This is a genomic window from Pasteurella sp. WM03, assembly GCF_004570945.1.
GTDB lineage: Bacteria > Pseudomonadota > Gammaproteobacteria > Enterobacterales > Pasteurellaceae > Rodentibacter.
In genome coordinates this window covers 1-185,016 of sequence record NZ_SPPO01000005.1, presented here as the reverse complement: position 1 = coordinate 185,016, position 185,016 = coordinate 1, and the positions used below count along the sequence as shown (strand labels likewise).

Annotated in this window: 160 protein-coding genes, 4 tRNA genes, 1 rRNA gene, 1 other RNA gene, 6 pseudogenes and 1 riboswitch; of the genes and pseudogenes, 99 read left to right on the top strand and 73 right to left on the bottom strand. The window is 39.5% G+C overall.

Going from position 1 to position 185,016, the window contains the following annotated elements; all coding sequences use genetic code 11:
- Positions 1-180 precede the first annotated feature (180 nt).
- Positions 181-296 (top strand): 5S ribosomal RNA (gene rrf / locus E4T92_RS07055).
- Between the two features lie 488 nt (positions 297-784).
- Here the strand turns inward: rrf and E4T92_RS07050 are convergent.
- The 5 genes from E4T92_RS07050 to E4T92_RS07030 all read right to left on the bottom strand — a co-directional run bounded on the left by E4T92_RS07050 (position 785) and on the right by E4T92_RS07030 (position 6,255).
- Entirely contained in the window at positions 785-1,078 is a 294-nt protein-coding gene (locus tag E4T92_RS07050; RefSeq protein WP_135094024.1) for a hypothetical protein, read from the bottom strand.
- Between the two features lie 405 nt (positions 1,079-1,483).
- Positions 1,484-2,494 carry a galactose/methyl galactoside ABC transporter permease MglC gene (mglC, locus tag E4T92_RS07045; protein WP_077542713.1) on the bottom strand — a complete coding sequence of 337 codons (1,011 nt, stop codon included), beginning with the start codon at positions 2,492-2,494 and terminating at the stop codon, positions 1,484-1,486.
- An 18-nt stretch (positions 2,495-2,512) separates the two neighbouring features.
- Complete coding sequence (gene mglA / locus E4T92_RS07040) at positions 2,513-4,033, bottom strand: galactose/methyl galactoside ABC transporter ATP-binding protein MglA (protein ID WP_135094022.1); 1,521 nt, start codon at positions 4,031-4,033, stop codon at positions 2,513-2,515.
- 61 nt (positions 4,034-4,094) lie between these two features.
- The gene (gene mglB, locus E4T92_RS07035; RefSeq protein ID WP_135094020.1) at positions 4,095-5,090 is read right to left on the bottom strand and encodes a galactose/glucose ABC transporter substrate-binding protein MglB; all 996 of its coding nucleotides are present in this window, start codon (positions 5,088-5,090) and stop codon (positions 4,095-4,097) included.
- A 163-nt stretch (positions 5,091-5,253) separates the two neighbouring features.
- Positions 5,254-6,255, bottom strand: a complete 1,002-nt coding sequence (locus E4T92_RS07030) for a substrate-binding domain-containing protein (RefSeq protein ID WP_077542710.1) — start codon at positions 6,253-6,255, stop codon at positions 5,254-5,256.
- 221 nt (positions 6,256-6,476) lie between these two features.
- On the opposite strand from E4T92_RS07030, the gene galT reads away from it, so the two are divergent.
- The 12 genes from galT to murA all read left to right on the top strand — a co-directional run bounded on the left by galT (position 6,477) and on the right by murA (position 17,146).
- Positions 6,477-7,523, top strand: a complete 1,047-nt coding sequence (gene galT, locus E4T92_RS07025) for a galactose-1-phosphate uridylyltransferase (RefSeq protein WP_135094019.1) — start codon at positions 6,477-6,479, stop codon at positions 7,521-7,523.
- A 34-nt stretch (positions 7,524-7,557) separates the two neighbouring features.
- A complete protein-coding gene (gene galK, locus E4T92_RS07020; protein WP_135094018.1) occupies positions 7,558-8,715 on the top strand; it encodes a galactokinase in 1,158 nt (385 codons plus the stop codon).
- Between the two features lie 9 nt (positions 8,716-8,724).
- Complete coding sequence (gene galM, locus E4T92_RS07015; protein WP_135094016.1) at positions 8,725-9,747, top strand: galactose-1-epimerase; 1,023 nt, start codon at positions 8,725-8,727, stop codon at positions 9,745-9,747.
- Positions 9,748-9,871: 124 nt separating this feature from the next.
- Positions 9,872-10,768 carry a CNNM family magnesium/cobalt transport protein CorC gene (gene corC / locus E4T92_RS07010; RefSeq protein WP_077542717.1) on the top strand — a complete coding sequence of 299 codons (897 nt, stop codon included), beginning with the start codon at positions 9,872-9,874 and terminating at the stop codon, positions 10,766-10,768.
- A 64-nt stretch (positions 10,769-10,832) separates the two neighbouring features.
- A complete protein-coding gene (gene lnt, locus E4T92_RS07005) occupies positions 10,833-12,371 on the top strand; it encodes an apolipoprotein N-acyltransferase (RefSeq protein WP_135094014.1) in 1,539 nt (512 codons plus the stop codon).
- 98 nt (positions 12,372-12,469) lie between these two features.
- Positions 12,470-13,264, top strand: a complete 795-nt coding sequence (mlaF, locus tag E4T92_RS07000; RefSeq protein WP_077542719.1) for a phospholipid ABC transporter ATP-binding protein MlaF — start codon at positions 12,470-12,472, stop codon at positions 13,262-13,264.
- On the top strand, positions 13,261-14,046 hold the full coding sequence (mlaE, locus tag E4T92_RS06995; protein ID WP_077542720.1) for a lipid asymmetry maintenance ABC transporter permease subunit MlaE: 786 nt from the start codon (positions 13,261-13,263) through the stop codon (positions 14,044-14,046). The genes mlaF and mlaE overlap by 4 nt, the downstream gene beginning before the upstream one ends.
- 12 nt (positions 14,047-14,058) lie before the next feature.
- Positions 14,059-14,565: an outer membrane lipid asymmetry maintenance protein MlaD gene (gene mlaD, locus E4T92_RS06990; protein ID WP_077542721.1), complete on the top strand. Its 507-nt coding sequence runs from the start codon at positions 14,059-14,061 to the stop codon at positions 14,563-14,565.
- Between the two features lie 27 nt (positions 14,566-14,592).
- A complete protein-coding gene (mlaC, locus tag E4T92_RS06985) occupies positions 14,593-15,237 on the top strand; it encodes a phospholipid-binding protein MlaC (RefSeq protein ID WP_194199160.1) in 645 nt (214 codons plus the stop codon).
- A gap of 3 nt (positions 15,238-15,240) precedes the next feature.
- Entirely contained in the window at positions 15,241-15,576 is a 336-nt protein-coding gene (locus E4T92_RS06980) for a lipid asymmetry maintenance protein MlaB (RefSeq protein WP_135094013.1), read from the top strand.
- 13 nt (positions 15,577-15,589) lie between these two features.
- The gene (locus E4T92_RS06975; RefSeq protein ID WP_077542724.1) at positions 15,590-15,847 is read left to right on the top strand and encodes a BolA family protein; all 258 of its coding nucleotides are present in this window, start codon (positions 15,590-15,592) and stop codon (positions 15,845-15,847) included.
- Positions 15,848-15,865: 18 nt separating this feature from the next.
- Positions 15,866-17,146 (top strand): UDP-N-acetylglucosamine 1-carboxyvinyltransferase, encoded by a 1,281-nt coding sequence (gene murA, locus E4T92_RS06970; RefSeq protein WP_135094012.1) that lies wholly within the window; start codon positions 15,866-15,868, stop codon positions 17,144-17,146.
- A 73-nt stretch (positions 17,147-17,219) separates the two neighbouring features.
- On the opposite strand, the pseudogene E4T92_RS06965 reads toward murA, so the two are convergent.
- The 4 genes and pseudogenes from E4T92_RS06965 to grpE form a co-directional block, all read right to left on the bottom strand.
- Positions 17,220-18,078: pseudogene (locus E4T92_RS06965) on the bottom strand (ferritin-like domain-containing protein).
- Between the two features lie 17 nt (positions 18,079-18,095).
- Entirely contained in the window at positions 18,096-18,956 is an 861-nt protein-coding gene (gene tesB / locus E4T92_RS06960) for an acyl-CoA thioesterase II (RefSeq protein WP_135094010.1), read from the bottom strand.
- Between the two features lie 175 nt (positions 18,957-19,131).
- Entirely contained in the window at positions 19,132-21,255 is a 2,124-nt protein-coding gene (gene nrdD / locus E4T92_RS06955) for an anaerobic ribonucleoside-triphosphate reductase (RefSeq protein WP_135094008.1), read from the bottom strand.
- 277 nt (positions 21,256-21,532) lie between these two features.
- Positions 21,533-22,117 (bottom strand): nucleotide exchange factor GrpE, encoded by a 585-nt coding sequence (gene grpE, locus E4T92_RS06950; RefSeq protein WP_077542729.1) that lies wholly within the window; start codon positions 22,115-22,117, stop codon positions 21,533-21,535.
- Between the two features lie 116 nt (positions 22,118-22,233).
- On the opposite strand from grpE, the gene E4T92_RS06945 reads away from it, so the two are divergent.
- From E4T92_RS06945 to miaB, 8 genes are all read left to right on the top strand, one after another.
- Positions 22,234-23,124: an NAD(+) kinase gene (locus E4T92_RS06945; protein ID WP_135094007.1), complete on the top strand. Its 891-nt coding sequence runs from the start codon at positions 22,234-22,236 to the stop codon at positions 23,122-23,124.
- Positions 23,125-23,202: 78 nt separating this feature from the next.
- A complete protein-coding gene (recN, locus tag E4T92_RS06940; RefSeq protein ID WP_135094005.1) occupies positions 23,203-24,879 on the top strand; it encodes a DNA repair protein RecN in 1,677 nt (558 codons plus the stop codon).
- 100 nt (positions 24,880-24,979) lie between these two features.
- Positions 24,980-25,429 carry a DUF441 domain-containing protein gene (locus E4T92_RS06935; protein WP_135094003.1) on the top strand — a complete coding sequence of 150 codons (450 nt, stop codon included), beginning with the start codon at positions 24,980-24,982 and terminating at the stop codon, positions 25,427-25,429.
- 3 nt (positions 25,430-25,432) lie between these two features.
- Positions 25,433-25,807 (top strand): DUF423 domain-containing protein, encoded by a 375-nt coding sequence (locus E4T92_RS06930; RefSeq protein WP_135094001.1) that lies wholly within the window; start codon positions 25,433-25,435, stop codon positions 25,805-25,807.
- A complete protein-coding gene (hrpA, locus tag E4T92_RS06925) occupies positions 25,804-29,715 on the top strand; it encodes an ATP-dependent RNA helicase HrpA (RefSeq protein WP_135094000.1) in 3,912 nt (1,303 codons plus the stop codon). Before E4T92_RS06930 ends, hrpA begins: the two co-directional genes overlap by 4 nt.
- A 223-nt stretch (positions 29,716-29,938) precedes the next feature.
- Entirely contained in the window at positions 29,939-30,565 is a 627-nt protein-coding gene (gene nudF, locus E4T92_RS06920) for an ADP-ribose diphosphatase (protein WP_135093998.1), read from the top strand.
- Between the two features lie 15 nt (positions 30,566-30,580).
- Complete coding sequence (gene cpdA, locus E4T92_RS06915) at positions 30,581-31,405, top strand: 3',5'-cyclic-AMP phosphodiesterase (protein WP_135093997.1); 825 nt, start codon at positions 30,581-30,583, stop codon at positions 31,403-31,405.
- 264 nt (positions 31,406-31,669) lie between these two features.
- The gene (miaB, locus tag E4T92_RS06910) at positions 31,670-33,094 is read left to right on the top strand and encodes a tRNA (N6-isopentenyl adenosine(37)-C2)-methylthiotransferase MiaB (protein ID WP_135093995.1); all 1,425 of its coding nucleotides are present in this window, start codon (positions 31,670-31,672) and stop codon (positions 33,092-33,094) included.
- A 38-nt stretch (positions 33,095-33,132) separates the two neighbouring features.
- Here the strand turns inward: miaB and E4T92_RS06905 are convergent, their stop codons facing one another.
- Positions 33,133-33,945: a DNA ligase gene (locus E4T92_RS06905; protein WP_135093994.1), complete on the bottom strand. Its 813-nt coding sequence runs from the start codon at positions 33,943-33,945 to the stop codon at positions 33,133-33,135.
- Between the two features lie 206 nt (positions 33,946-34,151).
- Between E4T92_RS06905 and lpcA the strand changes: the two genes are divergently transcribed.
- The 5 genes from lpcA to artM all read left to right on the top strand — a co-directional run bounded on the left by lpcA (position 34,152) and on the right by artM (position 37,682).
- Positions 34,152-34,736: a D-sedoheptulose 7-phosphate isomerase gene (gene lpcA, locus E4T92_RS06900; protein ID WP_135093992.1), complete on the top strand. Its 585-nt coding sequence runs from the start codon at positions 34,152-34,154 to the stop codon at positions 34,734-34,736.
- A gap of 127 nt (positions 34,737-34,863) precedes the next feature.
- Positions 34,864-35,595: an arginine ABC transporter ATP-binding protein ArtP gene (gene artP / locus E4T92_RS06895; RefSeq protein WP_135093990.1), complete on the top strand. Its 732-nt coding sequence runs from the start codon at positions 34,864-34,866 to the stop codon at positions 35,593-35,595.
- A gap of 15 nt (positions 35,596-35,610) precedes the next feature.
- The gene (locus E4T92_RS06890) at positions 35,611-36,330 is read left to right on the top strand and encodes a lysine/arginine/ornithine ABC transporter substrate-binding protein (protein ID WP_135093989.1); all 720 of its coding nucleotides are present in this window, start codon (positions 35,611-35,613) and stop codon (positions 36,328-36,330) included.
- Positions 36,331-36,333: 3 nt separating this feature from the next.
- Entirely contained in the window at positions 36,334-36,999 is a 666-nt protein-coding gene (gene artQ / locus E4T92_RS06885; RefSeq protein ID WP_135093987.1) for an arginine ABC transporter permease ArtQ, read from the top strand.
- Complete coding sequence (gene artM, locus E4T92_RS06880; RefSeq protein ID WP_135093985.1) at positions 36,999-37,682, top strand: arginine ABC transporter permease ArtM; 684 nt, start codon at positions 36,999-37,001, stop codon at positions 37,680-37,682. The genes artQ and artM overlap by 1 nt, the downstream gene beginning before the upstream one ends.
- A 52-nt stretch (positions 37,683-37,734) precedes the next feature.
- On the opposite strand, the gene E4T92_RS06875 is transcribed toward artM, so the two are convergent.
- A complete protein-coding gene (locus tag E4T92_RS06875; protein WP_135093984.1) occupies positions 37,735-37,968 on the bottom strand; it encodes a zinc ribbon domain-containing protein in 234 nt (77 codons plus the stop codon).
- Positions 37,969-38,164: 196 nt separating this feature from the next.
- On the opposite strand from E4T92_RS06875, the gene E4T92_RS06870 reads away from it, so the two are divergent.
- The 19 genes from E4T92_RS06870 (at position 38,165) to E4T92_RS06780 (ending at position 61,099) form a co-directional block, all read left to right on the top strand.
- A complete protein-coding gene (locus E4T92_RS06870; RefSeq protein WP_077542744.1) occupies positions 38,165-39,757 on the top strand; it encodes a carbon starvation protein A in 1,593 nt (530 codons plus the stop codon).
- 189 nt (positions 39,758-39,946) lie between these two features.
- Positions 39,947-40,405, top strand: a complete 459-nt coding sequence (gene mraZ, locus E4T92_RS06865) for a division/cell wall cluster transcriptional repressor MraZ (RefSeq protein WP_077542745.1) — start codon at positions 39,947-39,949, stop codon at positions 40,403-40,405.
- A gap of 96 nt (positions 40,406-40,501) precedes the next feature.
- The gene (gene rsmH, locus E4T92_RS06860) at positions 40,502-41,470 is read left to right on the top strand and encodes a 16S rRNA (cytosine(1402)-N(4))-methyltransferase RsmH (RefSeq protein WP_135093983.1); all 969 of its coding nucleotides are present in this window, start codon (positions 40,502-40,504) and stop codon (positions 41,468-41,470) included.
- An 8-nt stretch (positions 41,471-41,478) separates the two neighbouring features.
- A complete protein-coding gene (ftsL, locus tag E4T92_RS06855) occupies positions 41,479-41,799 on the top strand; it encodes a cell division protein FtsL (protein WP_135093981.1) in 321 nt (106 codons plus the stop codon).
- 29 nt (positions 41,800-41,828) lie between these two features.
- Complete coding sequence (ftsI, locus tag E4T92_RS06850; RefSeq protein WP_077542748.1) at positions 41,829-43,667, top strand: peptidoglycan glycosyltransferase FtsI; 1,839 nt, start codon at positions 41,829-41,831, stop codon at positions 43,665-43,667.
- Between the two features lie 9 nt (positions 43,668-43,676).
- Positions 43,677-45,143, top strand: coding sequence for a UDP-N-acetylmuramoyl-L-alanyl-D-glutamate--2,6-diaminopimelate ligase (gene murE, locus E4T92_RS06845; protein ID WP_135093979.1), 1,467 nt, complete (start codon positions 43,677-43,679; stop codon positions 45,141-45,143).
- A 17-nt stretch (positions 45,144-45,160) separates the two neighbouring features.
- Positions 45,161-46,534, top strand: a complete 1,374-nt coding sequence (murF, locus tag E4T92_RS06840; RefSeq protein ID WP_135093977.1) for a UDP-N-acetylmuramoyl-tripeptide--D-alanyl-D-alanine ligase — start codon at positions 45,161-45,163, stop codon at positions 46,532-46,534.
- Complete coding sequence (mraY, locus tag E4T92_RS06835) at positions 46,528-47,610, top strand: phospho-N-acetylmuramoyl-pentapeptide-transferase (protein WP_135093975.1); 1,083 nt, start codon at positions 46,528-46,530, stop codon at positions 47,608-47,610. The genes murF and mraY overlap by 7 nt, the downstream gene beginning before the upstream one ends.
- Before the next feature lie 95 nt (positions 47,611-47,705).
- Complete coding sequence (gene murD, locus E4T92_RS06830) at positions 47,706-49,016, top strand: UDP-N-acetylmuramoyl-L-alanine--D-glutamate ligase (RefSeq protein WP_135093973.1); 1,311 nt, start codon at positions 47,706-47,708, stop codon at positions 49,014-49,016.
- Positions 49,017-49,027: 11 nt separating this feature from the next.
- Complete coding sequence (ftsW, locus tag E4T92_RS06825; protein ID WP_135093971.1) at positions 49,028-50,212, top strand: putative lipid II flippase FtsW; 1,185 nt, start codon at positions 49,028-49,030, stop codon at positions 50,210-50,212.
- A gap of 8 nt (positions 50,213-50,220) precedes the next feature.
- Positions 50,221-51,279: an undecaprenyldiphospho-muramoylpentapeptide beta-N-acetylglucosaminyltransferase gene (murG, locus tag E4T92_RS06820; protein ID WP_135093969.1), complete on the top strand. Its 1,059-nt coding sequence runs from the start codon at positions 50,221-50,223 to the stop codon at positions 51,277-51,279.
- 77 nt (positions 51,280-51,356) lie between these two features.
- Positions 51,357-52,784, top strand: coding sequence for a UDP-N-acetylmuramate--L-alanine ligase (gene murC / locus E4T92_RS06815; RefSeq protein ID WP_135093967.1), 1,428 nt, complete (start codon positions 51,357-51,359; stop codon positions 52,782-52,784).
- A gap of 78 nt (positions 52,785-52,862) precedes the next feature.
- The gene (locus tag E4T92_RS06810) at positions 52,863-53,783 is read left to right on the top strand and encodes a D-alanine--D-alanine ligase (RefSeq protein WP_135093966.1); all 921 of its coding nucleotides are present in this window, start codon (positions 52,863-52,865) and stop codon (positions 53,781-53,783) included.
- A complete protein-coding gene (locus E4T92_RS06805) occupies positions 53,783-54,547 on the top strand; it encodes a cell division protein FtsQ/DivIB (RefSeq protein ID WP_135093964.1) in 765 nt (254 codons plus the stop codon). The genes E4T92_RS06810 and E4T92_RS06805 overlap by 1 nt, the downstream gene beginning before the upstream one ends.
- A gap of 23 nt (positions 54,548-54,570) precedes the next feature.
- Positions 54,571-55,845, top strand: coding sequence for a cell division protein FtsA (ftsA, locus tag E4T92_RS06800; RefSeq protein ID WP_135093963.1), 1,275 nt, complete (start codon positions 54,571-54,573; stop codon positions 55,843-55,845).
- An 83-nt stretch (positions 55,846-55,928) separates the two neighbouring features.
- Entirely contained in the window at positions 55,929-57,233 is a 1,305-nt protein-coding gene (ftsZ, locus tag E4T92_RS06795; RefSeq protein WP_135093961.1) for a cell division protein FtsZ, read from the top strand.
- Positions 57,234-57,270: 37 nt separating this feature from the next.
- Positions 57,271-58,188 (top strand): UDP-3-O-acyl-N-acetylglucosamine deacetylase, encoded by a 918-nt coding sequence (gene lpxC / locus E4T92_RS06790; RefSeq protein ID WP_135093959.1) that lies wholly within the window; start codon positions 57,271-57,273, stop codon positions 58,186-58,188.
- Positions 58,189-58,283: 95 nt separating this feature from the next.
- Positions 58,284-59,933 (top strand): bifunctional UDP-sugar hydrolase/5'-nucleotidase UshA, encoded by a 1,650-nt coding sequence (gene ushA, locus E4T92_RS06785; RefSeq protein ID WP_135093957.1) that lies wholly within the window; start codon positions 58,284-58,286, stop codon positions 59,931-59,933.
- A gap of 8 nt (positions 59,934-59,941) precedes the next feature.
- Entirely contained in the window at positions 59,942-61,099 is a 1,158-nt protein-coding gene (locus E4T92_RS06780; protein ID WP_135093955.1) for a chorismate mutase, read from the top strand.
- Positions 61,100-61,409: 310 nt separating this feature from the next.
- On the opposite strand, the gene gyrA is transcribed toward E4T92_RS06780, so the two are convergent.
- From gyrA to moeA, 6 genes are all read right to left on the bottom strand, one after another.
- Entirely contained in the window at positions 61,410-64,055 is a 2,646-nt protein-coding gene (gene gyrA, locus E4T92_RS06775) for a DNA topoisomerase (ATP-hydrolyzing) subunit A (RefSeq protein WP_135093954.1), read from the bottom strand.
- Between the two features lie 137 nt (positions 64,056-64,192).
- Entirely contained in the window at positions 64,193-65,584 is a 1,392-nt protein-coding gene (locus E4T92_RS06770; RefSeq protein ID WP_135093952.1) for a DegQ family serine endoprotease, read from the bottom strand.
- A 177-nt stretch (positions 65,585-65,761) separates the two neighbouring features.
- Complete coding sequence (gene gshAB, locus E4T92_RS06765; RefSeq protein ID WP_135093950.1) at positions 65,762-68,044, bottom strand: bifunctional glutamate--cysteine ligase GshA/glutathione synthetase GshB; 2,283 nt, start codon at positions 68,042-68,044, stop codon at positions 65,762-65,764.
- 446 nt (positions 68,045-68,490) lie between these two features.
- Positions 68,491-69,030 (bottom strand): hypoxanthine phosphoribosyltransferase, encoded by a 540-nt coding sequence (gene hpt, locus E4T92_RS06760; RefSeq protein ID WP_135093949.1) that lies wholly within the window; start codon positions 69,028-69,030, stop codon positions 68,491-68,493.
- A 112-nt stretch (positions 69,031-69,142) separates the two neighbouring features.
- Positions 69,143-69,883 (bottom strand): molybdopterin-synthase adenylyltransferase MoeB, encoded by a 741-nt coding sequence (gene moeB, locus E4T92_RS06755; RefSeq protein WP_135093947.1) that lies wholly within the window; start codon positions 69,881-69,883, stop codon positions 69,143-69,145.
- Positions 69,884-69,886: 3 nt separating this feature from the next.
- A complete protein-coding gene (gene moeA, locus E4T92_RS06750; protein ID WP_135093946.1) occupies positions 69,887-71,101 on the bottom strand; it encodes a molybdopterin molybdotransferase MoeA in 1,215 nt (404 codons plus the stop codon).
- Between the two features lie 138 nt (positions 71,102-71,239).
- Between moeA and folE the strand changes: the two genes are divergently transcribed.
- The 4 genes from folE (at position 71,240) to E4T92_RS06730 (ending at position 75,764) form a co-directional block, all read left to right on the top strand.
- Complete coding sequence (gene folE, locus E4T92_RS06745) at positions 71,240-71,896, top strand: GTP cyclohydrolase I FolE (RefSeq protein ID WP_135093945.1); 657 nt, start codon at positions 71,240-71,242, stop codon at positions 71,894-71,896.
- Positions 71,897-72,340: 444 nt separating this feature from the next.
- On the top strand, positions 72,341-73,783 hold the full coding sequence (locus E4T92_RS06740) for a hypothetical protein (protein ID WP_135093944.1): 1,443 nt from the start codon (positions 72,341-72,343) through the stop codon (positions 73,781-73,783).
- Positions 73,784-73,843: 60 nt separating this feature from the next.
- Positions 73,844-74,350: a hypothetical protein gene (locus E4T92_RS06735; RefSeq protein WP_135093943.1), complete on the top strand. Its 507-nt coding sequence runs from the start codon at positions 73,844-73,846 to the stop codon at positions 74,348-74,350.
- The gene (locus E4T92_RS06730) at positions 74,337-75,764 is read left to right on the top strand and encodes a surface lipoprotein assembly modifier (RefSeq protein WP_135093942.1); all 1,428 of its coding nucleotides are present in this window, start codon (positions 74,337-74,339) and stop codon (positions 75,762-75,764) included. Before E4T92_RS06735 ends, E4T92_RS06730 begins: the two co-directional genes overlap by 14 nt.
- A gap of 61 nt (positions 75,765-75,825) precedes the next feature.
- Here the strand turns inward: E4T92_RS06730 and E4T92_RS06725 are convergent, their stop codons facing one another.
- Complete coding sequence (locus tag E4T92_RS06725; protein ID WP_135093941.1) at positions 75,826-76,380, bottom strand: NAD(P)H nitroreductase; 555 nt, start codon at positions 76,378-76,380, stop codon at positions 75,826-75,828.
- 111 nt (positions 76,381-76,491) lie between these two features.
- Between E4T92_RS06725 and sppA the strand changes: the two genes are divergently transcribed.
- The gene (gene sppA, locus E4T92_RS06720) at positions 76,492-78,351 is read left to right on the top strand and encodes a signal peptide peptidase SppA (protein ID WP_135094033.1); all 1,860 of its coding nucleotides are present in this window, start codon (positions 76,492-76,494) and stop codon (positions 78,349-78,351) included.
- Between the two features lie 283 nt (positions 78,352-78,634).
- Here sppA and E4T92_RS06715 read toward each other — a convergent pair whose 3' ends face one another.
- From E4T92_RS06715 to E4T92_RS06690, 6 genes are read right to left on the bottom strand one after another with little or no spacing between them, the layout of a single operon-like run.
- Entirely contained in the window at positions 78,635-79,567 is a 933-nt protein-coding gene (locus E4T92_RS06715; protein ID WP_135093940.1) for a bile acid:sodium symporter family protein, read from the bottom strand.
- 60 nt (positions 79,568-79,627) lie between these two features.
- Positions 79,628-80,437, bottom strand: a complete 810-nt coding sequence (locus E4T92_RS06710; RefSeq protein WP_135093939.1) for an ATP-binding cassette domain-containing protein — start codon at positions 80,435-80,437, stop codon at positions 79,628-79,630.
- Positions 80,438-80,440: 3 nt separating this feature from the next.
- Positions 80,441-81,493, bottom strand: coding sequence for an oligopeptide/dipeptide ABC transporter ATP-binding protein (locus E4T92_RS06705; RefSeq protein ID WP_077542775.1), 1,053 nt, complete (start codon positions 81,491-81,493; stop codon positions 80,441-80,443).
- 2 nt (positions 81,494-81,495) lie between these two features.
- On the bottom strand, positions 81,496-82,383 hold the full coding sequence (locus tag E4T92_RS06700; protein ID WP_135093938.1) for an ABC transporter permease subunit: 888 nt from the start codon (positions 82,381-82,383) through the stop codon (positions 81,496-81,498).
- Complete coding sequence (locus E4T92_RS06695; protein WP_135093937.1) at positions 82,373-83,338, bottom strand: ABC transporter permease subunit; 966 nt, start codon at positions 83,336-83,338, stop codon at positions 82,373-82,375. The genes E4T92_RS06700 and E4T92_RS06695 overlap by 11 nt, the downstream gene beginning before the upstream one ends.
- A complete protein-coding gene (locus E4T92_RS06690; RefSeq protein WP_135093936.1) occupies positions 83,338-85,035 on the bottom strand; it encodes an ABC transporter substrate-binding protein in 1,698 nt (565 codons plus the stop codon). The genes E4T92_RS06695 and E4T92_RS06690 overlap by 1 nt, the downstream gene beginning before the upstream one ends.
- 160 nt (positions 85,036-85,195) lie before the next feature.
- Between E4T92_RS06690 and E4T92_RS06685 the strand changes: the two genes are divergently transcribed.
- Entirely contained in the window at positions 85,196-86,638 is a 1,443-nt protein-coding gene (locus tag E4T92_RS06685) for a YcjX family protein (RefSeq protein ID WP_135093935.1), read from the top strand.
- Between the two features lies 1 nt (position 86,639).
- Here E4T92_RS06685 and E4T92_RS06680 read toward each other — a convergent pair whose 3' ends face one another.
- Complete coding sequence (locus E4T92_RS06680) at positions 86,640-87,521, bottom strand: DUF535 family protein (protein ID WP_135094031.1); 882 nt, start codon at positions 87,519-87,521, stop codon at positions 86,640-86,642.
- A gap of 81 nt (positions 87,522-87,602) precedes the next feature.
- Here E4T92_RS06680 and E4T92_RS06675 point away from each other — a divergent pair, with 81 nt between their 5' ends.
- Complete coding sequence (locus E4T92_RS06675) at positions 87,603-88,661, top strand: TIGR01620 family protein (RefSeq protein ID WP_135093934.1); 1,059 nt, start codon at positions 87,603-87,605, stop codon at positions 88,659-88,661.
- A 43-nt stretch (positions 88,662-88,704) separates the two neighbouring features.
- Here E4T92_RS06675 and E4T92_RS06670 read toward each other — a convergent pair whose 3' ends face one another.
- From E4T92_RS06670 to cls, 5 genes and pseudogenes are all read right to left on the bottom strand, one after another.
- The gene (locus tag E4T92_RS06670) at positions 88,705-90,795 is read right to left on the bottom strand and encodes a TonB-dependent siderophore receptor (protein ID WP_135093933.1); all 2,091 of its coding nucleotides are present in this window, start codon (positions 90,793-90,795) and stop codon (positions 88,705-88,707) included.
- A 32-nt stretch (positions 90,796-90,827) separates the two neighbouring features.
- The gene (gene fhuB, locus E4T92_RS06665) at positions 90,828-92,801 is read right to left on the bottom strand and encodes a Fe(3+)-hydroxamate ABC transporter permease FhuB (protein WP_135093932.1); all 1,974 of its coding nucleotides are present in this window, start codon (positions 92,799-92,801) and stop codon (positions 90,828-90,830) included.
- Positions 92,795-93,685 (bottom strand): annotated as a pseudogene (locus E4T92_RS06660) (iron-siderophore ABC transporter substrate-binding protein). The gene fhuB and the pseudogene E4T92_RS06660 overlap by 7 nt, the downstream one beginning before the upstream one ends.
- Position 93,686: 1 nt before the next feature.
- Positions 93,687-94,451: an ATP-binding cassette domain-containing protein gene (locus tag E4T92_RS06655; RefSeq protein ID WP_135093931.1), complete on the bottom strand. Its 765-nt coding sequence runs from the start codon at positions 94,449-94,451 to the stop codon at positions 93,687-93,689.
- A 78-nt stretch (positions 94,452-94,529) separates the two neighbouring features.
- The gene (gene cls / locus E4T92_RS06650) at positions 94,530-95,990 is read right to left on the bottom strand and encodes a cardiolipin synthase (RefSeq protein ID WP_135093930.1); all 1,461 of its coding nucleotides are present in this window, start codon (positions 95,988-95,990) and stop codon (positions 94,530-94,532) included.
- A gap of 18 nt (positions 95,991-96,008) precedes the next feature.
- Here cls and E4T92_RS06645 point away from each other — a divergent pair, with 18 nt between their 5' ends.
- The 4 genes from E4T92_RS06645 to E4T92_RS06630 all read left to right on the top strand — a co-directional run bounded on the left by E4T92_RS06645 (position 96,009) and on the right by E4T92_RS06630 (position 100,322).
- Positions 96,009-96,653, top strand: a complete 645-nt coding sequence (locus E4T92_RS06645) for a TIGR01621 family pseudouridine synthase (RefSeq protein ID WP_135094029.1) — start codon at positions 96,009-96,011, stop codon at positions 96,651-96,653.
- A gap of 126 nt (positions 96,654-96,779) precedes the next feature.
- Entirely contained in the window at positions 96,780-98,420 is a 1,641-nt protein-coding gene (locus E4T92_RS06640; protein ID WP_135093929.1) for a phosphoethanolamine--lipid A transferase, read from the top strand.
- A 315-nt stretch (positions 98,421-98,735) separates the two neighbouring features.
- Entirely contained in the window at positions 98,736-99,539 is an 804-nt protein-coding gene (gene xthA, locus E4T92_RS06635; RefSeq protein WP_077542788.1) for an exodeoxyribonuclease III, read from the top strand.
- A gap of 9 nt (positions 99,540-99,548) precedes the next feature.
- A complete protein-coding gene (locus E4T92_RS06630) occupies positions 99,549-100,322 on the top strand; it encodes a TIGR01619 family protein (RefSeq protein WP_135093928.1) in 774 nt (257 codons plus the stop codon).
- A 130-nt stretch (positions 100,323-100,452) separates the two neighbouring features.
- Here the strand turns inward: E4T92_RS06630 and E4T92_RS06625 are convergent.
- The 6 genes and pseudogenes from E4T92_RS06625 to cysS form a co-directional block, all read right to left on the bottom strand.
- A pseudogene (locus tag E4T92_RS06625) lies at positions 100,453-101,114 on the bottom strand (NAD(P)H-dependent oxidoreductase).
- Between the two features lie 451 nt (positions 101,115-101,565).
- Positions 101,566-101,958: a 30S ribosomal protein S9 gene (gene rpsI, locus E4T92_RS06620; protein WP_077542791.1), complete on the bottom strand. Its 393-nt coding sequence runs from the start codon at positions 101,956-101,958 to the stop codon at positions 101,566-101,568.
- Between the two features lie 16 nt (positions 101,959-101,974).
- Complete coding sequence (rplM, locus tag E4T92_RS06615) at positions 101,975-102,403, bottom strand: 50S ribosomal protein L13 (protein WP_077416350.1); 429 nt, start codon at positions 102,401-102,403, stop codon at positions 101,975-101,977.
- Between the two features lie 263 nt (positions 102,404-102,666).
- A complete protein-coding gene (locus E4T92_RS06610) occupies positions 102,667-103,119 on the bottom strand; it encodes a ClpXP protease specificity-enhancing factor (RefSeq protein WP_135093927.1) in 453 nt (150 codons plus the stop codon).
- Positions 103,119-103,757 (bottom strand): stringent starvation protein SspA, encoded by a 639-nt coding sequence (sspA, locus tag E4T92_RS06605; protein ID WP_077542793.1) that lies wholly within the window; start codon positions 103,755-103,757, stop codon positions 103,119-103,121. The genes E4T92_RS06610 and sspA overlap by 1 nt, the downstream gene beginning before the upstream one ends.
- A gap of 220 nt (positions 103,758-103,977) precedes the next feature.
- Positions 103,978-105,357 carry a cysteine--tRNA ligase gene (gene cysS / locus E4T92_RS06600; RefSeq protein ID WP_135093926.1) on the bottom strand — a complete coding sequence of 460 codons (1,380 nt, stop codon included), beginning with the start codon at positions 105,355-105,357 and terminating at the stop codon, positions 103,978-103,980.
- Positions 105,358-105,462: 105 nt separating this feature from the next.
- Here cysS and E4T92_RS06595 point away from each other — a divergent pair, with 105 nt between their 5' ends.
- The 4 genes from E4T92_RS06595 to E4T92_RS06580 are packed head-to-tail and all read left to right on the top strand — an operon-like array spanning position 105,463 to position 108,230.
- Positions 105,463-105,972: a peptidylprolyl isomerase gene (locus tag E4T92_RS06595; RefSeq protein ID WP_135093925.1), complete on the top strand. Its 510-nt coding sequence runs from the start codon at positions 105,463-105,465 to the stop codon at positions 105,970-105,972.
- A 57-nt stretch (positions 105,973-106,029) separates the two neighbouring features.
- A complete protein-coding gene (locus E4T92_RS06590) occupies positions 106,030-106,821 on the top strand; it encodes a TatD family hydrolase (RefSeq protein ID WP_135093924.1) in 792 nt (263 codons plus the stop codon).
- A gap of 4 nt (positions 106,822-106,825) precedes the next feature.
- Positions 106,826-107,176, top strand: coding sequence for a hemocin immunity protein (locus E4T92_RS06585; RefSeq protein ID WP_077542796.1), 351 nt, complete (start codon positions 106,826-106,828; stop codon positions 107,174-107,176).
- A 55-nt stretch (positions 107,177-107,231) separates the two neighbouring features.
- The gene (locus tag E4T92_RS06580; RefSeq protein WP_135093923.1) at positions 107,232-108,230 is read left to right on the top strand and encodes a glycosyltransferase; all 999 of its coding nucleotides are present in this window, start codon (positions 107,232-107,234) and stop codon (positions 108,228-108,230) included.
- On the opposite strand, the gene nrdG is transcribed toward E4T92_RS06580, so the two are convergent.
- On the bottom strand, positions 108,225-108,695 hold the full coding sequence (gene nrdG / locus E4T92_RS06575) for an anaerobic ribonucleoside-triphosphate reductase-activating protein (protein ID WP_135093922.1): 471 nt from the start codon (positions 108,693-108,695) through the stop codon (positions 108,225-108,227). The two genes, E4T92_RS06580 and nrdG, sit on opposite strands and share 6 nt — an antisense overlap.
- 128 nt (positions 108,696-108,823) lie before the next feature.
- Here nrdG and ffs point away from each other — a divergent pair.
- Positions 108,824-108,922, top strand: an RNA gene (gene ffs / locus E4T92_RS06570) — signal recognition particle sRNA small type.
- Positions 108,923-108,943: 21 nt separating this feature from the next.
- Here the strand turns inward: ffs and cydC are convergent.
- The 5 genes from cydC to E4T92_RS06545 form a co-directional block, all read right to left on the bottom strand.
- Positions 108,944-110,671: a cysteine/glutathione ABC transporter ATP-binding protein/permease CydC gene (gene cydC / locus E4T92_RS06565; protein ID WP_135093921.1), complete on the bottom strand. Its 1,728-nt coding sequence runs from the start codon at positions 110,669-110,671 to the stop codon at positions 108,944-108,946.
- The gene (gene cydD / locus E4T92_RS06560) at positions 110,671-112,431 is read right to left on the bottom strand and encodes a cysteine/glutathione ABC transporter permease/ATP-binding protein CydD (protein ID WP_135093920.1); all 1,761 of its coding nucleotides are present in this window, start codon (positions 112,429-112,431) and stop codon (positions 110,671-110,673) included. Before cydD ends, cydC begins: the two co-directional genes overlap by 1 nt.
- Positions 112,432-112,538: 107 nt before the next feature.
- A complete protein-coding gene (trxB, locus tag E4T92_RS06555; protein ID WP_135093919.1) occupies positions 112,539-113,492 on the bottom strand; it encodes a thioredoxin-disulfide reductase in 954 nt (317 codons plus the stop codon).
- A gap of 114 nt (positions 113,493-113,606) precedes the next feature.
- Positions 113,607-114,464 (bottom strand): co-chaperone YbbN, encoded by an 858-nt coding sequence (locus E4T92_RS06550; RefSeq protein WP_135093918.1) that lies wholly within the window; start codon positions 114,462-114,464, stop codon positions 113,607-113,609.
- A gap of 90 nt (positions 114,465-114,554) precedes the next feature.
- The gene (locus E4T92_RS06545) at positions 114,555-115,904 is read right to left on the bottom strand and encodes a GntP family permease (protein ID WP_135093917.1); all 1,350 of its coding nucleotides are present in this window, start codon (positions 115,902-115,904) and stop codon (positions 114,555-114,557) included.
- 227 nt (positions 115,905-116,131) lie between these two features.
- Between E4T92_RS06545 and E4T92_RS06540 the strand changes: the two genes are divergently transcribed.
- On the top strand, positions 116,132-116,650 hold the full coding sequence (locus tag E4T92_RS06540) for a gluconokinase (protein ID WP_135093916.1): 519 nt from the start codon (positions 116,132-116,134) through the stop codon (positions 116,648-116,650).
- A gap of 29 nt (positions 116,651-116,679) precedes the next feature.
- Here the strand turns inward: E4T92_RS06540 and gntR are convergent, their stop codons facing one another.
- The gene (gene gntR / locus E4T92_RS06535; RefSeq protein WP_135093915.1) at positions 116,680-117,675 is read right to left on the bottom strand and encodes a gluconate operon transcriptional repressor GntR; all 996 of its coding nucleotides are present in this window, start codon (positions 117,673-117,675) and stop codon (positions 116,680-116,682) included.
- A gap of 118 nt (positions 117,676-117,793) precedes the next feature.
- On the opposite strand from gntR, the gene selD reads away from it, so the two are divergent.
- Positions 117,794-118,837, top strand: a complete 1,044-nt coding sequence (gene selD, locus E4T92_RS06530) for a selenide, water dikinase SelD (protein ID WP_135093914.1) — start codon at positions 117,794-117,796, stop codon at positions 118,835-118,837.
- 209 nt (positions 118,838-119,046) lie between these two features.
- On the opposite strand, the gene hemH is transcribed toward selD, so the two are convergent.
- From hemH to E4T92_RS06515, 3 genes are read right to left on the bottom strand one after another with little or no spacing between them, the layout of a single operon-like run.
- Entirely contained in the window at positions 119,047-120,018 is a 972-nt protein-coding gene (gene hemH, locus E4T92_RS06525; protein ID WP_135093913.1) for a ferrochelatase, read from the bottom strand.
- On the bottom strand, positions 120,015-120,431 hold the full coding sequence (locus tag E4T92_RS06520; RefSeq protein WP_135093912.1) for a hotdog fold thioesterase: 417 nt from the start codon (positions 120,429-120,431) through the stop codon (positions 120,015-120,017). The genes hemH and E4T92_RS06520 overlap by 4 nt, the downstream gene beginning before the upstream one ends.
- Positions 120,432-120,462: 31 nt before the next feature.
- Positions 120,463-123,534 carry an FAD-binding and (Fe-S)-binding domain-containing protein gene (locus tag E4T92_RS06515; RefSeq protein ID WP_135093911.1) on the bottom strand — a complete coding sequence of 1,024 codons (3,072 nt, stop codon included), beginning with the start codon at positions 123,532-123,534 and terminating at the stop codon, positions 120,463-120,465.
- A 412-nt stretch (positions 123,535-123,946) separates the two neighbouring features.
- On the opposite strand from E4T92_RS06515, the gene ompA reads away from it, so the two are divergent.
- The 9 genes from ompA to bioB all read left to right on the top strand — a co-directional run bounded on the left by ompA (position 123,947) and on the right by bioB (position 131,892).
- Positions 123,947-125,032: a porin OmpA gene (ompA, locus tag E4T92_RS06510; protein ID WP_135093910.1), complete on the top strand. Its 1,086-nt coding sequence runs from the start codon at positions 123,947-123,949 to the stop codon at positions 125,030-125,032.
- A 106-nt stretch (positions 125,033-125,138) separates the two neighbouring features.
- Entirely contained in the window at positions 125,139-125,723 is a 585-nt protein-coding gene (locus tag E4T92_RS06505) for a LemA family protein (protein ID WP_135093909.1), read from the top strand.
- 10 nt (positions 125,724-125,733) lie between these two features.
- Entirely contained in the window at positions 125,734-126,183 is a 450-nt protein-coding gene (locus tag E4T92_RS06500; RefSeq protein ID WP_135093908.1) for a TPM domain-containing protein, read from the top strand.
- Positions 126,176-126,976 (top strand): YgcG family protein, encoded by an 801-nt coding sequence (locus tag E4T92_RS06495; protein WP_135093907.1) that lies wholly within the window; start codon positions 126,176-126,178, stop codon positions 126,974-126,976. The genes E4T92_RS06500 and E4T92_RS06495 overlap by 8 nt, the downstream gene beginning before the upstream one ends.
- Before the next feature lie 85 nt (positions 126,977-127,061).
- On the top strand, positions 127,062-127,391 hold the full coding sequence (gene grxD / locus E4T92_RS06490; protein WP_135093906.1) for a Grx4 family monothiol glutaredoxin: 330 nt from the start codon (positions 127,062-127,064) through the stop codon (positions 127,389-127,391).
- A 115-nt stretch (positions 127,392-127,506) separates the two neighbouring features.
- Positions 127,507-127,600, top strand: a riboswitch (TPP riboswitch).
- 38 nt (positions 127,601-127,638) lie between these two features.
- On the top strand, positions 127,639-128,637 hold the full coding sequence (gene thiB / locus E4T92_RS06485; RefSeq protein ID WP_135093905.1) for a thiamine ABC transporter substrate binding subunit: 999 nt from the start codon (positions 127,639-127,641) through the stop codon (positions 128,635-128,637).
- A 6-nt stretch (positions 128,638-128,643) separates the two neighbouring features.
- Positions 128,644-130,251 carry a thiamine/thiamine pyrophosphate ABC transporter permease ThiP gene (gene thiP, locus E4T92_RS06480; RefSeq protein ID WP_135093904.1) on the top strand — a complete coding sequence of 536 codons (1,608 nt, stop codon included), beginning with the start codon at positions 128,644-128,646 and terminating at the stop codon, positions 130,249-130,251.
- Positions 130,244-130,873, top strand: a complete 630-nt coding sequence (gene thiQ / locus E4T92_RS06475; protein WP_135093903.1) for a thiamine ABC transporter ATP-binding protein — start codon at positions 130,244-130,246, stop codon at positions 130,871-130,873. Before thiP ends, thiQ begins: the two co-directional genes overlap by 8 nt.
- A gap of 8 nt (positions 130,874-130,881) precedes the next feature.
- A complete protein-coding gene (gene bioB / locus E4T92_RS06470) occupies positions 130,882-131,892 on the top strand; it encodes a biotin synthase BioB (protein ID WP_135093902.1) in 1,011 nt (336 codons plus the stop codon).
- Positions 131,893-132,121: 229 nt separating this feature from the next.
- Here bioB and putP read toward each other — a convergent pair whose 3' ends face one another.
- The 5 genes from putP to E4T92_RS06445 all read right to left on the bottom strand — a co-directional run bounded on the left by putP (position 132,122) and on the right by E4T92_RS06445 (position 140,048).
- Positions 132,122-133,612: a sodium/proline symporter PutP gene (putP, locus tag E4T92_RS06465; protein ID WP_135093901.1), complete on the bottom strand. Its 1,491-nt coding sequence runs from the start codon at positions 133,610-133,612 to the stop codon at positions 132,122-132,124.
- 241 nt (positions 133,613-133,853) lie between these two features.
- A complete protein-coding gene (putA, locus tag E4T92_RS06460; protein WP_135093900.1) occupies positions 133,854-137,306 on the bottom strand; it encodes a bifunctional proline dehydrogenase/L-glutamate gamma-semialdehyde dehydrogenase PutA in 3,453 nt (1,150 codons plus the stop codon).
- A gap of 177 nt (positions 137,307-137,483) precedes the next feature.
- Positions 137,484-137,807, bottom strand: coding sequence for a thioredoxin TrxA (gene trxA, locus E4T92_RS06455; RefSeq protein ID WP_077542622.1), 324 nt, complete (start codon positions 137,805-137,807; stop codon positions 137,484-137,486).
- A 118-nt stretch (positions 137,808-137,925) separates the two neighbouring features.
- Positions 137,926-138,921, bottom strand: coding sequence for a 2-hydroxyacid dehydrogenase (locus E4T92_RS06450; RefSeq protein WP_077542623.1), 996 nt, complete (start codon positions 138,919-138,921; stop codon positions 137,926-137,928).
- 14 nt (positions 138,922-138,935) lie between these two features.
- Positions 138,936-140,048 carry a methionine biosynthesis PLP-dependent protein gene (locus E4T92_RS06445; RefSeq protein WP_135093899.1) on the bottom strand — a complete coding sequence of 371 codons (1,113 nt, stop codon included), beginning with the start codon at positions 140,046-140,048 and terminating at the stop codon, positions 138,936-138,938.
- A 245-nt stretch (positions 140,049-140,293) separates the two neighbouring features.
- On the opposite strand from E4T92_RS06445, the gene E4T92_RS06440 reads away from it, so the two are divergent.
- The 4 genes from E4T92_RS06440 (at position 140,294) to E4T92_RS06425 (ending at position 140,684) form a co-directional block, all read left to right on the top strand.
- Positions 140,294-140,369: transfer RNA gene (locus tag E4T92_RS06440), tRNA-Gly, on the top strand.
- 6 nt (positions 140,370-140,375) lie between these two features.
- Positions 140,376-140,449, top strand: a tRNA-Cys gene (locus E4T92_RS06435).
- Between the two features lie 23 nt (positions 140,450-140,472).
- Positions 140,473-140,559: transfer RNA gene (locus tag E4T92_RS06430), tRNA-Leu, on the top strand.
- A 49-nt stretch (positions 140,560-140,608) separates the two neighbouring features.
- Positions 140,609-140,684: transfer RNA gene (locus E4T92_RS06425), tRNA-Lys, on the top strand.
- 699 nt (positions 140,685-141,383) lie between these two features.
- Here E4T92_RS06425 and E4T92_RS06420 read toward each other — a convergent pair.
- From E4T92_RS06420 to E4T92_RS06410, 3 genes and pseudogenes are all read right to left on the bottom strand, one after another.
- Positions 141,384-141,644: a DinI-like family protein gene (locus E4T92_RS06420; RefSeq protein ID WP_135093898.1), complete on the bottom strand. Its 261-nt coding sequence runs from the start codon at positions 141,642-141,644 to the stop codon at positions 141,384-141,386.
- A gap of 83 nt (positions 141,645-141,727) precedes the next feature.
- A pseudogene (locus tag E4T92_RS06415) lies at positions 141,728-141,913 on the bottom strand (hypothetical protein); the annotation flags it as partial.
- A 220-nt stretch (positions 141,914-142,133) separates the two neighbouring features.
- A complete protein-coding gene (locus E4T92_RS06410) occupies positions 142,134-142,682 on the bottom strand; it encodes a DNA-binding protein (RefSeq protein WP_135093897.1) in 549 nt (182 codons plus the stop codon).
- Between the two features lie 212 nt (positions 142,683-142,894).
- Here E4T92_RS06410 and E4T92_RS11260 point away from each other — a divergent pair.
- Positions 142,895-143,026 (top strand): annotated as a pseudogene (locus E4T92_RS11260) (transcriptional regulator); the annotation flags it as partial.
- On the opposite strand, the gene E4T92_RS06400 reads toward E4T92_RS11260, so the two are convergent.
- Positions 142,979-143,233, bottom strand: a complete 255-nt coding sequence (locus E4T92_RS06400) for a helix-turn-helix domain-containing protein (RefSeq protein WP_135093896.1) — start codon at positions 143,231-143,233, stop codon at positions 142,979-142,981. The pseudogene E4T92_RS11260 and the gene E4T92_RS06400 sit on opposite strands and share 48 nt — an antisense overlap.
- Positions 143,234-143,473: 240 nt before the next feature.
- Between E4T92_RS06400 and E4T92_RS06395 the strand changes: the two genes are divergently transcribed.
- The 6 genes from E4T92_RS06395 to E4T92_RS11250 all read left to right on the top strand — a co-directional run bounded on the left by E4T92_RS06395 (position 143,474) and on the right by E4T92_RS11250 (position 146,405).
- On the top strand, positions 143,474-143,716 hold the full coding sequence (locus tag E4T92_RS06395; RefSeq protein WP_194199158.1) for a DNA-binding protein: 243 nt from the start codon (positions 143,474-143,476) through the stop codon (positions 143,714-143,716).
- Positions 143,713-144,000 (top strand): hypothetical protein, encoded by a 288-nt coding sequence (locus E4T92_RS06390; protein WP_135093895.1) that lies wholly within the window; start codon positions 143,713-143,715, stop codon positions 143,998-144,000. The genes E4T92_RS06395 and E4T92_RS06390 overlap by 4 nt, the downstream gene beginning before the upstream one ends.
- A gap of 235 nt (positions 144,001-144,235) precedes the next feature.
- Complete coding sequence (locus tag E4T92_RS06385; protein ID WP_228063569.1) at positions 144,236-144,700, top strand: zincin-like metallopeptidase domain-containing protein; 465 nt, start codon at positions 144,236-144,238, stop codon at positions 144,698-144,700.
- A 506-nt stretch (positions 144,701-145,206) separates the two neighbouring features.
- Positions 145,207-145,518, top strand: a complete 312-nt coding sequence (locus tag E4T92_RS06380; protein ID WP_135093894.1) for a hypothetical protein — start codon at positions 145,207-145,209, stop codon at positions 145,516-145,518.
- A gap of 241 nt (positions 145,519-145,759) precedes the next feature.
- The gene (locus E4T92_RS11255) at positions 145,760-145,939 is read left to right on the top strand and encodes a hypothetical protein (RefSeq protein WP_228063568.1); all 180 of its coding nucleotides are present in this window, start codon (positions 145,760-145,762) and stop codon (positions 145,937-145,939) included.
- Positions 145,940-145,991: 52 nt separating this feature from the next.
- Positions 145,992-146,405 (top strand): N-6 DNA methylase, encoded by a 414-nt coding sequence (locus E4T92_RS11250; protein WP_245232436.1) that lies wholly within the window; start codon positions 145,992-145,994, stop codon positions 146,403-146,405.
- Between the two features lie 57 nt (positions 146,406-146,462).
- Here the strand turns inward: E4T92_RS11250 and E4T92_RS06370 are convergent, their stop codons facing one another.
- Positions 146,463-146,813: a recombinase family protein gene (locus E4T92_RS06370; protein ID WP_280740599.1), complete on the bottom strand. Its 351-nt coding sequence runs from the start codon at positions 146,811-146,813 to the stop codon at positions 146,463-146,465.
- A gap of 226 nt (positions 146,814-147,039) precedes the next feature.
- Between E4T92_RS06370 and E4T92_RS06365 the strand changes: the two genes are divergently transcribed.
- Positions 147,040-147,345, top strand: a complete 306-nt coding sequence (locus E4T92_RS06365) for a hypothetical protein (RefSeq protein ID WP_135093893.1) — start codon at positions 147,040-147,042, stop codon at positions 147,343-147,345.
- Between the two features lie 157 nt (positions 147,346-147,502).
- Entirely contained in the window at positions 147,503-147,676 is a 174-nt protein-coding gene (locus E4T92_RS11075) for a hypothetical protein (RefSeq protein ID WP_167754024.1), read from the top strand.
- Here E4T92_RS11075 and E4T92_RS06360 read toward each other — a convergent pair.
- The 17 genes and pseudogenes from E4T92_RS06360 to E4T92_RS06280 form a co-directional block, all read right to left on the bottom strand.
- On the bottom strand, positions 147,652-148,560 hold the full coding sequence (locus E4T92_RS06360) for a hypothetical protein (protein ID WP_135093892.1): 909 nt from the start codon (positions 148,558-148,560) through the stop codon (positions 147,652-147,654). The two genes, E4T92_RS11075 and E4T92_RS06360, sit on opposite strands and share 25 nt — an antisense overlap.
- A gap of 155 nt (positions 148,561-148,715) precedes the next feature.
- Entirely contained in the window at positions 148,716-149,321 is a 606-nt protein-coding gene (locus E4T92_RS06355) for a hypothetical protein (protein WP_209307347.1), read from the bottom strand.
- Complete coding sequence (locus tag E4T92_RS11325; RefSeq protein ID WP_135093891.1) at positions 149,321-149,917, bottom strand: RHS repeat-associated core domain-containing protein; 597 nt, start codon at positions 149,915-149,917, stop codon at positions 149,321-149,323. Before E4T92_RS11325 ends, E4T92_RS06355 begins: the two co-directional genes overlap by 1 nt.
- A 322-nt stretch (positions 149,918-150,239) precedes the next feature.
- Positions 150,240-151,127, bottom strand: a complete 888-nt coding sequence (locus E4T92_RS11240; RefSeq protein WP_135093890.1) for a hypothetical protein — start codon at positions 151,125-151,127, stop codon at positions 150,240-150,242.
- Between the two features lie 310 nt (positions 151,128-151,437).
- A complete protein-coding gene (locus E4T92_RS06335; RefSeq protein WP_135093889.1) occupies positions 151,438-152,142 on the bottom strand; it encodes a hypothetical protein in 705 nt (234 codons plus the stop codon).
- Entirely contained in the window at positions 152,130-154,718 is a 2,589-nt protein-coding gene (locus E4T92_RS11320) for an RHS repeat-associated core domain-containing protein (protein ID WP_135093888.1), read from the bottom strand. Before E4T92_RS11320 ends, E4T92_RS06335 begins: the two co-directional genes overlap by 13 nt.
- Positions 154,719-154,875: 157 nt before the next feature.
- Positions 154,876-155,430 carry a DUF4303 domain-containing protein gene (locus E4T92_RS06325; protein WP_167754023.1) on the bottom strand — a complete coding sequence of 185 codons (555 nt, stop codon included), beginning with the start codon at positions 155,428-155,430 and terminating at the stop codon, positions 154,876-154,878.
- A gap of 13 nt (positions 155,431-155,443) precedes the next feature.
- Positions 155,444-156,511, bottom strand: coding sequence for an RHS repeat-associated core domain-containing protein (locus E4T92_RS06320; RefSeq protein WP_280740598.1), 1,068 nt, complete (start codon positions 156,509-156,511; stop codon positions 155,444-155,446).
- 48 nt (positions 156,512-156,559) lie between these two features.
- Positions 156,560-158,263 (bottom strand): RHS repeat protein, encoded by a 1,704-nt coding sequence (locus E4T92_RS06315; protein WP_135093885.1) that lies wholly within the window; start codon positions 158,261-158,263, stop codon positions 156,560-156,562.
- Positions 158,264-158,612: 349 nt separating this feature from the next.
- Positions 158,613-158,942 carry a DNA polymerase III gene (locus tag E4T92_RS06310; protein ID WP_135093884.1) on the bottom strand — a complete coding sequence of 110 codons (330 nt, stop codon included), beginning with the start codon at positions 158,940-158,942 and terminating at the stop codon, positions 158,613-158,615.
- The gene (locus E4T92_RS06305; RefSeq protein ID WP_245232435.1) at positions 158,943-159,329 is read right to left on the bottom strand and encodes a hypothetical protein; all 387 of its coding nucleotides are present in this window, start codon (positions 159,327-159,329) and stop codon (positions 158,943-158,945) included.
- Positions 159,330-159,500 (bottom strand): annotated as a pseudogene (locus tag E4T92_RS11360) (RHS repeat-associated core domain-containing protein); the annotation flags it as partial.
- 102 nt (positions 159,501-159,602) lie between these two features.
- On the bottom strand, positions 159,603-159,935 hold the full coding sequence (locus tag E4T92_RS06300; protein ID WP_135093883.1) for a hypothetical protein: 333 nt from the start codon (positions 159,933-159,935) through the stop codon (positions 159,603-159,605).
- A 185-nt stretch (positions 159,936-160,120) separates the two neighbouring features.
- Positions 160,121-160,459, bottom strand: a complete 339-nt coding sequence (locus tag E4T92_RS06295; protein WP_135093882.1) for a hypothetical protein — start codon at positions 160,457-160,459, stop codon at positions 160,121-160,123.
- A gap of 14 nt (positions 160,460-160,473) precedes the next feature.
- Positions 160,474-165,039 (bottom strand): RHS repeat-associated core domain-containing protein, encoded by a 4,566-nt coding sequence (locus tag E4T92_RS06290; protein WP_135093881.1) that lies wholly within the window; start codon positions 165,037-165,039, stop codon positions 160,474-160,476.
- Positions 165,040-165,047: 8 nt separating this feature from the next.
- The gene (locus E4T92_RS06285) at positions 165,048-165,467 is read right to left on the bottom strand and encodes a DUF1795 domain-containing protein (protein WP_135093880.1); all 420 of its coding nucleotides are present in this window, start codon (positions 165,465-165,467) and stop codon (positions 165,048-165,050) included.
- A gap of 81 nt (positions 165,468-165,548) precedes the next feature.
- Positions 165,549-166,067: an Hcp family type VI secretion system effector gene (locus tag E4T92_RS06280; protein ID WP_039087434.1), complete on the bottom strand. Its 519-nt coding sequence runs from the start codon at positions 166,065-166,067 to the stop codon at positions 165,549-165,551.
- A 233-nt stretch (positions 166,068-166,300) separates the two neighbouring features.
- Between E4T92_RS06280 and tssB the strand changes: the two genes are divergently transcribed.
- From tssB to tssI, 14 genes are all read left to right on the top strand, one after another.
- Complete coding sequence (gene tssB / locus E4T92_RS06275; RefSeq protein WP_135093879.1) at positions 166,301-166,801, top strand: type VI secretion system contractile sheath small subunit; 501 nt, start codon at positions 166,301-166,303, stop codon at positions 166,799-166,801.
- A 21-nt stretch (positions 166,802-166,822) separates the two neighbouring features.
- A complete protein-coding gene (gene tssC / locus E4T92_RS06270; RefSeq protein WP_135093878.1) occupies positions 166,823-168,307 on the top strand; it encodes a type VI secretion system contractile sheath large subunit in 1,485 nt (494 codons plus the stop codon).
- Between the two features lie 4 nt (positions 168,308-168,311).
- A complete protein-coding gene (gene tssE / locus E4T92_RS06265) occupies positions 168,312-168,758 on the top strand; it encodes a type VI secretion system baseplate subunit TssE (protein ID WP_135093877.1) in 447 nt (148 codons plus the stop codon).
- Positions 168,759-168,770: 12 nt separating this feature from the next.
- Positions 168,771-170,564 carry a type VI secretion system baseplate subunit TssF gene (tssF, locus tag E4T92_RS06260; protein ID WP_135093876.1) on the top strand — a complete coding sequence of 598 codons (1,794 nt, stop codon included), beginning with the start codon at positions 168,771-168,773 and terminating at the stop codon, positions 170,562-170,564.
- Positions 170,528-171,571, top strand: a complete 1,044-nt coding sequence (gene tssG, locus E4T92_RS06255) for a type VI secretion system baseplate subunit TssG (protein WP_135093875.1) — start codon at positions 170,528-170,530, stop codon at positions 171,569-171,571. The genes tssF and tssG overlap by 37 nt, the downstream gene beginning before the upstream one ends.
- Positions 171,572-171,730: 159 nt before the next feature.
- The gene (gene tagH / locus E4T92_RS06250; protein WP_135093874.1) at positions 171,731-172,969 is read left to right on the top strand and encodes a type VI secretion system-associated FHA domain protein TagH; all 1,239 of its coding nucleotides are present in this window, start codon (positions 171,731-171,733) and stop codon (positions 172,967-172,969) included.
- Positions 172,970-172,977: 8 nt separating this feature from the next.
- Positions 172,978-173,523: a type VI secretion system lipoprotein TssJ gene (gene tssJ, locus E4T92_RS06245; RefSeq protein ID WP_135093873.1), complete on the top strand. Its 546-nt coding sequence runs from the start codon at positions 172,978-172,980 to the stop codon at positions 173,521-173,523.
- Positions 173,524-173,526: 3 nt separating this feature from the next.
- The gene (gene tssK / locus E4T92_RS06240) at positions 173,527-174,870 is read left to right on the top strand and encodes a type VI secretion system baseplate subunit TssK (protein WP_135093872.1); all 1,344 of its coding nucleotides are present in this window, start codon (positions 173,527-173,529) and stop codon (positions 174,868-174,870) included.
- Between the two features lie 2 nt (positions 174,871-174,872).
- Positions 174,873-175,601: a type IVB secretion system protein IcmH/DotU gene (icmH, locus tag E4T92_RS06235; RefSeq protein ID WP_209307346.1), complete on the top strand. Its 729-nt coding sequence runs from the start codon at positions 174,873-174,875 to the stop codon at positions 175,599-175,601.
- A gap of 10 nt (positions 175,602-175,611) precedes the next feature.
- Positions 175,612-178,230: a type VI secretion system ATPase TssH gene (gene tssH, locus E4T92_RS06230; RefSeq protein WP_135093870.1), complete on the top strand. Its 2,619-nt coding sequence runs from the start codon at positions 175,612-175,614 to the stop codon at positions 178,228-178,230.
- Complete coding sequence (gene vasI / locus E4T92_RS06225) at positions 178,215-178,865, top strand: type VI secretion system-associated protein VasI (RefSeq protein WP_135093869.1); 651 nt, start codon at positions 178,215-178,217, stop codon at positions 178,863-178,865. The genes tssH and vasI overlap by 16 nt, the downstream gene beginning before the upstream one ends.
- 30 nt (positions 178,866-178,895) lie before the next feature.
- Complete coding sequence (tssA, locus tag E4T92_RS06220) at positions 178,896-180,251, top strand: type VI secretion system protein TssA (protein ID WP_135093868.1); 1,356 nt, start codon at positions 178,896-178,898, stop codon at positions 180,249-180,251.
- 321 nt (positions 180,252-180,572) lie between these two features.
- Positions 180,573-184,085, top strand: a complete 3,513-nt coding sequence (gene tssM / locus E4T92_RS06215; RefSeq protein WP_135093867.1) for a type VI secretion system membrane subunit TssM — start codon at positions 180,573-180,575, stop codon at positions 184,083-184,085.
- Positions 184,086-184,117: 32 nt separating this feature from the next.
- Positions 184,118-185,016 (top strand): type VI secretion system tip protein TssI/VgrG (gene tssI / locus E4T92_RS06210; RefSeq protein WP_167754021.1); only part of this gene is annotated, 899 nt, incomplete at its 3' end.

Below are 185,016 nucleotides of genomic sequence, written 5' to 3'. Positions count from 1 at the left end.
GATATTGAGCTAACCCATACTAATTGCCCGAGAGGCTTAACTATACAACGCTCAAGTGTTTTTGAGTGGCTAGTGTGAAATACAACGAATAAAATCATACAGTAATCAGCTTGTGACCGAGAGAACAAACGAAAATAAAGAAAAGTAAGAAATAGGCAATTTGAGTTATTAAAGAATTATCCTGGCGGCGAGAGTGCGGTGGTCCCACCTGAATCCATACCGAACTCAGAAGTGAAACGCTGTAATGCCGATGGTAGTGTGGGGTATCCCCATGTGAGAGTAGGGCACCGCCAGGTATTTATTTTCCATAAATCCCCGAGTTGATGAGCTTGGGGATTTTTTTTACAGGATACGCTCCAAAATGTCCTGCTTGTTGGGATAATCAGAAGAGAAGGCTAACCTAGATTTTAACTCAGTCTTATAAACAGCGATTTTAATCAATCTTAAAAACCTCATTGAAATCGACCGCACTTTAATCTCCAATATTAGATAGAAAAAAACATCTTGTATTAATCTTTCCCAAATTATGGCTTAATTTAAAGAGCCGATGCAGCGTTGTGATTGGTATAGTCTGAACTATATTCAGACTTCACCTGTTTGAAATAGAGGAAAGTCAAATTATTGAGGTTAAAATACCATCTGAATTCAGATGGCATTTATTTGCTTTAAAGGTGGTTTACCTTAGACTTTATGACTATTCCAGAGTTGTCGTAGCTTAGGGATGCTGTCTAAATTAAAGGCATTTCGTAGAGATAAATGCCCGTGAGTCATTAGCTATTTGCCATCAAACTTGTGGAAAATAAGCGATTCCACGATAAAAATATGCTTTCTTCGTCTGTTTATAAGTGTTAAAGCCAAAGCTCAGTAAAACTTCATTTTCGCTAAGTGGTCGTGCGATTTCATTATGGTATTCTTGACGGGTAATACCCGTTGCTTTACCACTGTTGATATTATTGAAATGCTCGCGAACGGCTTCACGCCCAATCAAAAAATGTTTGGCTAGTGGATCAACGTAGATTACATCTTCAGCCAATGCGTCTATATATAAGCAGTTGGGTCGCCACAACTCCATCGCCATTGTATTTGTTGTTCAAAGTCTATAAGTCTCTGAATTTCTTGAGAATTCATAAGTATCTTACCTCTTTTTTTAGATATAAAAATAAGCAATGCACTTATAAAAAAGTGTCTTTGGGTTTTCAAATTAAAATTTGTTTTTAACACTTAGTACAGTAGATAAAATAACCTCTATCATTTCAACAAAATTTCACTTTGCCCGTTTGATCATCTTCCTCAACTAAACTGATAATCATCTTGGTCAATTTAGATAGGGAAAAGACGATAAAAATTGATCTGAGCACACTTTTTTATCTTTTTAGACTGTTCTTATAAAGACTACATCTAGGCTCTGACGGCTGAACGTAGTAAAACAAAAAGGACTATGTGAAACATAGTCCTGTAATTGAAAGTGAGTTTACATTATCTACTATTTTTTCTTCGCGTATTTTAGAGAGTCAATTGCGACAGCCAAGATGATAATACTTCCCTTGATAATATATTGCCAATAAGGATTGACACCGATATAGGTTAATCCGTAATTGATAACAGTGAAAATTATCACACCCGTCACCACTCCAAGTACAGTGCCTACACCGCCAGCGAATGATACGCCACCTACTACACAGGCAGCAATTGCATCCAATTCATACATAAAGCCTAGATTATTCGTTGCAGAACCGATACGGCCAGCTTCTAACATCCCACCGAAGGCGTAGAACATACCTGCAATGATATAGATAACGACAAGGTTACGAGCAACGTTTACTCCGGAGACTCTTGCGGCTTCAGGGTTACCACCGATTGCAAAGATATTTTTACCGAAGCGGGTTTTATTCCACATCACCCATACTAAAAATGAAGCAATCGCTGCATAAATAGTGATATACGATAACTTGAAGCTTCCTAATCGAAAAAAACCTTGGGCAAAGGCGGAGAAATTTTCATTAAAACCGGCAATCGGTGAACCGCCTACCGCATCGTAATAAAGAGAATTGAAACCATACACGATGATCATTGTCCCCATTGTTGCAATAAATGGCGTAACATTTAAGTAAGCAATAACTAAACCATTGACTAAGCCAATTACAGCGCCTACAGCACAAACGGTAAGGATCACTACGGGAATCGGTATTTCGCCTAAATCAGGAAAAACCCGATTCATATTTTCCATAGATTGTAGTAGGGTTGCAGAAATAACAGCGGCTAAACCAACCTGACGACCAGCAGATAAGTCTGTACCTTGAGTAACTAATAAGCCTGCTACACCCAGTGCGATGATGAGACGAACAGAGGATTGAGTCAGAATATTACTGAAATTCATTAAATTTAAGAATGTTGGATCTTGTGCAATGATAATACCGAGTAAAATCAACAGTACAAAATAGATCGCATTTTGTTTTAAGAAATCAAAGGATTTATTTTTTTCTAAGGCACTCATAATTCGTTCCTTTTGTCGTTATAAATATTTTGCTGCCAATTGCAAAATTTCTTCTTGAGACGTTTTTGCGGTTTCCACAATACCTGCAACTTTACCATTGCTCATAACGAGAATACGATCGGTTGCGCCGAGTAATTCTGGCATTTCAGAAGATATCATGATGATACCTTTGTCCTTTTTGGCAAGTTCTTGAATCAGTTGATAAATTTCAAATTTAGCACCGATATCAATACCACGAGTTGGTTCATCAAGCATCAAAATTTCCGGTTGAGTCAGTAGCCAACGTCCAATAATAACTTTTTGCTGGTTACCCCCGGAAAGTGAACCTATAGTTGTTTTATGTGAAGGCGTTTTCACATTCATTGAATCAATAACCCATTGAGTATCACTACGCATTTTTTTATTACTCAGTAACTTCCAAGGGGTAAGGTAAGATTTCATATTTGAAATCAAAGAATTAAATTCAATACTTAAATTTGAATAGATACCAGTAGAGCGACGCTCTTCGGTGACAAGTGCGAAACCGTTATTAATTGCTTCAAGTGCGGTTCGATTTTTCACAATTTTATCGTGAAGTTTGATGGTTCCGCTTCTGAGTTCACGCACCCCAAAAATTGCCTCTACAATATCTGTACGTTTTGCACCAACTAAGCCCGCAATACCTAAAATTTCACCTTTACGTAGTTCAAAAGAAACATCTTGAATAGAGGGTTGATTTAATGCAGTTAAATTTTCAACTTTTAGTACGACCTCTTTTGGCACATTTGTCCTTTCTGGAAAACGCTGTGTGAGCTCACGTCCTACCATCATAGAAACAATTTGTTCCATAGTTGAATTTTTTACAGAGACAGTGTTAATCCATTTCCCATCACGTAAAATAGTAATTTCATCACAAATTTTGAAAATTTCATCCATTTTGTGAGAAATGTAAATGATTCCACACCCGCGATCTTTTAGTTTTTGAATAATTTTAAATAGATGTTCCACCTCTTTTTCAGAAAGGGAAGACGTTGGTTCATCCATAATTACGATTTTGGCATCGTAAGAAAAGGCTTTTGCGATTTCAATCATCTGCATTTGGGAGACAGAAAGTTTGGCAACTTTTTCTCTAGGATCAACATCAATGTCTAATTCATCAAAGATCGCTTTGGTGTCATTGTACATTTTCGTGTGATCTACGAATGGGCCTTTTAGTGGATAACGTCCAAGCCATAAATTGTCCATTACACTGGTTTGGCGGACAAGATTAAGCTCTTGATGCACCATTGAAATGCCATTTTCGAGAGCCTCTTTTGAGGTTTTGAAATTAATAGGTTTCCCTAGGAAAAGAATTTCCCCCTCATCTTTGGCATAAATACCAAATAAGCATTTTAATAATGTGGACTTTCCTGCACCATTTTCCCCCATTAACGCATGAACAGAATGTGAACGCACGGTTAGATTTGCATTGTCTAAGGCTTTTACACCTGGAAAGGACTTGCAGACATTCGTCATAGTGAGCAGAACTTGATTGTCTTGACTTAAATTTTGAGTCGTCATATCAACCTCATTTAAAAACGGGGAAGACAGCACACTTCCCCTAAGGTTATATCATTAGTAATTATTTCAAGAATTCATCTAGATTATCTTTATCTATTCCCACATAAGGAATACGTACAACATGATCTTTTAATTCCCACTTGGTACCTTCAGTTGCCGGTTTACCTTGTGCAAGATTGTTTGTTAACTGGACAATTGCTTTTCCTTGGTTTACACCATCATTTAATACTGTGCCGGCAAGTTCCCCTTTTTTAATCAGTTGTAGGGCTTCAGGCAGAGCATCTACACCAAAAATTGGTAATTTTTTACCATGTGCTTTTGTCGCCTCCAATGCGCCTAATGCCATACCATCATTATTAGAAATAATCACCTCAATGCTATTGGCTTTTGGACCGGATAACCAAGCATCAACTTTATCTTTTGCCATTGCGGCATCCCACATACCCGTATCAATGAATAGCTGCTCGGTTTGGATTCCAACTTTATTCAGTTGCTCAACAACATATTTTGTCCGGGCTTCTGCATCAGGGTGACCTGGCTCACCTTTTAACAATACAAATTGAATTTTTCCATCCTTATTTAGATCAAGTTCAGGCATCGCCTTCCATTGTTTTGCGATTAAGTCTCCTTGGATAATGCCTGATTCTTTTGGATCAGTTCCTACATAGTATGCTTGTTCATAGCTACCGATTGCCTTCGCACCGGGATCCTTATTAAAGAATACGACAGGAACATTTTCTGGTTTCGCTTTACCTATAATTGTAGGCGCAGCGGCTGGGTCAACTAAGTTAATTGCAAGCGCTTTCACACCTTTAGAAAGTAATACATCAACTTGATCATTTTGGATGGATTGGGCATTTTGTGAGTCATTCATTAATAGTTCAATGCCTTTTAGTGTTTGTGCTTCTTTGCTAATTTCTTTACGCATTAATGACATAAAGTTGTCATCATATTTATAAATCGTGACACCAATACGGTTATCTGCGGAATAGCCAACTGTTGCGGCACTTAAACCGATTGCTAAAGTGATTGCACTTAATACTGCTGTTTTTTTCATAAAACACTCCTAATTTGGAAGGTTGATGTGAACAAAATATAGGTTGTTTACTTCTACAACTCGTAAAAATCATACTTAACAAATTATCCTTAGTCTGTGATCAAACTCACATAAATGAAAACGATTACAAAATAATATTGAAATTTGTGATGCTCATCACATTTTAACTTATTGTTTCCACAGAAAAGCGACGTACTAATGTCGGATTAAATTGAATTGCCGGGGGAGGATCGATTTTTTGATCAACTAAACTTAGTGCAAGATTTGCAGCATAGGTTGCCATTAAATCAATAGGATAGCGAATAGTTGTAAGTTTGGGAATTAAATAACGAGCAATCGGCATATCATCAAATCCAATAATAGAAAATTGATTTGGTACCTTGATATTATTTTCATTTAGTACTGAAATTGCCCCTGCAGCCATGGAGTCATTGTAGGCAATAACGGCGGTTAAGTCCTTGTTATAACTGAGTAAATCAATCATTGCTTGCTCTCCACCCTCAAAATCAGGTGAATTATGTGTGATGGCATGTTCGACAATAGGATAATGATGTGTTTTTAATGCTTCAAGATAGCCATTTCGACGTTCAACTTCATCAAAAATGGCGTGATTTGAGCCAATATAAGCAATTTTTTTATGGCCATGGCGAATCAACATTTCTGTTGCAAGATAAGTGCCTTTTTGATTATCTAAACTGATACAACGATTCTCATATCCCTTAATAACACGGTTAATAATGACCATACCTTTCACATTATTGAGATAGTCGGTAAGCTCTTCATCGGAAAGTGCTTTTGAGTGAACGACCAAACAACTACAGCGTTTTCTTAACAGAGTATTAATAGCTTCACGTTCTTTTTCTGCGTGATGGTAACCGATACCAATTAAAATCGTTTTGTGGTGTTTTTCGGCAACTTTATCGACGGCTTTCACTAAGATAGCAAAAAAAGCATCTGTGACATCTGTGACGACAACACCGATGGTATCGGTATTTTGTACGGCAAGAGCTTGTGCATTAGCATTCGGTTGGTAGTTTAATTGAGAGATCGCATCCTGTACGGCAAGGCGCGCTTTTTGGCTGACTGAAGGGTGATGATTTAACACGCGGGATACTGTTGCGACAGACACCTTTGCCAGTTCTGCAACATCATGAATAGTACTCATAATCAACCCTCTCGATGATTTATCTTACGATAAAAGCATCATAATAATTTCTTGTAAATTTGAAAACGGTTACTTTTTGATTTTGCAATGGAGATCACAAAATACCGCACTTGAATTTTGATTTTGTGATATAGATCACGGTTTGTTTTAAATAATTTAGGTATCTTAGGAAAGTAATAAATGTAATCGCTTACAAATATAAATGATAAAGGAGTCAAAGTATGAGTGAGGCTTTGTTTGAACCGACGGATCATCCGCATCGTCGTTATAATCCTCTTATTGATCAATGGATTTTGATTTCGCCACATCGGGCAAAACGACCGTGGCAAGGCCAGCAAGAAAAGGTTAATGAAGAGCAGAAACCTCGTTATGATTCAAGCTGTTATCTTTGTCCACGTAATAAACGGATCTCAGGCGAATTTAATCCGGATTACCATCAACCCTATGTGTTCAAAAATGATTTTTCAGCTCTCTTAGAGGATACGCCGGCACCGGAAAAATCTCATGATCCTCTTTTTCAGAGTTCTCAAGCCCGTGGCGAAAGCCGAGTTATTTGTTTTTCACCGGATCACAGTAAAACTTTACCATTATTGACCGCACTTGAAATTGAAGAAGTCATTAAAGTGTGGCAAGCACAGCTTCAAGAGCTAGGGAAAAAATATCAATGGGTTCAGATTTTTGAAAATAAAGGTGAAACAATGGGCTGTTCTAACCCACACCCCCACGGACAAATTTGGGCAAACAGTTTTTTACCCAATGAAGTGACCCGTGAAGATCGTACTCAGCGTGATTATTGGCAAAAACACGGCATTGTGATGTTAGTGGACTATGTGAAGCGTGAGTTGGCATTAAGAGAACGCATTGTTATAGAGACTGAATATTGGGTAGCACTTGTGCCTTATTGGGCAGCTTGGCCTTTTGAGACGTTGTTACTTCCTAAAACTCATGTGAAACGCTTAACTGAATTAAATGAGGCGCAATCGAAAGATTTAGCAATCATCTTGAAAAAATTGACAACGAAGTACGATAATTTATTTGAAACATCCTTCCCTTATTCAATGGGATTTCACGCCGCCCCGTTTAATGGCGAAGAAAATGAACATTGGCAGCTTCATGCACATTTTTATCCGCCATTGCTACGATCTGCCACGGTGCGTAAATTTATGGTGGGGTATGAAATGCTTGCTGAAAGTCAGCGAGATTTGACAGCAGAGCAGGCTGCAGAGCGATTACGGGTGTTAAGTGAGATTCATTATAAAGAACGTTAGACAGCAAATAGATAAAGATGAAAGGATATAAAACATGACTGATCCAATCCAACAATCACAGCATATTTTTACTCAAAAATTCCATACTCAACCTTCACTCACGGTTTATGCACCGGGACGAGTGAATATCATCGGTGAGCATACCGATTATAATGACGGTTTTGTGATGCCCTGTGCAATTAATTTCGGTACAGCCATTACCGGAACAACAAGGGATGACCACATTTGGCTGGTTTATGCGTCAGATTTAAACGAAAGCGATGAATTTTCTCTTAATGAAGTGATTGAAAAAAGTGGGCATAAGTGGGCGAATTACGTGCGTGGTGTCGTGAAATTTATTCAAGAACATTGCCCGGATTTCAGACAAGGTGCAAATTTGGTGATTTCAGGCAATGTGCCACTTTCATCAGGTTTAAGCTCATCGGCTGCACTGGAAGTGGCAGTCGGGAAATTTTGCCAACAACTTGCGGATTTACCTCTCTCAAACACAGAGATTGCATTGATTGGGCAAAAGGCTGAAAACCAATTTGTTGGCGCAAATTGTGGCAATATGGATCAACTTATTTCCGCATTAGGGCAGCAAGATCATCTATTAATGATTGATTGTCGCAGTCTTGAAACGAAGCCCACTCCGATGCCACAAGATATTGCGGTGATTATTGTTAACTCTAATGTACTGCATGATTTGGTGACGGGGGAATATAACACTCGCCGTCAACAATGTGAACGTGCGGCTGAATTTTTCGGTGTAAAAGCCTTACGTGATGTGTCTGTGGAAAGGTTCAAAGAAAGAGAAGTAGAATTGACCGCACTTGATCCTCTTGTAGCCAAACGAGCACGTCATGTTGTAACGGAAAACCAACGTGTGTTGGATGCGGTGGCTGCCTTAGCGCATAATGATTTAATCCGATTAGGTGAATTAATGGGGCAATCTCATGATTCAATGCGTGATGATTTTGAAATTACCGTGCCACAAATTGATTATTTAGTTGAATTAGCTCAGCTTGTGATTGGTAAAAATGGCGGGGCAAGGATGACGGGAGGTGGTTTTGGTGGCTGTATTGTTGCCCTTGCTCCACAAGATAAAGTCGATGCGGTACGCCAAATAATTGCCGATAATTATGAAAAAACCACCGGATTAAAAGAAACATTTTATGTGTGCACGGCATCTCAAGGTGTACATGTGATTTAAGAGGAAACCATGTTAGAAAATACAACATTCACTGCACCCGATGGAAAGCCATATCAGCTCATTTCTTTACAAAATGAAAACGGAATGTGTATTAAATTGATGGACTGGGGGGCGACTTGGCTTTCTTGCCAAGTCCCTGTGAAAGGGGTATTGCGGGAAGTCTTATTGGGTTGCAAGATTGAAGATTACCCGATTCAACAAGCCTATTTGGGGGCAAGCGTGGGACGCTATGCGAATCGTATTGCAAATGCTCAATTTGAATTAAATGGAGAAATAGTCCGACTTGCTGAAAATCAGGGAAAACATCAACTTCATGGGGGGGAAGGCTTTGATAAACGCCGTTGGGAAATTCAAAAGTGCGGTGAAAATTCAGTTTGTTTTTCACTTCATTCACCAGATAGAGATCAAGGTTTCCCCGGGAATGTTGCGGTTACGGTGACCTATACGTTGACAGCAGATAATGTTGTGAAAATTGAATATGAAGGTATCAGCGACAAAGATACGGCATTGAATCTCACGAATCATGCCTATTTTAATTTAGAAAATGCAGAACAAGGCTCGGACGTTCGTGAACACACTTTACGGCTGAATGCGGATTTTTATTTACCGGTAGATAGAGAAGGGATTCCAAATTCTCCCCTTAAACACGTGGTAGGAACAAGCTTTGATTTTCGTACGATAAAATTGATCAAGCAAGACTTCTTACAAGGCGATCAACAGGTGACTAAAGGTTATGATCATTCTTTTATTGTGAATAAAGCATGGCAGAAACCTTGCGTTTTGCTGACTTCCCCAAATGGCGATTTAACTCTTGAAGTACGAACTTCTCAGGCAGCATTGCAAGTTTATACCGGAAATTATCTTGCCGGTACGCCAACTCGAGGTCACGGAAAATACGCTGATTTTTCAGGTATCGCATTAGAGACCCAGTGTTTACCGGATACCCCGAATCACCCCGAGTGGCAAAATTATGGGGGCATTCAGAAAGCCAATGAGCGATATTATCAATGGACGGAGTTTAAGTTTCTGTAAAATAAAGTGCGGTAAAAATAGCGAATTTTTTTACCGCACTTTATTTTTCATGTGCTTTATTTTGCGAAATCAGTCGAAATGTGGTACTTTTCCGCGCTAGTTTGGACTTTCAAAACAAAACAATATGAGTGACGGACAACATTTAATTCAATCGGAAAATTCTAAAAAATCTTTTTTCCAATCTTTATTTGGACGCTTTTTTCAAGGCGAATTAAAAAATCGCGAAGATCTTGTGGAGGTCATCCGTGATTCCGAGCAAAACGATTTAATCGATCAAAATACGCGTGAAATGATTGAAGGCGTAATGGAAATTGCAGAACTTCGTGTGCGTGACATTATGATCCCCCGTTCTCAAATTATCTTTATTAAAGATGAACAAGATTTGAATGCTTGCTTGAATACCATTATTGATTCTGCTCATTCCCGTTTTCCTGTGATTGCCGATGCGGATGATCGGGACAATATCGCAGGGATTTTACATGCTAAAGATTTACTCAAATTCTTGCGTGAAGATGCGGAACAATTTGATATAGAGAAGCTTCTTCGACCAGCGGTGATCGTGCCGGAAAGTAAACGTGTCGATCGCATGCTAAAGGATTTCCGTTCAGAACGTTTCCATATGGCGATTGTGGTGGATGAATTTGGTGCGGTGTCCGGTTTAGTGACGATTGAAGATATTTTAGAGCAAATTGTGGGCGATATTGAAGATGAATTTGACGAAGAAGAAATTGCAGATATTCGTCAACTTTCCCGCCATGCCTATGCAGTGCGTGCATTGACTGATATTGATGATTTTAATGAACAATTTAATACACATTTTGATGATGAAGAAGTGGATACCATTGGGGGGCTTGTCATGCAAGCCTTTGGCTATTTACCAAAACGTGGTGAGGAAATTGTTTTAGGTAATTTACAATTCAAAGTGACTTCTGCAGATAGCCGCCGTTTAATTCAGTTACGTGTCACTGTGCCGGATGAGCACTTGTCGGATATGACAACGACAGAAGAACAAACAGAGTAGTGCCTTTTGGTAAAATTGTTTTCCCCCTTGGTATTGAGGGGGATTTTTGTGATATTGAAATAAAATGAAAAATTTATTGACTTATTTCATTGCCGTTTTTTCCGGTGTTATCGGTGTTTTCGCCTTTTCCCCTTTTGATTATTGGGGAATGGCGTATGTATCCTTATTTGGGTTACTTTATGTCGCCAAAACACCGAAAAAATCTACCGCACTTTTAGGTACTTTCTTATGGGCGATGGGCTTTTTCTGTTTTGGTGTCAGTTGGTTGAATGTCAGTATTCATCAGTTTGGCGGCGCATCGCTTGGGGTGAGTTATTTCCTTGTAGGATTGCTTTCAGCCTATCTTGCTCTTTACCCGATGCTTTTCACCTATCTTGTTCAACGTTTTAAGGTTAAAAGTGCCGTTATTTTTGCGGTAATTTGGACATTCACAGAATTTTTACGGGGATGGGTCTTCACCGGCTTTCCTTGGTTACAATTTGGTTACACTCAAATAGATAGTCCATTTGCAGGTATTGCACCAATATTCGGTGTGGATGGGCTAACTTTCTTTACCTTATGGGCAAGTGCGGTCATTTTTAATGGTACTTTTGCGGTATTGAAAGAAAAAAATATCAAATTGTTAGTAGTCAATGTTCTACAGCTTGCTGTTGTTGGTGGTTTAGCTACTTATACGAAAAATATCACTTTTGTAAAATCTGTTGAGGATAAAGCACTGACGATCACTCTTGCTCAAGGTAATATTGAGCAAAATCTCAAGTGGGATCCGGCGTATTTCTATTCAACCTTAGAAATCTATCAAAAATTAATCGCAGAAAATTTAGGCAAAAGCGATCTTATTGTGTTACCTGAATCAGCGCTGCCGACTTTGGAAAATCATATTGTCCCATTTTTTGAAAGTCTTGATCGGCTGGCACAAGAAAAGAAGACGGAGATTATGATTGGCACGGTATATCAAGATATTGAATCGGGTAAATTGCTTAACTCTATTGTTAGCGCAGGTAATCCGGATTTTCCTTACCGATTGTCCACAAATAATCGGTATAGTAAGCATCATTTAGTTCCCTTTGGTGAATATGTTCCTCTGGAAACGTGGTTGCGCCCGCTAAATTCCGTGTTTAACTTACCTATGTCTGCTTTTCAACGTGGTGAGGCAATACAGCCTTCTTTTATGGCAAAGCAACGCGCATTTTCACCGGCAATTTGTTATGAAATTATTTTTGGTGAGCAAGTGCGTCAAAACGTCAAAAAGGACACGGATTATTTACTGACGATTTCTAATGATGCTTGGTTTGGTGATTCTATTGGCCCTTGGCAACATCTACAAATGGCGAGAATGAGAGCGTTGGAATTAGGTAAACCTTTAATTCGTGCAACTAATACAGGGATTTCAGTGTTTATTGGGGCAATGGGTGAGGTTTTGGCACAAGCGCCACAATTTGTCGAAACCACTTTAACCTATACAATTGCACCGACTGAAGGCAAAACACCTTATTCAGTGTTGGGGAATATGCCGCTTTATGGTTTGTCGTTGTTGTTTTTAATGTTACGTGGTCTGATGATGTTTATTCGTCGCCGTATGAACCTTTCAGAAAAACAATAGTCAAAACGACCGCACTTTATTTGATGGGCTTGCTCATCACCGATTGAATAGTATTGGTGGGGTGATAATTCCATTCCGCCTAAAAGAATGAGATTTTAATGAGTCAAAATCTAATTGAAGTAAAAAACCTCACCTTTAAGCGAGGCGAACGGGTGATTTACGATAACCTGAATTTAAAAGTCCAAAAGGGAAAAATTACGGCAATTATGGGGCCGTCAGGAATCGGAAAAACAACCTTGCTAAAATTAATTGGTGGGCAGTTGCAGCCTGAGAAAGGCGAAATTTGGTTTGATGGTAAAAATATTTGTCGTCTTTCTAATCGTGAATTGTATGAACTACGTAAACGCATGGGAATGTTGTTTCAATCCGGTGCACTTTTTACCGATATTTCTACCTTTGATAATGTTGCGTTCCCTATTCGTGAACACACACGTTTGCCGGAAACGTTAATTCGTCAAATTGTATTGATGAAATTAGAAGCGGTTGGATTGCGCGGTGCTGCACAATTAATGCCTTCTGAACTTTCCGGTGGTATGGCACGCCGTGCAGCATTGGCGAGAGCCATTGCGTTGGATCCCGACTTGATTATGTTTGATGAACCTTTTACAGGACAAGATCCGATTAGTATGGGGGTTATTGTCAGTTTAATTAAACGGTTAAATGAAGCGCTTAATTTGACATCAATTGTGGTTTCACATGATGTACAAGAAGTATTAAGTATTGCAGATTACGCCTATATTATTGCCGATAAGCAGGTCATTGCAGAAGGGACTTCAGCACAATTACTCGAAAGCCAAGATCCGCAAGTATTGCAGTTTTTAAAAGGTGAAGCTGACGGACCGGTGAAATTTCATTATCCGGCTAGCAATTATGTGGAGGCGTTATTCCAATGATGATTGAAACGATTTCTTCTCTTGGACGTAAGGTTATCCGTTTTTTTCGTGCTTTAGGGCGTGCCGGTTTAATGCTGTTTGGAGCGTTGGTGGGGAAACCTCAAATTCGCCAACATTTTCCACTTTTGATTAAACAGCTACACGTTTTGGGCGTACAATCTTTGCTGATTATCCTTCTTTCCGGTTTGTTTATCGGAATGGTATTAGGGTTACAAGGTTACGTGGTGCTCGTGGATTTTTCCGCTGAAACCAGTCTTGGACAGTTGGTGGCATTATCGCTTTTACGGGAATTAGGCCCCGTTGTGACCGCACTTTTATTTGCCGGGCGCGCAGGTTCGGCTTTAACGGCAGAAATTGGTTTAATGAAAGCGACCGAGCAGCTTTCAAGTCTTGAAATGATGGCCGTGGATCCTTTGCGTCGGGTCATTGCTCCGCGTTTTTGGGCGGGCGTGATGGCGATGCCGATTCTTTCCGTTATTTTTATTGCTATTGGTATTTGGGGCGGGTCACTTGTGGGCGTAGATTGGAAAGGCGTAGATGCAGGGAGTTTTTGGTCTGTGATGCAAAATTCTGTCAGCTGGAGCTATGACATTCTCAATGGATTTATTAAAAGTCTGTTTTTTGCCATTGCGGTGGTATGGATTGCATTATTTAACGGCTATGATTGTGTACCCACTTCGGAAGGTATTAGTCAAGCCACAACTCGAACCGTTGTACACGCTTCGTTAGTGGTACTCGGATTAGATTTCATCTTAACTGCCATTATGTTTGGGGCAGGTTAAAAGGGTATTTTTATGCGACAAACTGTTAAATATGAATTTTGGGTCGGATTATTCTTATTGCTTGGCATTGGTGCACTCGTATTTTTAGGTTTACGTGTAGCAAATGTGCAAGGTTTCGGTGAGAATAAATCTTATATGGTTACTGCAACTTTTGACAATATTGGCGGACTAAAAGTCCGTGCGCCGTTAAAAGTAGGAGGGGTTGTGATTGGTCGAGTAAGTAGTATTGAACTGGATGAGAAAACCTACTTACCAAAAGTGAATATTGCTATTAATGAAGACTATAATGAAATTCCGGAAAATAGTTCATTATCCATCAAAACATCAGGGCTTTTGGGAGAGCAATATATCGCATTAACGATGGGATTTGATGATGGTGAGACCGCCATGTTGAAAAACGGTAGCCAGATTCAAGATACAAAATCAGCTATGGTATTGGAAGATCTGATAGGTCAGTTTCTCTATGGCGACAAAAAATCTGAAGGAAATGCGGAAAACGCAGAACCGGCAGCAAAATAATAACAATGTTTAATTAGGAGATTTATGATGAAAATCACTCAGTTGAGAAAATGGTTTGCAATTTTAGCCTTTGCAATGACCGCACTTTTTGTTACTCGTACAGTAATGGCTGAAACCAGTCCTTATGTCTTAATGCAGCAAGCCTCAGACAAATTGTTTGCAGATATTAAAAACAATCAAACGAAAATTAAACAGAACCCAAACTATCTCCGTACCATTGTACGTAATGATTTATTACCTTATGTACAAGTGAACTATGCCGGTTCCTTAGTGTTAGGATCGCATTTTAAATCAACCACGCCGGAACAACGTGAAAAATTTTTCAAAGCCTTTGGTGATTTTATTGAGCAAGCCTATGCTCAAGTTTTGACGGCATACAGCAATCAGAATATTCAAATTGAACCTGCAAAAGAGGTGGGGGATAAAAACTTAGTGAGTATTCGTGTAAATATTATTCAAAGTGGTGGTGCAGCGCCGATTAAATTAGATTTTAAATGGCGTAAAAATAGCAAAACAGGGGAATGGCAGGCTTATGATATGGTCGCTGAAGGCGTAAGTATGGTAGTGACGAAACAAAATGAATGGAGCGGTATTTTACGCCAACAAGGTATTGATGCATTAACGGCTCAAATTCAAAAATCAGCGGCTCAACCTGTTACATTAAGCAAATAATCCATGACAACATTAAATTGGGATTTCGTTCAAAAGAATGATAAGATAGCGCTCCGATTTTTTGGGGAGCTATCTCGTAACACGTTGCTAGTCTTGTGGCGGCAACGTGCTTCTTTTTTATCAGAGGCTAAGTTAAATCGCTCAATTATTGAATGGGATTTAACGGAGATAACAAGAATTGATTCCGCAGGCTTTGCTTTGCTTTGTGATTTCTTATATACCAGTCAACAATTGCCAAACAAAACAGTATGCTTAGTTAATCCTCCTCAACAATTATTAACCCTTGCAGATTTAGCCAATTTATCTGATTGGCTCACTGCTTTTGTTGAATATCATTAAAATGGAAACCTGAATGGAACTGAAAGAAATCGAACGAATTTTAAAAGAATCGTTAAATGTTGATGAAGTGTACGCACAAGGTGAAAATGCGCATTTCGGCGTGATTGTGGTGAGTGATGAAATTGCTGCATTATCCAAATTAAAACAGCAACAAGCTGTTTATGCCCCTCTTATGTCCTACTTTAGTACCGGTGAAATTCATGCCTTAACCATTAAAACTTACACCACTGAAAAGTGGAAAATGGATCGTCTTTTACATCAATTCAGTTAAATTATTAGGATTTCTTACATGGAAAAATTTCGTGTTTATGGCGGACAGTCCCGTTTAAGTGGTACCGTCACTATTTCAGGTGCTAAAAATGCTGCACTTCCAATCCTTTTTGCCTCAATTTTAGCGACAGAGCCGGTAAAACTCACTAATGTACCGGAACTCAAGGATATTGAAACTACGCTTAAAATTTTACGTAAATTAGGCGTGGTTGCCGAGCGTGATGAAAGCGGGGCTGTGTTATTGGACGCATCAAAAATTGACCATTTTATTGCACCTTATGATTTAGTAAAAACAATGAGGGCTTCAATTTGGGCGCTTGCCCCTCTCGTTGCTCGTTTTCACCAAGGGCAGGTTTCCTTACCGGGAGGTTGCTCAATTGGCGCTCGTCCCGTGGATTTACATATTAGCGGTCTTGAAAAAATGGGTGCGGATATTGTGCTTGAAGAAGGCTACGTAAAAGCACAGGTTATGGATCGTTTAATCGGTACGCGTCTTGTCATGGAAAAAGTCAGCGTAGGGGCAACTTTATCTATCATGATGGCGGCAACGCTCGCGAAAGGGAAAACTGTGATTGAAAATGCGGCCCGTGAACCTGAGATTGTGGATACGGCGGACTTCCTCAATAAAATGGGTGCAAAAATCAGTGGCGCCGGTTCGGATCATATTACGATTGAAGGTGTGGATCGCTTAACCGGTTGTGAGCATAGTATCGTACCGGATCGCATTGAAACCGGGACGTTCTTAGTGGCGGGGGCAATTTCAGGCGGACGTGTCGTTTGTAAAAATACAAAAGCAGATACCTTAGATGCAGTGATTGATAAATTACGTGAGGCTGGCGCTCAAGTTGATGTCACGGAAGATACAATTACATTAGATATGTTCGGTAACCGCCCAAAAGCGGTGAATATTCGTACGGCTCCTCACCCAGGTTTTCCAACGGATATGCAAGCGCAGTTCACCTTATTAAATATGGTGGCACAGGGAACGAGCATTATCACCGAGACAATTTTTGAAAATCGTTTTATGCATATCCCGGAATTAATTCGTATGGGTGGTAAGGCTGAAATTGAAGGGAATACAGCGGTATGTCACGGTGTGGAACAGCTTTCCGGCGCAGAAGTGATGGCAACAGATTTGCGAGCGTCAATTAGTTTGGTTCTAGCGGGTTGTATTGCAACAGGTGAAACCATCGTTGATCGTATTTACCATATTGATCGTGGCTACGAACATATTGAAGAAAAATTACGTTGCTTAGGTGCAAGAATTGAACGCTTTTCAGAAAAAAATGAAGAAGAGTAACGTTTTCTTCTAGATAAATGTTAGAAAAGAGCGGTCAAATTTGGCCGCTTTTTTACCTTTGTTTTATACGATCTCATTTCTGGATATAAGATTTCAATGTTTGCTCCACCTCATAAATCCAATCTAATTCATATTGGGTAAAGCCTGCTTGAATACGTGCATCAGTATTAATTACACCTTTAAAAATCACAATGCGATATTTATGCAACAATTCAGTGAAACATTTCATTGCATCTAATCCGCGTTTCTCAGAAAGTGCCTGATACCAATGATTGCCAATATAAACATGACCAATCTCATCTTGCAAAATGATATCCAAAATATCAACGGCAGCGAAGTCTTTACGTTGGGCAATTTTTTTCTTGTAATACAGGGGTTGCATCTAAACCACGGGCTTCTAATACTCTTGGAACGAGCGCCATTCTCTCCCAAATATCGTGAGCGGTAGCCTGTGCCATTTCCCATAAACCGGCATGGGCTTCAAAGTCTCCGTATTGATAACCCAATGTTTTCAAATGTTCATTGATCAAACTAAAATGCGTGCTTTCTTCACGTGCGACGCGCAACCAATCTTTCACAAAAGCCAGTCCTTCACCCAATTCTTCTTGGGCATTTCGCCCGAATCGCCATGCGGCATCTAAGCCCAAATTAATCGCATTAAATTCAATATGTGCAATGGCGTGCAAGGTGGCAGCATAGCCTTCTTTTGTGGCAAAAGAACGTTTGGGAACATCTTTGGGTGCGACTAAAATAGGTTTTGCCGGGAATCCAGCAATATTTTGTTTAACGCTGATTTGTGGAAAATCATCGATTTCCGTGAGTGAGATCATCGGTAAAATCTCATCATAGAGTTGATTAACAAGTGTACATTTAATGCCGGGATTGGTTTCTTGCAAGGCTTCAGTGACCTTATGCCAAAATTCTCTTTTCATTACTGCCTCAAATTCGGTTATTTTTGATAACGGATTAAGCCTTCTTGTTGTGTAGTTGCAATTAATTTTCCCTCTTGTGAAAAAATTTGCCCTCGTGAGAGTCCACGTCCAGCAAAAGCGTTATTACTTTCGATTGCATGGAGATGCCAATTATTCAAGTCAAATGGGCGATGAAACCAAATACTATGATCAATTGTCGCTACTTTCATTCCCTGTTGTAGAAAACCTTTCTCATGAGGGTGAAGTGCGGTCAAAAGACAGTGAAAATCAGAAAAATAGGCAAGCAAACACTGCTGTATGGCAAGATCAAGAGGTGCCTTACCCTGTGTTCTAAACCATGAATATTGTTCCGCCGGTAATTTCACACCATTGAACGGATTATTGAGATATTTTGTCCGTATCTCAAAAGGACGTTCAGCCATAAATTTCTCTTTTAATGATTCAGGCAGGGAGGATGCCATTTTTTGTATCATTGCGTTTTCGTCAATGAACTTTTCAGGTAACTCGACATCTGGCATTTTATTTTGATGATCAAAACCTTCTTCATATACTTGGAAGGATGTGGTGATATGACAAATAGGCTTGTTATGCTGAACTGCTTTTACCTTAAGAGTTGAAAAGTTTCTCCCTTCACGTAGCGTTTCCACATCGTAAATAATTGGATATTGACTATCACCCGGTGCAAGAAAATAGGCATGGCATGAATGTAAAAGTCGATCTTTCGGCGCAACCTGTATCGCTGCAGACAGCGCCTGTGCCACCACTTGCCCGCCAAATACTTGACGAAGCCCTAAATCTTGGCTTTCTCCACGAAAAATCAAATCATCAATTTGTTTAAGTCTAAGCAGATGAATTAAATGATTAAGCGCTCCTGACATTTTGCTTTCCCTGTTGAATAAAAGTGCGGTTATTTTAACGAAGATTTTAGGGAATACAAAAAGTTAACAGATGGAGTTTCAATCCCTTTGGAGCAGGGCAGGGACTTTCGACTTAATAAAAAAGCGATTGTAAATTTTATATGATTCCAATCGCCTTGTGCGATTAAGTGTCAGGTTATAGGTGTTTCACTCGACGTTTCACCTCTTCCTGTTTTCCTGCATTAAAAGGGCGTGCATCAGGGCTGCCTAGATAGCCGCATACACGGCGGGTAACCGATACTTTACTGCTGTCGTGATTACCGCATTTCGGACAAACAAAACCTTTGCTCGTACAGTCAAATTCGCCAGTAAAACCGCATTCGTAGCATTCGTCAATAGGCGTGTTAGTGCCATAATAAGGCACGCGATCGTAGCTATAATCCCACACATCTTCCAGTGCTTTTAAGTTGTGTTGGATATTCGGATATTCGCCATAGCAAATAAATCCACCACTGGCTAAAGGTGGGTAAGGCATTTCAAAATCCAATTTATCGTAAGGATTGACTTTCTTTTCTACATCTAAATGATAGCTGTTGGTGTAGTACCCTTTATCCGTGACACCTTCAATCATGCCAAATTGTTTGGTATCCAAACGGCAGAAACGGTCGCATAAATTTTCACTCGGTGTGGAATAGAGGCTGAAAGCATAGCCCGTTTCTTGTTGCCATTGTTTCACAGCACGATGCAAATGACGAACAATCTCAATTCCTTTTTCACGTAATTGTGCATCATCAAAAATATGGCCTTTGTGATAAAGAGCATTGACGGTTTCGTGAATACCAATGTAACCGAGTGAAATGGAGGCTCGTCCATTTTTGAAAATTTGGGCAACATGATCATCGGCATTTAAACGTACTCCACAAGCACCTTCCATATAAAGAATTGGCGCGACACGGACTTTCGTATTTTCAAGTCGGGCTATTCTTGTCATTAAGGCCTTTTTGGCGATAGCAAGGCGCTCATCTAAAGTGCGGTAGAATTCTGTCTCATTTTTTGATTCTAAAGCGATACGTGGTAGATTCAGGCTTACCACGCCCAAATTGTTACGCCCATCGTGAATTTCCTTACCCTGTTCTTCATAAGCGCCTAAGAAACTCCGACAGCCCATAGGGGCTTTAAAAGAGCCTGTTACTTTCACGACCTGATCATAATTGAGAATATCCGGATACATTCGTTTAGAGGCACATTCTAGCGCCAGTTGTTTAATATCATAATTTGGTTCGCCTTTTGCTTGGTTAAGCCCTTTTTTAATGGTGAACACGAGTTTTGGAAAAACCGGTGTTTTATGGTTTTTACCCAAACCGCGAATACGGTTTTTTAAAATCGATTGTTGAATTAAACGGGCTTGCCAACTTGTGCCTAGACCGAATCCAAAGGTCACAAAAGGCGTTTGCCCATTTGAGGTATGTAAGGTGTTCACTTCATACTCTAGAGATTGAAAGGCATCAAAGCATTCTTTTTCAATCAACGCTTTTGCATAGCCTTCTGCATCCGGTACTTGCCATTCTTGGGCATTTTTTAAATGCTTTTCATAACTTAACTGTACATAGGGGGCCAGTATTTCATCAATACGATTAATGGTGGTGCCACCGTAAATATGGCTGGCAACTTGTGCAATGATTTGTGCCGTCACAGCGGTTGCCGTACCAATGGATTTGGGTGGTTCAATTTCGGCATTGCCCATTTTGAACCCTTGGGAGAGCATGCCTTTTAAATCCACTAACATACAGTTGAACATTGGGAAAAACGGTGCATAGTCCAAATCATGATAATGAATTTCTCCTTTTTCGTGTGCTTCGACTACATCACGTGGCAGGATATGATGTTTGGCGTAATGTTTTGCCACAATACCGGCGAGTAAATCTCGTTGGGTAGGAATGACTTTTGCATCCTTGTTGGCATTCTCATTTAATAATTCTACATTGCTTTGCTCAATTAATCCCTCAATCTCCTTGGTGAGTTTGCTGCGTTTTTCACGGGCTAAATCGCGATCATGGCGATATTCAATATAAGCACGTGCTATTTGAGGATAGCGACTTGCCATTAATTTATCTTCAACGATTTTTTGAATTTGATTGATGTCGATTTCTTGTTGATGATGGGTAAAAATTTCATTTCCCACGTCATGTCCAATTTGATGACAATAAAATTCATCATGAATATTGACCGCACTTGCGGCTTTTTTGATGGCGTGAATAATGCGTTGAATTTCAAAGTCTGCACGTGAGCCATCGCGTTTGATAACGCTAAAACTATTCATTGTATGCTCCAAGATATAGTATGTTTAAAATGCGAGGCATACTATATATAGGTAAAATAATATAATCAACACACAATATGTAGTGTTTTTTTATTTTGTTTTATGGATGGAAATAGGGTAGTGCCTTGATTTCAAAGGGGAGACGTGAATTTTTTGTATGAGAATTAATCTCAAATAAATGTTATTTTTGTGATCTTGATCAAGATTTTATATAAGAACAGCGGAGCAATAAAAAACGGTCGAAAAATCGACCGCACTTTTATTTCAGTTACAAAGATTATGCTGCGACCATCACCATGGCGGGACGAATAACACGCCCGTTTAAAGTATAGCCTTTCTGTAAAACTGTCGTAATTTGGTTAGATTCAAATCCTTCAGCCGGTTGCATTGAAATAGCTTGGTGTAAATCAGGGTTGAATACCTCACCGACTACACCTACCGCTTCAACACCAAAGCGACCGACAGTTGAAATGAGTTCTTTTAAGGTGAGTTCTACGCCATCAAATAACGCCTTTATACTTTCATCCTCGGTGTTAGCCGGCGTAGCAAGTGCTCGTTCTAAATTGTCAATCGTATTTAAAATATCTTTTGAGAATTTTTCTAAGGCAAATTTATGGGCTTTTTCTATGTCTTGCTCTGTACGGCGACGAATATTGTCAATTTCTGCACGGGTACGGAGTAAAAGATCTTGCTCTTTTTTAGCGGTTTCTTCAACTTGTGCTTTAAGTTGTTCCTCAAGCTCCTGAACACGGGCAATGGCTTCTTCTAAAGGATCATCGGATTGTGCTTGCTCAACATTCTCTTGTTGCGTTTCTTCAACAATTTCTTCATTCGCATTAAATTTTTGTTCTTGTTCAGACATTTTGTTCTCCATTAATTCAAAAATCGGCGGTATTTTAGCAAAATTAAGGTGCTATGTAATATAATGGCGAAAATTTTGAATTCAAGTGCGGTTGATATTCCGCTTAAATTAATAAGATGAACGAACTACATAATTCTTTTAAAATTATTGGCTTAGCAGGAAAACCGCGTAATGACGTGAATCTGCAAATGCATAAAAATGTTTACCAATGGCTGGCAGAGCGGGGTTATCAAGTATTAGTAGAAAGAGAGGTCGCTGAAAAACTTGAGTTACCTGAACAAGCACTGGCGACATTAGAGGAAATTGGGCAATTAGCACAGCTTGTGATCGTCATTGGGGGGGACGGCAATATGCTCGGCCGTGCGAGAATTCTTGCGAAATATAATATTCCTCTTATCGGGATTAACCGAGGAAATCTTGGTTTTTTGACGGATATTGACCCTAAAAATGCCTATGCTCAATTAGAAGCCTGCTTGGAACGAGGCGAATTTTTTGTAGAAGAACGCTTTCTTTTAGAAGCGCAAATTGAGCGGGATGGTGAAATTATTGCAAAAGGAAATGCTATCAATGAAGCCGTGATTCATCCGGCAAAAATTGCCCATATGATTGATTTCCACGTGTATATTAATAATAAATTCGCTTTTTCTCAGCGTTCTGATGGATTAATTGTTGCAACCCCAACAGGTTCGACAGCCTATTCTCTCTCTGCGGGTGGGCCTATTTTGACACCCAATTTAAATGCGATTGCACTGGTGCCGATGTTTCCTCACACACTTTCATCACGCCCGCTCGTCATTGATGGTGATAGTAAAATTTCTATCCGCTTTGCGGAACATAACACGTCTCAGTTAGAAGTGGGGTGCGATAGCCAAATTGCCTTGGATTTTTCGCCTGATGATGTAGTTCATATTGAAAAAAGTAAACATCGATTACGTTTGCTTCATCTAAAAAATTACAATTATTACAATGTATTAAGTACCAAATTGGGCTGGTTGAAAAATTTCTAAATAAAATCTTAAAAAACACTTTACTGTATATTAAATCAGTATTAATATGATAAATATACAGTGAATGAGGATTTTATTATGCTTACCCAACTTACCATTAATAATTTTGCGATTGTTCGTCAGTTAGATATTGAATTAGCCAAAGGTATGTCTGTGATTACCGGTGAAACCGGGGCGGGTAAATCCATTGCCATTGATGCTTTAGGTTTATGCTTAGGGCAACGTGTTGAAAGTGCAATGGTAAGAGAGGGGCAAGAGCGTGCGGAAATTTGTGCGAGTTTTCACCTTGAATCGCATAATCCTGCTTATCATTGGTTACAAGAACAAGAATTACAAGATTCTGAAAATCCCTCAGAATGTATCTTACGCCGAGTGATCAATGCTGACGGTCGCTCTAAAGCATTTATCAATAGCACACCTGTTTCTGCGGCTCAACTTAAAGAAATTGGGCAGTATCTTATTCATATTAATGGCCAACATGCCTCCCAACTTCTACTTAAAAATGACTACCAACTTCAATTAGTCGATAGCTTTGCACAACATGCCGATTTGCTCAACCAAATGCGTGATGACTATCGGGCATGGAAAAATTTACAAACTCAAGTTAAGACATTTCAGCAAAAAATAGCAGAAAATGAATCAAGAAAGCAACTGTTACAATACCAAGTTGAAGAATTAGATGAATTTAATCTTCGTCCAAATGAATACCTCGAATTAGAAGAAGAACAACGTCGTTTATCGAATAGTGAACAGCTTACTCAGCTTTCTCAATCTGCTTTACAAATTTTAAGTGAAAATGAAACGGTGAATATTGATACGATGCTATATCGTACTACTCAATATATTGATGAGCTTGTTGAGCTTGATCCCCGTTATGCGGATGTGCAAAATTTATTAAATGAAGCGTTGATTCAAGTGCAGGAGGCCACAAATGAAGTGCAGCATTTGTCATCAAATATTGAACAAGATCCGATGTTATTGCAAGAAATCGAACAGCGTATGGGGCAAGCATTACAGCTGGCAAGAAAGCATAATGTAAAACCTGAAGAATTGGTCGAGTGGCATAAAAAATTAAAAGAAGAATTGACCGCACTTTTAGATTTCTCTGAAAGTGAAGAATGGTTGATTGCACAAGAAAAGGCAGCTTTTACACAAATGCAAGCAACAGTGGGGGCATTAACCGCAAGCCGGCAAAAATCAGCCAATACATTAGCAAAACAAGTGACCGCTTCCATTAAACAGCTTGCAATGGAAAATGCGGAATTTTATGTAGAAGTCAAAACCGATGATGAAAAAATCACTTCTAACGGTGCGGATCAAATTATTTTTACTTTACGCAGTAACTTAGGACAACAGCCTCAACCGTTGGCAAAAGTTGCCTCGGGTGGTGAGCTTTCCCGAATTTCATTGGCTATTCAAGTATTAACTTCAGATCAATCTGCGATTTCTACGCTAATCTTTGATGAAGTGGATGTAGGAATTAGCGGTTCAACGGCGAGTGTTGTGGGGAAATTATTACGTCAGTTGGGAGATAAATGCCAAGTGCTTTGTGTCACGCATTTACCACAAGTTGCTTGTTGTGGGCATCACCAATTTAATGTTGAAAAATTTACAGTCGATGAAAAAACAGAAACTAAAATGACCGCTCTTTCACAGGAAGAACGCATTCCAGCGTTGGCTCGTTTACTAGGGGGAAGCCAAGTAACAGAGCTTGCATTGGCAAATGCGAAAGAAATGTTGGATTTAGTGGTGTAGTAAAATCGTAGAGAATAAAAGGTACAGTAAATTTAAGAAGTTGTTATAATCCACGACCTTATATTTCTAAAACGCACTTTATCAGTCATTTAGGAGAGGTATGTCATTACAATTCAATATGATCGCCTTATTATTGGTGATCCTCATTATTCTCGGTATTGTAAGCCATAACAGTGCCATCACTGTTTCCGCCACCGTGTTGTTGATTATGCAACAAACTTTTTTATCTGAATATATCCCGTTCTTGGAAAAATACGGTTTAAAAATTGGTATTATCATTCTTACTGCCGGTGTATTAAGTCCGCTGGTTTCAGGAAAAATCAAACTCCCGAATTTGGCGGATTTTCTAAGCTGGAAAATGGCGCTTTCTATTATTGTTGGCGTATTTGTGGCATGGTTGGCTGGAAAAGGCGTTTCGCTGATGGGAGAACAACCTGTATTAGTTACCGGGTTATTAATTGGCACAGTGGCAGGCGTAGCCTTTCTTGGAGGTATTCCCGTTGGACCGCTTATTGCAGCAGGTATGCTGGCACTATTATTAGGAAAATAATAAATGAAAAACAAATGGTTATTTATTGCCGCATTAAGTGGCTTTTTCGGCGTAGCGTTAGGCGCATTTGCTGCTCACGGATTAACTCATATTTTGGATCACAAAGCGCTTGAATGGATTGATACCGGTCTGAAATATCAGCTGTTTCATACTTTAGCAATTTTAGCTGTCGGGCTGTCGGTGTGGCAAAATGACAAATTTGCAAACTTAGCGGCAATGGCGTGGTCAGTGGGAATGGTATTTTTCTGTGGAAGTTTATATGCCCTTGCCTTTGGTGTAAGCAAGATAGTTGTTTGGATGACACCAATTGGCGGGACTTTATTTTTAGTTGGCTGGTTTAGCCTAGCCTACAGCAGTTTCAAAAGTAAATCAGAATGAAGAAAAGAACGATAAAATCCGAATTTAATTCTTTACAACAATCTCTTTTTTCTCAACTTGATAACTTGATGCTTGTGGAAAAGCGTCGGTTATTTTCGCGTATTCAGGGTATTGGTAAAATTAAAAACCAAGATACACAGCAAGCAGTGGCATTAGAAATTGAACAACAAATTCAACAGGCAAAATTGCGTGTAGAACGGCGTGAAAGTGCGGTTAAAAATCCTATTGTTTTTCCTGAAGATCTCCCTGTTAGCCAACGTAGAAAAGAAATTGAAAAATTGCTGTCGGAGCATCAAGTGATTGTGGTGGCTGGGGAGACGGGATCGGGCAAAACGACACAATTGCCTAAAATGTGCTTAGAGTTAGGATTAGGTCGATTAGGGATGATCGGGCATACCCAGCCCCGCAGAATTGCCGCCCGTTCCGTTGCAACACGCATAGCGGAAGAATTACAGACGGAGTTGGGCGGTTTGGTGGGATATAAAGTCCGTTTTAATGACCAAATCAGTGAGAATACCCAAATTAAACTCATGACCGATGGGATTTTGTTGGCAGAAATTCAAACAGATCGTTTCCTCAATCAATATTCCTGTCTGATTATTGATGAAGCCCACGAACGCAGTTTAAATAATGATTTTATCCTTGGCTATCTCAAACAGCTTTTGCCACGTCGTCCGGATTTAAAAGTCATTATTACTTCTGCAACCATTGATGTAGAACGCTTTTCCAAACACTTCAACCATGCACCGATCATTGAGGTATCCGGTAGAACCTATCCTGTAGAAGTGCGTTATCGCCCAATTGTTGATGAGGAAGATCAAGATCAGCTACAAAGTATTTTAAATGCAGTAGATGAGCTTCAGGCAGAAGGCCGAGGCGATATTTTAATTTTTATGAATGGCGAGCGGGAAATTCGTGATACGGCAGAAGCGTTACAAAAACAAAATTTAAAACATACGGAAATTTTACCGCTCTTTGCTCGTCTTTCTGCTCAGGAACAAAACAGAATTTTCCATCCTAGTGGATTGAATCGTATCGTTCTTGCAACAAATGTGGCAGAAACCTCTCTTACTGTACCGGGGATTAAATATGTGATTGACCCCGGCACAGCTCGGATTTCCCGTTATAGCTATCGAACAAAAGTTCAACGTTTACCGATTGAGCCGATTTCACAGGCTTCCGCTAATCAGCGTAAGGGGCGTTGCGGTCGTATGAGTGAAGGCATCTGTATTCGTCTTTATTCGGAAGAAGATTTTAATTCTCGCCCGGAATTTACCGATCCGGAAATTCTACGCACGAATCTGGCTTCCGTGATTTTACAAATGACAGCATTAGGTTTGGACGATATTGAAGCATTTCCCTTTGTTGATGCACCGGATAGACGGCATATCCAAGATGGGGTGAAATTGTTGGAAGAATTGGGTGCATTTGAAACCGTTAAAACAAAATTTGGCGAAAAACGACGATTGACTCAAAGCGGTCGCCAACTTGCCCAACTTCCGGTTGATCCCCGATTGGCAAAAATGTTGTTAAGTGCGGTCAATTTTGCCAGTGTTTATGAAGTGATGGTGATTGTTTCTGCGTTATCCATTCAAGATCCGCGTGAACGCCCAACAGAAAAACAGCAAGCGGCAGATGAAAAGCATCGTCGTTTTGCGGATAAAAAATCTGATTTCTTAGCTTTTTTGAATCTTTGGCATTATATTCAAGAACAGCAAAAAAACTTGAGTAAAAATCAATTCCGCCGCCAGTGTCAAAAAGACTTTTTAAATTACTTACGCATCCGGGAATGGCAGGATATTTATCATCAAATTCGTCTTTCTGTGCGAGAAATGGGGCTACCAATTAATTCTGAAAAAGCAGAATATCAGCAAATTCATACCTCACTTTTAAGTGGTTTATTGTCCCACATCGGACTGAAAGAAGTCGAAAAACAACAGTATCTTGGCGCGCGTAATGCCCATTTTGCAATTTTCCCTAACTCCGTACTTTTCAAAAAACAGCCGAAATGGGTGATGGCAGCGGAATTGGTGGAAACCTCAAAACTTTGGGGACGTATGGTGGCAGAGATTGAACCGGAATGGATTGAACCGCTTGCTGCGCATTTAGTGAAAAAATCTTATGCCGAGCCTCGGTGGTCAAAATCTCAAGGGGCTGTGATTGCGGATGAAAAAGTGAGTTTATACGGTGTGCCGATTGTTGTGGCAAGACCGGTAAATTATGGTGCTATTGATCCTGTTGTAAGCCGAGAGATTTTTATTCAATCTGCTTTAGTGGAAGGAAATTGGCATACTAAACATCATTTCTTCAAACAAAATCAACGGTTGATCAATGAAATAGAAGAACTGGAACACAAAAGTCGTCGTCGGGACATCTTGGTTGATGAGCGAACCCTTTTTGAATTTTACGATCAACGTATCGGTACAGAAGTGGTATCGCAAAAACATTTTGATACTTGGTGGAAAAAAGCCGCAAAACAGGATGCAGAGTTACTGAATTTTGAACGTGCGTTTCTGATTAATGAAGGGGCGGAGAAAGTAAGTCAACTGGATTTCCCAAATTTCTGGCATCAGGGGGATCTGAAGTTCAAGCTCACTTATCAATTTGAGCCGGGGATAGAGGCGGATGGGGTAACGGTACATATCCCGTTGCCATTGCTGAATCAAGTAGAAATGACGGGATTTGACTGGCAAATTCCCGGGTTACGTGAGGAATTAGTGATTGCGTTGATTAAGTCATTGCCAAAATCATATCGACGTAATTTTGTTCCAGCTCCAAATTATGCTCAAGCTTTTTTAGGCCGTGCGGTTCCTTTAGAAAAACCGTTATTGGATACGCTTATCTATGAATTGCGGCGGATGACGGGCGTCACCGTAGATGCAGAGCATTGGAATTGGGTACAAATTCCAAGCCATTTAAAAATGACTTTCCGTGTTGTTGATGAAAAAGGAAAGAAAATTGCCGAATCTATGGATTTGGATGCGCTCAAATTTGATCTCAAAGAGCGTGTACAAGAAAGCATTTCTGCTGTAGCGGATGATGCTATTGAACAGACGGGTGTACATATTTGGAACTTTGATGATTTACCGCACTTTTATGAGCAAAAAAAACAAGGTTTCAGTGTGAAGGCGTTTCCTGCCCTAGTGGATGAAAAAGAATCGGTGGGGATCAAGCTTTTTGAAACGGAGTTTGAGCAAAAGGTGGCAATGCAGCAAGGGTTACGCCGATTATTGCTACTTAATGTCCCTTCACCGATTAAATATCTACACGAAAAATTACCCAATAAATCCAAACTTGGTCTTTATTTCACGCCTTTTGGACGGGTATTAGATTTAATTGATGATTGCATTGCTTGTGCAGTGGATAGACTTATCATGGATTTTGGCGGTTTTGTTTGGACTGAAGAGGGCTTTGAAAGACTACGGGATTTCGTGCGTGAAAATCTGAATGATGTGACCGTTGATATCGCACAAAAAGTAGAGCAAATTCTCACTTTTAATCATGCATTAAACCAACGTTTAAAAGGCAAAATGGATTTTACTATGGCGTTCGCTCTTTCGGACATTAAATCACAATTGAGCGGGTTGGTGTATCAAGGCTTTGTGCAAAAAAGCGGCTATCATCGTTTGCCGGATTTATTGCGTTATTTACAAGCTATTGACAAACGCATTGACAAACTGACTCAAGATGTGAATCGTGATCGTGCGGCAATGCTGCGTGTGGAACAAGTGCAACAAGCCTATCAGCAACTATTGGCAAAATTACCAAAATTGAAACCGATTTCTGATGAAGTGGCGGACATTCGCTATATGATCGAAGAATTGCGGGTGAGCTTATTTGCTCAACAGTTAGGAACAAAATATCAAGTATCGGATAAGCGGATTTTGAATTTGATTGCGGAGTATTAACTAGGAGAAAAAATAAGGTTTTTACAGGGTATAGCTATGATATAGATTTTTAATTACCTTGTTTTTACATATGCTGCTTTCGTTAAAAACCAGTGATCATAAATCAATCACTGGTTTTTATTTTTTGTGAGCAATGTCAAAGTTTCAACAAAAACTATAAACCTTTTATTTGTTTTATCGTCTTTTGAGCGTATGATTTTTACCTTAGTATTTGGAGAGAAAGATGTCTAAAATTCAACAATTTAATCAGCGTGATATTGAGATTCTTAATGAGGATGTCGTGTATGAGGGATTTTTCACGCTCAAGAAAATTCAATTTAAACATAAACTTTTTGCCGGTGGTGAAAGTGGCGTTGTTACACGTGAATTGCTTATCAAGGGGGCTGCCGCCGCAGTGATTGCTTATGATCCGAAGGAGGATTCGGTAGTGTTGGTCGAACAGGTTCGTATTGGGGCGGCTTATCATCCCGAACCAAATCGTTCTCCTTGGTTATTGGAGCTAATTGCCGGTATGGTGGAAAAAGGTGAACGACCTAAGGATGTGGCACTCCGCGAAAGTGAAGAAGAAGCGGGCGTGACTGTGAAGAACCTTACTCATTGCTTAAGTGTGTGGGACAGTCCCGGTGGCGTTGTAGAACGGATTCATTTATTTGCAGGGGAAGTGGATAGTACACAAGCAAAAGGGATTCACGGTTTGGCTTGCGAAAATGAAGATATTCAAGTGCATGTTGTGAAACGTGAACAGGCGTATCAATGGATGTGCGAAGGGAAAATTGATAATGGCATTGCAGTGATGGGATTGCAATGGCTTCAGTTAAATTATGTGCAGTTGCAACAACGTTGGCAATGAAATTGGGAGTCATCTATGAGAAATACGTTTGTTTATCGTTCGGGTAAACCGATTGTGAAATTGCTACAAATTACTGATTCGCACTTATTTAAAGATGAAAACAATGAATTATTAGGTGTGAATACACAGACTAGTTTTGCACAGGTTTTGAAGGAAATTCAGCAAGAAGATACTGAATTTGATGTCATATTAGCCACTGGTGATTTAGTGCAAGATAGTAGTGATGAGGGGTATCAGCGTTTTGTGAAAATGGTGAAACCTTTTGGATTACCCGTCTTTTGGATACCTGGTAATCATGATTTTCAACCTAAAATGGTCGAAAATCTCAATCAGCCACCAATGGAGAAAGCAAAACATATTTTGTTGGGGGAGTATTGGCAGGTTTTATTGCTAGATAGTCAAGTTTATGGGGTAGCTCATGGTGAATTGAGCCAGTATCAGTTAGATTTGTTAAAAACAACATTGGAAAAATATCCTGATCGCCACACTTTAATTGTATTCCATCATCATGTATTACCGACTAATTCCGCTTGGCTTGATCAGCATAATTTACGGAATTCTCATGAACTATTTGATGTGCTTGCGCCGTTTAAAAATGTGAGAGGGATTTTATATGGACATATTCATCAACAAGTGGATAGTTGCTGGCAGGGCTATAAAGTGATGGCAACCCCTTCAACTTGTATTCAGTTTAAAGCCGATAGCCAACATTTTGCCTTAGACGACGCTCAACCGGGGTGGCGGGAAATTGAATTACATTCGGATGGCCTTATTGTGACGAATGTGAAACGAATCCGGCAGGCAGTATTTTTGCCTAATATGCAGGAAGAGGGCTACTAAATTTAAAAAAGTGCGGTTAAAAATGACCGCACTTTTTTACTTTTCCGATATTATGTCGCCAATATGCAAAAAGGCAAATTTTAGCAAAATCTAGGGACAAAATGCGCGTGTCCCTACAAGAGAACAAAAAAACAACGTTGTGTCGTTGCTACATAATATTGTCGTTTTCAATCGTAGCAAAAGTAAATTTTGACTGGTAAGAGTGGGAACAAATTTGTACAATAGCCGACTGTTTTTATTGGATTGACTCACAATTTTAGAAAGATGACGCAAAAATTACATATTAAAACTTGGGGCTGCCAAATGAATGAATATGATTCATCAAAAATGGCTGATTTGTTATTAAGCACCCATGGACTTGAATTAACAGATATTCCTGAAGAAGCGGATGTCCTGCTATTAAATACCTGCTCTATCCGTGAAAAAGCACAAGAGAAAGTATTCCATCAGCTAGGGCGTTGGAAAGAGTTAAAGAAAGAAAACCCTAATTTAGTGATTGGTGTCGGGGGGTGTGTTGCCTCGCAAGAAGGTGAACATATTCGTCATCGAGCGCCTTATGTGGACATTATTTTCGGGCCGCAAACATTACACCGTTTACCCGAAATGATTAATCAAATCCGTGGCGGTAAAAGCTCGGTGGTAGATGTCAGTTTCCCTGAAATTGAAAAATTTGATCGTTTACCTGAACCTCGTGCGGAAGGACCGACAGCATTTGTTTCTATTATGGAAGGGTGTAACAAATATTGTACTTTCTGTGTGGTGCCTTACACCCGTGGTGAAGAAGTTAGCCGTCCGGTAGATGATGTATTATTTGAGATTGCCCAACTGGCGGAACAAGGTGTACGTGAAGTTAATTTACTCGGTCAAAATGTGAATGCCTACCGTGGACCAACTCATGATGGGCAGATTTGTAGCTTTGCTGAATTACTTCGCTTAGTCGCCTCAATTGATGGGATTGACCGCTTACGTTTTACCACAAGTCATCCAATTGAATTTACCGACGATATTATTGATGTCTATCGTGATACACCAGAACTTGTGAGTTTCCTACATTTGCCTGTTCAGTCCGGTTCCGATCGTGTTCTGACGATGATGAAACGTGGTCATACCGCCTTAGAATATAAATCCATTATTCGTAAATTACGTGCAGTTCGCCCTGAGATTCAAATTAGCTCTGACTTTATTGTAGGATTTCCAGGGGAAACGGCAGATGATTTTGAGCAAACCATGAATCTTATCGCGCAAGTGAATTTTGATATGAGTTTCAGCTTTATTTATTCCGCACGGCCGGGAACGCCGGCTGCAGATATGCCTGATGATGTGACGGAAGAGGAGAAGAAACAACGCTTATATGTCTTGCAAGAACGCATTAATCAGCAGGCTGCACAATTTAGCCGTCGTATGTTGGGGACTGAGCAACGGGTGTTAGTTGAAGGGCCATCGAAAAAAGATGTGATGGAGCTTACCGGTAGAACGGAAACGAATCGTATTGTGAATTTCCAAGGTTCGCCTGATATGATTGGAAAATTTGTTGATGTGAAAATCACCGATGTCTATACCAATTCTTTACGTGGCGAAGTCGTTCGGACTGAAGAAGAAATGGGATTACGTATTGCACAATCACCACAAGAAGTGATGAACCGAACACGAAAAGAAGATGAACTCGGTGTGGGGCGTTATCACGGATAGTTTTAAATAGGCTGGTTTTATACCAGCCTTTATTTTGATTATTGGTTTTCTCTTACACGCCAGTAAGTAGCAAATCGAGGTTTACCGGAATTTGTTAATCCTCGGTATTTATAGGTGATAACCGAGCCTATTGGTGGGGGATTTTCACGTTCATTAAGATTAAATCCGGAACCGATTTTGAATTCTCCTCGATGATTTTTGCAGGTTAATGATCCCATCACATTTTCAAATTGCCCTTTACCTTTGTGGTGAGCAATGACGGTACATTCTTCATCGTGAGCCGTTTTCAATTTGAGTATTTGTGAACTACGTTTTCGTTCATAGGGCGTATTAGGATTTCGGACTACCACACCTTCCCCTTGTTGGGATTCGACTTCTTTTAAAAATTCATACAAATGGGCTTTGTCCCGTACAGGGATTTGTTCAATGATTTGAATATAGGGCGTAGGTTGTGTTGAAAGATAGGTTTTTAGAATATTGAGCCGTTCAAATAAATTTCCTTTTGCGTTTGGTACATCAAATACGTACAGCTTAAGTTTTTCCCAATACTCGCCTTTAAAGGATTTAGTGATGGAGGATATGTCTTCAAAATGGTTGCGTTCGCTAAACAACTCGCCATCAATGGCGAAAGGCGGAAATCCTTTAATAAAGTAGGCTGGTGGCGACAAGGGTTGCCCTTGACGTGTTAATAGCTGTGTCCCATCCCAATAACCACGGACTCCGTCAAGCTTTTCGGACATCACCCAGCCTTCAATATTTTGACCTTCATAGTTTTTCAAAAGCATCACATCAATATTGGCGTAAGTTTTTATACTAAAAAATATTATGAAAATCGCACGGACTAAGTTCATAAGATCCCTTCTTAATTTATCGATCAAAAACTGAATAAAGGTTAAAAAAGTGCGGTTGTTTTTTAAAGTATTTTGAACGTGTTTTGCGATCTTGATCGAGAAAATAAGACTTGATGAGTAAAAACAAAGGTTTTCTGACCCTAGATAAAAGATGATATCTACTATAGAATATTGCGAAATTTTCTCATTTCTTAAAAGGAGCAATAATGTACTTGGATCAAATCAAAGCAGAACTTGTGGAAGCGCAAGATGTATTAAATAAATTTATCTCTGATGAGAATAATATTAAATTAATTCAGCAGGCGGCGCTGTTAATTTCTGATAGTTTCAAACAAGGCGGTAAAGTTTTGTCTTGTGGTAATGGCGGTTCACATTGTGATGCGATGCATTTTGCGGAAGAACTTACTGGGCGTTACCGCGAAAATCGCCCGGGCTATCCGGCAATTGCAATTTCCGATGTGAGCCATTTAAGTTGTGTCAGTAATGATTTTGGCTATGATTATGTATTCTCACGTTATGTCGAGGCGGTGGGGCAAAAAGGCGATGTGTTATTTGGTTTATCTACATCAGGCAATTCTAAAAATGTATTGAATGCCATTGAGGCCGCGAAAGCTAAAGGAATGAAAGTGATTGCGATGACGGGGAAAGACGGAGGAAAAATGGCCGGGATTGCTGATGTGGAAATTCGTGTACCGCATTTCCGTTATGCGGATCGTATTCAAGAAATTCATATTAAAGTGATCCATATATTGATGATGCTAATTGAGTTTGAAATGGCAAAAGTTGCCTAAAGTGCGGTTGCTTTTGATACTATTTTGTAAAATCCCAAAATATTTTGGGATTTTTTATTTTAAACTATTGCATAAATATGCACAAAAACGTAATATTTGTTCATCTTGTCAAGTATAGAGAATTGAAATGGCTATTCGTGTTAAAAATTTAAACTTTTTCTATGGGGCTTCCCAAGCATTATTTGATATTAATTTGGAGGCGGAAGAAGGGGATACTGTGGTATTACTGGGTCCAAGTGGAGCAGGCAAAAGTACGTTAATCCGAACCTTGAATTTATTAGAAGTGCCGACCTCAGGGCAATTAAGTATTGCCAATAATGAATTTGATTTATCAAAAGCAACAGCTAATCCGAAAGCCATTCGTCAGTTACGCCAAGATGTAGGAATGGTATTTCAACAGTATAACCTTTGGCCACATTTAACCGTGATTGAAAATTTAATCGAAGCGCCGATGAAAGTGTTGGACATTAATGAAACCACAGCAAAATCAGAAGCAATGGAGTTACTAAAACGTTTACGTTTGGAGGAATATGCTGATCGTTTTCCTCTACATTTATCGGGGGGGCAACAACAACGGGTGGCGATTGCTCGGGCATTGATGATGAAACCGCAGGTGTTACTATTTGATGAACCAACCGCAGCGTTGGATCCGGAAATTACTGCACAAGTAGTTGATATTATTAAGGAGTTACAACAAACCGGTATTACACAAGTGGTGGTGACTCACGAAGTGAATGTCGCACAAAAAGTGGCAACTAAAGTGGTATATATGGAACAGGGCAAAATTGTGGAAATGGGCTCTGCAGATTGCTTTGAACATCCACAAACCGAGCAATTTAAACAATATCTTTCCCATTAAAAATAAGGAGAAACTATGAAAAAATTACTTTTAACAGCAGTATTATTCGGATCCACTGCAATGGTCAATGCACAGGATATTACTTTCGCTATGGAGCCAAGTTATCCTCCGTTTGAATTTATGAATGAAAAAGGTGAGATCATTGGCTTTGATGTGGATGTTGCAAATGCAATCTGTAACGAAATTAAAGCTACCTGTAAATTTAAAGGTGAAGCTTTTGATGCATTAATTCCAAGTTTAAAAGCAAAACGTTTTGATGCAGCGATTTCTGCGATGGATATTACCGAAGTGCGGTCAAAACAAGTGTTATTTTCGGATGCTTACTATGACAGCACGGCAAGCTATGTGGCGTTAAAAGGTAAAGCTACGTTAGAAACAGCAAAAAATATTGGTGTGCAAAATGGTACCACCTTCCAACAATATACAGTCGCTGAAACAAAACAATATACTCCAAAAGCCTATGCGAGTTTACAAGATGCGATTTTAGATTTAAAAAATGGGCGTATCGACATTATTTTTGGTGATACTGCAGTATTGGCTGATATGATTAATAAAGAGCCTGACATTCAGTTTGTCGGTGAGAAAGTGACTGACAAAAAATATTTTGGTAACGGCTTAGGCATTGCTATGAATAAATCAAATAAAACACTTGCCGAAAGTTTAAATAAAGGTTTAGCGGCAATTAAAGCAAATGGTGAATACCAAAAAATCTATGATAAATGGATGACGAAGTAATCTATGTTTGCCGATTTTCTTTCTCTAATGTTTACGGCAGCCCTAATGACACTAGGGCTTGCAGTTTGTTCCTTGGTGGTTGGTCTGTTATTGAGCGTGATATTCGCTTTATTGGAAGCCAATCGATTAGTCGGGAAACCGATGGCGGTTTTTGTCGCATTATTGCGGGGATTACCGGAAATTCTCGTTGTTTTACTTGTGTATTTCGGTTCAACGGAAATTATCGAAATGTTGACTGGCGAATACATTGAGTTTGGGGCATTTGGCTGTGGGGTATTTGCGTTATCCCTTATTTTTGCGGCCTATGCTTCACAAACGTTGCGTGGTGCGATTCAGGCTATTCCTAAAGGTCAGTGGGAATCGGGAGCCGCATTGGGATTAAACAAAAGTTATACCTTCATTCATATTGTTATGCCGCAAGTTTGGCGTCATGCCCTGCCGGGGTTAAGCAATCAATGGTTGGTATTATTGAAAGATACTGCATTAATTTCCCTTATCGGTGTCGATGATTTAATGCGTCAAGCACAGTTAATTAATACTAATACCCATCAACCCTTTACTTGGTATGGTATTGCGGCGTTAATTTATTTGGCGGTGACATTAATCAGTCAGTTTGGTATTCATCGTCTAGAGAGACGTTTTACCCGCTTTGAGAGAGGAGTAAAATAATGTTTCAGGAATATTTATCAGTCATTGCACAGGGAATTCCAACAAGTTTATTGCTGACTGTGGTTTCACTATTCATTGCTTTTTTTCTAGCCTTATTCCTCACATTTTTACTTTCTATGGAAAAGAGATGGATAAAAAGTGCGGTCAATTTATACCTAACTTTGTTTACCGGCACGCCATTGCTTGTACAATTCTTCCTGATTTATGCGGGCCCGGGTCAATTTGAATGGATAGTGAAGAGCCCTTTTTGGCAGCTATTATCGAACGCTTGGTTTTGTGCCGCTTTAGCGTTGGCATTAAACAGTGCGGCTTATTCAACGCAATTGTTTCATGGTGCGGTCAAAGCTATTCCAAAAGGGCAATGGGAAGGTTGTGCTGCATTAGGGTTAAGCCGAGTGCAAACATTGAAAATTTTGATTCCTTACGCATTAAAACGGGCATTGCCTTCTTATAGTAATGAAATTATTTTGGTATTTAAGGGAACGGCGTTGGCATCAACGATTACGATTATGGATATTATGGGATATGCCCGTCAGCTTTACGGCACGGAATATGATGCTCTCACAATTTATGGTATTGCTGGTGGTATTTACCTGGTGATTACCGGGGTCGCAACGTTATTATTGCGTAAACTTGAAAACAAAGTTCTCTCTTTTGAACGTTTGGATATAAAAAAAGCGTAAAGGGCGGTCAGTATTTTAAGAGAATCAGTGGGTTGCGGTTGCAACCCATTTTTTATGGTTGAGTAATGAAACTTGCAATGAGAATGAATAAGGCAAATATGCAAAACCAAATTAAGTGTAATTTTGTGCTTTTTCGGTTAATTTCTGCATTTTGCAGACGTCTTTCTTCTAATTTTTGTTTATAGATTTCCAAATCTTCTTGCTTAAAAGAGAAGCCACAATTTGGGCAAGTTTCTGCGTATTCACTAATTTTTTTTCGACATTCAGGACAGCGGGTAAGAGCCATTTTTTAATCCTTATTAGGTATTATGTGTAAGATATTGTTTTATCTTTAAAATTGAAGTAACAGTTAATGTGATATTTATCACAATTTTGTGGAAATTTCGTAAATTAAATTTTTTGTTTAGTGGAATTTAGCATAGAATACCCCGGCTTGTTTAGAGCGTTTTAAACAACCGTATCATTTTTCTTGAGGTGCTTCTATGTTGTGGTTTTTCTTCTGTGTAGCCATTTTGATTCTTGGCTATCTTATTTATGGAAAAATTATCGAAAAAATTTTTGTCATTAATCCTAAGCGTCAAACGCCGGCTTATCAAATCAATGATGGCGTGGATTATATGCCAATGTCTAAAACCAAAATTTGGTTAATTCAGTTATTAAATATTGCAGGAACAGGCCCTATTTTCGGACCGATTCTTGGGGCATTATACGGGCCGGTTGCCATGCTTTGGATCGTGATCGGCTGTATTTTTGCCGGTGCAGTACATGACTATTTTTGTGGAATGTTAAGTATTCGCCATGGTGGCGCAACAATGCCTTACTTGGCCGGTAAATTTTTAGGTCGTCCTGTAAAAGTATTTATCAATATTCTCGCATTAGTGCTGTTATTATTGGTTGGTGTTGTATTCGTTGCAAGCCCAGCACAATTAATGGGGACGATTACCATGGATGTGCTCGGTGCTTCTCAAGGCGCATTACAATTGGGCGATGCCGAGGCTGTTCATCAGGCGGTAGAAGCCGGAGGTGTAAAAGTATGGGGAATGGATAAAGCGACAGTTGTTGCTGTCTGGACTGTGATTATTTTCGCTTACTACATTCTTGCCACTTTATTGCCAATTGATAAGATTATTGGTCGAATTTATCCACTTTTTGGAGCCTTATTGCTCTTTATGTCTGTGGGAATGGTATATGGTTTGGTATCGGCTCATTTCAGTGCGGTCGATCCAATTGAATTTTTCCGTACTGTTAATGCTGACGGACAGGGGCTAACATGGGAAAAATTTGCACAAAATTTCCAAGTGAAAGGTGATGTGCCGATTTGGCCGTTACTGTTCTTAACCATTTCCTGTGGCGCATTATCCGGTTTCCATGCAACACAAACACCGTTAATGGCTCGTTGTGCAGAAAATGAGAGTGAAGGTCGTTTCATTTTCTATGGGGCAATGATTACAGAGGGAATTATTGCATTAGTATGGTGTATGGTTGGGCTGGCATTCTATGAAAATCCACAAGCATTACAAGATGCGATTTCAGCAGGTTCCCCGTCTAAAGTTGTATATGACAGCTCGTTGCATTTCCTAGGATTTATTGGCGGTATCTTCGCTGTACTAGGTGTGGTTGTGCTTCCAATTACATCCGGTGATACAGCATTCCGCGCAGCACGTTTGCAATTAGCAGAAATCTTCAATATTGATCAACGTTCTCTTTCCAAGCGTTTAGTGATTGCGGTTCCATTGTTTGTATTAGGGTATTTTGTATCAACGATCGATTTTAGTCTCTTATGGCGTTACTTCACTTGGGCAAACCAAATGACTGCAATGGTAATGTTATGGACTGCGGCAGCGTATTTATATCGCTATCATAAATTCCACTGGGTTGCTTCTATTCCGGCTTGGTTTATTACTACGGTATGTGCCACTTACCTGTACTACAATAAAATTGGTTTCAATCTAGATTATCAATTATCCGTGTATCTTGGGTTGGCAACAACGGTTGTGTGTATCGTACTATTCTTCACCTTGTTAAAACCATTAGGTGAAAGTGATGAAGAAGCCTATGTAAACACAACAAAGTGATAAATTTTCAAGGTTAATAAAACCGTTCAAGTGAAAACTTGGACGGTTTTTTTCTTGCTAAAAATTTACCGCACTTTACATTGGAATAGCTTGCAACTTTGCCTTACAACCGATAAACTTACAAACAAGTGGTGAAAAGTGGTTTTTTGTGGTGATTTTTCCAAAGTTTTAATTTTAAAGGCTTAAAAAATGTTTCGTGGTGCGGCAGCGGTAAATTTAGATTCTAAGGGACGGGTTGCAATCCCGACTCGCTATCGTGCTGAAATCATTGAAAAAAATCAAGGTCAAATGGTTTGTACTGTCGATATCCGTCAGCCTTGTTTGCTACTTTACCCTTTAGATGAATGGGAAAAGATTGAGCAAAAACTCCTCTCATTATCCAATTTTGATCCCAATCAACGACGTTTACAGCGTGTGATGCTTGGTTATGCCACAGAATGTGAAATGGATGCGCAGGGGCGTATTCTACTTAGTGGGCCATTGCGCCAGCATGCAAAATTAGAGAAAGGTTTAATGTTGGTTGGGCAATTAAATAAATTTGAGATTTGGAGTGATTCTGAATGGAACGCTCAAATTGAAGAAGATATTGCTGTGGCAGGAACCGCTGAATTTGCAATGGACTCGAATTTAAATATGCTGTCACTCTAAATCAAATTAGAAAAAGAACAGCAGCACTAGCAGGATAATCGGTGCTTTGCACCGAATTATCTTTTCCCCCAATTTATTTTTTATTAACTAACGTTTATGACTACGCAACATTCCTTTTCTTCATCGGAACATACTACGGTTCTACTTCACGAGGCTGTAGAAGGTTTGGCTTTGAAAGAAAATGGTATTTATATTGATGGTACGTTTGGACGTGGTGGGCATTCTCGTTTAATCCTCTCAAAACTTTCTCAACAGGGGCGACTCATTGGGGTTGACCGTGATCCCCGAGCGATTGCTGAAGCGTTAAAAATCCAAGATGCCCGTTTTCATATTGAACATAACAGTTTCTCTCATATTCCCGATATCTGTGAAAAATTAGATTTGGTAGGCAAAGTCGATGGTATTTTGCTCGATCTTGGCGTGTCTTCCCCACAGCTTGATGAGGCTGAACGTGGCTTTAGTTTTATGAAAGACGGTCCATTGGATATGCGTATGGATCCAACCCAAGGTTTATCCGCTGCTGAGTGGTTAAAACAAGTTTCAGAGGACGATTTGGCTTGGGTATTAAAAACCTTTGGTGAAGAGCGTTTTGCTAAACGCATTGCGGCCGCTATCGTAGAATACAATAAAAGTGCGGTCAAAAATGGTGGAGAATGTTTATCTCGTACTTCTCAATTAGCCGAATTAATTTCACAAGTTGTGCCTTTTAAAGATAAATATAAGCATCCGGCTACCCGTAGTTTTCAAGCAATCCGAATCTTTATTAATTCTGAACTGGATGAGTTAGAAAGTGTGTTAAATTCTGCCTTGGATATGCTTGCACCCGAAGGGCGTTTATCAATCATTAGCTTCCATTCTTTAGAAGATCGAATGGTTAAACATTTCATGAAAAAACAAAGTAAAGGGGAGCCGATTCCTAAAGGTTTGCCTTTACGGGAAGATCAAATTCAACGAAATCAAAAATTAAAGATAATTGGTAAAGCAATTCAGCCATCAGAAGTAGAAATTCAAACTAATCCTCGTTCAAGAAGTGCGGTATTACGCATTGCGGAAAAACTAAGTTAGAGGAAAAAATGTTAGAGAACAGCGAGCGTTACCCTTTACAAAATATTTTAGTGGAAGATTTATTTTCATCTAATAAATTAGCTATCTTACTGTTATCACTGATTTTAATTTCTGCGATGGCGACGATTTGGGTGACACATCAAACCCGAGGATTAATATCTGAAAACGGTCAGTTGATTTTACAACATCAAGCACTAGAGGATGAATACCGGAATCTGCAATTGCAAGAGGCAACGGAGGGTGATAGTACAAGAGTTGAATCTATCGCAATTGGGACATTAAAAATGAAAAGAATTGAGAGTGACCAAGAGGTTGTAATTTTGGAGTAAGCATAGTAGTTGGAATAGGATAATAATAAATGGTTCGGTTTAATTCGCCAAAAAAATCAAATAAATCTAAAAAGACGATTAGAAAACTCGCAACATCCACAACAGCAGTAAAATCCAATAAGCCTAAAACGGTGTTTGAGAAGTGTTTTTTACGTGGGCGTTATATTATTGCGACAGGTGCTATTTTTTTAGGATTAGTTGCATTGGTTACTCGTGCCGCTTATGTTCAATCCATTAATTCCGATATTCTTTCCGGTGAAGCGGATAAGCGCTCCTTACGTAAAGATGAAGTTCTTTCTGTTCGTGGTTCAATTTTAGATCGTAACGGTCAATTATTATCTGTCAGCGTGCCGATGAGTGCGGTAGTGGCAGATCCTAAACGTATCTTTAAAGAAGGTTCCCTTAATGACAAAGAACGAATTAAGGCTCTCGCTGAAGTATTGGGTATCAGTTATAACGAGTTAGTAAAAAAAATTGAGAAAAATCCAAAATCAGGCTTTTTATATTTAGCCCGTCAAGTTGAAGCCGGTAAAGCACAATATGTTAGAGAGTTAAAAATTAAGGGCATTTCTTTAGAAAATGAGCCGAGACGTTTTTATCCTCGGGTAGAGGAGACGGCACATCTAATTGGTTATACCGATATTGATGGTAATGGCATTGAAGGCATTGAAAAGAGCTTTAATTCTATGCTTGTTGGGAAAGATGGGGCACGTTTAGTCCGTAAGGATAAGCGTGGAAATGTGGTTGAACATATTGCCGATCAGAAAAAATACGATGCCCAAGATGTGACGTTGAGTATTGATGAAAAGTTGCAATCTATGGTGTATCGTGAAATTAAAAAAGCCGTGACTGAAAATAAAGCAGAATCAGGTACTGCTGTGCTTGTTGATGTCAGAACAGGTGAAGTGCTGGCTATGGCAAATGCGCCTTCTTATAACCCGAATAATCGTGTTGGGGTTAAAGCCGAACTTATGCGTAATCGTGCGATCACCGATGTTTTTGAACCGGGATCTACGGTAAAACCTTTTGTGGTTTTGACCGCACTTCAACGAGGTGTCGTGAAACGTAATGAGGTGATTAATACGGGGTCTTTTGTTGTAAGCGGAAAAGAAATTATGGATGTTGCTCCCCGAGCCCAGCAAACATTAGATGAAATTTTAATTAACTCTAGTAACCGTGGTGTGAGTCGCCTTGCTTTACGTATGCCGCCAAGTGCATTGATGGAAACCTATCAATCTGCCGGTTTAGGGAAAGCGACCGATTTAGGATTGATCGGAGAGCAAGCGGGTTTGCTAAATGCTAATCGTAAACGTTGGGCTGATATTGATCGGGCAACCGTTGCCTATGGCTATGGTATTACTGCAACGCCATTACAAATGGCACGAGCCTATGCTACATTGGGAAGTTTTGGCATTTATCGCCCTCTTTCTATTACCAAAGTTGATCCGCCTGTGATTGGGCAACGGGTTTTCTCTGAGAAAACGACAAAAGAAATTGTGAATATGCTAGAACAAGTTGCGGTCAAAAATAAACGGGCTATGGTAGAGGGATACCGAGTGGGCGTGAAAACCGGTACCGCACGTAAAATTGAAAATGGTCGTTATGTGAATAAATATGTCGCATTTACCGCAGGTGTTGCGCCAATTAGTGATCCGCGTTATGCGCTTGTTATTTTAATTAATGATCCAAAGGCTGGACAATATTATGGGGGAGCAGTATCTGCACCGGTATTCTCAAGTATTATGGGTTATGCCTTGCGTACAAATGGTATTGCACCGGATGCTGAAAGCACAGAAAAAACCGCAAAACGTACAGTTCGTATTACACCTCGTAAAGTTGAACAAAATCAAGTAGAACGGGTAAATTAAGGAAAAACAATGAAAAAATTAACCGCACTTTTTAATTTGCCGTCACTTCCTGAAGTTGATATTCATGAATTGGTCTTAGATAGCCGAAAAGTGAAAGCCGGTGATTTATTTGTCGCAATAAAAGGGCAACAAGTTGACGCAACTCGCTTTATTGAACAAGCCGTTTTAGCTGGGGCAAGTGCGGTTGTCGCTGAAACCGATTCGGTAGATGAGCATCTACGTATAAAATATCAACAGCAGGTACCGGTTATTTACTACGATAATTTATCGGCAAAGTTATCTGAAATTGCGGATAAGTTTTATGATTATCCTTCTAAAAAATTGACACTTGTTGGGGTAACCGGTACGAATGGAAAAACGACAGTTTCTCAGTTGTTAGCACAGTGGGTTCAACAGTTAGGGCATAAACCTGCGGTGATGGGAACAATTGGAAACGGATTATTAGGGCACATTGTTGAAGCTAAAAATACTACCGGGTCACCTGTTGAAATTCAATCTTCACTCGCTTCGTTTGTTGAGTCCGGGGCGGATTTTGCTGCGATTGAGGTATCTTCCCACGGCTTAGTTCAACATCGTGTAGAATCACTTGATTTTAACGCCGCAATTTTTACTAATTTAAGCCGTGATCATCTAGATTATCACGGAACCATGGAAAACTATGCTCAAGCTAAAAAACGTTTTCTTTTTGAACTAAATCCCGAACTGAAAGTTGTGAATGCGGATGATTCTGTTGGTGCTGCATGGTTAGATGAATTACCAAAGGGTATTGCTGTCAGTACTCATGTAAATTTTCAACCAAAGACTGAGAAATGGTTAAAAGCGACATCAGTGAATTTTACCCAAGAAGGTGCAATCATTTATTTTGAATCCAGTTGGGGAAATGGAACGTTAAATAGCCCATTAATTGGGGCATTTAATGTGAGTAATCTGTTGCTGGTAATGGCAACGTTATTGGCATTGGGTTATTCATTGGATGACTTAATAAGTCATATTTCAAAATTAAAAGGAGTTCGTGGAAGAATGGAAATGATTAAAGTAAACGGAAAACCAGCTGTTATTGTTGACTATGCACATACACCGGATGCATTAGAGAAGGCGCTTATTGCTGCACGTGAACATTGCACAGGAAAACTTTGGTGTATTTTTGGTTGTGGCGGTGATCGTGATATAGGTAAACGCCCGTTAATGGCAAAGGTTGCAGAGCAATTTGCGGATATGATTATTGTGACCAAGGATAATCCCCGTACAGAAGATCCTGATAAGATTGAAGCCGATATTGTTGCCGGTTTTAGAGATATGAATAAAGTAGGCTTAATTTCTGATCGTGAGCAGGCTATTGAATTTGCGATTCAAGGTGCGGGTGAAAATGATCTGATTGTGATTGCAGGAAAAGGGCATGAAGAGTATCAAATTATTGGTAACGAAACTTTGCATTTTTCTGATCAAGAAACCGTCATGTTTTACTTAAATCAATAAACGTATTTGACTTATTTATGATTAATTTAACCACGCAACAACTTGCTGAAGTTGTTAATGCTTCATTGATGGGTAATGGGCAGATTGTTGTTGAGAATATCAATACGGATACACGTCAATCTGTGCCAAATCACGTGTTTTTTGCCTTAAAAGGCGAAACATTTGATGCTCATCAGTATCTTCATCAAGCAGTAGCACAGGGGGCTACTGCTTTGGTCGTTCAGAAAGCCGATCCTACGATTCATATTCCACAACTTGTGGTTGAGAATACTCGGTTGGCATTGGGGCAATTGGCTAAATGGTTGCGTGAAAAAATTAACCCTCGTACAGTGGCAATGACAGGGTCTTCCGGTAAAACGACTGTAAAAGAAATGACAGCGAGTATTTTGCAACAAGCCGTAGGAAATCCGGAAGCGGTACTTTTCACTCAAGGCAATTTCAATAATGATATTGGAGTACCGCTCACTTTGTTACGTTTAGAAGAAAAACACCGTTTTGCGGTCATTGAACTAGGGGCAAATCATCAAGGTGAAATTGATTATACGGCAAAGCTTGCTCAGCCTGATGTGGCACTGATCAATAATATTGCTCCTGCTCATTTAGAAGGCTTTGGCTCTCTAGAGGGGGTTGCAAAGGCTAAAGGTGAAATTTATAGGGGATTAACATCTAATGGTATTGCGATTATCAATGCAGAGCATAATTACCTTGATATTTGGCAAAAAGAAATAGGTGAGCATCCGATCCAATATTTTAACGGAAAGGATTTTTACGCTGAAAATCTTCAATATCATGAACAAGGTTCGAGTTTTACATTAGTTTCACCGAAAGGAAAAGTTGAAATTAATTTACCTTATTTAGGTGTACATAACGTAAAAAATGCCTTGGCAGCGACCGCACTTTCAATGAATGTGGGGGCGGCTTTAACGGATGTAAAAAAGGGATTAGAGCAACGTTCTCAGGTAAAAGGTCGTTTGTTCCCTATTCAAGTTAATCACAATTTGCTCTTATTAGATGATACCTATAATGCGAATCAAGATTCACTGTGTGCGGCAATTGATGTACTCAAAAATTATCCGGCCTTCCGTATTTTATGTGTGGGGGATATGAAAGAGTTGGGAGAAGATTCTCTTGATATTCATCGTAAAGTAGGGCTGTACGCTAAGGAGGCTGGTTTGGATTTAGTTTGCTCTTTTGGCAATGAAAGTGCGGTCATTTCTGAGGCTGTTTTGGGAAAACATTTTGTCGATAAAGCCGAAATGGTAGATTTCTTGGTTCCGCTTATTGAGGAAAAATTGAAACAAGATCAATATGTTGTGGTACTAGGAAAAGGTTCCCGTTCAATGAAAATGGAAGATGTGATTTATTCATTAAAGGATAAAATTAAATGTTAGTTTGGCTTGCTGAATTTCTTGTTCGTTATGAAACGGCGTTTAACGCAATCTCATATATTACCGTGCGCGCAATTCTTTCGTTATTGACCGCACTGATTATTTCACTTTGGATTGGCCCAAAAGTCATTAAACGCTTGCAAATTTTAAAATTTGGCCAAGAGGTACGTAACGACGGTCCGGAAAGCCACTTTGCTAAAAAAGGCACGCCAACGATGGGGGGCGTGATGATCCTTTTTTCCATTGGTGTCAGTACACTACTCTGGGCAAATTTAACCAATCCCTATGTGTGGGTTTGTCTATTTGTATTATTTGGTTATGGGGCAATCGGTTTTGTTGATGATTATCGTAAAATTACTCGAAAAAATACGGATGGTCTAATTGCTCGTTGGAAATATTTTTGGATGTCAGTTGTGGCGCTGGTGGCGATTATTTGGTTGTACTGGCTTGGACATGATACTGATGCAACTCGTTTAGTTGTTCCTTTCTTTAAAGATATTATGCCTCAATTAGGCTTGTTTTATATTGTGCTATCTTATTTTGTGATTGTTGGTACGGGGAATGCAGTAAATTTAACCGATGGACTAGATGGTTTGGCAATTATGCCGACAGCATTGGTCGCAGGGGCGTTTGCATTGATCGCATGGGCAACAGGGAATGTAAATTTCGCCGGATACTTACACATTCCTTACATTAAATATAGCTCAGAGGTTGTTGTATTTTGTACCGCAATTGTTGGGGCCGGGTTAGGTTTTCTTTGGTTTAATACTTATCCTGCACAAGTGTTTATGGGAGATGTGGGCTCATTAGCATTAGGTGGTGCATTAGGTGTTGTTGCAATTTTAGTTCGTCAAGAGTTCTTATTAGTGATTATGGGCGGTGTGTTTGTGGTTGAGGCACTTTCTGTAATTCTACAAGTTGGCTCTTATAAGTTGCGTAAACAGCGTATTTTCCGAATGGCGCCTATTCATCATCATTTTGAATTGAAAGGTTGGCCGGAACCAAGAGTGATTATTCGGTTCTGGATCATTTCATTGATATTAGTGTTGATGGGGCTGGTCACACTAAAACTACGTTGATATTTATTGGGTTTCTCTCTGCTCTTACTGAGGGAAGTTAACTTTTACGGAAATCTGACCGAATCATTATAAAGAATCAAAAAAGAAGAAATAAAATGAGTCATTACCAAAATAAAACGATTACGGTTATTGGTCTAGGTAAGACAGGCTTATCTTGCGTTGACTATCTCCAATCTCAACATGCCAATATTCGTGTTATGGATACGAGAAAAAATCCGCTAGGTGTAGATAAACTTGCCAAAAATATTCCGCTTTACACGGGGGGGTTAAATCAACAGTGGTTGAATGAAAGCGATATAATCATTATCAGCCCAGGACTTTCGGTAAAAACACCGGAAATTCAGACCGCACTTTCTGCCGGCGTGGAAGTCATCGGTGATATTGAATTATTCTGCCGAGCTGCGACTAAACCTATTGTGGGAATTACAGGATCAAATGGTAAAAGCACGGTAACGACACTCGTGTATGAAATGGCAAAGTCGGCAGGCATAAAAGTGGGAATGGGGGGAAATATCGGTATTCCCGCTTTATCGTTATTAAAAGAAGATGATGATCTTTATGTGTTGGAATTATCAAGTTTCCAGTTAGAAACGACTTATAGCTTAAAAGCCTCCGCAGCAACGGTGCTAAATGTGACAGAAGATCATATGGATCGTTACGAGAATTTGGAAGAATATCGCCAAGCCAAATTACGTATCTATCAAAATGCGGATGTCGCCGTTGTGAATGGCGAAGATCAACTAACTGTTGGCGAAGGTGAAAATCAAGCAGAACAGATTTTGTCTTTTGCCGAACATCATGGGGATTATTGGATCAGAACAGAAAAAGGTAAACAGTATTTAATGGTGAAAAATGAGGTGCTTTTACCTTGCGAAGACGTGGGGCTTGTTGGGCGGCATAATTATATGAATATTCTTGCGGCAACGGCGTTAGCACAATCGGTAGGGATAGATCTAGAAGCAATTCGTACCACACTTCGTCACTTTAAAGGCTTGGATCACCGTTTTCAACTGGTGCATAACGCAAATGGAGTACGCTGGATCAATGATTCTAAGGCAACAAATGTTGGTAGTACTATCGCCGCACTGACGGGGTTATTTGTAGAAGGCAAATTGCATTTGTTACTAGGGGGAGATGGTAAAGGCGCTGATTTTTCAGCATTGGCAACCTTGATTAATCAACCCCATATTATTTGTTATTGTTTTGGTCGTGATGGGGCGGAATTAGTAAAACTTTCTTCGCAAGGCTATTTGTTTGAAACCATGGAACAAGCGATTGAGTTTTTGCGCCCAACACTAAAAACCGGTGACATCGTATTATTGTCACCGGCTTGTGCAAGTCTTGATCAGTTCGCTTCCTTTGAAAAGCGTGGTGAGGAATTTAGCCGTTTAGCAAAATTAAATTAATAAATAGAACGATGGAATTTATTCAGAAAATTAAACAAAATCTTGATGATTGGACTCGAATTACGCCTCAAGGATTGTTATATGATCGGGCATTATTCTTGCTTTTTGTAATTTTATTAATTGTTGGTTTGGTTGCAGTAACATCTGCTTCTATCCCTTACAGTTCAAGATTATTTAATGATGCGTTTTATTTTGCAAAACGTGATGCACTTTATGTTTCTCTTTCTCTTTTGACTTGCTATTTCACCATGCAAATTTCCACCCAGAAATGGGAAAAATGGCATGTAAATATCTTTTTCCTGGCCATCGCTTTGCTGATTGCTGTACTCATTGTGGGCTCATCTGTAAATGGTGCAAAACGTTGGATTTCCCTAGGAATCCTTAATTTCCAACCGGCAGAGTTTGCTAAACTTGCACTAACCTGTTTTTTAGCCGGTTATTTTACCCGACGTTATGATGAGGTGCGGGTAAATAAGCTAAGTGCTTTTAAACCCTTTATTGTAATGGGCGTGCTGGGAGTTTTCTTACTGAAACAACCAGATTTAGGTAGTACCGTGGTATTGTTTGTGATTACCTTTGGGATGCTTTTTATTGTTGGCGCAAACTTTTGGCAATTTATCGGTTTAATTGGAACCGGTACATTATTATTTATATGGTTAGTCATTTCCGAATCTTATCGTTTTAACCGTTTTATTGGTTTTCTAGAGCCTTTTAAAGATCCTTATGGAAAAGGTTTCCAACTTACCAATTCACTGATGGCATTTGGTCGTGGAGAAATTACGGGAGAGGGGCTCGGTAACTCTATTCAAAAATTAGATTACTTACCGGAAGCGCATACGGATTTTATTATGGCAATTATTGGTGAAGAATTCGGGTTTATCGGTATTTTAGTCGTCGTGTTTTTATTAGGATTATTAGTATTCCGAACACTAAAAATCGGGCGTGAATCGTTGTTGTTAGAACAGCGTTTCCGAGGATTTTTTGCCTTTGGTATCGGTTTTTGGATTTTCTTCCAAGGTTTTGTGAATTTAGGAATGGCACTTGGGATGTTGCCAACGAAAGGGTTGACTTTCCCATTAGTGAGTTATGGTGGTTCGAGTATTATGATTATGTCGGCCACCATTGGTATTTTACTTCGTATTGACCACGAAAACCGTTTACAACGTGGTGGACAAGCACACTTGCGTGACGATTAGGAATAAAAATGAATAAACAGAAAAAATTATTAGTTATGGCTGGGGGAACGGGAGGTCATATTTTTCCTGCTGTTGCGGTAGCGCAAACTTTACAAAAGCAGGGGTGGGATATTTGTTGGTTGGGGACAAAAGATCGAATGGAAGCCCAACTTGTCCCTAAGCATGGTATTCCGATCCGTTTTATTCAAATTTCCGGTTTACGTGGTAAAGGGATTAAAGCACTACTTGCGGCACCTTATGCTATTTTTCGTGCAGTGCTTCAAGCGAAAAAAATTATTCAAGAGGAAAAGCCTGATGCGGTGCTCGGTATGGGCGGTTATGTTTCCGGGCCGGGTGGTGTGGCAGCAAAACTTTGTGGGGTTCCCATTATTTTACACGAACAGAATGCAATTGCGGGTTTAACAAATAAATGGCTTGCCAAAATTGCAACTCGTGTACTACAAGGTTTTCCTAATGCATTTCCAAATGCTGAAGTGGTTGGGAATCCGGTTCGTCAGGATTTCTTTAGTATGGTGATACCTGAGGTGCGTTTTGCTGACCGTAGTGAAAAACTAAGAGTGCTAGTGGTGGGCGGTAGTCAGGGGGCGCGTGTATTGAACCACACATTGCCAAAAGTGGTTGAACAACTAGCAAGTAAATTAGAGGTTCGCCATCAAGTCGGGAAAGGTATGGTCGAAAGTGTGATGGCGCGCTATGGTGAAAATGCATCGCAAGTAAAAATAACAGAATTTATTGATGATATGGCGGAGGCTTATTCATGGGCGGATGTTGTGATTTGTCGTTCAGGAGCCTTAACCGTGTGTGAAATTGCAGCAGTAGGGGCGGCAGCAATTTTTGTTCCATTTCAGCATAAGGACAAACAACAATACCTTAATGCCAGATATCTCGCTGATGTAGGGGCGGCTAAAATTGTGGAACAGGCCGATTTAACGCCTGAAATTTTGATTAATTATTTGCAGAATTTTACTCGAAATGAGCTTTTACAAATGGCAATGAAAGCCAAGACCATGTCCACACCATTTGCTACACAGCGTGTTGCTGACGTGATTATTGAAAATGCAAAATAATATAAAAATCCTTTGGAATTTTGACCGCACTTTTGGAAAAGGTGACAATTTTTATTAAAGGATATAAGGAAAAGAAAATGAAACATTCTTACGAAGAAATTAGAAAAATAATCCCCGAAATGCGACGTGTTCAGCAAATTCATTTTATTGGTATTGGCGGCGCAGGTATGAGTGGTATTGCTGAAATTCTTTTAAACGAAGGTTATCGAATTTCAGGCTCGGATATTGCCGATAGCGTGGTGACGCAACGTCTTGTACAAGCCGGGGCTAAGGTTTTTATTGGACATTCTGCCTCAAATATTGAGGGGGCAAGTGTTGTGGTGGTATCCAGTGCGATTTGTGAGGATAATCCTGAACTTATTGCCGCAACACAAAAACGTATTCCTGTTATTCAGCGAGCGCAAATGTTGGCAGAAATTATGCGTTTCCGTCACGGTATTGCAGTGGCTGGAACTCATGGAAAAACAACCACGACTGCGATGATTTCAATGATTTATACCCAAGCGAAATTAGACCCAACATTTGTTAATGGTGGGTTAGTGAAATCAGCCGGAAAAAATGCACATCTTGGTGTAAGTCGTTATTTAATAGCGGAAGCGGATGAAAGTGATGCGTCCTTCTTACATTTGCAACCTATGGTATCGGTAGTGACCAATATGGAGCCGGATCATATGGATACTTATGAAGGCGATTTTGAAAAAATGAAAGCCACTTATGTGAAATTTCTACACAATTTGCCCTTCTATGGTTTAGCGGTAATGTGTGCCGATGATCCGGTATTGATGGAATTAGTGCCAAGAGTAGGACGACAAGTGGTGACTTATGGTTTTAATGAGAACGCTGATTATCGAATAGAGGATTATGAACAAACCGGTTTCCAAGGACATTATGTAGTCATTTGTCCGAATGGCGAACGTATTAATGTGTTGTTAAATGTACCGGGTAAACATAATGCGTTAAATGCAACAGCGGCACTTGCAGTAGCAAAAGAGGAAGGGATTGGTAATGAAGCAATTTTGGAAGCTCTCGCCGATTTCCAAGGTGCAGGGCGTCGTTTCGATCAATTAGGTGAATTTATTCGTCCAAATGGAAAAGTTCGTCTAGTGGATGATTATGGACACCACCCGACGGAGGTTGGGGTCACGATTAAGGCTGCCCGTGAAGGCTGGGCGGGGAAACGTGTTGTGATGATTTTCCAACCGCACCGTTATTCACGTACCCGTGATTTATTTGATGATTTTGTTCAAGTCCTTTCACAAGTGGATGCGCTCATTATGCTAGATGTCTATGCTGCCGGTGAATCGCCAATTGTTGGGGCAGACAGCAAAGCACTCTGTCGTTCAATCCGTAATTTAGGAAAGGTTGATCCGATTTTAGTTTCTGATACCGAACAATTAGGTGAGGTACTTGATCAAATTATTCAAGATGGTGATTTGGTGTTGGCACAAGGGGCGGGCAGCGTGAGTAAAATTTCCCGTAATTTAGCCGAATCTTGGAAAAATTAATGTTGTGATATATATGAATTAATGTTCATATATGAAAAGCCAAATCGTAATAAAAAATTATAATAGTAGGATAAAAAGATGAATTTAAAACAAGAAAAAATTGCTGTTTTATTAGGAGGAACATCTGCTGAACGTGAGGTTTCGTTAAATTCCGGTAAAGCAGTATTAGATGCTCTTATCGCTCAAGGTTATGATGCTCATCCGATTGATCCGAAAGAATATAATGTGGCAAATCTTAAAAAAGACGGTTTTGATCGTGTATTCAATATTTTGCATGGTCGGGGCGGTGAAGATGGCACGATGCAGGGGTTGTTGGAGCAAATTGGTTTACCCTATACCGGTTGTAGCGTGATGGCATCCGCGTTAACGATGGATAAAATGCGTACCAAAATGTTATGGAAAGCCTTTGGTTTACCTGTGGCTGATATGGAAGTGGTAACACGCGAGACTGTTGAGCAGTTAGATACGAAAGCAATTGTGGAAAAATTAGGTTTACCCTTAATGGTTAAACCTTCATTAGAAGGATCGAGCGTAGGATTAACAAAGGTTGGCCGTGAAGAAGAGCTGAAAAGTGCGGTCGAATTTGCACTTAAATTTGATAATACTATCCTGATTGAAGAATGGCTTTCAGGTGATGAATTGACCGTACCGGTTTTAGGTGAGCAAGTGTTACCGGCAGTGCGTATTGTACCTGAAGGTGAGTTTTACGATTACGAGGCAAAATATATTTCCGATAATACCCAGTATTTTTGCCCTGCCGGCTTGACACCCGAACGTGAGCAGGAATTAGCTGTATTAGTGAAACGGGCATATGATGCAGTAGGATGCCGAGGTTGGAGCCGTATTGATGTGATGTGTGATGCAAAAGGTGATTTTCGTTTAGTTGAAGTTAATACTAATCCGGGGATGACAAGCCATAGCTTATTTCCTAAATCAGCGGCGACAGTGGGTATTTCTTTTGAACAATTGGTTGTGAAAATTTTGGAGCTGAGTGCGTAATGAATGTACTGAAACGCAAAAGTACGTCAAATGTTCGATATGGTGAATCAACCTTTAAATATCTTATACAAATTCGCTTGTTGATTGTGCTATTGTGTGTCGGGGTTGGCTATTTCGTTTATTCAAATTGGCAGGATTGGTTAGAAAGTTTTGATTCAAAGCCGATTACTGCCTATGCATTAATCGGGAACACAGAATTTACGGATTATGCGGATGTGAAGGACGTACTTCTGAAAATGGGGGAGCTAAAAGGTTTTTGGGGACAAGATGTTAAGGCTGTTCAAGAACAGCTGGAAACGTTACCTTGGGTGAAAGGGGCTGTTGTTCGTAAGGTTTGGCCTAATCGTCTGAGTATTTGGTTGACGGAGTATATGCCGGTGGCAATTTGGAATAAAACAGAGTTCGTTACAAAAGATGGGACAGTTTTTCAGTTGCCAATGGAACGTTTGAAAAATAAGACATTACCTTATTTAGGCGGGCCTGATTACCAGAGCTTAAAAGTACTTGAAGCTTGGAACCAGATTTATGCAGACTTTAAAGCAAAAAATTTAAACGTAAAAGGCATCACAATTGACGAGCGGGGCGCATGGCAAGTGACACTTGATAATGATATAGTACTGAAACTTGGGCGAGGCGCATGGAAATCAAAATTGGAGCGTTTTGTGACAATTTATCCACAAATTGAAGTATCGGAAAATAAACGAATTGGCTATGTGGATTTACGGTATAGCTCGGGCGCTGCGGTGGGAATGGTCGATAAATAAAAATTCGGTGGGTGTAATAGATAATGGCAAAACTAGTTGAAACAAAAGCAATTGTCGGACTTGAAGTGGGAACGTCAAAAGTTGTAGCTGTCGTAGGTGAGGTCTTACCCGATGGCGTGGTGAATGTACTTGGCGTGGGAAGCTGTCCTTCAAAGGGAATTGACCGTGGAAGCATTACAGATTTAGATGCAGTCGTCAATGCTATTCAGCGTGCGATTGAAGCCGCAGAATCAATGGCAGATTGTCAAATCATGAGTGTTACTTTAGCGATTACCGGGGAGCATATTCAAAGTTTAAATGAAAGTGGATTTGTTCCTATTGGTGAAACGGAGGTGACCCAAGATGAAGTTGATTCCTCTTTATATAATGCGAGTACAATCAAATTGCCCGAAGGCGTTTCTTTATTACATGTGATCCCACAAGAATATGCGGTGGATCGTCAATTAAATATTAAAAATCCGCTTGGTTTGCAAGGGGTTCGCTTAAATGCCCATGTCCATTTAATTACTTGTCATCAAGATTGGCAAAATAATCTGAAAAAAGCAGTGGAGCGTTGTGGCTTACAGGTCGATAAAGTGGTGTTTTCTGGTTTTGCTGCAACCCATTCGGTTTTAACTGACGATGAAAAAGATCTTGGTGTTTGCTTAGTTGATTTTGGTGCCGGTACAATGAATGTTATGGTGTTTACTAACGGTGCATTACGTTTTAGTAAAGTCATTCCTTATGCGGGAAACATTGTGACCAATGATATAGCCCATGCTTGTACGATTTCTCGAGCTGAAGCAGAACGTGTTAAGGTCAATTACGCAAGCGCAATATATCCTGCGCGTTTACAGGGTGATAAGAAAATTGAAGTCGCGGGTATTGGTGGACGAGCCCCTCGATCTTTAACGAAAAGCGATTTATCTTTAATTACATCAGCCCGTTATACGGAACTTCTTGGCGTTGTAAAGGACGAATTAGATAAATTAAAAGCAGATTTAGAACGTAAACATATTAAGTTTGAATTAATTGCTGGAGTGGTGATTACCGGTGGTGGGGCACAAATTGAAGATCTGAGAGAATGTGCGATGGATGTTTTTGGTTGTCAAGTGCGAATTGGTAGCCCGCTAAATATTACCGGCTTAACCGATTATGTGAATCGTCCACAGTATTCAACTGTTATAGGTTTATTACAATACAGTCATAGCAACAGTGATGATGAACTTATTGGTGGTGATCATTCTGAAAGCAATCTTCTAAGTACACTCTGGTCTTGGATTAAAAAAATTGCAAATAAAGTGAAGTCAGAGTTTTGATTATTTTGATTTTTCATCTACAATACAAAAAATTTAACTTTTATTAATGTGCTAGCAGAGTATTAGCGGAACGGAGAACACAAATGTTATACCCAGATTACGGTGATTTTGAAGAACAATCAGGTGCACTGATTAAGGTGGTCGGTGTTGGCGGTGGTGGCGGTAACGCTGTTAACCATATGGTTGCTAATATGATTAAGCAAGACATCGGTGGTACTTTTCTTGGGGAAAATTCGTTTGATAGTGAGGAACATGGAAAAATTATTTTCTATGCAGTGAATACTGATGCACAAGCATTACGTAAAAGCCAAGTTCAACAAACTGTGCAGATCGGTGGTGCGACGACAAAAGGACTTGGTGCTGGGGCCAATCCTAATGTGGGTCGTAAAGCGGCTGAAGATGATCAAGAAGAAATCCGTAAAATGCTTGAAGGCGCTGATATGGTCTTTATTGCTGCCGGTATGGGTGGTGGTACAGGGACAGGGGCTGCCCCTGTTGTTGCTAAGGTTGCAAAAGAATTGGGTATTTTGACTGTCGCTGTTGTAACAAAACCTTTTGCTTTTGAAGGCAAAAAACGTATGCAGTTTGCAGAGTTAGGTATTAAGGATCTCGCACAATATGTTGATTCAATGATCATTATTCCTAATCAGCAAATTCAGAAAGTTCTCCCTAAAAATGCAACGTTAATTGATGCATTTGCTGCTGCAAATGACGTATTGCGTAACTCTGTGATGGGTATTTCCGATATGATTACCTCGCCTGGTATGATTAACGTGGATTTTGCAGATGTTAGAACTGTTATGTCCGAAATGGGGCAAGCAATGATTGGATTTGGTTCTGCAAAGGGCGCGCCAGGTGAAGGTCGAGCCGAAGAAGCCGCGAGAATTGCAGTTCGTAACGATTTATTAGAAAAAGTAGATTTAACGAATGCTAAAGGTATTTTGATCAATATTACCGGTGGTTTTGATATTGCATTTGATGAATTCAATGTCGTGGGTGATACCATTCACAGCTTTGCCTCGGAAGATGCAACTATTGTTGTTGGTACAACCTTGGTACCGGAAATGAGTGATGAAATTCGAGTGACTATCGTTGCTACGGGATTGGGGGAAATTGCACCTAATGAAAGTATTCAGGTTCAAAAACCAATTCAGCCGTCACAGCCACCGCTTCATCACCCGAGTGAAAATGTTCAAGGAATTTCATTAAGAACACAAGAACAAACAACGACATCATTCAGACAACCTGAGCCAATTCGCTCTTCTTATTCTCAAGACTCGATTCCGCAGCCTAAAGAATATCGTAGCGAATTGGAAAAACCGATTACTGAGCGTTTGTCTTCTTTTCAAAAGTTTGATCCAAAAGTAATGGATCAAAATGATAAATAGCAAATAAGATCTTGTTGTCAAACAATAAGGCAAAAATATGATTAAACAAAGAACGTTAAAACAAAGCATTAAAGTGACGGGTGTTGGCTTACACAGTGGTAAAAAAGTGACATTAACCTTGCGTCCTGCAATGCCGAACACGGGGGTTATTTATTGTCGTACGGATTTAAATCCACCGGTAACTTTCCCAGCAAATGCTGAATGTGTACGAGATACAATGCTTTGTACAGCTCTTGTAAATGAACAAGGTGTCCGTGTTTCAACCGTTGAACACTTAAATGCAGCATTGGCAGGACTCGGTATTGATAATATCATTATTGAGGTGGATGCGCCTGAAATTCCAATTATGGATGGTAGTGCAAGTCCATTTATCTATTTATTATTAGATGCCGGTATTGAGGAACAAAATGCTGCGAAAAAATTTATTCGTATCAAACAAAAAGTGCGGGTAGAAGAAGGTGATAAATGGGCTGAATTTAAACCTTATAATGGTTTTCGTTTAGATTTCACTATAGATTTTGAGCACCCTGCGATTGGTAAAAATGTGCGAAATTATGTCATGGATTTTTCCACTCAAGCATTTATTCACCAAATTAGTCGCGCAAGAACCTTTGGTTTTATGAAAGATATTGAATATCTTCAATCACAAGGTTTGGCATTAGGCGGAAGTTTAGATAATGCCATTGTGTTGGATGATTATCGTATTTTGAATGAGGAAGGCTTGCGTTTTAAAGATGAATTAGTCCGTCATAAGATGTTAGATGCGATTGGTGATCTTTATATGGCAGGTTATAACATCATTGGTGATTTTAAAGCTTATAAATCCGGTCATGGATTAAATAACAAATTACTTCGTGCTGCCTTGGCAAATCAGGATACATGGGAGTTTGTGACCTTTGAAAATAAGGAACAAGTACCTCATGGATATGTTGCTCCTGTTCAAGTACTAATCTAATTATGTTTTGTAAAAAAGCTATATTTCCACAAGAAGTATAGCTTTTTTGTTTGTGTTTGCTCGAGAAAAGAGCGGTTAATTTAGGATGAGTTTTCATGAAAAAATTATTGACTGTTTTACCTTTAGTTCTTGTAACCTCTGCTGCAATGGCATATGAACAAGACAAGACCTACCATTTCACACTTCTTCATACTAATGATACTCATGGGCATTTTTGGCCAAACAGTAAAGGCGAGTATGGTTTTCCTGCTCAAAAAACCATTATTAATCGTGTGAAAGCGGAAGTAGAAAAGAAAGGTGGATCAGTGATTTTATTAAATGCCGGTGACTTTAATACGGGGGTACCTGAATCTGATATGCAAAATGCAGAACCTGATATCCAAGCGATGAATGCAATGGGGTATGAAGCGACGGTATTGGGTAATCATGAATTTGATAACCCTCTACAAATGCTTGCTATGCAAGAATCTTGGGCTAAATTTCCGTTCTTATCGGCAAATGTATTTAATAAGAAAACTAATCAACCACTTGTTAAACCCTATACAATTTTAGATAAACAAGGATTGAAAATTGCAGTGGTGGGATTAACAACGGAAGACACCGCAAAATTGGGTAATCCAGAATATACCGGTAACGTGATTTTTAAAGATCCGACAGAATCTGCGAAAGAAACCCTTAAAATGCTAAGTGAAAATGAAAAACCGGATGTGAAAATTGCATTAACGCATATGGGCTACTATTACGATGCCCAATATGGCTCCAATGCACCCGGTGATGTTTCACTTGCCCGTAATTTAGATAAAGGGGCATTTGATATGATTGTGGGGGGACATAGCCATGATCCCGTATGTGTGGATGAAAAAGGCGTATGGGTTAAGGATTATAAACCTACTCAGCCCTGCAAGCCGGATTTCCAAAATGGTACTTGGATAATGCAGGCATACGAATGGGGAAAATATGTAGGACGTGCGGATTTTGAGTTCAAAAATGGTGAATTAAAACTTGTGAATTACGAATTAATTCCGGTGAACCTGAAGAAAAAAGTCACGAAAGAAGATGGTAAAACCGAGTATGTCAATTATGGTGAAGTGATTCCTCAAGATCCAGAAATTGAGAGCTTATTAAAAGTTTATCAAAATAAAGGTGATGAATTATTGGGGCGTGAACTAGGCGAATTAAAAGGCAAGCTGGAAGGTGATCGTACTATTATTCGTTTTCAACAAACCAATCTTGGCCACTTAATTGCTGAAGCGCAACGTGAACGTGCAGGGGCAGATGTTGGAATTATGAATTCAGGTGGAATTCGAGATTCGATCCAATCGGGTAAAGTGACTTATCGTGATATTTTAAAAGTTCACCCATTCGGCAATATTGTGAGCTATGTGGATTTTACAGGTAAAGAGTTGATGGATTATTTGAATGTAGTGGCATTAAAAGAAGTGGATTCAGGTGCTTATGCACAATATTCCGGCATTTCTATGGTCGTGAACAAAGAGGCACAAAAAGTCGAAAATGTTAAAGTTCAAGGTAAGCCACTAGATTTAAATAAAACTTATCGTGTTTCTTTACCAAGCTATAACGCTGCCGGTGGAGATGGTTATCCGGTTGTAACAAAAAATCCAACATTCTTAAATACTGGTTTTATTGATGCGGAAGTACTTGCTAAATATATTTGGAAAAATTCACAAAAAGCCCCGCTTGATGCATCAAAATATGATCCAAAAGATGAAATAATCTTTAAATAAGGATGAATATGGCGTTAGAATTATCTGAAATTCGGCAGCTCATTACACAAATTGATCGACGTCTTTTAAAGTTATTGTCTGAACGCCATCGTTTGGCTTTTGATGTGGTAAGAAGTAAAGAAATCACTCAAAAAGCCTTACGTGATGCAGAACGGGAGCAACAACTTTTGCAAGATCTTGTGCAATTTGCGGAAAATGAAAATTATCAGCTTGAGCCACAATATATTACGTCTATTTTTCAAAAGATCATTGAAGATTCGGTATTGACTCAGCAGGTTTATTTACAAAATAAACTGAATGAACAACGTAGCCAAAATTTGCATATCGCTTTTTTAGGAAAACGAGGTTCCTATTCCAATTTAGCAGCCCGTAATTATGCTGGACGCTATCAAAAGCCGTTTGTGGAAGTTGGATGCCAGTCGTTTGAACAAGTATTTGAAAAAGTGAAAAATGGCGAAGCTGATGTTGGTGTTCTGCCCTTAGAAAATACGACATCAGGTGCGATTAATGAAGTTTATGATCTGCTTCAGCATACTGACTTATCGCTTGTTGGTGAACTGGCTTATCCGATTAAGCATTGTGTTTTAGTTAATGGAACAACGGATTTAAGTCAAATTGATACCTTGTATAGTCACCCACAGGTGATTCAACAATGTAGTCAATTTATTCATAGCTTAGAGCGTGTTCATATTGAGTATTGTGAAAGCAGTTCGCATGCAATGCAGTTGGTATCAAGTCTGGATAAGCCAAATATTGCCGCACTTGGAAATGAGGATGGCGGAAAGTTATATGGATTAACGATGTTGAAAAGTGACATCGCGAATCAAGAAAATAATATAACTCGATTTATTGTGGTATCAAGAGAACCACAAGAGGTTTCCCCACAAATTCATACAAAAACCTTATTGCTGATGACGACACCACAGCAGGCAGGCTCTTTGGTTGATGCGCTTTTGGTATTCAAAAAATATCAAATTAATATGACTAAACTTGAATCCAGACCCATTTATGGAAAACCTTGGGAAGAAATGTTCTATTTGGAAATTGAGGCGAATATTCATCATCCTGATACACAAAAAGCTTTGGAAGAATTGAAAGCTTATAGCCATTACTTAAAAATTTTAGGTTGTTATCCCAGTGAAATAGTTAAACCTGTTAATCTTTAAGAAAAAAGGGCGGTCATAAAAACATGAATTTTTTCGGTATTATGTAGCAAATGCACAAAATATAAATTTCAGCGATATGTAGGGACACACTGTGTGTGTCCAAATTTTAACCTATTGAAATAACTCGATTTTTATAACGGACACACGCAGTGTGTCCCTACAAGATAACCCAAAAACAGATCTGTGTAACTGCTACATAATGCCGAATTTTTTGACCGCTCTTTTTATAAGATGAGGGAAGAGGGGAGAGGAATCTGGTACCGAAAAAAGGACTTCACTCATATTTTGAGTGAAGTCCTAGCTTTTAGAGTTATTCTTCTGTTATCCCTGTTTCTTCTGAGGTCTCTTCATCATCCATATCGCACACTCGCTCAAGGCTGACCACTTGTTCATTTTCTGCTGTACGGATTAGGCGTACACCTTGAGTATTGCGTCCGACAATTCCCACTTCGCTGACACGGGTGCGAACAAGTGTACCGGCATCAGTGATTAGCATAATTTGATCAGTTTCTTCCACTTGGGTGGCGGCGACGACTTTTCCGTTGCGTTCACTTACCTTAATCGAAATCACCCCTTTTGTATTACGGGATTTAGTTGGATATTCGCTTAATTGAGTGCGTTTACCGTAACCGTTTTGTGTAGCCGTTAAGATGGCACCTTCACCTTTTGGAATAACTAAGGAAACCACTTTGTCGATATTGAGATCCAAAGACTCTTCTGTGTTTTCATCAGAAACTTCTTCAATTTCGACCGCACTTTCGTCTTCTGACATATCATTGGTTAAGGCGAGTTTAATGCCACGAACTCCGGTTGCTAAACGCCCCATTGCACGCACAGCCGTTTCAGCGAAACGCACTACACGGCCTTGAGAGGAGAACAACATAATTTCATTGTTACCGTCCGTAATATCGACGCCGATTAACTCATCTTCATCACGTAAATTTAAGGCGATGATACCGCTTGAACGTGGGCGGCTAAATTCGGTGAGGGCAATTTTCTTCACAATACCGCCGGCCGTTGCCATCACTACAAATTTATCTTCTTCATAAGCGGAAACCGGCAGGATGGCGGTGATACGTTCATTTTCTTGTAACGGCAGAATATTTACAATTGGACGACCACGTGCGCCACGGCTGGCCTGTGGAAGTTGATACACTTTCAACCAATATAAACGCCCACGGCTTGAGAAACAGAGAATTGTGTCGTGGGTATTGGCAACCAGTAGTTTTTCGATGAAATCCTCTTCTTTCATCTTCGTCGCTGATTTTCCTTTCCCACCACGGCGTTGTGCTTCATAATCGGTCAGAGGTTGATATTTCACGTAACCTTCGTGGGAAAGTGTTACCACCACATCTTCTTGAGCGATCAGATCTTCTAAATCAATATCGCCCGAAGCCGTAGTAATTTCCGTTAAACGTTCATCACCAAATTGTGATTTCACTTCCTCCAATTCTTCACGGATCACTTCCATTAAACGTTCAGCACTGCCCAAAATATGAAGAAGATCGGCAATTTTTACCAATAATTCTTGGTATTCTTTCACTACTTCTTCAAAAGCGATGCCGGTTAAACGGTGTAAGCGAAGTTCTAAAATTGCATTGACCTGTGCCGGTGATAAATAATATTGTTCGCCCTGAATGCCTAGGTTTTCCTCAAGATCGTCCGGACGTGCAGTAATATCAAGTAGATTGATAATATCGCTGTGCAATGCCCAAGAACGAGAGCTAATGGCATTAGCTGCGTCCTCTCGGTTTTTGGAATTGCGGATAATGGCGATCATTTCATCAATATTAGAACGTGCTACTGCTAACCCCTCCAAAATATGGGTACGCTCACGGGCTTTACGAAGTTCAAAAATTGAGCGACGTGTCACGACCTCACGGCGGTGCAATACGAAGGCTTCAATGATTTCTTTCAGATTGAATAAACGTGGCTGACCGTGATCCAAGGCAACCATATTGATACCAAAGGTGACTTGCATTTGGGTGAGAGAATAAAGGTGGTTTAATACCACTTCACCGACAGCATCGCGTTTGATATCGATCTCAATACGAATCCCTTCTTTGTTGGAAAGATCGGTAATATTGCTGATCCCTTCAATTTTTTTCTCGCGAATAAGCTCGGCAATTTTTTCCACCAGTTTTGCCTTGTTGACTTGGTAAGGCAATTCAGACACGATAATTTGTTCGCGACCTTTATCATTGGTTTCGACAGTCGCCCTTGCACGAACATAGACTTTACCACGGCCGGTACGATAGGCTTCTTCAATACCCTTACGCCCATTGATTAAGGCAGCTGTAGGGAAGTCCGGCCCTGGAATATATTGCATTAATTCATCAATCGTGATGTCATTGTTATCAATATAAGCCAAACAACCGTTTAATACTTCGTTTAGGTTATGAGGCGGAATATTGGTTGCCATCCCCACAGCAATACCGGACGAACCGTTTGCAAGCAATGCGGGAATACGGGTTGGCAATACATCGGGAATCATTAATTCGCCGTCATAGTTTGGTGAGAAATTGACGGTTTCTTTATCCAAATCCGTGAGCAATGCCTGTGTAATTTTTTGCATACGTACTTCGGTATAACGCATTGCCGCAGGTGCATCGCCATCAATTGAACCAAAGTTACCTTGCCCATCCACCAACATATAACGTAGTGAGAAAGGTTGTGCCATACGGACGATCGTGTCATACACGGCAGAATCACCATGAGGGTGATATTTACCGATCACATCACCGACCACACGAGCAGATTTGACGTATTTTTTATTAGCCGTATTGCCTTCACGATCCATAGAAAATAGCACGCGGCGATGTACGGGTTTTAAACCGTCACGGACATCAGGTAAAGCACGTCCGACAATCACGGACATCGCATAGTCAAGGTAGGAGGATTTGAGTTCTTCTTCAATATTGACAGGGGTAATAGAGGATTGGATTGAATCCGTCATGGGTAGTCCTTTTTTGATCAAAAAATTGGGCGAATTGTAGCATAAAAGCGGTATTTTTCCCATGAAAAAACGGTGCTTTACGCTTGATAAAACACCGTTTTTATAAAATTGCTGTCAAACAGACCGCACTTTTAATCTTATTGCACGAGTAAATAGAAATTGCTGTTACCACGCAAAATATTTAATGCCACTGCGGAAGGTTTATCTTCTAAAACCTTACGTAAATCTTGGGTTGATTCCACCGCTTGGCGATTTACCCCAATGATAATATCGCCAACTTTTAATCCTCGTTGTGCGGCAAGGGAATTCGGTTGAACTTTACTGATTTCAATCCCTTTTATCCCTTTCTCATTGTAGTTATTTAATTCTGCACCGTCTAAGGCTCGCAATTCAATACTGCTTGCACTTTGACCTTTTCCGTCATCCGCTTGTAATTTCACCTTCACATTTTGTGATTTACCATCACGTAAATAGGTGAGCTCAATTTCTTTTCCTGCGCCAGAGGTCGCAATTTTAGCACGCATTTCTGCAAAACTTGAGATTTTTTGACCGTTCATTGCAGTGATTACATCACCGGCTTTGATTCCGGCTTTTTCTGCAGCGGAATGAGGTAATACTTCACTCACAAATGCACCTTGTTGAGCATTAACATTGAAGACTTTTGCGAGATCGGCATTTAATTCACCGCCTTTAATTCCTAATAATCCACGACGTACTTCACCAAATTCTAAAATTTGTTGAACGATATTGTTCGCTTGGTTACTTGGAATTGCAAAAGCAATGCCGGCATTACCGCCACTTGGTGAAATAATCGCAGTATTGATACCGATTAGCTCACCATTTAAATTTACCAGTGCGCCACCGGAATTGCCACGGTTTACCGCGGCATCCGTTTGAATATAGTTTTCATAAGCGCCACTATCAGAACCTGTTGAACGCCCGAGTGCGGAAACAATACCTGAGGTTACTGTTTGACCTAAACCAAATGGGTTACCAATAGCAATGGTGAAATCACCCACACGCAATTTGTCAGAATCGGCAAATTTAAGTGCGGTCAAATTTGATGGCTTTTCAATTTGAATTAACGCAATATCTGACTGTTCGTCTTTCCCGACTAATTTTGCTTTAAACTCTCGCCCGTCTTGTAAGGTCACATTGATTTTATCTGCATCATTGATGACGTGATTATTGGTTAATACATAGCCTTTATCTGCATTAATAATCACACCTGAACCCAATCCTCGGAAGTTGCGTGAACTGCCACGGTGACCAAACTGTTCTGCGAATTGATCACCGAAGAAAAATCTAAACTCCTCTGGAATATCATCCGGAAGTGCTGAACGACTATTTCGTTTTGCTTTGCCTTCCACGGAAATGGTCACTACGGCAGGCTGTACTTTTTCAAGCATAGGAGCTAGGCTATTTTGTTCACTGATAAAACTCGGCAAACTTGCTTGTGTACTAATAGATGTGCCTAGAACACTTAAACCTAATGCAATACTGCTTAATAAAAAATGACTTTTTTTCATAGAATCTCCAAGTAAAAATATAGACAGTCTCTAAATATGTGCTCGGTTAGACAAGGATATGGGGAAAATGTTCAGAAATACAAGGGAGAAGAAGGGGGCTATCTAGTAGAAATATGACGAAATGCCCCCTATTTTAGATAAGCAAAAAGGAGAATCTACTGCGATTCGCCTTTAGTATTAGAAACATGATTTCAATTCTGGAAACAACATGTTCAGTACATTTTGCGTGACCCGGCGGGATTGCCCCACATAAGGGAAAATATGCATCATCATCATAGGATTGAAATTGGCTTCAATCACGCCCCAAGAGCTCAAATGCGGCTCAGCGGGTTTGGTGAGATCTGGGATAATTAAATCCACGCCACACACCGCCGCCCCCATTGCTTTAGTGATGCCCACTGCAAGTGCTTTATAACTTGGATGCATTTGATCGGTCATATCAATTGAATCACCACCGGTACTGATATTGGAATTGGCTCTTAATTGCACCAACTGATCTTTTGGCGGTATGCTATCAGCCGTCAAGCCTTGTTCTTTTAACTGTAATTGTTCAATATCGCCTAAGGTAATTTTCTTCAGTGGCGTACGGCTACCATCACCACGCAGAGGGTGATCGTTTTTCTGAGCAACTAATTCCGCTACTGTATGCACGCCATCACCGATGACATTAGCCGGAACCCGTAATAACACAGCCAAGGTTTCATCGCCTAAGACAAAGAAGCGATATTCGGTACCGCTGAGATAATCTTCCACCATAATTTCTTTGTCTTCACGGAAAGCGATTTCAATGGCTTTGGCAAAATCCTCACGATCATGCACGCCTTGTTGGAAAATGCTGATACCTAAACCATAATTGGTAGATTTTGGTTTGATCACCACGGCACGTCCCGCAAATAAAGGGTAGCCGGCAATAGCTTGTTTTATATCGGTAAATTCTACGCTCTGAGGAACATTAAAGCCGGCTTTTGCCAACACCTTTTTGGTGACGACTTTATTTTCCATGATAAGTGGTGAAATATAGCTATCGTGCGAAGTCATATTGCCGTTTTTTACATATTCCAAATGATCACCGAATTGCAGACTGAGGAATTGATCCCGCTCATCTAGAATTTCAATTTTTAGCCCTTTTTGGATCGCATCAAACATTAAGGCTTGAGTAGAAAGCTCCATATTATCAAAGGCAGACAACGCATAAAAACGTTCAAATGCCTGTTCTTTATAGCGTATCGCCAGTTTTGCCCCCAGTTTTTGATAACTGCCATGTTCTTCAATCGCTTTTACTAAACGTGCGCCGAGGGTTTGAGTTGGATTGGCAAACTGCGTGAGTTTATCCTTAACAATATTTTTGATTTCCTCATTGCTATGAATGTCTGCCAACATAGCTAGCAGTTGGTGTAAAACCTGTTCTCCTTCCGCTTGAAAAGCAGTGGGAGATAATGGATCTTCCAAGGCTACCTGTGCTAATTTTTCTTTGCCTAAATTGACCGCACTTTCGGTGGATTCTTCATCCAGCCAAGCCATAAGTAAAATGAAATAATGCACGAACTTTGCATCGTTCAAGCCGATGCCATAAGGCTCAAACGGATTCAAATCAAACAGTCTGAATTCTAAATATTGGATACCGTTTTGAAGCAGTTCTCGGGCATGTTTTGCGCCACGCAAACGGACGTTGGAGTACAACTCTTTTTCTGCAATTAACTGACCGCTATTAACCGCATGTTCCAGAGTGTTCACATAATCTTGTAGGCTATCGTAAGAAATTTTCACACTTGGATTATTCACATAACCGTATTGGCTGGAACGCAAACTGCGTACATATTGCCCCGGTTTGAGTGGCGTACCGTCGCGAAAATAATTGGCATCAACAGTTGGTGTTGCTGCCAGTAAATAAACAAGAATCCATTGATAACGCAAGAAATTGCGGGCAATTTTCAGATATAAATCATTTTGAAAATCTACCGCACTTTGGTAGTCATTTTGCCCGCTAAAGAGCTGTTGAACTAAGGTAGGATCGAGTTGAAAGTTATAGTGAATACCGCTCACCATTTGTTTACTTTTTCCGTAAGACTTTACCAAGTGTTCACGGTATGCTACATCCATCGGGTTTTCCAATTGTGCCACTTTGATTTGATCTTCCCGAGGCAACTTTGCCGGCATACTTAACGGAAACACATATTCATCTTGCGGCATAGTACGCAATACCACTTCATGAATGGCTGACAGCCAGCGGAAGGTGTCTTCAATGTTTTTATTTGGTGGCGTAATTAATTCAAGCTGGCTTTCGGCAAAATCTGTTTGGATATAGGGGTGATAAGCGCGATCGCCAAAACCTTTCGGGTGTTCAGTCACGACGATGGATCCATCTGCATATACACGTTGACTTTCTTTTTCAATCCCAAAAGAGCCTTGCTGAAACAGCAGAGCCAACCGATTTTCTTTTATAACCTGCTGAATTTTCATAGAGTCTCCTTTCTCCTTATTGGGTAAGGCATTGATATTGCCCTGTTGGAATTTATTTTTGGTATGACCAAATTATTAAAATTAATTTATCTCAACGCAAATAAAAAAATCGTCTTAGCTATAAGGAATAGTTATAAGAGAATGGAGAAATATTTTTAGGTGTAGGAAACATATTGTAAGAAAAAGGAAGAAGAAAATAACTTCGATATTATGTTGTAGTGGCATAACATTGGTTTTGGGTTCTGTTGTGGGGACTGCTTGTGTCCACTTTTTCTATATTGAAATCATTTGATTGATATGAGACGCACACTATGTATCTCTTCGTTGGAAATTTCAGTTTTTTGGAATATGCAACATAATACGGGGATAAAGAGTATCGGCGAAATAAAAAATCATTCCAATATGGTAAAGGGCATCTGTATGATGCCCTTAAACGCATTATGCTCTTATTCTTCCAAGATGACTTTACCAATGTAACCTAAATTACGATGGCGTTGGGCGTAGTCAATACCGTAGCCAACAACAAATTCATCGGGGATTTCAAATCCGACCCACTCCACCGGCACGCTAACCTCACGGCGTGATGGTTTATCTAATAGGGTACAAATCGCTAGGCTTGCAGGATCTCGTAAATTTAGAATTTCACGGACTTTTTCAAGGGTGTAACCCGTATCAATAATGTCTTCTACGATTAGTACGTGTTCACCACGAATATCGCCTTCCAAATCTTTTGTGATCTTCACATCATGGTTAGTCGTCATACCGCTACCGTAACTTGAGGTTGTCATAAATTCAATTTCGACCGGCAGTTTTAATTCACGGACTAAATCTGCCATAAACATAAATGAACCACGTAATAAACCGACAACGATCAGTTTATTGATTTGTTTTTCTTGATAAAAAGCGGTAATTTCTGCACCTAAAGTCGCAATACGTGCTTTGACATCAGATTCAGAAATGAGAACATCAACGTGATGTTTTTTCATTGTGTTTCCTTTTGGGGTATAAGACGAATAAACCTCGCTATTCTACAAAAAAAAGCCTGAGGTTTAAACTGTCAGGCTTTTTTCAATGGCTGAGTGAGAAAATATTGGTCTGTTAGCTGGCAGGAATTGCTATTTTAGGTAATGTCACTTCTCGTATGTGCATTGAGAGCCCGTCAATCATCAATAACCGACCGCACAAATTTTTGCCGATATTTAACCGCACTTTAATGGCTTCTAAGGCTTGGATCGAACCTACAACACCCACAATTGGCGCAAGGACGCCGGCTTCGACACAGCTCAGTCTATTTTGACCAAAAAGTTGGCTGAGATCACGGTAGGTTGGGGTATGAGGCTCATAGGTAAATACTGAAACCATTCCCTCCATACGAATCGCTGCACCGGAAATTAAGGGGATTTTTGCTTTTTCACACTGGCGATCAAGTTCATTTCGGCTCTCGACATTATCGGTGCAATCTAACACCACATCAAAGTGCGGTAGAATTTCGGCGAGTTTTTCCTCATCCATTTTCGCATTGATTGTCTCGATTTCAATATGGGGATTGATTTGTTCAAGGGCGATTTTGGCGGACTCGACTTTAGCCATATTAAGTCGGGCATCACAGTGCAATATTTGACGTTGAAGATTAGAAAGGGAGACCGTATCAAAATCCAACAGGGTCAAATGCCCAATACCTGCCGCAGCCAGATACTGTGCCGCTGCACAGCCCAAGCCACCTAAGCCGACAATAAGCATCTTGGTTTCTTTGAGTTTTTCTTGACCGTCAAAATCCACTGCCTTGAGGATAATTTGGCGATTGTAGCGTAATTCTTCTTCGTAACTGAGTATTGTCATTTTTTAACCTAATAAATGATTAAAAGGTTCGATGGTGACGGTTTCACCGGCGTTCACATTGCCTCTGTCTTGTTCTAATACAATAAAACAATTGCTTTTCACAAAGGCACTGAATAAATGTGAACCTTGAAATCCTACCGGTTGCACTTCAATTTTTCCTTCCGAATTGATCTGATAAAAACCACGTTGGAAATCTAAACGCCCCGGTGTTTTTTTCAAGTTTGTGGCTGCGATAGCCGAAAAGTTCGGTGGTTTTTTCCAACATTTTTGCCCTTGAAGTTTCGCAATTAAGGGTTGAACCAGTTGATAAAAGGTCACCAAGGCGGAAACAGGATTGCCCGGTAATCCACAGAACCACGCATTTTCAAGTTTGCCAAAGGCGAAAGGTTTCCCCGGTTTGATCGCCAGTTTCCAAAAATTAATTTTTCCTACTTTCTCTAACACGGTTTTTGTAAAATCCGCTTCTCCCACAGAAACGCCACCGCTGGTTATCACAAGGTCTGCTTGTTTTTGAGCATTGATAAAGGCTTTTTCAAATTCGACTTCATTATCAGGGAGTAAGCCAAAATCGATCACATCACAATGTAATGCCTCAAGTAATAATTTTATGGTGAAACGATTGGTATCATAAATTTGACCGGTTTGAAGTGGTTTCCCCACTTCAACCAATTCATCACCGGTGGAAAGTATGGCGACTTTCAAACGTGGATAGCATTTTACTTCGGCAATACCGAGAGAGGCTAATAACGGCAAAGAAACCGCATTTAAAGACGCACCTTGTGGTAATACAATTTCCCCTTTTTTCACATCTTCACCTATGCGGCGAATATTTTGGTTTGGTTTGGGTAATTCAGAAAAAGTGACGGTGCCGTCTGCATTCAATGTCACTTGCTCTTGCATAATGACGGCATCCGTGCCTGCCGGAATCATTGCGCCTGTCATTATTCTGACCGCACTTTGTGGCGCCCACTCGTCTTGGAAAGGATTGCCCGCAAAGGATTTACCCGCAACAGAAAGCGTGAGGGATTGTTGTAAATCTGACAAACGCACTGCATAACCGTCCATTGCGGAATTATCAAAAGAAGGCACATTAATCGGGGAAATCACATTTTCCGCACAAACTCGATTTGCTGCATCTTGTAAATTAACGGTTTCGGTAATTGAGGGAGCGGAGAGTTGTTCCAGCATTTGATTGCGTGCTTGATCCAAAGTCAGCATAGCGAATCCTTAGTTTGAGAAAAATTGCCGATTATTTTATCCCTAAAGATTTATTCATTCAAATGAGCAATTTTTCTCATTTTACGATCTGCCTATCCTTTGCTAGAATAGCCCATCATTTTTTTAGGAAAGACTGTTATGAGCGAAATTTCACCCGATGCCCTAAGCGTAAGAAATGCGTTAAGAGAAAAAGGCATTGAAACCCCAATGATTGACCTGAGCAAAAATAAAGATGAACGCCGCATTGGCATTGCCAAACATATGAATGAAGTGATGAAACTCATTGGGTTAGATTTGGCGGATGACAGTTTGGAAGAAACGCCTCATCGTTTGGCAAAAATGTTTATTGATGAAATCTTCAGTGGAATGGATTATGCCAATTTCCCGAAAATGACAAAAATTAAAAATCAAATGAAAGTGAGTGAAATGGTGCAAGTCAATGACATCACACTCACCAGCACTTGCGAACATCATTTTGTCACCATTGACGGCAAAGTTTGTGTGGCGTACTACCCGAAAGATTGGGTGATTGGGTTGTCTAAAATTAACCGAATTGTGTCCTTTTTCGCCCAACGCCCACAAGTGCAAGAGCGATTAACGGAACAGCTTCTCACCGCTTTTCAAACCATTTTAGAAACCGATGATGTGGCGGTTTATGTGAAAGCCACCCACTTTTGTGTGAAAGCCCGTGGCATTAAAGACACCCACAGCTATACGGTGACCTCCGCTTATGGCGGGGTTTTCTTAGAAGACCGGGATACCCGCAAAGAATTTCTCGCCACTGTTCAAAAATAAATCCTAAATTCCTAAACGATAAAGCGTAGGGACACACCGCGTGTGTCCGTTATAAAATCAAACAATTTCAATATGTTATAAACGGACACACGCAGTGTGTCCCTACCGTTTTCCCTAAAATCATATTTTCAGCAGCTAAAAATCTAAAATTTAGCCCTATTTTCGACCGCACTTTTTCCTGATTTATTCCTCCATTTCTTGAAAACCAAATGCGCCCTTTATCCCACGATTCCCACAGGTCAGTTTGTTGAAAAATCACAGGCAAATTTTAAGCCATTAATGGTTTCTTGCGCCAAATCATTGGGTTGAATTGTTTTTGCTCAAATTGTTTAATTTTTGCTTTACTTTTGTTTTTTTTTTGTACGATATTACCGTTTTTGCTTGCAAAAACAGAAACATACTCACAGAAATTGATTTAATTTGGAGGTAACAATGAACGTTACGATGAAAAAGACAGCAGCGGCAGCGATTGTGGCTTTAATGTTGAGCGGATGTAAAATTTTTGGTTCTTCCGGTAGCCATACACCTCAACCGATTGAACCTGTTCCAACGGTGAAAGCCATTGATTACAGCAAACAATCCGTACAACAGCTTGAGCAAAGTGCGACAACAGCACAAAAAGTGCTAAGCGATAGCCAAACCAAACTTACCCAAGTGGAAACTCAAATTACGGAAATTAACCGTCGTATTACCACACTTAATCAAGAAATTAGTGTGTTGGAAAAAGCGGAAAAACCGGATGCCAATGCATTAAAAGAAAAACGTGATGCCTTGGCAGAAGCCAACCAAGCCTTAACCGTGCAAAATAAAATTTTAGTGGTGGCACAGCAAGATGTGAAACAAGCACAAATCAATGTGACGAATGTGCAAAACATTTTGATTGAGAAAAAAGCCGAGCAAAATAAACCGCCTGTTGTGGTCGTGCCGGATAATCCATCTCAACCAAGCCAACCGACTCAACCGGAACAGCCATCAGAGCCTGAACAGCCTAGCCAGCCGTCTCAGCCTGAAATTCCATCAATGGCGGAGGGGGATAGAGTGATAACTTTATACGATGGCAAAGCCTTCTCAAACGATCCTGAATTGAAATATAAGAGCGTTAGAGCTTATTCTCAAATAAACAAAAGCTCATTATCTGTTAATAATACAGACATTGAAATGGATATAGGTAAATTATCTAACTATCAATACGGTCTTCATAGAGGGGGTTTTACTCATCCTGACTTAATCGTAAACGATGGCACAGGTAAAAACCAACTCAATTATACCATCGTTAATCAACCTTATTCTTTTTATGGTGTATTAGCGGATAATGACCAAGGTTACCAGTTCTTAAGTTATGTTGATAATACATTTATCAATAAAAACTCCCCTGAACTACTCAGAGGTAGTGCAACCTATAAAGGGGACGTAATGGCTACTTACACTGTTGAAGGGAAATATGTAGATAAAGCAGCTTACGAGGATTATCGGCAACATAAGAGTAACTATTCCTATATAGACATAGACCCATACAGCCCGACTGACGATGGATCACTTAGAGCTCTGTATCGTAAAGATATCGTAACTTTTAACGAAAAAGATGGCACGATTGAACTCAAGGCTGATTTTGATAAAGAACGGATTAGCGGTTACCTTAATTCCGATAGTATTGGGCGTGTTCGTCTAAGTGAAACAGACCTTTTAATGGATGGATATACTGGTAGTTTTTCCTATAGAGACGGTAAAACACTAGAGACCGATAAACTGAAGCAGGGAACATATGTGGGGCTGGGCTCTACCAATAGAAAAGAGGTGGCTGGTGAAATCAAAATTGAGTTTGAAGAACAGAAACTCGGTGGCGAATTCGGAACCTACCAAGCTGTTTACGGCGCAACCGCACAATAATTTAACCCTTTAAATTTAATATTAACCACGCCCCGAAAGGGGCGTTTTAGGAGTAGGAAAATGAAAAAAAAGAATTACTATAAATGTCTTGAAGTTGTAGTTGCAATATTATTAATAATTTTTGGTATTTATAATTTATTGTATGGAAGAATTTTCCTTACAGAAGAAATAATACCTATTTGGAATATTAAATATATAAATCTTAGTTTAATTGCATCAGGGATTTCTTTATTACTTATTTCTTGGGGAATAAAAGAAGGATTCTTTAAATCTACAATTGAGGGGATAGTTAAATATATTATGTTTCCTATAGTTTTAGGAGGAATTACAAGCATTACTACAACTATAGTGTCTGCATTTAATTTAGGCTGGTTTGAGACTGGTTTTGTTTTACTTACAGCTGGTGTTATTAGTTCTATTGTAATTGATTATATCCCAAATAATAAACCTTTCAATTTACTAAAACAAATAAAACAAAAAAGTATTAATTGGATTAAAGGAAAAACTGCTTTTTTAAAATCACAACCTAAATTAGAAGACAAAAATAAAAAAAATGAAAACAAATAAATTCCTAACCGCACTTTTCTCCCTATTTTTCACTTTACCTGCCTCGGCAAATTTTGCTGATCCGCAGCAGAACATTAAAGTGGCGACACCGCAGAAAGTTGAACCGGTGGTAAGCCTTCAAGGGAAAAATCAACCACCGCTCCATTTTTCCGAAGCGGATTTAAAAAACAACCCGATTTTAACCCAACAACTCTTAACCCAAGCGATTTACGCCCGTGATCCTCAGTTGATTGAAAAATTGTTGGCGATTTACAAAACTTTCCCTGAAAACGACCGTTTGCTTGTCCAATTTGCGGAAGCCAAACATGCGGCACTAAGCGGAGAGTTAAGCCAAGCCATTCGGATTTATCGTGAAATGTTGGCAGAACGGGCGGATCTTAACCCTGTGCGCATTGAACTTGCCATCGCCTTATTTCAGGATAAACAAAACACCGCCGCCACTGAACAATTTCAAAAAGCCTTGAGCGATCCTGCCACATCTGCCCAAGTGCAACAGCTTATCAATGCTTATTTAGATGCCTTGCAGGAACGGGATTCATGGCAGATTTCCGCCAGCGCCTATTATGTGCGTGATACCAACGTGAATAATACGGGCGACAGCCGTAATATTGAGCAAACAGGCTTTGTGAAAAATGATGATATGATGCCGCAAACCGCACACGGGATTGCTTATAACCTCTATCTCGGCAAAGATTTTAATCTCGGCAACCGCTATTATTTAGGCTTTGAAAACGATCTGTCGGGTAAAAGTTATTGGGATAATCACGATTATGATGATATTTATAACCGCACTTCCCTTGGACTGCGTTACAAAACCGCACAATCTACCTTGAGTCTGCTGCCCTTTTATGAAAAGCGTTGGTATGGCGGCGAAAGTTACCAATGGGCAAATGGCGCAAGATTGGAATTAAGCCATTGGCTCAATCCGAATTGGCAACTTTCAAGTGCCGCAGAATTTGCCAAACAGCGTTATTTTGACGCTTACAGCCAAGACGGTAATCGAAAACTCATTTCTGCCACGCTGGTTTGGGCAAGAACGCCACGGCAATTTTTCTACTTTGGCGGTGATTTTAACCGTGAAATCACCAAAGTGAAACAGTATAGCTCGGACACGAAATCCATCCGTTTAGGCTGGGGGCAAGAATGGGGCAAAGGCATTTCAAGCCGTTTGGGTTTCGGCATTTCACAACGTCACTACAAAGACGAAGCGGTGCTAGGCAGGCTGATTGCTTTAGGAAAAGTTCGTAAAGATCGTATTTTTAATGTGAATTTGACCTTATGGAAACGGGATTGGCATTTTCTCGGTATTACACCCAAATTACAATTTTCCTACCGAAAACAAAAAAGTAATATCCCGACAATGTATTCCTACGACCGCCAAAACCTGAATTTGATTTTTGAGAAATCTTTTTAAATTTATTGGAGATAGTGTAGTGGGTGAATCTTGTTCACCCACTTTTTTAAAGGAAGGATTTTTATAAATAACTCACAAATTCTTCAATATTTTCTTGGCGACATTCTCTATCCGTTTTTTCTGCCGCCGTACCGATCATTAAGAGTGCCACGATTTCATCTTGTTCACGGCAACCTAGGGCTTGGCGTAGTGCGCTGCCGTTTACCCATTTACCGGTGATCCAAACATTGTCAAAGCCTTGTGAATGGGCAGCAAGTTGAATGCCGTATGCTGCGCAACCTGCGGTGACTAATTGTTCCCATTCCGGTACTTTTGCTACATCAGGACTAATTTTTGCGATAACAGCGATCACCATAGGGGCACGGTGTGCCAAATTCTCCGCTTTTTTTAACCGCTCTTCACCAAGATTGAGTTCGACTACCGCTTCTTTTAGCAAGACCTCCAGCTTATCCAGCCCTTCCTTTTCGATCACAACAAAATGATAAGGGGATAATTTTCCATGGTCTGGGGTACGAAGTGCGGCTTGGAAAATTTGTTCAAGTTGGCTTTTATTAGGCGCAGGTGCAGTGAGTTTTTTATTGGAACGGCGGGTGGTTAAAAGGGTTAAAGCATCCATTTTTCTCTCTCATATAAAATAAAAGTGCGGTGGATTATAGCATAGTTTTTAGCACGGGTTTATGTTACCCTAAGCACAATTTTTTGACCTATCTGATACCCTATGAACCCTATTTTTCGAGTGATTAAATTTTGTTGGCACGCACTAAATTTTATTCGTGATTTAGTGATGAATTTTTTCTTTTTAGTGTTTGTTTTATTGTTAATTACCCTGTTTAGTTTCACTAGTAATACGAAAAAAGGCAGTATGAATTTAACTGCTGATAAAGGGGCATTGTTACTTAATCTAGACGGTTATTTAGCAGACAATCGTGATGAGGCATTTGGTTGGCAACAAGCACTACGAGAGTTAAGCACAAACGATCACATTCCATTACAAATATCGACTTTCGATGTAGTTTATGCCATTAACTTGGCTAAAAATGATGATAGCATTCGAGGCTTGGTATTGGATCTTAATTATTTTTCCGGTGGAGATTTGCCGGCGATGGGCTATATCGGCAAAGCGATTCAGGATTTTAAAACTTCAGAGAAACCCGTTATTGCCTTTGCTAATAATTATTCCCAAGGCCAGTATTTTTTAGCCAGTTTTGCCGATCAAATTTATTTGAACCCAATCGGGCAGGTATCCATTCAAGGCTTGGCACAAGAGAATTTATACTACAAAGATTTATTGGATAAATTGGCTATCACGCCTCATATTTTCCGTGTAGGTACTTATAAATCTGCCGTTGAACCTTTTTTACGTAATGATATGTCGCCGGAAGCAAAGGCAAATATGAATCAATGGTTAAACGGTATGTGGGAAAGTTACGTTCAGATTGTCAGCACGAACCGCCATATCTCGAAGGAAACACTATTACCGAATGCGAAGCAATATTTAGCCGACTTGAAAGCCTTAAAGGGGGATAATACCGCTTATACTAAACAGCGTAAATTAGTGACAGATCTTGCTAGCAATTTAGATTTAGATAAAAAATTGACCGCACTTTTTGGCAAAAACACGGAAGGTGAGGTGAATATGGTGGATTTCTCTACGTATCTGTCCGGATTTGAAGATAGAATGGCATCTTCTTCAATGGGGGAAAATAAAATTGCCGTGGTGAATGTGGAAGGGGCGATTATTGATGGCGAAAGTGCAGAAGGGGATGTAGGCGGCAACACGGTGGCACGTTTACTGCGTAGGGCATATGACGATGAAAGCGTGAAAGCGGTGATATTACGGGTAAACTCACCGGGGGGAAGTGCTTTCGCTTCGGAATTGATTCGTCAAGAAGTCGATAATTTACAAAAAGCCGGAAAACCTGTTGTCGTGTCTATGGGAGCGATGGCGGCATCGGGGGGCTATTGGATTTCTGCTACCTCTGATTACATTATTGCGGATAAAAATACCATCACCGGTTCTATTGGTATTTTTGCAATGTTGCCAACCTTTGAAAATGCGATGAAAAAAATTGGCGTGAATGCAGATGGGGTAAAAACCACAGAATTGGCTGAAGGCTCGATTTTTAGTCCGCTCACAAAAAATACAAAAGATATTTATCAGTTAGAAATTGAGCATGGCTATGATAAATTTTTGACTTTAGTCAGTAAAGGTCGCCAAATGTCAAAAAATGCTGTAGATAACATAGCACAAGGTCAAGTATGGTTGGGTAAAGATGCCTTCAAACATAATCTTGTAGATGAGCTGGGAGATTTTGATCGTGCCGTAGAAAAGGCAGGTGAATTGGTAAATCTTCATCGTGATCCTGTGATTGAAAATTTTACAGTGGAATGGATGGTTGAAGAAGATACCGGTTTGGTGAGTAAATTATTTCGTGATTTTAGACAAAGCGGACAGTTACTGTTTGCACAATGGCTTGATCTTCCCAAACCTCTCCAACAATTTAAACAGCATTTCAATCAGCTAAATAAATTTAATGATCCCAAAGGACAATATTTGTATTGTTTGAGTTGTGGGGAAGTGAAGTAGTGAAAATTATTTTGATAAATTTTATTTAAAGCTTTCTGCTTGATTATCAAGATCAAAATAAATGGGAAACATTGCTTCAATTCGTATATGAAAATTGTATTCAAGGAATTGATTTTAATTAAAAAGCAGGGTAATACCTGCTTTTCTTTTATAAAGAGCGGTCAAATTTATCCTTATTTTAGGTATTATGAAGCAAATGTTCAAGGATAGAAATTTAAGCTACTAAGCATCTCCCTACAAATAAACCTGACGTTAGATTTGTATAATAGTGGCATAATACTGCTTATTTTTTATTCTTCATCGTCGAGAAAATATTTGCCAAAATCGGACCGGATACATTGTGCCAGAAGCTGAATAAGGCACTAGGTACGGCAGAAATTGGATTAAAGTGTGCTGCTGCAAGTGCAGCCCCTAAACCGGAGTTTTGCATACCGACTTCAATGGCAATGGCCTTGCTATCCGCCGTATTGAGTTTAAACAATCTTGCGGCAAGAAAACCTGTGAAATAACCTAAACAGTTGTGTAATACAACGACACTAAAGATTAATAATCCTGATTCCACAATTTTATCTTTGCTCACCGCCACTACGGCAGACAAAATTAAGACAATTGAAATAACGGAGATTAATGGCGTAATTTGGCCGGCTTGAGCAATGACGTTTTTGAATAGCATACGTATGAGTAATCCTAAGAAAATCGGGAATAAGACCATTTTTAAGACCGACATAAACATTGCGGAGGCATTAATATCAAGCCATTGACTTGCCAGTAAGTAGAAAATTGCTGGCGTTAAAAGTGGTGAAAGTAAAGTCGAAATCGTGGTGCAGGCAACAGAGAGAGCTGTGTTACCTTTTGCCAGATAGGTCATTACATTTGATGAAGTCCCGCCGGGGCAAGAGCCGACCAAGATGACGCCTACGGCAAGGTCAGAGGGTAAATGAAAGGCGTTAGCCAAGAAAAATGCGATAGCCGGCATAATCACAAATTGACCTACCACACCAATAAATACCGCTTTCGGATGTTTGGCGACTTCACCAAAATCATTGAAAGTGAGTGTGATGCCCATACCAAACATAACCAAGCCAAGTAAATAGGGGATGTAAGGGGTAAAAAATTTAAATGTGTCTGGAAATAGAAAAGCAAGAACAGCAAAAACGATCGCCCATAGTGCAAAAGTTTTACTGAAAAATTGGGTTAATTTAAGTAGTGTTTGCATGGTTTTTCCTGATTAAGTAATAGAAAGTGCGGTTGATTCTAAAAGTATTTTTCTTATCAATCAATCATCTATGTTTTGGCGAATCCAAGCACTTTCATCAAGTAGGCGCCCAAAATGACTTTCGACTAAACGTTTTGTTACGGTTGTTTGAGGCGTGCAAAACAGATCTTTAGGCGGGGCGTATTCAATGATTTTTCCTTCATCCATCACGAGTACTTGATCTGCCATATGTTTGACTAAACCTAAATCCTGTCCCACATAAATATAGGCAATGCCAAGCTGGGCTTGAAGCTCAAGGGTGAGATTAACCAGTTGTATGCGTACAGACGCGTCAAGTCCGCCAAGGGAATCATCCACAATGATAATTTCAGGTTCTAAAATAAGCGCACGGGCTAAGGCAATACGTTGTTTTTGGCTGATTGAAAGATGTTTGATTTTTAAATTGGTGTAATCAGGATAAAGTCCGACCATTGTGAGAGTTTGAAAAATTTTCTGATTACGTGTTTCTTCATCCCAATCCGTTGTGAGTCGAAGAGGGGTATCGAGAATTTGACCGATATTTTGACGTAGGTTAAAAGCTGAATTGGCATCTTGGAATACCATACGAATGTGCTGGGTTCGGTAATGAGGATTTTCAAAATCAAGAGGTTGATTGTTGAATTTTATTTCTCCCGAAGTGGGTTTTGTCATTCCGGCTATCATTTTCACCAATGTGGATTTTCCCGAACCGTTTTTTCCAATGATCGCAAGTGTTTGTTTTCGTTCAAGATTAAAACTCACGTTGTCCACCGCATTAAATGATCTTGAGCCAAACCAACGGGCTGGGCCATCAAAGGTTTTACAGAGATCGATGACTTGTAATAAAGGCATAGATTAGTCCTTATTGGGTTCAGTGGATAAGGTTAATGGAGAATTTACCACCGTTTCTTTGATATGTTTTTCTCGAAAGTTAATCGGAAAATGGCAAGAAAATTCATGTTGTTTAATACGATAACGTGCCGGTTTTTTGATACATTGTTTTTGTGAAAAAGGGCAACGTGGTCCAAATCGGCATCCCATCGGCATTTGTTCTAAAAGTGGTACAGTACCTTCTAATGTAGCAAGTTTAGCCTTAAAACCGAGCGGTTGGGTAAAATCCGGTACAGAGTGAACCAGTGCATGCGTATAAGGATGATGAGGAGATTCCAGTAAGGTTTGTGTTGGCGCTGATTCTGTATTTTGCCCACAATAGAGTACAGATACGGTATGACAAAAATCACTCACACTGGGAATATCATTGCTGACTAACAGAATGCTGGTACCTTGGTTTTGATTCATACTGGAAAGCAACCGGAATACTTGACGTGCGGTAATGGATTCCAAAGCATTAGTGGGTTCATCAGCAATTAACAGACGAGGTTGATTTGCCACCGCAATCGCAATCATCACTTTTTGACCTTCCCCTTCTGTGAGTTCATTAGGATAGCTTGCCATAATGTCTTTATGATTTTTTATTCCGACACGATGGAGTAATTCAATCGCACGACGTTTTTTCCAACCAAACCAGTGCCACCATTTTCCACGATATGTCCAGTTTGGAATATGTTGAATTAACTGTTTACCAATTTTCCGACTGGGATCTAAACAGGTGAGCGGATCTTGAAAAATCATCGAAATTTCTTTACCCACTAATTTTCTGCGTTGTGTGGGGGAAAGTTTTAACAGTTCAATATCATTAAAACGGAAACGATCTGCGGTGATAACCCAATTCTCTTTGGTGGCATTACCAATGACTTTTGCAATTAAACTTTTGCCTGAGCCGGATTCTCCCACAAGACCTAAAATGTCGCCGTCATTGAGGGTTAAATTGACTCCGTCAACAATTTTAACGCGGCCTGATGGTGTTTTGATTTCAATGTTTAGGTTACGAATATCCAGTAGAGCCATAGTTATTGATAATATTGGTTAATAGCTTTGCATAAGCCGTTGGTAAATACAATGCTTAACAAAATCGTAATGATGATTGCAAAGCCGGGGAGTAATACTGTCCAAGGGGCGAGGTAGATGAGCTCTAGAGAGTCTTTAATCATTGCCCCCCATTCAGGTGTTGGGCGTTGCGCACCAAGGGAAATAAAGCTTAAGGCGCTAATATCTAAAATTGTGACAACAAATGCTCGTGAAATTTCCTGAATATAGGAGACGGTAATGTTGGGTAAAATCGTACTACGTAGCAATTCACTGTTTGAAATTCCGTCCAATTTTAGCATCATCACATATTCTTTTTTCAGTTCTTGTTGAATCGCGCGATAAATAGCGTGCGTAAAATAGGGAAGTACAGCCAATAATGTGGAAATCACAGCATTCATCAAGCTTGGTTCCATAAATGTGGAAATGATGATCGCAATGAGTAAAATGGGGATAGATAAAAAAGCATCAAAAATATGCCCAAGGAAACGGGCTTTAATACCACCGGACATTCCCGCCCAAATGCCTAGTGCCCCTCCGATAATGGCGGCGAGGATAACCACGATGAGGGATGATCCTAGCGTATAGCTTGTGCCGATAATCACCCGACTTAGTACATCGCGGGCAAGGTCGTCTGTCCCGAAGAAAAAGGCGATCTGTCCTTTTTCTACCCATGAAGGGGGCATTAATTCTTGCCCGACAAATTGCATACTCTCGCTATATGGTGCGATAAGGGGAGCGAAAAGTGCGGTTAAAATTAACAGAAAAAAGAGGTAAAAGCTCATTAAGGCAAGGCGATTTTTTCGAAACTGTAACCAAATTTGATAAATCGATGCACTTTCACGAAATTCGTCCGGTTCTTTATCTTGCATACCAACCTTTCTTATTAAATGGATCGAGAATAAACATCACAGTTTTGGCTAAGGTATCAATTGTAATAATACAAATGCCTAATACAATGACACCGGCTGAAATGCTGTTGTAATCTTGGATGCTTACCGCATCAATGAGCCAACGCCCGATACCGGGCCAACCGAGAACGGTTTCTACCAGCATACATTGGGTGATGACTAAGGTGAATACGCGTGTAATTTGTGGCACGAGTAATGGAAAGGTATTGCGAAAAACATATTGTTGCAAAATTTTCCATTTTGACCATCCACGGGTGACGGCTGTTTTGGTGTAATTTTGTTGAAGAATATATTCTGCCCGCTGTTGAATTGTCCGAATGATTTCCATGGTTGGTAAAATACAGAGTATGAGTGTTGGGAGAGCGAGATGTTGTAATACGCTTTGTACGATTTTTGTGCGATAAGGTACATCAACAAACCATACATCAATCACAGGAAAGCCGGTAATCGGTTGGATTTCATAGAGCAAATTATATTGTCCGGTTGCGGAGATTTCCCAGTGATAAATCGCAGCCATATAGAGCAAAATGGGTGCTAGCCAAAAAATCGGGATAGATAAGCCCACATAAGATAAGGTTTGCAAGGTTTTAGAAAAAACTCCCTGATTATTGACCGCACTTAGAATACCAAGTGGAATACTTAAAATGAAGGCAAGCAATAGGGCGGTAAAACACAGCTCTAATGTGGGTGGTAACACCGTAAAAATAAGAGATTTTAGTGATTGCCCACCATTATAAGTAATTCCCAAATCCCCTTGTAATAAGGCTCTGAGATAATGAAAATAGCTAGCCAAAATGTTATTTTGGATGAACTCGGCATTAAGCGGATCACGCATTAAAATAGCAAAACTGATGATTGTTAAAATAAATAATAACAGTGTAACCCAAAGGAGATGACGCAATGCTGACCACAACATTATTTTTTCTCCTTAGTAAAATAAAGCATTGAAAAATTTATGCTGCCAAAAGGGCTCATTTGCACCCCTTTCACATTGTTATTAGCAACTAAAAAACGCTTTGCATTGGCAATAGGGATAATTGGCAGCTCTTCTAGCACGAGGTTTTGAGCGAGGTTGTAGTTTTTAGCGCGTTCATGTAATTGTGTATCAGTGAGTGCTTTATCCATTAGGCTATTAAATTTAGGGTGACACCAGTTGGATAAATTGGTCATATCACCTTTCGTTTCACAGCTTAAAATTGGGCGCATAAAACCATCGGGATCTAAGTTTCCGGCAAGCCAACCGGTGAGAATCATATCGTAATCTTCTGCTTTTTTGTTCCGTTGTTCTAGTAAAAATGTCCGTGTCACCGAGCGCACATTAACATTTACCCCTGCTTGTGCCAAATCCCATTTGATCAATTCCGCCATTTTTAGGGGGGAAGGATTATACATTTGTTCTTCGTTAAGCACCCACATATTGAGCTGTAAATTTTTGTTTGCCAGCACGTTTTGGGCGTGTTTTGGCGAATAATCAAACTCAAATTCAGGTGTATTAATATCCGATGCCCAAGAAACATTAGGAATAATATTGTTCGCAACCGTTGCTGTATTGTGATAAATATTGCGGACAATGCGTGCCCGATTAATACTTTGAGAAATGGCTTGGCGAATTTGAGCGTCCCGCATAAGCGGTTTATTAAAATTAAACGCAAGATAGGAAAGATTCATCCCCTCAGCGGACTGTAAATAATAGCGCTCGTGATTATCATGCAATAAACCCAATTGACTCACTTCCGGATAAGCAGCAATTTGGCATTCATTATTGAAAAATTTAGTTAAGCGTGCGGTGCGCTCGGTGGATAAATCAACCAAAATATGCTTAATTTTGGCATCTTTGTTCCAATAATTTTCGTGACGTAACAAACGGACATATTGATTATAGACGTAATCTTGTACTTGATAGGGCCCTGTACCGACAGGGTGGCTGTCTAATTGGGTGAGATTATCGTCAGCACTTAGCTGATAAGCATATTCTTGTGAAAAAATAATGGCATATTGGCTGGCAAGATGCGACAAAATAGAGGAATCAGGTTCAAATAATTCAATTTTTATTTTATAAGGATTCACGGCGGTGATGGACTTAATTTTTTGATTTAATCTAATACTATCAAAATAGGGGAAACGCACTTTTTTCGCTTGTTCATGAAATATACGATATTGTGGATTTTTACTATGTTCAGGATTATCTTGATTTAAAATAGGTAAATAGGTGTCATGCCCTAACACACGGTTGATAGAAAATATGACATCTTCTGCATTAAAATCACGGGTAGGCGTGAACCACGGTGTGTGATGAAATTTAACCCCTTTACGTAAATTAATGAGGATTTCTCTTCCATCAGGCGAGATAGTGTAAGATTGCGCTAAAGATGGTGTGACAGTGGCACTGTGGTTTTTAATTTCAAACAGCTTGTTATAAATTTGTTCTGTTACCACATTCATACTGGTGCCGGCATCTGCAGTTTGCGGATTAAACGAAAATCCTGAGGAATTCGTGCAATAAATTAAACCATTTTCTGTGAGGCTGAGCGGCACACGCGGTGCCGCTTGAACTTGGTTAAATAAGCTCACATTTAACAGAATACAGAAAAATATCAGATTTTGGCGTAACATAATGAATGTGTTATGGTAAATTATGCTGTAAATTTTAAGATATATTAGTCAAAATGGCTAGACGCTGCTTTTATTGAATATATTGAATTGTTGATCATCAAAAAATGATGAGATTATTGTCATCTTTAATCCGCAATTGTCGAATTTATCCTAGATCCTCATGTTTAATTCTATACATCAAGAACTCAACCAAATAATTAATCGCGGATTTGACCGCACTTTACGCCTTGCTGTCACAGGGCTGAGTCGTAGTGGCAAAACCGCTTTTATCACCAGCCTCATCAATCAATTATTGTCTGTTAATCAAACCTCAAGGAATCCTTTACCGTTATTGGAAGCGGCGAGAAACGGCACAATTATTGCTGTCAAGCGTGTTCCGCAACAAGACTTGAGCGTGCCACGTTTTGATTACGAAGCGAATCTTAGTGCACTTTCCCAACAACCGCCACAATGGTGTCAATCGACACGAGGGGTGAGTGAAACACGCCTCGCCATTCGTTTTCAGCGTCAAAGCGGTTTATTACGCCATCTGAAAGAACGAGGCACACTTTATTTAGATATTTTTGATTACCCGGGGGAATGGTTGCTTGATTTACCTTTGTTACATTTGGATTTTGAACAATGGTCCTTAGAACAAAAGCAAATTCATCAAGGAATGCGGGCGGCGCTTGCCCAACCTTGGTTGGATGAGGTAAAAAAATTAGATTTAAGTGCGGTCGTAAATGAAGATGTTTTAGCAAAACTGGCAAACATTTACACGGCGTATCTTCATCAATGTAAAGCTCAGGGGATGCAGTTTATTCAGCCGGGACGGTTTGTTTTAGCGGGGGAATTGGAAGGCGCACCGGTATTGCAGTTTTTCCCTTTATTGCATCTTACACAAGAGCAATGGAGAAGCCTTAAAAAAGAGGCAAAACCAAATAGCTATTTTGCCGTATTGAATAAACGCTATGATTATTATCGCAATCGTATTGTGAAAGGGTTTTATGAAAATTATTTTTCGACATTTGACCGCCAAGTGATTCTGGCGGATTGCTTAACACCGCTGAATCATAGCCGACAAGCTTTTTTAGAGATGCAGACGGGGTTAAATCAGTTATTCAAAAATTTTCATTATGGTAAACGGCATTTTCTGAACCGTTTATTTTCTCCACGGATTGATAAATTGATGTTTATTGCGACGAAGGCGGATCATATTACCACTGACCAAATGCCGAATTTAGTGAGCCTAATGCGGCAATTGGTTCAAGAAGGCGGTCGCCATGTGGAATTTGAAGGCATCGAAACGGAATACACGGCAATTGCCGCAATTCGTGCAACGAAACAAGTGATCGTCAATCAAAACGGTAAACAGATGAAAGCGGTTCAGGGCGTTCGGAGCAAAGATAAGCGATGGATTACCCTTTATCCGGGCAGTGTGCCGAGCAAATTACCAAGCCAAGAATTTTGGCAAAATCAACCGCACTTGGCGGAAAAGGAAGGAAAACCGGTGCTGTTTGACTTTGACAGTTTTGATCCGCAACCCCTTGAACAAGGTGAGGCGATCCCCCATTTGCGCATGGATGCCGTGTTACAATTTTTGCTAGGGGATCGGTTTGATTAGGTTAGCTAAAATGGATTGCAATCTCAGAGGTCAGTCGATCCAGCATTTCGTAACGTTTACGATACATTGAGCGTTTTTTACTGGCAATGTCTTCTAAGGGTTTGCGTTCAATATTAAGGGGGAGTTGCCAATAACGATCTTGATAAATGCCTTGGTTTTCTTGCCAAAATTCATCGTAGTTAAACAAGATTTTACTTCGTGCGGAGAGGCGATATTTACCTTGAAATTTATGTGGAATACCGACCAAATCACATTGCCAATGTTTTGCTAACTCACGGAATACGTGCATTAACATAAACATCGGACGAATGCCGTGTAAATCTTTCGTTGCTTGTTTGATTAATTCCTGTGAATTTCCATGGCGAGGGCCCTGCATAGAGGCAATCAGCAATTGATTTGGTGATAAAAAAGTAAATGAGGCATCATAGATGCGTTCATCATTTTTATTGCGAATATTCAGGGCAAAATAACCTTCAAAAGGATCGATAAAGTTTAAACTTAAATTGAGAGAAAGATCGTCAGTTAATTGACTCAACAAAACAACTTGCTCCTTAAGTAAGGTAGAGCAGAACGGCAAGCCCCACTTTTCTTCGGCAAGTTGTAAATGCTGTGTGATTGCACTAAAACGTTGCGGCGCGGAAAAACGTTTATCGCAATAAGTGGTTAAAAGCGGATTAAAACGATAATAATCTTGCTTAAAAAGTGGTTGCCATTGTGTATTTTTATTGAGAAATTCAATGAGTTGATGACATTGTTTGCGGAACATTAATGTATAGGCATAATAGCGAAGTCTTTCACGTAATTGTTTTGCTAATGGACGGTCTTTTGAATAGGGATACATTTGGACGTAAGTTGGGAGTGAAATTTTAGTTTGTATTGTCATGTGGATATTTATGGTGAATGTGAGTGTCATCGTCATGTCTCAATATGATGACCAAGAATAAGAAATAGGACGTATTTTATAATGGAAAAGCAAATTTTCAATCAGAATAATGACGTTGAGATGGAAACTTTTCAGCCAAAACAGGAATTTAACAACGTGGAAATTTTGCCTGATGAATCGTTAGAGGGCGAATTACTTGATGAATCCTTTGAACGTGCGGTAAAACCCGCCTCAAGCGGTTGGAAAACGACATTAAAATTGACCGCACTTTTATTTGGTGTGGCAACTGTCGCGCAATCGGTACAGTGGATTTTAACAAGTTTTCAAAATCAACAATGGATTTATTTCGTCTTTTCCCTTGTCAGTTTGGTTGTGGTGCTGTTTGGTGTGAAAGAGATTGTGGGTGAATGGCGGCGTTTAGTCTATCTGAAAAAACGTGAAAAATTACAGCAACAAAGTCGGTTACTCTGGCAGAAAAGTGCGGTCAAAAACGCGGATGTTTTTGCAGCTGATGGTGAACAAGGTAAAAAACTTTGCTTAGAAATGGCAAAAGGTCTGCAATTAGATGAGCAATCGCCTGCCATTGTTCAATGGCAAAGCCTGCTGAATGAGGCGTATTCCGCACAAGAGGTTGCCCAATTATTCAGTCAAAATGTGCTGAAACCTTTTGATCTCAAAGCGAAAAAATTGATTAGCAAAATGGTGGCAGAGTCTGCCGTGGTCGTGGCGATTAGCCCGCTTTCCGTCGTGGATATGTTTTTTGTGGCATGGCGGGGTATTAGGTTAATCAACAAAATCGCAGATATTTATGGGATTGAACTCGGTTATTTTGCTCGTATTCGTTTATTGCGTATGGTGTTGGTGAACATCGCCTTTGCCGGTGTCACCGAAGTGGTACAAGAGGTTGGTATGGATTGGCTTTCGCAAGATATTACAGCGAAACTTTCCGCTCGTGCGGCGCAAGGAATTGGCGTAGGGTTACTCACCGCCCGCTTGGGGGTGAAAGCGATGGAATTTTGTCGTCCGCTTGCTTTCCAAGCCAAAGAAAAACCGAAACTTTCCCATATTCAAAAAGAACTTTTGACCATAATAAAAGACATGGTATTGAATAAGAAAGTGAAGGAAAAGGAATTAGTGTGATAAAAAATGCGCGTTATTTGAGAAGATAACGCGCGTTTTTGTTTTAGAACTTGTAAGTTAAGCTTGCGTTCATTTTACGTTCTTGCCCGTAATAGCAATAGTAGTCACAAGAGGCGATATAACGGCGATTACCAACGTTATCGACATTTACTTGTGCAATCCAGTTTGGCGTAATTGCATAACGCGCCATGAGATCTACAACCGTGTAAGAGGGTACTTGTACATGAGAGTAAAGCGAGCCTTTTGAGGTAACGCTATGACCGTTATAACGTAAACCGGCTCCTAATGTTAAGCCGTTAAGTGCTCCCTCGTTAAATGTGTAGTTCGTTCTTAATGCAAAGACATTTGTTGGAATTGATGGTCTGTGAACCTTTTCGCCAGTGGCGTTATCTTTGGTTTCGGATTTAGTATAGGTGTAAGCGAGAGCAAGATTCCAGTTAGGCGTGATACTTACATCGGCTTGCAGTTCAAACCCTTTGCGATATACGTTGTCATCTTGGGTTGTTGTGCCAACACCGTTCATTCTTAATGCGCCATTATCTTTCGCACGGAAACCGGCTACGCTAATTACGCCATCCAACCAGGTTGGTAGATATTTCACACCTAATTCATATTGTCGGGTGATTTGCGGATCATAAAGGCGTTCATTACCGGAAAGACCGACTGGAATGCTAAAAGATTCACTATAACTAAAATAAGGGTTAATTCCATACGGTGCTTCATACATGAAAGAACCGGAGTATGAAGTATGGTTGTTTTTCACCGTTTGAGATGACGTATATTCATCTTGTTTTGCTTTATCGTGACGAATACCCAAACCTAAAACGTATTTTTCAGCGATACGGGCTTGATTTTGTAAATATAAGCCTAATTGGCGGGCTTTAATGCGTGTTGGCGTACCAACCGGAGTAGCGGATTGCCCCCAGTTTTGATGATAATTGGCTAAATTAGCGGAATAAGCCAAAGCGTATTGGCTATATAAAGCATCAACTTTTGCGTGACGATAATCCATACCAATACTTAGGGTGTTTTTTAACCAAGTATTTTCATATTCCCAATTAAGGTGATTATCCTGCGTATGGGTGATCATTTTGCCGTTGTTGTAAACCGTATTGCCACTGACCATATAGTTATTCGCACTTGGTGCAACAGGGGCAAATGTTGCCGAGTATGCGGAAGGATAAATATATCCGCCACGGTGGTAGTTTTGAATGTGTGAATAGCTATAACTTGAATAACCTTTTAAGCCATTAGCAAAATCATGATTGAATTCATAACCAATACGGTATTGGCGATTGGTTTCCGTGTCATTTAATGGATCGCCAAAGTTTACATTACGACTGTAATAGCCACCGTTAGGTAACGGGCGGAGCGTTCCTTCTTGCGGATAAAAGTTTGAACTTGGGATGCCGTGATCGCGTTGATAGCCGGCTAAAATGGTTAAATGTGTTCGATCGGAAATGTCCCATTCTAAGGTGGGGGCGATATAGAAGGTTTCATTTTCGGTTTTATCCCAATCACCATCACGTGTGCCGTAACTTAATACGCTACGAAGACGCACGGAATCATCGGCATTTAACCCGACAGTATAATCTACCCCGATGCCATATTGATTTTTATTGCCGGCCGTTAGTTTTACCTCTCCTTTACCCACTTGTTCTTTGTGTGGGCGTTTGGTGACATAGTTAATTAAACCACCCGCTTGCGCCGCACCAAAGGTCATTGAATCCGCCCCTTTTGTAACTTCAATCGCTTCTAAACCAAAGGTCTCGACCTGCGGTGTAAAGAAACCGTAAGAAAATGTCGGTAAACCATTAACCGCTTGCGTTACTTCCGCACCACGAACGCGGAACCAGTTAGTATTGGTGTCGGAACCGTAGATTTGATTGGCAAATCCAGCTTGATAACGGCCAATTTCATCGGCTTTCAGTACGTCTTGTTTATCCAAATCTTCACGTGTGATTGCTACGGCAGATTTAGCTTGATAAACCGGTACTTCACCCATTCTAAACATAGAACCACCTGTCACGGTGATTTCATCCAATTCTTCCACTTTTTGCTCTTCGGCATAAGCAGAATTCATGGCAAAAATGACCGCACTTGTCAGTGCACTGTAAATAAAGGTTTTCTTCATGTTGAGTCCTCTATGAAGGTGAATAAATTAAGTTAAACTTTTCGCATCATTAGTAAAAAATAAGTGCCGCCCACTAAGGTGGCGACCAACCCCGCAGGGATTTCGTAAGGGAATAAAATTTGTCGTCCGATCCAGTCGGCGATCAGCATAATGGTGCTGCCAAGCAGTGCGGAAATCAGTAATTGTTGCCGTGCTTTATACACCCCTAAAAAATGGCTTAAGTGCGGCACAAGCAAACCGATAAAGCTCAACGGGCCGATCATGAGTGTGGCAAGTGCGGTTAAAATTGCGCTAAAAATAATTAATATCCAACGAGTACGTTTGATATTTAAGCCAAGGGCTTGTGCTATCGGCGTTTGAAGCGATAATAAATCCAGCCAACGACTAAAAATTAAACTTATCGCCAATAATACTAATGTTAATAGAATAAAGGGTATGGCAAGATTCGGATCAGTATTTTGTGTTGACCCCGAAGTCCAGCTGATGAGTTGATTCGCACGTGGATCGCCACTGGCAATGGCAAGACGTTGCAGCGTGTCGAATAGTGCGGAGAGGCTGATCCCTGTCAGTAACACTTTTTCCGGCAGCATGCCATTGCGTTGGTTGATGGTGGCAAGAATCATTAAGGCACTTAACGCACCGCTGATACCGGCAAGCCAAAACCAAAGGGGATCTTGGGCGGAGAAGACAAAGAGTAAAACCAAAATTCCCATACTTGCGCCTGATGACACGCCAAGTAATTCGGGGCTTGCCATTGGGTTTAAGGTTAAACGTTGTAATAACACGCCTGATACGGAAAGCAAAATTCCGGCACAAATGGCGATCAATATGCGTGGATAACGTAAGACAAAAATCTCCCAATCAAAGGCATTATCGGGAACGAGGAATTTCCATTGTGAATGGAATGCGTCTTTGCCGAGACAAAGCACAACAAGTAAACTGACCGCAAATAAGGCAATAGTAAATCGGGTAAAGTGCGGTTGATATCGGCGAAGTTTTTGAGGGGCAGCGTCTGTCAAACGTCCGCTATGAGGTAGTGTGCGGAACATCAACCAAAGTAATAACGGTGTGCCAAGCAAAGCGGTGACAGCGCCGGTCGGCAGACTGATTTGATAATAGAAATTAATGATTTGTAAAACTAAATCGGTGATCGCCAACAACAATGCACCGATGATAAAGGCTGAGATTAATTGCCAAGTTAAGGTGCGAATTCCCAGTTGGCGTACGATGGTGGAGGCGGATAATCCCACAAAACCGATCATGCCCACTGCGCTGACAACGGAAGCGATTAAATAAGCACAGACAGCGACACCGATAAAACGGAGTTTGCCTACCGGTACGCCAAGGCTTTTGGCGTTACTGTCATTTAAGGCAAGAATAGTGAGCGGGCGACGTAACGCAAAAATTAGGGCAAAACTCACCGCACTTTGCACCAATAATAATTGGCTGTCGCGCCAACTTCCTTGGACTAATGAGCCTGCCCCCCATTGTGCCAAACCGCGTGATTCTTCAGGGTAGAACAACATCATTATACCGGTGAAAGAACCAAAATACAGGTTCACCACAAGCCCGGCTAAAATCAATAATAACGGTGACATCGTTTTGCGCATGGCAAGGGTCATCACCAATAACAGGCTTAATGCCGCACCGGCGAGTGCAATAACGCTTGAACCGTATTCCAATAACGTAGGGGCAAAAATTGCCACCAAAAATAGGCTGAATTGCGCACCGCTGTTAATACCCAGTGTGCTGTCGGAGGCGAGCGGATTTCCCATGACTTGTTGCAATAATAGACTGGCGAAGGTGAGACTTCCTCCGGCAAGTAGGGCAATGGTGATACGTGGAAGGGTATAGCTTTGTATTAACAATAAATTAAGGTTATCGGTAAAACGAAAAAGATCAAAAACACGATACCCAATAGGAAGTTGCAAACTCAATAAGAAACCGCTAAGCACAATGAAAATACCGCTTAACACAAGTGTTAAAACCAAACCGCGATTTACCATGTTTCACCGCCCTGTAATAAGCCGTTTGCAAAAATTGTGATAAAGCGTTCTGCGGAAGGTAAGGCGCCAAATGTCCAAACGGCAGGCAAAATCAAGGGTTCTTTCGCCATCGGTAAATGCTGCCATAAGGTATTATGCGTGAGTGCCGAGGCAATGTTATTCGGATAGGGTTTGATTACCACAAATTTGGTATTTTTCGGCAATTTTGCCAGTTCGGTAATCTCGATATTTTGGAATCCCCAATCATTCACTTCTCGTGAATAGGCGTTTTGAAAGCCAAGTTGCTGAATCACTGCACCGAGCAAACTGTTTTCGCCATAAATGCGTAAATGGCGTGTATCAATAAACTGTACTAAAGCCACCGGGCGATCCGTAAAAGGTGCTAAGTGCAGTCGATATTCGGCGATTTTTTTCTCATAGTTTGCAAGTAAGGTTTGTACGGCTTGTGGTTTACCGATAATCTTGCCGATTTCTTGGGTTGCTGCCACGATGTTATGCCAAGTATTTCCTGCTTTATAAAATTCCACGTTATAGACTTTTCCATAAGTGGATAATTTATCATTCAATGCCGCATAAAAATGACTATGAATAAAAGTAAGCGGTTGGGCATTTAGGGAATGTGACAAAGTTGAAATCAGTTCAAAATTAGGTTGTAAACGAATACCTAAATCAATCGTTGTGTGGGGCAATCAAGGCTCCATCACCCAAGTTTGATAGCTTTTCACATCGCCCACAGCAAGCGGTGGTTCGCCTAACGCCATTAGGGTTTCCGCCACAGACCAATCTACGGTAGCGTAACCTGCCTGAAATTCGCCGGCTGAGATTTGTAGGCTACCAAAAAATGCGGTCAGAATTATGAGCATTTTTTTAATAAGGTTTGGCATATTAATAAAAACTCACAGGACGATGGGTTTCAGAGTGCTCAATGACATTGAGTCTAATACCGTAAATTTGCTGTAATGAGGCGGGATTAACAATATCGTGAGCATTACCTTGTGCTAATAATTTTCCACTGTGCAAGGCGACTAAATGATCACAAAAACGGGCGGCAAGGTTGATGTCATGAATGACGATGATGACACCGAGGCTTAATTCACGGCTCAGTTGTTGAATCAGTTGCATCACTTCTACCTGATGAGCGATATCTAAGGCGGCTAAAGGTTCGTCAAGTAATAAAAAGCGACTTTCTTGTGCCAATAACATGGCAAGCCAAATTCTCGAACGTTCACCACCGGAAAGGGTATCGACTAATTGATCGGCAAATTTTTCGGTGTGGGTCAGTTGTAACGCTTTGGTGACAGCTTGTCTATCTGCCTCCGTTTCACGTCCAAACAACCCATTCCACGCATAACGCCCCATGGCGATGAGTTCTTTTGCCATCATATTGGTGGCTTGTGGCAAATGTTGCGGTAAATAAGCCACCTGTTTGGCAAAATCCCGACTATTCCAATGTTGAATGGCACGATTATTTAACAAAATATCACCACTCGAGAGGGATTGCTGTCGTGCCATGAGTTTGATTAATGTTGATTTACCGGAACCGTTATGCCCAATTAGCCCATAAACCTTACCGCTTTCAAAAGAAAGGCTTGTGGGGTGGAGTAAGGTACGCTGGGGAATAGAAAATGAAACTTGCTGAAGTTGAAACACAAATTACCCGAGAACAAACAACAAAATTGGTTTTATTCTATGTGAAAATTATTCTTATTTCAACTTTACCCATATCACTCACAGCAATGGACTGAATAAAAAGAACAAGCGTTCAATAATGCGGTTATAGAATGGTCGGGAGCGCCATTTTTCGCTGTCTAGAGGGGCTGAATTGGCAATATAGCTCTCATGTAGGATCGAAACTTCATTGGCAAAGGCAAGATCTTCTACGGCAAGTGCCAGTTCAAAATTCAAGAAAAAACTGCGTAAATCCATGTTCATTGTACCGACTAAGGCGAGTTTATTATCAACCAGAACACTTTTGGTGTGTAATAAACCTGCTTTAAATTCATAGATTTTCACGCCGGCAGCAAGGAGATCGTCAAAAAAAGTACGGCTTGCCCAGCCCACCATAAGGGAATCATTTTTCTTCGGTAGGATAATTGAAACTTCTACGCCCCGTAAGGCGGCAATGCGTAACGCTTCGGCAATACTGTGACTTGGCACGAAATAGGGGGAGGTGATGACAATGCTTTCTCTAGCGGCATAAATTGCCAACGCTAAACTTTGCGGAGCAAGATCATCGGGGAATGCAGGGCCGGTGGCGATAACTTGGACGGAGTGAGTGTCATAATCATCAATTGGCACAAGCGGACAATTTGGTAAAGATAATGGCAATTCAACGCCGGTTTCAATTTCCCAATCCCAAGCGTGTAGGCTGTTTAACACGGCCGAAACCGCACCGTTAACCCGCACCATAATATCCACCCAATTGCCGACTTTGCTGTTTTGTTTAAAAAAGGCAGGATCGACCATATTCATACTGCCGGTGTAGGAAATTTGATTATCAATGACAATGATTTTGCGATGTTGGCGTAAATCGATCCGGCTAAAAAACATCCTAAATAGATTGACATAGAGGGTTTCGACAATTTCGATGCCTTGTTTGCGTAACGCCCGACATGCTTTACCCTTTAGGAAAGGGCGACTTCCTACGGAATCCAATAAAATACGGATTTCTACCCCTCGTTGTTTGGCATCCAACAAGGCTTGGCTGACGTTTTCTATCATGCCTTGGTTCGACCAAATATAAAACACCATATTTATGGAATGCTGTGCTTGTTGAATATCTTTGATAATGCTGTGAATAATGCTTTCAGGGGTGTCTAGAATATGCAATTCATTGCCTTTGATACAAGGAATGCCGAGGCGTTGATAATTCAGATCAAAGAGCGGTCGATATTGTAGATTTTTGGGTGTGCTAACCAGTGATGACTGTTGCGATAAATGAGCCAACCATTCACTATATTTCGGGTGTAATGTTTTGAACGCCTTAGCACGTTTTGTACCTAATTTTATCTCGCCAAAAACCAAATAGGCAGCGACACCGATAAGCGGTACTAAATAAATGATCATCAGCCAAGAAAGCGTGGCAGAAACCGCTTGTTTTTTTACGAGTAAACGCAGCGTAACAGAAATCACTGATACCCAAACTATCATTGGGGCAATATAAACCAGTATAATATGTTCAAAACTCATAAAATTTTAACCGCACTTATGGAATTCGAGATTCTTTATCAACACCGTGATTTTATCATTATTTATAAACCTTGTGGCGTAAGCGTACATAAAGATCGGGAAATGGTTGGTCTCACCACGCAGGTGGCGAATCAACTGGGTATGGCGCAAGTGTGGTTGGTTCATCGATTGGATAAAGTCACTTCAGGATTATTAATTCTTGCCTTAAATGCAGAAAGTGCGGCTGAATTTTCGCGACTTTTTACCGAACATAAAATACAGAAAACCTACCTCGCATTAAGCCATCAAAAACCGAAAAAGAAACAAGGCCGGATTATCGGTGATATGAAAAAAGCCCGTAATGGGGCGTGGAAACTTTGCCAAAGCAAAGACAATCCTGCGATTACCCAATTTGAAAGCATTAGTTGCGAACCGAATTTACGTTTGTTTATCCTCAAGCCCCAAACCGGCAAAACCCATCAATTACGGGTGGCCATGAAAAGCTTGGGCAGCCCGATTTTAGGTGATGAGCTCTATGGCAAAAACACGGCTGAAATTGACCGCACTTATTTACACGCCGCAAGGTTGGAATTTGAATTTCACGGTGAGAAATTTGACGTGAAAGCCATGCCGAAAGAAGGGGAATGGTGGCGGAGGGAGGCTGTACAAAGAATGATTTTGTGATGTGAACAAAATACTAAGTTCTCATGGACTAGAATGAGCGAGGATGAACTTTAAATATTATAAGATTGTCTTAGGGGAGCTCTGTATTATTTGCTTAGCGTCATGTTTAGATTAAATGAGGTTTTTATGAGATTCTCACAATATATTTTTAGAAAGTTTTCTCTTTCATCAACGACTATTATTGCTTTAGTTTCACTTTATTTCACACTGGTTTTGAATTACCAATTTTATCAAACAGTATTAAAACTTAATCCTTTTACCGGTAGTTCTGAAGATTATTTTTTATTTACTGTCCCATTTTTTGTTTTCTTTACGCTCAATGCCGCATTTCAGCTCATTAGTTTACCCATTCTACATAAAGTGATTATTCCATTGCTTTTAGTCATTGGTGCGGCAATTAGTTATCAGGGGATTTTCTTTGGTATTTATTTTGATAGTGATCAGCTGAATAATGTTCTTCAAACGAACGTTGCGGAAAGTTCTAGGATGATCACTCCCGTTTATTTGCTATGGATCTTTATTTTAGGGGTTATTCCTGCTTGGTTATATATTTGCACACAAATAAATTATCGTCGTTGGTATAAAGAAATCTTGATTCGTTTAGGAATGATTGTACTTTCTTGCGTGGTTGTGATCATTATTGGGAAATTTTACTATAAGGATTATGCGGCATTTTCACGTAATAATAAGGAAATTGTTCATTTGATTGTGCCGTCGAATTTCATCGGCTCAACAATAAAGTTGGTGAAGAAAAATTATCAAGCGAATTTACCATTTACAGAAATTGGGACGGGGGCGTTTGTCGAGAAACCGGATATATATCGTCATGTGACTATCTTAGTGGTAGGGGAAACGACACGAGCACAAAATTGGGGATTGAATGGTTATGCTCGCCAAACTACACCAAAATTGGCAGCTCGTAATGATATTATCAATTTTAAAAATGTTTCAAGTTGTGGTACGGCAACGGCAATTTCCGTGCCCTGTATGTTCTCTCGCTATACCCGTTCTGATTACAATGCGACGAAAGCTGCACATGAAGATAATTTATTAGATATTTTACAGCGTGCTGGTGTTGATGTTTTATGGCGTGATAATGATACAGGGTGCAAAGGGGTATGCGAACGTGTTCCTACACAAAATCTGACGGAATTAAATTTACCTGAATATTGTAAAAATGGGGAATGTTTAGATGAAATTTTATTAAAAGATTTGGATAAGGAATTGAATAAGTCGGACAAAGATACAGTGATTGTATTACACACTATAGGTAGTCATGGTCCAACCTATAATGAGCGTTACTCCAAAGATTTTGAGCAATTTACACCAACTTGTGAAACTAATGAAATTCAGAAATGTTCAAATGAACAATTAGTGAATACTTATGATAATGGTATTCTTTATATTGATAATTTGTTAAATGAAGTAATCAAACTTCTAGAAAAAAGAACAGATTGGGAAAGTACTATGCTGTATGTGTCCGATCATGGTGAAAGTTTAGGTGAAGACGGTATTTATTTGCATGCAACACCTTACGCTATTGCCCCGGTTTATCAAACTCGAGTTCCTATGGTGATGTGGTTTTCACCGGCATGGGTAAAAAATGAGGGGGTTGACTTGAATTGTTTACGTAAAAATGCTGAAACCCAAGAATATTCTCACGATAATTATTTTCACACGATTTTTTCAATGTTAGATATAAAAAATGATTTAAATATTTACGATAAAAAGCTTGATATTTTGGCACAGTGTAAAGTTAGGAACTAAATTTGATTTATATAATAACATTGGGGGTAACGTGTTGATAATTTTGGAATGCTAGCCAGTGAAAGATATAGTTATTTTACATTCATTAAGCATTATCTACGGAAAGTAGATCAATGTAAGAAACTACAATGTATTGTACAGGTCTTTAAGTCTTTGATGTGTAAGGTGTTATGTGAATATCTTTGCTAAGGATAAAGTCTAGAAACATAAATTCTGTAAGAATTAAAGACCTTGAAATTTAGATAGGGGAGAATTTGGCGAGATACTGTATAATACACCGCACTTTCTCCCTCTTTCTTACAAACAGGAACTTAAATGAAATTTATCTCTTTTAATATTAATGGGTTACGTGCACGTCCGCATCAATTGGAGGCGGTGATTGAAAAATACCAACCGGATGTGATTGGTTTACAGGAAATTAAAGTGGCGGATGAGGCCTTTCCTTATGAAATCACAGAAAATTTGGGCTATCACGTATTTCACCACGGACAAAAAGGGCATTATGGTGTGGCGTTATTGACCAAACAAGAGCCGAAAGCCGTTCGCCGTGGATTCCCTACGGATAATGAGGATGCGCAAAAACGGATTATTATGGCGGATTTGGAAACGGATTTTGGTTTATTGACGGTGATTAACGGCTATTTCCCACAAGGCGAAAGCCGTAGCCACGAAACCAAATTTCCGGCAAAAGAAAAATTTTATGCAGATTTGCAACGTTATTTAGAACAAGATCACGATAAAGCTAATCCGATTTTAATCATGGGGGATATGAATATTAGCCCGACAGATTTAGACATTGGCATTGGTGAGGAAAGCCGTAAACGTTGGTTGCGTACCGGAAAATGTTCTTTCTTACCTGAAGAACGTGAGTGGTATCAGCGCTTATATGATTATGGCTTAGAGGACAGTTTCCGCAAATTGAACCCAACGGCAAATGATAAATTCTCGTGGTTTGATTACCGTTCAAAAGGCTTTGATGATAATCGTGGTTTACGCATTGATCATATTTTGGTAAATCAAGTATTAGCAGAACGCTGTGTTGATGTTGGTATTGCTTTGGATATTCGGGCAATGGAAAAGCCTTCTGATCATGCACCGATTTGGGCGGAATTTAAATAGGACGAAAACATGGATATGGCAAATTGGCAGAATTATCGTTCTATGGTGAATGACATGCCTGCCGTGTTTACCGCAAACATTGAAAATATCGATCAATTTCATGGTAAAAATTGTAATAGCATTGTGCAATTTGCTATTAGTTATGACACTGATGAAAGTGGGCTTCCGTCAGAAGGGGAATACGATAAACTTATTAATCGTATATTCAAAATTTTGGCACAATTGACCGCACTTCCGAATGTATTTTTTGCCGGGCATTTTATTTGTAATGGACAGGCTAAAATGCATTTTTATTGTGAACATTCCGAGCTGTTACTTGAAACCTTATCGCAAATTGATTTTGTGGAAGAGGTGAGTGTTCAAGAGGATCCGAATTGGGATACTTATTTTGATTTTTTACTTGCTTCCCCCCTTGAGATAAAAATGAACGCCACTGAAGAATTGTTAGGCTTATTGCAAAGTAAAGGGCGTAATTTAAGTGATACTTATTTGGTCGAACATAGTTTTCATTTTGATGAAGAACAGAAAATGCTTCCTTTTATGGATGAATTGAGCTTAGGGGATTATTCCTTCGTGACATTGCAATATTCCGCACAACCTATTCAGTTTAATGAAGATGATGAGCCTTATTATCTGGTGAAGCTTGAGCAAGAACTAGCCCTTGATAATGGTGAGATTTTTGAACTGGTCGAAAAATTTGAAAAATTAGCCCAACAATTTATGGGAGATTATATTGGTTGGGAATGCGATAGTCTGATGGATGATAGTAAGCAATTAAATTGATGTGCTTTGTAGGGATACACTGCGTGTGTCCACTTATAACATATTGAAATAATTTGATTTTATAACGGACACACGCAGTGTATCCCTACAAAATAAATACAAATTGAATTTGTATAAGCTAATGCTGGGATTATTCTACCCAAGTGACAATTTCATCTATCGCTTTACGGGATTTCTTTGTAATATCACGGGCTCGGTAGCCAAATGTGGCGGCAACGGATACGCCATATTCATTCGGATCAAACAAGCCTTCTTCAGCAAGCGCCTGATTCATTAAGTCATAATGGAAGCCTTCAATCGGGCAGGAATCAATTCCCATCGCCACCGCACCGGTCAGCATATTGGCTAGGGCGATGTAAGTTTGTTTACTACACCAGTCGAATAAAGTGCGGTCACTTTCCAACAATTTCATATCGTTTTCTTGCAAGGTTTTATATTTTGCTAAGGCTTGTTGTTGCTGTTCTTCCGTCAGCCCTTTACGAACCATCACATCAACAAAAAACGGGCTATCATAACGCGCGTTTTTCTTCGCCAGTAAAACCACCAGATGACTACAATTGTCCAACTGATTCATCATACCCCAGCTAAATGGCTTGATTTTATCTCTTAACGCTTTGTTTTGAATCACTAAGAGTTTCCAGGGCTCTGATCCCACAGAACTCGGGGAAGGCGTGCACATTCCAAAATGGCATGGAAATCTTCGTCACTGATTTTTTTACTCGGATCGTAATAGCGGGTTGAACTGCGTTGATGAAGAAGCTCGATAACTTCTTGAGCGGTAAGTGTTACCATGATTTTCCTCTTGATTAAAGTCAAAAACGGTCACTATTTTACGTTTTTCTTATTGAATCTACAAATACAGAAAATGTTACCGGTTTTAGAGCAAGGCTGTTTTTTATATTGCACAGGAGGAAATTAATACTGAGTCGTTTAATTTTCATTCTGATTCTTAACACATCAATATTCTTTATAATTTTCTTGATTTGAATCTAGCGGAATGATGATGGTAGGAAATAGTAGGGACGTAAGATTTCAGTCAAATTTTTTGATGATAGGGAGAGAACACTATAGGATATTATGGTAACAGAAATCTCAATGCCGAATTCAAGTAATTTTTATAGAGCGTTTTTATCGTGCTGATAGAGGAATTAAAAAAATAGAAAAAGGTTGGTAAAACCAACCTTTCTTGAATAAACTCTTGATACACAAGGATAAATATCCGTAAGTATAACGAGTTTGCGTATTAACGTTTGGAGTATTGTGGACGACGACGTGCTTTGTGTAAACCCACTTTTTTACGTTCAACGCGACGTGCATCGCGAGTAACGAATCCGGCAGCACGGAGCGCTGGGCGTAGGGTTTCATCGTATTCCATCAATGCACGGGTAATACCGTGACGGATTGCCCCCGCTTGACCTGAAATACCACCACCTTTTACAGTGATATATAGATCTAATTTATCTGTTAATTCAACCAATTCTAACGGCTGACGTACTATCATTCGTGAAGTCTCACGACCGAAGTAAACGTCTAATTCACGTTGGTTGATAGTGATTTTACCACTGCCCGGTTTGATAAATACACGAGCTGAAGAGCTTTTGCGGCGACCTGTGCCGTAGTTTTGATTCTCTGCCATATCCTAAACCTCGTGATTAAATATCTAAAACTTGTGGTTGCTGTGCTGCGTGTTGGTGTTCTGAACCTGCATACACTTTTAATTTACGGAACATTGCTCGGCCTAATGGACCTTTTGGCAACATACCTTTAACCGCAATTTCAATCACTGCTTCAGGACGGCGTGCGATCATTTCTTTGAACGTGGCTTGCTTGATACCGCCTACATAGCCAGTGTGCCAATAGTAAAGTTTATCAGTTTCTTTACGACCGGTTACCGCTACTTTGTCTGCATTGATCACGATGATGTAATCACCGGTATCTACATGTGGCGTGTATTCAGCCTTGTGTTTACCACGAAGACGACGTGCTAATTCAGTCGCTAAACGACCTAAAGTTTTACCTGTCGCATCTACTACGTACCAGTCGCGTTTAACCGTTTCTGGTTTTGCTACAAAAGTTTTCATTAATTAATTACCAAAAATTAGTTTGATACCCAGTGTTCTAATGAACACAACCAGTAATCTGAATCAGCACCCCTTCGAGTGTGATCTTGATAAAATAATGCACGATGGGAATTCGTGCATTTACAGGGTCCGCGTATTATACATATTTTTCAGACAAATGCTAATTTTTTATACTTATCATTCATAACTTTACTGAATGAGAGATTGAACCCTCTTAATCGTTCAAATAAGTATGAATTATCGCATTTGAGCGGTTTACCAGCCTAGTCAACGATTCTTAGATGAGACGTTGATTTAGGCAAAGATTTTTTCTTTGTTGTTTTTGGGGGAACAACGGCTTCAGTGAAATTATTAGGTTGATCTGTATCGGGTTCTTTATTCAATTCATCATAAATGACTTCAGGCTCAAACATCACGCCGTCACCGTTTTCACGTGCGTAAATAGCAAGTGCGGCGCCCATAGGAATATAAAGTTCTCGTGACACCCCTTTGAAACGCGCATTAAATTGAATGAAGTCATTTGTCAGTTGCAAATTACCCGTGGCACTAGCAGAAAGATTAAGTACGATTTGTCCGTCCTGAACATATTCAAGTGGCACATTTACTCCCCAATAAGTGGCATCAACCACTAAATAAGGTGTAAAGTTGTTATCGACTAGCCAGTCATAATAAGCTCGTAACAAATAAGGGCGCTTTGGCGAAGATTTATATTCCATTATTTATCATCCATTAAATTTTTAGGTGCTGCTTCCCCAACTGATTGTAAAAACGAATCACGACTAAATACGCGATCCATGTAGCCTTTTAATGCTTTGCTACCCGCTCCGGTAAATTCTACGCCAAACTGTTTTAATTTCCACAATAATGGTGCAACATAGCAATCAACCAAACTGAATTCTTCACTCATAAAATAAGGCATTTGTTGGAAGATAGATGAAGTTGCCAATAATTCTTCTTTTAGCTGTCCAAGTGCTTCCGCTCGTTCAGTTTCATTGCCTTTTTCTGCTTTCATTAAGGTTGGATACCAATCTTGTTCAATACGTAACATTAAAAGACGGGTTTTACCACGTGCAATGGGGTAAACAGGCATAAGTGGAGGATGAGGAAAACGCTCGTCAAGATACTCCATAATAATACGTGAATTAAATAACACTAAATCACGATCGACTAATGTTGGTAAAGAACCATAAGGATTTAATTCCATTAAATCTTCTGTTAATGCCTGTGGATCAACTTCTTCATTTTCATAAGCTACGCCTTTTTCTGCTAACACAATTTTCACTTGATGGCAGTAAATGTCATCTTTATTTGAGAAAAGTGTCATAACAAAACGTTTACTTGATGCATTGGACATTGATTCCTCCGAAGATCCAAATTAAATAATAAGAGTTTTTGAAAAGGTTGGTATTCTACCATAAGCAAGAATGAAAAAGCCAAGGAAAACTTATTTTTGATTTATATTCAGTAAGTTAGATACAAAATACTATTTAAATGATATGAAAAAACGGAGGAAAAACCTCCGCTTTATTCGCTTAAAAAATATCTGATTTAACAATATTATTTATCTTTCATCGTTATTGTTTACGCCAGCTAGTTCCATTTGGCCCATCTTCTAATATAACTCCCATCGCATTTAATGCATTTCGGGCTTCATCAGCCGCTCCCCAGTTCTTGGCGGCTCTGGCTTCATTGCGTTGTTGGATCAATGCCTCGATTTTAGCGACTTCATCATCGTTTGAACCTGCCTGTAAAAAGGTTTCCGGATCTTGTTCCAATAGTCCCAGAGTTTGAGCTAATTCTCGTAAACGTGCGGCTAATCCATTGGCTTTTTCCATCGCTTCAGATTTTAATTTATTCACTTCACGTGCCATTTCAAATAACACAGAAATGGCATTTGGTGTGTTAAAATCATCATCCATCGCTTCACGGAATGCTGCGACAAAATTTTCTCCACCAAAAGCGACCGCACTTTGATCTGTTCCCCGCAATGCGGTGTATAACCGTTCCAATGCACCATGGGCTAAATTGAGGTTTTCCTCACTATAATTGAGTTGGCTGCGATAATGGGCGGATAATAAGAAATAGCGTACTGTTTCCGCATCATAATGATTAAGCACATCACGAATGGTGAAGAAATTGCCAAGAGATTTCGACATTTTTTCTTTATCCACCATAATCATACCGGAGTGAATCCAATAATTGACATAATCGCCACCATGCGCACAGCAAGATTGGGCAATTTCATTTTCGTGGTGAGGGAACATTAAATCAGAACCGCCACCGTGAATATCAAAATGTTCGCCTAACTGCTTACTGTTCATCGCTGAACATTCAATATGCCAGCCCGGGCGACCGGCACCCCAAGGTGATTGCCAACTCGGCTCGTTCTCTTTTGACATTTTCCATAACACGAAATCCATCGGATTTTTCTTCACGTCAGAGACATCAACCCGTGCGCCGGCCTGTAATTGTTCTAAATCTTGACGGGATAATTGACCGTATTCTTTGAAGCTTTCCACATCAAACATCACATCGCCGTTTTGAGCCACATAAGCGTGTCCCCGTTCAATCAATCTTTCAACGATCTCAATAATTTCAGGAATATGATGAGTCGCTCTTGGTTCAAAATCCGGACGTAAAATATTCAAGGCATCAAAATCCTTGTACATCTCAGTAACCATACGATCAACTAATTGTTCGCAGCTTTCTTGATTTTCTAATGCTCGCTTAATGATTTTGTCATCTACATCGGTAATATTACGTACATAAGTTAAGTTATAACCTAAATAACGTAGATAGCGGGCGATCACATCAAAGGAAACAAACGTTCGTCCATGACCGATATGGCATAGGTCATAAACCGTGACACCGCACACATACATTCCCACGTTATTTTCGTGAATAGGTTTAAAAATTTCTTTTTCTCGGGTTAGGGTATTGAAGATTTTTAGCATTTTTTTCTCGGATAAAAATAGATATTGAAACTGACCGCACTTTTATAGCACTTATTGGCTATTTATGGAATAATGGTGTCCTTTAAATTTCATAGGGAAATCAAAATGGTTATTTTACACACAAATTTTGGCGATATTAAACTGGCATTAAATGCAGAAAAAGCACCAATCACAGTAGAAAATTTCTTAACTTATTGTAAAAATGGTTTTTATGATAACACAATTTTCCACCGTGTTATTGATGGATTTATGATCCAAGGTGGCGGCATGGAAAGCGGAATGAAAGAGAAAAATACCAATGCACCAATCCAAAATGAAGCATCAAATGGATTGAGCAATAAGCGTGGTACGATTGCTATGGCTCGCACTTCCGATCCGCATTCGGCAACAGCACAATTTTTTATTAATGTGGCGGATAATACGTTTTTGGATTATCGTTCCAAAGAAATGTTCGGCAAAACCGTGGTGCAAGAATGGGGCTATGCGGTGTTTGGTGAAGTAGTGGAAGGCATGGACGTTGTGGATAAAATTAAAGGTGTGAAAACCAGCAATAAAGGTTTCCACCAAGATGTCCCGAAAGATGATGTAGTGATTAATTCCATTACCGTAGAATAATGAAGGAAACCTGAGCTTTGTCTCAGGTTTTCTCTTTCCATTTCAAAGCGATATATTATGCCTTTTTTCGATACTCATACTCACCTTGATTATTTACAGCAATTCACCGGCGAGCCTCTTTCGCAATTAGTGGAAAATGCCAAGCAAGCCGGTGTACAAAAAATTTTGATTGTTGCCGTGCTTGAACGAGATTTCAAAACAATCCAAAAAATGACCGCACTTTATCCGCAAAATTTATATTATGGGCTAGGTTTACACCCGCTTTATATTAAAGAACATTCAGAAAAGGATTTATCCCTGTTGGAACAAGCGTTAGGGCAGCGTGATAAAAATGGTACGGTGCTGGCGGAAATTGGTTTGGAACGGGCGATTCCCGATTTATTGACGGACAAACTTTGGCAAAAACAATGTCATTTTTTTGAAAGTCAGCTTTATTTAGCGAAACAATTTGCCTTACCCGTAAATATTCATAGTCGAAAATCTCATGATCAAGTGTTTACTTTTTTAAAACGTATTTCATTGCCTAAATATGGCGTGATACATGGTTTTGCAGGTAGTTATGATCAAGCCAAACGGTTTGTGGATCTTGGTTATAAAATCGGTGTCGGTGGCACCATTACTTATCAACGGGCGAATAAAACCCGCCAAGCCATTGCAAAATTGCCTTTGGATGCCTTGGTGTTGGAAACGGATTCCCCCGATATGCCGGTGTTTGGTTTTCAGGGACAGCCAAATCGCCCAGAGCGGATTATTCAGGTATTTCATTCCTTATGTGAGCTAAGGAATGAGGAATCCGATCAAATAAAAGAGGTTATTTGGTGTAATAGTAATAAATTATTTGGGAGATAATAAGATGGGTGTTTTAGGACCGCATGAAGGGAGAGAATTAGAGTTGATGTTAAATCATCAAAAAGAGATTGCTTTATTTTACACCGATGCTGAAGTGCCGGAGGATTTTTTTCCTTATTTAGAGAATAAGACCTTTGAACTAAAAACGATTAATTTAAAAACATCACTGGGTGATTTTTCCTATTACTTAATATACCGACCGGAACATATAGAAAAAGCAGAGGAATTAAGCTCGGTTTTGTTGAAAAGTTACGATAAGTTTGATCCTGATTTAGAAAGAAAAATCGGGAAATTACTTGGTTATAGTGATGATGATATTGAGTTCTATATAAACCATTGGTTAAAATCGACATAGGAAAATGTATTATATGTAATAAAATAGTTTCATTGCAGTGTAACGCTATGGAGAAATATCATTTTGTCAGTCAGTCAGTCAGTCAGTCAGTCAGTCAGTCAGTGAGATTAGTCTAAGTTTTGTTGTTCCTGTTTACAATGTCGAAAAATATCTTGCTCAGTGTTTGGATAGTCTTGTTTCACAGTCCATAAGTAAAGAAATCATCATTGTCAATGATGGTTCAACGGATGGTAGTCTAGCCGTAGCCGAGCAGTATTTCTCTCGTTATCCCTTCATTACCCTCATCAATCAACATAATCAAGGGGTTGCTTCTGCCCGTAATGCCGGCTTGAGGCAAGCGAAAGGACGTTATGTCTATTTTGTCGATCCCGATGACTGGCTTGTTGAAACTCATTTAGGCAGCATGGTTGAGATTGCTGACAGACATCAAGCCGATGTGCTAAAAGGCACCATAGAAAATAGTTATGAATGTGATTCAAGAGGACCTTGTTCACGCAGGTTTGAGTCCTCTCGAATAAAATCAAATCAATATGAGGTTATGAGTAGTTATCAACATTTAAATGATATGCTCAAATGGGATTGGCATCCAAGTTGCTGTTTTGGTTTTTTTAGAACAAACTTTTTGCGCCAAAATAATCTTTGGCTTAATGAAACCTTAAATGTTGGGGAAGATGTGCTGTTTATTGCAGAAATTCTTTCTCTCTCAGATGTTACAGTGATTGAGGTAGGGCGTGTATTTTATCACTATCGTTTAAGACCAAATAGTCTCACCACAACAAAAAACGATATACCAAAACTTGTTCATCTATTTGAACTTGATAAATATTTAATAAAACTTTATGAACAACGCCAAAATGACATTAAAAATGTTAATGACGAAACAAAACGAATGTTTGTAAATTTAGAAAGAATTAGAGCGGCTAACTTTAGTATAGCTTATCGTTATCAATATTCACAGTATTCACCGGAATTGAAAGCTGAAGCCTATCATTATTTCACAGAAGAAGTATTACAATTGATGAAAAAATGGCTTCCTTTTGAGGTGAAATTATAAATCCTTAAAGCGATAAATAATCTGATTCGCCGATCCCCGCCAAAGTAAGCTTAGGTCGGCTTTTTCTTGTTCAAATTTTCCATCAATGAGGACATCAATATAGGACAACATAGCACGCTGATTTTCGTCCAATTCGTCTAATTTGTAACCTGTCCATACCCAAATATCTTTGTCGGGGCATTCATGTTTTACCCGTTGCACGAAAGGCAAGAGCGTTTCTACGTTGCGAGGATGTAATGGATCGCCACCGGATAGTGTTAAACCTTGGCGTTTAATACGGGTATCTTTTAAATCATTGATAATTTGTTGTGCCATGGCTTCGTCAAATACTACGCCGGCACTGAACGACCAGCTTTTTTGGTTGTAGCAGCCCTTGCAACCATGAGTACAGCCACTCACAAAGAGTGTACAGCGTGTGCCTTCGCCATTTACCACATCAACGGGGTAATATTGTAAATAATTCATTATGCCAATTCCTGAAAAGTGCGGTTTAAATTCTCGTCAAATTCACCATTAGGTGCAATTAATCTTTGCAATACCCCTTTAATTCTTGCATAATAGCGCGCAATCGCATTGCGATATCAATGGAAACCTTTTCGGTCTCTCGCAACGATGTCCGGTTTACTCGGTCAGGTTCGGAAGAAAGCAGCCAAAGTCGGAATTTCTGTGTGCCGAGAAGAAGCTGGGAAGGTTTCCGCCCAACTTCTTCCTTTCTAGACACGTTCAATTAATCGTTTGAAAAATCCCTGTTCTTTTTGGATTAAACTTTCGTAATTGCCCTGTTCAATGAGTTTTCCCTCATCAATGACAAAAATGCGGTCAAATTGTTCAAGAGAAGTTAAGCGGTGAGTCACCATAATCAGCGTTTTATTTTTCGTATGCTGTAAAATTAAGCGTAAAATTTGACGTTCGGTTTCACGATCAAGCCCTTCTGTGGGTTCATCAAGTAATAAAATCGGGGCATGATTTAGTAAAATTCGGGCAATACCTAAACGACGTTGTTCACCACCGGAAAGGGGGCGACCGCCATCACCCAACCAAAGATCTAACCCTTCCGGTTGTGTTAATAATTTGCCTAATCCCACTTGATTGAGTACCTCAATCATTTTTTCGTCAGATATTTTGTCGTGGCTAGCAAATTGTAAATTTTGACGCAAGCTATCGCTGAATACATGAACCCTTTGGGTTAGAAAACAAAATTGCTCACGCAGCGTTTGTTCGGAGTAGCTAGAAATTGCTTTATCTGCAAGTAAAAGTTCCCCTTGATTGAGATCATAGTTGCGTACCAATAATTGAAGTAATGTGGATTTACCGCTACCTGTTTTGCCAAGAATGGCCACTTTTTCTCCTTGCATTAAATCAAGCGTGAGATTTTCTAAGGCAAAATTTTCTCTATCCGGATAGGCAAAACTTAAATTCTTAGCGGAAATTAACCGCACTTTGGGTTCAAATTTTGTCTCACCGTTAAATTCAACTAAAGGCTGTTGTTCAACAATGTCCCTCACTCGTTCGGCAGCGGCGATAACTTGTCCGATATGCAAAAAAGCTGAGCCTAAAGGCATAATAATTTCAAAGGCGGCAAGGGCGGCAAAGGTGAATAAAGCAATAAAAGCCGCCCGATATTCGTCCACACCAAAATCCGCTTGGCTACCGAACCATAGCATAGTGCAAATAAGTAAGCCATTGAGAAAGAGAGCAAGTGCGGTGGAAAATCCGCCTAATTTTGCTTCTTTTTCTTGGGTAGCTTGCCAATGCTTTTCTGTGCTTGCCATTTTCTCTTTGACTTGATTTTCGGCATTAAACAGTAAAAGTTCGGCTTGGGCTTGGATAAATTCTAAGAATTGAGTGCGGTATGTGGCTCGTGCTTGTACTAAAGGTTTGCCAAATTGTTGACCTAAGCGATAGAAAATAGTTGGGATAAGCACTAATAATATTAACAAAACCATACCCAGCCCTAATGCAAGGGGAGTATGAATAAAACTTAAACCGATTGTCATCGTCATAATCACAAATGCCGCACTGAAAAAAGGCGCAAGTAGGCGTAAATAAAGGCTGTCGAGTGTATCGACATCTGATACGAGGCGATTTAATAACTCGCTGTTGCGATAACGGTTCAGCACAGCAGGGCTTAACGGAATGATTTTTTCAAAGACTTGTATTCGTAAATTTGCCAGAACACGGAAAGTGGCATCATGTGTGACAAGTTTTTCAAAATAACGGGCAACGGTGCGTCCGATAGCTAATCCTCGCACGCTGGCGGAAGGATAAAAAAAGTTAAACAGCGTACCGAGCCCAGCAATGGCGGTAGCAGCCAAGAACCAACCGGATAGGGTGAGTAATCCCATACTGGAAGCGAGCCCTAAAGTCATCAAGATCAAACCTAAAATTAAGGGCAATTTAGCGAATGCAAATAAACGTATAAAAGGCAGTAATGCACGCATTATTGAATATCCTCTTGTCGTTGAGCGAGTAATTCGGCAAAAAAGCCGTGGGATTTGAGCTGAGAAAAATCGCCTTGTTGAAGAATTTCCCCTTGTTGCATCACAAAAATTTGATCGCATTGTTTGAGATCTTCAATACGATGGGTGATCATCAATGTGGTTTGATAGCAACTGATGTCATTTAACGCTTGTAAAACCAAATTTTCCGATTGAGCATCAAGGCTTGCCGTAGGTTCATCAAGGAGAAGTAATTTGCCTTTGCGTAATAATGTCCGTGTAATAGCAAGGCGTTGTGCTTGCCCCACGGAAATCCCTAAGCCCCCGTCTTTGACTTCATAGTTTAAACCGAGTTTGTCCGTGAATGTTTTGGCTTGTGCCAAGGTTAAAGCACGGTCAATTTCTTCATCGTTTGCTTGAATATCGCCAAGTAATAGATTTTCTTTAATTGTGCCTTGGAGCAACAATGGATTTTGCCCTACCCAAGCAATGTGTTTACGCCATTCGGTCAGATTGCTTTCACGGAGTTCTTGTCCATTGATTTTTAATGAACCTTCATAAGGAAGAAAACCGAGGATGACATTCATTAAAGAGGTTTTACCTGCACCACTTTGCCCCACCAAGGCGACATTATGATTAGGTGGAATATGGAAGGTGAGCGGTTTTGTCAGCGGTGTACCTTGAGTAGAAAGCACCACGACATTTTCTGCTTGAATTTCAACCGCACTTTCAAGAGGAATTTTCTGATCATTTCGATGAATGGCTAGGTAGTCTGTTTCTAAAAAATCCACAATGGCGTCGGCAGCACCGATACCGGCGGCTCGGTCGTGATAGTAAGTGCCGAGATCACGAAGGGGTTGATAAAACTCAGGGGCAAGAATTAAACAGAAAAAACCGGTAAAGAGGGTAAGCGGGGTACTGTAAGTACCAAATTCAATTTGTCCGAGATAGCTAAAGCCGAAATAAACCGCCATCAGTGCAATAGAAATCGAGGTGAAAAATTCGAGTACTGCGGAAGATAAAAAGGCGATTTTAAGCACATCCATGGTGGTTTCACGAAAATCTTCCGTGGTGTTTTTGATATGCTTGGTTTGTTCTAAAGAGCGGTTAAAAAGGCGTAAGGTTTCAAGCCCTCGTAGGCGATCTAAAAATTGTGCGCTGAGGCGGGCAAGGGTTGCCATATTTTTTTGATTGCTATCCGCCGCCGCAATGCCTACCAAAATCATAAAAGCCGGTACCAATGGTGCGGTGAGCATTAAAATTAAACCGGCAGCCCAGTTTAACGGAAATACCGCAATTAAAATGACAATGGGGAGGATCACTGAAAGCGTTTGTTGTGGAAGAAAACGGGCGTAGAAATTGTGCAAATTTTCCACCTGTTCCAACATAATACTTGCCCAACTGCCTGCCGGTTTTTGATTGATGGTTGCCGGGCCGACAAGGTGAATTTTATCTAGAATTTTTTGGCGAATATGATTGCGTAATTGACGACCGCTTTCAAAACCGATTTTTTCGCGAGACCATAAGATGATTGCCCGAAAAGTAAAACAGAAAATTAAGCCTATAAAATACGGAATAAGATCATCCGATGGCACATTTTGCATAATGAGTTTATCGAGCAGAAAGGCGAGAAAATAAGTTTGTATCACTAAAATAAGCGATGAAACCGTTGCAAGGGCAATGTTGGCTCGCATCAATTTTTTGATAGGCTCTTGCTGGGTACGTAGCCATTTTTGTAAATATTTTTGGCGAAGTTTATCCATAGATTTTTATTCGTCCCAAGTCAGGGAGGATAGATTGGTACGCGGGGCTCTCCACGCACGATGATAAGTCGTTGGCGTGCCAACTCTCACTTAGCACGCCTTAATATTTATTTTTGTGCGTCAAGATAACGTTCAGCATCCAATGCAGCCATACAGCCCGTGCCGGCAGAGGTGATCGCTTGACGATAGTTATGATCCATCACATCGCCGGCCGCAAACACGCCTTCCACCGAGGTGGCAGTCGCATTACCTTCAAGACCGGATTTTACCACAATATAACCGTTGTTTAATTCAAGCTGACCTTGGAAGATTTCTGTGTTTGGTGAGTGACCGATTGCCACAAATAAACCGTCAATATTGAGATCTTCTTTTGTACCGTCTTTGGTATTTTGTAAGCGTAATCCGGTTACCCCCATATTGTCGCCCAATACTTCGTCTAAAGTGCGGTCGGTATGGAGCACAATTTTTCCTTCTTCTACTTTTTTGTATAAGCGGTCGATTAAGATTTTTTCCGCACGGAAGGTATCACGACGGTGGATTAAGTGAACACAACTTGAGATATTGGCTAAGTAGAGGGCTTCTTCTACTGCTGTGTTGCCGCCGCCGATGACCGCAACGGGTTTGTTACGATAGAAAAAACCATCGCAAGTGGCACAGGCTGAAACGCCACGACCTTTGTAATGTTCTTCAGAAGGTAAACCTAAATAGCGGGCTGAAGCACCGGTAGCGATAATCAACGCATCACAGGTGAAATTTTGCACATCACCATAAAGTTTGAACGGACGAGAGGACAAATCTACATGGTTGATATGATCGAATACAATTTCTGTATCGAATTTTTCTGCGTGTTGCAACATACGTTGCATTAAACTGGAGCCTGTGGTTTCACCAAAATCCCCCGGCCAATTTTCGATTTCATCAGTCGTTGTAAGCTGACCGCCTTGTTGTAAACCGGTGACTAAAACAGGGTTTAAATTGGCACGAGCGGCATAAATTGCCGCAGTATAACCGGCAGGGCCGGAACCTAAAATTAGCAGTTTGGCGTGTTTGGTATCTGACATAGCGTATCCTTTCTTAACATATTGAAATAATTTGATTTTATACCGGACACACGCAGTGTGTCCTTACAAATAAACCCAAAATCAAGTTTTTGTCACGGCGACATAATACTGTATTTAATAGAGCAGAGAGTAAAGTAACCGACGGAATTTATTGGTGAGTGGATCAGCATTACCCATTGCACTTAAAATAGATAAAAATTGTTGTTTTACTTCACCGTTTTGTGTATTTAAATCCGTTTTTAAAAGATCAAAAAGAAGTCTGAGTGCTTCTTCATTTCTGCCCGCTTGATGTAATTGTACGGAAAGTTTAATAGCGATGTCAGGTGTCGGATTTTTCGTATAATCTTCTGTTAATTGTTGAATTTCCGGCGTGTCTGCCGCTTGAATTAATAATTCAATCTGGGCTTGTAATCCCTGCCAGCGACTATCCCGATCTTGCAACGGAATTTGATCTAAAATCTCTTTTGCCGGCTCGGTTTTTTTCATCGCAATATAGGTTTCCGCATAGAGTAGGGCAATATCGCTGTTTTTCTTATCGGAAAGTTCCCACGCCTCTTTTAATAGTGGCAATGCGGCATCGTAATTTTCTACTTGTAAGAAATCTAAGGCTTGATGAAATTTGAGTTCTTCCTCTTTTGGCAAAATCACACTTAAACGTTGTAAGAGGGAGGTTTGATCCAATGCACCGGGAAAAGCATCCAATGCTTGTGCTTCTTTGAATAAATAAGTGGTAGGTAAAGCTTGAATACGAAATTGCGCCGCAATCATTTGTTCGCTTTCACAATTCACTTTACCCAGTATAAATTGCCCTTGATATTGCTCAGCAACCCGTTCTAACAATGCTAAAAAATCCGCAGATTCTTTGTGGCTAGGCGCATAAAAATTCACTACCAGTGGTTTTTCAAGAGACTGTTGAAGAATTTCGGTGAGATTTTGTTCATTGATCTCAACAATAAAAGGAAAATCAGCCATTGTTCATCCTTGTTAGGAAAAAATAATGGCTGATTTTAGCAAAGTGCGGTCAATTTTAGAAATGTTTTGAAAATTGACCGCACTTTCAGTCTATAAAAGAATGCTGCCGATGAGGGCAATGATAAAGCCTACCACACCAATTGAGGTTTCAAGTAATGTCCAAGTTTTTAATGTGGTTTTGGTATCCATTTCTAAGAAACGGCTCATTAGCCAGAAGCCGGAATCGTTTACATGGGATAGGACGGTTGCACCCGATGCAATGGCAATCACGATAAAGCAAAGATCAAATTGGCTTAAATCAGTTGCTGCCGCAACGGTCGGCGAAATAAGAGCCGCGGCAGTGGTAAGGGCAACGGTCGCCGAACCTTGGGCAACACGCATCACCATTGCAATAACGAAAGCGGCAACGATGATTGGCATACCGGTATCCGATAACATAGCGGATAATACATCGCCGATACCACTGGCACGTAGCACACCGCCAAACATTCCGCCTGCTCCGGTAACCAACACAATTGAGCAGATTGGACCTAGGGCGTTATCACAGATTTTTTCGATTTGTTCATGGCTACGTTGATCTTTAAGGAGTAAGATTGCCACGATCAATGTAATTAACAATGCAATGGGTGTTTTACCAATTAAACGGAGCGATGCCACCCAAGTTTGTGAACCATCAATCACTTTTGCCACACTTAACGTATTCAAACCGGTGTCAAATAAAATAAGAATAATTGGGAGCAATAAAACAGTCATCACACGGACAAAACTTGGTGGATTCTGTACTGACGTATCGGTAATTGCGGCTGCATTTAAAAATGCCTTTGGTAAATCGACATGGACTTTTTTGCTGATAAACATACTAAATAAATAAGTCCCGATATACCAAGTCGGGATAGCACAAATTAAACCGACAATGACTAATAAACCAATATTTACCCCCAGTAAATCACCGGACGCAACAGGGCCGGGATGAGGCGGAAGGAAAGCATGCATCACCGCAAATGCCCCTGCAACAGGGAAAGCATAGCGTAGTACCGAACCACCGAAACGTTTTGCCACGCTAAACACGATAGGCAACATGACGACTAAACCGGCATCAAAGAAAATCGGGAAACCGAATAATAGTGACGCAACGCCTAATGCAAAGGGGGCTTTTTTCTCACCAAATTTATTGATAAGGGTATCAGCAAGGACTTTCGCACCGCCGGTGATTTCTAATAGGCGACCAATCATAGCGCCTAATCCGACAAGGAGAGCCACAGAGGCGAGGGTGTTACCAAACCCACCAAGCAAGGTTGGTAAAATTTTTTCTACCGGAATACCGGAAGCAAGTGCGGTAAGTAAACTGACAATAATCAATGCCACAAATGCGTGGACTTTGAATTTAATAATAAGTAAAAGCAGCAATAAAATCGCCGCAATCATAATCACAATAAGCATAGATATTTCTCCAGGTGAATTGTTACCGGTAACATATCTTTTATTTCTATTGGGGTAAATGGTGAGTTTTCAACTTTGTGATCTTATTCACATTATTTTTAAATCAAGTAAGAGATTTCTGATTTATCAGCCATTAATTTTGTGATCAGGATCACAAAATTAAATGTTACCAGTAACAATTCATCAAAATTCTTATATGATTAAGAAAAATATTTGTGAGGTATGTTATGAGTAAAGGAAAAAGTTTTATTCTTATGGGCGTTTCGAGTACCGGTAAAACTTCCGTTGGAACGGTTGTGGCACAGCGTTTAGGTATGAAATTGATTGATGGTGATGATCTTCATCCTCGTGCCAATATTATCAAAATGGGGGAGGGACAGCCTTTGAACGATGAGGATCGTGCACCTTGGCTTGAGCGTATTCGTGATGCGGCGTTTAGTCTTGAACGTAAAAGTGAAGTGGGGATCATTGTTTGTTCGGCATTGAAAAAGAAATACCGTGATTTGATTCGAGAGGGGAATGAGAACGTGAAATTCCTATTCTTGGAGGGGGCTTTTGATTTGGTGCTTGAGCGTATGAAACAACGCAAAGGGCATTATATGAAAACGGATATGTTAAAAAGCCAATTTGATACCCTTGAAGTGCCGCAAGAAGACGAGCCAGATGTGATTCATATTGATATTGACGGCAGCTTTGAAAGCGTGGTAGAGCGTTGTATTAATGCTTTAAAACCACTGCTTGAATGATAAAAGTGCGGTTATTTTTAACCGCATTTTTACATGCTCTCTCCAAGATGGATTTTAAATCCGAGGTCAATGATTTTGTCTTTGAGGGGCTTACCATTTAATCGTGCTAATAATTCTTGAGCAGCGAGTTTTCCAATTTCCAAGCGGGGAGTAATCACTGTCCCAAGTTGAGGAGTAACGGAGAAACCGACATCATGTCCGTGAAAGCCTGCAATGGCAATTTGTGTCGGAACAGAAATGCCAAGTCGCTGACATTCAAACAGTGCGCCAATCGCCAAGTCATCATTAGTGCAGAAAATACCATTGGTTTCGGGGCGTTTTTCAAGAATTTGACGAAGCTGTTTTCCGCCTAGCGTGAAAGAGGATGGTTCTTCCGTAATTAAGCTGTATGGATCAAGCCCATATTTTTTCATCGCCTGTTCATAGCCTTGCATTTTGAGTTGGGTTCGTTTGTCCATTCGTGCAGTGAAATACACAATATTTTTGTATCCCCTTGTAATCATGGTTTCTACCATGGTTTGGGCTGCCGCAATATTATCAAAACCGATCACTTGTTGAATACCGGTTTGCGTGCTATCCATAATTTCAATCACGGGAATGTTTGCCACTTCAATCATTTTGAGTGTTCGCAAAGAATGGTAATTTTCCGATAAAATTAGCCCGTCCACATTGTATGAAAGCAAACTTTCAATGCGTTCTTCCTCTTTTTTCACACTGTAACCATAGTGAGCCAACATTGTTTGATAACCCGCTTGATCGGTCATATATTCAATGCCTTTTAATACATCGGCAAAAACATGATTGGTGAGGGAAGGAAGCAACACACCAATGGCTTTACTTTTGGCATTAGAAAGAATTTCCGGTGCGCGATTAGGAATATAGCCAAATTGCTCAAGAGCATGAGCAATACGAATCCGGGTTTCTTGGGCGACGGAATCGGGATTACGCAAATAACGGCTTACCGTCATTTTTGTGATGCCGAGGTGGGTGGCGATATCCTGTAAGGTGGGGCGTTTGTGTTTCATTGAAATCAAAATTAAATCATGCATAGCGGGCAGTATAACAAAAACATCTCATTTTTTGACCGCACTTTTCGTTTAAAAAAGGTATAATTCGGCTCAAATTTATAACAAGGGATAGCGTATGACGGATGACATTCGTTTAACACAATATAGTCACGGTGCGGGTTGAGGCTGTAAAATTTCGCCTAAGGTGTTAGGGACAATTTTACAAACACAACTTGAACATTTTGTCGATCCTCATCTGTTGGTCGGCAATGATACTGCAGATGATGCGGCAGTGTACGATTTGGGAAATGGAACTGCAATTATCAGTACCACAGACTTTTTCATGCCGATTGTAGATGATCCTTTTGATTTTGGACGTATTGCGGCAACTAATGCGATTAGCGATATTTTTGCCATGGGCGGTAAGCCGATTATGGCGATTGCGATTTTGGGTTTTCCGATCAATAAATTACCGGCAGAAGTGGCGCAAAAAATTGTCGATGGCGGGCGATTTGCCTGTCATCAAGCGGGGATTTCTCTCGCCGGGGGACATTCCATTGACGCCCCCGAACCCATTTTTGGTTTGGCGGTCACTGGGGTGATAAATACTGAAAAAGTGAAACGAAATGCCTCAGCTGAGGCGGACAGTAAACTCTATTTAACCAAACCTTTGGGCATTGGGGTACTGACTACGGCGGAGAAAAAAGGCAAATTAAAACCCGAACATCAAGGCTTGGCAACGGCTGCTATGTGTCAAATGAATATTATCGGTAGCCAATTTTCCGAAGTGGATGGGGTCACCGCTATGACTGACGTAACAGGCTTTGGTTTACTCGGTCATTTACTTGAAATCTGTGAAGGTTCAAACCTCAATGCCGAGTTGTTTTTCGGTAAAATTCCGACCCTTGAGGGTGTATTGGACTATATTTCTGAAGGTTGCGTACCGGGTGGCACGACGCGTAATTATGAGAGTTACGGGCATAAAGTAGAGACATTGACGGATTATCAAAAAGCAGTGTTGTGTGATCCGCAAACCTCCGGTGGTTTATTGGTGGCGGTTAAACCGAAAAGTGAGCTGGATATCTTGGCGATTGCACAAACAGCGGGCGTTGATATTTATGAAATCGGTGTGCTGAAAGCAAGAGATAAAGAAAAAGGCATTTTTGTTGAGGTACGTTAAAAAAATGAGGGAGAAAAATCCAGTATTATGTCGTCATTGCACAAAGCCGGTTTTTCTTTCGTTTGTAGGGACACAGTGCGTGTGTCCGAATTTTAACCTATTGAAATAAATTGATTTTTACAACGGGCACACGCAGTGTGTCCCTACATTTTGTTGAAACTTCTATTTTTTGTACATTTACATAATGACGGGTAAATCCACGCTTATTTTTATGCCAGTTTTTGTAAAATTAAATTACCCATCATTTCAATATGAGCTGGTTTGGCATTCAGTGCGGGAATATACTGATAAGATTCTCCCCCGTTATGGAGAAAGTTCTCGCGATTTTCTTCATCAATTTCTTCAATGGTTTCCAAACAATCCACCGAAAAGCCAGGGCAAACTACGGCAATTTTATGGATACCTTGTGCGCTTGCAGAAATTAAAAATTCATCGGTGTAAGGTTGTAACCATTCTTCACGTCCAAACCGAGATTGAAAAGTCATTCCCCATTGGTTTTCCGTTAAACCGAGTTTATCAACAACAGCAATGGTGGTTTCTTTACAATGTTGGCGATAATAATCACCTTGGTTTTCATAGCTCAATGGAATTCCGTGATAAGAAAAGAGCAAAAACTCATCAGGTTTTAACCGCACCTTGATGGATTGCACTAAGGCATCAATGTAGTGTTTATCCAAATGATAGGAATGGATAAATTCAAAAGGCGGTATATTGCGAGTGTGTTTGAGTGTGTTGGCAAAAACATCAAATAAGGCGCCGGTAGTGGTGCTAGAATATTGCGGATATAGTGGTAATACAATAATTTTTCCAACCTGATTTTTAAGCAAATTATCAACCGCACTTTGCATAGAAGGATTACCGTATGTCATGGCAATTTCAACCTGTGCATTGATATTTTTTGCTGATAAATAGGCTTGCAAAGCTTCTTGCTGCTGTGTGGTGATAGCAAGTAGTGGTGAGCCTTGTTCTGTCCAAATCGCCTGATAATTTTTGGCAACCCGTTTAGAACGAGGGGGAAGAATAAGGAATTTAAGCAAAGGCCACCACTTCCAACGGGGTAAATCAACAACACGGGGATCTGTTAAAAAAGGCCATAAATAACGGGAAACTGCCGTTGGGGTGGGTTCATCAGGGGTGCCTAAATTAGCTAGAATCACACCAATTTTTTTTGTAGTTGTCATAAATTTATAATAGAAAGCGTTAATCTTGAAACGCAGCAGAGTTTATCCTGTTCATTTCGGATGTCAATTTGCCAAACATGGGTATTTCGACTTAAATTGATAGGCATCGCCTTTGCTGTGACCTTGCCTTCTCTTACCGGGCGAAGATGATTGGCATTAATGTCTAAGCCTACCACGGCTTTTCCTTCCTCTACACAGAGAAAACCTGCAAGAGACCCCACCGTTTCTGCCAGAGCAACAGAAATGCCACCGTGTAATAAGCCGAAAGGCTGTGTAGTACGATTATCCACCGGCATTGTGGCTTCAAGCCAATCTTCACCGAAAGCAGAAATTTCAATGCCAAGATGGCCAACGGCGCAGTTTTTCCCCATTTCATTAAGTTGCGAGAGAGTAAAGGGCTTTTTCCAAATCATTTTTATCCTTAATTCGTAAAATAAAAGAACGCTATTCCATCACTTCAAGCAATGCTTGGACGGGATGTTTTAATACCACTTGTTCATAACGTTTCACTTGGCTACGGCAAGAATAACCGGTTGCTAAACAAAAGTGCGGATCTTTTCCGTGAAGTTTTTTGCTCCATGAAATATCGTAAATTTCTCGGCTCATGGTTTGGTTTTGTGTTTCATGACCAAATACCCCAGCCATACCGCAACAACCCACTTTTTCTACCGTTAATTGTTGCCCGAACTTTTCAAAAATTTGCTGCCATTCTTTTGGACTATTAGGCATAAATGTGGATTCCGTACAATGTGGAAATAAATGCCAATCAAAAGTGCGGTTGGTTTTTGGTAGGTTTTCTAATATGCCGGAATCCAGTTGGTTTTTGAGCCACTCATGGGCGGTCAATACATGGAAATCCCCCCGTTGTGCCTGTAATGCCTCTTTATACTCATCACGATAAGAAAGCACAATGGCGGGATCTACCCCCACTAACGGCACATCTAATTTAGCAACACGATTAAGAAATTCCGCTTGGTTTTTTGCTGTTTTCGCAAAACGTTTCAAGAATCCCTTGATGTGCATGGCCTTGCCATTTGGTTTGAAAGGGAGAAGAATCGGGTTAAAGCCCAGTTTTTGTGTCAATGCCACGAAATCCCGCACTACTTTCGCATCGTAATAAGAGGTGTAAGGATCTTGCACGATCAGTAAAACTTTCTCCTTTTCCACCGCACTTAGCTGTTCTAAGGCTTCTAACGGTTTGCCTTGATAGCCGATTTCTACAAGCTGTTGTTGCAAATTTGGAGTGGAAAGTAGCGGTAAATCTATCATTCCTGTGGTTTTTTCTACCAGCCTTTGGGTGCTTTTTAATTGGGTAAAGTAATTGAAAAATTTGGCTTGTTTCGCCATATAGGGAGCGGCAAGTTCCAAATTTGCTACGATATGATCTTTTACCGGACGCAAATAACGAATGTGGTAAAAATGGAAAAATTTGGCACGGAAACTCGGCACATCAATTTTGATTGGACATTGGCTGGCACAGGCTTTGCAGGCAAGGCAGGTATCCATTGCCGCTTTGACTTCATGAGAAAAGTCATATTCTCCACGCCATTTTTGCACGCTGTGGTGAATTTTGGCGACAAGTGCGATCAATTTCACATTATTTTTTTGAAAATCAAGTTGTTCAGGCGAAATGTTTTCATTGGCTAATAAACGCAACCATTCCCGCACCATCGCAGCACGCCCTTTTGGGGAAAACACACGGTTTTTACTCACTTTCATTGAAGGGCACATAATGCTGTGTTCATCGAAATTAAAACATAGTCCATTTCCGTTGCAATTCATTGCACCTTTAAATTCCTCTCGTATTTGAATCGGTATTTGGCGATCGTAGTCAGCCCGCATTGGCGACAAAATAGAGTAGAGTTCATCTTCAGAACCTAAAGGTGTGCAGATTTTCCCAGGGTTTAGACGATTATGCGGATCGAATAAAAATTTGATATAGCGGAGTTCGTTCCAAAGTTCCGGTGTGAAGAATTTTTCGCCGTAATGGGAACGCACACCTTTACCGTGTTCCCCCCACAACAAACCGCCATATTTGATCGTGAGTTCAGCTACTTCGTCAGAAATTTGTTTGAAAAGTTTGACTTGTTCTTTATCGCATAAATCCAAGGCTGGGCGTACATGTAATACACCGGCATCGACATGCCCGAACATGCCGTATTGTAAATGGTGACGATCTAGTAAAGCTCTAAATTCGCTGATGTAATCGGCGAGATGTTCCGGTGGAACACAGGTGTCTTCTACAAAAGGAATAGGTTTCGCCGCTCCTTTAGCATTGCCGAGTAAACCTACGGCTTTTTTACGCATGGCATAAATGCGTTCAATAGAAGGGAGGTCATCGCAAATTTGATAACCAATAATGTGATCCTGCTGTTGGGCGATTTTTTCATCTAATGCCTGACAAAGTGCGGTCACTTGATGATGGATTTTTTCTCGATTATTACCGGCATATTCCACAATATTTAGACCAAGAATAGGGCGCCTTTCTTCTTCCGTTAAAAGTTTGCTAACTGAGTGCCAAATAATGTCTTGTTTGGCAAGATTCAAAACTTTGGAATCCACTGTTTCGACAGACAGGGCATTCGCTTTCACCATAAAAGGCGCATTACGCAATGCTGCATCGAAAGAGCTATATTTTATATTAATGAGGGTGCGGTATTGAGGAATAGGCAAGAGATTTAATTTGGCTTCGCAAATAAAGGCAAGAGATCCTTCAGAGCCGGTAAGCAAACGAGTGAGATTAAATTTACTTTCATCTTCGTTGAAGACATTTTTTAAATCATAACCGGTTAAAAAACGATTAAGTTGTGGTAAATCGTTAATGATACTTTCACGTTTTTCTTTGCAATGTTGTGCGATGGTTTGATGGAGCGCTTTGCTGGTTTCATTCAAGCCAAGGGAATCAATATCGTCGAAAATAGCCTGAGATTTGACCGCAGTTGTATCCAATATTTCACCATTCATTAGGACACCGCGTAATGCGAGGACATGATTTGAGGTTTTACCATATTGCAGTGAGCCTTGTCCTGAGGCATCGGTGTTAATCATACCACCCACTGTGGCACGATTACTGGTGGAAAGCTCCGGTGCAAAGAATAAACCGTAAGGTTTTAAAAATTGATTGAGTTGATCTTTCACGACACCTACTTGCACACGCACCCAACATTCTTCTACGTTCAGTTCTAAAATTGCCGTCATATGGCGGGACATATCAACAATAATATTATGGTTAAGAGATTGTCCGTTTGTACCCGTACCACCACCACGAGGTGTGAAACTAAGGGGTTGATATGCAGACTGATTTGCCAGTTTAGTGAGACGCACAACGTCTGCCAGCGTTTTAGGGAACAAAATAGCCTGAGGCAGCTGTTGATACACACTATTGTCTGTGGCGAGGCTTAATCGATCGGCATAATCTGTGGCAATATCGCCCTCGAAATGTTGTTTTTTTAAGTCACTAAGGTAATCCTGAACAATTTCATCAAGTTGTGGTACACGGGAAAGGCGGGGTAGCATAGTTTCACTCACAAAATAATACAGAAAAAGAACGAAGAGATAATATATGATACAGGCTAGAATGTCGATTTTTAAGGAGTGAAACTTGATAGCCTGAGCTTCGTTTTATTTAAATGAGAATGAATATTAACAAAGGATAAATGAATGTTCATTTTAATGATTAATTGTTTATTAATTAATCATAATAGGTAAAAAAAATTTGATCTTTGTCTATTTTATAGGATAATAGCCCCACTTTTGAACGTTCCTTTGGCGACACAAAGGAATTGAATTTGTCAAAAGTTGGTAACGATAGGGCAAATTCAAAACCCTAGTTAAGCAATGCTTAGAAGCCGTTTTGATTAGAATATTCAAAGGGTTTTTAAGTAAGGAAACTTTTATGATTAACGATGACTAAATAGAGGACATCAAAATGAAAAAAACTGCAATCGCATTAGTAGTAGCTGGTTTCGCAGCTGCTTCTGTGGCTCAAGCGGCTCCACAAGAAAATACTTTCTATGTTGGTGCTAAAGCGGGTCAAGCATCTTTCCATGATGGTATTAGAGCAAATACAGATCTTAGCAAAACTAACCGCTATAGTGATGGTTATCTTCGTAACTCTGTTACTTATGGTGTATTCGCTGGTTACCAAATTTTAAATCGTGACAATCTAGGTTTAGCAGTTGAGTTAGGTTACGATGATTTTGGTCGTGCTAAATTCCGTACTGATGCTAAAACTAAACTTAAACACACCAACCACGGTGCTCATTTAGGTTTAAAAGGTAGCTATAACTTAGGTGGTTTAGTTTCTGCGTTAGATGGCTTAGATTTCTACGGACGTGCAGCAGCTGCGTTAGTGCGTTCTGACTATAAATTCTACAATACAGACGGTAGCCGTAACAATGCAAATGGTCGTCATAGCTTAAAAGTGTCTCCAATGTTTGCGGCAGGTTTTGAATATGCGTTACCTTCATTACCGGAATTAGCGTTGCGTGTTGAATATCAATGGTTAACTTCTGTTGGTAAAGATAATAAATTAGCAGAAAATGCAGATTACACTCCATGGATCGGTTCTATCAACGCTGGCTTATCTTACCGTTTCGGTCAAGGTGCTGCACCAGTTGTTGCGCCTGAAGTTGTAAGCAAAACTTTCAACTTAAACTCTGATGTTACTTTCGCTTTCGGTAAAGCAAACTTAAAACCACAAGCACAAGCAACTTTAGACGGTATCTATAGTGAAATTGCACAAGTAAACAGTGCTAAAGTAGCTGTTGCAGGTTATACAGACCGTATCGGTAAAGATGCAGCAAACTTAAAATTATCACAACGTCGTGCAGATTCTGTAGCTAACTACTTAGTGGCTAAAGGTGTTGCTGCACAAGACATCACTGCAACTGGTTACGGTGCTGCGAATCCAGTTACCGGTGCAACTTGTGATGCGGTTAAAGGTCGTAAAGCACTTATCGCTTGCTTAGCACCAGACCGTCGTGTTGAAATCGCAGTTAACGGTACTAAATAATTTCATTTAGTTATCCGTTGATGGATTAAATAGAAGAAAGGCCTAAACCTCGGTTTAGGTCTTTTCTTTTAGTAGAAGAATTCTTTAATTTTATAGGAACATTATTATGAAAAAATGGTTTGTTATTCTCCTTGTTGCTATCGTAGCCGGTGGGTTTGCATTAATGCCAAGTTACAATGGCTTAGTTAAAGCAGAAGAAGAAATTGATTCTGTTTGGGCGAATGTTGAATCTTCTTATCAACGTCGTGCGGATCTCATTCCTAATTTAGTGAATACCGTAAAAGCTCAAGCAAACCTTGAGCAACAAACTTTAACCAATGTGATCGAAGCTCGTGCAAAAGCGACACAAACTAAGATTGATCCTTCCAATATGACAGAAGAACAACTTGCACAATTCCAACAAGAACAAAATCAAGTAGGCTCGGCATTATCCAGATTACTTGTTACTGTTGAACAATATCCGCAATTAAAGGCGCATGAAGGTTTTATGAATTTACAAGCTCAGTTAGAGGGAACTGAGAATCGTATTAATGTTGCTCGTAATAAATTTAATGATGCTGCTCGTGTATATAATCAAAAAGTACGTCAATTTCCAACAAAATTCGCCGCATTGATCTTTGGTTTTAAAGAAAAACCTTATTTTAAATCTACATCTGGTGCTGAAAATGCGCCAACAGTAAATTTTAACTAGGACATAGCGGATGAAATTCCTTTCAAGAATCCCTGTTGATAAAAAACAAATTGAGGCGGCAATTGCTCGCCTTGAAAGTCAAAGTTCGGCAGAATTACGGGTTTATATTGAACGTAAATTACCAAAAACCGAAAAAGGATTATCGGCGATTGAGCGAGCATTACAAATTTTTGGTGAGCTTGATATGCATCAAACAGCAGCAAAAAATGCAGTATTAATTTATGTTGGATACAAAAATCATCTTTGTGCCATTATTGGTGATAAAGGAATTCATCAATTTGTCGATGATGCTTATTGGCAAAAACAATGTAATTTAATGATTGCACGATTTAAGGAAAAAGCCTATACACAAGGCCTCGTTGAGGCGATTGAACATATTACCGATACCTTAAAAACGCATTTTCCTATTCAAGTTGATGATAGAAATGAATTGCCAAATGAGGTGATTATTCATGACTAAACTTTTGCAAATCATGAAAAGTGCGGTTGTTTTTATCTTTGTTTTTTGGGGGGCTTTTGTCTATGCCGTACAGTTTCCATCTACGCCAAATCCTTTTCGTTATGTGAATGATTACACTAATACGCTTTCCTCACAACAACAGCAAATTCTTGAAAATAAACTGATTTCTTATGGTAATGTGACTAGCTCGCAAATTGCCGTTGTGCTTGTACCGACTACCGGTGAATATGAAATTGCGGATTATACTTTTGCCTTAGGTGATAAGTGGGGAATTGGGCGTAAGAAACTTAATAACGGCGTTTTAATGCTAATTGCAAAAAATGATCGCAAAGTATTTATTGCGACAGGGCAAGGTTTGGAAGGGGTATTACCGGACGCTTTTTTATCACAGGTTATCCGCAATGCAATTTTACCGCAATTTAAACAAGGGCAGTATGCACAGGGTATCAACGATGGATTAAATGACATTATCGCTGCAAGCCAAGGGGAATACGGTGCCTATCAAGTAGAGGAGGGTGAATTTGATAAATACATTCCTTTCATTATGGTACTGGTATTTATTGCCTTTGTTGTTTTTGGCGAATATCAATTTCATAAAGACGAAATTTATATTAGCCCAAATCAGCGTGATCAGCTAAATCGAATTGTGCGTCAATCAACATTATCCCGTCGTTATGGAGGAGGTTCCGGTTTCGGCGGAGGATTTGGTGGCGGATTCGGCGGAGGTGGTTCATCGGGAGGTGGTTTTGGCGGTGGAGGCTTCGGCGGTGGTGGGGCGGGCGGAAGTTGGTAAACCTGACCTGATTACTCAAGTTCTAATTTGTGATACCTCTAACTTATGTTAGAATACGCGCCTCTATTTTTTTACGGGGAACATTATGGAAACGTTAGACAAAATCAAAAAACAAATCAGCGAAAACCCGATTTTAATTTATATGAAAGGTTCACCGAAATTGCCTTCTTGTGGTTTTTCTGCTCGTGCAGCAGAGGCATTAATGAACTGTAAAGTACCTTTTGGTTATGTGGACATTCTTCAACATCCGGATATTCGTGCTGAATTGCCCGCTTACGCAAATTGGCCAACTTTCCCACAATTATGGGTTGAAGGAGAGCTAATTGGAGGGTGCGATATCATGTTAGAAATGTATCAAACCGGTGAGTTACAAACTTTATTAAGTGAAGTGGCAGCAAAATACCAAGAAGCATAATCTTCCATCCTTAAAACCCGTTTATTGCGGGTTTTATTTTGTCTAAATTTTGTGATCAAACTAACAGTTTTGTTTTAAGGTGCTTGTATATTTTAAAAAGTTTATATAGACTTTTAGTCCTTAGTCGGGGTGCTAACATTGTTTGGCTGAGAGATACCCGTGAACCTGAAACAGATAATGCTGGCGTAGGAAACTAACTCTTTTCATTAGGCTGTTTCTTCATTTCTATTTTTATAAGGACAGTACAATGAAGAAAATAATCCTCATTTCAACCGCACTTTTTGCTGCTTCTGCATTTGCTCAAACTGCTGCACAACCACTCACTGTTTATACTTACGATTCTTTTAGTGCTGATTGGAGCGCAGGGCCGAAAGTCAAAGCCGGCTTTGAAAAGCAATTTCCACAGTGTCAGTTAAATTATGCTGCCTTTGATAATAATGGTACGTTGTTTAATCGTGTACGTTTAGAAGGAAAAAAAATTAAAGCAGATGTGGTATTAGGTTTAGATAATCATCAAATTGATGAAGCCAAAAAATTAGCAATGTTTGAGCCTAATCAAGTCGATCTCGGGAAATTAACTTTACCGCTAAAATGGGATGATCACACATTCTTACCTTTTGATTTTGCAAAATATGCCTTTATTTACGATAAAAATAAATTAACTGACCCACCAAAAAGTTTTAAAGAATTGATTGAACGTAAAGATCTAAAAGTGCTATATCAAGATCCGCGTACCAGTAGTATCGGGCGAGGTTTATTACTTTGGGTAAATGCCCTTTATCCACAGTCGGAAGCACAAAATGTCTGGAAAACTTTGTCAGAACACACCGTAACCATTACAAAAGGTTGGACAGAAGCCTACGGTGCATTCTTAAAAGGGGAAGGGGATCTTGTGTTAAGCACAAACACCTCGCCAATTTACCATATTCTTTCTGAGCAAAAAGATAATTACATGGCTACGGAATTTAGTGAGGGCGGCGTATTACAAGTGGAAGTCGTTGCTAAAGTGGCTAACCGTCATAACGCTTGCGCGGATCACTTTCTTGATTATTTGATTTCACCGGAAGCACAAGCCGATATTGCGAAAAATAATGTGATGCTACCGGTTATTGATAGTCCTATCGAAAATCATATTGATGCGTTAAAAAAACATACTCAAAATATGCCGGTACTGGATACGTCAAAAGTCACGGGAGAACAATTAAAAACTTGGATTAATCAGTGGCAAAAAGCACTTTCTAAATAGTTTCTAATGATATCGTTGTTTTCTCATCCGCATTTCCGTCCTCGTCATTATATTGGCGGAAGTGCGGTTATTTTTTTCATTGTTTTGCTTTATAGCACATCGCTTTCTGCGGTATTTTCCATCGGTGGAAATTATTCTTGGGAGGCTTTCAAGCAGGATGATTATTTACATCAAGTTATCTTTTTTAGTCTCGGGCAAGCCTTTTTATCGGCGTTGCTTGCCGTGCTGATCGGGGCATTATTTGGACGTGCGTTTTTTTATCAGCCTTTCCCGGGAAAACGTCTTATCCAGCGTTTACTTTCCCTAACTTTTGTGTTGCCGGCGCTTTTAGCGATCTTTGGCCTACTCGAAATTTATGGCACAGAGGGTTGGTTAAGCCGGCTAATGCAGTGGTTAGGGATTAATTGGAAACCGACAATTTATGGGTTGAACGGTATATTAATTGCCCACCTCTTTTTTAATATTCCCCTTGCTGCTAGAGTAACACAACAAGCCTTGCAATCAATTCCCTCAGAACAACATCAGTTAGCGGCCCAATTAAATATTCAAGGTTGGCAATTTTTCCGTTTAATTGAAATACCTTACCTTAAAAACCAGCTTTTACCGACTTTTGTTCTCATTTTTATGCTGTGTTTTACCAGTTTCACCATAGTGCTTTCTCTTGGTGGCGGGCCACAGAATAGCACTTTGGAAGTTGCTATTTACCAAGCGATATTTTTTGAATTTGATTTTCCTAAAGCGGCTTTATTTGCCTTGATTCAATTTGTTTTTTGCTTTGTATTATTTGGCTTATCCCAAGTTTTTGCTAAGCCGCCGGAAACCAATCTTTCCCAACTCTATATTTGGTTGCTGCCGCCATCAAGTGCGGTCAAAATTTTTAATGTTTTTATTTTGTTTAGCGTATGTTTATTTCTTTTCATACCATTGCTGAGTATTGTGGTGGAAGGGCTGATCGCACCGGAATGGTTTAGTTTTTGGCAAGATCCTCAATTATGGAAAGCGTTAATCTATTCCCTTTCGATGGCACCCGCTTCAGGTGCACTGGCGATAGTATTTTCTTTTTTATTACTCTTGCTTTCCCGTCAGCTACAATGGCTTCATTTTCCTGTGTTTGCAACCCTCATTCAAACCGGTGGTATGATGATTTTAGCCGTACCGACATTAATTCTTTCGGTAGGATTATTTTTACTTTTACAGGAAATGGATTTTAGTAATATTCATTTATTTTTAATTGTCGTGCTGTGTAATGCATTAGCCGCCATGCCTTTTGTCATTCGAGTTTTGAACACACCGATGATGCAAGCCATGCAGTATTACGAAAAATTGTGTTTATCGCTAAATCTTAAAGGGTGGCAACGCTTCAAATTAATTGAATATCCCTTATTAAAAACACCGCTAAAATATAGCTTTGCTTTGGCGACAACGCTCTCTTTTGGGGATTTTACGGCAATTGCGTTGTTTGGCAGTCCGGATTTTACTTCTTTACCGCACTTGCTTTATCAACAAATCGGACAGTATCGGAGTCAAGAGGCGGCGATTACGGCATTGATTCTGCTTAGCTTATGTCTTGGATTATTTATGTTTATTGAACACAATAGGGAAAACAATGATTAAATTAAAACAAGTGAAATTTAATTATCAATCTATGCCGATGATGTTTGATTTGCATATTGGTGAGCAAGAAAAAGTCGCAATTATCGGTGAGAGTGGTGCGGGGAAAAGCACTTTATTAAATCTGATCGCCGGTTTTGATTATGTCAATGTGGGGGACATTTGGCTTAACGGTGAAAATCACACGAGAAGCGCCCCTTATGAACGCCCAGTTTCCATGTTATTTCAAGAAAATAATTTGTTCACCCACTTGACCGTGGCGGAAAATATTGCATTAGGCTTAAAACCGAATTTGTCCCTTTCAAAGGAAGAGAAAATGCGAATTGAGCAAGCCGCAAGTGCGGTCAATTTACAGGATTTTTTAACGAGAAAATCGACCGCACTTTCCGGTGGGCAAAAGCAACGTGTTGCATTGGCACGTTGTCTGTTACGTGATAAACCCATTTTATTATTGGATGAACCTTTCTCCGCACTTGATCCACAATTACGTATGGAAATGTTAAAGTTGCTCGACCGGCTATGTAATGAAAAGCACTTAACATTGCTACTTGTGACACATCAACCACAGGAATTAGAAGGGTATATTGATCGTATCATCCCTATTCATCAAGGACGAAATTTATAGGAAAAAGAATGACAAGCGTACAATCTATTCAATTAAATAGCATAACACCACATCCTTCCATTGAATATTGGTCGGTTTGCAAAGTCGAGGCTTTGTTTGAGATCCCATTTTTAGAATTAATGTATCGTGCTGCTCAAGTTCATCGTGAGCATTTTAATCCACAAGCTATTCAACTTTCGACTTTAATGTCGATTAAAACCGGCGGTTGTCCGGAAGATTGTCATTATTGTCCACAATCATCTCGCTATCAGACGGGTGTTCAAAATCAACAATTATTGGAGATTGATGAGATCGTGGCTAAAGCTAAGATTGCTAAATCCCGTGGTGCTGCTAGGTTTTGTATGGGCGCAGCATGGCGAGGCCCGAAACCTAAGGATATTGAAAAAGTGACGGTTATCATTAAAGCCGTAAAAGCTCTTGGGTTAGAAACCTGTGGTACCTTTGGATTGTTACAAGAAGGAATGGCGGAAGAACTAAAAGAGGCGGGGCTAGATTATTATAATCATAACCTTGATACTGCACCGGAACATTATGAAAAAGTTATCGGAACACGTCATTTTGGTGATCGTCTAAGTACTTTAGGGAAAGTGCGAAAGGCGGGTTTAAAAGTATGTTGTGGTGGGATTGTAGGGATGAATGAAACACGCAAAGAGCGTGCGGGTTTGATTGCTAGCCTTGCTAATTTAGATCCCCAGCCTGAATCTGTACCAATAAATCAATTAGTAAAAGTAGAAGGGACACCGCTTGAAAATGCTGTTGAGCTGGATTGGACAGAATTTGTGCGTACGATTGCTGTTGCACGAATTACGATGCCAAAAAGCTATATACGCTTATCGGCAGGACGCCAAGGGATGACGGAAGAAATGCAGGCGATGTGTTTTATGGCTGGTGCTAATTCTATTTTCTATGGTGATAAACTACTCGTTACAGCTAATCCTGAAGAAGACGGTGATCGATTACTTATGGCAAAACTCGATCTTGAACCCGAAACAGAAGAAAATCGAAAAATTCTTGAATGATAGGATATAGAGATATAAAAAGTGCGGTTAATTTTAACCGCACTTTGGATTTTTAACGGTATTATGGCGAAGTGGAACAAATCTGTTTTTGGGTTAGTTTGTAGGGACACACTGCGTGTGTCCGAATTTAACATATTGAAGTGATTTGATTTTATAACAGGCACACAGTGGATCCCCACCGTTGTTGAAATTCTACTTTGTGCACTTGCCAAATAATACCCATTTTTAGTTATTTTCTGGATTCAAATTCTCCTAATGCCTCATCAAATTGTTCTGCAACAAGAGGATGGACTGGGGCAAAAATTGAGGAGGTAAGTGTAATAAATGAGCAAACTAAGAAACCGGGAATAATTTCATAAAGTTTGGATAAATCTTCCCAACCTAAGAATTTCATTAGTGGACTCCATATTACGACAGTTATTGCACCGGATAGCATACCCCATAAGGCGGCTTTCGAGCTAATGTTTCGGTTAAAGAGCGAGAGGATGACAACCGGTCCAAATGCGGCACCAAAACCTGCCCATGCATAAGAAACTAAGCCCATGACTTTGGAATTTGGATCTTGTGCGATCACAATGGCAACAACGGAAATGACTAATACCATTAATCGTCCGATCCATACTAACTCTTTGCTTGACGCATTTTGACGGAAGAAACCTTTGTAGAAATCTTCGGTGATGGCGGCAGAACACATTAATAATTGGGCTGAAAGTGTACTCATCACTGCCGCTAAAATAGCCGATAATACAATACCGACAATCCACGGATTGAACATGACTTTTGAAAGTTCAATGAAGACAGCTTCGGCATTTTCAAGAGGAATATTTTCGTGGGTAAAATAGGCTAAACCAAAGTAACCAACTGATACCGCACCACCTAGACAAAGTAGCATCCAAGTAATGCCAATGGTTCTGGCTTTATTGAGTGCCTGAACAGAATCTGCCGCCATGAAACGTGCCAAGATATGTGGTTGTCCAAAGTAGCCCAATCCCCACGCAAGTGCAGAAATCACCCCGATGCCTGAAACATTATGTAACCAGTTGCTATATGGAATGTTGGTTGCCGAAGACTTTACAGCTAATGCCATATTGATCTCTTCCCAGCTAATATTAACCAATACCATAACAGGTGCGAGAATTAATGCAAAAATCATTAAAGAAGCCTGAATTGTATCGCTCCAAGAGACAGCCAAGTATCCACCAATGAAGGTATAAGCAATAGTTGCCAGTGCGCCAAGCCAAAGAGCGATGGAATAATCCAAACCTAATAAACTTTGGAATAGTTTTGCACCCGCTACAACACCGGAAGCACAGTAAATGGTGAAAAAGAATAAAATAATTGAGGAAGAGATGATCTTTAACGCTTTTTTCTGACGAGGAAAACGTTGGGCGAAAAATTCCGGTAAGGTGAGTGCATTACTGTATTTTTCTGTGAAAACACGTAGGCGACCGGCAACAATCTTATAGTTCAGAAATGCGCCGATTGTGAGTCCGACCGCAATCCAAGCCTCTGATAAGCCGGAAAGGAAGATCGCGCCAGGTAAGCCCATTAAAAGCCAACCTGACATATCGGAAGCACCGGCAGACATCGCGGTTACAAAGCTTCCCATTTTACGCCCACCAAGAATGTAGTCGTCAAAGTTTTGGGTAGAACGGTAAGCATATAAACCGATACCCAAAATGATAATCAGATATAAGCCAAATGTGATGTAAATTTGCATAATTTTACTCCTATTATAATATTTTAGCTTTCCACTTTTTCTCCCCTAATCAGGGAGATTATGTCGGCTTAAGTTAAAAAATTTATGCACGTTTGAAAAATCAATAAATTGCGTGCAGGAACAATATTTTCCTCCTATCTTTTATTATGAATGAAAACTGCTAAGTTCACGGATATTTTTACTTTTCCATATCGTGTTGTTATGCAGACTAACTTGTGAAATTCTATCATTACAACACTTTTTAATGCTCTTCCGATGCCATCAATGAGGTGTTTCCACCCGCAGCAGTGGTATTATAACTACGAGAAAACTCATTGTATAACATCAATATATCTTGTTCTGTACGCCAATCGACACATTTGAAGATTGATTGACTATTTTCTGCTAACCACAGACGGCGTTCACTCTCAAGTTCGGTCAAATAGATGCCTTTTTGACAATGATCAAGTTTCGTATCAACGCGAATCCCTGCTTTGTTTACCCCTGCCAGTGGATGGTTTGTTTCAACCAACACAGTGAAACCTGCCGTTAGTAATTTGTCTGCTGCAGCTTGAGAAACCGCTAAATCACCATTGAGGATAGCAATCTCACAAGGTAGATAGGAAAGACTGTTGTGTTCTCCGGTTATGCTTTCTAACACAGGGCTGGTTTGTGCAAGACTATGTTCATCACCGAATTGGCTATAGTAACGTGGTGTACGAGTTAAGTGTTGGAGATAAAATTCTCCCCCGGCTTTTGGTCCGGTACCGGATAAACCATGTCCACCAAATGGTTGTACACCAACTACTGCACCGACAATGTTACGGTTAATGTAGAAGTTACCACAGTTAAGGTGTTTTTCCACTAAGTTCATTTGTTTACGAATACGAGTATGACAACCACCGGTAAGTGCATAGCCTTTTGCATTTACGCTATTTAATATATTTACCAAGTCATCTTTACGATAACGAACAATATGAAGAATTGGCCCGAATACTTCTCGTTGTATTTGTTCAAGATTATCCAACATATAAACGGATGGGGCAACGAAATGACCGTTGTCCGGAGTGGATAATTCCGTGTAGTCTCGAGCAATTTTACGCATATTGGCTTGGTGATTGAGTAAGTTTTGTTTTGCGTCTTCATCAATGACCGGGCCAATATCGGTTTCCAGTAAACGAGGATCGCCTATGCTTAACTCTTCCATTGCTTTAGAAATCATTTGGTAGTATTGATCCGCAATTTCTTCTTGTAAGAGTAAAATACGAAGAGCAGAGCAACGCTGACCGGCAGAATCAAAGGCTGAATTTAATACGTCTGCTGCGACTTGTTCCGGCAGGGCGGAGGTGTCTACCACTAATACATTTTGTCCGCCTGTCTCGGCAATCAAAATTGGATCGTTATCAGCGAGGGCTAAACGTTTTTCAATGAGTTTTGCCACCTCTGTTGAGCCTGTAAATACCACCCCATCAAAAGGCTGTTGTACAAGGGCTGCACCAAGATCACCTGCACCTAATACAAGCTGTAAAGCCTCTACCGGCACTCCGGCTTGATGGAGTAGTTTGATTGCGGCATAAGCGATAAGGGAAGTTTGTTCGGCAGGTTTTGCAATCACCGCATTCCCGGCAGCAAGTGAAGCGGCAATTTGTCCCGTGAAAATGGCTAATGGAAAATTCCAAGGTGAAATACAAAGTATCTTACCACGAGCTTCTCCAAGTTGGTTATGATTGGCTAAGTATTCAAGTTGGTTTGCATAATAGCGGAGGAAATCAACGGCTTCACGGAGTTCTGCAATGGCATTTGGCAAGGTTTTTCCAGCTTCGAGTATTGCCAGCTTCATTAGCAAACCATGGTTTTCCTCATAAAGATCGGCAGCGTAGCGTAAAACCTCTGCTTTTTTGACCGCACTTTGGCTATGCCAATGTTGATTGGTTGAAGCATTGAATACTTCCTGTGCTTGTTCCGTTTTTAAGAATTGAACTTCTGCCACGGTCTCACTTAATTTAGCAGGATTTTTTACAATATGAACATCTTGTTGGGTTAGATGTGGTACTGCTGTGATTGAGGTCGCATTTTCAATTTGTGCTTCATTCAATGAACGTTCAAGCTTTTCTAATACTAATTCATTCGTTAAATCAAAGCCTGAGGAATTACGGCGATTGCGAAAGAGCTCAGGTGGCTTGCGTATTAACTGGTTAGGTTCGCCATTTGATTGTGAATAACGTTTCCAAGGTAGGTTAACCAGTTCAGAGACGGGGATATTTTCATCTACTAATTGGTGAACAAAAGAAGAGTTTGCACCATTTTCAAGCAGACGACGAACGAGGTAAGCCAATAAAGTTTCGTGAGTTCCAACAGGAGCATAGACGCGTACTTGGCGGTCAAAATTTTCTTTTCCAACGATATTATCGTAAAGACTTTCTCCCATACCATGTAAGCATTGGAATTCAAATTGCTTGCCTTGTCCTATTTCATAAATTGTACACATCGTGAGCACATTATGCGTGGCAAATTGTGGATAGATAACATCTTGTGCAGCCAATAATTTTTTTGCACAGGCAACATAGGCAATATCCGTGTGATTCTTGCGGGTATAAAGTGGGAAATCGGTTAAACCATCGGTTTGAGCCCATTTGATTTCACTATCCCAATAGGCACCTTTAACCAAGCGGATCATTAAATAACCCTGTTTTTCACGTGCAAGATCAATTAAATAATCCAATACATAAGGACAACGTTTGGAGTAGGCTTGAACAACAAAACCGATCCCCTTGTAGCCTTTGAGTTCTGGCTCATCAAGTAATTTTTCGACCAAATCTAAAGATAGTTCTAGGCGGTTGGCTTCTTCTGCATCAATATTCACACTAATATTATATTTTTGTGCAAGTAAAAAAAGTTGTTTTACTCGTGGGTAAAGCTCATTCATCGTACGGTCATATTTGGCACGATTATATTTAGGGTGAATAGCAGAAAGTTTTACTGAGACACTGTTTCCGTCATAGATCGTACGACCCACAGCATTTTTGCCTACTTCTTCAATAGCGTGAAGGTAGTCGTTGAAGTAGCGATTGGCATCGGTGGCTGTCATTGCCGCCTCACCGAGCATATCAAATGAGAAAGTGAAACCTTTGTTATAGCGAGGTTGCGTGTGTTTGAGGGCCTCTTGCATATTTATACCTGCAACGAATTGCTTACCCATCACTCGCATTGATTTCACCATAACTTGTCGTATGACCGGTGCTGCAAAGCGGGAGAATAAATTGTTTAATCTATGAGAGAGTTGTGCTTCAGTGAGATTTTCACTAATTTTTTTACCGAAGAGCAGACCATAGCTAGCCGCATTGATGAAAAAAGATTTAGCATTCCCCAAATGAGCTTGCCAGTTGCCGTCTTGTAATTTTTCGTAGATGAGTTCATCACGAGTTTTTGCATCAGGAATTCTCAATAAAGCTTCGGCTAAACACATCAACGCAACACCTTCTTCAGAGCTTAAAGAAAATTCTTCCATCAAAGCATCTGCACCATATTGTTTTTGTTTGATATGACGGAGTTTATTGATGAGTTTTGTCGCATTGTCGGTAATGCGTTTTTCTTGTTCTTCAGTAAAATCAAGCGTTGCCATTAATCGGTCAACGGCAGTTTTTTCATCAAGAAGCGTATTTTCGGTAATTGCTCTGCGTGTTGGGCAATAAGTTTTTGAAAGTGAAATAGACATTTGCTCATCCCTTGTTTCTGTTTTGTTACAAGATTATTAATGAAATTTAATTTATTTAAATAAAATGTAAACAAAAGTTTTTTAGATTTGTGAGTAATGTCACAGAAAAAAATAGGGATTTGCCATCTTGTTGAAAAAATCCTCTTATTCAGGAGGAATAAGAGGATTTAAGTAGGATTAAAGATGTTGGTTGATGAAGTTGGCTAACTGACTTTTTGGTAATGCCCCCACTTGTGTTGCAACCACTTCACCGTTTTTCACTAAAAGTAAAGTTGGAATACTGCGTACACCGAACTGACCGGCAACAAGTTGATTTTCATCAACATTGATTTTTACGATTTTCGCTTTGCCGGAAAATTCTGGGGCAAGCTCGTCCAATACTGGGGCAATCATTTTGCAAGGACCACACCAAGGGGCCCAAAAATCAACTAAGACCGGTAGGTCAGAACGTAATACGTCTGCTTCAAATGTTGCATCTGTTGTGTGTAATACTTGGCTCATTTTTATTTCCTTTGTTTGTGAATCATCCCTCTATATAAGGGCATTTTTCTAGGTTACAAGTGAGGTCAGAATATCACGACTTATTCAAAAATACACTTATTAATTTGATTATTGAAAACTAAGAGGGAAAAACAAGATTTTCACAAGGTTTTCCAGATTTTAGCTTATACATATTAGCGAATGTGACATCTGCTATGTTGGTTAAGGCTTCTTCAGTTAAGAATGCTTGGTGGCCTGTAAGCAACACATTATGACATGAAGAAAGGCGGCGAAATACGTCATCTTGAATAACTTCGTTAGATTTATCTTCAAAGAATAAATCACGTTCGTTTTCATAAACATCCATGCCTAATGCGCCAATTTTACGTTGTTTGAGGGCATCAATCGCAGCGGGCGTATCAATAAGAGAACCACGACTTGTATTGATGATCATGACCCCATCTTTCATTTTCGCGAAAGTTTCACGGTTAAGTAAGTGATAGTTTTCCGGTGTAGCAGGGCAATGTAGTGTGATGACATGAGATTTTGCATACAGCTCATCAAGTTCGACATATTTTGCACCAAGTTCTTCCGCTATAGGATTTTTAAAAGGATCATAGGCAAGAATATTCATACCAAATCCTTTTAAAATACGCATGACAGCAATACCGATTTTTCCGCTACCGATAACGCCAACAGTGCGTCCGTACATATTAAATCCGATAAGCCCTTCTAGAGAAAAGTTTGCTTCACGAGTACGTTGATAGGCTCGATGAATGCGGCGGTTAAGTGTCATCATCAGTCCAACTGTATGCTCAGCGACAGCTTCTGGGGAATAAGCCGGGACACGAACAACTTGGATACCAAGGGATTGTGCGGCTTTTAAATCGACATTATTGAAACCCGCACAGCGTAACGCGACGACTTTGACACCAAGTGCGGCTAATTTTTCCAATACTTTTCGACTACCGTCATCATTCACGAAAATACAAACAGCTTCACAATGTTCAGCTAAGCGCGCAGTACTTTCATTCAACATAAAATCAAAAAATTCAAGATCAAAACCGTATTTTGCATTAATTAATTCAAAGTATTTACGGTCATAATTTTTTGTACTGTAAACAGCAATTTTCATATTATCTCCGGGATTTATTTTAAATTTGCAAAGGCTTGAAGCAAATCTGCTTTTATATCTTCAACATCTTCAATCCCTACGGAAAAACGAAGCAAAGTATTCGTAATGCCACGGGCGATACGTTCAGCTTCCGGAATATCCATATGGGTTTGAGTGGCGGGATAAGTGATAAAACTTTCTGTTCCGCCAAGGCTTTCTGCAAAGGTAATAAGTTTGATAGATTTCAAGAAAGTATTAATCCAGCTTTCATCTTTTAAACGGAAAGAAAGCATTCCACCTTTGTTTGGATAAAGAACAGAATCGACCTGAGGTTGGGCGCTTAAAAATTCAGCGATGGCTTGAGCATTTTCTTGATGGCGTTTCATTCTCAAAGAGAGGGTTTTCATTCCACGAATAGTCAGCCATGAATCAAATGGAGAAAGTACCGCACCTGCACCATTTTGAATATAGGCAATTCGCTCACAGAGTGTTTGGCCCTTTGCTACGATCAACCCTACTAAGGCATCGTTATGTCCTGCAATATATTTAGTACCACTGTGAATGACAATGTCTGCGCCTAAATCTAATGGGCGTGAAAGGACAGGCGTTAAAAACGTGTTATCTACTATCAACATTAATTGATGTTTTTTCGCAAGTTTTGCGATTTCCGCAACATCGCATTCTTCCATTAATGGATTGGAAGGGGTTTCAATGAAAATTGCTTTTGTGTTTGGTGTAATAGCCGCTTCGATCTCTTTGACTGAAGCAGTATTAACATAAATTGGTTTGACACTGTTATTATTCTTATAAGAAAAATCCAAAAGGCGATAAGTTCCACCATAAACATCACTGGAAACAATCCATTCATCGGGGGTAGTGAAAAGGCTCATTAATACTTGAATGGCCGCCATACCGGATGAAAATGCAAAACCCTGATCACCATTTTCTAGTTGGGCAATGGTCTGTTCAAGAATAGTACGAGTTGGGTTTTTGGTACGGGTATAATCAAAGCCTGTACTTTCACCAATGCCGTGATGCCCATATGCTGTGGAAAGAAAAATAGGCGTAGAGACCGCGCCAGTACGTTCATCGCTACGATTTCCTGCTTGGGCGAGTAGAGTATCAATTGAGTATTGTTGTGTTGTCATAATATCCTCGAAAATAGTTTTAAAAGTGACCGCACTTTTTATTAAAAAAGAACGAAAGCATTTTGGCACAAAGCCTAAAGTGATAAAAGGAGAAATTAAAAAATAGTAGATGAATTCACTTTTTCGTCATTTATTGTCAATAATTTAAGCGAAGTGAATTTTTTTTAAACGGTTGAGTTTTTTTTTTGAATCTGTAATTGACAGATTTTTAAATTTACGTAAAATGCGCACCACTAACAGCGAATGCGGGAATAGCTCAGTTGGTAGAGCACGACCTTGCCAAGGTCGGGGTCGCGAGTTCGAGCCTCGTTTCCCGCTCCAATTAACGGCGTGTTAGCAAAGCGGTTATGCACTGGATTGCAAATCCATGTAGCTCGGTTCGACTCCGGGACACGCCTCCATAATACGTTGTAAGTTAGTCTTTGCCCGAGTGGTGGAATCGGTAGACACAAGGGATTTAAAATCCCTCGCCTTTCGAGGCGTGCCAGTTCAAGTCTGGCTTCGGGCACCATTTTACAAAATCTCAATTTTGTAAAGAACTCCTTTAAAATCCTATATTTGGGTCGTTAGCTCAGTCGGTAGAGCAGCGGACTTTTAATCCGTTGGTCGAAGGTTCGAATCCTTCACGACCCACCATCTAGCACAAACTGGCGGTAAATTGGCGGTTTGTTTTTCATAGTTTAATTTCCTATATTTTGTAAGTGGCGATAACCGCCAGTCTAGTTTTTAACTGAAATTAATTTTTCTAAAGATTCTCACGGAAAATAAATAAATTTTTTATAAATCATAGTGTTATGGTTAATTAATTTTATTTTATGATCCCTTTTAAGTGTAAAATACTGTAAAAACCTGTAATTTTTACAGTTAAGATCACTATTCTGCCTCTTAGATGATCCCTTTTACTTCAAAGGGTTAACATTATTTCACCCCTGAAATTTAACTGAAAAAATGAAAATTTTTAACGTAAATTCGGCGGGGGAGGAAGTGGATTTTACGTGGCGTGGTGTTTTACGTAAAAAATTTCCGTGGCTATTAAACAATTTTCCTTTTTAAATAAATTTAATTAAGAAGCAATTAGTTAAATTTTCCGTGGTGTGCTCATTGGAAATGAAAATAGGGTCTTGTCATATCACAAAATGATCGTGAGAAGTTGGTATTTGCCAAAAAAGGGCGAAATGCCAAATAAAAAATATAACTTATTGATTTTGAAGAAGGTGAGTGTGGGATAAAGAAGAAGTTGGCATTTGTCTCAAAATACGTTGAGTTGCCAAAATAAAAAACGCCTGCCGGCATATACCAACAAGGCGTTTTCTTGGTTAATCTGTTTGGTTGTTTTTATTCATCTATTCCATCAAGGAGTGAATCATCATTCCATAGCTCCTCAAGATATGCTAAAAATTTTTCCTTATCGTCTTTATCAAAACCTGAAACATCAAATCCTTGTGAACTTGATGTTCTGATTCTGACATCAACATCCTTAAATTTTTCACCAATACGTTTTGGCAATACTTCTTCCAATCTTGCAATCATTTTTTGCTGTCTGGTTATTTTTTTGCTGTCCCGTTCTTTTGTAAAACGAATGTCTAGTTTTTTCATAGTTTTCCCTTTTGTCACTGTTTTTATGAACAGTATTTTAAGGGGTAAAAAATCACTGTCAAGATACACAGTGATTTGCTTGTTTATTCAATGATCGGGGTAAGTTTACTTTTGATTTTCTGTGCTGTTGATGATTGATTATTAAATATTGAGGCTTGATTTGGCTGAGGTGAGCCACCATGCGTGTGTGTTGCCAATGTACTTGCTATCTCTCCCAAGAGTTGAATCGTATCTTCTAATAATCTAAAAATGTTTTGCCCCTCTGATCCCATTGTTAAAACCCACTAAAACAACGAAACAAAAATCAAATAGGGATTTAGCGGAATTTTACGGACGTAAGTGGGCGGAAGTATTGAGAAATGGGGCTTTGCGGTGCATTGCCCCATTTTAATTAGAAAGAAACCAAAAATGATGAATTGCGAAAAATTGGCGGGAAATGACCGCTTGAGCCATTAAAACTGCGAAAATATAAAGCACGTTTAAAAGTGTTTAAGCGGCGTTTAAATTATCCTTAAATGACTTCGCCTCTTCTTTTTTCTCTTGCAGGCTTGCCATAGATTCAGCCGTTGTCAGAATTGCCACACGCCCCTCTTCGCTTGCTTTACGGAAACATTGCACAAGGTGACGTTCTATGTTGTTAAACGACTCGTCAGGCTTTTGGTTGCCGATATTTAACAAGGCATCTTCAATAAGCCTTATGGCTTGCATTAATTCATCTCTATTTCCGTCATTCCCTTTAAGTAAAGTTGCTTTAATATCTAAACCAATCTCCCTTCCTGTTGGCGTGGTTACGATAAAATCATCACGAGTTTTTGATGGAGATTCGGGCAACTTGAATTTAAAGCCTAACTCTTGCTGTACATCTTCTGGTAAAGAGCTGTAATGGTACTCAAAAGCAATTCCTCTCTTACCCTCTACTTGTCTTTTAACCCACTGATTTTTAGTCGCTCGCCTTGTCACATTAGAAGGTTGATTCGGTAGTCCTCCTATTCCAGCTAATTCAAAAGCAGTAAACCATTCTTTCTTAGATGAATTCATAAAACCCCCTTGTAAACTCCTTTTGAATTCAAAATTATTAAAAATAAATTCCCTCATAAATCAAATAGATATATAAAATTCCCAAGATTTTAATAAATTCATTTGAATTCTTATATTGATTTCACAATGAATTCACTATATTATCTGCTCATAGTTAAGCGATTTACACTGCTTGCGTACTTTTCAAAACTAACTTTTAAGGATCTCACAAAATGACTAGGAATAAAAGAGTCAGCGATATGAGCAATCACGAAATTCGTGGAGAACTGATGAAACGAGGTAAAACATTCGCTCAGTTAGGGATTGAAAATGGATTGGCTAAAACAACGATTCGGAATGCATTGTTCCGCATAGCGTGCTGCCCAAATTTCTTGAGGAGTGACGCCAATCGCTTCAGCGATAATCTTTTCCCCTTTCGGATAACTTACCCGCAACGCATTTTTCAGCGTGGAGGGGGCAAGTCCCGATTTCACAGAAAGCGAATGCAATGTGATATTTCGCTCGTGCAGCTCATATACAATGCGTTTTCGGCTCCAATCTTTTTTCTGCATAAATCTCTCCCTGCATTTAATTTAAACTTGCTTTAGGTTAAACTTAGGTGTAAATCCTTAGCGTTACCCGTTGGATTAAGTATAGTTTAAGTTAAACCATTAGATTAAGTCAGGAAGATTAAATTAAAAAATTGAACATTTTTTATTTAAATTTTATAACTATTTGATATTTAAGGAATTAAGTCTCATTTATTTAAAATAATCTTAACTTAATCCGAGATTAAGTTAGGAGTTTTTAAAATGATCCAAGAATGGTACGAGCTGAAAAAGATCACTGGTATAGGAGGTCTGCCTACAACAGTTCAAGGAATTACCAAAAAGGCTAAGTTAGAAAATTGGAAAAGAAGACGTGTGGCCAGCGTTAAAGGTAACGTGTTTGAGTATTATGTGGGCGATATGCCGCCAAGCGTGCAAGCGGCGTTAGGAGTTGAGGTGGTTAAGCCAACTGAGCCAAACCAACTGAGCCAAACCAAGGCGATGTGATTATTCGCACGGCAGAAGGCGATGTAAGCGTTGATATGAAGACACGTGGGCTGAAACCGACTGTGGTGCAGCAAGCCCTTGAGGTGATTGAACAGGCGTTAAGCAATGTCAATAAAGCCCCCAGCGATGAGTTAAACAACATTGAGTGGCATTTGGTGAGGTGCTTTCGTAAAGCCAGCGAGGAGGGTAAAGAGGCGATACTTTCCACCGCCGAAACAATGGCAACGCTGCAAGAGAAAAAAGAAGAGGCGAAGTCATTTAAGGATAATTTAAACGCCGCTTAAACGCTTTTAAACGTGTTTTATATTTTCGCAGTTTTAATGGCTTAAGCGGTCATTTCCCGCCAATTTTTCGCAATTCATCATTTTTGGTTTTCTTTTCAATAAAAAAGGGCAACGCACCGCAAAGCCCCTTTTTTCAATACTTCCGCCCACTTACGTCCGTAAAATTCCGCCAAATTCCTATTTCTTTTTTGTTTCGTTGTTTTAATGGGTTTTAACACCGGAAACTTCATCAGAGATGATCTCACGCCCAGATTTAGATGTGCTACCGACTAAAATGGGGATTCCGCTATATAACAAAGCACAAGATCGGGCTTGTTATATGCCAAAACGGGATTGCATTGTGATGCCGGATTTTGAAAAGTTTCACTCTGCCGATGATTACTATGCCACCTTACTACATGAATGTGGCCACGCAACTGGGCATAAAGACCGACTGAATCGAGAGGGGATTGTCAATTTTGATAAATTTGGTTCTGAACGTTACGCCTTTGAAGAATTAATTGCCGAACTAACCAGCGCATTTACTTGCGCACATATGAATGTTTGCAACAATATTTCGCAAAATGCGGCGTATATAGAGCATTGGGTTCAATCATTGAAATCCGATAAGAAAGCGATTTTTCGTGCATCATCACAAGCACGGGAAGCAACGCAATATTTGATTGATAAATTCAATCAAGAAACGCGTCTTGCCGCTTAAGGTTTTATTTACCCTAACAGGGATACATTATCCCTGTGGGCATAGTGTATCCCTTCTATTTTTAACTTAATAGGAGATTACACTATACCAAATTGGTGTCAAAATGTACTGATTATTGAATGTTTTGATGAGCAACGGGCGCTATTTTGTAAAAAGCTCTTTTCACTTGATGAAAGAAGTCAATATTATCTTGATTTTGGTCAATTAGTGACGATGCCCGAAGCATTATTAAAGACAACTTCGACTTTTAATGAGCACTACAAATTGCTCCAAATGAATGTTCACAAGCGATTTTCAGCTAAGTTAATTAAGCAATTTATCAAGAAAAGCGAACAGAAACGGATACGGCGGTTAGCTAACAATGTCATTGGACAATTGAACATTTTGTATCCTGGCTGGAAAAACGACCAAATGAGCAGAGAATCCTAAACTTTGATGTTGCTTTAGCCAAACAGCATGTTGAGAACCTTACTCAATATGGTGCAACAGACTGGTATCAGTGGAGCTTGGTTAATTGGGGTTGTAAATGGAATGCGAATACTGATAATTGCTTTGTCGATATTGACGATGGACGAGGAATTGTTTGTGAGTTCGATACACCTTGGAATCCACCGGAAGAATGGTTCGCAACACTTTGTGAAACTTTCCCAAATTATCAAATGCGACTTGCCTATTTTGAGCCGGGAATGTGGTTTGCCGGTGAACTGATTTCAGATACGCAAGGCGGTTATTATTCAAGCCCGATTGAAGATGATTCAGAAATGAAAGCATTTATTTTTCGGGAATTTGGTTGGGATTTTAGCGAAGAGGAAGAGTAAATTCTCATCCGGTTAAGACAGCCAAGACGTGGTCAAATTTTATTTGACGGTATTTTTCATCCCATAGGGACAAGTTCCCTATGGAAACTTGCTCCCTATTCAGTCATTGATAAGGAGCAATCCATAATGGATTTCGAACAAAAATTTACCACACTTTTTAAATCAATTGTGCCTCATTACCGGCGTTCAGAGGTATTTTACGACTTCATCACCATTTTGGTGACTTGAATTTTATCTGGTTTTGTATGGTGAGTCAGCGGATGAGGCGCTAAAACAGCGTTATCAGACGGCTTTAGGTCACTACACAGATGACGAAAAGCAAAAGTTAGTTGAGCTGAGTGTGATTGTCGTAGAAGCCCTTGAAAACAAGACCTATGATTTTTTAGGTTCGGTGTTTATGGTCTTAGAGCTCGGCGATTAGATATAAAGCACAGCATTTCACACCGAGTTATGTTGCGCAAGCAATGGCTACGATGACATTATCCAATTGTCATGAGTTAATTCAACAACGTGGATTTATCACGTTGCAAGAGCCAACGTGTGGCTCCGGTGTGATGATTATAGAATCCTATAATTATTTACGTCGAGAGTCATTTAATCCTCAGCAACAGATGTGGGTACAAGCTCGAGATTTGGATTTTACCGCTGCGATGATGTGTTATATTCAGATGACTCTTTTACACATACCGGGCGAAGTGATAATTGGGGATACCCTAAAAAATGAGGTTCATCATCATTTATACACAACAGCTCATCTATGGGGGAACTGGAACAATAAATTAGTATGCGCAGATTTAGATACTGAACCAGAAATTCAACAAATTGAATCTGAACCAGTAGAGGAATTGCCTGAAATTGATTGGGAAAGTGAACCGATGTTTTATTAAAAATCAAATACACGCTATTTAGTGCAAAAAGCCTAGTGGATTTTAATTCACTAGGCTTTATTTTATATACTCTCTATTATAGATACCTTTTAATTTTGCTACAGTTGATTTTGATAGATTGTAATTTTGCATGACAACGCTAATGGAATGACCTGATTTAAAATCTTTGTAGATTTTATGGCGTATTTTTTCCGTTACTTTAGGAGGTCGTCCGCCCAATGCTTTTTTATTACCTGAAGTAAGTTTAGCTCGTTTGCCTTCTTGAGTGCGTTCAACAATAAAACTTCTTTCCAGTTCTGCAAAAATGCCTAATAACTGAATTAATGCTGTTCCCATAGGATTATCTTGTTTTCGGGTATCTATTCCTTGCTGTATTGCAATAAACCCAACATTTTTCTTTTTAAAGATTTCAAAACTTTTTGGACTAGCCTCTAAGACTTGTCTAAAAACTTACACTTTAGTGTTTTTTAGACTGTCTAAAAATGTTACTCAAAGTTTCTAGACCAAATAGTAGATATTTAACTCAATATCGTCATTAAAAATTTATTTTTATCTTTAAGAGAGTTTCTAGGTAACGCTACTAGGCTGTAAACGGTATATTTAGTAGCAAAAATCTGGAACAATAATAGAAACTATGAAATATCGCCAATTTCTCATTTTATGCGTTACAGTAATTCAAGGCATTGAAGTTGAAGCAAATATACGGAATCCACATGAGGGTGGGATTTGTCATGTTGAGGCTGAATATTATTATCCCGGCGTGTGGGAGAGATATAGTGAGAATGAGTTGATTTGTAATTATTGGAAATTTTTAAGTGAAGATGATAAACAAGCCCTGGAATCAGAGTTAAATGATTATCATAGTAATGAGACAGATGATAAGGTAGATGAAGTTGATAATAGCGATTATGATACTTTAGATGAAATGGATGGGAAATAGGAACACTAAAAAAGCCAAAAGGCTATTAAGGGGGCCCTGAAGGGCCAATAAGGGGAATAATTCAAGGGTAACCTTTCCAAGGGGAAAGGTCTTACCCGAAAAGGCCAAAGGGCTAAAGGGCCTTTGTCTTGCTTATTCACATTTTATAGGGTCTGTAATGTTTAAATCACTAGTACAAATTTTCAAGTCAAAACCAACCGTATCTCATCAAGCCAAGACCGATAATCCATTATTGAGGCAGGATCTAGACGGTTGGATTATTCCGTATTCAGCATCAGAATTACTCAATACTGAACTGAGCCAACACTATTTAGACTTATTGCAGCAATAATCGTCAAATTCCCAAAGTGTTTGTTTTTCTTTGCGCCATAGGGTTTTACCTTGCGGATTAAGAAGAGCAAGTACTTGTCCATTCGGTTGGCAGATGGCATAGCAGGTTTCCTGCTTCCATTCAATGAAGTTACCGTCAATCGTCTGTTTAAGTTGCTGGTAGTGGTCTTGTTGAGCAATCAGTTCAAATCCGTTAAATACGGAGTGCCGTTCGTTAACAATTTCATCGTTTTTGAAAGTTCGAGTGAAAGCGATTTGGTCGCCGTCCCATAGGTATTCAATGCGTAGCTGCTGCTGTGGACATTCTTTTAAAATCCGTCTGCCTAGGGCGTCATATTTATAATACCAGACTTCGCCTTTTGGGGTAGTAAGTCCGACCAGTTCGTTTTTGCCGTTCCAGCGGTAGTGGGTTTGTTGTTTTCTGAAGCCGTCTCTAATTTCTGTTTTTTGGGTGAGTCTGCCTGCGTTGCCGTATTCGTAGTAATGCTCGTTTAAGCGGTGGAGTTTATGCCCTTTTTGGTAAATATCCTGATGTGGGACAATTTGCCGCTGTGCCTGATATTCGGGGTGGTGTGGGTTTTGGATTAAGCCATAGGTTTCACTGCCTATATGACGTTGGGTGAGGTAGCCACATTCGTCATAGGCGTAGCGTTCTTGTTCGCGGTTTTGGTTGTGAACTTGGGTAATTTGGTTGTTGCGGTTGAGGGTGAAAAAGTGGTGTTCGCCCTTGTCTTTGCTTTCAAGGGTGTTCAGTGCTTTGTCATAACGGTAATGTTGATTGACTTCGGCAAAACTTGGGGCATCAATGCCGGTGGCACGCAGTTCGTCTTTGTCAAAAAACTGTGAGGGTTCCCAACCCGCTCGCTGTTGAATGAGGCAATCCATTTCATCAAAGCGTTGTTTGAGGATAAACCCTTGTGGGGAAGTGCGGTTAATTTCATTGCCGTTTTGGTCGTATTGGAAAAATAATGCGTGTTTTTGACCGCTTATTTACTAATTTTATAGAATGAATTGTTAAAGAGCGAATAATGATTTTCTTTTTACCTAAACGGCTCTGCTAATCTACTCGTTAAAGGGCGTAGTTTTTCGCGGTCATCCCATAAATCGGGAAAAACTTCAAATTTCATATCATCTCGGTTAATGCCCGTTTCAAAATAACGAATAAGCCTTTCAATGATTGCCTCACCCCAAGCCCAATCTAGTTCATATTTTTCTAATATTTCTCGATCTTTTTTCACACTAAGATTATGTTTTACAATTGGGGCATCATAGCCTGTAAAATAATTATTACCTAAATCTACCAGCTTTCCTCCTAGCCCATATACATTTTCTTTCTTTCCTCTAAAATATGGATCTGTTGGATCATAGGACACAATCCAAAATCTCTCATAGGGTTTCATAGATGGGATCACTTTTTTTAATTTTTTAACGGCAAATTTTTTTTCAACATAACTCGTCATTACAAAAACTTCAAATAAAATTGGAAGTTGATTTAAATCTAGCCCTTCGTTCCAGTTATCTACGTTTTCTGATTTTATATCAAAAAAGCGTACAATTTGGCTTTCCATACGTTGGGCTACTGTATATAAATTTTCTTTTAATTGATACACTAATACATCACCTTGTTTACTTCTTATTCTATTCATTATTTTTTACCACATATTCTACCGTTATTTTTTAGATGTTTATCTGCAGCATCTAGATAAATATCTCGTCTTTTATTATTAATTCCTACTGGATTTTGTTTATTTGCTGTTTGATTTAAACCTCCAGCTTGTTCAAAATACCGTTGCTCTAATCCCCTTGCAATGTCTTTACCTTCTTGACCGTAACCTCGATATAAAATTCTTGGAGGTTCACCACCGAATCGTTCAAAGTTAGAATTGTAACGATAGTTTAATACCTTTTGTGCATTTGACATTTGATTACCTTGCATACTCGCATAGCCAATATAAGGCTTACCTGTTTTAATATCAAAACCACGATAAGTAATATGAGTTGCCTTCGCAGGATTACCTACCAATCCAAGCGGATCAATCCAATCATATGAATTCAAAGTATATAGATAAGGATTATTACCACCTAATAATCCAATCGGATCGGAATTTAGGTAACAAGCCATTTCAGGATCATAATACCTAAACCTGTTATACGCCAACCCACTTTCTTCATCGTAGTATTGCCCTGCAAAAAGTAAATTCGGATCTAATTGTGAATTTCGGCGGTAGTCGCTGAAAGGCAGTCCCCACAGGCTCTTATTCTGTGGTCTCCAACTTAATTTACCATTAGGGGCAAGCAGCCTTAATACCTTGCCGTTTGGCTGAACAATCGCATAATTAGTCTCCTGCTTCCATTCAACAATATTGCCATCAATCTTTTGTTTAAGTTGTTGATAGCGGTCTTGTTGGGCAATCAGTTCAAAGCCATTAAATACGGAGTGGCGTTCACTGACAATTTCATCGTTTTTGAACGTTCGAGTAAAAGCAAGCTGGTCGCCGTCCCATAGGTATTCAATGCGTAGCTGCTGTTGTGGGCATTCTTTTAAAATCCGTCTGCCTAGGGCGTCATAATTTATAATACCACACTTCGCCGTTTGGGGTAGTGATGCTGACCAGTTCGTTTTTGCCGTTCCAGCGGTAGTGGGTTTGTTGTTTTCGGAAGCCGTCTCTAATTTCCGTTTTTGGGGTGAGTCTGCCTGCTTTGTCGTATTCGTAGTAATGCTCGTTTAAGCGGTGGAGTTTATGCCCTTTTTGGTAAATATCCTGATGTGGGATGATTTGCCGTTGTGCGTGAAATTCAGGATGGTGTGGGTTTTGAATTAAGCCATAATTTTCATGTCCTACGTGGCGTTGGGTGAGGTAGCCACATTCATCATAGGAATAGCGTTCTTGTTCACGGTTTTGGTTGTGAACAGAGGTGATTTGGTTGTTTCGGTTTAGGGTGAAAAAGTGCTGTTCGCCTTTGTCCTTGGTTTCAAGGGTATTCAGAGCCTTGTCATAGCGGTAATGTTGATTGACCTCGGCAAAACTTGGGGCGTCAATCCCGGTGGCTCGCAATTCGTCTTTGTCAAAAAACTGTGTCGGCTCCCAACCTGCCCGCTGTTGGACGAGGCAATCCATCGTATCATAGCGTTGTTTGAGGATAAACCCTTGTGGGGAAGTGCGGTCGGTTTCATTACCGTTTTGGTCGTATTGGAAAAACAATTGGTTTTTTTGACCGCTTGTATCCGTTGTGTCCGGCAAGTTCAGTTCAATTAATTCCCCGAGACTATTGTACTTAAATTGCGTGATGATAGGCTCATCTTTCCCCTCAATATAGAGCGTTCTTGTGAGAGTTTGGGCTTCATCATAAGTGCGCTCAATTCGGTGGCCGTTTTGGGTTTCTTTGATGAGTCGGTCATTAAGGTCGTAGTCAAAGGTTTGTCGGCTATACAGACTTTGAATAGCGGTCACTCTGCCGAGGTTATCGTATTCGTAAAAATAGCTGTCGTCAGTCGTGATAAGGTGAATTAAGCGATAACCTGCGTCATAGTCGTAATGGGTAACGTTCCCCTCACCATCGGTCAGGCTTTTGAGTGTGCCGTTGTCGTTGTAGCAATCCCAGTGGTTATCGGCGAAGGATAGAGCGGTCAGATTTGTCTAATTTTTTGCAAATTTTTAGGAAAATTTGACCGTTTGAACGGTATGTTATCAAGTTAATTTTTAAAGAACAATAATAGTGCTCGTTTATAACAAGTACCGTTTTTTTAACATTTATCAGTCGTTACAGTATGACACTATCGGGGGAGATTACGATTATTTGATTCGAATCTACTTCAGTAAATCCAATGCAATTTTCTTTTTTTAAGTCTTGTAATATTTTGGAGTTAATACTGATTTCATATATCCCAGCTAAATTAAGTACATCATATTTGTAATTTTCTAATAAATGTATTTCCTTTGGATAAATATCAAAAGGATCTTCCCTGTTTTTATAGTTTTCATAGGTTTTATATATAATAATTTTACCACTTTGTATGTTCATGAATTTTGATAATTCATAATCTATACATTCAATTGAGACTATAGGGAAGCCAATCAGGTAGTATTTTTCAGAGAATCCTTCTATTTTTATTTCTATTTTGTTTATTGATGGTAAATTATATTTGGAAAAAATATTCATAACTTTTTGAGAAACCACTACCCAAATACCCATTAAGTTAGGGCAAACACGGAAAAAGTCAATTCTCTTCAGCTTTTTACTGGTGGGGAATAGGGTAATTGAACCGATTAATTCTTCTTGATTGAATTGCATGAAAGAGTTCAATACATTTCTCTGAAACTCTTTTGAGTTTTTTTTGAAAAAATCATTAAAAAATTTTTCATCTCTAGAGTTTTCAAAAGATTTTTTCTTAATTTCTAGTTGATAGCCAGATGAGACACCTGTTGTCTCTCTATCATACGATGATTTGACTGTTATAAATTGCATTTTTTTACTCCACTTTTAATAATATCGCCAAAATAGCTATTTAAATTTTTTCCGCTTTTTTGTGCTTGTGCTATTTTTCTTCTTAGGTCTGTCTGTAGATTTTTTATATTCTCTAGTGTAAAACTGTTTGTATCTCTTAGTTTTGTTAATTTCTCTCTAACAAAATCATTATAAGATGGATGATTTCCGTGGAATGGTCTATCTAAATCAATTAGATTTGTCATATCTTTTGCTTTAGTGCTGACATTTTGAATGTATTTATCTCTTCCATTAGATAGCCCTCTTAATTCGTTTTTAAATTCTTTGTATATTTGTTGAGGAATAATATGATGTAGTTCGAGTCCAAATGGATCTAACTGATCTAAAATATTATGCACATACGCATAAGGCGTTTCCCCACCTTGTAACCCAATTGGGTCTGATGAAAGGTAATTTGATGTTTCAGGATCATAATAACGGAATCGATTATAAGCTAGCCCTGATTCTTCATCATAATATTGCCCTGCGAATAATAAACTTGGGTCTAGGTTTGAATTGAAGTTATATTGACTAAATGATAATCCCCATAGGCTTTTGTTTTGTGGTTTCCAGCCGAGTTTGCCCTCAGGGGTAAGTAATCCCAATACTTTGCCGTTCGGTTGCACGACAGCATAGTGGGTTTGGTTTTTCCATTCAACGATATTCCCATCAATGGTCTGTGTGAGTTGTTGATAGCGGTCTTGTTGGGCAATCAGTTCAAAGCCATTAAATACGGAGTGGCGTTCACTGACAATTTCATCGTTTTTGAACGTTCGAGTAAAAGCAAGCTGGTCGCCGTCCCATATGTATTCAATGCGTAGCTGCTGTTGCGGGCATTCTTTTGAAATCCGTCTGCCTAAGGCATCATATTTATAATGCCATACGTCGCCTTTTGGTGTGGTGAGTCCGACCAGTTCGTTTTTGCCGTTCCAGCGGTAATGGGTTTCTTGTTTTCTGAAACCGTCCTGTTTTTCAACCTTGGTAACCAACCGCCCCGCCTTGTCGTATTCGTAGTAGTTTTCGTTTAAGCGGTGGAGTTTATGCCCTTTTTGGTAAATCTCCTGATGTGGGACAATTTGCCGCTGTGCCTGATATTCGGGGTGGTGTGGGTTTTGGATAATGCCGTAACTTTCGTGTCCCACATGGCGTTGGGTGAGGTAGCCACATTCATCATAAGCATAGCGTTCTTGTTCACGGTTTTGGTTGTGAACTTGGGTGATTTGGTTGTTGCGGTTGAGGGTGAAAAAGTGGAGTTCTCCCTTGTCTTTGCTTTCAAGGGTGTTCAGTGCTTTGTCATAGCGGTAATGTTGATTGACCTCCGCAAAACTTGGGGCGTCAATCCCGGTGGCTCGCAATTCGTCTTTGTCAAAAAACTGTGAGGGCTCCCAACCAGCCCGCTGTTGAATGAGGCAATCCATTTCATCAAAGCGTTGGTTGAAGATAAACCCTTGTGGGGAAGTGCGGTTAATTTCATTGCCGTTTTGGTCGTATTGGAAAAACAGTTGATATTTTTGACCGCACTTTGTGTCTATATTTGTGTTCGTGTTGGTTTTATCGTTATTTGGCAAAGTTAATTCTGTCAGTTCACCGAGGTTGTTGTAGTTAAATTGGGTAATGATAGGCTCATCTTTGCCTGCAATATACAGCGTTCTGGTAAGGGTTTGATGTTCATCATCATAAGTGCGGTTAATTTTATTGCCGTTTTGGGTTTCGTTGATGATGCGGCCGTTAAGGTCGTAGTCAAAGGTTTGTCGGCTATACAGGCTTTGAATAGTGGTCACTCTGCCGAGGTTATCGTAGTCGTAAAAATAGCTGTCGTCATTTGTGATAAGGCGAATTAAGCGATAACCAGCGTCATAGTCGTAATGGGTAACGTTCCCCTCGCCATCGGTTAGGCTTTTGAGCAAGCCGTTTTCATTAAAGGTGTACGTGTAGGTTTCGCCTTTTGGATTGGTGATTTGACGAAGTTTGAGGCTATCTTTATCGTAGTCATACTGCCAGCGGTTGCCTTCGCCGTCCACTTTTTCAACCAATAAATCAAACGCCCCATATTTCAACTGCCAATCTACCCCATTGGCATCGGTGTAGCGGATGAGATTGCCGTGTCGGTCGTAGTCTTGCTGTTCAAGGCTTTGGTTCGGGCGGGCAATGCGGCTTAATTTATGCTGGGTATTATAGCCATACTGCCACGAATAGCCCCTGCCATTGGTAAAGCGGCTCAGGCGGTCTTTTTCATCATAATTGAGCTGAATTCGGCGTTGCTCCGCATCTTGTGCTTCAATTAAACGATGACGTGGGTCGTAGTGAAACTGTTCAAGCTGTTGACGTTGCCCGATCGTGGATTTCACTTCGGTCAGTAATCCAAATGGATTGCGTACAAACTCAGTGGTTGTGCCATAAGGCGCGGTAAAAAGTGCGGTCTGTTTTTCCCTATTTTCAGTAAATTGCGTTTGCCTTGTCCAGGTGAGGTTGAGTGGGTCGGTGAGCTTAACCAGCTGTTCCCGCTCATCATACTCATAGAGCCATTGCTGACCGATTGTGTCGGTGAAACAACGCACTAAACCGGTTTGTTCAAGATAATCAAAGGTGATTTGATTGCCGTCAGGCAGGGTTTGAGTGAGTAAATTGCCGTAGTGGTCATGATAGAGTGAATTGTTAAAGAACGAATAATTATTTTGTTTTTAGTAAGCATAAGGGAGCTATGTTTCACATACGTTATGTTTGATCAAAACGATGAATAAATTCAAAGTATAAATTTTCCGAATTTAATTCTTTTGCAGAAAAGTCCTCCATTAGTTTTGCATTATCACTATCTACAATAGTCATAAAAAAAGTTATATTATGATTAGTATAATCCTGAATTGCCAACCTAAATGATTTTAGGAGCGAGTCGAATATTTCAGATTGGTAAATAGTAAAATCATCATGAGGTTCGTACTCGCTGATTTCTTCTAATATAGAGTATATATCCTTATAAAAAATTTCATCAAATCCATCTTCTAAATCACCTAATCCTAGTGAAAAATAGGAATAAAACCATTTTATGGCAGAAATTGTCTGGGGATTTTTAAATTCTGTTTTTATTTCCTCATAATGAGAAAGTGTATTTGCAGCCCAACCTAAAGATGTACAATCCTCATCTATATATAATGCATATGTAAATACATCATCTTGAGAATATTTTTCTAGAGTGTATTTGAGCGTTTCTTTAATACCTTTTTCGACTGAGTTTTCTAATTTTTCTAATAGTTGTTTATCAATAATTGACATAATAATTCTCCTATTAAGATTTACATTTTTTAATTCCATATTTACCAAATACTTTTCCGCCTGCTCTTATAATCTCCTTATTTATATATGAAGATGCTTGTTTTTTATTCATTATCCCTAAATCCATCCATTTTGATGCTCGTTTATCAGCTTTCTCTAATAAAGAAGCTATTTTTTCTGCATTTTTAACTGTATGAACATCTTTTGTATTAGAAGCAATCATTAAGTTTGATCTACCAATTATATTTTTCTTGTCAAAATTTAACGGTACATCATATTTATTAGCTATTTTTATTGAGCGATCTAAGGCTGATCTCATATTAGGAATTTCTGAAAAACTGCCTTTGAAAATAATATGGTGTCCATGAGGGTTTATAACATTAGTTTTAGGTGTAACTCCTTGAGATTTGACAATATCTAGCCAAGATGTAAGTCCGAAAGAGTCTGTTATGTCTTCTGGATTATGTGTATAAAAATAAGGTGTTTCCCCACCATCTAGTCCTATCGGGTCTGAGCAGATATAATTTCCATTCTCGGGATCGTAGTAACGGAATCTATTATAAGCTAGTCCACTTTCCTCATCATAATATTGCCCTGCGAATAATAAATTTGGGTCTAGATTTGAATTGAAGTTATATTGACTGAAAGATAGTCCCCACAAGCTCTTATTCTGTGCTCTCCAACTTAATTTACCATTAGGGGCAAGTAGTCCTAATACCTTGCCGTTTGGCTGAACAATCGAATAATTGGTCTCAAACTTCCATTCGATGAAGTTACCGTCAATCGTTTGTTTGAGGGTTTGATAGTTATCCTGTTGGGCAATCAGTTCAAAGCCATTAAATACGGAGTGGCGTTCGCTAACCAGTTCGCTTTTCTTAAAGGTTTGGGTGTAGGCGAGTTGGTCGCCGTCCCATAGGTATTCAATGCGTAGTTGCTGTTGCGGGCATTCTTTTAAAATCCGTCTGCCTAGGGCGTCATATTTATAATACCACACTTCGCCTTTTGGGGTAGTGAGTCCAATGAGTTCGTTTTTGCCGTTCCAGCGGTAGTGGGCTTGTTGTTTTCGGAAGCCGTCTCTAATTTCTGTTTTTTGGGTGAGTCTGCCTGCTTTGTCGTATTCGTAGTAATGCTAGTTTAAGCGGTGGAGTTTATGCCCTTTTTGGTAAATCTCTTGATGTTGGACAATTTGCCGCTGTTCGTGAAATTCTGGGTGGTGTGGGTTTTGAATTAAGCCATAATTTTCATGTCCTACGTGGCGTTGGGTAAGGTAGCCACATTCATCATAGGCATAGCGTTCTTGTTCACGGTTTTGGTTGTGAACAGCGGTGATTTGGTTATTTCGGTTTAGGGTGAAAAAGTGCTGTTCGCCTTTGTCCTTGGTTTCAAGGGTATTCAGTGCCTTGTCATAGCGATAATGTTGATTGACCTCAGCAAAACTTGGGGCGTCAATCCCGGTGGCACGCAATTCGTCTTTGTCAAAAAACTGTGTCGGCTCCCAACCCGCCCGCTGTTGAATGAGGCAATCCATTTCATCAAAGCGTTGGTTGAGGATAAACCCTTGTGGGGAAGTGCGGTCGGTTTCATTGCCGTTTTGGTCGTATTGGAAAAATAATGCGTGTTTTTGACCGCTTGTGTCGGGCAAGTTGAGTTCAATCAACTCGCCGAGGCTGTTGTAGTTAAATTGGGTAATGATAGGCTCATCTTTGCCCTCAAGATACAGCGTTCTGGTAAAGGTTTGATGTTCATCATCATAAGTGCGGTTAATTTTATTGCCGTTTTGGGTTTCTTTGATGAGTCGGTCATTAAGGTCGTAGTCAAAGGTTTGTCGGCTATACAGGCTTTGAATAGCGGTCACTCTGCCGAGTTTATCGTATTCGTAAAAATAGCTGTCGTCATTTGTGATAAGGCGAATTAAGCGATAACCAGCGTCATAGTCGTAATGGGTAACGTTTCCTTCGCCATCGGTTAGGCTTTTCAATGTGCCGTTTTCGTTGTAGGTATAACGCCAACGGTTATCGGCAAAGTCGGTTTCGGTGGCAATTTGCCCATTTTCATTAAAGGTGTAAGTATAGGTTTCGCCTTTCGGGTTGGTCACTTGGCGAAGTTTGAGACTATCTTTGTCGTAGTCATATTGCCAACGGTTGCCCTCTCCATCAATTTTTTCAATGAGTAGGTCAAACGCCCCGTATTTCAACTGCCAATCTATCCCGTTGGCATCGGTGTAGCGAATAAGATTACCGTGTCGGTCGTAGTCTTGCTGTTCAAGACTTTGGTTCGGGCGATTAATGTGGCTCAATTTATGCTGTGCATTATAGCCATACTGCCATTGATAGCCTTTGCCATTGGTGAATCGGCTTAGTCGGTCTTTATCGTCATAACCAAGCTGAATTCGGCGTTGCTCGCTATCTTGGGTTTCAATTAAACGATGACGTGGGTCGTAGTGGAACTGTTCACGCTGTTGATGTTTGCCGACCGTGGATTTTACTTCGGTTAGTAAACCGAATGGATTGCGTACAAACTCAGTGGTTGTGCCATCAGGCGCCGTGAAAAGTGCGGTCTGTTTTTCGCCATTTTCTGCCAACTGGATTTGCCTTGTCCAGGTGCGGTTGAGTGGGTCGGTAAGTTTAACCAGCTGTTCCCGCTCATCATACTCATAGAGCCATTGATGCCCGATTGTGTCGGTAAAACAATGCACTAAACCAGTTTGTTCAAGATAATCAAAGCGGATTTGATTGCCATCGGGTAGAGTTTGGGTAAGCAAATTGCCGTAGCGGTCGTAGTCAAAATGCGTTTTGGCACCGCTTGGTGAGGTGATAGTCAACGGTTTCAACAAATGACTGTTATCGTCATATATGTAGGTTTTTAAAGAACAAAAAAGCGTTTTGAAAACATTAGTGAGCAGGTAGGATTAAAACCTTGATATTTCTAAAATATTCTGGATTTCATTGAGTTTTTAACCTAACTTTATACTTGCTTATTATTTTAATTCTCGATAAGTAATATTTCTAATCCTCTAAATTTATATTCTTTCTTTGCTTTATTTAAAATTTTTGCTGTATTAGTACCAATGATTATAATTGGTGACTTTGCTTTACCACTTCCAAAATCTAAATCACTTCTACTGAAATTCCTACAGATATACACTGATTGTATTAGCCAATTTGGCTACCATTAAGATGTTATTACTTTAAACTGCTAGCATTTCTAATTTTGGCTAGCCCTTTTTCTAAAATAGTGATCTTTTCAATAGGTGTTCCACGATCGTGAGCCTTTCTCCAATTAGGGACACTTTTTCGAAATAACTCAATACATGCACTATCAACATCACAACTATTTAATATAAAATTTTCTATAACATTTCCACTTTCATCAAAAGGAAATACGGATATTAAATTTTCCTTATATAAAAATTTAAACAAAATATTTGTTGAATTGATAATATAATCTTGCCACCACTTATTAGGGTTAGCTGATAATAAAGCAGCATAATCATATAAGATAAAATTACTCATTTAGCGAACTCCTATTACTTTAGATGTACCTTGAATTGGAATTAGTTCTCTAGTTTTTGGATGTCTAACAAATACATCGGAACCTTTTTTTGCTAACTCGGCTTGAATACCTACCTCTTTAGCAATTTGATTTGCTTTGTTACCTTTGTTTGTCATACTAGTTATTTCAATAGGTCTCCATACACCATCTTTCCCTTTAACAACAAAATCTACGCGCCTTCCTTCTTGTGTTAATGGATCTATTGCTTTTTTACCATCAGCTCCTCTTAGTGTTCTCTCATTAAGAATATTTTCTTTGCCATATCGACGTTCTAGAATATCTTTGGCTCGTTTTTCTCTGGCAAGACCATTAAGCTTATTTTTTATGCACCCTGCCAACCCAAACACATCCACCCAATCCAACGGATTTTGGACATAAAAATACGGCGTACTACCTCCTTCTAACCCAATCGGATCGGAATTTAGGTAACACGCCGTTTCAGGATCGTAATATCGGAATCGGTTATAAGCTAGCCCTGATTCTTCATCGTAATATTGCCCAGCAAATAAAAGTTGTGGGTCAAGTGGGGTTGTTTTACGGTAATCATTTGGGAAGACTAAACCCCATAAGCTATGCTTTTCTTTACGCCATAGCGTTTTACCTTGCGGATTTACTTGTTTTTAAGAAAGACTTAACAAGGTATCAGTCATTTCTCTAATATCAAAGTAGATATTGGTCTTTTCTTCAATAGAAAGATATGGTTTTATTTCAAAAAAATCATTCTTGTCACTATCACAAATAAATAAAAATAAAGTATGTTCAAAAGTATTAATGAAATCTTTACGTAGTTGCATGTTTTTATCTATTTTTGATTGGTTTTTAATATAAAATTTATAGGCTTTTTTAATGGTGTTAAATTTTTGCTTGCTAAATTTATTTCTATAATGTAAATGATAAATAAAAGATTTTTTTGATGATGCTGATACTATATCTATTAATCTTTGATTATCCACATTTCCTTCCTTTTACTGTACCAGAAATTTTTTTTGCCGTGAAGGTCATATACACCTTATGCTGTTTCTGTGAATTATAAACCTCAATTTCATATTTATCTTTATGGAAAATCCATATGAATTAACTTTGAAAAAAACTAAAGTAGAAAGAGTTTGTTTTCTGTTCCATACACTATGCTTGCTATTTACTTTTCATCCTCGGCTTTTGCGAGAAAGTAATCTTGTAAACAACCTTGTATTTCTTGATTTTCATATTTTAAAATATATATTCCATCAGCATTTTTAGGAAATGTAGTACCATCAATAGTTCCTAAAATAGTTGATGCTGTATCAATAATTGTATTACGAATAAACTTGAATATAATGTTTTTTTGCTCATTATTTAAGTTGCTCATAATCTCTCTCATTTTTCCATATAAATCAGATGATTTTTCTGATTTTTTATCTAATGTATCAATATAATACTGTAAAACAGAACTCATCAAATCATCATAAATAGCTTCACTAATGATTTTATCTTGCATAATTTTATCCCCATTTATTTGATCGGTTTGGTCATTTCTGGATACATAGATTTATTTAAATTAATTAGTTTTTTAAGTGCTGAATTTGGTATTTCAGGATAAACTCTTCGCAATTCTTTAATATCTCTTGCTAAAAGTTCTCTAGCAGAGGAAAACTCTCTACCTGTTCTAGGATTTTTTAAACTCCTAGAAATGATACCAACTTTGTCTTTAGAGATAGTATGCCCAACTTTAGGAACTAAAATAGATGGAGCAGTACCTAGATCGTAATTCTTAACCAAATTTTTCATAATAGCTTTTTGACCAACATGATGAGCATCCAATTCTAAATTTTTACCTTTTACAGATTTAATGAGATCATCATAAGAACCAACATCCCATTTTTTTCCTACACACCCAGATAACCCAAACAAATCTACCCAATCCACTGGATTTTGGACATAAAAATACGGTGTGCTACCTCCCTCCAATCCAATTGGATCAGAGTTTAGATAGCACGCCGTATTAGGGGCATAATATCGAAAACGGTTATACGCTAACCCACTTTCTTCATCGTAATATTGCCCGGCGAATAACATTTGTGGATTGAGTGGATTTGACTGTCTATATTCATTGGAGAAGAGCAGTCCCCATAAGCTATTCTTTTCTTTACGCCATAGGGTTTTACCTTGCGGATTAAGAAGAGCAAGCACTTGTCCATTGGGTTGGCAAATGGCGTAGCCGGTTTCCTGTTTCCATTCGATGAAGTTACCGTCAATCGTCTGTTTAAGTTGCTGATAGTGGTCTTGTTGAGCAATCAGTTCAAAGCCATTAAATACGGAGTGGCGTTCGCTAACAATTTCATCGTTTTTGAAAGTTCGAGTGAAAGCGATTTGGTCGCCGTCCCACAGGTATTCAATGCGTAGATATTGTTGCGGACATTCTTTTGAAATCCGTCTGCCTAAAGCATCGTATTTATAATGCCATACGTCCCCTTTTGGCGTGGTAAGTCCGACCAGTTCGTTTTTGCCGTTCCAGCGGTAGTGGGTTTCTTGTTTTCTAAAGCCGTCCCGTTTTTCAACTTTAGTGACCAACCGCCCCGCCTTGTCATATTCGTAGTAGTTTTCGTTTAAGCGGTGGAGTTGATGCCCTTTTTGGTAAATATCCTGATGCGGGACAATTTGTCGCTGTGCCTGATATTCTGGGTGGTGTGGATTTTGAATTAAGCCGTAAGTTTCACTGCCCACATAACGTTGGGTCAGGTAGCCACATTCATCATAGGCATAGCGTTCTTGTTCACGGTTTTGGTTGTGAACTTGGGTAATTTGGTTGTTGCGGTTGAGGGTGAAAAAGTGGTGTTCGCCCTTGTCTTTGCTTTCAAGGGTGTTGAGTGCCTTGTCATAGCGGTAATGTTGATTGACCTCAGCAAAACTTGGGGCATCAATGCCGGTGGCGCGCAGTTCGTCTTTGTCAAAAAACTGTGAGGGTTCCCAACCAGCCCGCTGTTGAATGAGGCAATCCATCGCATCATAGCGTTGTTTGAGGATAAACCCTTGTGGGGAAGTGCGGTTAATTTCATTGCCGTTTTGGTCGTATTGGAAAAACAGTTGATATTTTTGACCGCACTTTGTGTCTATATTTGTGTTCGTGTTGATTTTATCGTTATTTGGCAGGGTTAATTCTGTCAGTTCACCGAGGTTGTTGTAGTTAAATTGGGTAATGATAGGCTCATCTTTGCCTGCAATATACAGCGTTCTGGTAAGGGTTTGATGTTCATCATCATAAGTGCGGTTAATTTTATTGCCGTTTTGGGTTTCGTTGATGATGCAGTCGTTGAGGTCGTATTCAAAGGTTTGTCGGCTATACAGGCTTTGAATGGCGGTAATTCTGCCGAGCTTGTCGTATTGGTAAAAATAACTGTCATCGGCAGTGATAAGGCGAATGAGGCGATAACCTGCGTCATAGTCATAATGGGTAACGTTCCCCTCGCCATCGGTCAGGCTTTTCAGTGTGCCGTTGTCGTTGTAGGTATAACGCCAACGGTTATCGGCAAAGTCGGTTTCGGTGGCAATTTGCCCATTTTCATTAAAGGTGTAAGTATAGGTTTCGCCTTTCGGGTTGGTCACTTGGCGAAGTTTGAGACTATCTTTGTCGTAGTCATATTGCCAACGGTTGCCCTCTCCATCAATTTTTTCAATGAGTAGGTCAAACGCCCCGTATTTCAACTGCCAATCTATCCCGTTGGCATCGGTGTAGCGAATAAGATTACCGTGTCGGTCGTAGTCTTGCTGTTCAAAACTTTGGTTTGGGCGGTGAATACGGCTCAATTTATGCTGAGCATTATAGCCGTACTGCCATTGATAGCCTTTGCCATTGGTAAATCGGCTTAAGCGGTCTTTATCATCATAACTGAGCTGAATACGGCGTTGCTCCGCATCTTGTGCTTCAATTAAACGATGACGTGGGCCGTAGTGAAACCGTTCAAGCTGTTGACGTTGCCCGACCGTGGATTTCACTTCGGTCAGTAATCCAAATGGATTGCGTACAAACTCTGTCGTCTTACCATCTGGAGCAGTGAAAAGTGCGGTCTGTTTTTCGCCATTTTCTGCCAACTGGATTTGCCTTGTCCAGGTGCGGTTCAGTGGGTCGGTGAGCTTAATAAGTGCTTCCCGGTCATCATATTCATAGTGCCACTGATTGCCTAATGTGTCGGTAAAACAACGAACTAAACCGGTTTGTTCAAGATAATCAAAGGTGATTTGATTGCCATCAGGCAGGGTTTGGGTCAGTAAATTGCCGTATCGGTCGTAGTCAAAATGCGTTTTGGCACCGCTTGGTGAGGTGATAGTCAGTGGTTTCATAATATGACTATCGTAGTCATACAGGGTGGCATTTTTTTGACTGTCTAAAACCGTGGTGCGATTGTCTTCATACTGAAACCATACCGGATAAAAGCCATCCGCACCAATACTGTGAATCACCCGCCCTTTTTCGTCATAATGATAATTCACCCAGGTTTTATCCCTATCCGACCAACGGATAAGGTTAAAGGCATCGTCATAGTCGTAGAACAGATGGAAATCAAGCAGGGCATTGCTTTCAATTAATGCCCCTTGTTCATCTTGGCGATAGGTCGTCAGTACTTCAGACTGCGCCGTATCAGTGCGGATAATTTGATGGAGCCATTGCCCTTGATAGGCTAAAGCCAACTCAATCCCATCAGAATGTTTGATTTGAGTCAGTCGGTTATCTTGATAGATAAAATCTACTCGGTTGGCAAAGTCATCCTGCCAATGGCTTATTGGAAAAATACCGTCTTCAAGGAGAGGAAAACCGAGTTCGTCCTGATTGTCGGCAAAACGCTCAGTTGCAATCTTAAAATATTTGGCAAAACGATTATCCCGGTCGTAAAGTTCTAAATAATCCCGATGACGATTGAGAGTAAATTGCGGGTGGTCTGGGTTGAAAGACTGCACATAGCCTAAAGGCAAGGCAAAGCGTAAATACGTGCCTTCAACAGTCGCAATTTGAATATGTTGCCCATTGGCAGACACCTTGACATATTCAGAAAAATTATCCGCCCAATATCGCCCACAAAGCCCATCGGCAAAGTCGGTTTCTTTACTTCTCGCCCAAGTTCGGGTGAAAGAAAGTGGAATAGTTTGACCGAGGGTGAAATCCGTTCGCTGTTCAACGACTTGGCCGGAAAGAACATCAATAGGGTCAGCTTTTATCCATTTTTTGGCACTTTCTGTATATCGTTTTATGCCTGTATTATTTTTAAAAGCGGCTTTAGCACAGCCAAAGTTACGGATGACCGGGGGATTTTTTAGTGAACGTAAAGCTTGACGTCCAGCTAATATCGCCCCCACTTTTGGTCCTTTCGTTGCAACCACTTTTCCTATGCGGGTAAATGCTTTAAATAATCCTTTACTAAAAAGTGCGGTCGGCGGAATCACAAATTCCACAGCGACTAATAAGGCTTTTTGTACAGCATTAAATTCAGGCTTAATCGGGGCATAGCGTGCTTGCCCTGAACCGAAAAATACATTAGGGGAGCCGGAATCAATTAAGCCATCGCAAGTCGTTCTGTCCCCTTTACGGGCGACAGGGTTGCCTTCAACAAAAACAGTTTCACTACCTAGAGCAATTTTTTCTTGTGGACCGTGGTCATTACAACCAATTGTCGGGGCGACATCTTTTAATGCCGCAAAGGCAAGCGACAAATTGTTGACAAGAACGCTGGAGGAGCCGCGGGTAATTGTGCCACTGGGTGAGGCGGGCGTTAGCCATTGTTCAACGTGACCTGCAACATTTTCAATCACTTCTGATGCCGCATAAGTCAGGAGGCTACCAAGTACAAGTCCGCCAATACCGCCTGTGAGAAAGGTGGCAACTCCAAAAATTCCTGCGGTTATCGCCGCCCCAACAGCCGCTCCGGCAAGGGCTGCCCAAAAACTCCGATGCTTGATGACATCGGTTTGTCGTGCAGCCGGTTCAACAAAGTCAGCATCGCCCAACAATGCAACTTGAGAGCGTTGAAAGCGGGCGATACGCTGTGTAACACGTTGAACGATATCGGGTGCAGATTGTTGGGTCATAGGCTAAATTAGGTTAAAGAAAAACTATAAATAATTTCAAGCAAAGCTTGCCGTTGAGAAGGTGTAAAGACGGTTGTTGAAGTATAGGTAAACGTCATTAAACGCTGTTGATAAACCTGTAATACCGTGAGTTGATACATCTGCCCTTCAGGTGTGTCCCACTGATATTCAAGTAATTTAGCGGGGTGTTCTGACAGCCTGATGTCTTCAATGGCTAATTCCCGATACGCTTTTAATGTGGTTCTGAACTGAGAGATAACTTGAGCGAGGTATTCTTCTTCAGTCATTCCGATTGGAATGGTTGCTCGGTTAATAACAAGGTTAATACCGCTATCATCAGGCAAGGTAAACACATTCATTGATTGGTCTTGCCAATTGACCGGGATATTGATTAAACCTTCATTTAATCTGTAAGTATTGGAGTTCATTATTATCCTTGTAATTAGAATGATTAAAAAATAAAAGTATGGTTGTAATTTCTCACATGCCATACTTCTATTTTGCCTCTATTAGGCTTCGATTGGCGTACGCCAGTCATCAGAACCAGATGTGCCAGCGACCGTGTGTTCCCAAGTGATTTTACGATAAGCCAAGTAAATGTCTAACAATTGAGTAAACTCTTTTTGGCTTGGGTCTTGGGCGTGTGGCATTAAGAGATCCATATTAACGATAGTGGCATCTTCCAACGTAGTTGTGAAATAATGCTCTTGTTTGCCTTCAACAGATGTGCGATACCATTTTAGTTCCACTTTTGGCAACATTTCACCGGAAGCGAGAGCATTGTAAAGTAATGGTACAGCTTTATTTAAAGCGACGGTTAAAATGAGCGGCTTATGTGCACGTTGACCAGATGGTTGGCCTGATTGTGGATCGGTTGGTACAAGCACTTGATGTTTAACCTGTTGAACCAACATTTGATCTTCGTGTCCTTCAACAAAGATATTACCGACAGAATCTGCTGTGAAAGCCCCGGCAGTAATATTACCCTGGGTTTTACCTGTAATAGAAACATAACATGGAGTAGGCATAACAGTCCTCACTTGATGTATAAAATAATAAAGAATGACTTATCAAATTGGAAAACTACGAGGATTTTCCAGTCCTTAGTATGTCGTTTTTTATCTAAAAAAACAATAAAAAGCATAAGAAATACTCTATTTAAATAATAAAATTTTGTTATACTAAAATCACCGAACAGCAATTTTTAATTTTAAGCCGTTCCCTTTCTTTAATATTAATACACATACAGAAGGACAATGCTATGAGCAAAAAAGAAGGTTCCGTTGCACCTAAAGAACGAATCAATATTAAATATGTTCCTGCAACAGGCGGGGAAGCTGCTGAAGTTGAGTTACCGTTAAACCTTTTGGTTGTTGGTGATATGAAAGGAAAAACTGAAGATACTTCTATTGAAGAGCGTTCAATGGTATCGATTGATAAAAATAATTTTTCTTCTGTTATGGAAGAGATGGAAATCGGTTTAAATATTAACGTGCCAAATAGATTGGATGAAAGTGCTGGTCCAGATGATGAAATTAATGTTCAGCTTGACATTAAATCTTTACAAGACTTTTCTCCGGATAATATTGTTAAGGCTGTCCCCGAGTTACGTAAATTATTAGAGTTGCGTGAAGCATTAACTGCAGTAAAAGGTCCTTTAGGTAATGTGCCGGCTTTTCGTACAAGAATTGCCGAGCTATTGGGAGATGAAGAATCTCGTGCTCAGTTGTTAGCAGAATTAAATATCATTGATCAAAAATAGTAAGTAAATAAGGATTGTGTTATGGCTGAAAATAATCAACAAAGCATAGAACAAGTTGAAACCAAGACTCAAGGTATTTCCTTGCTTGATGAAATTATGGCTCAAACTCGCCTTGCAGAGGATAGCGAAGGATATGATGTAGCTAAACAAGGTGTTGCAGCATTTATCAGTAATATTTTGGAGACCGGTTCTAAAGAAGAACCGGTTAATAAGCTATTGATTGATAAGATGATTAATGAAATTGACAAGAAGTTAAGTGCACAAGTTGATGAAATTTTGCATCATACGGAATTTCGTAATTTAGAGTCATCTTGGCGTTCATTAAAATTATTGGTGGATAAAACAGATTTTAGAGAAAATATTATAATTAATATTATTCACGCAACTAAAGAAGAATTATTGGATGATTTCGAATTTGCCCCCGAAATTGTGCAATCTGGTTTTTATAAACATGTTTATTCTTCAGGTTATGGACAATTTGGTGGTGAGCCTATTGGCGCTGTTATTGGTAACTATGAATTTACACCAAAAGCGCCTGATATGAAGTTACTACAGTATGTGAGTGCAGTGGGGGCAATGGCACATGCACCGTTTATTTCATCTGTTGCGCCTTCTTTCTTTGGTATTTCAAGTTACACGGAACTTCCAGCTATAAAAGATCTTAAATCGGTCTTTGAAGGTCCAATGTATGCCAAATGGCGCTCGTTAAGAGAATCAGAAGATTCGCGCAGTTTAGGCTTAACAGCAACGCGTTTCCTAACCCGTTTGCCTTACTCTATGTCGGATAATCCAGTTAAAACTTTTGCTTATGAAGAAGATGTTAGTAAGGATCACGAACATTATTTATGGGGAAACAGTGCATTTTTATTGGCATCTTGTCTAACCGATAGTTTTGCAAAATACCGTTGGTGTGCCAATATTATTGGACCACAAAGTGGCGGGGCAGTCTATGATTTACCTGTACATATTTATGAAGCAATGGGACAAATTCAGCCAAAAATTCCAACAGAGATTTTAATTACTGATCGCCGGGAATTTGAGTTGGCTGAAGAAGGATTTATCGCATTAACAATGCGTAAAGGTAGTGATAATGCCGCATTCTTCTCCGCAAATTCTGTGCAAAAACCAAAAGTATTTTCCAATACAAAAGAAGGTAAAATTGCTGAAACGAATTATAAATTAGGAACACAGTTGCCTTATACATTTATGATTACGCGTGTTGCCCATTTCTTAAAAGTATTACAACGTGAGCAAATCGGTAGCTGGAAAGAAGCAACGGATCTCCAAACAGAATTAAATAAATGGTTGAAACAATATGTCGCGGATCAAGAAAATCCGCCTGCAGATGTGCGTAGCCGTCGACCATTCAGAGCTGCATCTATCACAGTATCGGATGTAGAAGGCGATCCGGGTTGGTTCTTATCATCTATTAAATTAAGACCGCATTTTAAATACATGGGATCAAACTTTGAGCTTTCATTAGTTGGACGCTTAGATAAGGAATAATTTAATGGCTGCGTTATTAAACTGGTCGCGCGATAGTTCGGTTAGTTTATTTGAAAGAATACAAAAGAAGGACGAAAGTCCTTCTTCTTCTATTGGATTAAAGGGATTTATTTATTCCATTAAAAATAATTTGAACCATATTTTAAATACTCACCCAGGCACATCACAGAGTGCGGTGACACTCGGCATTATGGATTTAAATGATGCTACAGGTAGTGCAATTGATATTTATCAAAATATTGCGAAGATTATTCAAGAGTGCATATTGAACTTTGAGCCCCGTATTGTTGACGTGAAGGTTCGTCCTTTACCAAATGAAGATCAGCCCTTAACACTATTTTTTTATGTTGAAGCGATCGTTTCATTTCAGGAACATCAACGTTTAATTTCATTTAATTTACATTTAGATAATGATCACCGCTATTATTTAGATATGAACAATGTCATTTAAGGAAATAATGGAATGTCTTTAGAGCAATATTTTAGACAAGAATTAGATTATCTTCGTGAATTAGGACGTGAAATTGCGATAGAAAAACCACATCTGGCTAATTTTCTCTCAGAAAAAAGTGCGGATCCTGATGTCGAACGCTTATTAGAAGGCTTTGCATTCCTATCGGGGAGTTTGCGGGCTAAAATTGAAGATCAATTTCCTGAGTTTACCCATAGCTTGATTAATATGCTATGGCCGAATTATCTTCGACCTACTCCAAGTATGACAATCGTTGAGTTCTATCCCGATACAAAAGTTACCCAATCTACGGATAATGTAGAAAAAGGAACGATGTTGCTTAGTCATCCTATTTCAGTCGATACTAGAGAAAATGCCTTACAATGCCAATTTAAAACCTGTCGAGACGTGTGGCTTAACCCATTTAAAATTCATGATGCGAGTGTATTAAATAGTAATGAAAGAGCGGTTATTTCTATTGAATTTTTTGCAGAAACTGATTTACGCTTTGAAGAACTAGATCTTAACAAGTTGCGTTTTTATTTAGCCGCAGACGATTATACTAATCAGCAGTTATATCTTTGGTTCAGTTATTATTTAGAAGGGGCGGAATTAGAAATAAACGGTAAAAAATATTCATTGCCATCTTTTAATTTTGCTCCCGTTGGATTTGAGAAAGATGAAGCACTGTTGCCTTATCCCCAAAATACCTATAGTGGTTATCGTATTTTGCAGGAATATTTTTGTTTTCCTGAAGGGTTCTTATTTTTTGATGTGACAGGTGTAGATCGACTTCCAACTCAGGTTTCAGCACGAACCTTTAGCCTACATTTAAGTTTTTCTCAACCTCTGTCGTCTGACGTACAAATAAAAAGTGATACATTTAAATTGCACTGTACACCCGCTGTTAATTTATTTGAGCATAGTAGTGAACCTATAGTATTGAATGGAGAGAAGACAGAATATAGCTTAAAAGGTAGTCATAGTCATCCCCAATGGTATGAAATATTTTCTATTGATAAAGTGTCAAGCTACTTAGAAAACAAAAAGTCAAAACAAGGACAAATACGGGGAGGTCGCCGTATTTATCCTGCTTTTGAGAGTTTTGAACATCAAATTGAATATGTAAAAGATAGGACGGTTTTATATTATAAAGTGCGGTCAAAAGAAGCGTTATTTCATCGTGGTTTTGATCATTATCTTTCTTTTGTCAGAGGAGATGAAACCGTTTTATTAAATATGGAAGAGTCTATTTCAGTCGATTTAACTTGTACAAATCGAGATATTCCATCCTATTTAAAAATAGGCGATATTTGTATCAAAACCGAGCAGAATCCCGCTGTAGCAAATTTCAGTAATATTACCCGTCCTTCTATGCCCCTTCATCCTATATTGGATGGTACATTAGCGTGGAAATTAATCTCCAATTCCTCATTGAATTATCTATCTCTATTAGAGATTGATGCGCTGAAAGAAATTATAAAAACCTATGATTTACCGAGTTGGCATAGTCGGCGTAATGCTCGTATTTCTCAAAAGAAATTAGATGCGATTCAATCTATCGAAACTAAGCCGGTTGATCGTCTATTTAAAGGGATCTCTGTTAGGGGGCTACAATCAACCCTTTATATTAAACAAAGTGAATTTAATGGAGAAGGTGAGATGTTTCTATTTTGTACTGTTTTGTCCCGATTCTTCTCACTTTATGCAAGTGTTAATTCTTTTCACAAATTAAAAGTCATTAATATTGATAATCAAGAGAGTTATGAATGGCCTATTCAAATTGGACAGCACAAATTGATGTAACAGAAAAAAATTTTGGTGAAAAGATTGATATTAGCCGATATAACTTCTACCAATTGATGGAATTATTATGCCGATTCAATCAGGTTGAAGCGGCACAAATACTATCATTATCCGCAAAAAATGAACCAATCCGTTTAATTTCAAGTGCAGGATTAGAATATCCTATTCGTGATTTAGTTTCACTTTCCCAAAAGAATAATGGCAAATATCTGCTTGAATTGTCCTTTTTAGGTTTACATGGAAGTCAATCACCTTTACCAGGCTATTACCTTGAAGATCTCGCCAAAGAGTATCTACATAAAGAAAACCGATTGGTTGATTTTATGGATCTATTCAATCATCGTTTTGCCTTGTTAGCACATCAGATTTGGAGAAAATATCGTTATTACATTAACTATCGTAATGGAGGACAAGATCACTTTTCAGAGCGAATGTTTTCTTTAGTTGGGCTTGGATATAAAAGCACACGTAACAAACTTTCAGTTAATCATTCTAAAATGCTTGCATATGCCGGAATTTTGTCTAGCCCTGCTCGTTCTCCAGAAGTGATTTGTAGCCTAGTTGCTCATTGTTTTGATCTTAACCATGTTAGTTTAAGAGATTGGCAATTTCGCTATGTGCATATTGACGAAGAAGAACAGAATCGTTTAGGTGTTATGAGAAAAGAAGCCGGGAGACCAGCCAAAGGACGTTCTTGCCTAGGGGTAAATTTCACATTAGGCTCAAAAAAACCGGATAGGGGGAGTAAATTTGAGTTACGTATTACACAATTGTCTCGACGTGAATTTTTATCTTTTCTGCCCAATGGAGAAAATTATTTACCTCTAGTTACCTTTATGTCCTTTATCCTAAAAGATCAATTTGCGTGGGATTTATATTTGGGGCTATCGGAAAAACAAGTTTCTGGTATGGTATTAGGTACTCAGCAAGATAGCTTGCTGGGATGGACAACATTTACAGGAAAAGTAGAGAAAGAGCCGAATGTGCTATTGACTATTCGTGAATAGACTCTAAAGCATTATCTATTTATTTTTTTCTTATCAGCAGGGATAACTTTAACAAAAAAAGATTATCTAAGGTGATAAAAATTCCGTTTGCTATTGATTTCTAAATAAAGGAAAATCTGAGATAAGGGTTAATTACAAAGAGAGAATAAGGACGATAAGATGGAAAAAACAGATATTCTTATTTTTCAGGTTACTAATACGGAAAGTATTGAAAGCGGGTGTGCAGCTTACTTTATTTTTGATAAAAATGGGGGAACAATCGGGAGTGGTGATAATAACCACTGGGTTATCCAAGATCGTAAAAAACACTTACCGATAGATTTGGCAAGGGTTGAATGGAGAGACAATTATTATTGCTTATTAGTATTAGGGAAGGGGACTATTTTTATTAATAACGCAGAAGTTACTTCTCGCTCGGGATTTACTCGTTTGGCTAAAGGTGATGTGCTTGCATTTGGTGAAATTAATCTTCGAGTGTATATTGAAGATGAAAGCCAAATTGATTTAGCTGCACTTTCTCTCAGACCGGAAGAAATTATCGGTAACAAACAAGATCACTTAAAAGAATTGATTGGGGATCAACAACGCTATAAAGCTCAGTATAAAATAGAACATAACACGATAGATGATAGCATATCTGTAGATCCATTAGTTGCATTATCAGCTCAGAACAATTTAATTAACGAAAATCACAATAAATCTCTAGATCCTTTAGCCTCTCTCTCTTCACCAAGAAAAATAGGTTCAGATATGTTAACAAACACACATTTTATGGATCTTCCATCCACAAAAAAACATTCGGAAACATCAGAATATGTTGAGAATGCCTATGTGACTATTTCCCCTTTATTGCGGGAAATGAACGTACAAATTCCATTGCAGAATAGCCAAGATATTAATGATATTTTAGGCGAAGTTGGAAAAACACTCAAAGTCGCTATTGATGGATTGTTAGCATTACAACAAGAACAAAACAGTTTATCTGACAAGCATTTACGCCCTATTGAAGATAATCCACTTCGATTAAATTTGGATTATAGTGCAACGATGGATATTTTATTTGGTAACCAAAAGAGCCCTGTGCATTTATCCGCACCGGCTGCTGTGTCTGAAAGTTTAAATAATTTATTGATCCATAATGAAGCGAATAAAGTGGCAATACTGAGTGCATTAACGGCTATTTTGCAAGCATTCTCACCTGTAGTATTACTTTCTCGTTTCAAAAATTATCGTCGTAGTAATGACACGAAAGAAAAAAATGCTGCGTGGGCATGGGAAATGTATGAAAATTATTATCAAGAGCTAACATCTACAAGGCAGAAGGGCTTTGAAAAGCTATTTTGGGAAGTATATGCCCAGGCTTATGATAAATCGCTCAGGGATCATCATAACAAATAGGATAATAGATGAAATTACACCAATTTATCCCTCAAGTTTTGCTTACAGTTTTTATTTCTTCCGTGCTTTCAGGTTGCAGTGGACCTCTCAATGCTGCAAGCAAAATTGGACAAGTAATTATGGATCCCAATATTCCTGTCGGAAAATTAGATGAACGACCATCTACTCTTTCACTCACATTCTTGTCAGAAAAAGACATTAATGAAAATGAGGAAGGCGAAGCATCCCCAATTCAGGTTCAGGTTGTTTATTTAACTGAAGATTCTAAACTTTTGGAATCCTATTATGAGCAATTTAGTGAAAGTAAATTAGACGAAATTCTCGGTAAAAATTATCTCGATCATCAAGACTATGCTATTAAACCGGGGGATTATAAGGTAATTCCGGACATTACTTTGGGAGAACAAAATCGTTATTTAGGTGTTATCGCTTACTATTCCGAACCAGAAAAATCACAGTGGCGTTCGGTAATAAAATTAGATGGAAAAGGACATAATTATCATGTGTTAATCCATTTGCGGCGATTAGAAGTTGAAATGATGGAGTATGAGTAATTTATGGCAAAAAGAAATCGTGTTATTTGGGGGGAAGGTACCTTTGTACGCCCTCAACATTTTCAGCAACAGCAACGGCATTTAGACTATTTACTTTCTAATCAAATTTTATCATCTGCTGTTTATAATTATGGATTGCAGTCATTAGAAATCGATCAGGAACTGCTAAATTTAGGACGTATTTCTGTCCTTTCTGCAAAAGGATACTTATCCGATGGGACATACTTTGATGTACCATCACAAGATGCCTACCCGAATGTATTAGAAATTAAAGCAAATGATAATGTTCAAGGGCAATGTGTTTATCTTGCTTTACCTACATTGACTCACACCATAAACGAAATACAGTCTGAATATCAAAAAAATAACCATATTGTGCGTTATAAAGAAGTACACGAAGATATTCGAGACTTGCATACGCCAAATGGTGATAGCGCCGTCATTTTTCTTGCTCAGTTAGCACCAAGGCTAATGTTAGCGCAAGATGATAAGAGTGCTTATACTTATATTCCGATTGCTCGGATTAAAGAACGATTAGAGACAGGTAGGATCGTACTCGATGAAAAATTTATTCCAACCTGTATGACGATTTCAGCATCAACCGTGTTAAAAGGTTTTGTTGCTGAAATAGAAAATACACTGGAACAACGTTCAGAAACATTAGCTTCCCGTATTGGTTCTCCTGGACAACGTGGTGTGGCAGAAGTATCTGAATTTTTGATGTTGCAATTGTTAAATAGAAAATTGCCGCTTTATCGACATTTTCATATTCATCCGCGTATACACCCTGAAATTTTTTATCGTGAACTGGTACAATTATTAGGAGAATTGATGGCATTTACTGATGCTTCACGTATCGTTAAGCCATTTATTCCCTATGATCACATGGATTTAACTCAGAGTTTCCAAAATTTATGTTCAGAAATTCGTCTTGCACTGAGCACTGTGCTTACGCCTAAGGCAGTTTCCATTCAGCTTTCTCTTGAGCATCATGGAATACGTGTTGCCTCTATCAATGATCAAAACCTACTTGATAATGCTACTTTTATCCTGGCTGTTTCTGCAAGAATACCGGCCGAATCACTTATTCATAAGTTTGTTCACCAAAGCAAAGTATCATCCCAATATAAAATTCAGCAGCTTGTTAGTGTACAACTACCTGGAGTAGGCTTAATTCCATTGGGTGCGGCGCCAAGACAATTACCTTACCATGCAGGTTATACCTACTTCCAATTAGATACGACTTCTGAAGAATGGAATGATATTAAACTACACCGTAGTATTGCATTCCATATTTCCGGTGATTTCCCTGATTTAGATATGCATTTATGGGCGGTAAGGAATTAATTATGAATGAGTTAGAACAGGTTTCCGTACATTATTATTTGCCATTAAGAGGTCATAGCATTAATAAAATGATTGATGCGGCCACACCACTTCTAGGTATGTTATTACGTTTAAAGGATCTAAACTCAGAGACAATGCCTGATAAACTTTATACACAGGTGGTGACCGATATCCAATCTATTGAGCAGTTATTGAAAGAGCAAGGTTACGAATCTGGGGTTATTGTTTCTTTTCGTTATATATTCTGTACGTTTATTGATGAAGTTGCTCTCTCCCATGGCTGGGGCAGTAATAATAATTGGCTGAATAAGTCATTGTTAACACATTTTCACAACGAAACTTGGGGAGGGGAAAAAGTTTATATCCTATTAGAAAAATTAATGTCCGAACCTAAACGTTATAAAGATTTGCTTGAGTTTATGTTTCTCTGTTTTTCATTGGGTTTTCGTGGTCGTTATAAAGTTAACAATCATAATGGTGAATTTGAAGTGGTTTATCGGCGTTTATATGATCTTCTAAATACATTAAAAGATTCTCAAAATGAAGCATTGGTTTTTCACCAATATCAGAAAAAAATAAGAGAACCTTATCATTTACCTAAAAAGCTTACGGTTAAAAAAATATTAGTGCTGGGATTTATCGGGTTATCGGTTATTTATTCTATTTATTTTTTCCGATTAGATTACCAAAGCAAGATTATTTTAGAGCAGCTCAATAACCTATTAAAGTAGAAAGGAAAATATGATGAAAGTTGAATTAACGAGTCTGATAGGGAAATTATCGCCGATTGCTAAAACTATATTAGAAAGTACGGCATCTTACTGCATATCAAATAATTCAAGTGAAATTTTAGTTTCACACTTTCTCCAACAGTGTTTAGATACACCACTTTGTGATGTGAGAAAGATCTTAGCTTACTTTCAGATCGATGAAAATGAGTTAAAAGAAACTCTTCGTCTAAACCAATTTCAAGGGAAATCACTTGAAGAGGGGAGCTATCCGGCATTTTCCCCCTTATTAATTGATTTACTACAAGATGCTTGGTTACTTGCAGCTACTGAATTAAACCATACTACATTGAGAACAGGAACGATTCTGTTGGCACTCCTTTCTTCCGTAAATCGCTATGTTCTACCCCAAACAGCAAATCAGCTCATTCATATCAATCGAGATATTTTAAAGCAACAATTTAACAAAATTACCATTGATTCAGTAGAAACCGATATTCCCGAAAAACGACAGGATCAGGGGGCTTCGTTAAATCAAGAAGGACTGGCTAAGTATACACAAAATATTACTGAGCTGGTTCGTCAAAATAAAATTGACCCTGTGTTATGCCGAGATAGTGAAATTGATCTTATGATCGACATTTTATCTCGCCGTCGTAAAAATAATCCGATTATTGTTGGTGAAGCTGGTGTTGGAAAAAGTGCATTAGTGGAAGGGCTTGCGCATCGCATTGTGCAAAAAAATGTGCCGGATATGCTACTCAATGCTGAAATTATGGCGTTAGATCTCGGTGCAATGCAAGCAGGTGCATCAGTAAAAGGTGAGTTTGAGAAACGCTTTAAAGCTGTGATGAATGAAGTGGTTTCTTCTCCTACACCAATTATTCTGTTTATTGATGAGGCACATACCCTTATTGGTGCAGGCAACCAACAAGGAGGATTGGATGTTTCCAATCTCCTTAAACCTGCACTTGCTCGAGGGGAATTAAGGACAGTTGCTGCAACAACTTGGAGTGAATATAAAAAATATGTTGAAAAAGATGCCGCACTTTCACGCCGTTTTCAGCTTGTTAAGGTCGATGAACCTAATACTGAACAAGCAATACAAATCCTACGTGGTTTACAAGGTATCTATGAAAAAGCTCATAACGTTTTAATTGAAGAAGAAGCGCTTATTGCAGCAGTGCAACTGAGTGAACGCTATCTCTCAGGTAGACAGTTGCCGGATAAAGCGATTGATGTGCTTGATACAGCTTGTGCGAGAGTGGCGATCAACTTTACTTCTCCTCCTAAAAGGCTCGCAAATTATCAAAATGAGCAATATCAGGCTCAAATGGAAATTCGTCTACTGGAACGAGAACTTTCTGTCGGGTTAAGCCAAGATCATTCACGTTTGTCTCAACTTAAATCCAATTTGGATAAATTAGAAAAGCAGAAAAAAACACTGACAAAACAATGGGAAACACAAAGAAATTTAGTGACTCAAATTTTATCCCTAAGAGAGCAAATTCTTGCTCAAGACGAAAATGCAACGTCGGATATCGTCAAACAACGAAAAAAACTGCAAACCTTGATGGCGAAATTAGAAAAGTATCAAAAAACACAATATCTTGTTTCTCCACAAGTTTCTAAGAAACAAATTGAAAGTATTATTGCTGAATGGACGGGGGTTCCTTTAGATAAATTATCGCAAAATGAACTTCATACGATTACCCATTTGCCGGATTTCCTTAATCAAGAAATTAAGGGACAAACCTTAGCGATACATCATTTACACAAACACTTATTGACGGCAAGGGCTGATTTAAGACGTTTAGGTAGACCGCTAGGCTCTTTTCTCTTGGTGGGACCAAGTGGTGTCGGAAAAACGGAAACGGTATTACAAATTGCCGATTTATTATTTGGTGGGAAACAGTATCTTACCACGATTAATATGTCGGAGTTTCAAGAAAAACATACGGTGTCCCGTCTTATTGGTTCTCCGCCGGGTTATGTCGGTTATGGTGAGGGAGGCGTTTTAACGGAGGCCATTCGCCGTAAGCCTTACTCTGTCGTATTGCTTGATGAAGTCGAAAAAGCCCATCCTGATGTCTTAAATTTGTTTTATCAGGCTTTTGATAAGGGGGAACTGGCAGATGGGGAAGGTAGACTTATTGATTGCAAAAATATTGTGTTCTTTCTCACTTCTAATTTAGGTTATCAAGTGATTGTTGATTATGCGAATAACCCAACAGAAATGGAAGAAGCGCTTTATCCTGTTCTTGCCGATTTTTTCAAACCGGCGTTGCTTGCCAGAATGGAAGTCGTGCCATATTTACCACTCAATAAAGAGACATTGTTCACTATTATTAATGGAAAATTAAAGAAATTAAGAGGGCTATTAGAAAGTCGTTTTAATGCTCGAGTAGAAATAGCTGAAGAAGTTGAACAAGAAATTCTTATGAGAGCAAGTCGTGCTGAAAATGGCGCTCGCATATTAGAGTCCATTATTGATGGGCAACTTTTACCGCCGGTTTCTTTACTTCTCTTGCAAACGATGGCTTCAGGACAGGAAATTACCGACATTCGGTTTTTCGTGCGGGAAAATACATTTATCGCCAAAGTGGGGGAAGAGGAATGTATCTTAAATTGATACCACTGGCGCTGTTGCTTTCTGTGTCAACAAGTTGGGCAAATGAAAGTACATCAACAACTGTATTACAGGCTATGCAACAATGTCGGGCGATCTCATCCGTATTTGAACGCTTGAGTTGCTATGATCATATTGAAACAGGAGAGAAAATTACCGCACTTTCTACTTCAGAAGTTAAAGGAGAAGCGTGGAATCGTGCGCAAACACAAGAAAAAACGAGAGAGACACAAAATTTACAATTTATTCTCACCCAAACAGAGCCACCCAATTCACGGGTTATTTTAACCACCCCGGCACTCGGCTATCCTAATTCACGACCTATTTTAATGCTTAGTTGTATAGATAATATTACTCGTCTACAAATAGCCTTACCAACATCAATTGGCAAGCAATCTAATATCGCAGTTAGGCTAAATACAGAACGCCATCAATTTTCAAGTCAATGGTTTGTCAGAGAAGAGGGCTTTTTATTAGAAGCCAGTCGAGGTTTAGAGGGTATCAAAGAAATTCAACAACTTTTTCACGCTACCAGTTTGAAAATACAGTTAGAAAATAATGAATTTAATGATCTTGTATTTAATATAGAACAGCTTGAAGCAGAAATTAAACCTTTAAGAGCTGCCTGCCATTGGTAGTGTTTTAAGAGCTAGAAAAGAGAAATATAAATGGATTATTTGGAAAATCACCCCTGGCGACAAAGCTTACTCAATACTGTCGTAAATGATATTGGTGTAGATATTGTGGATGAACATCCAGATTGGATATATTTAGATGGCGAAATGGTCAAACTTGGTTCTCTAGAACATGAGTTATTAGATATTGAAAAAGTCCAAAAAATTGCGATTAAATTACTCTCAACGGAGAGTAAAGACTTGCGAATTTTAGCCCACTTACTTAGAACTTTGCAGCACTCAGGTCAGATTTTGGAGCTGCTATTAGGCCTACAGCTCTTTACTGATTATGTGGAACATTTTTGGCAACAAGCCGCACCGGTTTCAGAAATGAAAAAATATCGTTTAGGGTTGCAGATTATTAAGCGTTTTGATAAGGGGGCCGCACAATTTCGTCAAAATTCTTCCCGTTTAGAAAGAGAAGCAGCTGAAACGTTATTTGAAAAACTTAGTCAATATTTAAAAGGAAATAAATTAGCAGCAGAAATAGACGCATTACGTCAGGTTTATTTGCTTAATATAGAACAAACTAATAAGGTTGTATTGCAAACATCTAATATAGATAAGAATGTAAAAGAAACTGTTGAAAAAACTACTTACAGCGTTTCTCTTTCAGCACCAATAGAAGTTGATGTCAGTAATGAGCGAGCGTGGAAAAATACTTTACTGAAAGTTGTAGAATATTTATCAGAACGGGATGTGACATCCCCTGTAGTTTATCAGTTACGCCGTTATGTCCTGTGGAGTGGTATTACCTCTTTACCTATTGCAGAAGATTGTAAAACACCACTTGCTCCTCCTTCTCAGGATAGAGTTTCTATATATGAAATGGCTCTTGAACATCCAACATTGGAAACTTTGCAAAATATTGAGCATAGCTTGACTGTCGCTCCATTTTGGTTCTATGGCCACTATCTATCAGCACAGATGGCAGAGAAGCTAGGGTATTACCAAATTTCAATAGTAATAAAAAATGCATTAAATGAGTTTCTTACTCGTCTTCCTCAATTATCTACATTATGCTTCAATGATGGTAGTGAATTTTGTCCGAAGACCGTACTTGACTGGTTGTCACCAGAAGAAAACGTTGTGTCAACACCGCTTTTGGCTTTAGATAATTTAGAAGATAATAACTTTGATGCCCTATTAATGAGGCTAAATGATCAGGTTCATACAGATTTAAGAAACCAATTTTACAATCAACTTTTTCTTGCTCAGCAACTAGAAAAAAGAGGGCTGAGCAATCTTGCTCGACAACATTATCTTACGATTGATAAGGCAATTGGAAATTTATCTGTCAAGGAATGGGAGCAATCATTGGTAGGTTTATTGACTGAAAAATTAGAATAGTAGAAAAATAATTGTGGTCTACAATTTAGAATGTTGGTGACTTTTATTATTGAACCTACTATATATTAGGTTTCGTAAATTAAGAGTTATTATGTTTCGTTTTTTCTAAATTATATTGACAAGGAGTTAATTTTGAAATGTTAATATTTTTAGTAAATAAGTTATCTATAATCTTATCTTCATCAATGAAATTCATTGGTTTTCAGTAGCTTTAATCTCATCTCTCTAATGTTTCTTTTTCAGACGAAAATACTTTTACAAATACATTGTTCGTGGTTAACATAGAGATATTTAATGTTTAAAAACGATAAGGTTCGTATAATGAAATTTCCTTTAGCTTTAACTGCTTTTAAGCCACTCCTCTCTAAGATAAAAAATTCAGGCATTACTGTGCTTATTTTACTCTGGTTCGCTTGTTTAATTTTGGTTTGGTGGAAAGGTTCTGACTTAGTGTTTGGCGAATATAAGCCATTTGAAACCTTAACCGGGCGTTGGTTGACAACGGCTATACTCATCATTGTAGCTATCGTTTTTATCAGTTGGAAGATGATTCAACGTTTAAAAACATTAGAAGCACGTCAGCAAGAAGATAAGAAAAAACAGCATAACCCTATCCGAGAAGAAATAGAAACTCAAAGACGTTATTTGGATCATTGGGTAAATAAATTTAAACGTATTATCGAACGCCAAGATTATCAATATGTTTTACCTTGGTATATTGCTTTAGGTATAGAGGATAGTGGGAAAAAGACGTTACTTAAAGAGGGAGGACATTTTGTTGAGTTATATGATTCTGGCGAAGGAGCAGGAGAACCTGTACAGTTCAAATTATTAAGTAATGAACAAGCGGTTATCTTATGTCCTAAACATACTTTAATTGCACAACAAGATAATATTGAAAACAAACCTTATCTTTATTCTAAACTTTGGAATCAATTGTTGAATTGGACTGCAGAAACTCGTCCAAGACAGCCATTAAACGGCATTATTTTAACCATTGACCTTTATCAATTAGTCACCTCTAATAAAGAACAAAGAGATCAGTATATTAAACAACTTCATCAACGTTTGAATGAGATATTGGCTATTACTCAAGCGGAGTTGCCAATTTACGTGATCATGACCAAATTGGATCGATTTTATGGTTTTGAAAGTATTTATGAAACACTGACTGCAGCACAAAAAGAATCGGTTTTAGGCGTAACTTTTGAAATTAATGGAGCAACCGAGTGGAAGCTGGAATTACAGTCTTTTTGGCAAGATTGGTTATCTCAAATGAATGCTATGATGCCTGCTCTTTTATTTCGAGACAATTTAGAGAAGCAAAATCAGATCTTTAGCTATATTCGTCAATTATCTACGGCGATTGAAGTTATTTGCCCATTTCTTGAACAACTCATTGCAAATGGTGGAAAATCTTTCCACTTCTTCAAAGGGGTATATTTAACTTCATCAACACAAACGGGCAAAATAGATAATGTATTTGTCCAGTCTGCCTCAGAACAATATCAGTTGGGACATCAAACCTATTCAACTTGGGCAGTTAAAAATACACAACCTTACTTTAGTTATACGCTTTTTAAAGAGGTTTTATTTAGTTTTCCTAATTTAGCAAAAGAGAGCCGTAGATGGAAAAAAGATTATCGCCATAAATTAAAGTTATTTTCTATTATAGGAGGGATTGCTGCATTAGGATTTATCGGGTTGTGGCAATATTACTATTATAAAAATCATAATGCCGGGATAAATGTTCTTGAACAAGTTAAAACATTTAAAGAGATTAAGATTTCAGAGCAGCTTGATTACTATGGAGATAAACAACTACCGATATTAAATCCTATTCGTGAAGCGACATTATCCTATGGGAATTATCATGAAACACAATATTGGCTAAAAGATATGGGGTTATACCAAGGCTACTTTATAGGGCCTTATGTAGAAGAAACCTATTTAAAATTACTCCAACTAAAATTTCTACCCGCTATTATGAATGGTTTACTTGTTCAGTTGAATGAAGCAGAGCAGGAAAGCGAGGAAAAATTAGAAATTTTACGTGTAATGAGAATGTTGGATGATAAAACGGGGCGAGATGATAATTTTGTCAAAGATTTCATGAAAAAATATTGGAGTGAGCAATTTAAAGGGCAAAAAGCTTTACAGGATAATCTTATGTCACATTTAGATTATTCACTACAACATACGGACTGGTTTAATGGCCGCTTACAAGGAGATGAAATATTAATTAAAACTTATCAACCTTATGAACTACCGATAAAAGAAGCACAAGATGAATTGAGTAGATCATCTATCTATAATCGGGTTTACCAAAACTTAAAAATTAAGGCAAATTCCGTATTAGCCGCTCCTCTTGATTACCGTGATGAAATTGGCTCGGGGTTTGATAGTGTTTATTTCTCCAATAATGATGAATTTCTTAAAATTCCACGTTTCTTTACTGAACATGGGTTGAAAAACTACTTTATTAAGCAAGATTCTCATCTTGTTGAATTAATCGCCATGGATAGTTGGGTGCTTAATCTGAAAGAGAACCTAGAGTATAGCGATACCGATCGTGAAAAAATGCTAGAGAGAATTTCTGAACAATATGTCAATGATTATATTGCAACTTGGCGTTCTGCATTAAATAACTTGGATGTAAAAGAATTTGAGACGCTTTCCGAGTCCATTACAGCCATTGAAAAAATTACAGGTGGGGAGCAGACCTTAAAAAGAGCTTTACAGGTTCTAAGTGATAATACACAGCCGCCGGCATTACCGAATGAAGAAGGGAAAACGTTACAACAAGCCGTTGAAAGTTTGGATTATCGTTTAATGGCGCATATTGATCAGAGCTTTTCTGACGAGAAATCGGTATTGCAAAGTGCTGATGCTAAAAATAGCGCAATTCAATCCATTTATCAGAAATTGTCTGATTTACATCGTTATTTGCTTTCTATCCAAAATGCCCCTGACTCAGGAAAAGCAGCACTGAGAGCGGTGCAATTTAGGGTAGATCAGAAATCCACAGATCCTATTTTGGAGTTGCAACAATTAGCTAAAACAATGCCACAACCTGTTTCTCGTTGGCTGGAGCAGATTGCGGAGTATTCTTGGCGTTCTGTACTTAAATCTGCCATTGTTTCACTTGAAGTCGAATGGAATGAAAAGGTTGTCAAAAAATATAAACTTTATATAAAAGGGCGTTACCCATTCGCATCTCAATCTCAGCAAGAAGTACCGTTAAGTGAGTTTAGTCGCTTTTTTGCACCTGGCGGCACAATAGATAGTTTTTATGAAACGAATTTAAAACCTTTTATTGAAAGTGATTTGAGTCATATCACAGATGAAAACTCGTCATTAATTCGTCCTGATGTAGTTGAACAATTAGAATTAGCGAAGCGAATTAAAGAGACATTTTTTAATTCAGATAATGATGGCATTGGTGTACATTTTAGTATTGAACCTTTGAGTATTTCATCAAATAAACGCCGGAGTGTATTAAATCTCGATGGACAAATTGTAGATTACGCCCATGGACTGAGAAAGAAAACTCACGTTGTTTGGCCAAATTCGATGAGTAATAATGTAGAGAGTAAATTAACATTAGTTTCTGTTGCTGAAAAATCACCACGTAGCTTAGTGTTTAAGGGACCTTGGGCACAGATTAAGCTACTCACATCAGGAAAAATTTCCAATATAAAAGCAGGATCATTTGATGTCCGTTATGATATTCATGAGGGGTATGCAACCTATCGAGTCTATATTGATGAATCAGATAATCCATTCTCTTGGGATATGTTAAGGAAATTCAATATTCCAGAAACTTTATATTAGTACCAACAATTAAATTTGGCTTAGGAAAAATGATGAATAAGATCTCAAATAAAATACATAAAATAAACAAGTTTGCAGATAATGTGGATCTATCCCAAAAAATCGGTCAAGCGGAAAAGATCCTTCACCTAAGCCAACATACCCTCTCCAAAGATAGCCAATTCGCTAGTCAACTCAGTTCAGGTAATGTTCTCGGTGCGGTTTCAGGACTGTTAGGAATCTCTTCCCCGACAGGCTTACAGTTCACCTTAGAAACAGTGACTCTCCCGCTGCCCACCTTTTCAGTGGTGTCCTTTGAACTGCGTGAGCATTACAGCGAGCCCTATTGTTTATCCGTCCATCTTACCAGCCCCCTTCCAACGATAGATGCCACGCAAGTGCTGGACCAAAAGGTAAAGTTTACTGTTTGGCAATCGGGGAAAGCGGAACGGGTTATCTCAGGCATCGTCTCAAGTTTTACCCAAGGTGACAGTGGGTTTGAACAAACGCACTATTTTTTGGAGATTCGTCCGGCCCTGTGGCGCACCGGCTTACGACGTAATGCGCGTATTTTCCAACAAAAAAATCTGCAACAGATTTTAGGCGCACTTTTGAATGAGCACGGCATTGCCCATTATGCCTTTGCGTTTACAGATGCCCATCCTGTAAGGGAGTTCTGTGTGCAATGGCAGGAAACAGATTTTGATTTTATCCAACGCCTCACCGCAGAAGAAGGGATATTCTATTATTTTGAAGAGAAAGAGGGCATTGAAACGGTTGTTTTTAGTGATAATGCCGAGACCTTATCTTCTCCCCTTGCTTACCCTTATAACCCGAATAAAACCGCCCAACTACAAGAACAGACGGTAGGACAATTTCTCAAACGCACTCAAGTGAGACATTCTCGAGCGGTATTGAAAGATTACACCTTTAAAAAGCCGGATTGGGAAGC

Excerpts from the sequence above, each read along its gene's own strand:
- E4T92_RS06770 (WP_135093952.1), bottom strand. The coding sequence starts at position 65,584 with ATGAAAAAAAGTCATTTTTTATTAAGCAGTATTGCATTAGGTTTAAGT.
- cydC (WP_135093921.1), bottom strand. The coding sequence starts at position 110,671 with ATGCGTGCATTACTGCCTTTTATACGTTTATTTGCATTCGCTAAATTG.
- cls (WP_135093930.1), bottom strand. The coding sequence starts at position 95,990 with ATGAGTTTTGAACATATTATACTGGTTTATATTGCCCCAATGATAGTT.
- E4T92_RS06495 (WP_135093907.1), top strand. The coding sequence starts at position 126,176 with ATGACTAAACTTTTGCAAATCATGAAAAGTGCGGTTGTTTTTATCTTT.
- gshAB (WP_135093950.1), bottom strand. The coding sequence starts at position 68,044 with ATGAAAATTCAGCAGGTTATAAAAGAAAATCGGTTGGCTCTGCTGTTT.
- miaB (WP_135093995.1), top strand. The coding sequence starts at position 31,670 with ATGACGCAAAAATTACATATTAAAACTTGGGGCTGCCAAATGAATGAA.
- cpdA (WP_135093997.1), top strand. The coding sequence starts at position 30,581 with ATGAGAAATACGTTTGTTTATCGTTCGGGTAAACCGATTGTGAAATTG.
- E4T92_RS06285 (WP_135093880.1), bottom strand. The coding sequence starts at position 165,467 with ATGAACTCCAATACTTACAGATTAAATGAAGGTTTAATCAATATCCCG.
- nrdG (WP_135093922.1), bottom strand. The coding sequence starts at position 108,695 with ATGAATTATTTACAATATTACCCCGTTGATGTGGTAAATGGCGAAGGC.
- thiQ (WP_135093903.1), top strand. The coding sequence starts at position 130,244 with ATGATTAAATTAAAACAAGTGAAATTTAATTATCAATCTATGCCGATG.
- mlaC (WP_194199160.1), top strand. The coding sequence starts at position 14,593 with ATGAAAATCACTCAGTTGAGAAAATGGTTTGCAATTTTAGCCTTTGCA.
- E4T92_RS06385 (WP_228063569.1), top strand. The coding sequence starts at position 144,236 with ATGATCTCACGCCCAGATTTAGATGTGCTACCGACTAAAATGGGGATT.
- recN (WP_135094005.1), top strand. The coding sequence starts at position 23,203 with ATGCTTACCCAACTTACCATTAATAATTTTGCGATTGTTCGTCAGTTA.
- E4T92_RS06905 (WP_135093994.1), bottom strand. The coding sequence starts at position 33,945 with ATGAACTTAGTCCGTGCGATTTTCATAATATTTTTTAGTATAAAAACT.
- E4T92_RS06645 (WP_135094029.1), top strand. The coding sequence starts at position 96,009 with ATGGAATTCGAGATTCTTTATCAACACCGTGATTTTATCATTATTTAT.
- ftsW (WP_135093971.1), top strand. The coding sequence starts at position 49,028 with ATGGAATTTATTCAGAAAATTAAACAAAATCTTGATGATTGGACTCGA.
- xthA (WP_077542788.1), top strand. The coding sequence starts at position 98,736 with ATGAAATTTATCTCTTTTAATATTAATGGGTTACGTGCACGTCCGCAT.
- ftsA (WP_135093963.1), top strand. The coding sequence starts at position 54,571 with ATGGCAAAACTAGTTGAAACAAAAGCAATTGTCGGACTTGAAGTGGGA.
- thiB (WP_135093905.1), top strand. The coding sequence starts at position 127,639 with ATGAAGAAAATAATCCTCATTTCAACCGCACTTTTTGCTGCTTCTGCA.
- tagH (WP_135093874.1), top strand. The coding sequence starts at position 171,731 with ATGGAAAAAACAGATATTCTTATTTTTCAGGTTACTAATACGGAAAGT.
- E4T92_RS11075 (WP_167754024.1), top strand. The coding sequence starts at position 147,503 with ATGTTTAAATCACTAGTACAAATTTTCAAGTCAAAACCAACCGTATCT.
- tssK (WP_135093872.1), top strand. The coding sequence starts at position 173,527 with ATGGCAAAAAGAAATCGTGTTATTTGGGGGGAAGGTACCTTTGTACGC.
- nudF (WP_135093998.1), top strand. The coding sequence starts at position 29,939 with ATGTCTAAAATTCAACAATTTAATCAGCGTGATATTGAGATTCTTAAT.
- tssE (WP_135093877.1), top strand. The coding sequence starts at position 168,312 with ATGGCTGCGTTATTAAACTGGTCGCGCGATAGTTCGGTTAGTTTATTT.
- galT (WP_135094019.1), top strand. The coding sequence starts at position 6,477 with ATGAGTGAGGCTTTGTTTGAACCGACGGATCATCCGCATCGTCGTTAT.
- E4T92_RS06740 (WP_135093944.1), top strand. The coding sequence starts at position 72,341 with ATGAAAAAGACAGCAGCGGCAGCGATTGTGGCTTTAATGTTGAGCGGA.
- E4T92_RS06280 (WP_039087434.1), bottom strand. The coding sequence starts at position 166,067 with ATGCCTACTCCATGTTATGTTTCTATTACAGGTAAAACCCAGGGTAAT.
- E4T92_RS06335 (WP_135093889.1), bottom strand. The coding sequence starts at position 152,142 with ATGCAATTTATAACAGTCAAATCATCGTATGATAGAGAGACAACAGGT.
- E4T92_RS06705 (WP_077542775.1), bottom strand. The coding sequence starts at position 81,493 with ATGGCTCTACTGGATATTCGTAACCTAAACATTGAAATCAAAACACCA.
- E4T92_RS06500 (WP_135093908.1), top strand. The coding sequence starts at position 125,734 with ATGAAATTCCTTTCAAGAATCCCTGTTGATAAAAAACAAATTGAGGCG.
- E4T92_RS06355 (WP_209307347.1), bottom strand. The coding sequence starts at position 149,321 with ATGAATAGAATAAGAAGTAAACAAGGTGATGTATTAGTGTATCAATTA.
- E4T92_RS06690 (WP_135093936.1), bottom strand. The coding sequence starts at position 85,035 with ATGTTACGCCAAAATCTGATATTTTTCTGTATTCTGTTAAATGTGAGC.
- E4T92_RS06715 (WP_135093940.1), bottom strand. The coding sequence starts at position 79,567 with ATGCAAACACTACTTAAATTAACCCAATTTTTCAGTAAAACTTTTGCA.
- E4T92_RS06395 (WP_194199158.1), top strand. The coding sequence starts at position 143,474 with ATGATCCAAGAATGGTACGAGCTGAAAAAGATCACTGGTATAGGAGGT.
- ftsL (WP_135093981.1), top strand. The coding sequence starts at position 41,479 with ATGTTAGAGAACAGCGAGCGTTACCCTTTACAAAATATTTTAGTGGAA.
- fhuB (WP_135093932.1), bottom strand. The coding sequence starts at position 92,801 with ATGGTAAATCGCGGTTTGGTTTTAACACTTGTGTTAAGCGGTATTTTC.
- E4T92_RS06975 (WP_077542724.1), top strand. The coding sequence starts at position 15,590 with ATGGAACTGAAAGAAATCGAACGAATTTTAAAAGAATCGTTAAATGTT.
- E4T92_RS06670 (WP_135093933.1), bottom strand. The coding sequence starts at position 90,795 with ATGAAGAAAACCTTTATTTACAGTGCACTGACAAGTGCGGTCATTTTT.
- E4T92_RS07030 (WP_077542710.1), bottom strand. The coding sequence starts at position 6,255 with ATGAGTACTATTCATGATGTTGCAGAACTGGCAAAGGTGTCTGTCGCA.
- E4T92_RS06365 (WP_135093893.1), top strand. The coding sequence starts at position 147,040 with ATGAAATATCGCCAATTTCTCATTTTATGCGTTACAGTAATTCAAGGC.
- E4T92_RS06935 (WP_135094003.1), top strand. The coding sequence starts at position 24,980 with ATGTCATTACAATTCAATATGATCGCCTTATTATTGGTGATCCTCATT.
- E4T92_RS06930 (WP_135094001.1), top strand. The coding sequence starts at position 25,433 with ATGAAAAACAAATGGTTATTTATTGCCGCATTAAGTGGCTTTTTCGGC.
- tssC (WP_135093878.1), top strand. The coding sequence starts at position 166,823 with ATGGCTGAAAATAATCAACAAAGCATAGAACAAGTTGAAACCAAGACT.
- icmH (WP_209307346.1), top strand. The coding sequence starts at position 174,873 with ATGAATGAGTTAGAACAGGTTTCCGTACATTATTATTTGCCATTAAGA.
- murE (WP_135093979.1), top strand. The coding sequence starts at position 43,677 with ATGAAAAAATTAACCGCACTTTTTAATTTGCCGTCACTTCCTGAAGTT.
- E4T92_RS06515 (WP_135093911.1), bottom strand. The coding sequence starts at position 123,534 with ATGCTACCCCGCCTTTCCCGTGTACCACAACTTGATGAAATTGTTCAG.
- E4T92_RS06640 (WP_135093929.1), top strand. The coding sequence starts at position 96,780 with ATGAGATTCTCACAATATATTTTTAGAAAGTTTTCTCTTTCATCAACG.
- ftsI (WP_077542748.1), top strand. The coding sequence starts at position 41,829 with ATGGTTCGGTTTAATTCGCCAAAAAAATCAAATAAATCTAAAAAGACG.
- E4T92_RS07050 (WP_135094024.1), bottom strand. The coding sequence starts at position 1,078 with ATGGCGATGGAGTTGTGGCGACCCAACTGCTTATATATAGACGCATTG.
- cydD (WP_135093920.1), bottom strand. The coding sequence starts at position 112,431 with ATGGATAAACTTCGCCAAAAATATTTACAAAAATGGCTACGTACCCAG.
- ompA (WP_135093910.1), top strand. The coding sequence starts at position 123,947 with ATGAAAAAAACTGCAATCGCATTAGTAGTAGCTGGTTTCGCAGCTGCT.
- E4T92_RS11250 (WP_245232436.1), top strand. The coding sequence starts at position 145,992 with ATGACATTATCCAATTGTCATGAGTTAATTCAACAACGTGGATTTATC.
- E4T92_RS06890 (WP_135093989.1), top strand. The coding sequence starts at position 35,611 with ATGAAAAAATTACTTTTAACAGCAGTATTATTCGGATCCACTGCAATG.
- E4T92_RS06590 (WP_135093924.1), top strand. The coding sequence starts at position 106,030 with ATGCCTTTTTTCGATACTCATACTCACCTTGATTATTTACAGCAATTC.
- murG (WP_135093969.1), top strand. The coding sequence starts at position 50,221 with ATGAATAAACAGAAAAAATTATTAGTTATGGCTGGGGGAACGGGAGGT.
- tssF (WP_135093876.1), top strand. The coding sequence starts at position 168,771 with ATGTCTTTAGAGCAATATTTTAGACAAGAATTAGATTATCTTCGTGAA.
- mlaE (WP_077542720.1), top strand. The coding sequence starts at position 13,261 with ATGATGATTGAAACGATTTCTTCTCTTGGACGTAAGGTTATCCGTTTT.
- artM (WP_135093985.1), top strand. The coding sequence starts at position 36,999 with ATGTTTCAGGAATATTTATCAGTCATTGCACAGGGAATTCCAACAAGT.
- rpsI (WP_077542791.1), bottom strand. The coding sequence starts at position 101,958 with ATGGCAGAGAATCAAAACTACGGCACAGGTCGCCGCAAAAGCTCTTCA.
- E4T92_RS06610 (WP_135093927.1), bottom strand. The coding sequence starts at position 103,119 with ATGGAATATAAATCTTCGCCAAAGCGCCCTTATTTGTTACGAGCTTAT.
- E4T92_RS06870 (WP_077542744.1), top strand. The coding sequence starts at position 38,165 with ATGTTGTGGTTTTTCTTCTGTGTAGCCATTTTGATTCTTGGCTATCTT.
- ushA (WP_135093957.1), top strand. The coding sequence starts at position 58,284 with ATGAAAAAATTATTGACTGTTTTACCTTTAGTTCTTGTAACCTCTGCT.
- trxA (WP_077542622.1), bottom strand. The coding sequence starts at position 137,807 with ATGAGCCAAGTATTACACACAACAGATGCAACATTTGAAGCAGACGTA.
- murA (WP_135094012.1), top strand. The coding sequence starts at position 15,866 with ATGGAAAAATTTCGTGTTTATGGCGGACAGTCCCGTTTAAGTGGTACC.
- murF (WP_135093977.1), top strand. The coding sequence starts at position 45,161 with ATGATTAATTTAACCACGCAACAACTTGCTGAAGTTGTTAATGCTTCA.
- E4T92_RS06550 (WP_135093918.1), bottom strand. The coding sequence starts at position 114,464 with ATGGCTGATTTTCCTTTTATTGTTGAGATCAATGAACAAAATCTCACC.
- tssJ (WP_135093873.1), top strand. The coding sequence starts at position 172,978 with ATGAAATTACACCAATTTATCCCTCAAGTTTTGCTTACAGTTTTTATT.
- galM (WP_135094016.1), top strand. The coding sequence starts at position 8,725 with ATGTTAGAAAATACAACATTCACTGCACCCGATGGAAAGCCATATCAG.
- E4T92_RS06730 (WP_135093942.1), top strand. The coding sequence starts at position 74,337 with ATGAAAACAAATAAATTCCTAACCGCACTTTTCTCCCTATTTTTCACT.
- rsmH (WP_135093983.1), top strand. The coding sequence starts at position 40,502 with ATGACTACGCAACATTCCTTTTCTTCATCGGAACATACTACGGTTCTA.
- E4T92_RS06445 (WP_135093899.1), bottom strand. The coding sequence starts at position 140,048 with ATGACAACACAACAATACTCAATTGATACTCTACTCGCCCAAGCAGGA.
- mlaF (WP_077542719.1), top strand. The coding sequence starts at position 12,470 with ATGAGTCAAAATCTAATTGAAGTAAAAAACCTCACCTTTAAGCGAGGC.
- moeA (WP_135093946.1), bottom strand. The coding sequence starts at position 71,101 with ATGCTGACTTTGGATCAAGCACGCAATCAAATGCTGGAACAACTCTCC.
- nrdD (WP_135094008.1), bottom strand. The coding sequence starts at position 21,255 with ATGAATAGTTTTAGCGTTATCAAACGCGATGGCTCACGTGCAGACTTT.
- lpxC (WP_135093959.1), top strand. The coding sequence starts at position 57,271 with ATGATTAAACAAAGAACGTTAAAACAAAGCATTAAAGTGACGGGTGTT.
- E4T92_RS06295 (WP_135093882.1), bottom strand. The coding sequence starts at position 160,459 with ATGCAAGATAAAATCATTAGTGAAGCTATTTATGATGATTTGATGAGT.
- E4T92_RS06545 (WP_135093917.1), bottom strand. The coding sequence starts at position 115,904 with ATGCTTATTGTGATTATGATTGCGGCGATTTTATTGCTGCTTTTACTT.
- E4T92_RS06360 (WP_135093892.1), bottom strand. The coding sequence starts at position 148,560 with ATGGATTGCCTCATTCAACAGCGAGCGGGTTGGGAACCCTCACAGTTT.
- grpE (WP_077542729.1), bottom strand. The coding sequence starts at position 22,117 with ATGTCTGAACAAGAACAAAAATTTAATGCGAATGAAGAAATTGTTGAA.
- E4T92_RS06685 (WP_135093935.1), top strand. The coding sequence starts at position 85,196 with ATGTTTAATTCTATACATCAAGAACTCAACCAAATAATTAATCGCGGA.
- E4T92_RS06505 (WP_135093909.1), top strand. The coding sequence starts at position 125,139 with ATGAAAAAATGGTTTGTTATTCTCCTTGTTGCTATCGTAGCCGGTGGG.
- corC (WP_077542717.1), top strand. The coding sequence starts at position 9,872 with ATGAGTGACGGACAACATTTAATTCAATCGGAAAATTCTAAAAAATCT.
- tssM (WP_135093867.1), top strand. The coding sequence starts at position 180,573 with ATGAAATTTCCTTTAGCTTTAACTGCTTTTAAGCCACTCCTCTCTAAG.
- E4T92_RS06980 (WP_135094013.1), top strand. The coding sequence starts at position 15,241 with ATGACAACATTAAATTGGGATTTCGTTCAAAAGAATGATAAGATAGCG.
- mraY (WP_135093975.1), top strand. The coding sequence starts at position 46,528 with ATGTTAGTTTGGCTTGCTGAATTTCTTGTTCGTTATGAAACGGCGTTT.
- sspA (WP_077542793.1), bottom strand. The coding sequence starts at position 103,757 with ATGTCCAATGCATCAAGTAAACGTTTTGTTATGACACTTTTCTCAAAT.
- lpcA (WP_135093992.1), top strand. The coding sequence starts at position 34,152 with ATGTACTTGGATCAAATCAAAGCAGAACTTGTGGAAGCGCAAGATGTA.
- E4T92_RS06735 (WP_135093943.1), top strand. The coding sequence starts at position 73,844 with ATGAAAAAAAAGAATTACTATAAATGTCTTGAAGTTGTAGTTGCAATA.
- E4T92_RS06875 (WP_135093984.1), bottom strand. The coding sequence starts at position 37,968 with ATGGCTCTTACCCGCTGTCCTGAATGTCGAAAAAAAATTAGTGAATAC.
- tssG (WP_135093875.1), top strand. The coding sequence starts at position 170,528 with ATGGCCTATTCAAATTGGACAGCACAAATTGATGTAACAGAAAAAAAT.
- E4T92_RS06450 (WP_077542623.1), bottom strand. The coding sequence starts at position 138,921 with ATGAAAATTGCTGTTTACAGTACAAAAAATTATGACCGTAAATACTTT.
- E4T92_RS06290 (WP_135093881.1), bottom strand. The coding sequence starts at position 165,039 with ATGACCCAACAATCTGCACCCGATATCGTTCAACGTGTTACACAGCGT.
- folE (WP_135093945.1), top strand. The coding sequence starts at position 71,240 with ATGAGCGAAATTTCACCCGATGCCCTAAGCGTAAGAAATGCGTTAAGA.
- moeB (WP_135093947.1), bottom strand. The coding sequence starts at position 69,883 with ATGACAATACTCAGTTACGAAGAAGAATTACGCTACAATCGCCAAATT.
- mglA (WP_135094022.1), bottom strand. The coding sequence starts at position 4,033 with ATGACGACTCAAAATTTAAGTCAAGACAATCAAGTTCTGCTCACTATG.
- putA (WP_135093900.1), bottom strand. The coding sequence starts at position 137,306 with ATGTCTATTTCACTTTCAAAAACTTATTGCCCAACACGCAGAGCAATT.
- E4T92_RS06725 (WP_135093941.1), bottom strand. The coding sequence starts at position 76,380 with ATGGATGCTTTAACCCTTTTAACCACCCGCCGTTCCAATAAAAAACTC.
- tssH (WP_135093870.1), top strand. The coding sequence starts at position 175,612 with ATGATGAAAGTTGAATTAACGAGTCTGATAGGGAAATTATCGCCGATT.
- hpt (WP_135093949.1), bottom strand. The coding sequence starts at position 69,030 with ATGAAAAAACATCACGTTGATGTTCTCATTTCTGAATCTGATGTCAAA.
- trxB (WP_135093919.1), bottom strand. The coding sequence starts at position 113,492 with ATGTCAGATACCAAACACGCCAAACTGCTAATTTTAGGTTCCGGCCCT.
- E4T92_RS06585 (WP_077542796.1), top strand. The coding sequence starts at position 106,826 with ATGGGTGTTTTAGGACCGCATGAAGGGAGAGAATTAGAGTTGATGTTA.
- E4T92_RS06520 (WP_135093912.1), bottom strand. The coding sequence starts at position 120,431 with ATGATTTGGAAAAAGCCCTTTACTCTCTCGCAACTTAATGAAATGGGG.
- mlaD (WP_077542721.1), top strand. The coding sequence starts at position 14,059 with ATGCGACAAACTGTTAAATATGAATTTTGGGTCGGATTATTCTTATTG.
- gyrA (WP_135093954.1), bottom strand. The coding sequence starts at position 64,055 with ATGACGGATTCAATCCAATCCTCTATTACCCCTGTCAATATTGAAGAA.
- E4T92_RS06630 (WP_135093928.1), top strand. The coding sequence starts at position 99,549 with ATGGATATGGCAAATTGGCAGAATTATCGTTCTATGGTGAATGACATG.
- E4T92_RS06710 (WP_135093939.1), bottom strand. The coding sequence starts at position 80,437 with ATGCCTTTATTACAAGTCATCGATCTCTGTAAAACCTTTGATGGCCCA.
- gntR (WP_135093915.1), bottom strand. The coding sequence starts at position 117,675 with ATGAAACACAAACGCCCCACCTTACAGGATATCGCCACCCACCTCGGC.
- thiP (WP_135093904.1), top strand. The coding sequence starts at position 128,644 with ATGATATCGTTGTTTTCTCATCCGCATTTCCGTCCTCGTCATTATATT.
- E4T92_RS06780 (WP_135093955.1), top strand. The coding sequence starts at position 59,942 with ATGGCGTTAGAATTATCTGAAATTCGGCAGCTCATTACACAAATTGAT.
- E4T92_RS06595 (WP_135093925.1), top strand. The coding sequence starts at position 105,463 with ATGGTTATTTTACACACAAATTTTGGCGATATTAAACTGGCATTAAAT.
- E4T92_RS06420 (WP_135093898.1), bottom strand. The coding sequence starts at position 141,644 with ATGAAAAAACTAGACATTCGTTTTACAAAAGAACGGGACAGCAAAAAA.
- E4T92_RS06680 (WP_135094031.1), bottom strand. The coding sequence starts at position 87,521 with ATGACAATACAAACTAAAATTTCACTCCCAACTTACGTCCAAATGTAT.
- E4T92_RS06410 (WP_135093897.1), bottom strand. The coding sequence starts at position 142,682 with ATGAATTCATCTAAGAAAGAATGGTTTACTGCTTTTGAATTAGCTGGA.
- galK (WP_135094018.1), top strand. The coding sequence starts at position 7,558 with ATGACTGATCCAATCCAACAATCACAGCATATTTTTACTCAAAAATTC.
- cysS (WP_135093926.1), bottom strand. The coding sequence starts at position 105,357 with ATGCTAAAAATCTTCAATACCCTAACCCGAGAAAAAGAAATTTTTAAA.
- artQ (WP_135093987.1), top strand. The coding sequence starts at position 36,334 with ATGTTTGCCGATTTTCTTTCTCTAATGTTTACGGCAGCCCTAATGACA.
- tssB (WP_135093879.1), top strand. The coding sequence starts at position 166,301 with ATGAGCAAAAAAGAAGGTTCCGTTGCACCTAAAGAACGAATCAATATT.
- hrpA (WP_135094000.1), top strand. The coding sequence starts at position 25,804 with ATGAAGAAAAGAACGATAAAATCCGAATTTAATTCTTTACAACAATCT.
- ftsZ (WP_135093961.1), top strand. The coding sequence starts at position 55,929 with ATGTTATACCCAGATTACGGTGATTTTGAAGAACAATCAGGTGCACTG.
- rplM (WP_077416350.1), bottom strand. The coding sequence starts at position 102,403 with ATGAAAACTTTTGTAGCAAAACCAGAAACGGTTAAACGCGACTGGTAC.
- vasI (WP_135093869.1), top strand. The coding sequence starts at position 178,215 with ATGTATCTTAAATTGATACCACTGGCGCTGTTGCTTTCTGTGTCAACA.
- E4T92_RS06540 (WP_135093916.1), top strand. The coding sequence starts at position 116,132 with ATGAGTAAAGGAAAAAGTTTTATTCTTATGGGCGTTTCGAGTACCGGT.
- E4T92_RS06400 (WP_135093896.1), bottom strand. The coding sequence starts at position 143,233 with ATGCAGAAAAAAGATTGGAGCCGAAAACGCATTGTATATGAGCTGCAC.
- mraZ (WP_077542745.1), top strand. The coding sequence starts at position 39,947 with ATGTTTCGTGGTGCGGCAGCGGTAAATTTAGATTCTAAGGGACGGGTT.
- lnt (WP_135094014.1), top strand. The coding sequence starts at position 10,833 with ATGAAAAATTTATTGACTTATTTCATTGCCGTTTTTTCCGGTGTTATC.
- mglB (WP_135094020.1), bottom strand. The coding sequence starts at position 5,090 with ATGAAAAAAACAGCAGTATTAAGTGCAATCACTTTAGCAATCGGTTTA.
- E4T92_RS06810 (WP_135093966.1), top strand. The coding sequence starts at position 52,863 with ATGAATTTAAAACAAGAAAAAATTGCTGTTTTATTAGGAGGAACATCT.
- E4T92_RS06945 (WP_135094007.1), top strand. The coding sequence starts at position 22,234 with ATGAACGAACTACATAATTCTTTTAAAATTATTGGCTTAGCAGGAAAA.
- E4T92_RS06695 (WP_135093937.1), bottom strand. The coding sequence starts at position 83,338 with ATGTTGTGGTCAGCATTGCGTCATCTCCTTTGGGTTACACTGTTATTA.
- tssA (WP_135093868.1), top strand. The coding sequence starts at position 178,896 with ATGGATTATTTGGAAAATCACCCCTGGCGACAAAGCTTACTCAATACT.
- E4T92_RS06675 (WP_135093934.1), top strand. The coding sequence starts at position 87,603 with ATGGAAAAGCAAATTTTCAATCAGAATAATGACGTTGAGATGGAAACT.
- E4T92_RS06325 (WP_167754023.1), bottom strand. The coding sequence starts at position 155,430 with ATGTCAATTATTGATAAACAACTATTAGAAAAATTAGAAAACTCAGTC.
- artP (WP_135093990.1), top strand. The coding sequence starts at position 34,864 with ATGGCTATTCGTGTTAAAAATTTAAACTTTTTCTATGGGGCTTCCCAA.
- mglC (WP_077542713.1), bottom strand. The coding sequence starts at position 2,494 with ATGAGTGCCTTAGAAAAAAATAAATCCTTTGATTTCTTAAAACAAAAT.
- E4T92_RS06805 (WP_135093964.1), top strand. The coding sequence starts at position 53,783 with ATGAATGTACTGAAACGCAAAAGTACGTCAAATGTTCGATATGGTGAA.
- E4T92_RS06310 (WP_135093884.1), bottom strand. The coding sequence starts at position 158,942 with ATGAGTAATTTTATCTTATATGATTATGCTGCTTTATTATCAGCTAAC.
- hemH (WP_135093913.1), bottom strand. The coding sequence starts at position 120,018 with ATGACAACTACAAAAAAAATTGGTGTGATTCTAGCTAATTTAGGCACC.
- tesB (WP_135094010.1), bottom strand. The coding sequence starts at position 18,956 with ATGTCAGGAGCGCTTAATCATTTAATTCATCTGCTTAGACTTAAACAA.
- E4T92_RS06700 (WP_135093938.1), bottom strand. The coding sequence starts at position 82,383 with ATGCAAGATAAAGAACCGGACGAATTTCGTGAAAGTGCATCGATTTAT.
- murD (WP_135093973.1), top strand. The coding sequence starts at position 47,706 with ATGAGTCATTACCAAAATAAAACGATTACGGTTATTGGTCTAGGTAAG.
- putP (WP_135093901.1), bottom strand. The coding sequence starts at position 133,612 with ATGCAAATTTACATCACATTTGGCTTATATCTGATTATCATTTTGGGT.
- bioB (WP_135093902.1), top strand. The coding sequence starts at position 130,882 with ATGACAAGCGTACAATCTATTCAATTAAATAGCATAACACCACATCCT.
- grxD (WP_135093906.1), top strand. The coding sequence starts at position 127,062 with ATGGAAACGTTAGACAAAATCAAAAAACAAATCAGCGAAAACCCGATT.
- murC (WP_135093967.1), top strand. The coding sequence starts at position 51,357 with ATGAAACATTCTTACGAAGAAATTAGAAAAATAATCCCCGAAATGCGA.